Raw genomic sequence first — 226547 nt, 5'->3', positions numbered from 1 at the left:
GTCGTCGACCGTGCCGACGACCTGCACCTGGGCGGCGTTCAGCACGATCAGGTAGTCGCAGACCCGCTCCAGGTCGGCCAGCAGGTGCGAGGAGAGCAGCACCGTCGTGTCGGACTCGGCGACGCTGCCCATCAGCGACTGCAGGAACTCGCGACGGGCGAGCGGGTCCAGGCTGGCGACCGGCTCGTCCAGCAGCAGCAGCCGCGGTCGCTTGGCCAGCGCGAGGGCCAGCGCGACCTGGGCGCGTTGCCCGCCGGACAGCTTGCCGACCGGCAGGTTCGGCGGGATGCCGAGCTGGGCCAGCCGGTTCCGGGCGAGCGCCGCGTCCCAGCTCTTGTTCATCCGGCCGCCCAGGTGGACCAGCTCCGCCGCGGTGAAGTCCCGGTAGAGCGGGGTGTCCTGGGCGACGAATCCGATCTCGGGCAGGACCGCCGGGTTGTCGTGCGGCGACCGACCGAAGACCCGGACCGCGCCGGCGTCGGGTCGCAGCAGGCCCACGGCGAGGTGCAGCAGCGTGCTCTTGCCGGCGCCGTTCGGGCCGACCAGGGCAGCGACGCGCCCGGCGGGCAGGCGCAGCGAGCAGCCCCGCAGCGCCCATGTTCGCCCGTACCGCTTGCCGAGCTGGTCGGCCTCCAGCGCTATCTCCATCGGGTGTCCTCTCATCCTGCTGAGGCGGGCTCGGCGCGCGGTGCCTCGGCGGCCAGCGCGGCCCGCATGGTGGTCTCGACCAGGGCGGTGACGTCTTCGGGGCTGAGTCCGACGGCCCGGGCCCGGTGCAGCCAGGCCACCAGCTCCTCGCGCAGCTCGGCCTGGTTGGCCAGCGACGAGCCGGCGATGGTGCGCCGGACGAACGTGCCCACCCCCGGGCGTCCCTCCACCAGGCCCTCGATCTCCAGCTCGCGGTACGCCTTGAGCACGGTGTTCGGGTTGATCGCCAACGCCTGCGCGACGTCGCGGACCTTCGGCAGCTGGTCGCCGGGGGTCAGCAGCCCCACTCGCAGGGCCTGCTTGACCTGCTGGATCAACTGCACATAGGTGTTCACCTTGGACCGGCCGTCCAGCACGAACTCGATCACCCGGGATCCAACCCTTCTATTGTCCTACGACAGTAGGACTATAGGACAGGATTGCGGTCAGCGGAATGACGAAACCCGCCCCTCTTTCGATTGGACGGGTTCCGGTGGCGGCAGCGGGCAGGCTCAGCCGAAGGCGGCGTCCAGGATGTCCAGACCGCGGTTCAGCTCGTCGTCGGAGATGACCAGCGGGGGCAGGAAGCGCAGCACGTTGCCGTACGTGCCGCAGGTGAGGGTGAGCAGGCCGGCGGCGTGGCAGGCCGCCGAGACCGCCGCCGTGGCGGCCGGGTCGGGGGTCAGCGTGCCAGGCTGCACGATCTCCACGGCGAGCATCGCGCCGCGGCCGCGTACCTCGGCGATCCGGGGGTCGCGGGCGGCGATGGCGCGCAGCCGGTCGCCCATCACCTGCTCGATCCGCCGGGCCGCGGCGGCCAGGTCCAGCTCGTGCATGGTCTCGATGGCGGCGAGGGCGGCGGCGCAGGCGATCGGGTTGCCGCCGTACGTGCCGCCGAGGCCACCGACGTGCACCGCGTCCATCAGCTCCGCCCGCCCGGTCACCGCGGCGAGGGGGAGCCCGCCGGCGATGCCCTTGGCCAGGGTGATCAGGTCGGGCTCGACGCCCTCGTGCTCGCAGGCGAACCAGTTCCCGGTCCGGCAGAAGCCGGTCTGGATCTCGTCGGCGATGAAGACCACCCCGGTTGACGTCGCCCACTCCCGCAGCGCCGGCAGGAAGCCTTCGGCCGGTACGACGAAACCGCCCTCGCCCTGGATCGGCTCGATCAGCAGCGCGGCGACGTTCTCCGCCCCGACCTGCTTCTCCACCATCTCGATCGCCCGCGCGGCCGCCGTGGCGCCGTCGAGCCCGCCGTCGCGCAGCGGGTACGACATCGGCACCCGGTAGATCTCCCCGGCGAACGGCCCGAACCGGTGCTTGTACGGCATGTTCTTCGCGGTCAGCGCCATGGTCAGGTTGGTCCGGCCGTGGTAGGCGTGGTCGAAGACCACCACCGCCGGCCGCCCGGTGGCGTGCCGGGCGATCTTGACGGCGTTCTCCACCGCCTCGGCGCCGGAGTTGAACAGCGCCGAACGCTTCTCGAAGCTCCCCGGGGTCAGCTCGTTGAGCTGTTCGCAGACCGCCACGTACGACTCGTACGGCGCGACCATGAAGCAGGTGTGGGTGAAGCGTTCGACCTGCGCCTTGACCGCCTCGACGACGCGCGGGGCAGCGTTGCCCACGTTGGCGACCGCGATGCCGGCGGCGAAGTCGATCCACTCCCGGCCGTCGACGTCGGTGATGGTGCCGCCGCCGGCCCGTTCCACGTAGGACGAAATGGTGCTGCCGATGCCGCGGGCGACCGCCGCGCCGCGCCGCTTGTGCAGTTCCTCAGACGATGTCATGTGGGGTCAGCCCTCGATGTTGTGCATGACGTGCTTGATCCGGGTGTAGTCCTCCAGGCTGTAGACCGAGAGGTCCTTGCCGTGGCCGGAGTGCTTGAAGCCGCCGTGCGGCATCTCGGAGACGAACGGGATGTGGGTGTTCACCCAGACGCAGCCGAAGTCGAGGCGGCGGGTCATCCGCATCGCCCGGCCGTGGTCCTTCGTCCAGACCGAGGCCGACAGGCCGTAGTCGACGCCGTTGGCCCAGCGCACCGCCTCGTCCTCGTCCGAGAAGCGCTGCACGGTGATGACCGGGCCGAACACCTCGTCCCGGATGATCTCGTCGGCCTGGCGGACGCCGGAGACCACGGTCGGGGCGTAGAAGTAGCCGCGCTCGCCGAGCTGTGAGCCGCCCGTCTCGACGTTCGCGTGGTCCGGCAACCGGTCCACGAAGCCGCGCACCCGGGCGAGCTGGTTGGCGTTGTTCAGCGGGCCGTAGAGCACGTCCTCGTCGTCCGGCGCGCCGGTCTTCGTGTTCCGGGCCTGCTCGGCGAGGGCGGCCACGAAGTCGTCGTACACGCCGGGGCCGGCGAGCACCCGGGTGGCGGCGGTGCAGTCCTGGCCGGCGTTGAAGTAGCCGCCGACCGCGATCGCCTCGGCCGCCGCCGCGATGTCCGCGTCGTCGAAGACCACCACCGGGGCCTTGCCGCCCAGCTCCAGGTGGGTCCGTTTCAGGTCGGGGGCCGCGGCGGAGGCGACCTCCATGCCCGCGCGGGTCGAGCCGGTGATCGACACCAGCTGCGGGGTCGGGTGGGAGACGAGGGTACGACCGGTGTCCCGGTCACCGCAGACCACGTTGAACACGCCCGGGGGGAAGAACTCCGACGCGATCTCGGCCAGCAGCAGCGTCGACACCGGCGTGGTGTCCGACGGCTTCAGCACCACCGTGTTGCCGGCCGCCAGGGCCGGGGCGATCTTCCAGACCGCCATCATCAGCGGGTAGTTCCAGGGCGTCACCTGGGCGCACACCCCGATCGGCTCCCGCCGCACGTAGGAGGTGTGGCCGGCCATGTACTCGCCGGCCGAGCGGCCCTCGAGCAGGCGGGCGGCGCCGGCGAAGAAGCGGAACTGGTCCACCGCCGGGGGCAGTTCCTCGTCGGCGGTGAGCTGGCGGGGCTTGCCGGTGTTGCGGACCTCGGCGTCGACCAGCTCGGCGGCCCGGGCCTCCACCGCGTCGGCGAGCTTGAGCATGGCCTTCTGCCGCTCGCCCGGAGTGGTGTCCCGCCAGCTCTCGAAGGCGGTGGCGGCGGCCTTCATCGCCGCGTCGACGTCCGCCGCGCCGGAGACCGGCGCCTGGGCGAAGACCTCGCCGGTGCAGGGGTCGACCAGGTCGGCGTACCCGCCGTCCACCGGGTCGACGTACTCGCCGTTGACGAAGTTGCGCAGCTGCTGCTGGTCGCTCATCAGAAGTCTCCGAGGGATGGCCGGGGGTGAGGTCAGCGGAGGTTATCGCAATCTGACTGCCATCTTCGCTACTGAATTCGCGGCCCACAAGGCCTTGAGCAACTGTTTCCGCGTGGCTCTGCGTCGTCTACGCTGCGGGACGTGGAGCCGAGAGCCTTCTTCGTCGCCGGCCGCCCCGCTCACGGCGAGGGCGAGCTGACCGTCACCCACCCGTACGACGGCCGGACGGTGGGGCGTACCACCCTCGCCACGGCCGACCAGGTCGAAGCCGCCGTCGCGGCAGCGGCCGCGGTGGCCGCGAAGGCCGCGGCCCTGCCCGCGCACGAGCGGGCGGTGGCCCTGGACCACGTCTCCCGGCGGCTCGCCGAGCGGGCCGAGGAGGTCGCGGCGCTGATCACCGCCGAGAACGGCAAGCCGCTGAAGTGGGCGCGGGCCGAGGTGGGACGGGCCGTGTCGACGTTCCGTTGGGCGGCCGAGGAGGCCCGACGGTTCTCCGGCGAGCTGCAACGCCTCGACACCGATCCGGCGGCCACCGGGCGGATCGCCCTGGTCCGGCGGGTGCCTCGCGGCCCCGTGCTCGGGATCGCCCCCTTCAACTTCCCGCTCAACCTGGTCGCGCACAAGGTCGCCCCGGCCATCGCGGTCGGCGCCCCGATCATCGTCAAGCCCGCCCCGGCCACCCCGCTCTCCGCGCTGCTGCTCGGCGAGATCCTGGCCGAGACCGACCTGCCCGAGGGGATGTTCTCGGTGTTGCCGCTGCCCAACGAGCGCGCCGCCGAGCTGGTCGCCGACCCGCGGCTGCCGGTGGTGTCGTTCACCGGCTCCGGGCCGGTCGGCGCGGCCATCCGCCGGTCGGTGCCGGAGAAGCACGTGACCCTGGAGCTGGGCGGCAACGCGGCAGCGGTGATCTGCGAGGACTGGGCCTCCGACGAGGACCTGACCTTCGCCGCGCATCGGATCGCGACCTTCTCCAACTACCAGGCCGGCCAGTCCTGCATCGCGGTGCAGCGGGTGTACGTGCACGAGTGGCTCTACGACGGCTTCCTGCCCCGGCTGATCGCCTCCGTCGAGGAACTGCGGACCGGCGACCCCGCCAACCCGCTGACCGACGTCGGGCCGATGGTGTCCGTCGAAGCGGCCGAGCGCGTCGAGGCGTGGGTGGACGAGGCCGTCGCCGCCGGAGCGACCATCGAGGTGGGTGGGCGGCGGGAGGGGGCGACCTATCCGCCGACCGTGCTCTCCGGGGTGCCGGCGGACGCCAAGGTGTGCACCGAGGAGGTGTTCGGGCCGGTGCTGGTGGTCGGCCCGGTCGAGAGCGACCAGGCCGCGTTCGCCGCCGTGAACGATTCGGCGTACGGGTTGCAGGCGGGGGTGTTCACGCACAACCTTCAGACTGCCTTCGCCGCCGCGCGCAGCCTGGAGGTCGGTGGGGTGATCGTGGGGGACGTGCCGTCGTACCGGGCGGACCAGATGCCGTACGGCGGGGTGAAGGGGAGCGGGGTCGGGCGGGAAGGGCTGCGCAGCGCGATGGACGACTACACCGAGCCGCGCGTCATGGTGCTGACCGGGGTGGCGTTGTAGGCCCTCGTCGCGCTGGCAAGTCAGGCCGCGTCCATCACCACACCACCGGGCCGCCGTTGCGCTGACCGGGGGTGGGGGGTGTGCATCCTCCTGGCTCCTGGCTCCTGGCACCCTGGCGGCGTGGATCAGTCAGCGTGGCCCGAGGTGTCGGCGGCGGTCGCGGCGGCCCCCTACCCGGTCGAGGTGCTGCCGGCCGAGCCGTCGCGGGCGTCCGCCTGTCTGGCGGCACTGGAGATCACGACCAGATCCTGGCTTGGTGCTGTGGTCGCCAACGCCGGAGGTCTACTGGTTGATCATGGTTGGCTGCGCGTGCTCGGCTCCGGCCATGAGGGGCTGCCGGACGTGCCCACGGAATCCGACCCGCAGACCGGGCTGGTCACCGTCGGCTACGACGTGATGGGCGGCCAGTTCGCCTGGCTGCAGACGGAGCCGGGCGCGAAGCCGACCGTCCATTACTTCGGCCCGGACGACCTGGAGTGGCTCGATCTGGAGCAGGGGTACGGCGAATGGCTCTATGCCGTCCTCGCCGGCTCACTGACCCGCTTCTACGAGACCCTCCGCTGGCCGGGGTGGGAGGCGGAAGTGGCCGCTCTCGCCCTCGACCAGGCGATCAGCGCCTGGCCGCCGCCCTTCACGAAGGAGGGCAAGGGCCTCGCCACCGTGTCCCGGAAGGCCGTCCCGCTGGCCCAAGCGGTGTCGTTCTACCAGGACATGGCGCGGCAGCTCGGCTCCTCTCAGGAAGCCTAGGACCGCACACCGCTACTACCTGGGTAGCGGATCCATCACGTAGACGCCCTTGCCCTGCTTGCCGTCGAGGACGCCCTCGGCCTTCAGCAGGATCATGGCGGTCCGGATCACCGTGCCGCTCACCTTGTAGTGCTCGCAGAGCGCGCTGAACGAGGGCAACTTGTCGCCGGGCTTGAGCTGCCCGGACTTGATCTGCTCGCGAATGTCCCGAGCGACCTGAATGTATGCGGGTTCGGACACGGTGGTGCTCCCAGCTTGGCGGCTGGGACAAGCAGACCACACGACACGCGCAACTCACAACACAATGTGCGCTGAGCCTTGCCCGTGAATACATTGTACTTTAAGTTGCTTGTGGGGCTACTGAGCTTGGCGGCCGGATGCCCCGCCGTGGGTGCTGCGCTCGGATCCTCCGTGCCGGCGGGCACCCGCGGCACCGTCATGGCGAGTCGGCGGGAGGCCCGATGACCGAGCGGACGCGGCACACGCCGACCCGGCGCAGGGCTTCCGACCAGGCGAGCGAGGAGCGGCATGGAGGTTCGCGCACAGCCAGGACGACGCCCTGATGCGGCGCGTCCCGTACGAGGAGTACCTGATCGCGGCGGCGCTGACCCTGGCCCGGCGGCACCGGCCGGTCTGGTGCTGGCGCAGGTGGCGGCGGGTCTGCCGGTGCGGCGCGGAGCTGCCCTGCCGGAGCCGGCACCGCATCCCGATCAACCGACGGCACTGGCCGACGGCGGAGGAGAGCCGGATCGATTGATCCTCGCCGTGCACGTCCGAGAGCTGGACGGCATGTGCGCCGGGTGCCTGACCTGGTGGTCGCGGCTGTCCCCGTACCCCTGTTGGCAGGTGGAGTGGGCGACCAGCCGGCAGGCGCGGTCGATCACCGCGCGCTTCCTCGGCAGGCGTCGATGACCACCCACGGGCCGGTGCTGCCGATCTGGACCTGTGGTGGCTGCGGCGCGCCCTGGCCCTGCGCCACAAGGAAGCGGGAGCTGCGGGCGGAGTTCGAGAAGGCACCCGTCTCGCTGGCCCTCTACATGGGTGCCTACCTGGTATGGGCGGCCGAGGACCTGGTCTGGGTGCCGGCCGGCGGCCTGCACCAGCGCTTCGTCGGATGGGTGCGGTGACCGTCATACGGCCCGGCGACGAGAAGTTCCACTGCAGCGACGGCTCGCACAAGTGGATCCCGCCCGACCCGGAATACGACCAGGAAGTCTGGGACGAGCAGGTCCGCCAGCACAAGCAGCGTCACCTGGCCGGCGAGCGGCCACGGTTCCGGCTGCGGCGGATCTGATCCGGCGGTTCTAGGCGTCGGGGTAGCGGCAGGCGGCCCCGGGCGGTCCCGACACGGGCAGGCCGGTGAAGCGCCCACCGACGGCGCGGCCGACGGTGGGCATCCTACGTCGGGCCGTCGCCGCCGAGGCACCCAGCAGCACCGGCGTGCCGGACCGCAAGGGTACGGGGAGCTTGCCGGCTGCCACGTCGCCGCGAACCCGCCGCCGGTCATCTGCGTCATGGCCACCTGGTGCCAGTCACCCCGGCCGGGCACGATCGGTCCGGTCCGGCTCCGATTGCTGGCGCGGCCGGGGCCGCGCCGCGTCACCAGGTGCCGTCGTCGCGGACCCGGGCGGGGGCGCGGCCGAGCAGCAGGGTGGTCAGGGCCGCGTGGATGTCCGGGCCGAGGAACCACTCGCCGGCCTGATCCAGCGCGAAGATCCGGCCGTGCTCGTCGACGGCGATGATGCTGTCACCGCGCTCGGTGCCCAGCGGGAAGAGCCGTACGCCGAGCACGGCCCCGAAGTCGGCGAGCGTGTCGGCGGTGTGGCCCATCTCCCACGGGTGGACCTCAAAGGTGGAGATCCAGACCTGCTCACCTGGACCCCGACGTCGGCTCTCCAGCCCGGGAAAGGCGGTAATGGTAGGCAGGACGGCGGGAAAGACGGCGTGCGTGTGCCTGCGGCCCGCCACGGCGGTCACGTCGCGAACCGCCGCGTGCGCCAGGACCTCGTCGCCGAAATGGGGCTGCCAGCCTGCTACGACCAGCGCGTTCGCCACCTCCGGCGGGAACCGCCCCGGGTCCGGATCGATCTGAGGCGATGCGCGCCACTCCTGCGTGTAGGCGAGATTGGACCATGGCAGGGCGTTGAACCGCACCAGGAAGTTGATGCACGAGTCACAGGGGACCTCGGCCGGCCCCCCGGTGGGGTCACCCGCCTCGCGGACTCGGAACACCTCGAACCGAGCGCCGCCCAGCAGGGTCGCCGCCTCGTCCAGGGCCAGCGGAGGAAGGCCGCCGGCCGCGCGCTGGTGGTCGTACTCATGCAGGACGTCGGAGACGACGATCATCTCGGCGTGCCGCTCGCCGCCGCGGACCAGGTGCCCGGGTGGCAGTTCGTCGAGATACGCCCGCACCAGCGGGTGGTGCCGCAGCTCGACCTCGCCCTTGGCGCCGAAGGCCCGGTGGACGCGGCCGTCGAGGGTGAGGTGCGCGGCGGCGCCCGGCGTGGGCAGCCGGGTGATCTCGCGGAGCAGTTGGCTGGCCGCGTCCACTGTGTGGGGTGCGCGGGGCTCGGGCGGGCGTCGTTGCCGATACATCTGCTCGACGGCGGGTAACGGCAGGCGCGGCCAGGTGGAGACGTCCCCGGTCTCCTTGTCGACGACGGTTGTCGGGAGGTCACCGGGAAGCGTGCGCGCCGCGACGGCGACCTGCGAGGTGATGAGGTAGCCGAGGTCGAACTCCTCGACCACCGGCGTACACGGGAACCCCAGTCGTTCGGAGTCCCGCTGTGCCCACACGGCGGCCAGCTGCTCGGCCTGCTGACGCTCGATCACGACCTGAAATTACCGGACCCCACGGATTCCGTGGCACCCGGTATGGTCTGCCCTACCGACCGTGACGGAGAGGGGCGGCGTTGACCGAGAGCGTGGACCGGGACGCCAACCGCGCGCTGCGGGCGCGGTTCGACGAGGTGTACGGCCAGTACCAGCGAATTCGGTCCGGATTGGACGAACTCCAGGTCAAACTCGCCGAGCTGCGGGTGACCGAGCGCTCCGACGACGGGCAGGTCATCGCGACCGTCGGCGCGCGGGGGGAACTCATCAGCGTGGAGGTCGAACCCGGGGTCTTTCACGATCGCGACGCCCGGGCGTTGAGCCGGAAGATCACCACCACCGTCCATCGGGCCTCCGCCGCAGCCGTCAACGCGACCCAGGAGCTGGTCGCCGGTTACCTGCCGGCCGGCTCGCCGTCGGTGGACTTCCTCCGTACCAACAACTTCGATGCCCTGCTGGGCCGCGCCGACGCCGTCCTCCGGCGTGGCGAGTGACCGCCGTGACCGACGGACGGCTCTGGCTGGACCCCGACCGCGCCCGGCGCGGTGGGGCGGACCTGACGCTCGCGGGTGAGGCGGTCTACGCCTCGCGGCGCCAGGTGGGTGGGGCGATCGCGGACGCGAGCGCCGAGCGGCCCTGGGGCCGGGACGACATCGGCGCGGCGTTCGAGAAGCAGTACCGCCGCTACGAGGAGACGTTGCTGCGTGCCTGGGAGATGGTCGGTCGCTCCCTGGAAGGGCTCGGCACCGACGTGGCCCGATCCGTCGCGGCGACCGTGGAAAACGACGACCTGACCGGCCGTGAGATCGGGCACCTCCCCGATCAGCACCAGTTCCCCCAGCGGCACCGGCGCTGACCTCCGGAGGATCCGCGCGTGAGCATGCTGCCCAGCCCGATCCCGCACCCGCTCGACCACTGCCCCTGGGAGCTGCCCGGCTGGATCTACGAGGCTCTGGACTGGGTCGTCGGGGTGGAGTGGCCCGAGAGCAACGAGCGCGCCGTCTGGGACCTCGCCGACCAGTGGTACTGCGTCGCCGGCGTCCTGGCCGGCCCGCGTGCCGACGCGACCTCGGCGGCGTCCGAGGTACGCAGCGGCTACGGCGGCATCGGCCTGGTCGCCGAGGCCTTCGACACCGCGTGGCGGCGGGTGGCCGAGGGTGACGAGGCGCCGCTACCCGTCCTGCTCGCGGTCACCGGTGAACTGGGGCAGCTCGTCGAGTCGTGTGGCTGCGACATCGAGGGTGCCAAGATCGAGGTTTGGATCGAGCTGGGCATCCTCGTCGTCGAGCTGCTCTCGCTGGCGGTGGCGACGGTCCTCACCGCCGGCGCAGCCTCGCCCGCAGCCGGGGTGGCGATCACCACGAGCCGGATGGTGGTGCAGCAGATCTTCAAGCGGCTCATGACGCAGCTCGCCCGCAAGGCCCTCAAGGAAGGGGCGAAGGAGGCCAGCGAGCGGGCCGCGAAGCAGGTCGTCAAGAGTGGCATGCGCGGGCTCGCCCGTCGTGCCGCACTCGGCGGTCTCGTCGAGGCCGGGCAGGAGGCCGGGGTCAGCCTCGCCACCCAGGCGTACCAGAACTCCACCGGCCGCCGGGACGGCCTGGACGTCGCCGATGTCGGCATGTCCGCGGTCGGTGGATTCGCCGGTGGCGCAGTGGCTCCCCTCGCCGGCCTGGGCCGGCACGCGAACGGGCGGCTCGCCGAGATCGGCGAGCACCTCGGCCGGGAGATGACCGGCGAGGTCTTCGCCGAGGGTGCGGCCGGCCTGGTCACCGGGCAGGGGGCCTCGCTGGAGGACCTGGCGCGGGCGGCCGTCTCCGGGGTCAGCGGCGCGGCCACCGGCCAGGCGGACACCGCGCTGCACCACCGACTCGACGGGCGGATGGCTGCCCTGGCCGGCACCACCCTGCCGTTGACGGATCTCAGCGGTACGGCTGCCTTCGTGTCCGGCCCGGACGCAGCCGCGCCGGACGCGCTCGGTGAACGCACGCCACGACCCGCCGCCGCTGTCCCGGCTACCGCCGCCGGCCCGAGCAGCGAAGTCGTTTCACCCCAGTCGGCCGGCCCGCTCGCCGCTCCCGTGGTCGGGACGCTCCCGCTCAACGGGCCGGCCGTCCAGGGCGCTTCCGTGCCTGCTGTGCCGCAGGCGGCTTCGGTCGTGTCCGTATCGGTCGCCAGCGAGCCGATCGCATCCCCGTCATCACCGGTCACCGTGGAAGCGGAGGTGACCCCGACCCGGTCCTCGGCCGCCGCCGATCCGCGCCTGGCGTCCACGGCCCCGACGTCCGTCGACACCGTTCCGGCGCACGTGACGGCAGCGTTGGACGGCTCCTCGCTACGTCCCGCGGTGACGGCGGAGCCGGTGGCGGGCACCCACCAGGCACCGGTCACCGCCCCGCTCCCGTCCAGCGGGGGGCCGGCGCCGGTGCCACCACCAATGACGGGCGGGGGCCCGCTGGTAGGCAGCGAGCCGCCCCGGGCCGGCGGCAGTGATCCCACGCCCGGCCGCTCCTTGGCCGGAACCTTGGCCCCGCCGGCCCCGCCGACCACCACGTCCCGCCTGGGTCACGTTGCCACGCCCGCTGCTCCGAGTCAGGCCCCGGTCCCGCCGGCCCCGGCTCCCGAGCCGTCGCCGTCACCACGATTTCCGCTGCTGGAGGCGTTGGCGCCCCGGCCGCCGCGACAGGCGGACGACGCTTCGCCGGTCCTCCCGGGGCCGTTCGACCCGCTGCCACCCCGCCCCCGAACCCCGGAACAACTCGCCGCCGCGCGAGCCGATCGCGAGGGCCTGGATCGACGCCGCTACCAGGGTTACTTCGAGGCGCAGCGAACATGGTTCGAGGAGCGGCGGCGGCAGGAAGAAGCTGACTGGCTTCGGGCGAGCGCTGATCGGCGTCAACGCTCGGCCGGGGAATACGGCACCCACGCGCAACAACTGGAGGAGACAGGCCGCGATCTGCTCGCGCGACGGTGGCGGCAGGCCGCGTTCGATGCCAGCACCATGAGCTACGAGCTGCGGGAGCGTGCGCAGGCGGTGCTGAACGGGTCGGTCGTGCCCGACGAGGTGATGGTCGATGCCGACGCGGATTTCTACCGGATCAACGACGATGTCGCCGACCTCGCACCCGGCTCGGTCGAGACGTCCGACCGGTCGGCACTCACCCGCGACGACGGCCCGCCCCCGATCGATCGCTCCCGCAGGTACGGCATCCGGGGCGGACTGCGCCCACCGCTCGCGCTGCACCAGACGGACCTCGAACGGCAGGTGCCGCGCAACCCGGACGGCAGCATCATGCGGACCGCCGACCCCCGGCACGGGGGCTGGTTCCAGCTCGCGAACGACGGCGGCCCGCAGGCCGACCCGACCCGGGGGATCAACTGTCTCGACTGCACCCTGTCGCTCTACGAGACGTGGATGCACGGCCGGCCGCGGGTCTCCGCCCCGCGTACCTTCGACGGCTACCTGCAGGGGGACGTCTGCCGTCCGGTCGGGGGTGAGGCGGACGGCCCGCGACGGGTCGAGGAGAGCACCGGCGGGCGCTTCCAGAACCTCTGCCCGGTGCCGGGCGATACGAGCGCGCCCGCCGTGCGGCAGGCGGTCGAGCACGGGTATCGCGACCTCCACGAGCAGCTGCTCCTCGGCGGCCACGGCAGCTACGCGTTCCTCATCACCAGCTACGAGGGTGGCGGTTCGCACGCCTGGGTGGCACTGAACCAGAACGGCTCGGTGCTCTACCTCGACCCCCAGCACGGGCACGTCTGGGACCGCCCGCTCTACACCCACAGCGGCGGGCCGAATCACGCGAATGTGGTGGGGGTGGACGCGCTGGTCCTGGGACGGGACGGCCACCCGATGCCGCTGGCCGGCCGGCCACCCGGCAACTTCAACGTCCTGCCCGACCCGCCGCCGCGAACCGACCCGCCGCGAACGCCGGCGCCGTCACCGGCTCCGCCCGAAACGGCGGAGGACGTGCCGGACTTCAACCATGTCCATTTGCTCTGGGAGTCGGACGTCTCCGGACCGCCCGGCGCCGCCGCGCCCGCCGGGGGCCGGCAGGAGCCGGATCCGGGTGAGGTGCGACGTACTCACCGGAGTGCGCACGCCGAGCGGATTTCAGCCGGGGTGTTCGTGCGGGACGGCGTGACCGCCAGCAACAGCATCGAGGAGGTCTTCGCTGCCGGCGTGACCCCGGTTGAGCTGGCGAACCACCTGGACGAGTCGGCGCTACGCAGGCTCGTACCGGGGCTGGACGACGCGGCCGCGCGCGACCTGACGCGGCTCTTCGGCGATCCCCGGGTGCAGCAGATGCTGGACCAGACGTGGGAGGCGCCCCCCAGCGGCGAGCCGCTGCTGGCCGAGACGCTCGTCCGGCAGTTGACGCAGCACCCCGACCTGGCCCGGATGATGCTGGCCACGCCCGAGCTGGCGAACTCCCTGACGGCGAGACCGATGACGCTGCACCACCTCGCCATCCACCAGCAGGCGATCAACGTGCTGGGTGAGGTCCTGGACGACATCGCCGAACGCGGCCCCGAGGCGGTGGCCGTTGAGGAGGAGCCGATTCCGCGGCCCACGCCGCTGACGGCCGAGCAGCGCCGAATCACCGCCGCAGTGGCGGCTCGAAAGCAATCGAGTCTCCAGCTCGGCTTCGACGCGTCGCGGATGGACGACGAAGGCTATCGACTCGCGTACGTCGAGCAGCTCTATGCCGATGCGGTGGCCGCCCAGCGGGAGTTGAACGGCATCGCATCGCATCTGGCTGGTGATCACGGGCGACCGAGCTGGCGTGTCCAGGCCAAGGATCGTGCACGGGTGATGGACAAGCTCGTGGAATACCAGAACGATGCATCGCGGCTGAAGGATCTGGCGGCGGCCAAGGTGCAGTTCGGCCAGCTTGACGACATCTACCGGGCGGTCGGCCGGCTGGCCGCCGACCCTCAGGTGCTGATCCTCGACATCAAGGATCGATTCCTGTCTCCCCAGCTGAGCGGTTACCGCGACGTGCTGGTCAACCTTCGCATCTCGAACGGGCACGTCGCCGAACTGCGACTGCACCTTGCCGCGCTTGAGCCGGTGGCCGAGTGGGAGCATGCCCTGTACGAGGTCCGGCGTGACCTCGAGGCGATTGCCGAGGCGGACGGGCGTCCCCTGACGAATGTCGAGCGCGCCATCCGAGATGGTTTGTTGCAGCGGGTGCAGGACAGATTCTGGCGTGCACTGGGTGAAGGGCTCTGAGAGGTGCCACAGCAGGTGAGTCGCGCGAGAGGCCTGGTGCTCCCCAGGTTCTTCAGCTACTTCGAGTCTCCGGTCAAGCTAGTCGAAACCCCGGACGGCGGAGTCGCCGGGTGGCGTCTTTCCTGGAAGAGCGGCGGTTGGCAGCCGGCGAACGACCTGATCGACAAGGTGCTCTTCGTCGGCGGAGACGAGATCGAAGAGATAACACGTGACCAGTTCGTTCAGCGAACTGAACATGATCGCGGGCGTTACCTGCGGGGCGACGGCCCCGTCTTCGCCCTTTACGAGACCGTGAGTGCGATCGAGGAGACGTTGGGCCGGGAGCGGCGTTATCCGACCCCTCGGGAGCAGGCGCTGATCAGTGGCATCCGGCGGAGGACGTTCGTGATGTTCGAGGAGGAGCTTCAGCGGGCCGGTGACCCCGGCGCGGATCCCTCGATCGCCACCAGCCAGGCGTGAGGATCAAAATTCGTTGCGTGAGGGCGGGGCGTGGGCGAGGGTCCGGGCATGACTGATGCGCGTACCACCACCGAGACCGACCAGCCCGCTCCCCAGTTCGCCTGGTCGAACATGTTCGTCCGGCCGGAAGACGATCCGCGCTCGGAGGGTGGCTTCCATGACGAGCGGTCGATGCTCGTCGGATACCTCCGGGACTACCGGTTGACCCTCGAACTGAAGTGCGTCGACCTCGACGCCGAGCAGCTCGCCCGTCGGTCCGTACCGCCGTCGAAGATGTCGCTGCTCGGCCTGGTGCGGCACCTGGCCGAGGTGGAGCGCGGCTGGTTCCGGCGGGTGATGGCCGGCCAGGACGCGCCCAAGCTCTACTCGGCGGAGGGTGAGCGCGACGGCGCGTTCGACGACGCGGTGGGGGATCCGGCGGTGGTCGAGGAGGCGTGGCGGAGCTGGCGGACCGAGATCGCGTTCGCCGACGAGCTGGTCGCCGCGACGGCGGATCTCGGCGTCCGGGCGCGGATGTCGGACGGGGAGGAGATCTCGCTGCGTGAGCTGCTGCTGCACATGATCGAGGAGTACGCCCGGCACTGCGGTCACGCCGATCTGCTGCGCGAGCGCATCGACGGGCGGGTGGGCCAGTAGGTGACGGCACCGTCCGTGGGCACCGACGATCGGATCGAGCGGGCCCGGAAACTCTGCGATGACGCGATGTTCGCCGCCGACGCCGCCGCGCTGGCGACCGCCGAGCGGACGCTCGACGCCGTCGAGGCGGATCTCGCGCTCGCCCGTGGCCGAGCGTTGCACGTGCGCTTCCTCGACGAGCGGGTCGAGGATCCGCGCGAGCTGGAGCTCTTCGAGCGGGCCGCCGAGCTGTACCGGCAGCTCGGCGATCTGCGCGGTGAGGGCGAGGCGCTGTTCCGGGTGGGCTCCGTCCACCAGGTCGTCCGCGGGGACCAGGAGGCGGCGGCCCCGGCGTTCGCCCGGGCCCGCGAGCTGGCGACCCGGTCCGGCGACCGGCTGACCCTCTCGTACGTGCTGCGGCACCTCGCCTTCGTCGAGCAGGCCGCGGGCCGCACCGACGGCGCGTTGGAGTTGATGACGGAGTCCACCCGGCTGCGTCAGGAGATCGGCTTCCGGTCGGGGGTGGCCGCGAACCTGGTCGCCCTCGGCTACCTCAGCGCCGAAGCCGGCCATCCCGAGCGGGGGCTCGCCTTCATCGACGAGGCCGCCGGCGTCGCCGAGGCCGCCGGTGCGCACGGCATCCTCCGCTGGGTCGACGAGGCCCGCGTCAACCTGCGCCCCGCCTGAGGGTCGACGTGACGGGCGGGGGACATCGGTACGTGCCGCCGGGGAGCGTGGCGGAGGCGCTGCGCGTACAGGAGCAGTTGCGACCGCTGGTCGACCTGGCCGGGCCGGGACCGACCGCGCCCGCGACGGTGGCCGGCCTCGACGTCGCGTACGCGGAGAGCGGTGACCGGCTCGCGGCGGCCGTGACCGTGCTGGACGCCCGGACGCTGGCCGTGGTGGATTCGGCGGTCAGCGTGGGCCGGCCCGCCTTCGGGTACGTGCCCGGGCTCTTCGCCTTCCGCGAGCTGCCCGCGCTGCTCGACGCCCTGGACCGGCTGACCGTCCGGCCCGACCTGCTGGTCTGCGACGGGCACGGGCTCGCCCACCCGCGCCGGTTCGGGCTGGCCTGTCATCTCGGCGTGGTCACCGGCCTGCCCGCGATCGGGGTCGGCAAGACGCCGCTGGTCGGCGAGTGGGACGAGCCGGGTCCCGACCGGGGCGCTTGGGCGCCGCTCCGGGACGGCGGCGAGGTGGTCGGCCGGGTGTTGCGTACCCGGGACGAGGTGAAGCCGGTCTTCGTCAGCGTCGGCCACCGGATGGGCCTGGCCAACGCCGCCGACCGGGTGCTGGCGCTCACCCCGCGTTACCGGCTGCCGGAGACCACCCGCACGGCCGACCGGCTCTGCCGCGACGCCCTCGCCGCCGAGTCGCCCTGACCGGGCCCGGCGGGCGCCCGGCGCGGCCGGTCCGGGCGCAGGGAATCGCCAGGTCGGCGATGTGGCGGTGCGCCGGCGGGTGGGCTGCGCCCGTGTCGGCGATCAGGAGTCGATCAAGCCCCGCGATCCGCCGGACCCAGCCCCGCGACCGGCCGGACCGAGCCCCGGGACCCGTCGGACCCAGCCCCGCGATCCGCCGGGGTGAGGCGGTGCGGGCCGACCGATGACGGGGGTGGCGCGGGGTGTCGCCGCGCACATCCGGGGCGCTCAATGACCGGGGGCCGACCCGGCCCGGTAGTAACCTGACCCGCGGGCCCCGCCGGGGCGAGGAACGGTGAGGTGGACATGTCGGTGCGGCGGCACGTGCTGCGGCTGGCGACGGTCGCTGCGCTGCTGGGCGGCCTGGTGACGGTCGGGGCGTCCCCGGCGTTCGCCGAGGGCGACCGGGTGGAGGTGCGGTCGGCGGACCGCTTCACCGTCGGTGGATCGCCCGGCACGGTGGCGGTCGAGGTGCGCAAGCGCACCGACGGCTGCGTGCTGCTGCGGACCGGGCTGGGCCTGCGGCTCGACGGCATCCGGGCCGACCAGGTCCAGGTGCAGGCCAACATCGGCGGGCAGTGGCAGCAGGTGGCGGTCGGCGGTGGCGGCGGCACGGTGGCCACCGTTCCCACCTCGCCGGCCAACCCGGCCCTGTGCAAGGGCAAAAGCATCACGATGCGTTACCGGGTCGCCTTCCTGGCCGGTGCGCCCGGCGGTCGGTTGACCGTCGTGGGAGAGGCGACGGCCGCGTCCGGCCGGCAGCTCGGCAGCAACGCCACCTCGGCCCGGGTGGTGGGCGCGGCGGTGGCCGCCGCGCCGTCCCGGAAGCCCTCGCCGAGCCCGACGCCGAGCGCCGTGGCGACCGAGCCGCCGGGCGCCGCCGACACCGCGTCGGCCGCGGCCGCCGCCCTCGATCCCACCGCCGGGCAGCGCGCCGCCGCCGACAACTCCTCCGGAGGTTCCCCGATCATGTACTTCGGCATCGCGCTGGTGCTCGTCGGCATCGCCCTGATCGTGCTGCTGGTCCGCCGCAACCGGGCGGAGCAGGTCGACCAGCAGCCCGCCGGCTACCCGGAGCTCCCGCTGCCGCGCAACAACCCCTACGGCACCACCTACGGCACGCCGGGCGGCCAGGTGTACGGCCAGCAGCCACCCACCCCCGGCGTCTACGGCGGTACGCCGGCGCCCCGCCCCACCGGCAACGTGTACGGCGGGCAGCAGCCCGGCGACCCGCCGCCGGCGCCGGCCGGCGGTGACGCCACCACCGTCATGCCCCGCCTGCCCGGCTGAGCCGGGACGCGGCCGCCGCGCTCCGTTACGCTCAGTCGTGGTGATCGCGTGCGGTGCTGAGCGGAACGCCGGGCGGCGGACGATGTGCTTCCGTGGCGCGGTGTCCGGCCGGGTTCGCCGATAAGATCGCGTGCGCCGGCCGGCACCGCCGACCGGTGAGACCGCATACGTGGAAGGAGCCGCGCCGTGGCCCTGGACCCGCAGTTGCTCGAGATTCTCGCCTGCCCGGACACGCACCACGCCCCGCTCGACTATGACGCGCAGGCCCAGACCCTGACCTGCACCGAGTGCGGTCGGATCTTCGAGGTTCGCGACGACGTGCCGGTGCTGCTGCTGGACGAGGCGCGCGGCGGACCCGCGGCGGACGCGCGCGGCGGCTCCGCGCCGCAGCGATGATGGAGGGTACGGCCGGGGTCAGCGGACGCCGGCACGCCGACGAGTCGCTGCTGGACAACCCGGACGCGCTCGCCGAGCACGACCCGGGCGGCATGCTCCGGTTCACCGCCTCGGCCGGCGCCCAGGTGCGGGAGTCCGCCGCGCTGGCCGCCGAGGCCAACCTGCACCTGCTCGAAGACGAAGGGCGGCCGCGGGCCGTCGTCATCGCCGGTATCGGCACCGCCGGGCGTACCGGTGACGTGCTGGCGACCGTGGCCGGCCCGCGCTGCCCGGTGCCGGTCATCCCGCATCGCAGCGCCGGTGTGCCCGGCTGGGTCGGCGCGGCGGACGTGGTCATCGCGGTCAGCGCCTCCGGCCGCAGCCCCGAGGCGCTGGGCGCCGCCGAGGCCGCGCACCGGCGCGGTGCCCGGCTGGTCGCCGTCGGCGCGCCGGACTCCCAGCTCCAGTCGGTGGCCGAGCGGGCCCGGGCGCCGTTCATCCCGGTGCCCCGGCGCGCACCCGCCCGGGCGAGTCTCTGGGCGCTCACCGTGCCGGTCCTGCTCGCCGCCCGTACGCTCGGGCTGGTGAAGGTCAACGAGGCGGACCTGGCCGAGACCGCGGCCCGGCTCGACGCGGACGCCGACCGGTGCCGCCCCACCGCCGAGTCCTTCGTCAACCCGGCGAAATCCCTGGCCCTGGGCCTGGCCGGCTCGGTCCCGATCGTCTGGGGTTCGTCGCCGTTGGCCACCGTGGCCGCCCGCCGGTTCGGCGACACCCTGTCGGCCAACGCGCGCTATCCGGTGGTCACCGGCGCGCTCGGCGAGGCCGGGCGCGGTCGCGTCGGCCTGCTCGACGGCGTCTTCGGCGGGCTGGTCGAGGGGGAGCGGGACATCTTCGCCGACCCGGCCGAGACCGACCCCGACGCCACCCGGCTGCGGCTGGTGCTGCTGCGCGACGGCGGGCTCAACGCCGAGGACGACACCGACGAGCCCCTCGCGGTGGAGGAACGCCGGGCCGACGCCGTGCAGACCCTCGCCGAGCGGCGCGGGGTGCGCTGCGACGTGGTCACCGCCGAGGGCGGCTCCGCGCTGGAACGGCTCGCCTCGCTGATGGCGGTGCCGGACTTCGCCTCGGTCTACCTCGCCCTGGCCCACGGCCTGGACCCGATGGCGGTTCCGGCCATCACCGAAATGAAGGAGCTGTCGAACCAGTGAGCGATCGAGCCATCCGGCCCGGTGTGGTCAGGTCCGGGACGGGAGCGGCGGCGTGAGCGCCAACGGCGGGACGAGGGCGATCGTCGCCGCCCTCGCCGCCAACATCGGCATCGCCGTCACCAAGTTCATCGCGTTCCTGCTCACCGGCTCCTCGTCGATGCTGGCCGAGTCGATCCACTCGGTCGCGGACTCCGGCAACCAGGGCCTGCTGCTGCTCGGCGGCCGCCGCGCCAAGCGCGAGGCCACCCCCGAACACCCCTTCGGGTACGGCCGGGAGCGCTACATCTACGCGTTCATCGTTTCGATCGTGCTGTTCAGCCTCGGCGGCCTGTTCGCGCTCTACGAGGCGTACCACAAGGCGCAGCACCCGGAGCCGATCAGCAGCTGGCAGTGGGTGCCGGTGACCGTCCTGGTGATCGCGATCGGGTTGGAGACCTTCTCCTTCCGTACCGCCATCAAGGAGTCCAACCACATCCGGGGCAACCAGTCGTGGGTGCGGTTCATCCGCCGGGCCAAGGCGCCCGAGCTGCCGGTCGTGCTGCTGGAGGACTTCGGCGCGCTGATCGGTCTGGTTCTCGCGCTCTTCGGCGTCGGGATGACCCTGATCACCGGTAACGGCATGTGGGACGCGGCCGGCACGGCGGCGATCGGTGTCCTGCTGGTCACCATCGCGATCGTGCTCGCCATCGAGACCAAGAGCCTGCTGCTCGGTGAGGGCGCCGAGGAGCACGACCTCGCCGCGATCGAGAAGGCGATCGCCGAGGGCCCCGAGGTCGAGCGGATCATCCACATGAAGACGCTCTACCTCGGCCCGGAGGAGCTGATGGTGGCGGCGAAGATCGCCGTGTCGCCGTGCGACAGCGCCGAGTCGCTGGCCCGGGGCATCGACGCCGTCGAGGCGCGGATCCGTACGGCCGTGCCGATCGCCCGGGTCATCTACCTCGAGCCGGACATCTACAGCGCGGCGGCCGACCGGGCCGGCACCGGCGCCGCGTCGCACACCGCGGTGCCCGAGCCGGAGACCGGCGAGCAGCCCGCCCAACCCGGGAGCTGAGCGTGGAACTGCTGCAGGGTCGGATCCGGGACTACGCCTGGGGCTCGCGGACCGCCATCGCCGAGCTGCAGGGCCGTCCGGTGCCCAGCGCGGGCCCGGAGGCCGAGCTGTGGCTGGGCGCCCACCCCGGCGCCCCGGCCACGGTCGACCGGGACGGCGCCCCGGTCAACCTGACCGATCTGCTGGTCGCCGAGCCGGAGAGTTGGCTGGGCGAGCGACTGGTCGGCCGGTTCGGCACCCGGCTGCCGTTCCTGCTCAAGGTGCTCGCCGCGGACGCGCCGCTGAGCCTGCAGGCCCATCCGAACGCCGAGCAGGCCCGGGCCGGGCACGCCGCCGACGTGGAACGGGTCAACTACGTCGACCCGTTCCACAAGCCGGAGCTGCTGGTCGCGCTCTCGCCGTTCGAGGCGCTGTGCGGGTTCCGCGACCCGGCGGAGTCGGCCGCGGCGATCGCCGCGTTCGGCGTACCCGTGCTGGAGCCGGTCGTGGCCGCGCTGCGCGGCGGGACGGCGGGGCTGCGGGAGGCCGTACGTCTGCTGTTGAGCTGGCCCGAGGCGGAGCGCGCCGGGCTCGTCGCGGCGGTGCTCGCGGCGGAGGCCGGCGGCCCGGACGCGGTGCTGGCCCGCGCGCTGGCCGTGGACTACCCGGCCGACCCCGGGGTGCTGGTGGCGCTGCTGCTGCACCACGTGCGGCTGGCCCCGGGCGAGGCGATCTGGATGCCGGCCGGCAACCTGCACGCCTACCTGCGGGGCACCGGCGTGGAGATCATGGCGGCCAGCGACAACGTGCTGCGCGGCGGGTTGACGCCGAAGCGGGTCGACGTGGACGAACTGCTGCGGGTGCTGCGCTTCGAGGTGCTCGCCGAGCCGGTCGTGCCGCCGGCCCCGGTGGCGCCCGGAGTGGTGACGTGGCCGGTGCCGGTGGACGACTTCGCGCTGCACCGGGTGCTGGTGGACGCGGGTTCCCCGGAGGCGCGGCTGGCGTTGCCGGGGCCGCGCGTGGTGCTCTGCCGGGCCGGCAAGCTCGTCGTGGACGACGGGGTGGGCACGATCACCCTCGGGCCGGGCCAGGCGGCCATCGGGACCGCGGCCGGCGGGCCGCTGGTCGTCGGCGGCGAGGGCGAGGCGTACGTCGCCGCCTCCGGCCTGCGCTGAGTCGGCCCCGCCCGCCGCTCGACACAAGTCCGACTTTCCCGAAATAGCTTGACGACGACGTTGCCCGGTGTGACGCTATGGGTACGCAGCGTTGTCGCGACGAAGGTCCGGTAGCGCGCGGGGGATCCAAACCGGGGGGATGCACGGGGCGGCCGGCTGGTGGATGGAAAGACCGTCCACGACCGACCGCCCCGTGCGCTGTCCGCCGACCGGGCCGTGCTCCATCCGCCTGCGAGCGTAAGGTGGAAGGCTGCGCAGCACATCGTTCGACAGGAGCTTCCATGACCAGCACCCTCCCGGCCGCCCCCAGCGGCGCGCCGTCCGAGGCCCGGCCGAGCACCCTCGCCGAGGGCGACTACAAGGTGGCGGATCTGTCGCTCGCCGAGTTCGGGCGCAAGGAGATCCAGCTCGCCGAGCACGAGATGCCCGGCCTGATGGCCATCCGGCGTGAGTTCGCCGAGGCGCAGCCGCTCGCCGGCGCCCGGATCACCGGCTCGCTGCACATGACCATCCAGACCGCCGTCCTGATCGAGACCCTGGTCGCGCTCGGCGCGCAGGTCCGCTGGGCGTCCTGCAACATCTTCTCCACCCAGGACCACGCCGCCGCGGCGATCGTGGTCGGTCCGACCGGCACCCCCGAGACGCCGGCCGGCGTCCCGGTGTACGCCTGGAAGGGCGAGAGCCTCCCGGAGTACTGGTGGTGCACCGAGCAGGTGCTCACCTGGCCCGACGGCCACGGCCCCAACATGATCCTCGACGACGGCGGCGACGCCACCCTGCTCGTCCACAAGGGTGTCGAGTTCGAGAAGGCCGGGGTCGTCCCGCCGGTCGAGTCGGCCGACTCCGAGGAGTACGCGGTCATCCTCCAGCTGCTGCACCGCTCGCTCGCCGAGGACGGCCAGCGCTGGACCCGGATCGCCGCCGGCATCAAGGGCGTCACCGAGGAGACCACCACCGGCGTGCACCGGCTGTACGAGATGCACCGCGCCGGCACCCTGCTCTTCCCGGCCATCAACGTCAACGACTCGGTGACGAAGAGCAAGTTCGACAACAAGTACGGCTGCCGCCACTCGCTCATCGACGGCCTCAACCGCGCCACCGACGTGCTGATCGGCGGCAAGATGGCCGTCGTCATGGGCTACGGCGACGTGGGCAAGGGCTGCGCCGAGTCGCTGCGCGGCCAGGGCGCCCGGGTCGTGGTGACCGAGGTGGACCCGATCTGCGCGCTCCAGGCGGCGATGGACGGCTACCAGGTCGCCACCCTGGACGACGTGGTCGAGCAGGCGGACATCTTCATCACCGCCACCGGCTGCTTCGACGTCATCACCAACGAGCACATGGCCCGGATGAAGCACCAGGCCATCGTCGGCAACATCGGCCACTTCGACAACGAGATCGACATGGCCGGGCTGGCCAAGCGCTCCGACGTCGAGCGGATCAACATCAAGCCGCAGGTCGACCTGTGGCGCTTCGCCGACGGGCACGCGATCATCGTGCTCTCCGAGGGGCGCCTGCTGAACCTCGGCAACGCCACCGGCCACCCGAGCTTCGTCATGTCGAACTCGTTCGCCAACCAGACGATCGCCCAGATCGAGCTCTTCACCAAGACCGAGGAGTACCCGATCGGCGTCTACGTGCTCCCCAAGCACCTGGACGAGAAGGTCGCCCGGCTGCACCTGTCGGCGCTCGGCGCCAAGCTGAGCACCCTCACCAAGGAGCAGGCCGCCTACCTGGGTGTGTCCCAGGAGGGCCCGTTCAAGCCCGACCACTACCGCTACTGATCGACACCCGGAACCGGGTCGGCCGCCTGAGCGGTCGGCCCGGTTCCGTATTTCCGGCTCCCGGGCGGTGGCGCGGGCGAGGGCATGGTGCTCTCGTCGGCGATATACCTGAGGGGCATGAATATGACTGTCAGGTATATCGGCTGACCAGGGTCATGGTCCTCGGGCGGCTCGGGGCCGGATGGGCCGTGTCGGCTCAGCCAGGGCCGCGGCGGGTCGGGCGGATCCACGTCCAGACGCACCAGGCGAGCCAGGCCAGCGAGACGGCGGTGGCCAGCGGACGCAGCCGCAGGGCGCTCAGCACCATGACCAGGGCCAGGACGCCGAGCCAGGGCAACAGTCCCCTCACCGCGGCCGGCCCTTCCCGGCGGGAGCGGGCGTCACGATCGCCACCGGCCGAGTATCAGGCGGCGGACCAGGGGCGGGGCGATCCAGGACCAGATGCAGTAGAGCACCCAGGCGAGCGCCACGACGAGCGCGGGGATGTAGAGCTTGGCCAGGTTGAGTACGGCGATGGTGCCCACCGCGATCAGCCACAACCGGATGCCCAGGCGGTAGAGCGGGCGCAGCGGGACCAGCAGCGGGTGGGTGTAGACCCGGGTCTCCCAGGCCGCCTCGGCGTAGTCCGGGTCGTCCGGGTCGTGGGCCACCGCCCGGCCGAAGGACCGGTGCGCGGCCACGATTCGACCGCGCTCGGCGGCGATGCCGCCGTGCATCGCCAGCGCCGTCGGATTGTCCGGATGGCGGCCCAGGAACTCCCAGGTCACCCGCTCGGCCTCCCGGTCGTCACCGCAGGCGTACGCGAGCTGGATGCGGCTGCCGTAGACGGCCGGGCTCTCCGGGGCCAGTTCGGCGGCACGGCTGATCAGGCGGCCCGCCTTGTCGGTCTGGCCGACGGTGACGCAGAGGTCGGCGTACTGGCAGAGCAGCCACGGGTCCTCGGGTTCGAGCGCCAGCGCGTCGAGCAGCGCCCGCTCGGCCGGCGCGTAGGCGCCCTGGCTCCGCAGCGCGAGGCCCAGCCGGCCGAGCAGTTCGGCGTCCGGCCCGACCTCGGCCAGGCCCTGCCGGGCAGCCTCCGCCACCTCGTCCCAGCGGTCCAGCGCGCTGAGCGCGATCACCCGCAGCCGGTACGCGACCCGGTCGGTGGCCGCCGCCCCGGGCAGCCGGCCCAGCTCCGTCAGCGCCTGCTCCGGCCGGTTCATCTCCAGCAGGCCCACCACGCGGGCGAGCTGTCCCTGGGGGGCCGTCACCGGAGCGCGACCGTGAGCACGATGACGATCCCCTCGACGATGCCGAGTCCCACCGCCGCCCCGATGCCGGGCAGCACCAGCGAGGCCGGCTCGCCGCCGCGCATCTCGTACGTGCGGAACCGGCCCTTCTGCGTGAGGTTGGCCACCGCCCAGACCACCGCGCCCGACAGGGCCCCGACCAGCCGACCCGGCCCGGACAGGTGGCCGTCGAGCAGGGCCACGGTGACCGCCATGCGGGTGACGACGGCGGCGAGCCCGGCGCCGGCGATCGCCAGGGTGGCCCGGCCGGGCAGCCGGAGCCGGCGGGCGTTGACCAGCGCCAGCACGGTGACCGCGAGCGGGCCGCCGAAGACGGCGGGGTAGATCAGCGATCCGGGGCGCCACGGCGGGCGCTGCGGGGCGTACGTGGCGGGGGTGATGGTGGGGGTGAAGAGGTCGTCGGCCACGGTCGTCCTGTCTGAAGGGATGGCGGGATCCTGCCACAGCCGGCCACCCGCCGGATGCCCCGTGGACAGGGTGATGTTGCCCGGATCGACTTGACGGCGGGTCGAATCAGTAGGAAGGTATGGCTGCCCTAAGTTAGCTGAGGCGTACCTAACTGATCACGGAGTACCGATGTTCGCCACCTACCTGATCGGCCTGCGGGAAGGCCTGGAAGCGACCCTGGTGGTCAGCATCCTGGTCGCGTTCCTGGTGAAGTCGCAGCGGCGGGACAGACTGCCGCAGGTCTGGGCCGGCGTCGGCCTGGCCGCGGTGCTGTCGGTCTTCTTCGGCTGGCTGATCGAGTACACCTCGACCTCGCTGCTGGCCCGCTCGGAGGACCGCGAGCTGTTCGAGGCGATCACCTCGGTCGCGGCCGTGGTCTTCGTGACCTGGATGATCTTCTGGATGCGCAAGGCCGCCCGGACGATCGCCGGGGAGCTGCGCGGCAAGCTCACCGAGGCGCTCGCGGTCGGCTCCCTCGCGGTGGCCGGCATGTCCTTCCTCGCGGTGATCCGGGAGGGCCTGGAGACCGCGCTGATCTTCTACTCCGCAGCCCAGAGCGCCGCAGGCGGCGCCGGACGTGGGCCGCTGCTGGCGCTGACCGGGGGCATCGCCACCGCCGTCGTGCTCGGCTTCCTGCTCTACCGCAGTGCCCTGAAGATCAACCTGAGCAAGTTCTTCACCTGGACCGGCGCGCTGCTCATCCTGGTCGCCGCCGGCATCCTCAAGTACGGCGTGCACGACTTCCAGGAGGCCGGCGCGCTGCCCGGCCTGAACAACCACGCCTTCGACATCTCCTCGGTGCTCGACCCCAGCACCTGGTACGCCGCGCTGCTCGCCGGCATGTTCAACATCACCGCCGCCCCGAGCGTGCTGGAGATGGTCGCCTGGGTCGCCTACGCGCTACCGGTGCTGGCGCTCTTCCTCCGCAAGCCGGCCACCCCGGCCAAGCCCGCCGCCGCCCCGGCCACCCCGGCCACGCCCGCCGCCGCCCCGACGGACGCCGCCCCGGCGACGACCGGCGAGCCGACGGCCGCCGCCCCGGGCGAGCCCGAGACCGACGCCCAGTCCGCCGCGCGCCAGCGCGCCTGATCCGCCTTTTCCGAGGAGAGAAAGCTCTGATGCGTACCACCCGCTTCGTCGTGCTCGCCGCCGCCGGCGTGCTGGCCGTCACCGGCGTCACCGCCTGCGGCGCCGACACCGAGGGGAAGTCGGCCGCCAAGGCCGGCAACGCGGTGAAGGTCAAGGCCACCGATACCGCCTGCGAGGTGGACGTCACCGAGCTGACCGCCGGTCAGGCCACCTTCTCGGTGACCAACTCCGGCAGCAAGGTCAACGAGTTCTACGTCTACGCCACCGGCGACCGGGTGATGGGTGAGGTGGAGAACATCGCCCCCGGGCTGAGCCGCGAGCTGCGCGTCGAGCTGCCCGCCGGGACGTACGAGACGGCCTGCAAGCCCGGGATGAGTGGCCGCGGCATCCGCGCCGCGCTGAAGGTCAGCGGCACCGCCGCGACCGTCGCCCCGAACGCCGCGCTGAGCCAGGCTACCGCCAGCTATCAGCGCTACGTCACCAGCCAGACCGCCGCGCTGCTGACCAAGACCGAGGAGTTCGTCACCGCGGTCAAGGCCGGCGACGTGGCCAAGGCCAAGGCGCTCTACCCGGTGGCCCGCACGTACTGGGAGCGGATCGAGCCGGTGGCGGAGATCTTCGGCGACCTGGACCCGAAGATCGACGGCCGCGAGGAGGTCATCGAGGCGGGGATGGAGTTCACCGGGTTCCACCGGATCGAGAAGGATCTCTGGACCAGCGGTGACATCGCCAAGGACGGCCCGATCGCCGACCGGCTGCTGGCCGACGTCAAGGAGATCGTGGCCAAGGCCAACGCCGAGAAGCTCAACCCGCTCAAGCTCGCCAACGGCGCCAAGGAACTCCTCGACGAGGTGGCCAGCGGCAAGATCACCGGCGAGGAGGACCGCTACTCGCACACCGACCTCTGGGACTTCAGCGCCAACCTGGAGGGCTCGAAGGCGGCGATCGCCGCGCTGCGCCCCGCGCTGGAGCAGCGCTCGCCCGAACTGGTCAAGCAGCTCGACACCGAGTTCGCCAACGCCGAGTCCACGCTGGGCAAGCACCGGGCCGGCGACGGCTGGAAGCTGCACACCCAGCTGAGCAAGGCCGAGCTCAAGGAGCTGTCGGACAGTATCAACGCGCTGGCCGAGCCGATCAGCAAGGTCGCCGCGGTCGTCGCCCGATGACCACCACGCCAGGAGGTGACGCGATGAGCGAGCCGAGCACCGGGGCCGCCACCGAGGCGGCGCCCGCCGACGAGGCGCGCGGGACGACGCTGTCCCGGCGGCGGGCCATCACCCTGGCCGGCGTCGGGGTCGCCGGGGTGGCGGGTGTCGCCGCCGGCGCCGCCGCGCTGGTCCGCGACTCCGGCCACGCGGTGGCGAACGACGTGGCGGCCGGGGCGGTGCCCTACCACGGCGAGCACCAGGCCGGCATCACCACGCCCGCCCAGGACCGGCTGCACTTCGTCGCGTTCGACGTGATCACCAAGGACCGGGCGAAGCTGGTCGCGCTGCTCCAGGAGTGGACGGCCGCCGCCGCCCGGATGACCGCCGGCAAGGACGCCGGGTTGATCGGCGCGGTCGGCGGCGTGCCGGAGGCGCCGCCGGACGACACCGGTGAGGCGCTGGGGCTGCCGCCGTCGCAGCTCACCCTCACCATCGGCTTCGGCCCGACGCTCTTCCGGGACGCGCAGGGCAGGGACCGGTTCGGCATCGCCGACCGGCGGCCGCCCGCGCTAGCCGACCTGCCGCACTTCGCCGGGGACGCGCTGCGCCCGGAGATCTCCGGCGGGGACATCTGCGTCCAGGCCTGCGCCAGCGACCCGCAGGTGGCGGTGCACGCCATCCGCAACCTGGCCCGGATCGGCATGGGTGTGGTCAGCGTCCGCTGGTCGCAGCTCGGCTTCGGGCGTACCTCGTCGACCTCCCGGGACCAGGCGACCCCGCGCAACCTCTTCGGCTTCAAGGACGGCACCGCCAACCTCAAGGCCGAGGACGCCGGGCTGCTGCGCGACCACCTCTGGGTCCAGCCCGGCGACGGGCCGGACTGGATGACCGGCGGGTCGTACCTGGTCAGCCGCAAGGTCCGGATGCTGATCGAGACCTGGGACCGGACCTCGCTGGCCGAGCAGGAGCAGATCGTCGGCCGGACCAAGGGCAGCGGCGCGCCGCTGGGCAAGGGCGCCGAGTTCGACGAGCCGGACTTCGCCGCGAAGGGCGATGACGGGGAGCCGGTGATCGCCGAGACCTCGCACGTCCGGCTCGCCCACCCGGATCTGAACAACGGCGCCCGCCTGCTGCGCCGCGGCTACAACTTCGTGGACGGATCCGACGGGCTGGGCCGGCTCGACGCCGGGCTCTTCTTCATCGCCTACCAGCGGGACCCGCGGAAGCAGTTCGTGCCGATCCAGACCCGGCTCGCCCGTAACGACGCGATGAACGAATACCTGCGGCACGTCTCCAGCGCCGTGTTCGCCTGCCCGCCGGGGGTGCGCGACGCCGCCGACCACTGGGGACGCGCGCTCTTCGCCTGACCCGGGTCGCCCCGGCCGCCGAATCGGCCGGCCGGGCCTCCGGCGTCGACCGGATCAGCCCGCCGGGCGCCCGGCGTCGACCGGGGCGGGCTGCCCGCGTACCGGATGGGGCTGGTCGGCGACGGCGGGTGCCGGCGCGGCGGGCCGCACCACCGGCGCGCCCGCCGCCGAACCGGTCGTGGCCGGCGGCGGCACCGCGACCGGCGGTGCGGTCAGCTCGGGCCAGAGCGTCGCGGTGACCCCGCGGGCGTGATACAGCCGGTTCACGGCCCGACGGTGCCGTTCGGCCAGCACCGCGGCCAGGTAGACGGACTCCGGCGCGCCCCACGGCGGCGGCGGGGAGATCACGGCGGCCACCTCGGCCCAGAGCGCACGACCCAGGCGGTCCCGCTCCGGCTCCACCAGCTGGTGCACCCGGCCCAGGTACTGCCGGGCCGCCAGGGCCAGCCCGTCGTCCAACCGGGTCAGGTCCAGGGTGTGCGCCCAGCCGGCCAGCGCCGGGACCGCCAGCGGGACCGGCCGCCACACCGCGGCACCCCGGGTGTGGACCACCATCGTGCCGGCCACCAGGTCGCCGAGGCGCCGCCCGCGCGGGTCGGTCAGCATGACCGTCACGCTCGCCGCCCAGCTCAGCAGCGGCAGCACCAGCCCCGGCCACTCCACCGCGACGCCCACCAGGGCCCGGGTCAGGGACTGCCCGACCCCGACCGGACCGCCGTCGGTGCGGACCACCCGCAGGCCCACCGCGAGCTTGCCGAGCGTCCGGCCACCGGCGAAGCGTTCCATCAGCACCGGGTAGCCGACCAGCACCAGGACCAGCAGCACCGTCTGCAGGGCGCCCGTCAGGGCGGCGTCCACGACCGCGGCGGGCAGGGCGAGCACCAGCACGGTCAGCCCGGCCGACAACAGCGCCGCCACGATCACCTGGGCCAGCAGGTCGATCACCAGGGCGAGCACCCGGGAGCCGAGCCGGGCCGCCCGGACGTCCAGCTCCACCGCCTCGCCGCTGACCAGGCCCGCGTCGGCCCATCGGTCGGCGGGCCACGCCGGAGGTTGCGCTCTCACCCGGACAGTGAACACTATGGGCGCCGGACGGGGGAGGACGAGTGGATCTCGACGCGTACGTGGCGGAGCACGCCGCCGAGTGGCGGCGGCTGGAACAGCTCTCCGGCCGGCGCCGGCTCGACGTCGCCGAGGTCGATGAACTCGTCGCGCTCTACCAGCGGGCGGCCACCCACCTCTCCGTGCTACGCAGCCGCTCACCCGACCCGGCGCTGGTCAACCGCCTCTCCCACCTGGTGCTCGCGGCGCGGGCCCGGATCACCGGCCGGCCCCGGCCCTCCTGGGCGGCGGTGCGCCAGTTCCTCGTCGCCAACCTGCCGGCCGCCCTCTACCGGGCCTGGCCGTGGTGGTGCGGGGTGGCGACCACGTTCAGCGTGCTCAGCGGGTTCCTCATCTGGTTCGTCGCGGATCACCCGGACACCGCCGCCGCGTTCATCGGCGACGACGCCGCCGCCGAGCTGGTGGACTCCGCCTTCGCCGGCTACTACACGGAGTTCGCCGCGCCCACCTTCGCCTTCCAGCTGTGGACGCACAACGCCTGGATCGCCGCCCAGTGCCTCGCCTCCGGGGTGCTGGTGGTGCCGGTGTTCTACCTGCTCTGGCAGAACGCACTGAACCTCGGCGTGGTCGGCGGGGTGATGGTCTCCTACGGCCGGGCGGATGTCTTCTTCGGCCTGATCACCCCGCACGGGCTGCTGGAGCTGACCGGGATCTTCGTCGCCGCCGGGGTCGGCCTGCGGACCGGCTGGGCCTGGATCTCCCCGCCGGCGCACCTGAGCCGCGGTCGGGCGGTCGCCGCCGCGGGCCGCTCCGCGATCGTGGTCGCCGTCGGCCTGGTCGGCCTCTTCGCCGTCTCCGCGCTGCTGGAGGCGTTCGTGACCCCGGCGCCCGTGCCGGTCGCCGTCCGCGTGGCGATCGGCGCCGCCGTCTGGCTGGCCTTCCTGTCGTACGCCCTGCTGCTCGGCCGGTACGCGGCCACCCGCCCCGCCGCCCAGCCGATCCAGGCGGCCGGTCAGAGCTGGCCGAGCGCCTTGAGCCGTAGGTAGGTGTCGGCGACCGTCGAGGCCAGCCGGTCGGCCGGGGCGTCCACGACGGTCACGCCGTGCCGGGCCAGGGCGGCGCGCACCCGGTCCCGCTCGGCCAGCGCCCGCCAGGCCGCCGCGGCGGCGTACGCGCCGTCCGGCCCGCTCGGCGGGTCGGTGGTGAGCCCGGTCAGCACCGGGTCGTGGGTCGCCGCGACCACCACCCGGTGGCGGGCGGCGAGCCGGGGCAGCACGGGCAGCAGCCCTTCGCCGAGCGCGCCCGCCTCCAGCGCGGTGAAGAGCACCACCAGGCTGCGCTGCCGTTCCCGGCGCAGCACCTCGCCGGCGATCAGCTCGAAGTCCGTCTCCACCAGCGCCGGCTGAAGCGGGGCGACCGCGTCGACCAGCCGGGACAGCAGGGCGGGCCGGCCGCTGCCGGTCACCGTCGCCCTGATCGCCGCGTCCGCCGCGATCAGGTCGACCCGGTCACCGGCCCGGGCGGCGAGCGCGGTGAGCAGCAGCGCGGCGTCGACCGCCGTGTCCAGCCGCGGTTCGTCGCCGACCCGTACGGCGGAGGTCCGCCCGGTGTCCAGGACGCAGACCAGGCGCCGGTCCCGCTCCGGCCGCCAGGTGCGGACCAGCACGTCGGAGCGGCGCGCGCTGGCCCGCCAGTCGATCGAGCGCACGTCGTCGCCGACCACGTACTCGCGCAGGGTGTCGAACTCGGTGCCCTGGCCGCGGCCCCGGCTGACCTGCATCCCGTCGATGATCCGCAGCCGGGCCAGCTTCTCGGGCAGGTGCCGCCGGGAGTCGAAGCGGGGCAGCACCCGCAGCGTCCACGGTGGCGTGCCGGGGCGGCCGGCGCGCTGCCGGAAGGCCAGCCGCAGCGGCCCGAAGGAGCGTACGGTCAGCACCGCCGCCGGCCGGTCGCCTCGCCGGGCCGGGGTGAGTCGGACGGGCAGCGTGGCGGTGTCGCCCGCCCCGACCGTCAGCACCCGCGCGGGTGGCACGTCCGGCCGGGCGCCCGCCGAGGGCAGCCAGGCGTCGCGGACCTGGGCGCGCAGCGTACGGCCGGCGGTGTTCGCCAGGTGCAGTGTGACGGTGGCGGTGCCGCCCAGCCGGACCGTCCGGTCCCCGGAGCGGGTGGCCTCGACGGCGTGCAGCGGCACGGCCAGCGCCCAGTCGACGGCGACGAGCAGCAGCACCAGGCCCGTCATCACCGCCACGCCGAGGAACGGCACCGGCCAGACGGGCAGGGTCAGCGCGCCCGCACCGAGCAGCAGCGCCGCCCGCCAGGTCATCGCGGCGTCGGCACGGTGGCCAGCACCGTGTCCAGCACCGCGTCGACGCTGACGCCCTCCAGCTCGACCTCTGGGCGCAGCCGGAGCCGGTGGCGCAGGGTGGGTCGGGCGACCGCCTTGACGTCGTCGGGGACGACGTGGTCGCGGCCAGCCAGCCAGGACCACGCCTTCGCCGTGTTGAGCAGGGCGGTGGCGCCCCGGGGTGAGGCGCCCAGTTCGAGCGCGGGCGTGTTCCGGGTGGCCCGACACAGGTCCACGAGGTAGCCGAGGAGCGGCTCGGCCACGTGCACCCGCCCGATCGCCTCCCGGGCGGCGGCCAGGTCGGCCGCGGTGGCGACCGGGCGTACGCCGGCGGCGCGCAGGTCACGCGGGTCGAAGCCGGCGTGGTGGGCGCGGAGCACGCCCAGCTCCTCGTCCCGGCTGGGCAGCGGCACGGTGAGCTTGAGCAGGAACCGGTCGAGCTGCGCCTCGGGCAGCGGGTAGGTCCCCTCGTACTCGATCGGGTTCTGGGTGGCCGCGACGATGAACGGGTCGGGCAGCGCGCGCCGCTCGCCCTCGACGGAGACCTGCCGCTCCTCCATCACCTCCAGCAGCGCCGACTGCGTCTTCGGCGGCGTCCGGTTGATCTCGTCGGCGAGCAGCAGGTTGGTGAAGACCGGCCCCTCCCGGAAGGTGAACGCGGCGGTGTGCGGGTCGAAGATCAGCGACCCGGTGACGTCGCCGGGCATCAGGTCCGGGGTGAACTGGACCCGCTTGGAGTCCAGGTCCAGCGCGGTGGCCAGGGTGCGGATGAGCAGGGTCTTGGCCACCCCGGGCACCCCCTCCAGCAGCACGTGCCCACGGCAGAGCAGGGCGATCACCAGGCCGGTGACCACGGCGTCCTGCCCGACGACCGCCTTGGCCACCTCGGCGCGCAGCCGGTGCAGGGCGGCGCGGGGGTCGTGCTGCTCGCCGGCCGGGGCGGCGGCGGTAACGGGTCCGGTCACCGGGGGTCTCCTTCGGTCGGGTGGTCGGGTCGGGTGGCGACCGTACGGGTCAGCCGATCCAGCGCGCGAGCCAGCTCCAGCAACTCCCGGTCGGTGGCCGGCTCGTCGCCGTGGAGCAGCTCCGCCGCCTGTTCGGGGTCGAGGCCGGCGCGCGCGGCGACCCGGGCGGCCACCTCGTCCGGTGGCGTGTCGGGCGGCAGGTTGAGCCGGGGCAGCAGGCGGTCGCGGGTGGCGGCGCGCAGCGTCGCGGCGGCCGGGCCGCGGGCGCCCGCGCGCCGGTAGAGCCGGGCCCGCCCGAGCACGGTCTCGGCGGAGCGGACGGTCACCGGCAGTGGCTCCGGCACGGGCGGCCCGAGCCGCCGGGCCCGCCAGAGCACCACCAGCAGGCCGGCGAGCGCGAGCTGGACGAGCAGCGCCCAGAACCAGACCGGGAAGGCGGCCCAGAGCGGGTTCGGGTGCGGTTGCCGGCCGTCCGCCCGGTCGTCGTCGGGCGGGCCGCCGTCCGGCCGGTCGGCGTTCCCGTCCGGTCGGCCGCCGCTGCCGGGCCGGCTGTCCCCGTCCGCCCGGGCGGAGCCGCCGGGCGACGGCGACCAGGCGGGGTCGCCGTCGGTGCCGGTCCCGAAGGTCGGCGCGGGCGCCGGGCCGTCCAGGTCGAGCCAGACCAGCGAGCGGGGGCCGCCGAGCAGGCCGGTGGCAAGGGTCCGGTTGCCGTACTCGTCGATCCGGTCGTTGCGGAACGGGTCGCTGGCCCCGATCACCACCACCTCGGTACGCCACGGCACCCGGACCAGCCCACCGGCGTAGCAGCGGGTGGCCGACCAGGTGGCGGGGATCGCGTACCGCTGCCGGTCGGCGGCGGCGGTGCCGGCGCGGGTGGCCTCGGGCAGGGCGCAGGGGTGACCGTCGGCGTCCGGGGCGGTGGCCCGGGTGGCCCAGCGGCGATCGCCGGGCGTCACCGGCAGGCCGAGCCCCTCCAGCACCCGCCGGGACGGGTCGACCAGCACCAGGCGGCTGCCGGTGGGCAGGTCGTCCAGGGCGGCGACGGTGTCCGGGTGGACCAGCTCCGGTGCCGGCACGAAGAGCGTGGCGGGACCCGGCCGGGCGGCCAGCAGCGCGCGCAGGGTGTCCGTCTCCCGGCGTACGGTCACCCCCTGCCCGCGCAGCGCCTCGGCCAACCGACTGCCCCCGTCGTTCCCGGTGGCGACCGGGGAGAGGAACCCCCGGTCCGCCGGGTCGGGCTGGTCGACGGCCTGCGCCAGCAGGGTGGCCGCGATCAGCAGCACGGCCAGCCCGAGCGGGATCAGCACCCGGTGCCGGCGGCGGGCGCGGCGGGGCGGTGGCTGGACGGCGGGCGGCGCCGCGACGGTGGCGGTCACGGCTGGTCACCGCCTCCGGCGGTCAGCTCGCGGTGCAGGTCGGTGGCGAGTTGGCGCATCCGGCGGTCGTGCTCGGGGGTGGCCGGGCGCTGGGCGTACCAGAGCTCGGAGAAGATCGTCCCGGCGGCGTGCAGGACGGGGTGCACCCGGGGCCGGGTCCGGGCCGCCGCCGCGGTCAGCTCGGTGACGGTCATCCCGGGGCGGTGCTCGACCACCCGTCGGGCGACCAGTTCGCGGACCATGTCGCGCAGCCGCTCCCGCACCGATTCGGCGTACCGGCCCTGGGCGGCGAGGCGGTCGGCGAGCGAGACGTACCCGGCGGCGGGTGCCGGCTCGGCGGCCCGGGGTGCGGGCACGGCGGGCGCGGCGGAGGCCCGGGCCGGGCGGCGTCGGCGGCGGCGCAGCCGGGGCAGCCGCCAGCGGGGCAGCCGGAGGCGCGGCAGCCGCCAGCGGGGCGGCCGCAGCCGGGGGAGCCGCCAGTGGGGCAGCCGCAGCCGGGGGAGCCGGCGGGGCACCCAGGCCGGGAAGGAGTACCAGGCCAGCGCGGCCAGCAGGGCGGCGAGCACCAGCAGCAGGGCGGCGAGCGGGAGCGGGACGACGTCGCCGAGCGCGGCGACGGCCTCCGTCCACCACCGGCTCACCGCTGCACCGCCAGCAGGGTGGGCTCCGGCGGGTCCGCCGGGGCCCGGGAGAGCCGGATGTCCAGGCCCTCGGTCCGCATCCGGGTCTCCAGGTGCAGTACCGCGTCGAGGCAGGCCAGGGCCGGGTAGGCGACGGCGTTCACGCCGACCCACGCCGCCGTGGCCACCGGCAGGGCCCAGGCCGGGTCGGTCAGGTCCACCAGCGCCAGCAGCATCAGGCCGTGGAAGACGCCGAGCCCGATGCCGAGCCGGATGAGCCACCAGCCCAGGTAGCCGAGCAGCCGGATGCCGGCCGCCCGACCGCCGGAGCGGACCGCCAGCCGCAGTGCGCGCAGCGGCGCCCGGCTCGCCGGGACCCGGTCCACCACCAGCGCGGGGACGACCGCGCCGAGCAGCCCGTACGCGACGAACCAGGCCGGCCCGAGCAGGGCCGCGACCAGCACGGCGAGCCCGATCGCCGGCGCGGCGGCGACGGTGGCGCCCCACCGGGCGCCGGCGGGTCGCAGCAGCTCGCGTGGCCCGACCCGGCGACCCAGCAGCGCCGCCCCGGCGCCCCGGGCGGCCGGGTTGCCGAGCAGCGCGATGATCGTCGCCTCGGTGGCCGCGCCGACCGCGAGCAGCAGCCAGAACCAGCCCCACCGGCCGGCGTCCAGCCAGTACTCCGGCGGTTGCGCGTCGGCCAGCACCCGCAGCGGGTGCAGCAGCAGTTGCTCGCCGAGCGCGAGCAGGACGGCGAGCGGGATCAGCAGCCGGGCCTGGCCGCGCAGCAGCAGGACCGCCGAGTCCAGCAGTTCGCCGACCGTCAGCGGACGGCGCGGGAGCACGGCGGTCAGGCTGACCTCGGGCACGCGTACTCCTGGCGGACGGGCGGTGGTGGCGGGCGGCGGCGCACCCGAGGGATCATGGTTGCACGGGCGTTCCCCGGCCGGTGGACCCGTCCGCCGGGCGGCGCGCCACGCGCGTCCGGTGGCGCGGCAGCTGTGGTGCCTGGTGTCCGGTCGCAGTACGGTGCCGTGGTAACGCCCAACCCTCCGAAACGAACGGGGATGGAACGATAAACCCCATGAGAGCCCGGGTACTGGTGGTCGACGACGACCCCGCGCTCGCCGAGATGCTCGGCATCGTCCTGCGCAGCGAGGGTTTCGTGCCCTCCTTCGTCGCGGACGGGGAACGGGCACTGGCCGCGTTCCGTGACAACCGGCCCGACATCGTCCTGCTCGACCTGATGCTGCCCGGAATGAGCGGTATCGACGTGGCGCGGGCGATCCGGACCGAGTCCGGCGTGCCGATCGTGATGCTGACCGCCAAGAGTGACACGGTGGACGTGGTGCTCGGGCTGGAGTCCGGGGCCGACGACTACGTGGTCAAGCCGTTCAAGCCCAAGGAGCTGGTGGCCCGGATGCGGGCCCGGCTGCGCCGGGGTGAGGACGTCGCGCCGGAGTTGCTGACCATCGGGCCGCCCGGCAACCAGATCTCCATCGACGTACCGGCGCACACGGTCAGCCGGGACGGCGAGGAGGTGAAGCTGACCCCGCTGGAGTTCGACCTGCTGGTCGCGCTCGCCCGCAAGCCGCGGCAGGTCTTCACCCGTGAGGTGCTGCTTGAGCAGGTCTGGGGCTACCGGCACGCCGCGGACACCCGCCTGGTCAACGTGCACGTGCAGCGCCTGCGCGCCAAGATCGAGCCGGATCCGGAGCGGCCGGAAATCATCCTCACCGTTCGGGGCGTGGGCTACAAGGCGGGTACCGGATAGCCTGGTCGCACTGTGGTGACCTCTCCGCCCCCCGACTCGCCGACCATCGCGTCCCGCCGGCTCCAGGCCGCGCGGGCGCTCTGGCGTGTCCTCGCCGCCTGGTCGGCCGGGCTGGTCGCCGGCCTGCACCAGACCTGGCGGCGGTCGCTGCAGGTCCGGGTGGTGACCATCACCCTGGTCGCGTCCAGCCTGCTGGTCGGCGGGTTCGCGTACCTGGTCGCCGACAAGATCACCAGCATCCTGCTGGAGAACGCGGAGACCGACGTCCTGCTGCGGCTTCAGAACGGCAGCGACTACGCGGGCAAGCAGTTCCGGACCTTCAGCCAGCCGCAGGAGGCGCAGCTCCAGGACACCATCGACGGCACGGTCAGCTACCTGGCCGGCGGTGATCCGGCGCAGACCAGCGGGGTGGTGGTGGCCATCACCGCGGACCGGTACGCGGGCACCATCGAGGCCCGGACCTCCCCGGTGACGGACCTCGAGCCGCTGGTCAGTCCGGCACTGCGGGCCGCGGTCGCCGAGGGCAAGGTGGCCCATCAGATCCGCACCGGCGATCTCGCCGGCCAGCGCACCAAATACCTCGTGTACGGCTCGCCGGTGCCGACCCGGTTCGGCCAGGTGGAGCTCTACTACCTCGTGCCGTTGGCCCGCCAGGACGCCACCGCCGGCGACGCCCGGGCCACCGTGGTCGCCACCGGCGTCGCCCTGGTGCTCCTGCTGGGCCTGCTCGCCGCCCTGGTCACCCGGCTGGTGGTGACCCCGGTCCGGGTGGCCGCCCGGACGGCCCAGCGGCTCTCCGCCGGCCTGCTCGACCAGCGGATGGTGGTCAACGGGGAGGACGACCTGGCCCTGCTGGCCGCCTCGTTCAACCAGATGGCGAGCAACCTGCAACGGCAGATCCTCCGGCTGGAGGAGATGTCCCGGTTGCAGCGCCGTTTCACCTCCGACGTCTCGCACGAGCTGCGGACCCCGTTGACCACGGTCCGGATGGCCGCCGACCTGATCTTCGCCGAGCGGGACGAGTTCGACCCGGCGGTGGCCCGCAGCGCCGAGCTGCTCCAGGCCGAGCTGGACCGGTTCGAGGAACTGCTCACCGACCTGCTGGAGATCAGCCGGTTCGACGCCGGCTTCGCCATGCTGGACTCCGAGCCGACCGACCTGGTGCCGGTGGTGCACCGGGTGGCCGACCGGCTCGCCGGCCTGGCCGAGCGGGTCGGAGTGGCCATCGAGCTGGACGTGCCGGCCACCCCGGTGATCGCCGAGGTGGACCCCCGCCGGGTCGAGCGGGTGCTGCGCAACCTGGTCGGCAACGCGGTCGAGCACGGCGAGGGCAAGCCGGTGCTGATCACCCTCGGGATGGATCAGAACGCGGTCGCGATCACCGTCCGGGACCACGGCGTCGGGCTCAAGCCGGGCGAGGAGAAGCTGGTCTTCAACCGGTTCTGGCGGGCCGACCCGTCCCGGGCCCGGCAGACCGGTGGCACCGGGCTCGGGTTGTCGATCAGCCTGGAGGACGCCCGGCTGCACGGCGGCTGGCTGGAGGCGTGGGGCGCGCCGGGGCAGGGCGCCCAGTTCCGGCTGACCCTGCCGGCCCGGGCCGGTGACCGGCTGACCACCTCGCCGCTGCGGCTGGTGCCGGTGGACGCCGCGCTGCCGTTCGGTGGCCCTCGGAACGGCGGCCTGCTGGCCATCGGGCCGGGCAGCGCCGGCGCGCTGGCGATCGGCTCGGCCGACGGCGACCGGGCGGAGCTGACGTCGTGAGACGCCGACTGCTCGCCGTCCTGCTCGGTGGTGCGCTCCTGCCGGTGGGGCTCACCGGCTGCGGCATCCCGGCCGAGTCGGACGTCCAGGTGGACGGCCGGGGGCCGGCGGCGGAGGCGGGCGCCAGCAACGGCGGCGGCGCGCAGCCGCCGACCCGGACGGCCAGCAGCGACCCGAAGGAGTTCGTCCGCAACTATCTCGCGGCGGCGGCGGGCGAGCGGGATCAGGCGTACAACCGGGCCTGGCAGTTCATCGCGCCCGAGGCGAGGAGTCAGCTCCGGGAGAAGCGGAGCGAGATCGCGCTGACCGTGGTGCGGCTCCGGGAGAACCCGGAAGCCAAGCGGAACAACGACAACACCAGCGTGGTCACCCTCAACGTCCAGCAGGTCGGCGTGCTGCAGGCGGACGGCACGTTGACGGCGCCGGTGGCCACCGAGACGATGTACCAGTTCGCGCTCCGGCCGGCCGACACCGGCGATCCGGGGCTGCTCATCACCAACCTGCCGAACGTGCTGCTGCTCAGCGACGAAGCCCTGCAGAGCTACTACGTCGAGCGCACGATCTACTTCTGGAACTCCGACCAGAACCAGCTGGTGCCCGACCAGCGCTACCTGCCCTCCACGATGCCCGCCGAGCGCCGGGTCACCGAGGTCGTCAAGTGGCTCGCCGGCGACCCGTCCGACTGGCTGGCCCAGGGGGTGATCAAGCTGCCGCCCGGCACGGCGCCGATCAACAACGCCACCGGCACCGACGGGCGCTGGGAGATCAACCTCACCATGCCGGGGGCCAACGATGCCAAGTTGGCGCGGCTCGCCACCCAGCTCGCCTGGTCGCTGCCGGAGCTGACCGGGCAGCTCGATCTCAAGATCCAGAACCAGAGCCGGCGCACCATCGACCTCAAGCGCGAACGCCTGGACAATCCGGTGTACCCGACCGGTGGGAGCCCGCAGCGGTACTGCGTGTACGACGGCGCGATCCACCCGCTCAACTTCCCGGGCGAGCCGAGTGGCCCGGTGCCGGTGGTCGCCACGGCGAACAGGGGCGTCGTCTCGGCGGCGCTCAGCCGTTCGCAGAACGGCGTCCTCGCCGCGCTGGTGGTCACCCGCTCCGACCGCCGGCAGCGGCTGATGGCTGGCTCCGGGCGCGACCAGGTCTCGGTGCTCACCCCCAGCAGCCGCTGGTACGCCTCGGTCGGCCGTCCCACCTGGCTCCGCCCGGTCGATCAGCAGCACCAGTACGGACTGGTGGTGGCCGACAGCAAGCTCTACCGCTTCGACGACCAGGCCGGCATGGTCCCGATCTCGCTCGCCGTGCCGGGGCCGGTGACCGCGGTGGCCGCCTCGCTCGACGGGCACCGGATCGCGCTGATCGCCGACGGCGCCCTCTACGTCGCGGCGGTCAGCCTCGACGGCGGCGCGGTCACCGTCGGGCCGCCCCGCCGCCTGGCCACCTCGCTCACCGACGTCACCGCCGTCGACTGGTTCGCCGAGAACCAGCTGGTGTTCGCCGGCTCGGAGGACCGTCGACCGGTGATCTACCAGACCACCGTCGACGGCGCGCTCGACACCGCGCTGGAGCGGGAGATCGGCGCCCCGGTGACCCACCTCTCCGCCTATCCGGGCGGCGCGGTCGGGGGGCTGCCCACCGGCTCGTACATGTACGAGGCCAACCGGGTGGCCTTCCGGAACAACCCACCCGACATCATCAAGCGGGACCAGGTCCTGGACGTGACGCCGCCCCCGGCGGGGGCCAAGCCGTCCAACCCGACCGTCCCCTTCTTCCTCTACTGAGTCCTCGTGCCGGACCTGGGCGGGCTCTGGTCGGACCTGACCGACCTGGTCCTGCCGGCCGGCTGCGCCGGCTGCGGCGCGCGGGCCGTGGGCATCCGGCGGGGCTTCTGCCCCGGCTGCATCCGCGAGCTGGAATCGCTGCGCCCCGCCCCGACGCGCCCCACCCCGGCCCCGGCCGACCTGCCGCCCTGCGTGGCTCTCGGCCCGTACGCCGGGGCGCTGCGGGAGGGGCTGCTCGCGTACAAGGAGCGGGGCCGGCACGGACTGGCCCGGCCGCTGGGCGCGCTGCTGGCCGAGGTGGTGGCCGTGGCGGTGGGACCGGTCCGGCCGGTGGCCCTGGTGCCGGTGCCGGACACCGCGCCGGCGGCCCGGGCCCGGTACGGCGACCACCTGGACCGGTTGGCCGGCCATGCGGCGGCCCGGCTGCGCGGCGCCGGCTGGCCGGTCCGGGTGCTCCGGCCGTTGCGGGCGCTGCCCCGGCCGGACTCGGTCGCCCTGGACAGCGCGGGCCGGGCCGCGGCGGCGGAGTCGGCGTTCCGGCTGCGCCGGCCGGTTCCGCCGGCCGGCCGGAATGCCGCGGTGGTGGTCCTCGACGACATCGTCACGACGGGCGTCACGTTGGCGGCGGTGAGCCAGGTCTTGCAGCCGGCGGGAATGACGCCAAACGTCGCGGCGGTGCTCGCCGCAACGCAAAAACGACGCCATTGGTGACGCTTCGTGTTTCCGTTTCACCCTATGGTGTACGACCTGTGAAAATTCCTGGGCGGTCTCGACAACGAGGGGTGACTGTCACAGGAACAGGCGTTAGCGTTTTCGTGTCGGGGGTAGGAGGTCTTGCCACCCGCCCCCGGCGATGAGAGGAGGCGTAGCCGTACTGAACCGGTCGACGCCGAACGGGGATCTCCCAGGCGTGCCGACCGGGTTGCCGGACCGAAAGACCGTCCGAACAAGGGAGGTCACGTGGACATCGTGGTCAAGGGCCGTAACGTCGAAGTGCCGGACCATTACCGGGTGCACGTAGCCGAGAAACTCGCAAAGATCGAACGCTACGACCACAAGCTCATTCGAGTCGACGTGGAGTTGTTCCACGAGCGCAATCCGCGCCAGGCCGATCATTGCCAGCGGGTGGAAATCACCTGCGTGTCGCGGGGCCCGGTGGTCCGGGCCGAGGCCTGCACGAATGACTTTTACAGCGCGCTGGACGCCGCGATCGCCAAGCTGGACACCCGGTTCCGCCGGGCGGCCGACCGGCGCCGGGTCCACCGGGGGCGGCACGCGCCGCTCTCCGTCGCCGCCGCCACCGCGGACCTGCCGGTCGCCGACCTCGGCGAACCCATGTCCGCCGCGCTCGCCGACGGCGCCCGCACCGCCACCGCGGTCGCCGAACGACCCGAGGACAGCTACGAGGAGTACGACGACGACCAGCCCTGGCACATCGCGCGGGAGAAGGTGCACCCCGCCGAGCCGATGACCGTCGACGACGCCCTGTTCCAGATGGAACTGGTCGGCCACGACTTCTACCTGTTCCACGACAAGGAGTCCGGTCGGCCGAGTGTCGTCTACCGCCGTCGCGCCTACGACTACGGGATCATCGCGCTCGAGGCCTGACCCCTGACCACCCCTGGGACACCGGCCGCGTGGGCCGTGGTGGGCGACCCTGCCACGGCCCCGCGGCGTCTCCGGCCTCAGCCCGCCGCCGACAGGTCGGTGGCGAGCAGGCCGTACAGGACGGCGTCGACCCGGCTGCCGTCCGGGCCGGGCAGCCGGCCGCGGGCCAGCCCTTCCCGGCGGAAGCCGACCTTCTCCAGCACCCGCCGGGAGGCGAGGTTCTCCGGCCGGGTGCCGGCCCAGAGCCGGGCCAGCCCGACGCCGAACGCCCAGTCGGCGAGAAGCCCCACCGTCCGGGTGGCCAGCCCTCGCCCGCGGGCCTCCGGCAGCAGGCTGTAGCCGAGCATCGCCTGGCCGGTCGACGGTTCGTCGTACACCAGCGCGCAGCCGCCGGCCACCTCGCCCGTGGTCGCGTCCAGCACGGCGAAGTCGGCCGAGTCGCCGGCCAGCCAGTGGCTCTCCGCCCGCCGGCAGCGCCGCTCGAGCGCCGCCCGGGTGGGCGGCGTCGGCGGTACCCGGTTCGCCACCACCTCCGGCCGGGTGTGCAGCCGGTACATCGCCGCCACGTCGTCCGGGCCCAGCCGGCGCAGGGTCACCACGCCGTCGGTGAGCCGCCCGTCGGGCAGGTCGGGCAGGAGCCGGACGGCCGGTCCGGGCGGGTCGTCGGCGAGGCGTACCCAGGCGATGAGATCGTCCCAGCCACCGCCGCGGACCGGGCTCGCGGACCGGCGTACTCCCTCGTGGCGGAAGCCGGCGGCCAGGGCGACCCGCTGGCTGGCCGTGTTCTCCCGGTGGGTGAGCAGCTCCAGCCGGGCGGTCCCGGTGGCGAAGGCGTGCCCGGCCAGGGCGCGGGTGGCGGCGGTCGCCACGCCGCGGCCCCGCGCCCACGGCGCCACCCAGTAGCCGATCTCCGCCTGCGCCCGGTAGGGCACCACCTGGCTGAGGCCGGTCCCGCCGAGCAGCCGGTCGGTGGCCGGGTCCGCGATCGCGTACGCACAGCCGCCGCCGGTCCAGGCCGCGGGCGCGCCCTCGGTGATCCACCAGCGGGCGGTCTCCTCGGTGTACGGGTCGGGCATGCCGGAGATGAACCGCTGGGTCAGCGGATCGGCGCAGCCGGCCGCGGTGTCCGCCACGTCGTCGAGGCGGAACAGCCGCAGCCGGACCCCGTCGCCCTCGATCACCGCCGGTGTCACATCAGGTCCTCGGGGAGCAGCGCGGCGACCCACACGTCCTGCCGTTCGCCCCGGTGCTGCACTCCGGCGCGGGCGGTGCCCTCGAAGACGAAGCCCGCCTTCTCCGCGACCCGCCGGGAGGCGGTGTTGCCCACGTTGGCCCGCCACTCCACCCGGGCCAGGCCGAGGGTGGTGAAACCCCAGGTGCTGATCGTGGTCAGCGCGGCCGGCATGAAGCCGCGTCCGCGGGCGTGCGGCGCGGTCATGAAGCCCACGTCGGCGACGAGCGGGCAGGCGGCCGAGATCCGCAGGTCGATCGAGCCCGCGTACCGGTCGTGGGCGTCGGCGATGGCGAAGGACGCGCCGGTGCCGCGGGCCCAGGCGGCGCTGGCGACGTCACGCAGGAAGCCCTCGGCGTGCGTGTGCTGGTACGGGTGGGGGACCGTGGTCCAGCGGATGGTCTCCTCGTCCTGGCAGGTCGCCACGACCGCGTCGAGGTCCCGTTCCTCCAGCGGGCGCAGCCGCAGCTCGGTGGCGCCGGCGGTGGCGAAGAGGACGGGCTGCGGCCGGCCGAACACGGCGGCCCGGCGGGCCGGGAGGGTGTCCGGGCCGGCCGGCGTGGGCTCGCCCGGCGCGGCCAGCTCGTCGGGGAAGAGGGAGCCGATCCAGCCCTCCCGCCGGCCGTCCACCGCCGGGTGCGCCAGTCGCAGTTCCCCCTCGATCCGGAAGCCGGCCCGGAGCGCGACGAGGCGGGAGGCGTGGTTGCCGATTTCCGCCTGCCAGATGATCCGGCGCAGCTTCAGCGCGTCGAACGCCCAGCGGGCGACCGCCCGGGTGGCCCGCACCGCGACGTTCCGGCCGCGCGCCCAGGGGGCGGTCCAGTAACCCACCTCGCCGGAGTCCAGGCCCCGGTCGATCGAGACCAGACCGCAGGAGGCGAGCAGCTCACCGGTGTCGGCGTCGCAGACCGCGAACGGGGCCCCGGTGCCGTCCGCCCAGGCCGTGCCGCTGATCTCGGTGACGAACCCGAGGGCGTGTTCGGGCAGGTACGGGCGAGGTACGGTGGTCCAGCGCTGGATGTCCGGATCCTGGCAGGCGTGGTGTACCGCGTCCGCGTCCTCCGCCCGCCAGGGTCGCAGCAGCAGGCCGTCCTCGATGATCTCCACAGGCTCCACCCGTGCCATCGTGCCGGATCGTTCGCGTTGGGCGTAACCCGATAACCGCCGGTCAGGGCGTGGGCCGCGCGTTATGTCGGTTTCGCTGCCCCGGACCGCCGCCACCAGTGACCATCGCCGCGGCGGAGCGCCTACGATGGTTCGAGACTGTCTAGGGGAGCGTTGATCCGTGTCGATTCTGGAAAAGGTCCTTAGCGCGGGCGAGGGCCGTATGGTGCGCCGGCTCAAGGCCATCGCCGCCGCCGTCAACTCGATCGAGGACGACTACGTCAACCTCACCGACGACGAGCTGCGCGGCCTGACCGAGCAGTACCGCGAGCGGCTCGCCGACGGCGAGACCCTCGACGACCTGCTGCCCGAGGCGTTCGCCACGGTGCGTGAGGCGGCCGCCCGGGTGCTCGGCCAGCGGCCGTACGACGTCCAGGTGATGGGTGGCGCGGCGCTGCACTTCGGCAACATCGCCGAGATGAAGACCGGTGAGGGCAAGACCCTGACCTCGGTCATGGCGGTCTACCTCAACGCGCTCTCCGGCGAGGGCGTGCACGTGGTCACGGTGAACGACTACCTGGCCCAGCGCGACGCCGCCTGGATGGGCCGGGTGCACGAGTTCCTCGGCCTGACCGTCGGCGTGGTGCTGCCGAACCGGCCGGCCAGCGAGCACCGCGCCGCGTACGAGTGCGACATCACCTACGGCACCAACAACGAGTTCGGCTTCGACTACCTGCGCGACAACATGGCCTGGTCGAAGGACGAGCTGGTGCAGCGCGGCCACAACTTCGCCGTGGTCGACGAGGTCGACTCGATCCTCATCGACGAGGCCCGGACCCCGCTGATCATCTCCGGCCCGGCCGAGCACTCGGCCCGCTGGTACCAGGAGTTCGCCGGCGTGGTGGCCCGCCTCCAGCCGGGCACCGACGGCGAGGGCGACTACGAGGTCGACTACGCGAAGCGGACCATCGCCATCTCCGAGCGCGGCGTGGCCAAGGTCGAGGACCGGCTCGGCATCGACAACCTCTACGAGTCGGTGAACACCCCGCTGGTCGGCTACCTGAACAACGCCATCAAGGCCAAGGAGCTCTACAAGCGCGACAAGGACTACATCATCAGTGATGGCGAGGTCCTGATCGTCGACGAGTTCACCGGCCGCATCCTGCACGGCCGCCGCTACAACGAGGGCATGCACCAGGCGATCGAGGCCAAGGAGGGGGTGGAGATCAAGCAGGAGAACCAGACCCTGGCCACCATCACCCTCCAGAACTACTTCCGCCTCTACGAGAAGCTCTCCGGCATGACCGGCACCGCCCAGACCGAGGCGAGCGAGTTCAACAAGGTCTACAAGGTCGGTGTGGTGACCATCCCGACGCACCGGCCGATGGTGCGGCTCGACCGGGCCGACGTCATCTACAAGACCGAGAAGGCCAAGTTCAACGCGGTCATCGAGGACATCGCCGAGCGGCACCAGGCCGGTCAGCCGGTGCTCGTCGGCACCGTCTCGGTGGAGAACTCCGAGATCCTCTCCCAGCTGTTGCGCCGCCGCGGCATCCCGCACTCCGTGCTGAACGCGAAGTTCCACGCCAAGGAGGCGGAGATCGTCGCCCAGGCCGGGCGCAAGGGCGCGGTCACCGTCGCCACCAACATGGCCGGCCGCGGTACGGACATCCTGCTCGGCGGCAACGCCGAGTTCCTCGCCGCGAACGAGCTGCGCCAGCGCGGCCTCGACCCGGTCGAGCAGCCGGAGGAGTACGCCAAGGCGATGGAGGAGGTCCTGCCCAAGTGGAAGCAGGCCTGCGACGTCGAGGCGGAGGAGGTCGGCGCCGCCGGTGGCCTCTACGTGCTTGGCACCGAGCGGCACGAGTCCCGGCGGATCGACAACCAGCTGCGCGGTCGGGCCGGCCGGCAGGGTGACCCGGGCGAGTCCCGCTTCTACCTCTCGCTCCAGGACGAGCTGATGAAGCGCTTCCGGGCCGGCGCGGTCGAGGCGGTGATGGAGCGCTTCAACATCCCGGAGGACGTGCCGATCGAGTCGAAGATGGTCACCCGCCAGATCAAGAGCGCGCAGGCCCAGATCGAGGGCCAGAACGCCGAGATCCGGAAGAACGTCCTCAAGTACGACGAGGTGCTCAACAAGCAGCGCCAGGTGATCTACGCCGAGCGCCTCCGGGTGCTCAACGGCGAGGACCTCTCCGAGCAGGTCCGCAACATGATCGACGACGTGGTCGGCGCGTACGTCGTGGGCGCCACCAGCGACGGCTACGCCGAGGACTGGGACCTCGACCAGCTCTGGTCCAGCCTCAAGCAGCTCTACCCGGTGGGCCTCACCGTCGAGGAGTTGGAGGAGGAGGTCGGCTCCCGCGCCGGTCTCGACCAGGACTTCCTGCTCGCCCGGCTCAAGGAGGACGCGCACGCCGCGTACGACCGGCGCGAGGAGACGCTCGGCGAGGAGGCGGTCCGCCAGCTCGAGCGGATGGTGCTGCTCCAGGTCATCGACCGGAAGTGGCGTGAGCACCTCTACGAGATGGACTACCTGCAGGAGGGCATCAGCCTGCGGGCGTACGCACAGCGCGACCCGGTCATCGAGTACCAGCGCGAGGGCTTCGACATGTTCGCCACCATGATGGACGGCATCAAGGAGGAGACGGTCGGCTTCCTCTACAACCTGGAGGTCCAGGTGCAGGAGCCCGAGCCGGAGGCCGAGGAGGTGCAGTTGCTGGAGAAGCCGGTGGAGATCCACGCCAAGGGTCTCAACCGGGCGCCGCAGCAGCAGGGCCTGCAGTACTCCGCGCCCACCATCGACGGTGAGGCGGGCGCCGGCGCGGTGGCCGTCGAGCGGCAGGAGGAGCAGGCGCCGGCCCTCGGCCTGGGTAGCCCGGAGAAGACGGCCCGGCCGGCCGCCCCGGCCAACCCGTCCTCGCCGCGTCGCCCGGCGGCGGCCGGCATGAACGGCCAGGCCGTCGCGGCGGGCACCGCGCGTCGGGCGGCGCCGGGTCAGGTGGACGGCGCTGAGGCCGGACCGTCCCGCAACGCGCCCTGCCCGTGCGGCTCCGGCCGTAAGTACAAGCGCTGCCACGGCGCGCCGAACAACGGCGCCTGAGCAACCCGCGGCATTGACGGGCCCCGGCTGGGAACGGCCGGGGCCCGTCCACGTCTTCATCCCCGACGGGAGTGGCCCGGGCGGTGGGCGGGTGCCGGTCAGAGGACCTGGAGGGTGGTGCAGAGCCAGTTGCCCCGGCGGTGCTCCAGCCGCAGGGCGATCGCCCAGCTGACGCCGGCGGCTCCGGTGAGCACCGCGGCCGCCTCCACCACCCCGACCCGGGGCTCGCAGGCGCGCAGTCGGCGGAGCCGGAGCACCGGGCGGGTCGAGCGGCGGCGTACCGGGCCGACGCGGTGCGCGGCGCGGGTGAGTTCGGCCGCGATGTCCGTCGCCGCGGCCGGATCGCTCAGCGGCCGGAGCTGGCCGGGCGGCCGGTAGCCGTTGACGATCTCCAGGAAGGTGCGGACGAACCGGTGCGCCGCTCTGGCGGCCTCCGGCGTGGTGGTGGCCAGGGCGGCGGCCGGTGGCCCACCGGCCCGACGCCCCGGCCCGGCGGGGGCCGGGCGGACGTCGGCGGGTCGTCCCACCGGCCGGTCGGGGTCGCGCCGGCGCGGATCGAACAGGTCGAGGGTGAGCTGGTCGGCGTCCGGGCGGAACCAGGGCTCGCCCTCGTCGGTGCAGGGCGGGTCGATCGGTGGCGCGGGACGGAGGCGGACCGGCGGGCGCGGCGCCAGCGGGCGGCGGGTGTCGACCATCCTCAACCTCTGTTCGTTGCGTTTGCCTTCGTTTGCCTCCGACAGGTTTCATTTTCTGACAGGGAACTGCCCGCCGTCAATGCCGCGTCACTCACCGTCGCGGTCGGTGAGCGGGTTTCCGCGCACCCACTCGGCGGTCTCGGCGTACTTCTGCTGGATGTACTCCTCCAGCCGGGTGCGCTCCACCCGCCACTGACCCCGGCCGCCGATCTTGATCGCGGGCAGCTCACCGCTGCGCACCATGTGGTAGACCTGCGAGTCCGAGACGTTGAGCTCCGCGGCCACGTCGGACAGCAGCAGGAACCTCGGCTCCACGGCGAACTCCCGGGGTTGACGTCGTTTGCCTCAGTTTGCCATCAGTGGCCTCGCGAACCCAGTCACGTCCGCGTCGGCTCGGGCACCGGTCGACGGGACACACCGGCGGGGAGCTTCTCCCGGGCGGGTGCGGGGTGTATGACGGTCACGGCGTACGGCATGATCGGCGCCCGGGGCCGGCGTCTGTCGGTCCGGGTCTGAGCAGGGGAGACACCGTGACCGACGAGCTTGTCCGGGTGTACGTGCCGGCGACCGTCCCGATGCTGTCGCGGCTGCGCGAGCAGGGACTCGCCGACGGCGAGGCGCACGCCGTCACCCCCCTGCTGCGCGAGTGGTACGCCGAGGGTGACGAGGAGGAGCTGGAGTACGTCGCCTTCACCCGGGCCGCCCAGGACGCGCTGCGCCTGCTCCGGGCCGACCCGGCCGCGCCCCGCCGTCGGGTGGTGGTCTCGGTGGACGTGCCGGCCTCGGCGGTCGGTCGGGTCGACGGCGAGCTCGGATCGAGCCTGGTCCGGCTGGCCGGGCCGCTGCCGGTGAGCGTGGTCGCCGCGATCCACGTCGACGGCGCGGAGGCGGTGGAGGACGTGGCCGCCGCCGCCGAGGTGGTCGCCGAGGCGCAGGCCGGCGACCCGGACGCCCAGTTCACCGTCGACGGCGCGGAGGACCACGAGCTGGAGTGGTACGACGTGACCGAGCTGGACCTGCTGCTCCGCTCGGTCTCCTGACCGCTGCCTTGGCCTGCCGGCCCGGGGTACCTCGGTCGCCCGCCGCCGCAGCACCTCGGCGCGCGCCGGTGGCGGGTCCTCAGCGGGCCGGCTCGTCCTCGGCCGGTTCCGCCTCGTCCGCGCCGGCCGCCGGGCCGAGGGTGCGGCCGAAGGCGATGAGGGTGGTCAGCGCCCCGACGAACAGCACCCAGATGCCGTTGTCCATCCGCGAGGTGCCGAGCGCGGTCTGTGCCACCTCGTCGGCGTCGCTGAGCGCGGCGGCCAGGTCGAGCAGCGTCCGGCCGCCGACCCGAATGATCACCTCGGTGAGCAGCAGGAGCAGGCCCGGTCCCGCCCCGGCGAGCAGGTAGGCCGGCCACCGCGGCTGCGGCGCGGCCGGGTCCCGGCGGGCCCGGCGGCGCGACCAGGCCAGGTACCCGAAGGCCACCAGCCCGGCGAGCAGCCCGGCCAGCAGGGACTCCGTCCGGGAGACCCACTTCGCGGCGCTGAGCACCGACTCCTGGGTGTCGCCCGCGCCGAACAGGTCGGAGAGCGGGTCCCGGGCGCGGCTGAAGGCCACCACGAAGATCAGCGTGGCCAGCGCGGCGGCCGCGATCGCCCCGACCACCCGGGCGTTGCGGGCGCCGGCCAGCGCGCCGCCGATGATGGCCGCCGCCGCGGTGGTGCCGGCGATCGTGTTGGTGGTCGCGTTGTCGGCGTACGTCAGGTTGATCGCCACCGCGGCAACCAACCCGACCAGCAGGCCGGCACCGACGGCGGTGAGGAAGCGCAGGGTGGGGCGGTCGGTGCGCCGGGCGAGTGGGTTGGTCACCGCCAGGGCGACCGCGGCGCCCGCGACCAGCGCCGCCGAGATGACGCCGGGCAGCGCGTACGCGGAGAGGCTGATCGCGGTGACGCCGGCCGCGGCCGAGTGGATCGCGGCCCGGGTCGACCAGAGCATCGCCGCCAGCCAGCCGACCGCCACCAGCGCGAGCACCACCGCGCCGGGCGCGAACGTGGCCCGTCCGGTGCCCTCCGGCGCCGCGGCGGCCACGTCGACCGGGGCGGTCTCCCCGGCCGGGGCGGCCGTGGGCTGGTCCGGTTCCGCGGCCGTGGAGCTGCCGGGCTGGTTGCTCATCGTCTCCCCTTCGACGGTCGCCGGATCGGCCGCGACGGCCGGGCAGGGTCACCGGCAATCCAGGGTACGCGCCACCCTGCGTCCTCCTCCGCGGGCGGGCAGCAGCCTCTCGCGGCACCTTCAGCGCCAGCCGAAGGATCGCAGGAGTGCACGGCTATCTGCCGACGGTTCGTCGCCCCGGTAGCGGCCGTGCTTACGGTCCGGTGTGCGGTGGTCCGTCCGGTTGATCGGCGCGGGGAGCGGCGGGTGCGGGCGGGAGGAGCCGGGGTGGGGTGGCCCGAGGGGGGTCGCATGGAAGAATCGGCGCAGGTCCCGCCGCCGCGACCGGTCCACCGCGCGGTGCCCGGCGACCGGCCGTCCGGTCGGTGCCCGCGGGTCCGGTTTCGCCACCGCCGTCGAGATCGCACAGGAGCCTGTGATGGACGCCGTGTTCTCCGTACCCGAGCCGCACAACGAGCCGGTACGCACCTACGAGCCGGGCAGCGCCGACCGGGAGCGGCTTCAGCGGCGGCTCACCGAGCTGGCCGCCGAGCGGATCGACCTGCCGATGACCATCGCGGGCGAGCAGCGGATGGCCGGCGGCGAGCCGATCAACGTGGTCCAGCCGCACAAGCACGCGCACGTGCTCGGCGTCACCGGCCACGCCACCCACGACGACGCCCGCGCCGCGGTAAAGGCCGCCAAGGACGCCGCCCCGATGTGGCGCGCGCTGCCGTTCGAGGAGCGGGCGGCCATCTTCCTGCGCGCCGCCGAGCTGCTCGCCGGCCCGTGGCGGGACACCCTCAACGCGGCCACCATGCTCGGCCAGTCCAAGACCGCCGTCCAGGCCGAGATCGACTCGGCCTGCGAGTTCATCGACTTCCTCCGGTTCAACGTGCACTTCGCCCGCCAGCTGCTGGAGGCGCAGCCGAAGTCCTCGCCGGGGGTGTGGAACCGGTTCGACCACCGCCCCCTCGAAGGCTTCGTCTACGCGGTCACCCCGTTCAACTTCACCGCGATCGCCGGCAACCTGCCCTCGGCGCCGGCCCTGCTCGGCAACACCGTGGTCTGGAAGCCGGGCCCGACCCAGCAGTTCGCCGCGCACTTCACCATGCGGCTCTTCGAGGCGGCCGGCCTGCCCCCCGGCGTGATCAACATGGTCACCGGGCGCGGCGAGGAGGTCTCCGACGTCGTGCTCGCCGACCCGGACCTGGCCGGCATCCACTTCACCGGCTCCACCAAGGTCTTCCAGCACCTGTGGAGGACCGTCGGCGAGAACATCGCCGGCTACCGGGGCTACCCGCGGCTGGTCGGCGAGACCGGCGGCAAGGACTTCGTGGTCGCGCACACCAGCGCCGACGTGGACGCCCTGCACACCGCGCTCATCCGCGGCGCCTACGAGTACCAGGGCCAGAAGTGCTCGGCCGCGTCGCGGGCGTACGTCCCGCGCTCGCTCTGGGAGGGCGGGCTGCGCGACCGGCTGGCCGCCACCGCCGACTCGCTGACCTACGGCGACGTCACCGACTTCCGCAACTTCGGCGGCGCGGTGATCGACGACAAGGCGTTCAGCCGGCACACCGCCGCCCTGGAGCTGATCTCCGACGACGACACCTGCCGGATCCTGGCCGGCGGCACCGCCGACGACTCGGTCGGCTACTTCGTCCGGCCGACGCTGTTCGAGTGCTCCGACGCCGCGCACGAGACCTTCACCACCGAGTACTTCGGCCCGATCCTCGGCGTGCACGTCTTCGACGACGCCCGCTTCGACGACGCGGTCGCCCAGGCCGAGTCGATCGCCCCCTACGCGCTCACCGGGTCGATCTTCGCGACCGACCGCCGGGTGGTCGACGCGGTGGCGGAGAAGATGCGGTACGCGGCCGGCAACTTCTACATCAACGACAAGCCGACCGGCGCGGTGGTCGGGCAGCAGCCCTTCGGCGGCGCCCGGGCCAGCGGCACCAACGACAAGGCCGGCTCCTGGCACAACCTGGTGCGCTGGATGTCGCCGCGGACGATCAAGGAGACCTTCGTCCCGCCGACCGACCACACGTACCCGCACATGGGCTGAACCGGCGACGGCCGCCGGTGGCGCGCGGAGCGTCACCGGCGGCCCCGGCCGGCCCCCACCGGGCGTCCGGCCGAGGGCTCCCCTCATCCTCCGGGGACTGTCGCCCGCCGACAGTGCACATTGGAAGTCCCCTTGGGTGGCGAAAACGGCAAATCCTGGACGCCGGGTCGGCAAAGTGGCAGCTTAGAGGGCATGGCGGAATCCGGAGTCAACCCCACGGCGGCGGCCCTGCTGGGCCTGCTGCACGAGGGCCCGATGACAGGCGGCCAGCTGATGGCCGCCGCTGAACGGCGGTTGGCGCCGTACTGGTCGATGACCCGCAGTCAGGTCTACCGCGAGTTGCCGGTGCTGGCCGAGCGGGGGTTCGTGCGGCTCGGCAAGCCCGGGCCGCGGCTGAGTCAGCCCTATGCGATCACCGCGGCCGGGAAACGGACATTTTCCCGCTGGCTGGCGGAGAACCCCGGCCGGGACACCATTCGCAACCCGATAGCGCTGCGGATCGCTTTCGGCAGCCTGCACTCGGCGAGTCAGTTGAAGAACCTGTACGCCACGGCGAACGAGTACCACACCGAGGCCCTCGCCGCGGTCCGGGAGCAGGTGAAGAACGCCAAGAAGGAAGGCGACAACTACGACGCCAGCGCGCTGGAGTTCGCCGTCGCCTACCACCGGGCCGCCCTGTCCTGGCTCAAGTCCGCCCCGGTCGGCTGACCTGCCCCGGCGGGTCGGGCGGCTGAGGTGAACGGACCGCCGGGAGCCAAGTACGCTTGTCTGTCGTGACCGCTGCCGATTACGCCGAACAGCTCAAGGAACTCGACGCCACCCTCCGCAACATCGAGGCCGTCCTCAACCTGGACCGGCTGCACGAGCAGAAGGCCCGGCTCGAGGAGCAGGCGTCCGCGCCGGACCTGTGGGACGACCAGGCCAAGGCCCAGGCGGTGACCTCGCAGCTGTCGTACGTCAACGGCGAGATCAGCAAGCTCGGCAGCCTCCGGTCCCGGCTCGACGACGCCGGCGTGCTGCTGGAGCTGGCCGAGGCGGAGTCCGACCCGGGGGTGCTCTCCGAGGTCGAGAGCGAGATCGCCGGGCTGGGCAAGGCCATCCAGGAGATGGAGGTCCGCACCCTGCTCTCCGGCGAGTACGACTCGCGGGAGGCGCTGGTCGCCATCCGGGCCGGCGCCGGCGGCGTGGACGCGGCGGACTTCGCCGAGATGCTGCTCCGGATGTACCTGCGCTGGGCCGAGCGGCACGGCTACCCGACCGAGGTCTACGAGACCTCGTACGCCGAGGAGGCCGGCCTCAAGTCCGCCACCTTCACGGTGAAGGTGCCCTACGCGTACGGCACGCTCAGCGTCGAGTCGGGCACCCACCGCCTGGTCCGGATCAGCCCGTTCGACAACCAGGGCCGCCGGCAGACCAGCTTCGCCGGCGTCGAGGTGCTGCCGGTGGTGGAGCAGACCGACCACATCGACATCCCCGAGAACGAGATGCGGATCGACGTCTACCGCTCCTCGGGCCCCGGCGGGCAGAGCGTCAACACCACCGACTCGGCGGTGCGGATCACGCACATCCCGACCGGCATCGTGGTGACCTGCCAGAACGAGAAGTCCCAGCTGCAGAACAAGGCCTCCGCGCTGCGGGTGCTCCAGGCCCGGCTGCTGGAGCGCAAGCGCCAGGAGGAGCAGGCCAAGATGGCGGGCCTGAAGACCGACGCCGCCGGGTCGTGGGGCGACCAGATGCGGTCGTACGTCCTGCACCCGTATCAGATGGTGAAGGATTTGCGTACCGAGCAGGAGACGGGCAATCCGACCGCGGTATTCGACGGCGAGTTGGACACCTTCATCGAGGCGGGCATCCGCTGGCGCAAGCAGCAGCAGATGGCCGGCGACGCTGCGTGATCACCTGCGGGCGGAGCGCGTCATCGATCTCCACGTCACGCACTAAATAGATGACGCGCCCACTCCTGAGGGGGCGGGGGGGTTGGCTCTCCGGTTACACCGCGTAGACTCTCGACCCGTGATTCAGCTTGAGCAAGTGACGAAGACGTACCCGAAGGCGTCCCGGCCTTCGCTCGACAACGTGTCCGTCTCGATCGAGAAGGGCGAGTTCGTCTTCTTCATCGGTCCATCCGGCTCCGGCAAGTCCACGATCATCAAAATGCTGCTCCACGAAGTCAGCCCCAACAAGGGTCGCGTCGTCGTGAACGGCAAGGACGTCACCTCGATGCGTTCCTGGAAGCGACCCCACTTCCGGCGTTCCATCGGCTGTGTCTTCCAGGACTTCCGGCTGCTGCCCAACCGCACCGCGTACGAGAACGTGGCGTTCGCCCTCGAGGTGATCGGCAAGACCAAGGCGGTCGCCCGCCGGGTCGTGCCGGAGGTGCTGGAGCTGGTCGGGCTCGGTGGCAAGGAGCACCGCTACCCGCACGAGCTCTCCGGTGGTGAGCAGCAGCGGGTCGCCGTCGCCCGGGCGTTCGTGAACCGTCCGCTGATCCTGCTGGCGGACGAGCCGACCGGAAACCTGGACCCGGACACCTCGATCGAGATCATGCGCCTGCTGGACCGGATCAACCGCACCGGCACCACCGTCGTGATGGTCACGCACGACTCGAACATCGTGAACCAGATGCGCCGCCGCGTCGTCGAGATCGAGAGCGGCCGCATCGTGCGCGACCAGGCCCGCGGCGTCTACGGCTGAGCCGACGCTCGGCCGCGAGCCGTAGACCCTGACGACGAACACCTCATGCCGGAGAGCCGGAGGAATTCCCGATGCGCGTGAAATACGTCCTGTCCGAGGTACTGGTCGGGCTGTGGCGCAACGTCACAATGACCATCGCCATGATCATCACGCTGGCGGTGTCACTGTTCATGCTGGGCGGCAGCGGTCTGCTGTTCCAGAAGGTCGGCGACATGAAGGACCTCTACTACGAGAACATCCAGGTCTCGATCTTCCTGAAGACCGACGTCAACGAGCAGCAGCGCAACGATCTGGACGCCAAGCTGAAGGGCGACCCCCTGGTGAAGGAGGTCGTCTACGTCAACAAGGACGAGGCGTACAAGCGCTTCCAGGAGATGTACCAGGACGCTCCGGACCTGGTGAACGCGGTCAAGGCCGACCAGTTGCCCGAGTCGTTCCGGCTCAAGCTGGTCAACCCCGAGCAGTACAAGAAGATCTACGACCAGTACAAGGACACCGAGGGGGTCGACGAGATCGTCGACCAGAGCAAGCTGCTGGACAAGGTCTTCGGCGTGCTCACCGGGATCCAGAACTTCGCGCTGGCCATCGCGATCGTGATGGCGATCGCCGCGTTGCTCCTGGTGGCCAACACCATCCAGGTGGCCGCGTACAGCAAGCGGCGTGAGGTCGCGGTCATGAAGCTGGTCGGCGCCTCCAACTGGTTCATCCAGGCGCCGTTCGTGCTGGAGGCCGTGGTCGCCGGCCTGATCGGTTCGATCCTCGGCCTGGTCGCGCTGGCCTCCCTGAAGGTCTTCGCCGGGGGCGGGTCGATGCAGGCTCTCGAGGGCCTGATCACGCCGATCTCCTGGAGCGACATCCTCCTGATGTTCCCGCTGATGGCGGGCGTCGGCGGTCTGGTCAGCGCCGTCACCGCCTGGGTCACGCTCCGGTTCTACCTGCGCGTCTAGTTACCGCACCGGCTCTGTCGAGGGCCCTTCCGCGCCGGAATAAATGGTGCGGGAGGGTCCTTGTCATTCGGGTAGCATGATCTCCGCCCCGCGGCCGGCCACCGGTCGTGGGTCATTCGGAAGGGGGTGGCGCCGATGCCACGGGAAAAGGGTCGCAAGGTGGTCGCCTCCAACAAGAAGGCACGGCACGACTACGCCATCCTCGACACGTACGAGGCGGGCATGGCGCTGACCGGCACCGAGGTCAAGTCGCTGCGGGCCGGGCGGGCGTCGCTGGTCGACGCGTTCGCCCAGGAGCGCAGCGGCGAGCTCTACCTGCACGGCATGCACATCCCGGAGTACACCCAGGGCACCTGGACCAACCACGAGCCCCGGCGTACCCGCAAGCTGCTGCTCAACCGGCTGGAGATCGACCGGCTGATCGGCAAGACCCGCGAGGGCGGCCTGACCATGGTGCCGTTGCAGGTCTACTTCTCCGACGGCTGGGCCAAGGTGGAGATCGCCCTGGCCAAGGGTAAGAAGTCGTACGACAAGCGGCAGGACCTCGCCAAGCGGGACGCGGACCGGGAGATCGCCCGGGTGGCCGGCCGGCGCGGCAAGGGCATGGACGACTAATTTGTCCGCTATGTCCCGGTCGGCACGCCGGCCCGGGGCTCGGGATGAAACCCGTTGCGGCAGGCGTTAGGCTTATCAGTGCCACCACGAAGGTGGCCCGTCGAGGGGGTGACTGGTTTCGACTTCGTACGTTGCGGCAGGGGAAGCGAGCCGAGGAAGCCGACGTCGTCTCGAGAATCGTTCGTCGGAAACCAATAAGCGCCAAGAACAATCGCGCTGACTTCGCTCTCGCCGCCTGAGGCGAGTAGTGAGTCTGTCGGCCTGGGAGCGCCTTCGACCCAGTTAGCCGGCATCAGCTAGAAGGCTGGCCAACCGGACCCGGTCGCGGGGTCCGTGCGGCGAGATCAATCAGCGACTGGGCCCGTCACACCAACTCGCTCGCGTGAGCGGTGGGGCCGAGTAGAGGCATAGCGAGCTGCGCTCGGAGAAGCCCTGACAAACCGGCGAAGGACCCGGGTTCGATTCCCGGCACCTCCACCACCTGACTGTGCGCCCCGGTCCACCTGGACCGGGGCGCACAGTCGTCTCCGGACCTGCCCCACCCAACACCTACAGACCCCACGGCTCGCTGGACTGGCTCACCCCCGAAGCCTTCCACGACCAGTGGATCAGCAACCGGCAACCAACGCTCTCATAGCCGGTGGACCACCAACCGGGGCCCAGTCAATCCCGTTGCAGGGGATGGGCCTGGCCACGCTCCCACCGTCCGAGCTGCGGGCGCTCGCCGACGCCATCACGGCGGGGCGCCCGACCGACGGGCGGGACGCCGATGCGCACGGCCTCGCCGGCCAGCTCCGTACCATGGCGGGCAATCCGCTGGGCCTGTGAGCACTTCTGGTGTCGGTGGGACGGATGGGGCAGATGAGGCATTCGAGGGCCCTGGACAGGGCCGTCGGGCAGGTCCACCATCGCTGTACGCGGTAGCGCAGCAGCGCGGGAGGTGCCCATGGTCACCGGTCCGATCCAGCAGCCGTCCACCGTCGTCGCGACGGCCCGTCCGCCCGTCGCGCGCCAGCACCGGCCCACCCTCCTCGACGACGTGCGCGCCCTCGCCCGCACCCTCGCCGCACCGGCCGGCGAGCCCCGCTGGCGGGAGCGGCTGGTCACCCACCTCAGTCCGGTCCGGCAGGGCTTCGTCGAGCACGTCCGGCTCACCGAGGGACCCACGGGCCTCTACGCGGAGCTGCTGCACCACGCCCCGCGCCTGGACCGGGGGGTCCGACTGCTCACCCGGGAACACGCCGCCATCGACGCGGCGATCGTCGCCGTCCAGCACGTCGCCGAGCTGCCCGGCGTGCCGGACGAGGAGCTGTGCGGGCGGGCGGGGCACCTGCTGCGGGCCCTGCAGCGGCACCGGCAGCGCGGCGCCGACCTGCTCTGGGAGGCGTACCAGGCCGATCTGGGCGGGGAGACCTGACCGCGAACACCCGCCCGGTCGGCCGTCTCGCGCCCAGCCCGGTCCGTCCGCCTGCCCGTCCGGCCCGGGCACGGTGTGCCCGTGGCGATATGACTGTCGGGCATAAATATGCCGGACAGTCATATCGCCACGGGGGGAACCACATCTGCCAGGCGCCACGGTCCGTGATGTTGCGATCGGGGCGGAGAGCGGAAGTGGCCAGGCGGGATCGGAAGGCCGGCGGGGCGGGCCGACATCGGGAACCGGTGGGACGGGCGGGGCGTCCAACGGGCATGCGTCGCGCGATCGCCCTGCTGGGGCTCCCCCTCCTGGTCGCCGCCGGCTGTGCCCCGGCCGATTCCGGCCCCGCCGCCGGTGGGTCGTCCGCCGGCAACCCCGACCACCGCTGGGAGGCGTTCGACCAGCGGGCCGTCGAGGTGGCCGAGGCCTGGCGCCCCGGCCCGGCGTGGCGTAGGGGGTACGTCCCGTTGCAGGACGCCACGGTGCTGACCGGCGACCCCGGCTTCGGCCCCGACACCGAGGCGGCGTTCCAGTTGGGCTGGTACCGCGACCAGATCGGGCTGCCCACCGCGACGCCGGGCGCCGGGAGCATCCGGTTCCCCGACGGGACCCTGCGGGTGCCGCTGGTCAGTGCCGCAGAGGCGTACGCCCAACTGGACCAGGGCGATCCGCCGGCGTGCGGCGGCCGGCCCAAGGAACCGGGGCGGCCCAAGGGCGGCGGCCCGACCATCGAACCCGGGCCGGACGGCTGGGTCAGCAGCAGCCCTGCCGACGAGGGTGTCTGCCTCCCGTTGACCGTGACCGCCGCGCGGCTGGGCACCGCCCCGGTACGGACCAGCCGGGGAGTGGCCGACGTGCCGGCCTGGCTGTTCACCGTGACCGAGCTGAAGGCCCCGGTGGCCCGGCTCGCCGTCGCGCCGAGCGCGGTCACCGCCGTACCGGAGGGGGTGGCGCCGACCCGCCCGGCGTCCGGCGGCGTGGTCGGCGCGCAGGACCTCGCGGCGCCCGCGGAGGGCGCGCGGCTCACCTACCGGCTGGGGGTCGGGGCCTGCGACACCGGCATCACGCCGCTGGTGCTGGAGCGCGACGACGTGGTGGTGGTCGGCGGGGGCGTGACCCGCTCCACCGGCGCCTGCACCGACCAGCTGCTCATCCATCCGGTCACCGTCACGCTGCGGGCCCCGCTGGGCGTGCGGCCGGTGCTCGACGTGCTCACCGGCACGCCGCTGGTGGTCGGGCAGCGCTGACCGGTGCTCGGCCGACCCGCCGACCCCGCCCGGCGTGGCTGGCCGACGGCTACAGGATGCGGGGCACCTCGGTGCTGATCGGCACCGGCAGCACCGTCGGCCGGTCGGCGGCCAGCGCCGCGCCCAGGGCGTCGCCGAGCCGGTCGACCGGGTCCACCACCTCGGCGGCGCAGCCGTAGCCGTGCGCCACCGCGACGACGTCCAACCCGGGCAGGTCCAGCGCGGGCACCCCGGGCGTGTGCTTCAGCTCGGCGAACGCCTTCAGGATCGCGTACTGCTGGTTGACCGGGACCAGGACGGGCAGCGACAGCCGGAGCTGCGCGGCGGTCCAGAGCGCCTGCACCGAGTAGTGGAACGAGCCGTCGCCGATCACCGCCACCACCGGCCGGCCGCGCCCGGTGTCCCGCTCCGCCAGCGCGATCCCCACCGCCGCCGGCAACCCGAACCCCAGCCCCCCGCTGGCCATGGTGAAGTACGAACCGGGTCGGGTGACCCGCAGCCGGCGGCGCAGCGCGGACAGGTTGGACGGGGACTCCTGCACCAGTACGCCGTCCGCCGGCCAGTGCCGGGCCAGCGCGGCGAAGAGGGCGTCCGCGCTCGGCGGGCTCGACTGCGCGGGCGGTCCCGGCTCAGGGCGGGCGGCCGGGGCGGGACGGTTCGTCGCCGGCAGCAGGTCCAGCAGGCCCGTCAGGGCCAGCCCGGCGTCGCCGAGCAGACTCTCTCCGACCGGGGCTCGGGCCGACTCGTCGGGGTCGTCGGTGACGTGCAGCAGCCGCGTCCCGTCCGGCAGGTAGTCGCCCGGCAGGTGCGGGTAGTAGCGGAACACCGGCGCGCCGATCACCAGCACCGTGTCGTGCCCGCGCAGCGCCCGCGCCAGCGGCTCGATCGCAAACGGCAGAACACCCCGGAAGTGCGGGTGGTCCTCGGGGAAGACGGCCCGCTCCGGCGCGGGGGAGGACCAGACCGGCGCGGCCAGCCGCTCGGCCAGGGCGACCGCCGCCGGCCAGGCATCGGCCCGGTCCACCGCCGGGCCGAACACCAGCGCCGGGGAGCGGCTGGCGGCCAGCACGGCGGCGAAGTCGCGCAGCCGCACCGGGTCCGGCGCGTACCGGGTGGCCACGCCGCGCACCTGCGGCGGAGGGTCGGCCGGCCGCTCCCAGTCGTCCATCGGCAGGGAGAGGAAGACCGGCCCGGTCGGGGGCTGCACGGCCGTCGCGTACGCCCGCATCAGCGCCGCCGGGATGTCCTGCGCCCGGACCGGCTCGTGGCTCCACTTCACGTACGGCTGGGTCAGCTCCGCCGCCCGGCGGCTGGCCAGCCGGGGCTCGATCAGCAGCATCGACCGGTTCTGCTGGCCGGCGGTGACGATCAGCGGCGTCTTGTTGTGCCAAGCGGTGACCAGGTTGCCCATGCCGTTGCCGGTGCCCGGAGCGGTGTGCAGGTTGACGTGCGCGGGTCGCCCGGTGGCCTGGGCGTACCCGTCGGCCATGCCCACGGCCGCCGCCTCCTGGAGCGCGTGCACATAGCGGAAGTCGGTGGGGAAGTCCCGCAGGAACGGCTCCTCGGTCGAACCGGGGTTGCCGAAGACCACGGTCAGGCCCAGCTCGCGCAGCAGGTCGTACGTCATGTCGCGGACCGTTGCCATCGCCGGCTGCCTCCGTCTGCTGCGCTGCGCCGGAGACGGCTCAATGATCAGTCCCCCGACCAGCCGAATCTATCGGGGCGTTGCGGTTCAGGCGGGCGCTTCCCGCGTCTGGCGGACGGTCAGGGCAGCGGGAAGGGCAGCTTGATCCCGTCCAGCGCCCGGCCGCAGGGGCAGTCCCGTTCGGCGGGCAGCGCGGCCACCGCGTCCAGCAGCACCCCGCGCAGCCGGTCGGTGTTCTCCCCGAAGACCCGGAAGACCTCCTCCTGGGTGACCGACTCGCCGCTCTCCACGCCCGCGTCCAGGTCGGTGACCAGCGCGATCGAGGTGTAGCAGAGGGCCAGCTCGCGGGCGAGCACCGCCTCCGGGTGGCCGGTCATGTTGACCACCGACCCGCCGATCGCCGCGAACCAGCGGGACTCGGCCCGGGTGGAGAAGCGCGGCCCCTCGACCACCACCACCGTCCCCCCGTCGACCGCCGGGACGTCCCGGCCCGCCGCCGCGTCCAGCAGGGTGCGGCGGCCGGTGGGGCAGTACGGGTCGGCGAACGAGACGTGCACCGCCCCCCGGTCGTAGTAGGTCTGGGTGCGGCCACTGGTCCGGTCGATGAGCTGGTTCGGCACCACGAAGGTGCCCGGGCCGAGCTCCGGTCGCAGGCCGCCGACCGCGCAGGGGGCGAGCACCTGCCGTACCCCGAGGGACCGCAGCGCCCAGAGGTTGGCCCGGTAGGGGATCAGGTGCGGCGGGTAACGGTGGTCGCGTCCGTGCCGGGGCAGGAAGGCCACCCGCCGACCGCCCACCTCGGCGATGGTGACCGGGTCCGACGGTGCCCCGTACGGCGTCTCCAGCACGTGTTCGGTGGCACCGTCGAGCAGGGCGTAGAGGCCCGACCCACCGATCACCGCCAGCTCGGCCGTCGGCCCCATCGGCCCTCCCTCAGTCAAGTTCGATCACCCGCCCGTCAGACCTTAGCCAGCGTGCGGGGCGCAGGCTATGGTGCCAGGCATGGCGTTGACAGCGCGGATGGTCGACGGCGTCGGGATCCCTGTCCGGGCGCGCGGGTGACGAATGTCCGACATGCAGGAGGGACAGGCGATCGGTGGTCGGGCCATGGAGTCGATGACCGGACGGCTGCTGGTCGCGACTCCGACGCTGAAGGACCCCAACTTCGACCGTACCGTCGTGCTGCTGGTCGCCCACGAGCCCGGCGGCGCCCTCGGCGTGGTGCTCAACCGCGCCACCGAGGTGCCCGTCGCCGACGTCCTAGGGGACTGGAGCGACCTGGCCCGCCACCCCGCCGTGCTCTTCGAGGGCGGCCCGGTGCAACCGGACTCGGCCATTTGCCTGGCCCGGATGCGGCACCCGATCAAGCCGGTGAAGGGCTTCCACCGGGTCTCCGGCGCGGTGGGCACGGTCGACCTCTCGGCGGACCCGGAGCGGCTGCGGGACGCGCTCGGCGGCATCCGGGTCTTCGCCGGCTACTCGGGCTGGGGCGCGGGCCAGCTGGAGCGGGAGATCGAGGAGGGGTCCTGGTTCGTCCTCGAGGCGCTGCCCGGCGACGCCTTCGTCGACCGGCCGGACGACCTCTGGCCGATGGTGCTGCGCCGGCAGGGCGGCATGATGGCTGCGGTGGCCCACTTCCCCCCGGACGTGGCCCTGAACTGAGCCCCGCGGCCGGGGGACCCCCGCGAGATGACCATGCTGACCGGCGTGTGTATAGTTCTCTGCGTGCCCGGGCGACCGGGGACGACAGCAAGGGGCCGTGGCGCAGCTGGTAGCGCACCACACTGGCAGTGTGGGGGTCAGGGGTTCGAGTCCCCTCGGCTCCACCCTTCATGACCAGGGCGTTCGTCGGAAACGACGGGCGCCTTTCGTCATTTCCGGCAGGAGCCGGACCCGCATGGCTGAGGTGTGCCCCGCCTGCCTGCGGGTAGTCGCCGCAGTCGGTGCGGCGAAGGCGGGGAGGTCTGGTGGATTCGTACCCTGCCGTGGAGGGCCACGGCTTGATCGGCGACCTGCAGACCGCGGCGCTCGTGAGCAGAGACGGGACGTGGTTCTGCGCCCCCCGCTTCGACTCGCCGAGCATCTTCGGTGGCCTGCTCGATCGGCACGAGGGTGGGTACTTCCAGGTTTCGCCCGTTGGGGTCGACTACCGGAGCAAACAGCTGTACGTGCCTGGAACGCCGATCCTGATCACCCGCTTTCTCAGCGCGGACGGCGTGGCTGAACTCGTGGATTTCATGCCTGTCGCGGGAGATCGCGCCACCGACCGGCACCGCCTGGTCCGCGTGATCCGGATCGTTCGCGGCACGATGCGGTTCCGCATCGAGTGCCAACCACGGTTCAACTACGGGCGCGATCCGCACGAACTCGAGGAGTATCCGGACGGCGTCGTCTACCGCACTCCCAGCCTCACCCTCACCCTGAACCCCGTCCGCGACGTCGAGATCGGGGTCGACTACCTCCGGCGTACCAGCGAGGGCGTGTCTGGGATCGGCACGTTCCGAGAGGGCGAAATCGGTGGCGTCGTGCTGGAAACAGCGTCGCCTGACCCGCCACGCGTGCTCAGCTCGGGTGAGGTGTGCGAGATGCTCGAGCAGACCCGCGACTTCTGGCGGCGTTGGCTCGACCGCTCCCACTACACCGGTCGGTGGCGGGAGATGGTCGAGCGGTCCGCGATGACGCTCAAGCTGATGACGTACGCCCCGACCGGCGCGCTGATCGCCGCCCCCACCGCCGGACTGCCCGAGCAGATCGGCGGCGAGCGCAACTGGGACTACCGCTACACCTGGATCCGGGACGCGTCCTTCTCCGTGCACGCGCTGCTCGGACTGGGCTTCACGGACGAGGCCGGTCGCTATCTGGAGTGGGTCAACGACCGCATCCGCGACTCGGCGGCTGCCGGCGTGCCGCTCCAGATCATGTACCGGGTCGACGGCTCACCCGATCTCACCGAGGAGGTGCTCGACCACTTCGAGGGATACCGCGGATCGAGCCCGGTGCGCGTGGGCAACGGCGCGGCCGACCAACTGCAACTCGACATCTACGGTGAGGCCATGATCGCGCTGCACCTCGCCGACTGCCACGGGTTTCAGGGCTCATACCAGGGGTGGCTGAACGTGCGGCGACTGGCTGACTGGCTCTGCGACCACTGGGACCAACCCGAGGACGGGATCTGGGAGACCCGCGCCGGCCGGCAGGACTTCACCTATGGGCGACTGATGTCCTGGGTGGCACTCGACCGTGCCATCCGCCTCGCGAACCGCCGTGGCCGGCCGGCCGACACCACCCGCTGGGCGAGCGCCCGCAACGACATCTACGAACAGATCATGGCGCGCGGCTTCCACCCCGGACGCGGTGCCTTCGTGCAGCACTACGCGACCGACGTCCTGGACGCGGCGTTGCTCACCATGCCCGGCGTCGGATTCGTGTCGCCGGCCGACCCGATGTGGCAGTCGACCCTGCGGGCCATGGACGCCGAGCTCGTCTCCGACAGCCTCGTCTACCGGTACGAGCCGGCCGCCTCACCCAACGGCCTGCGCGGCAGCGAGGGCACCTTCAGCATGTGCACGTTCTGGTACGTCCGGGCGCTCGCGCATTCCGGTCGGCTCGACGAAGCCCGACTGATCTTCGAGAAGATGCTCACGTACAGCAGCGACCTCGGCCTCTACTCGGAGGAGATCGCGCCCACCGGCGAGCAGGTCGGCAACTTCCCGCAGGCGTTCAGCCACCTCTCGCTGATCAGCACCGCCATCAACCTCGACCAACTCCTCGACGACCGCCCCTGACGCGAAACGCCCTGGATCGGGAGCTGATCCCGGTCCAGGGCGTTCCTCGTCCCCGCCCGACGGGGCGTCAGCGCGTACGGCGGCTCTTGGGCAGGTCGAACTGGTCCGCCGCCCGGCAGTCCTTCGGCCCGCCGACGGCGTTCTTCCCGATCCGGTCGAGGGCCTGCCGGGCCCGGTACCGGCCGAGGTTCCCGGCGTACCAGGGGTCGGGCTCGGCCAGGTCGTCGTCGATCCAGCTCAGCGTGCACCGCCGGACCGGGTCGGGCAGCCGGGTCAGGGCGGGCGTGGCGTCGGCGGAGAGCGCCCGCAGGTACCAGGCGTCGATCTTGCCGGTCTGCTCGTACCGGACGATGTTGCGTCGGGCGGCGTAGTCCTCCGGGTTGAGCACGGCCAGGCTGAGCAGCATCACCACGGCCAGGCCCACGGTCGCGCCCGGGATCCACCGGCCCTGCCACCGGAGCCCGGCGGCCAGGATCATCAGGAAGACCGCCCCGAGCAGCAGCTCGAACGCCATCACGAAGATCCGCTCGCCGGTGAAGCTGTAGACCTTCTGGTACGTGTACATCCGCGACAGCGCCGACACCACGATCACCACGCTGAGCGCGCTGAGCAGGCCGAGCAGGACGTGCAGCAGGGTGCGCTCGAGCTGGCGTTCCCGGCTGGCCCAGCGGCTCACCCCACCGAGCACGGCAAGGGTCAGCAGGGTGACGAAGAGCAGTTGCCAGAAGCCGCTGCGGGCGTACTCGGAGTAGCTGAGGCCGGCCACCTTCTGGACGTGCCGCTGGCCGCCGAAGAGCACGGTGAACTGCACGACGACGAAGCCGGCGAAGAGCAGGGTCAGCGCGCCGATGGCCGGGGCCCACTCCAGCAGGCCCAGGTTGCGGCTGCTCGGCTTGTCGACCGTGGACAGGTCCGGCGGGGCGGCCAGGGTGTAGACGGCGGCGACCGCGATCAGCGCGCCCACCGCGGCCAGGAAGATCCAGCGGAACACCGTGCCGACGTTGGTCTCCGGGACGATCGCGCCGAGAACCTCGGAGAAGGCCGCGTCGGCGGAGGAGAGCAGGGTGCCGAAGACCAGCAGCACCACCACGGTGGCGACCACCGAACCGGTGACCCGACGGAGCATCCCCGGGTCGGGGGAGGCGGTGATGTGCCGGCGTACCCAGGGCAGGCCGCGGAACGCCGCGAACGGCGCGGCCACCAGGCTGAACAGGATCGAGCGGACCAGCCGGCCGCCGACGATGGCCAGCATCGCGCAGCCGAGCGCGCCGAGCACGCAGAACGTCACCAGCCACCAGGCGTTGCGGAAGGCGAGGACGGAGAGCAGCGCCAGGGCCGCCACCGCCCAGCCGCCGCGGACCAGGCGTTCGGTGCGGGGCAGCTCGGCCGTGCCCCGCCGGACCGCGGCGAGCACGCCGACGGTGAGGACCAGCCAGCCGAGGAACCAGCCGATGCCGGTCCGGCTCAGCGGGACGAAGAACGCGATCCCGAGCGCGCCGGCGAGCACCGCGAGCGGCGTGGCCCGGCCGGTGCCCCGCCGCGGCCCGGGCCATTTCGCCCCGAGGAACGAGGTGCGGGGGACCTGCGGGCGAGGGGGCCAGCCCGCGCCGGGCTGCGGCGGGTAGGTCGCCCAGGGCGCTGCCGGCTGCGCGGCGTACGGCGGCGTGGTGGCGGCCGGGCCGGTCGCCGGCTGCGGCACGGCCCCGGGACCGCCCGGCACGGGGCGCTGCTGCGGCACGGTCGGCGGGGGGCCGGCCGGCGTCGCGCCGGCGGCGGGCTGCGCCGGTCCGGTCGCGGGCTGCGCCCCGGCGGCCGGCGAGGCCGGCGTGCCGGGTGCGGCCGCTCCCTGGCCGGCCGGCGAGGCCGGGCCCAGGTCGGCCGCCGCAGCGGCCGTCGGTGGCGCGGACGTACCGGCGGCGGGTGTCGCCCCCTCGGTGCCGGCCGGTCCCGGCTCCGCCGGGCCGTCGACGGCGGGCGCCGGTGCGTCAGGCGTAGCGCGCTCGGCCTCGGCGGTGCCCGCCGACGCGGGCTCGTCCGACCCGGTCGGCACGGGCGCGGTGACCCGGGTCGCGCCGGGCGTCACGAGCTGCGCGGGGATCACCGGGGCCGGCGCGCCGGCCCCGGCCACGGGACCGGCCATCGCGACCGGCCCGTGGCCGCCTTGCGCCGGGACCAGCGGCAGGAAGACCGCGTACCCGCGGGTGCCGGCCGGGACGGTGACCGGAATGGCCCAGGCGGGCTGACCCTCCTGGCCGGGCCACACCAGGCCGGGCGGTGACCCGTCGGAGGTGGGCATGACGAGCAGGTACGGCGTGGCGTCGGCGGGTGCGTCGCCACCCGTCGGCCCGGCCGCCGCGGCGGTCCGGGGGGAATCTGGCGCCGGTGGCGGCTCGGACACGGGACGCTCCTTGATCACAGGGTGTCGTCACTGTAGGGCCAGACCTGCGCCGCCCGCCGCCCCGCAGCCGAACCGTCCCCACCGGACCGACCGTTCGGCCGACGCCGGGCGGCGGGACGCGACACAGAAAGAAAAGAGCAGCCCTGCCGCCGGTACGCGGTGGGATGGGGGGCCACCCGTGCCCCCGGTACGCGGCGGGGAGAAGGCCCGCAGCGCGCGAGCCGCATCCGGGTCGCCCGGATCGACGGCCGGGACCGGGAGCGGATCCCCGACGGGGAGCTGTGCAGCGGTGGGCTGTCCGCCTACCGGGGGCTGGACCTGCCGCGCGCCGACTGGCCGGCGACCACCCTCACCGCCGGCGGCCGTTACACCTTCCGGTACCGGACCACGATCCCGCACCGGGGCACGTTCCGGCTCTACGCCACCACCGCCTCCTACGACCCGAGCCGGCGGCTGACCTGGGCCGACCTCGAGACGCGGCCGTTCCTGACGGTCACCGACCCGCCGATCCGGGCCGGCGCGTACCAGCTGCCGGGGCGGCTGCCGTCGGGCCGCGGCGGCCGGCACCTGATCTACATCATCTGGCAGAACTCCGACACCCAGGACACCTACTACTCCTGCTCCGACGTGGTGTTCCGGTCGTCCTCCGACACCGCGCCCGGCGCCCGCGGCGGCCCCTCGGGCAGTCCGTCCACCGCAGCCGGGCGCACCGCCGCGCGTACCGTCCCACCGGCCGGCGCGTCGGGTGCCGGCGCCTCGGCGGCGGAGGCCGGGGTGCCGGTGGCCTCGGTGACCGACCTCGGCGGCGTCCGCTGGCCGCTGGTGGCCGGGGCCGCCGCGGTGGTCACCGTGCTGCGGGCCGCCACCGTCGGGATGCGGTTGCGGGGGGCCGGCGGTGTGCCGGCCGGCCGGCCCTGCGAGGTACGCAACCACCGCGCCGGCCGCCGCCGGATCTGGTGGTCCGGCGGCGACCGTCCGACCACCGACCGTGGCGGAACGCGGGTCAGCCCAGGTGGTGGTCGATCTCGGCCAGCTCCTCGGTGGTGAAGTCGAGGTTGTCCAGCGCGGCCACGTTCCCCTCCAACTGGGCGACGCTGCTCGCGCCGATGATCAGGCTGGTCATCCGCGGGTCGCGCAGCGCCCAGGCCAGCGCCAGCTGGGCCAGCGTCTGACCGCGCCGCTCGGCGATCGCGCCGAGCGCCCGGATGGTGGCCATCTTCTCCGCGCTCAGGTCGCTCTCGTTGAGAAAGACGCTGGTGCGTACCCGGGAGTCCTCGGGGATGCCGCCCAGGTAGCGGTCGGTGAGCAGGCCCTGCGCGAGCGGGCTGTACGCGATGCAGCCGGCGCCCACCTTCTCCAACGTGTCCAGCAGGCCGTCGTCCTCGGTCCAGCGGTTGAGCATCGAGTACGACGGCTGGTTGATCAGCAATGGCGTACCCAGGTCGCGCAGGATCGCGGCGGCCCGGGCGGTCTGCTCGGAGGTGTAGTTGGAGACGCCGACGTAGAGTGCCTTGCCGGAGCGGACGATCGCGTCCAGCGCGCCCATCGTCTCCTCCAGCGGGGTGTCCGGGTCGAACCGGTGGGAGTAGAAGACGTCGACGTAGTCCAGCCCCATCCGGCGCAAGGACTGGTCCAGCGAGGAGACCAGGTACTTGCGGGAGCCCCACTCGCCGTACGGGCCGGGCCACATCAGGTAGCCGGCCTTGCTGGAGACGACCAGCTCGTCCCGGTACGGCTTGAGGTCGGTGGCGAGCAGCCGGCCGAAGTTCTCCTCCGCCGAGCCCGGCGGCGGGCCGTAGTTGTTGGCCAGGTCGAAGTGGGTGATGCCGAGGTCGAAGGCGCGCCGGACGATGTCCCGCTGCCGCTCGAACGGCCGGTCCGGCCCGAAGTTGTGCCACAGCCCGAGCGAGATGGCGGGCAGCCGCAGCCCGCTGCGTCCGCTGCGCCGGTAGGTCATGGTGTCGTAGCGCTCATCGGCGGCAAGATAGGTCACGGATCATGAGCCTAGTCCTGCCGCCCCGCGCCCCCACCCCGCTTCCCGCCGACCGGGAGGCGGCCCGTCGCGGAAGCGGAACAGGCGTGCCGGCCAGCCCTGCCGGGTAGCTTCGAGGCCATGCGCTTCGTCCAGCTCGACACCCCCAAGCCGATCTCCAAGATCGGTCTCGGTACCTGGCAGTTCGGGTCGAAGGAGTGGGGCTACGGCCCCGACTACGAGCGCCGGAGCGTCGACATCGTTCGGCGGGCGCTCGACCTCGGCGTCACCCTCTTCGACACCGCCGAGCTGTACGGCTTCGGCCGCAGCGAACGCATCCTCGGCGCGGCGCTCGGCGACGACCGGGCCAAGGTCGTGGTGGCCAGCAAGGTCTTCCCGGTGCTGCCGATCGCCCCGGTGGTGCAGCAGCGCGCGGTCGCCTCCGCCGCCCGGCTCGGCGTCAGCAGCATCGACCTCTACCAGGTGCACCAGCCCAACCCGGTGGTCGCCGACACCACCACCATGCGCGGCATGCGGGCCCTCCAGGACGTCGGGCTGGTCGGCGAGGTCGGAGTCAGCAACTACAACCTGCGCCGCTGGCGGTTCGCCGAGGCCGCGCTGGGCCGCCGGGTGCTGAGCAACCAGGTCCGCTACAGCATGATCGACCGCGGCCCGGAGGCGGACCTGATCCCGTACGCGGAGCAGGCCGGCCGGCTCGTCATCGCGTACAGCCCGCTGGCGCAGGGCTTTCTCTCCGGCCGGTACGACGCGGAGAACCCGCCGAGCGGGGCGGTGCGCCGGGCCAACCCGTACTTCCTGCCGGAGAACCTGGAACGCGGTACCGCCCTGCTCGCGACGCTGCGCGAGGTGGCCGACGCCCACGACGCCACCCCCAGCCAGATCGCCCTGGCCTACCTGCTGCGCCACCCCAACGTGGTGGCCATCCCCGGCGCGTCCGGCGTGGAGCAGATGGAACGCAACGCGGCCGCCGCCGAGATCGACCTGGCCGACGACGAGTACGCCGCCCTGTCCACCGAGGCCCGACAGTTCCGCCCGATCACCGGGCTGGCCGCGGTGCCGAAGCTGATTCGTGCCCGTACCGGGAAGTGAGCCTGTCATGGACGACATCACCGCGCTGATCCTCGACGACCACGCCGCCTTCCGGCGCGGCTTCGCCCGGCTCGACGACGCCCGGGACGACGCCGAGCTGCTGGCGATCTGGGACGCGCTCGCGCTGCACCTGGACATCCACGCCGAGGCGGAGGAGACGATCCTCTACCCGCATCTGGTGAAGCACGGCGACGACGGCGAGGACGAGACCTCCGACGCGATCGGCGACCACAACAAGATCCGGGACGCGATCGCCGAGTCGAAGCGGCACCCGGTCGGCTCGGACGAGTGGTGGGCGGCCGTCTGGGACGCCCGCCGGGAGAACAGCGAGCACCTGGCCGAGGAGGAGGACGAGGCGCTGCCCGACTTCCGCCGGCATGCCAGCGCCGAGCTGCGGGCGGAGCTGGGGTCGCGCTGGCTGAAGTTCTACGGCGAGCACAGGAACGGCCGGAACCTGCGCTTCGCGGACAAGGATCCGGAGCAGTACGTCGACGAGCACCGCTGAGTGCTCCCCGCCCGTGGGCGGCGATCTCCCCGATCCGGGGGAGCCGGCAGGGCGGCCGTCGGCGGAGAATGACGGGGTGACTCCCCGGGCGTCCTCGCGCCGCTGGTCGGCGGCAGCACTTGGCGACGCGGCGTGTTCCTGCTGCTCGGCGGGGTGCTCGTGCTGGCGTACGCGCTGCTCGCGGCGGCCTTCGCCCAGCTGCTGGCCAACGACGACGTACCCCGGCCGGTGGGCGCGGGGCTGCTGCTGGTGGGCGCGGTGCTCGCGGCCGTACCGGTCTTCCTGGCCGGCAGCCGGACGCTGGAGATCGCCGCCGCGGGGGCGCTGCTCGCGGTCGACCTGCCGGAGCCGGCGGCGGGCTGGCGGATCGACCGGGAGACGCGGCTGCGGTCGGCGCTCTGGATCGCCCTGCACCTGGTCACCGGCGGGCTGGTGCTCTTCGCGGCGATCAGCGCGTTCCCCATGGCGCTGGTCTTCATCGCCCAGCAGTTCGGTGTCGACACCGGGCCGGTGGACGCCACCGCGTTCGGTCCATTGGCCGGTCGGGATCCGGGCTGGACGACGCTGACCGGGGTGCTGCTGCTGGTCGGGCTCGGGTACGCGGTGGCCGGGTTGGGCGCTCTCGCCGCGTCGATGGCGCCGGTGCTGCTCGGCCCGTCCCAGGGGGAGCGGCTCGCCGCCCTGGAGGCCCGGGCGACCCGGCTGGCCGAGCGCAACCGGCTCGCCCGCGAGCTGCACGACTCCGTCGGGCACGCGCTGACCGTGGCCACCCTCCAAGCCGGCGCCGCCCGGGAGCTGCTCGACACCGACCCGGAGTTCGCCCGCCGGGCGCTCACCGCGATCGAGGAGACCAGCCGGCACGCGATGGACGACCTGGACCATGTGCTCGGGCTGCTCCGGGAGACCGGGAGCGGGGCGCGGGCGCCGGCCGGCACCGCCCCGCAGCGCACCCTGACCGAGCTGGACCGGCTGGTCGCCGACACCATGGCCAGCGCGCCGATGCTGCTCTGGCCGTTCTGGGGGCCGGCGCTCGCCGCCGCCACCTTACGCCTACCACCTGCGCCGCCGGGGCGCCTGCCGGCGCTGCCAGCGGGGCTGACCGGCGATCGGCGGGAACGGGCAGAAACCTGAGCTAGCGTTGCTCGGGTGACTGCGCCCAACCAGGTTTCCCCGGTCCCGCCCGCCGACCTGCCCGGCACGCTCGGCGAGCTGCGGGCGTCCGGCCACGACTACCGCACGGTCAAGCAGGAGATCCGCGCCAACCTCCTCGCCCGGATGCGCTCCGGCGAGGACCGCTTCCCCGGCATCGTCGGATACGAGGACACCGTCCTGCCCGAGGTCGAGCGGGCCCTGCTCGCCGGCCACGACATGGTGCTGCTCGGCGAGCGCGGCCAGGGCAAGACCCGGCTGATCCGCTCGCTCGGCGCGCTGCTCGACGAGTGGACCCCCGTCATCCCCGGCTCGGTGCTCAACGAGCACCCGATGCACCCGCTCACCCCGGCGTCGGTGGCGCTGGTCGCCGAGGCCGGCGACGACCTGCCGGTCGGCTGGCTGCACCGCTCGATGCGGTACGGCGAGAAGCTGGCTACCCCGGACACCAGCGTCGGCGACCTGATCGGCGACGTCGACCCGATCCGGATCGCCCAGGGTCGCACCCTCGGCGACCCGGAGACCATCCACTTCGGACTGGTGCCGCGCACCAACCGCGGCATCTTCGCCGTCAACGAGCTGCCCGACCTGGCCGAACGCATCCAGGTGGCGCTGCTCAACGTGCTGGAGGAGCGGGACATCCAGGTCCGCGGCTACCAGCTGCGGCTGCCGCTGGACCTGCTCCTGGTGGCCAGCGCCAACCCGGAGGACTACACCAACCGGGGCCGGATCATCACCCCGCTCAAGGACCGCTTCGGCGCGGAGATCCGCACCCACTACCCGGTCGACCTGGAGCTGGAGCTGGCCCTGATCCGGCAGGAGGCCGACCTGGTCGCCGACGTGCCGGAGCACGTGCTGGAGGTGCTGGCCCGGTTCGCCCGCGCGGTCCGCGAGTCGCCGTCGGTGGACCCGCGCTCCGGCGTCTCCGCCCGGTTCGCCATCGCCGCCGCCGAGACGGTCGCCGCCGCCGCGCTGCGCCGCGCCGGCCTGCTCGCCGGTGCCGCTTCTGCTGACGTACGGGGCGAAGCGCCGGTCGCCCGGGTGGGCGACGCGGTCTCCGTCACCTCCACCCTGCGCGGCAAGGTCGAGTTCGAGAGCGGCGAGGAGGGGCGGGAGATCGAGGTGCTGGCGCACCTGCTGCGGACCGCCACCGCCGAGACGTTCCGGGCCCGGCTCGCCGGGCTGGACCTGTCCGGGTTCACCGGGCTGGTCGCCGAGGGCGCGGTGATCGAGACCGGGGAGCTGGTCTCCTCGGCCGAGCTGCTGCGCCAGGTCGGACCGGTGCCCGGGCTGGCCAAGGTGCTCGACCGGCTCGGGCTGGGCGACGCGCCCACCCCCGAGGAGGCCGCCGCCGGGATGGAGTTCGTCCTGGAGGGGCTGCACCTGACCCGTCGGCTCGGCAAGGACGTCACCGAGACCGGGCGGACCGTCTACGGCGGCCGGGGCTGACCATGGCCGGCAACCGGTTCCGGTACGGCCAGTGGCGCGGCGGGCCCGACCCGCTCGCCCCGCCGTACGACGTGCGCGAGGCGGTGGACGCGGTCGGCGCGGAGGTGCTGAACGGCGGCAGCCTCCGGGAGGCGCTGCGCGACCTGCTGCGGCGGGGCCCGCAGGGGCGGGGCGGCCTGGACGACCTGGCGGCCCGGGCCCGGCGGCTGCGCCGCGACGCGCTGCGCCGGGGTGACCTGGACGGGGCGGTGACCCGGGCCCGGGCCCTGCTCGACCAGGCCCTCGCCGCCGAGCGGGACGAGCTGCGTGGCCGCGACGGCGACGACGCCCGCTTCGCCGAGGCGGTGCTGGACAACCTGCCCAGCTCCACCGCCCGGGCGGTGGAGGAGCTGTCCGGCTACCAGTGGGCCAGCGACGAGGCCCGGCAGACGTACCAGCGGATCCTCGACGGCCTGCGCGGTGAGGTGCTGGAGCAGCGCTTCGCCGGGCTGCGGGACGCCGCCCGGGCCGCCGCCGACCCGGCCGCCCAGCGGCAGCTCGCCGAGATGATGCGGGATCTCAACGACCTGCTGGCCCGGCACGCCCGCGCCGAGGACACCACCGACGCGTTCGCCGAGTTCATGCGCCGGCACGGCGAGTTCTTCCCGGAGCAGCCGAAGGACGTCGACGAGCTGGTCGACGTGCTGGCCCGCCGGGCGGCGGCCGGGGAGCGGCTGATGCGGTCGCTGTCCGACCGGCAGCGGGAGGAGCTGGCCGGGCTGATGCGCCAGTCGCTCGGCGAGCAGCTCGCCGGTGAGCTCTCCGCGCTCGACGCCCACCTGCGGGCGCTGCGGCCCGACCTGAACTGGCAGCGCGGGGAGCGGGTCCGCGGTGACCAGCCGCTCGGCTACGGCGAGGCGACCGGGGCGCTCGGCGAGATCGCCGAGCTGGACGAGCTGCTGGACTCCCTCGACCAGGAGCACGCGGGCGCCACTCTGGACGACGTGGACGTCGACGCGGTGGCCCGGACGTTGGGCCGGGACGCCGCCGACGACGTACGCCGGCTGCGGGAGCTGGAGCGGGAGCTGCGCCGGCAGGGCTGGGTGAGCCGGGACTCCGACGGGCTGACCCTGAGCCCGAAGGCGCTGCGCCGGCTCGCCGGCACCGCGCTGCGCCGGGTCTTCGCCGACCTGACCGCCGGGCCGCGCGGCCAGCACGACCTGCGCTCGGCGGGCGCCGCGGGCGAGGTCAGCGGGGCCTCCCGCCAGTGGGAGTACGGCGACGAGCAGCCCCTCGACGTGGTCCGCACCCTCACCCGCGCGGTCCGCCGCGCCGGCCCCACCGTGCCGGTGCAGCTCGACGTCTCCGACTTCGAAGTGGTGGAGACCGAGCGGCGGGCGTCGGCGGCGGTGGCGCTCTGCGTCGACCTGTCGTACTCGATGATCTCGCAGGGGCGCTGGGGGCCGATGAAGCAGACGGCCCTCGCGCTGTCGCACCTGGTGGCGACCCGGTTCCCGCAGGACGCGTTGCAGATCATCGGCTTCGGCCGGGAGGCGCTGCCGCTGACCCAGCAGGAACTGGCGGCGGTCGAACCGGACCTGGAGCAGGGCACCAACCTCCAGCACGCGCTCCGGCTGGCCGGCCGGCACCTGCGCCGGCATCCGGGCGCCGAACCGGTGGTCCTGGTGGTCACCGACGGCGAGCCCACCGCGCACCTCGACCCGGAGGACGGGGAGGCCTACTTCCACTGGCCGCCGCTGCCGGAGACGATCGAGGCGACCATCCGCGAGGTGGACAAGCTCACCCGGTACGGCGCCAAGCTGAACCTGTTCATGCTCGGCGACGACCCGGGCCTGCGCCGCTTCGTCGACGCCGTGGCCCGCCGCTCCAAGGGCCGGATGTTCACCCCCGACCTCGACGACCTCGGCGAGTACGTGGTGAGCGACTACCTCCGCGCCCGCCACGGCCGTCGCTGACCCCGCCCCGCCCCCTCACCCCGCCGATCACGGAGTTGTGGTCGTGGGCGAATCCCCTCATCCGGGTGAAGCGGGCCCCATAACTCCCTGATCGGCGGGTGGGGGCGGGGTTGACTGCGGGGATGGAGAGCGGGGGGTTGCGGCGGGTCTATGACGAAGTGCTCGCGGAGGTGGACGCGGGCGGGTTCGGGGCGCCGGCCGAGGGGGAGCTGAGCGCGGAGCAGATCGTGGCGCACCTGGCCGCCAACGACGAGCTGCTCAGCGAGGCGACGGAGGCGGTGCTCGCCGGGTCGCCGTTCGCCTACTACGACCTGGAGACGATCCACCGGCCGCAGCTCGACGCGCTGGTCTCGGAGTGCGGGGGGCTGGACGCGCTCGCCACCCTGCTCCGGGCCACCAGCCAGAAGCTCTGCGTGCTGGTCGAACGGCTCGGCCCGGCGGCCGACACCCCGGTCGAGACCCACCTGAGCGAGGGCTTCGACCTGGACGTCGACGACTCCCTGCCCTGGGGGCGCACCCTCGACCTGCACACCCGCGTCCACCTGCCGATGCACCTGACCCAGCTCCGGGTGCTGCGGGACGGCGCGGCCCGCGCACCCGTGGCCGGGTCGTGAGCCGCCCGGCCCGGTGAGGCCGGCCCGCTGGCTCCCGGCCCGCCGGTCGGCGTTCGACATCCGCGGACCGGGCCTGTTGCGGCACCGGCTGCGGGTGGCCGCGCCGCTGATCGTCCAGGGCGGGCTGATGGCCGGCCTCGCGTGGTGGATCTCCCAGTCGCTCTTCGGCCACGGGACGCCGATCTTCGCCGCCACCGCCGCGCTGATCTGCATGACCGCCGGCATGGGCGGCCGGGCGCGGCAGGCCGTCGACCTGTTCGTCGGGGTGCTGGCCGGTGTCGTGGTCGGGGAGGTGGTGAGCGCGCTCCGCACCGGTAGCGATTTCTGGTTGATCGTGCCGGCGGTCGCCCTGGCCATGTCGATGGCGGCGCTCATCGACCCACGGCCGTTGACCTACATCCAGGCCGGCGCGGCCGTGCTGATCGTGGTGGCGGTGGGGGCGTCGAGTTCCCCGGTGGACTACCTGGTGGACGCCGCCGTCGGCGGTCTCGTCGGGCTCCTCGGCAGCCAGGTGTTGTTCACCCCCGACCCGGTGAAGCTGGTCGAGAGGCCCGTCCGGGAGATCCTGCGGGACACGGCGGACGCGCTGCGTACCGCGGCCGGCTCGCTGCGCCTTGGCTCGGTGGCGCAGGCGCGGGACGCCTGCGAGCATGCCCGGGACGCGCACGCCCGGCTCGGCGAGCTGTCCAGGGCCCGCGCCGCCGCCCGGCGGGTCGCCGGTCGCACGGTACGGGGCCGTCGGCGGGTGGCCCGGCTGCGGCAGGCCGACCGTCCGCTGGACGGCGTCGACGTGCTGGTCGCCGCCGTCCTGCTGCTCTGCGACGACGTGCAGGACCGACTGGCCCGGGCCGCGGCCCCGTCGAACCGGCCCCCAGCCCGGCTGCCTGACCCAACCGACCGGCCCGCCCGGGCCGACGCGCCGACCGCCCCGACCGACGAGCCCACCGCCCCGACCGACGAGCCCACCGCCCCGATCGACGAGCCCACCGCCCTGGCCGACGCGCTGACCGCCCTGGCCGACGGGGTGACCGAGCTGTCAGCCCGGCCGCTACCGGCCATGACAGCCGCGCTGACCGCCCCTCCCGACCACCATCGCCAAGCCGCCACCCCCGCCCCCCCCACCCCGCCCATCAACGTCCACCTCCATGACGCCCGCGCCGCCCTGACCCGCCTCCACCCCTGACCCGCCCCTCGCCCCCAACCTCGTCGATCTTGCAGTTTGTGCCCGGCCAAAAGCCGCGAACAGGTACATCGGAGAGACCCAAACTGCAAGATCGCAGGGGCAGGGGCAGGGGCAGGGGCCGGGGGTCAGGAGGTGTGGCGGAAGGCGCGGCGGTAGGTGGCGGGGGGTACGCCGAGGCGGTGGTGGAAATGCTGGCGCAGGGCGGCGGTGGTGCCGAAGCCGGCGTGGCGGGCCACCTGGTCGACGGTCAGGTCGGTGGTCTCCAGCAGCAGCCGGGCGTGCTCGGTGCGCTGCTGGAGCAGCCACTGCGCCGGGCTGAGCCCGGTCTCCGAGCGGAAGTGCCGGGTGAAGGTGCGTACGCTCATCCGGGCGTGCGCGGCCAGGTCGCGCAGCGCGACCGGCTCGTGCAGCCGTTGCCGGGCCCACTCCCTGGTCGCCGCCGTGCCGGTCGCCGCCGCCCGGGGGATCGGCCGCTCGATGTACTGGGCCTGCCCGCCGTCCCGCCACGGCGGCACCACGCAGCGCCGGGCCGCCCGGTTGGCCACCTCGCTGCCGTGGTCGGTGCGGATGACGTGCAGGCAGAGGTCGATGCCGGCGGCCACGCCGGCCGAGGTGAGCACCCCGTCGTCGATGAAGAGCACCTCCGGGTCCAGGTCGACGTCCGGGTGCAGCCGGCGGAACAGGCTGGCGTAGGCCCAGTGGGTGGTGGCCCGGCGGCCGTCGAGGAGCCCCGCGGCGGCGAGGACGAAGGCGCCGGTGCAGATCGACATGATCCGGGCGCCGCGCTGGTGGGCGGCCCGGAGCGCCGCCGCGACGTCCGGGTCGACGGTGCCGTCGGTCAGTGCGGACCCGCCGTGGACGCCGGGGACGATCACCGTGTCGGCGGTCTCGATCAGCTCCAGCCCGTGGTCGGGGAGGACCTGGAAGCCGGCGGTGCTGCGGACCGGCCGGCCGCCCGGGGTGCAGACGCCGACGGTGTAGAGCTGCGTCAGATCGCCGGTGCGGGCGGTGCCGAAGACCTGGGCGGGGGTGCCGAGATCGAGCCCGACCACCTGGTCGACGGCGAGCACCGCGATCCGGTGCGGGACGCGAGACGTCATGGCCCGATTATTGCGCATGATGGCTTTCCGGCCACTCGTCGCGCCGGTCGCCACCGCCGAGACTCGTACGGTGACCCGATTCCGCCGTCTCCATCCGGCCTGGGCCGTCGCCGCCGTCGCCTTCGTGGCGCTGGTCGGCGCGGCCGGCTTCCGCGCCACGCCCGGGGTGCTGCTGCACCCGCTGCACGCCGAGTTCCGCTGGCCGCTGGCCACCATCTCCGCCGCCGTCTCGGTCAACCTCATGCTGTACGGGCTGACCGCGCCCTTCGCCGCCGCGCTGATGGACCGCTTCGGCATCCGTCGGGTGGTCGCCGGCGCGCTGGTGCTGGTGGCGCTCGGCAGCGGGCTGACCGTGTTCATGACCGCGAGCTGGCAGCTGATCCTCTGCTGGGGCGTCCTCGTCGGGCTGGGCACCGGCTCGATGGCGCTGGCCTTCGTGGCGACCGTGACCGGGCGCTGGTTCGTCCGCCGACGCGGCCTGGTGACCGGGGTGCTGACCGCCGGCGGAGCCGCCGGGCAGCTGGTCTTCCTGCCGCTGGTGGCGGTGCTGGTCCGCGACCACGGGTGGCGGGTGGCGGCGCTGGTCGTCGCCGGGGCCGCGCTGGCGGTCGTACCGCTGGTGGTCTGGCTGCTGCGCGAGCACCCGGCGGATCTCGGGCTGCCGGCCTACGGCGCGACCGAGGTGACGCCCCCGGCGCCGCCGGCCGGCGGCGCGGCGGCCCGGGCGGTCGGCGCGCTGGCCGCCGCCGCGCGGACCCGGCCGTTCTGGCTGCTCGCCGGCGGCTTCGCGATCTGCGGCGCGACCACCAACGGCCTGGTCGGCACCCACTTCGTGCCGGCCGCGCACGACCACGGCCTGCCGGAGACGACCGCCGCCGGGCTGCTCGCCCTGGTCGGGCTCTTCGACATCGTCGGCACGGTGGCCTCCGGCTGGCTCACCGACCGGATGGACAGCCGGCTGCTGCTCGGCGTCTACTACGCGCTGCGGGGCGCCTCGCTGCTGGTGCTGCCCGGCCTCTTCGCCGGCACGGCCCGGCCGAGCATGCTGGTCTTCATCGTCTTCTACGGCCTGGACTGGGTGGCCACCGTGCCCCCGACGGTGGCGCTGTGCCGGGAGTACTTCGGCGCCTCCGGCGCGGTGGTGTTCGGCTGGGTCTTCGCCGCCCACCAGATCGGCGCGGCGGTCGCCGCCACCGCCGCCGGACTGGTCCGGGACCGGCTCGGCGACTACGCCCTGGCCTGGTACGTGGCCGGCGCCCTGTCGATCGGCGCGGCCGGGCTCTCGCTGCTGCTGCGCCGCCGGGGACCGGCGCCCGTGCCGTTCGCGGTGCCCGTCGCGGCGGGCGGCCGGGCGTGGAGCTTCCGCGGCTGAGGCGCCTCGCCGGGCCCGGCCCGCGACATCGGGAGCCGGTCAGCCGACCGTCCACTGCTGCTCGGTCGCGCCCGTGCAGGGGGCCTGTTCGAGCTGGTCACCGGCCTCGGTGCCGGCGTCTTCGACCTGGGCGCACTTGCCGCTGTGCACGGCGACCAGCAGCACCGGGCCGGCTCCGGCCGGGGCGAGCCGCCACTGCTGGTTGGGCTGGCCGTTGCAGGACCACTGCTGCACGTCCGCGCCGTCGTCGGTGCGCTGCCCGTCGACGTCCAGGCACTTGCCGCTGGCCGCGTTGGTCAGGGTGAACACGTCGGCGGCGACCGCGGTGGCCACCCACTGCTGCTCAGGGCCGCCGGTGCAGTCGGCCAGTTGTGCGTCCGCCCCTTCGGGGTCGTCTTCGGTCACCCCGACGCAGCGGCCGGAGGCGGCGGCCCGGAACACCTTGGGGCCCGCGGCCGGCGCCGGCGGGGTGGTCGCCGCGGCGGTGGGTGACGGCGCGGCCTCGGTGGTCGGCGCCGCCCCGGTGGTCGGCGCCGCCCCGGCCGGCCCGTCGGCCGGCAGGGTGGGCGCGGCCGCCGCGGGCAGCACCGGCTCCTCGGCGCCGCCGCCGAGCACGCCGGTGGCGAAGAACGCCCCCAGCAGTACGCCCACCAGCGCCACCCCCAGCGCGATCCGCATCAGCGGGTCCCGCGGCAGGCCGGGGCGGGCCGTGGGACGCGCCCCGTACACGGTGCCGGGCGGGTCGGTGCGTGGGTCGGACATGGGAGGCATCCTGACCCACCGCGACCGTCGATGGCCAGCCGCCCCGGCGGCGGGGTGACTCAGTCGACGACCCGGACGTCCTTCCAGAAGGCCACCCGGTCGCGCACCATCGCCGCGTCCGGCTTCGGGTCCGGGTAGTACCAGACCGCGTCGGCGCTGGTCTTCCCGTCGTGCTCGAGGGTGTAGTACGACGCGGTGCCCTTCCACGGGCAGACGGTGTGGGTGGCGGAGTCGCGGATCAGGTCGTCGCGCAGCGCCGCGCGGGGGAAGTAGTGGTTGCCCTCGACCACCACGGTGTCGTCACTCTCGGCGATGATCAGGTCGTTCCAGACGGCTTTCGGCATTGCCCCACGCTATGTCGCCGCCACGGCGGCGGCCAGCGGTCGGCGCTCAGCGGGCGGGTTCCGGATCGGTGACGTCGGCGACGGTGGCGGCCAGCGCCGTGACGGCGGCGTCGGCGTCCACCGCGACGGACACTCCGTGCGCGCCGGCGCCGAGGGTGATCTCCCGGCCGCGCAGCCGCTCGTCGGCGACGACCGGCCAGGCGGTGGTCGAGCCGAACGGGGTGATGGTGCCGCGCTCGTACCCGGTGGCGGCCCGGGCGGCCTCGGCGTCCGGCATGGACAGCCGGCTCACCCCGAGCAGGGCGCGCAGCTTGGGCCAGGAGACGACCCGGTCGCCGGGGGTGAGGACGAAGAGATGGTCGTCCTCGCCTCGGCGTACCACGATCGTCTTGACCACGTCGGGGACCGCGACGCCGCGGGCGGCGGCGGCCTCGGCGAGGCTGCGGACCGGGCCGTGCCGGATCACCCGGTACGGCAGGCCGGCGGCGTCGAGGGCGGCGAGCGCGGGGGACGGCATGCCCGCCACGGTAACCCGGCGGCCCATCGCGGTACGCGAAATGGCCACCGTGGACATCCCACGGAACTGGCCGGACAGGCGTAATGTGATCTCATGCACGCTGTCCGTGATCATGAGCGGGCGGTGGACACGCTGCGGCGCTCGTACGCCGCGGTGCCCGCCGGTGAGCCAGTTCGGCTGGCCAAGCGCACTTCCAACCTGTTCCGCCCGAGGTCGGCGCCCCGCGTCCCGGGCCTGGACGTCAGTGGCCTGACCGGCGTGCTGGGCGTCGACCCGACCGCCCGCACGGCTGACGTGCAGGGCATGTGCACCTACGAGGACCTGGTCGACGCGGCCCTGCCGCACGGGCTGATGCCGCTGGTCGTGCCGCAGTTGCGCACGATCACCCTGGGCGGTGCGGTGACCGGGCTGGGCATCGAGTCCACCTCGTTCCGCAACGGGCTGCCGCACGAGTCGGTGCTCGAGCTGGACGTCCTCACCGGGGCGGGTGAGATCCTCACCGTCCGGCCGCAGGGCGAGCACGCCGACCTGTTCCGGGCCTTCCCCAACTCGCTGGGCAGCCTCGGCTACGCCACCCGGCTGCGCATCGAGCTGCAACCCGTCCGCCGGTACGTGGCGCTGCGCAACATCCGGTTCAGCCGGCTGGAGGAGCTGACCGACGCGATCCGCGACGTGGTCGCCAAGGGCGAGTGGGCCGGCGAGCCGGTCGACGCGATGGACGGGGTGATGTTCAGCCCCGGCGAGGCGTACCTGGTGCTGGGGACGTTCACCGATGAGGCGGAGCGGCCCAGCGACTACACCGGCCAGGACATCTACTACCGCTCGCTGCGCCGGCGCACCCGGGACACCCTCACCACGTACGACTATCTGTGGCGCTGGGACACCGACTGGTTCTGGTGTTCGGCGGCGTTCGGGGTGCAGCACCCGGTGGTCCGCCGGCTCTGGCCGGCACGGTACCGGCGCAGCGACTTCTACCACCGGCTGGTCCGGTTGGAGCACCGCCACCAGGTGGCCGCCCGGGTGGACCGCTGGCGTGGCCGGCCGGCCCGGGAGCGGGTGGTGCAGGACGTGGAGATCCCGCTCGACGGCACCGCCGACTTCCTCCGCTGGTTCGCCCGGGACGTCGGGATGAACCCGGTCTGGCTCTGCCCGCTGCGGCTGCGCGAGCCGGCCGGCCCCGGATCGGCAAGGGCCTGGCCGCTGTATCCCCTCCAGCCGGGCGAAACCTATGTGAACATCGGCTTCTGGGGAAGCGTGCCGATCGCCGAGGGCGCCGCCGACGGCGACGTCAACCGGGCGATCGAGCGCGCGGTGTCGGAGTCGGGCGGGCACAAGTCGCTCTACTCGGACGCGTACTACGACCGCGCGGCGTTCGACCGGCTCTACGGCGGCGAGACCTGGCACGCGGTGAAGGACCGTTACGACCCGGATCACCGGCTCACCGGACTCTACGAAAAGGCGGTAGCAAGGCAATGAGCCTGATCGACCGTGAACAGGGGGCGGCGAACGCCCCGTCCAGCCCGCCGGCGGGAGGCCGGCCTACGGGACCGACCGTGGCGGACGTGGTCCGCGCGGTGACCACCGGCGCGCTGCCGGTCCGCGTCACCGGGTATGACGGCAGCGCCGTCGGCCCCGCCGACGCCGGGATCACCCTGTCGATCCGCTCCGAGCGGGGCCTGTCGTACCTGCTGACCGCCCCGGGTGACCTGGGCATGGCCCGGGCGTACGTGAGCGGCGACCTGGGGCTGGACGGCGTCCACCCGGGCGACCCGTACGAGGCGCTGCGGGTGCTCAAGGACGAGATGCCGCTGCGCCTGCCCCCGGTGGCGGAGGCACTGACCCTGGTGAAGGGGCTGGGCTGGGAGCGGCTGATGCCGCCGCCGCCCCCGCCGCAGGAGGCCGCGCCGCGCTGGAAGCGGGTGATGAACGGGCTGCGGCACTCCCGCACCCGGGACAGCACCGCGATCTCCCACCACTACGACGTCTCGAACGCCTTCTACGAGAAGGTGCTCGGCCCGTCGATGACGTACACCTGCGCGGTCTTCCGCAGCCCGGACGACACCCTGGAGCAGGCGCAGCAGGCGAAGTACGACCTGGTGGCGAACAAGCTGGCGCTGAAGCCGGGGATGCGGCTGCTCGACGTCGGCTGCGGCTGGGGCGGCATGGTCCGGCACGCGGCCCGGGAGTACGGCGTCAAGGCGCTCGGGGTGACCCTGTCCCGGGAGCAGGCGCAGTGGGCGCAGGCGGCGATCGAGCGGGAGGGGCTGGGCGAGCTGGCCGAGGTGCGGCACCTGGACTACCGGGATGCTCCGCGCGAGCAGTTCGACGCGATCTCGTCGATCGGGCTGACCGAGCACATCGGGGTGCGCAACTACCCGGCCTACTTCGGCTTCCTGCGGAACCGGCTGCGGCCGGGCGGGCGGCTGCTCAACCACTGCATCACCCGGGCGGACAACCGGGCCCCGCACCGCTCCGGCGCGTTCATCGACCGGTACGTCTTCCCAGACGGCGAGCTGGCCGGGCCGGGTCGGCTGATCAGCGAGATCCACGACGCCGGGCTGGAGGTGCACCACGAGGAGAACCTGCGGCAGCACTACGCGCTTACCCTGGCGGGCTGGTGCCGCAACCTGGTGGAGCACTGGGACTTCTGCGTCGGCGAGGTGGGGCCGGGCACCGCCCGGGTGTGGGGGCTCTACATGGCCGGCTCGCGGATGGCGTTCGAGCGTAACGGCATCCAGCTGCACCAGGTGCTGGCCACCCACAACGGCCCCGACGGCGTGAACGGCTACCCGTTGCGCCCCGACTGGACGCCCTGACGGCTGCCCGTCACGAGAGGCCGCGCGATCCGCGCGGCCTTTCGTCGTCGTCGGGCCCGACGCGGTCCGGATATTGGTCGGGTCGGTCAGTCAACCTTCGGGCGGTACCCGTCGTCCTTGGTGGGGACGAAAGGAGAGCCGGTGCGGCGGAAGAAACGCTTCGAGGGGCTGGACGTCCTCGTCGCCGAGCGCGGCGGTGCGCTACTCGCGACGGCGGTACTGCTGACCGGTAGCCGGGTCGCCGGGGAGGACCTGTTGCAGGCGGCGCTGGAGCGGCTGATGCGGAACTGGAGCCGGGTGCACGGCGACAAGGAGGGATATCTGCGTCGCACGCTGTACCACCTCGCGGTGGACCGGTGGCGGCTCCGCAGGCGCCGGCCGGAGGTGCTGACCGAGGTCGAGCCGGCGAGCCAGGCGGACGGTACCGAGGCGCTGCACATCCGGCAGGCACTCACCCAGGCGCTGGCCATGCTGCCGCCGCGACAGCGGGCCGTGCTGGTGCTCCGGTACTGGGAGCAGCTCAGCGAAGCGGAAGCCGCCGAGACGCTCGGCTGCTCGGTGGGCACGGTCAAGTCGACCGCCTCCCGGGGCCTGGCCCGGCTGCGCGAGCTCACCGCGGGCTGGGCGATCGAAGACGCACGGGTATGAGAAGACGGGGAATGGAGCGGGTAGATGACCACTGACCTTGAGGAGCAGCTGGCCGCCGGTATGCGTGACGAGGTCGCCGGCCTGGCGCTCACCCGTGACGTACTGGGGGATGCCACACGACGCCACCGGCGGCGCACCACCCTGCACCGCACCGCGTACGCGGTCGGCGTGGTCGGCGTGGTCGGGGCGCTGGCCGCGACCCTCACCGTCGGCGCCGGTGCTCCCGGCGGCACCACCGGCTCGCGCGGGCCGGTTGCCGAGCGGCCCGCGGTGGCGAGCGCCGACACGCCGCAGATGCGGCTCGCCGCCGCCGCGGCGGCCAGCGAGAACATCAGCTACCGGGTGAAGGTCACCACCACTTCGAAGGACAAGCTCGCCAAGCCCGGGGAGCTGCCCGAGCCGGTGAGCGAGCGTTGGGTCACCAAGGGTGCCTTCGATCCGGCGACGGCCACCGGCTACCTGGATTCGCCGTACGAGGGGCAGCTGCGTCCCGCCATCGTGGCGGGCTTCGAGCACGAGCGCCTGATCGACGGCGTCCGGTACGTCGGGGCCTCGAACGCCTCGGTGGGCAGCAGGGGCGAGATCGTGTGGAGCCGCGAGGAGGGGAAGCGGGACAAGCTCGACTACGACATGGCGATGGGCGGCGGCCTGGGGGCTTCTGCGAGCCCGGAGGGGCTGCTCCGGATGTTGCGCCAGGCCGGTGCCACGGTCACGGAGAAGGCCGACGGCGTCTACCACTTCGAGGTCACGGTGAAGGATCTTCCCGAGATCCTCGCCGACACCTTCGTCGGCGAGGTGACGGTCGGCGCGGACAACCGGATCGCGAAGGTGGCCTATACGCGGGAGGCACGGGCGAACGTCCACGGTAGACACTTCACGTACCACCTTGAGGTGGTCATCGAGCTGTCCGACTACGGCATGCCGGTGAAGGTCGAGGTGCCGCCCGTCGTCAGCACGATACCGGCCAGGTAGCGAGCGCCGTCGCCACGAAAGGCCGCGCCACCCGCGCGGCCCTTCGTAGATTCCATTGACAAACAGATTTTGTACGTACAAACTGATTTTGCCATGAGAGACGTCCTGTACCTGGAAGAGCGCGAGCAGGCCGAGGTCCTGCTCAAGCCGCAGCGCATCGAGGTGCTGCGGCAACTGGCCGAGCCGCGCACCTGCACCGAGGTCGCCGCCCTGCTGGAGCAGACCCCGCAGCGGGTCTACTACCACGTCAAGCAGCTCGCGGCGGCCGGCCTGGTCGAGCAGGTCTCCACCCGCAAGGTGCGCGGCATCAGCGAGGGCATCTACCAGGCCGCCGCCCGGTCGTACTGGCTCTCGCCCCGGCTGGTCGGCCGGATCGGCGGGCTGCGCCGGGCCCGGGACGAGCTGAGCCTGGGCTACCTGCTCGACCTCATGGAGGAAGTTCAGGCCGACGTGGCGGCGCTCGACCGCACCGCACCCGAGCTGCCGTCGATCGGCGTCTCCGGCGAGATCCGGGTGCCGGCCGAGCGGCGCCAGGAGTTCCTGCACGACCTGCAGTCGACGCTGCGGGACCTGTTCACGCGCTACGGGGGCGCCGAGGGGGACGCCTTCAAGCTCGCCGTGGCCTGCTACCCGAAAGGCGACAACCATGAGTGACCTGCTGACCGTGCGGGCCCGCCTGGCCGCGCCGGCCGAGGCCGTCCGCCACGCCCTGACCGACCCGGCCGAGCTGCGCGTCTGGCTGGCCGAGCACGCCGAGGTCGAGCTGCCCCGGCGGTACGCGTTCTGGGGCCGCTTCACCCCGGAGGGCGACGCGCCGCAGCAGCGGCTGCTCCACGTCGACGAGCACATACTGCGCTTCGCCTGGCCCCTCGACGGGGTGGAGACCACCACCGAGTTCGAGCTGACCCCCGAGGGGGAGACCACCGTCCTCACCCTGCGGCAGAGCCACTTCGACTTCGCCGAGGCGATGAGCGGCAGCAGCATCCGCGGTGTTTTGCAGACCTTCTGGGCGCTGGGGATCGCCAACCTGGCCGCCCGCCTGGAGGGCCGGCCGCTGCTGCCCCGCACCGACTTCACCTCCGCCGACCTGCGTGGCGAGCTGACCATCGCCGCGTCGATGGACCGGGTGTGGCAGTCGCTGACCGACTCCGAGCAGGCCAGCGCCTGGTTCGGCTACCCGATCGGCATCGAGCCCTGGGTCGGCGGCCGGTACGCCATGGGCGGCTTCGAGTCCGGGTACGCGGCCAAGATTGTCGACCTGGAGCCGGGCCGGAAGCTCTCCGTCGACTGGGGACCGACCGGGATCAGCACCTGGGAGCTGGCCGAGTCCGCCGGGAAGACCAAGCTGACCTTCGTGCAGAGCGGCTTCGACGAGGGCAACCCGCCGTACGCGGCCTGGAGCGGTTCGGTGGCCGGCCTGGCCGAACTGCGCCGCTACCACGAGATGGCGGACTGGCAGCCGATCTGGCTCTCCGTCGAGATGCCGACGGCTGACGCGACCAGCTGACTACGGATCAGCAGGTTAGGGGTTCGAGTCCCTTCGGGCGCGCATTCGTGAACAGGAAAAGTGCTAGGGGCCGGTCGCTTGCGACCGGCCCTGACAGCAACCGGTGACAGCAACGTCACTTTTCGTGCTCCTCATCGAGCAGGCCGCCCAGCTCTGGTCCCCGGAAAAGATCTACGCAACCGACGGGAGTGCCCGCACGTGTTCGTGTTGCCCGCCCACGAGGGTGGCACCACGGGAGGAAGGAAACGTGACCGCAGTGATGACCGCAGCCGCGGCCGCACCTCGAGCCTCGACAACAGACGACCAGCGCGATTTCGACGAATTTTATGCGGCAAAATTCGACGTCCTCAGGTCGCAGCTCTACGCATACCTGGGTGACCGAGCAGAGGCACAGGACCTGGTCCAAGAGGCATTCTGCCGCGCCTACACCAGATGGGCCAGGATCAGGAAATACGAAGACCCCTATGCCTGGGTGCGCCGGGTCGCATGGAATCTCGCCACCAGTAGGCTCCGGCGACAAAAGACGTCCGCGACATTCCTGCGCCGCCAGCGTGAAGAACATCACGACGGCCCGTCGCCGGATCGTGTCGCCCTGGTCGCGGCCTTATCCAAGATACCGCCGAAGCTTCGCAAGGCCGTGGTCCTGCACTACCTGGGCCAGTTGTCCGTCGCGGAAATCGCTGTGCAGGAAGACGTGCCCGAGGGCACCGTAAAAAGTTGGCTCAGCCGCGGGAGAACCGCCCTCGCTGAGCACCTCCAGGGATGACCGGAAAGGAAAATCTTATGTCTGACAACTTGGACACCCTCATTCAGGGCGCATTCACCGAATTCGACGCTGCTGAGCGATCCTCCTACCTGCCTGCGCCGGGTGCCCCCGCGGTCCGCCACAAGGTGGCGTTCCGGCGGAGAGTCCGCCTCACGGCATTCAGCGTGGCCGGTGCGTTGCTGATCGCCGTGCCGATCGCGGCCTACGCCACCAGTCCACGGGGCAACAACTCGCCACCCAATGCGATCGGATCCGCCAGCCCCGCCGAACCGGCCAGTCCGACTCCGTCGCTCGCCCCGTCGTCGGCTCCAGCATCGTCGGCTCCAGCGTCGTCGGCCGATGTGCGCAATGCCACCCTCGACCTCCCAGCGTTCCCGGGCGTGGAAGACGGGTGCAAGGCGAAGGGGACGAGGAAATTTGTCAACGGTACGACGACGCCCGCGGAGGGCGTGAAACTGGTCATCGGGGAGTTGGCTCCCATCATGGCCGACCTCGATGGCGTGCCAGGCGACGAGGAACTCACCACCATTCGTTGCCAGAACGATGGGTCGCTGAACGTCACCCAGCTGCTGGCGCTGAAGGTCGCCTCGGACGGCGCACTGACACCGTTGGGTTACGTGGTCAACTCGGCGGACACCCCCAACGTGGCCGCGACGTTCTCCCGCGAGGCCATCACGGTCGATAACGGCGTCGTCCGGCTCGCCGTCTATGGCCCGTACCAGACCAACGGGTGGCCGCCCTGTGACCGACAGGTGCGGGGCTACGCGTTCCGGAATGGCGCCTTCCGTCAGGTGAACGGTCCGACCACCTTCCAGAAGCCATCCAAGAACTTCCACGAGGTCGACTTCCGCAACACCGGCCTCCTCATGGGCCGCGGGAACCCCGACGGGTCCGGCCAGGTTTACTGCGTGCCGATGGTGAATGGGGCCGGCGAAGCCGACCTGTACAACAACGGCGACGCCAACAAGGGCACGACCCACTACACAATCAGAATCGGCGCCGTTTCCTTCGTCAACGCCAGCGACGGCGAAGCGACGTTCGCCATCCTCACGTTGCGGTCCCCCAGCGGCGAGATGTCGCAGACCCTGCAATCCTTCCAGCAGGATGGGGACTACCCGCTCGGCTGGGAGGTTCTCCGGTCGGGCGTCAACGGAGTCACCCGTATCGAGAAGGCGGAAGTCAGCGGGGGCATCGTGCAGGTGACCGTCACGACCACCAGCGGAAAGCAGGTGTGGTCATACCGTCCCTCCGCCACAAACCAGAGCTGGCAACGAGTCAGCTCATAGAAGGTCAGGGGTTCGAGTCCCTTCGGGCACGCCCGGCAACCAGGGCCGTGACCAGCGGAAACGCGGTCACGGCCCTGGTGTTTCCGGGATGTGGGCGGCGGAGCCCGGTAACTGGGTGGCCTTGGGGCTCATCGCCGGCAGCGCGGCCGGCAATCTGGCCGACCGGCTCGTCCGCGCCGCAGGGGTGGGCCATCGTGAGGTCGTGGACTTCCTGAATCTCGACTGGTGGCCGACGTTCAATCGCGCCGACAGCGCCCCGGTCCGCGGCGTCGCCGTTTCGGTACTGCTGAGCCTGCGCAACGGGCCGCTCACCGCCGCTCCGTCCGTGGCAGGCGACGCGGCCCACCTCGCCGACCGCGATGGGCGCTGAGATCGAGACCACCGTCACCGGTCGGGGCGCCGGGGCTCGTATCGCCCTCGCGGTCGCGGTCGCCGCCCCGGCAGTGATCATGCGGCTGGCCGGGGTGGAGTTGGCGCCGGTGGCGGCGGTGGCGGTTTTCGGCGGCGCCGTGCTCGCCTCGGTGGCGCTGCTGATGTGGGCCTCGGAGGCCGCGCGGGTGGACATCTCCGGCAGTCTCGCGCTGGCCATCCTGGCGTTGATGGCGATCCTGCCCGAGTATGCGGTGGACATCTTCTTCGCCTACACCGCCGGTCACGACCCGGCCTACGCCGCCTACGCCACGGCGAACATGACCGGCGCGAACCGGCTGCTCATCGGGGTGGCCTGGCCGCTGCTGGTCGTCTTCGCGATCGTGGCGGTACGCCGCCGCGGCGTCCGCGGCGAACGCAACGCCGTGACCTTGCAGGCACACCGCCGTACCGAGATCGTGTTCCTCGCCGTCTCCACCATCTACGCCCTGGTCCTACCGCTGACCGGCCGGCTGGCCTGGTACGACGCGCTGGTGCTTGGTGGGCTGTTCGCTGCCTACCTGTGGCGGATCCGCGGCAAGGGGGAAGCCGAGGAAGAACTGGCCGGCGTGGCCGCCACCATCGCTGTTCAGCCGACCACCCGCCGGCGTGGCCTGGTCGCCGCGCTGTTCGTCGCCGCCGGGATGATCATCCTGGTCGCCACCGAACCCTTCGGCGACGCCCTCGTCGGCGCGGGCGCCGACCTGGGCATTGACGAGTTCCTGCTCGTCCAGTGGCTGGCCCCGATCGCCTCCGAAGCGCCCGAGGTCATCGTCGCGATCACGTTCGCCCTACGCGGACGCGCCGACGACGGCATGGGCGCACTGCTGGCCGCGAAACTCAACCAATGGACCCTGCTGATCGCCTGCCTGCCGGTCGCCTACTACCTCGGCGGCGGAGAGTTCGCCGGGTTGCCGCTGGACGCCCGGCAGACCGCGGAACTTGTGCTCACCACCGCCCAGACGCTGCTCGGCGTGGCCGTCCTGACCGACCTGCGACTGATCCGCGGTGAAGCCGCCCTGCTGTTCGGCCTGTTCGCCGTCCAGTTCGTGCTGCCCGCACCGAACATCCGCTACGTCATCGCCGTCGCCTACACCGTGCTGGCCATCGTGCTGCTCATCCGGCAGCGTCGCCACGTCCCCGAGCTGATCAAGTCCCTGTGACACCGGTCGTGTGTCGCGGCGCCGCGCGATGGACTCGCCCCCCCAATGCTGCGCGCACCTGGCCGTACGTTGACAGCACCAGGGTGGAGACGCCCCAGAGGGCGATGACCCAACTCGTCGGTGGAGCCCAGGCCGAGAGCCATCCCGCACTGTCCGCCGCGCTCAGCGGAGCACGCGGCTGCCTCCCTGGCAGGGCCAGCGCAGCGAAGCCGGCGGCCGCGAGGCCGCACAGCACCGGCACCACGGCGCGTCGGAACACGACCGCCGTGAGGAGGGCCGTTGCCAGCCACAGCGATGCCCCGGACAGGACAGCGGCGGTGGTGGTGGCGCGGTCGGTCGGAGAGGGTTGCTCGCCGAAGAACGGTGCGGAGGCCACGACGGCCACGTACAGAGACCATCCGGCGCCGGGCTGTGCCAGGATCAGCAGGAACCAAGCCCACGCCCCGTGGCTCCGGCGGGGTGCGGAGGACGGTACGACGGCACCGTCGTGCTGCTCGCCATCGGCTGCGCTGGTCATGCCCTGATCTTGCTCCGGGGCCGGCCAAGCCACCTGAGTCGCAGCAGCTCAGGTTGCCGCCCGCGCCGAATGCCCGGCAGTGGGCTACCTCGCTGCGGCGCGCGGCGGAGTGGGGGTGCTTGGATTACGGCGCCAGCCGGCGACGTCGCCGGCGGCAACCCCGAGGAGGATCGCCACCATCGTTGCGGCGACCGCCAGCGGCGGTACGGCGATCATCGCCGGAGCGACGGCCACCAGCACGGCGAGCCCGATCCGTCGCGAGTACGACACCCGGCTGAACACGGTGTACTCCAAGCGAGCCCGGCCGAGCAGGAACAGCACCGGTCCGGCCATGATCGCCGCGGTCCATGACGCGTTCGGGCGCGCCAGCGGCTGGGCGATGACGAGCCGGTCAGCGACGCTGACGGCGATGGCGGCTGCCGCGATGAGGAAATGGGTGTACGCGGTGGAACGGCCCAGGTGTGCGGGATTCGGCGACCGAGCGAGCGCCTCACACATCAGCTCACCCGCCCGGTAGATGTAGATCCGCCAGAGCAGACCGGTGACCGCGAAGGAGACCACCAGCGCGGCCACACTGTGGCGGCCGAAGTCGCTCGACCCGAAGGTGGTTCCGGCGACGATGATGGTTCCGCCGAGAGCAACGATGACGATCTGCCGAAACCGCTCGGACATGTGCGCCGCAGCGAGCCCCCACTCCGAGATCGGGGATCGGCCGGCCCCAGGTGTGGGAAAGTCGAGCCGGGCCGCAACATACTCCATGGTGATGGCGAGCGCCCACAGCGCCACCCGCAGCCGCTCGCTGCTGGCGGCGCCAAGCAGCCAAGGCACGGCCGACACGGCGAACCAGAACAGCGTACGCAGGCTCCGGCGGCGCAACTCGTGGCGGCGCAGGACGACCACCAGGTACAGACTGCGCCCCAGCTGAACGGCGACGTACGTGCCGGCGAAGAACCAGCCGCGGCGGCCGAAGGCGTCCGGCACCGCGGATGCCAGGATGAGGCTGCCCAGCATGATCCCGATGACGGTCAGCTGGGTCGAGGCCCGTTCCGGATCGAGCCGGTCGGTCATCCAGATCGTCATCATCCAGATCCACCAGACGGCTGGCAGCAGCACCGTCGCCTGTACGAGATCGCGCCAGTCGAGGCTGTCGATCAGGCCCTGGGAGACGCGGTCGAGCGCGAACACGAAGACCAGGTCGAAGAACAGCTCGAGAAATGTCACGTGCTGCGGGCTGGTGGGATCACGCAACACCCCAGCATCGCTCGCCGGCATCGGCATGCCCTTCCGAAAGTCGGTCGCTGTTCCGCGCCCGGCTGTCGTACCACGCGGACCGACGCCGCCGAGCCGAAACGGCTCGCCGCCGGCGTCCGGCTTGCTCGACCGTGACGCGGGGCCGTCACGGGCCCCCAGCGGTCAGGTCATCGGCCCGCTTCTTCCACAATATGAAGGCTGGCAGCCGATCTGGCTCCCCGAAGAAGCGTCCGCAACCGTCGGCTCCACCAACTGACGTCACCAAAAGGGCCTGCTGTCACCCCATCGTGGTACAGGGGCCCTTGCCAGTGCGAAGTCGCGCAAGACGTGGGCCACCGGTCAACGGGTTCCGAAGATCTCTCGCGGTCGGATCAGGGAAGACGACCGCGACATCGGGCAAATGTGGGAAAATTTCACCATAGGGGCGCCTGTTCAGCCCGAGTGCCGCAGCTCATCACGACTCTCGTTCTCCGCTGAACGGCGCCTTCCTGCCTGTGTCCCCCAATGGATGGCAAACCGCCGTCAACGAGGTTGGGCCCAGGCTTCACTAGGAAGGAGCACCAGTAATGGTGGGACGTACCCGGCTGTGGGCAGTAGCGATGGCGCTCAGCGCGACGGTGGCGGGCACCGCCGTGGGAAGCGCGGCCATGGGCGACGGACGAGGCGACCCCCGCGACTCGCACGACTCCCGCGACTCGCACGACTCCTTCGACTGGCGGGACGCAGGCAACACCGACTCGCGGGACGCAGGCAACGAGCGGGAGCGGGGGACCGTGCGGGCGAAGCTCAGCGGCTTCGAGGAGGACCCGCTCACGATCTCGACGCCCGGCTCGGGTCGGTTCGTGGCGCACATCGACGAACGGGAGAAGGAGATCAAGTTTGAACTGAGCTACGAGGATCTCGAGGGAGACGTCCAGCAGGCGCACATCCACTTCGGGGGGAGACACCAGAGCGGCGGGATCGCCGTCTTCCTCTGCTCGAACCTGAAGGACGCGAAGGGCGGCGCGCCAAATGGCGTTCAACCCTGCCCCAAGTCTCCCGCCACGATCGAGGGAACCATCAAGCCCGGTGATGTCATCGGCCCGGCTGACCAGGGCATTCAGCCTGGAGAGTTCGACGAGCTCGTCGATGCGATCGAGGCCGGCGTCACGTACGCCAACGTGCATACCTCGAAGTACCCGATGGGCGAGATCAGGGGCCAGATCAGCGACGACCACGGCGACCACCACGGCGACGACGACTGACCGGGGTGCGCTCCCTCCAGAAGGCATCCGCTCATCTGGTGGTGAGTGGATGCCTTCCGGGGGTGCAAGGCAGCGTCCCGGTGGGTACTGCCGGGAGTTCACCCTCTTCTTCATCCCGCTGATCCCGGTCCGGACCCGCTACGTCCAGCAGTGCACCTACTGCGGACCGGGGTGCCATGTCGGCGGACGCTCAACCCGCCAGACCCGCGGCGCGCCGGAGCAACGCCCGTCGTTCCGCCGCAGAGCCCACCACATCGGCGGCGGCCCGGAACAGGGCGGCGGCGCGGACCGGGTCGCCGTGGCGGGCGGTCAGCTCGGCCTCCGCGGCCAGCGCCGGCGGGTAGCCATCGAGCGCCCCGCCGGAGCGGGCCTCGGCGACCAGGGCCAGCCCGGCCGCCGGACCGTACGCGTACCCGTGGGCCACCGCGCGGTTGAGCCGGATCACCGGCGTGGGGCGGATCAGGGCCAGTTCGTCGTACCAGCGGGCGATGGCCGGCCAGTCGGTGTCGGCGGCGGTCGGCGCGGTGGCGTGGCAGGCGGCGATCCGGGCCTGCAGGGCGTACGGGCCGTGGCCGGCCCGGTCCAGCAGCGACCGGCCCTCCGCGATGGCGGCGTGGTCCCAGCGGGCGCGGTCCTGCTCGTCGAGGGTGAGCAGGTTGCCGTCGGCGTCGCGGCGGGCCGCCCGGCGGGAGTCGTGCAGCAGGAAGAGCGCGAGCAGACCGCCCGCCTCGGGCTGCGCCGGCATCAGCCGGTCGAGCAGCCGGGCCAGCCGGACCGCCTCCGCGGCGAAGGCCGGCTCGCCGTCGGCGTCGTACCCCCGGGTGAAGAGCAGGTAGAGCACGGCCAGGACGCCCGGCAGCCGCTCGACCAGCGCGGACCCGGTCGGCACCCGGTACGGGATGCCGGCCGTGGCGATCTTCGTCTTGGCCCGGGTGAGCCGGCGGGTCATGGTGGACTCGGTGACCAGGAAGGCGCGGGCGATATCGGCGGTCGGCACGCCGGCCACGGTGCGCAGCGTCAACGCGACCCGGGCCTCCAGCGCCAGCGCCGGGTGGCAGCAGGTGAAGATCAGCCGCAGCCGGTCGTCCACCACATCCCCTTCCGCCGAGGCCGGCGCCGGCGCCGGGTCGGCGAGCAGCGCCAGCTCGCGCAGCTTGCGGCGTTCCACGGTGGCCCGGCGCAGCACGTCCATCGCCCGGTTCCGGGCGGCCGTCATCAGCCAGCCGCCCGGATTCGCCGGTACGCCGTCGCGCGGCCAGCGCTCCAGCGCCGTGGCCAGCGCCTCCTGGGCGCAGTCCTCGGCGAGCGTCCAGTCGCCGGTGACGCGGATCAGCGTCGCCACGATCCGCGGGTACGCCTCGGCGCCCGCGTCGGCGACCACGCCGGCCACGTCGGTCACGGGCGTCAGTCCAGGTCCACGAGGGGCCGCAGCTCCAGCCGGCCGCCGTACGCCATCGGGTGGGCCCGGGCCACCTCGATCGCCTCGTCCAGGTCGGCGCACTCCAGCAGGTCGAAGCCCACGATCACCTCCTTGGTCTCGGCGAACGGGCCGTCGGAGAGGAGCAGCTCGCCGTCGCGTACCCGGACGGTGGTGGCCGCCGACAAGGGCCCCAGCGCGCTGCCCATGAGCCGCTGGCCCCGGCCGTCCCGCTCGGCCACCCACTCCTCGATGTCGGGGGCGGCGGTCGGGTCGGCGTCCGGCTCGGTGTCGGTGCAGACGAACATCAGGTACTTCATCGGTTCGCTCCTCCATGTCGTGGTTCCAGCAGCCTGACGAACGGCACCCGCGGATCCGGACACCTGCCTACCAGAATTTTTTCGGTGGTGATTTTCCGGGTCCGGCTGGGTACTGCCGGGCGATGTTCTTCATCTTCGGGCTCCGCACCAAGGTCGACCGGTCCGGTGTCGTCAGCCGGGCCGACGCGCAGCGCCTCCCGGTCGGCTGACCGTGGCCCGGTTCCTCTGCTGGCTGATCGGCCGGCAGCCGGTCACCCCGGCCACCGCACCGGTGCACACCGTCTCCCGGCCGCCGTGCACGCCCGGCCGCCGACGCCTCCGCCGCAGCCGGCCCGCGGCCGGCGCCCAGTCTCCCCGCTCACCCTGGAACCGGTCCGCCGGCCGCTGACCGGCCTGTGATCTTCGACCCCGTACGGAGCCCGCCCCGACCTGCGCGATCTACGCTGAGGCCGCCGTCCGAACGGGGAGAATCGTGCGCAATCACCCGGCCGTCGTGCTGGTGGCCGTCCTGCTGTCCACCGTCGCGCTGCCGGTCTCGCTGACCGGCGCGTCCGTCGCGCTGCCCGACATCGGCCGAGACCTGCACGCCGGCCTGGCCGGCGTGCAGTGGGTGGTGAACGGCTACAACGCCACCTTCGCCAGCTTCATGCTCGCCACCGGCGCGCTGGCCGACCTGTTCGGCCGCCGCCGGGTCTACGCCCTCGGCGTCGCGGTCTTCGCCGCCGGTGGGCTGCTCGCCACGGTCGCCGACACCATCGTGCTGCTCGACGTCGCCCGGGCCCTCGCCGGTGTCGGCGCGGCCGCCGCCGCGACCAGTGCCTCCGCGCTGCTCGCCGGGGCGTTCTCCGGCCGTGCCCGGGCTCGGGCGTTCGGCCTGTTCGGTACGGCGATCGGCGTCGGCCTCGCCTTCGGCCCGTCGATCGCGGGGCTGCTGATCGAGGGCTCCGGCTGGCGGGCGGTCTTCGCCGCCCCGGCGCTGGCCGCCGGCGCGGTGCTCGCCCTGGTGCCGCTGCTGCCGGAGTCCCGCCAGCCGCACCCGGGACGGGTCGACTGGCCGGGCACATTCTCGTTCACCGCCGCGCTGCTGCTGCTCATCTTCGGTTTCGTGCAGGGCCCCGTGTACGGCTGGGCGGCCCCGGTGATCGTGGGCGCGTTCGCCGCGGCGGCGGCGTTGCTGGTGGTCTTCGTCCGGGTGGAGCGCCGCCGGCCCGATCCGATGTTCGACCTGGCGCTGCTGGCGAGCCCCCGGTTCCTCGGCATCTGCCTGGCGGCGGCCACCATCGTCGCGGTGCTGGTGCCGCTGCTGGTCTACCTGCCGTCGTACCTGACCACGGTGGTCGGGCTGACCCCCGGCGCGGCGGGCGCGACGCTGATCCTGCTGACCGCGCCCACCCTGGTGCTGCCGCTGCTCGGCGGCGCGCTGACCCGGCTGGTGCCGGCGACCACGGTCACCGTCGTCTCGGTGGTGGTGGTCGCGGTCGGGGCGGCCTGGGCGACCGCGCTCGGCCCGGACGCGGGGACCGGGACCCTCGCGGGGCCGCTGCTGACCATCGGCGTCGGGGTGGGGCTCTCCATCGGACTGCTCGACGCGATCGCGATCGGCAGCGTCGCGCCGGCCCGTGCCGCGACCGGCGCCGGGATGATCAACACGGCGCGGCTGACCAGCGAGACCATCGCGATCGCCGTGGTGGGGGCGGTGCTGGCCAGCACCACCGCCGGCCGGCTCGCCGACCCGGGCTTCACCGGCGGCCTGCGTACGGTGCTCTGGTCGCTGGCCGGGCTGGCCCTCGCGGCCGCGGTGGCCACCGCCGTGCTGGTCCGCCGCGGCGCGCTCCGGGCCGTACCGGCGGAGAGCGCCTATCCTGGCGGATCATGACGGACACCGCGCAGCGCCTGGCCGAGATCCGGGGTGGCGTGCCGCCCCGGCGGCACAACGCCCGGACCATCGCCGCGCTGACCGGCAATCCCGGCTGCAGCCGCCGGGCGGTGCTGGACAGCGCGGGCGTGGACAAGCCGGAGCTGGCCGAGCGGATCGGCTTCCCGGCGCGGTTCGGCCAGTCCCGCTTCGCCATCACCCGGGGTAACGCGTTCGAGGCGCAGGTCAAGGCCGACGGTGCGGTGGAGCTGCTGCGACTGGTCGCCGAGCGGCTGGGCGTACCGGTGCCGGCGGGGGCGACCTGGACGGACCTGGGCGGTGCCGACGACCTGCCGGACCGGCACCAGCGGTCCCGGGCGGCGCTGATCGACCCGGGCGAGGGCGCGGCGCTGTTCGACCATCCGCTGCTCGGCCTGGACGTCGCCGGCCAGCGGGTGCACCTGGAACCCGACCTGGTCGCCGCCCGGCTCGCCGGCCGGTTCCACGTCGTGGAGATCAAGTCCTTTCCGGTGATCGACGGGCAGGCCGACCCGGCGAAGGTCTCCGCCGCCGCCATCCAGTCCGCCGTCTACGTGCTGGCGCTGCGCGAGCTGCTCGCCGGCGCCGGGCAGGATCCGGAGCTGGTCTCCCACGAGGTGGTGCTGGTCTGCCCGCGCGACTTCGCCAACCAGCCGGTGGCCAGCCTGCTCGACGTCCGCAAGCAACTGCTGGTACTGCGCCGCCAGCTCGACCGGATGGCCCGGATCGACACCCTGCTCGACGCCGTGCCGGCGGACTTCACCGCCGACCTGACCGCCGACCCGGCCACCCTGGTCGCCGCGCTGTCCCGGGTCGAGGCCCGCTACGCGCCGGACTGCCTGGCCGCCTGCGAGCTGGCGTACTTCTGCCGGCACGAGGCGCGCGGGCACACCACCGCGCTGGGCCGCCCGGTCCGCGAGGCGCTGGGCGGCATCGCCGAGGTGTCCGAGGTGCTGGCGCTGGCCGCCGGCGAGCGGGCCCCCGACCCCGGGCAGGGGGAGGCCGCCGCGCTGCTGCGCGCCGCCGCCCGGCTGCGCGCCGACGCCCGCACCGGAAACCCCGCATGAGTACGCTGCGCGCGCTGGCCAAGGCGCAGGCCCTCGCCGCCGGGGTGGCCCAGCCGGTCACCACCGTCCGACACCTGCACCTGTCCGAACGCCCGCTGGTGCTGGTGCCGCTCGCGATGGCCGGCGAGGCGAACGCCCCCCTCGTGGCCCTGGTGGGCGCCGCACCGGACGAGGCACGGCTGCTCGTCGTGCCGCAGCCCCGCAACCGGCAGCAGCGATTCGCGTTCGCCGCCGAGCTGGCCGGGATCGTGCTGCCGTACCTCGACTCGTTCCGGGGCGTCTCCGAGGCGGTGCCCACCGACCGGGGCAGGGACATCCGCTACCGGTACGTCGACGCGCCGCAGCTGCTGGTGCCGAACCCGGCCGGGGTCACCTTCCTGCGGCTGCTCGGCCGCTCCACCCGGTTCCGGCGCCCCGACGGCGACTATCCGGTGCACCCGGCGGTGCCGCTGCTCGGCCGCTGGCTGACCTTCTTCGCCGAGCGGGCCGAGCATCCGGGCTCCTCGGCGCTGCTGGCGATGACCGAGGCGCTGACCATGCACTGGGCGACCGGGCAGAGCGCGGTCGAGGACCTGCACCTGCCGGCGCTGCTCGGCTGGCTCGACCCGCCGGCCGGGATGACCGGTGCCGCGGCGGCCGCCCGGGCCGAGGACCCGACGGTCTGCCCGCCGGCCGGCCCGGCCGCCGACCCGGACTTCGACAACCGGCTGCTGGCCCCGGCCATCGCCGCGTACGCCGAGGCGGAGGAGGATCCGGTCGCCCGCGCGGCGGCGTACGCGGAGTTGGCGCGCCTGCTGCGCGACCAGCTCGCGCCCACCTGGGAGCTGATGTGGCGCGGCGTGGGGCTGCTGCGTGCCCTGCCCGTCGGGGCCAGGGTGGCCGGCCGGTGGGACGGCGACAAGGACGCCTTCACCGGGTACGCCGAGCACGTCGACGCCGGCGGCGGCCCGCAGCCCCGGCGCGACGCCGCGGTGGCCGCCGCCGTGCGCCTGCACCGGCTGGAACGGGCCCTCACCTCGTACGCGGTGCAGCGCGCCTACGACGATCCGCTGGTGATGGCCGAGCACCGGCTGACCGGGGAGGCGTTCGTCGGTGACGTGACCCTCGCGGACCCGCAGCGGGTGGACGACAGCGGCAAGCGGCCGGTGCTGCGCCCCCGGATCCAGGTGGTCACCACCGAGCCGGTGCTGATGCCGGTCGGGGCGACCCTGTGGTCGCCGGCCCGGCCCGCGCAGAAGGCCAGGGTGGTCTTCGTGACCCCGGGCGCGGACGGCAAGACCGAGGTGGTGCTCGAACTGTCGGGCGGGATGGGTCGGGGGCTGACCGCACCGCCCGGAACGGTCCCGGAGGTGGGGGAGCGGCTCTGCTTCACCACCCTGTCGGACGCCTTCCTGCCGGCGGGGAACTTCCCCGCGCCGGAGGAGACGCCGTGGACGCACGGCGGGCCGCCCGCCGCCACGCGGCCGGCGGAGGGGCCGGCGGCCCAGGTCGAGGGCGGTGCCGAGGCCACCACCGCCACCGTCAGCGACGACGGCGACCCGGCGGAGGAGTGGGCCTGAGGTCGGTCAGGAGAGGGCGGCCAGCGCCGCGCGCGCCTCGTCCGCCGTCGGCCGCTCCGGGTCGCTGTCCAGCAGGATCTCCAGGGCCTTCCGGTACGCCAGGTCGCGCGCGTCGTCGGCCGCGACCTCGACGTCCGGCGTCACTCCGCAGCCCTCCCAGTTGGTGCCGGTCAACGGATTCACCGGCCGGGCCACCGGCACGGTCAGCTCGAGGTGCGGGTGCGCCGGGAAGCCCTCGCACGGGTGCGCGCCGCCGCGGGTGCGCTCACCCATCACGGTGGCCCGGCCGAGCTGCTGGAGGTCGTACGCCAGCTCCTCACCGCCGGAGAAGGTCTCCGCGCCGGTCAGCACGTACACCGGCTGGTCGGCGTCGTAGCGTGGCCCGGCCACGTACGCCGCGCTCCAGAACTGGCGGGTGTCGCCGCTCCGGTCGTGCATGGTGTGCAGGTGCACCGGCTCGGCGAAGAACCAGCCGCAGACCAGGGCCACCATGTCGGGGCTGCCGCCCCGGTTGCCGCGGAGGTCGAGCAGGAGCGCGTCGGTGCCGACGAGCAGCCGCAGCGCCGCCGTCACGGCGTCGCCGGCGAGCTGCGGCGGGAAGAGGTACGGGCGGATCTCCAGCAGCCCGACGTTGCCGGCGAGGCGTTCCACCCGGGCCACGCCACCCATGGTGGTCCTGGCCAACGGGGTCAGCCGCGCCTCGATCGGGTCGTCGTCCCGCTCGACCAGCGGCGTCGGGTGGTGCCGCAGCCGCAGGTGCAGGTCGCCGTTGACCGATTGGAGGTCCTCGGTGACCAGGGCGGCGAGCGCCGCCGGTTCGGGGGCGTCGGCGTACCGGCCGTCGCGGAGCCGGTCGCCGAGGTGCGCGGCGATCCGCTCGGCGACGTCGGGAAGGACGTAGCGCTCGGCGACCAGCTTCGCGGCCCGCTCGATGATCTCGGTGGTCTCGTCCTGTCGCATCGGATGGCCCCCGTCCGGTTCTTCATTGTGGTGTTCGCAGTAGAGCAGCGGATTGACAAAGCGTCAAGAGAAGTGGACGCTTTCCGGGTGGCCGACGACATCCCCGACGAGCCGCTGGAGGTCCGCACTCCGGCCCACTTCAGGGCGCTCGCCCACCCGTTCCGCCACCGGCTGCTCTTCGCGCTCGGCACCGGCCCCGCCACCGTCAGCCAGCTCGCGACCGGCCTCGGCGCGGCCAAGGGCACCGTGGCCCACCACCTCAAGGTGCTGACCGAGGCCGGCATGGTCCGGGCCGGTCGCTCACGGCAGGTGCGCGGCGGCACCGAGCAGTACCACGAGCGCACCTTCCGCCGGATGATCGGCGAGGCTGGCGACCGGGACGCCACCGCCGCGCTGCTCAACGCGGTCGGCCAGCAGATGGCCGCCGACGCCGACCCGCTGCTGCACCTGCGCCACCTCCGGCTCACCCCCGCCCAGGCGGACCGGCTCCGGGCCACCCTGGACGACCTCGTCGGCAGCGCCGAGGAGGCCGACCCCGGCGCGTCCCGGTACGGCGTGCTGGTGGCCCTCTACCGGCAGGACGACAGCCCGTCACCGTCCTGACCGGGCACCGTGACGGGCGCCGATCGGCTCTGGCGGCGGCATCGGGTGGTGACTACGCTTGCGCCGTTCGCCGCCCGTAACCGGTCCTCATCGTCGAGGGTGCGCACGTCTGAGAGAGAGCCGGAGCGAATCGTTGTGCTGCCGCAGGACGTGAGCCGCGCCGTCGTGGCCCGTCCCATGCTGTCCGGCCGCGTCGGTCTCGTCGCGGTCGCGGTCGTCGTACTCGGGGAAGCCTGCTGGCTGGTGGCCGGGCTGCCCGGCGCAGCCCTGGCCAGCGACCTGGGCGCGGTTGCGGTCGCGGCCTGGGCGGCGGTGGCCTGCGTCGGGGTGGCCCGCCGGCACCCGGTGGCGCTGCGCCGGTTCTGGACGCTGCTCGCGGTCACCATGGCGCTCGCCGCGCTCGGTCGCATCCTGTGGACGGTGGAACGGCTCGGCGGGCGGGAGCTGCCGCACACCCCGCTGATCGGCGGCCTGTTCACCGCCGGCATCGTCACCGGCACCGCCGCGCTGCTCTGCTCGCTGGCCGCCCCGCGCAGCCTGGTCGGGCAGGCCCGCACCCTGCTCGACGGGGTGATCGTCGGGCTGGCCCTGATCCCGATCGGCTGGGTGGTGGTGTTCCGCGACGTCGCCGCCGCCGACCTCACCGACCCGCTGCGCACCTTCGGCCTGCTCTACCCGATGTTCGACCTGATGCAGCTGACCATCCTGGTCGCGGTCGCCGGGCCGTCCCGGCCCATGTGGCGGGCCCTGACGGTGATCGGGGTCAGCCTCGCCACCCGGGCCGCCGCCGACACGGCCTACGTCTCGCTCGTCGCGCACGGCAGCTACACGCCCGGCCACCCGATCGACGTCTGCTGGCCGCTGAGCTACCTGCTGATCGGCGCTGCGACCACGTACCCGCCGCCCACCGGCAGCGGCGGCGGCGAGGAGACGGCCGAGTCACCGCTGCCGCCCTGGTGGCGGGTGGCGCTGCCGTACCTGCCGGTGGGCGGGGCGATCGTCGCGGTGGTCCTCGCCCGCCGGCCCACCGGGCAGACCCCGCACCTGATCTTCCTCGGCATGATGGCGCTGCTCGGCGTGCTGGCGCTGCGCCAGGGGCTGGCCGCCAACGAGAACCTGCGGCTGGTGGCCCGGCTGCGCCGGCTCGCCTATTCCGACCAGCTCACCGGCCTGCCCAACCGGCTGACCTTCAACCGGCGGCTGCGCCGTGCCCTGCGCGACGACGCGCCGGTCGCCGTGCTGCTGCTCGACCTGGACGGGTTCAAGCAGGTCAACGACCGCTTCGGGCACGCGACCGGTGACCGGCTGCTGACCAGCATCGCCGAGCGGATGCGGGACGCCACCGGCGCCGACGGGATGATCGCCCGGCTCGGCGGCGACGAGTTCGCGGTGCTGCTCGCCGGCGACCGGCCGGTGCCGCCGGAGCGGCTCGCCGAACGGCTGCTCACCGCCCTGGAGCCGCTGCCCGGCGAGGAGGACCTCGGCCTCAACCCGTCGGCGAGCATCGGCATCGCCGAGTACGGGCCGCAGCACGCCTCCCACACCGACCTGCTCCGCGACGCCGACATCGCCATGTACGCGGCCAAGGCGGCCGGCAAGTCCGCGTACCGGACGTGCACACCGGGGCTGCGCGACGCGGCGGTGACCCGCGCGGAGCTGATCGCCGACCTGCGCCGCGCCGTCGACGAGGGGCAGCTCCACCTGGAGTACCAACCCATCGTCGACCTGGCCACCGGCGCGGTACGCAGCGTCGAGGCGCTGGTCCGCTGGCGGCACCCCCGGCTCGGAGTGCTGACCCCGGCCAGCTTCCTGCCGCTGGCCGAGGAGACCGGGCTGATCATGCCGGTCGACCGCTGGGTCATCCACGAGGCGTGCCGGGCCGCCGCGGCCTGGCGGGAACGCGCGCCGCAGGTGACCGTCGCGGTGAACATCGCCGCCGCGCACCTGCGCCGGGCCGACCTGATCGCCACGGTCACCGCCGCCACCGCCGGCGCCGGCCTGCCACCGCGCGCACTCACCCTGGAGCTCACCGAGTCGGCGCTGATCGACGGGAGCGACGCGGTGCTGGACCGGCTGCGCCAGCTGCGCGAGCTGGGCATCGGGATCGCCATCGACGACTTCGGCACCGGCTACTCATCGCTGAGCTACCTGCACCGGATCCCGGCCACCGAGCTGAAGGTCGACCAGTCCTTCGTGGCGAGGCTGGGCGCTGAGGACGCCCGGGCGTACGCCACCGTGGACATGGTCAACCGACTGGCCGCTGCGTTCGACCTGGCCGTGGTGGCCGAGGGGGTGGAGACCGACGCGCAGCACGCGGCGGTCACCGCGATCGGCTGCGTGCACGGCCAGGGCTGGCGGTACGGCCGCCCGGCCGCCATGCCCGAGCTGCTGACCACGCTGACCCCGGTCGACGCGGCCCGCTGACCGGCCCGGGTCGGCGCGGGTCGAAGGTCCCGGGTGGGACAGGGGGTTCGGCCCTGCTCCGGGCGGCTCCCGAACCGCCACGATGGAACGGTCACCGAGAAGCACCTTCATCCATACAGGAGCCCCCCATGAAGCGACGGACTTTGGACCTGCTGTTCAGCATCGGCGGCCTGGGCCTCGCGGTCCTGCTGCTCGTCGTGGGCATCGTCCTCACCACGAACGCCAACTTCGCCAACACCTACGTGCACGACCAGCTCAGCGCCCAGCACATCAGCTTCAAGCCGGCCGACACCCTCACCGACGAGGAGAAGAAGTCCGACTGCCTGCGCGAGTACGCCGGCCAGCGGCTGACCACCGGCAAGCAGGCCGAGTGCTACGCCAACGAGTTCATCGGCCTGCACCTCAAGTCGATCGGCGGCGGCAAGACGTACGCCGACCTGGGCGAGCCGCAGGCCGCGCTGAAGCAGCAGGTGACCCAGGCCGAGCAGACCAAGGCCGCAAACCTGCCCGACCTGCAGAAGCAGCTCGCCGACGTCACCGCGCAGCGGGAGACCGTCTTCAAGGGTGAGACGCTGCGGGGTCTGCTGCTCACCTCGTACGGCTTCAGCGAGTTCGGCCGCAAGGCCGGGCAGGGCGCCCTCGCGATGTACCTCGGCGCGGCGCTGCTCCTGCTGCTGTCGCTCGCCGGCCTGGTGCACGCCTTCCGGACCCCGGCCAGCGAGACGTTCGCCGCCCCGGCGAAGGCCAAGGAGCGGGTCACCACCTGACCCGACCAGCCCCGACCCGATCGCCCCCGGTCTCCCGCACCCCCTCGGGAGACCGGGGGCGATCGCGTTCGGCGCACAGGTCGCCCGGCCGGGCCGCAGAATCGGGCTTGACCATCACGTAACGGCAGGCGGGAGCCTTGGTCGCGGAAGGGAGGGAACCATGGCGTACACGGTGGGTCAGGTGGCGAGGGCGGCCGGGGTGACGGTCCGGACGCTGCACCACTACGACCAGATCGGGCTGCTCTCGCCCAGCGGCCGCACGGCGGCGGGCTACCGGCGCTACGACGACGCGGACCTGGAGCGGTTGCAGCACATCCGGTACTACCGTGAGCTGGGGTTTGCGTTGGACGAGATCGCGGCGATCCTCGACGACCCGGGCGTGGACCCGGCGGCGCACCTGCGCCGGCAGCACGAGCTGGTCACCGAACGGATCGGCAAGCTCCAGGAGATGGCCGCCGCGATCGAACTCGCGATGGAGGCGAGAAGGATGGGTATCCAACTGACCCCGGAGGAGCGGTTCGAGGTCTTCGGCGACTTCGACCCGGACGCGCACGCCGAGGAGGCGGAGCAGCGCTGGGGTGACAGCGAGGCGTACCGGGAGTCCACCCGGCGCACCGCCCGCTACTCGAAGGAGGACTGGCTGCGCAACAAGGCCGAGAACGAGGAGTGGGGGCGGCGCGTCGCCGCCGTCATGGACTCGGGCGCGCCGGCCGACAGCCCGGCGGCGATGGAGCTGGCCGAGGAGCATCGGCAGCTGATCAGCCGCTGGTTCTACGAGTGCTCGTACGAGATCCACACCGGGCTGGCCGACATGTACGTGGCGGACCCGCGGTTCACCGCGTACTTCGAGAAGATCCGGCCGGGGCTGGCCGCGTACCTGAGCGAGGCCATCCACGCCAACGCGATCAGCCGGGCCTGACGTGCCAGGATGGCCCTGAGGTGTCGGGCTCACCAGGGGAGGCCAGAAGTGCTCATCGTCGCCGGCAGTCTCTACGTCGACCCGGACGGCCGGGACGCCTACCTGGCCTCCTGCGCGGAGACCGTCCGGCAGGCGCGCTCCGCCCCGGGCTGCATCGACTTCGCGGTCAGCGCCGACCTGATCGAGCCGGGGCGGATCAACGTCTACGAGCGGTGGGAGACCGACGAGCAGTTGCTGGCCTTCCGCGGGTCCGGCCCCTCGGACGAGCAGACGGTGGCGATCCTCGGCGCCGAGGTGCACAGGTACCGCATCTCCGGCGTCGAGGCCCCCTGAGCCGTCGTCGGGCAGCTTGCGGGCGAGCCGGGTCGACAGCGGTTCGCTGCCCGACCGAGGGAGCCGCAGCTACCCGCAGAGACAGCCGTGAGCTCGTGCCGCACAGCCCCGGCCTCGTCGTAATCCGGCGGGCGGATCCGACGAGGCCGCGGCCCGGGGCTCAGGGCGTCACAAAATCAGGTTGAGCAGCAGGACGCCGAGGAACCCGACCACCGAGATGATCGTCTCCATCACCGACCAGCTCTTGATGGTCTGCCCGACGGTGAGCCCGAAGTACTCCTTGACCAGCCAGAACCCGGCGTCGTTGACGTGCGAGAAGAACAGCGACCCGCAGCCGATGGCCAGCGCCAGCAGCGCCACCCCCGGCTGGTCCAGGGTCGCCGCGAGCGGGGCGACGATGCCGGCGGCGGTGATGGTGGCGACGGTGGCCGAGCCGGTGGCGACCCGGATGCCGACCGCGACCAGCCAGCCCAACAGCAGCGGGGAGAGGTTGGCGTCCTTGGCCGCGTCGGCGACCAGGTTGCCCACGCCCGCGTCGACCAGCACCTGCTTGAAGCCGCCGCCGGCGGCGACGATCAGGATGATGCCGGCGATCGGCGGCAGCGAGCCGCCGAGGAAGCCGGAGACCTGGGAGCGGCTGAATCCGGTCCGGTAGCCGAGGAAGATCATCGCGAAAATGACGCCGGCCAGCAGGGCGACGATCGGGGTGCCGACGATGTCCAGCGCCTTGCGTCCCCCGGTGCCCTCGTCGAGGGTCAGCTCGCCGATCGCGCGCAGCAGCATCAGCACCACCGGCAGCAGGACCGTGACGACCGCGGCCCACAGGGCGGGCACCCGGCGCGCGCGTACCCGCTCGGTGGCGGCCTCGTCGATGATTTCGCCGGGACGGCCGGTGCCGGGGTTGATCAGGTCGTCCTCGGCGACCAGGTCCCCGTCGGCGTCGACCGGGCCGCGACCGGGAGTGGCCGCGGGCCCCCGCCGGCCGGCGGGGGTCAGCGGTCGTCGGGTCGGCAGCAGCGCCTCCGGCGCGGTGGCGGGCACGTAGCGGGCGATGAAGTTGCCGAAGACCGGACCGGCGACGATCACCGTCGGGATGGCCACCAGGAGACCCAGCGCGAGGGTCTGGCCGAGGTTGGCGCCGAGGGCGTCGATCGCGACCAGCGGGCCGGGGTGCGGCGGCACCAGGCCGTGCAGCACCGACAGGCCGGCCAGCGCCGGGATGCCGATCTTCATCAGCGGTACGTCGGTCCGCCGGGACACCAGCAGCACGATCGGCACCAGCAGCACCACGCCGACCTCGAAGAAGAGCGGCAGGCCGATCAGCGCGGCGACCCCGGCCATCGCCCACGGCAGGGCGGTGCCCGAGACCCGGCTGACGACCCGTTCGACGAGGCTGTCCGCGCCCCCGGACTCGGCGAGCAGGCCGCCGATCATCGCGCCGAGGGCGATCAGCAGGCCGACCCCGCCGACGGTGGAGCCGACCCCGCCACTGAACGACGTGACGATCTTGTCGGGTGCCACGCCGGCGACCACGCCGAGCACGGCCGCCCCCAGGATGAGCGACAGGAACGGATGCACCTTGCCCCAGGCGATCAGCACCACCACGGCGGCGATGCCCAGCAGGGCCGCGACGATCAGTTGGGTGTGCCCGGCGTCGGTGAGCGGTTGCGCCGGTGCGGCGAGCAATGTGACCACGGTTATCACGACCTTCGGTAGTCGTCCGTGCCGGACTGGGACGGGCGATCACACAGGAGCGGTGGGTGGTGGCTCCGGCGGCAGGCTCGGCGCCAGCCGCCGCAGCGACGCGAACGTCGGAACGAGCGCGTCGTACAGCTCGGAGAAGAGCGGCAGCAGGGCCGCGTAGGTCGCCGCCGAGGCCGGGTCGGGGCGTACCGTCTCGTCGATCTCCACCAGGTCGGCGGCGACGTCGATCGAGTCGATCAGGCCGAGGGCCTGCATGCCGAGCAGTGCGGCGCCGAAGCTGGACCCCTCGTGCCCGGCGGGGAAGCGCACCGGCATGCCGAGCGCGTCGGCGAGGATCTGCCGCCACAGCGGGCTGCGGGCGAAGCCGCCGCTGGCGCGGATCTCGCGGACCTCGTTGCCGGCGGCCCGCACCGAGCCCAGCACCAGGGCGAGCTGCTGGCAGACCCCCTCCAGCGCGGCCCGGACCAGGTGCTCGCGCCGGTGGCCGTGGGTCAGCCCGACGTACGCGCCGCGGGGCAGCGCGCTCCAGTGCGGCGCCCGCTCGCTGAGCAGGTACGGCAGCATGATCAGCCCGCCGGAGCCGACCGGCGCCTGGGCGGCCAGGTCGAGCAGCTCCTCCTCGGCGTGCTCGCCCAGCTCGGGGGCGAGCGCCTCGCCGGCCCACTGCAGCACGATGCCGCCGTTGTTGATCGCCCCGCCGACCACCCAGCGGTTCTCGGTGAGCGCGTAGCAGAACACGCCGCCGAGCGGGTCGACGGCGGGCTGTTCGACGGCCACCCGCATCGCCCCGGAGGTGCCGATCGAGCAGGCCACCACGCCGGGCTTGACCGCGCCGAGGCCGAGGTTGGCCAGCGGGCCGTCCCCGGCGCCGACGACGAGGGGGGTGTCCGCGGGCAGGCCGGTCGCCGCGGCCGCCTCGGCGGTGAGGCCGGGCAGCACGGTGGTGGTGGGGACCAGCTGCGGCAGCTGCTCCTCGGTGATCCCGGCGACGCGGAGCGCCTCGGCGTCCCAGGCCAGCCGGTAGATGTCCATCAGGCCGGTGGCGGAGGCGACCGAGTGGTCGATGACCAGCGTCTCGGCCAGCCGCAGCAGCACGTAGTCCTTGATGCCCACCCAGTGCGCGACGCGCTCGAAGAGCTTCGGCTCCTGCTCGGCGTACCAGACCAGCTTGGACAGCGGCGCCATCGGGTGCACCGGCGTGCCGGTGCGGCGGTGCAGGGCCAGCCCGGACGGCGCGGCGCGCAGCCGCTCGGCCTGGGCGCTGGCCCGGGAGTCCGCCCAGGTGACCGACGGGGTGAGCGGTACGCCGTCGGCGTCCAACCCGATCAGGCTGTGCATGGCGGTGCTGAACGACAGCCCGGCGATCGGCTCGGCCAGCTCGGCGACCACGGCCCGGACCGATTCGACCACCGCGTCGAGGATCAGCTGGGGGTCCTGCTCGGCGTAGCCCGGGTGCGGCTCGTCGAGCGGGTAGCCGACGGAGTGCGTGGCGAGCTGTCGTCCGCCGGTGTCGTACGCGACGGCCTTGGTGCTGGTGGTGCCGATGTCCACGCCGACCACGAAGGTGGAGGTCGAGTCGTCCATCGGTGCACCTCCCTCGCCCCCGAGGGCCACGGCGCACCCCGGCTGTGGCTGACGTTACCGACGCCGGGACCCCCTCGCACGGTGAAGCGGTCCGACCCGGAGCACCCGGCCGCAGCCAGGAATCGACGCAGCGGATTCCCCCTATCGTGCGGGTCAATCCACCGATCGGTCAGATAAATGACTTTCGCGTGTCTTATCGGCCTTCCGTCGCAGTTGATGTGAATGACACCCCGATTGGTGGGCTCGCGCGGCGGAGGAGTCGGCGTGGCGAAGACTGATTCGACGGGTTCCACATGGCGGTACCGGTGGGCGCAGCGGCAGAACGACCGGCGGCAGCGGGCCTTCCGCGAGGCCGACGAGGCGTGGCGACGGCGCGACGACGAACTGCGCCGGCTGCGCGTCCTCGCCGGCACCTTCCAGGGGTCGGCGGAGGCCGGCGTCGGCCTGCCGATGGAGCTGGCCCCCGGCGAGGTCGTCTTCTGGACGCTGCCGGCCGCGCAACTGGTCGAGGTGCGGCACACCGCCGTGCTGCCGGCCCCCGAGCTGGCCGTCGACCCGGACCCGCCGGCGGTGCGCCCGCGCCGCCCGGAAGGCCTCAAGGTCACCGACGCCGGGCTCGCCGTCCTCACCAACCGCCGGCTGGTGCTGCTCGGCGGGCGCGGCCGGCGCGACTGGGCGTACGGGCGGATGACCGGGCTGGCCCACGACCCGGCGGCTCCGGTCACCCTGATCCAGGTGCTCGACCGGCGGCGCACCTCCGGGCTGCTGCTGCCGACCAACGCGGTCGCCGACTTCCGGTTCAAGCTGACCCTCGCCTTCGCCGACGCCATCGAGCAGCGCGCCGCCGTGATCGCCCAGCTCGACGAGCTGATCGCCGAGCACACACAGACCCAGCCGTTCCGGCCGGGCATCGTCACCCCGGCGCAGGCCCGGCTCTCCGCCCGGGTGCCGGGCGGCCGCCGTACCGTCGCGGTGGCCGCGGCACTCGCCGTGGTGGTGCCGGCGATGCTCTTCGAGTCCAACCCGCCGGTGCGGCCCGGCTCGGACGTCGCCTCCGCCGCCACCCCGGCGGCCACCGCGACGCCCGCACCCGGACCGGTCGCCCCGGTGGTGCAGGTCGAGACCACGGTCGCGCCCAAGCCGCCGAAGAAGACCAGCGCCGCGCCGACACCCGCGCGGTCCCGCACCGCCGCGCCGCAGCCCGCCGCCGAGCGCCGCTGCGGCGCCCCGGCGAACCCCTTCGGGTACGACTTCTGCGGCGGCTACCGGATCCGGAAGCCGGCCAGGCGGACCTGCGACTTCTTCGACTGCGCCCCGGGCTTCTGGTCCGGCCGCGGCTACCTGGTGGAGTGCCGTGACGGGATGCTCAGCCTGACCGGCGGCCAGCCGGAGGCCTGCGCCGGCCATCAGGGCGTCCGCCGTACCGTCTGGACCTGATCCACGCTCCGGTGTCCACCCCGGCGCCCATTCGCGACACCGCCGGCCCTCGCATCCACCGAAGATTCCGCTTACCCGGACCGTCCATGGCGAAGGTGGCAAGTCGCCGTTCACGGGGCCACGCGTAAAGAAACCTGTCAATAGGCTTCCCGCTGTTCCGCCAACAGGGCAGACGGGAGGATCCATGGGTTTCAGGGCACAATCGCGGCGAAGAGTTCTCGCCGCGGTGGTCGCGACGACGGTCGTGGCCCAACTTGCGGTCTTCGGAGGCGAGGCGTCGGCGGGGGAGACGCCGCTGTGGCAGACCGAGGTCGCCAAGATACCGACCACCAAGTACACCCGGGACGCGAAGGTCTACATCAGCGAGGCCACCCGGGCGCTGCGCCCCTACGTCGGCGACGGGCTGGGTGACAGCCGCATCGACCCGGTGCTCGCCGACGTCGACACCCGTTACTTCGACGGGGCCCGCATCGACGGCACCGCCAACGGCGAGGAGCTCTTCGACAACCTCCAGCATCTGGAGTCGTTCCTGAAGAGCCGGCTCACCGGGGCGAGCCCGCCCAACGGGGAAGCCGAGCAGGCGCACGTCACCGCGCTCGTGGAAACCCTCACCGGGGTGCGACTGCTCGCCGACGCGGCGATCCAGGACGCCGAGGCGACCATCGGCCCGTTCCGGGCCAGCCCGCCGCCCGCGCCCGCCCCGGCCGGCCTCACCGAGGCGCTCGCGGACCTCGCCGCGGCGAAGACCGACCTGGCCAAGGCCGACGAGATGCTGGCCAAGGCCAACCCGGAACCGGCGACAATCCAGTCCGAGAGCGCCTGGCGGCACGGCTTCGCCGTGCTGACCCGGCTCGGCATCACCTACGACGGCGACCACGACGCGGACGGCGTGATCGACGTGGTGGAGCTTCGGTTCGGCGCCAGCCCGCTGCTGGTCGACTCCGACGGCGACGAGCTCACCGACAAGTTCGAGATCACCGAGCTGGCCGGCTGGACCATGCCGAGCCTGCGGGACACCGACGGGGACGCCATCAACGACGGAGCGGAGGACGTCGACGGCGACGCCCTCACCAACGTCGACGAGCAGCGGCTCGGCACTTCGCCGACCAACCCCGACACCGATGGCGACGGCCTCGCCGACGGCGCCGAGGTGGCGCGCGGAACCGACCCGCTGGTGGCCGACCAGCCTCGTGCCCCACCGCTGCCCGGTGACCCGCCTCCGTTCGAGACCAACCCCACCCTCACCGACGCCGACGGCGACGGGCTGGCGGACATCTTCGAGGAGGAGCAGGGCAGCGACCCGGCCAACCCGGACAGCGACGGTGACGGCCTCTCCGACGGCGCGGAGGTCGACACCTACCTGATCAACCCCGTCGCTGCGGACACCGACGCGGACGGCCTGCGCGACGACTACGAACTCGCTCACGTCGAGGACCAGGGGCTGGACCCGGCCCTCCCCGACGAGCAGGTCGGCAAGTGGACGTACGTCAGCGACTTCCTGCTCGGGCTCTTCGCCGGTGACTTCGCCCCCCGCGACTCGATGGCCTGGCTGTCGGGGTACCTCTGCTCCGGAGGGCTGAGCTTCATCCCGGTGGTCGGCTGGATCCTCGGCGGGCTCGCCGACCTCCGGGACACCATCGCCGCGCTGATCCACGCCGACTGGGTCGGCGCCGGGTTGAGCATCCTCGGGCTCGTCCCGTACGCCGGTGACGCGATCGCCATCCCCGGCAAGGCGGCCAAGTTCGCCCTCCGGTACCTGCACCGCCTCGACCGGGTGATCCGCTTCGTGGCGAAGTGGGACAAGATCGGGGACCCGGTCAAAACCGTCACGATCAAGCTGATCCTGCTCGGCAACTACAGCAAGCTCACCGACGCGGGGCTCACCGACGCGGTGATCCTGCGGCTCGGCCGCGGCGCGCGGACCAGCCTGCCCCGGCTGGCCGACGCGCTCTCCGACCCGTTGCACCGCGCCGGCGCCGCAGCCGCGCCCTGGCTGCCCAGCGCGGCCGCCGGGGAGAACTGGTTCGCGGACCTGTTGCGGTCGGAGGGCAAGTTCGGGGCCAGGCCCCCGGACACGGTGACCGAGACGCCGCTGGGGAAGCGCCATCCGGACTACATCGAGGAGCGGCCGGACGGCCTGGACGTGGCCCATGAGGTCAAGACCGGGATGCCGAACTACGACAAGGCACAGGCGATCAAGCAGTGCCAGAAGGACGGCTATCTCAAACGCTCCGGGCTCTTCGCGGACGTGGTCTGGCACTTCCTCCCGTACGGCCCGGGTGACTCCCTCGGCATGCAGGACTACCTCCTGGACTGCCTGCGCCAGGAGGGCATCCCCTTCACCATCCACCCGCCCAGAGGTTGACGGCGACGGGCGTGGTGCCGCGCGGCGGCGCCACGCCCACCGGTGGTGGAGCCCGCCCGTTGTTCGTCAGCCGGGCAGCTCGACGCGCAGCCGGCGGGCCAGTTCGCGGTGCGCCGCCGTCAGGGCTGCCACGCTCAGGGCGAGCATCTCGTCGGCCGGCATCGGCGCCGAGAGGGTCATCTCGTACACCTCGCGGTCGGGGTGCTCCGCCCGGGCCACCTCCGGCCGGGCGGTCAGCGCGGCCAGTACCAGGTCGTCGTCGAAGACGTCCGGGCCGGTGTCGACCACCGCCTTGATCTCCTCGCCGAGGCTCAGCGTCCACGACAGTCCGTCGGCGGTCGCCACGGTGACGTTTGCGAGCAACTCCTCGCGGGTGAGCGCCATGTCGGGGTCACCCGGGGTGAAGACGAGGTCGGCGAAGTGCGGGGGCGCCTGCGCCAGCACCGCCCGCACCGCCGGCCGGTCGGCCAGTCGGGTGCCGTCGTAGGCGTCCCATCCGCCGTGCGAATCGGTCGGGGTCACCCCCGGCACCGCGTAGCGGCGGCGTCGGAACCAGGGCATGGGCCCACTGTCCGCCAGCAGACCGCTCGCCGCAACCCCGCCCCGCCGGTCACCACTCGTCCCCGGGCCGGCGTCAGGACGGGGCGCCGAAGTCGGGGACGGTGAGCGTGCCGTCCCCGGCGAGCGGGAAGCCCGGGTTCCAGGCGACCTCCCACAGGTGACCGTCCGGGTCGGTGAAGCAGCCGGCGTAGCCGCCGTAGAAGGTGTCCCGGGCCAGGCGGGTCACCGTCGCCCCGGCGTCCGCCGCCTCGCGCAGGATCGCGTCGACCTCCTCGCGGCTGCGCACGTTCTGCGCCAGGCCCAGCCCGCCGAACCCGTCGGCGCCCCGGTCGGCCAGGCCGGCGTCGTCGGCCAGCTTGTCGCGTCCCCGAGAGCACCACGGCCAGCCCGCCGGCCTGGAAGAAGACGGTCTGCTCGACCTCCTGGCCCCGCCAGCCGAGCCGCTCGTAAAAGGCGCGGGCCCGGGCCAGGTCGGCCACGCCGAGGGTGACGAGGCTGATGCGTTGTTCCATGTGGGGACCGTATCGACCCGGCCCCGGCCGGGATCGAGTGCCACGCCGCCCCGCTCCGCCATCCTCCGTTCGACCGCGATGAATCCACCGAACCGGTCCACCGCGACCGCGTGTCCTGCGCCGGCCCAGGCGGTTGTACCTGAATGGACGCGGAAACCCTTCGCGATGAGAGGCGACCCGGTGACGGCGACGGACGGCACGGCCTCAGGCTGGCGGACCCGGTGGGTCAGGCGGGAGAACGAGCGGCGGCGCACGGCGTACGAGTCCGCGATGGAGGCGTGGCGCCGACGCCACGACGAACTGCGGCAGCTCTGCGCCTGGGCCGAGGAGCCCGAGGAGTCGGCGGAGCTGCCGGCCGACCTGCCCGTGCCCCTGGCGCAGGACGAGGTCGTGCTGGCCGTGCAACCCGCGGCGGACCTCATCGAGGTGACGGCCCGGCACACCGCCGGTCTGCCCGCGCCGGAGCTGGCCGTCGTTCCCGTGGAGGACACCGGCCGGCCGCCACGGCTACCGAGGGGCGTGGCCGTGGTCGACGCCGGGACGGCGGTGGTGACCGACCGGCGGCTGATCCTCGTCGGCCGCGACGGGCTCCGGGAGTGGGCGTACGCGGAGGTCGCCAGGGTGGCCCACGATCCGGGGGAGCCGTTCACCCTGCTGCACCCGCACGGCGGGGGCGGGATCGGGGGAGTGCGGGTGCCCCGGACCGTCGCATCCGCCTTCCGGCTGCGACTCACCCTGGCGTACGCCGAGGCGACGGGAGCGCGGGACGCGCTGCTGGACCGGCTCGACGAGGCGGTGGTGGAGCAGTGGCGCAACCGGCTCGCGACGCCGACGCCCGCCACGCCGGACGAAGCCCCGGTGGCCGCCCGGCTCGCCCGCCCGGCGCTGGTCGCCGCCGTCGCGGTGCTGGTGGCCGTGGCGGCGGTCGCGGGCACGGTCCGCTGGTCGGCGGCGGACCGGCCGGTGGTCGGAATGGAGGTGGACGGCGGACCCGGTGTGGACCCGATCGACCCGAGCGGACCCTCGGCGTCCGCCTCCGTCGGCGCGCCGGTCAGCTCCACCGCCACACCCGGCCCCGGGCCCGGCGGCCCTACCGCGCCTGCCAGCTCCCTGCCCGGTACGGCGCCGGTGGGGCCCAGCCCCGGACCGCCCACGGCGGGTGCGCCGAACCCGACCGCGGGCGGCCCGCCAGCCACGCCCCCGACTGGGCCGGCGCCCAGCGGCACCGGTGGCCCCGGTCCCAACCCGTCCACCGGCTCGCCGAGCCCGACCGCGGTCGACCTCTGCGGCGCGCCGGAGAACCCGTACGGCTACAACTACTGCGGCGGCTCCTACGTCTACGACCCCGCCTCGGACGTCTGCGAGTGGTTCGCCTGCGTCACCACCTTCTGGAATGGCAAGGGCTACATGGTCCAGTGCCAGGACGGCCTGGTCAGCAGGACCGGCCAGCAGCGCGGGCCCTGCGCCGACCACGGCGGCGCCCGGCGCCCGGTCTACGTCTGACGGGCGGGCCGTCGATCCCGTACGAGTCAGGGCGCGGGCCGCCGAACCGGAAGCAGTCCACCGAAGACCAGCGCGGCGCCGACCGGCAGCAGGTCCAGGTCGGCCGCGATCGCGACGAAGCCGACCAGCACCAGCACCGGTGACCAGACCGGCAGCAGCCGGGCCACGGCCGCGCGGACCAGCAGCGTCAGCAGGCCCAGTTCGAACAGCGCCGGCCCGGCGACAAGCACCGGGTCCGGGGTCGACACCGCCTCGGCGAAGCGCGGGAACAGGTCGCCGAGGATCACCCAGCAGAACGCGGCCGCACCGACCAGCCCGGCCACCGTCGCCCCGTCGGTGAGCACCCGCTGGCGCGGCGACGTGGCGAGCAGCAGCCGGCGCAGCCGGACGATGAGCACGGCGAACAGGACGATGCCGAGCAGGAACAGGGTGTGCCCGGCCCGCCAGGGCCACCCGGACTTGTCGCGGTGCCCGTCGAGGCCGTCGAGCAGGCGGAGGATGCCGTAGCCGAAGAGCAGCGACGAGGCGGTCAGGGCGGTCGGCCGCAGCCAGGCGTACGGGGCGGGCGCGGTGGCCCGGGAATCGGCGGTGATCATGACGTCAGCCTGTCAGCGGGGCGGGTCGGGAACATCGGGGCTGGACCCCCAGCGATCCCGGACCCGCGACCCCCGATGCGGTTCAGGGGTGGCCGCCCCGGCCGGTTAACGGTTCGCCGGTACGACAACCGGGGCGCTACCCTCCCGGCGTGCCCCGCGTCGTGACCCTCGTCCTGGTCGACCACGCCGGCGCGCCGCTGGGCGCCCTCCCCCCGTACGACGTGCCCGAGCCCTGGTGGCAGGAGGTCGGCTCGGTGGTCACCGAGGCCCGCCGGCGGCACGGCCTCGACGTGGCCGTGCTGCGGCTGCTGACGGCGGACCGGCCGGAGCCGCCCGGCGGCCACCTCACCTACCTGGGCCAGGTCGCCGAGCGCCCGGCCGTGCCTCTGGACTCCGTGTCGGTGGACCTGTCGCCGCACCCGATGCGCGCCCCCTGGGCCGAGCCGGGCGGCCCGGCCGGCAGCATCGCCTGGGCCACCCACGAACTGGAGCGCCTCGGCCGGCCGGTCACCGCCGTCGCGCAGCAGCGCACCTGGAACCTCTCGGCGATCTGGCGCCTCCACGGCGGGCACGGCAGCGCCTGGCTCAAGCAGGTGCCGGTCTTCTTCCGGCACGAGGGCGCGGTGCTGCGCTGGCTCGCCGACGCCGCGCCGGGCGCCACCCCGACGGTGCTCGCCGACGACGGGGCGGGCCGGGTGCTGCTCGACCATGTGCCGGGCGAGGACCGCTACGCGGCCGGCGTCGAGGAGCGGGCCGCCATCGCCGCCGACCACCACACCGTCCAGCTCCGCGCCGCCGACGACCTGCCGGCGCTGATCGCGTCCGGCGTACCGGACCGGCGGGGGCCGGCCGTGGCCCGGTGGATCCGCGCCGCCCTCGCCCCGCACGACGTCTCCACCGTGGACGGCCTGCTCGCCGGCCTCGACGACCGCCTCGATGAGGTACGCCGCTGCGGCCTGCCCGACACCCTCGTCCACGGCGACCTGCACCCCGGCAACGTGCGTGGCGACGGCGAGCGCCGGGTCGTCATCGACTGGGGTGACGCCTTCGTCGGCCACCCCGCCTTCGACATCCTGCGGCTCACCGAGACCCTCGACCCGGCGACGGCCGGCCCGCTGCTGGCGGCCTGGGCGGCCCGGTGGCGGGCCGACGCGCCGGGCTGCGACCCGGACCGGGCGGTCGCGCTGCTGCGCTCGGTCGCCCCGCTGCGGCTGGCCGCCGTGTACGCGACATTCCTCGCCGGCATCGAGCCGAGCGAGCATCCGTACCACGCGGGCGACGTGCCGGCCTGCGTGTCGCAGGCCGCGGCTGCCGCCGAGGCGGAGCAGGACAGTCTGACAGGCTGACCCCCGGTGCTTGTATCAGCTCATTGACACAACCACGGCGACCGATCATGCTCGCTTGTGTCAGATGCTTGAGACAAGAGGAGTGGTCATGCTCGTCACGGTGATCCTCGGGCTCGTGGTGCTGCTGCTCGCCGCCGCGCTGACCGGTCCGTCGGCGCCGCCCGACCCGGCGACCGACCACATCCGGCGGACCACCCGGCGCTGGCGCTGGACCGGCCTGACCCTCGGCGTGGCGGTCGCCGCCGTCGCCGCCGGCTTCGACCCGCTCGGGCGTGGCGTGCTGCTCGCCGCGCCGCTGTTCGGCCTCTGCGTGCTGGCCGGCGTGGTGGCGGGCGAGAGCCGCGCCGTCCGCCCCGCCGGAACCACCCGCCGCGCGGCGCTGGAGACCCGACAAATCCGCCACTACCTGCCGCGCCGCCCCGCTACGGCGGTGGCCGCCGCCGGTGCCGCGCTGGCCGTCCTGCTGGTCGCCACCACCGCCGCCGGATCCGCCGACGACCTCGGCCGCGCCGGCCGCTCCCTGGCGTACGACTGCGGCGAGATCATCGGCTCCCACGGCCCGTGGGCCGGCTCGTTCTACAGCCTCCCGCTCGCCCTGGAGGTCGGCGTCGGCGTGCTGATCGCCGCGCTGGCGCTGTACCAGGTCGTCGGGCGCCCCCGCCCGCAGGCCGACGCCGGTGACCTGGTGCCCGACGACGCCGAGCGGCGCCGCTCCGCCGCCGCCGTCACCGGCGCCTGCGGCGTCCTGGTCACCATCCCGCTGCTCGGCGTCTGCCTGGTCACCGCCGCCGGGCTGCTGGCCAGCCCGTGCCGGCCCCTGTGGTGGACCGTCGCCGCCTGGCTGCTGATCCTGCTCACCCCGGTCTGGCTCGCGGTGCTGGTGTGGAGCGCCGCCGCCATCCTGAACCCCGGCGCCCGCGCCTCCCGGACCGACCCGGTGTCCGCGTGAGCGCGCCACCCACCCTGCGGTTCGACACGGACGACCCCACGCCCCCGTACGAGCAACTGCGGCGGCAGCTCGTGGACCTGATTCAGTTCGGAGTGCTCCACCCCGGGGAGCGGCTGCCGCCGCTGCGGCAGCTCGCCGGCGACCTGGGCCTGGCCGTCGGCACCGTCGCCCGCACGTACCGGGAGCTGGAGACCGCCGGCCTGGTCCGGTCGCGACGCGGCGGCGGCACCCGGGTGGCGGACCGGGCCGCCACGCCGCCGGCCGCCGAACGCCGCCGCGCCCTCGACCGGCACGCGACCGCCTACCTGCGGCAGGCCCGGCTGCTCGGCGCGGACCGGGAAGCGGCACTCGACGCCCTCCGGCGGGTCTGGGCCACCGAGGGCTGAGGTCCCTCAGGCCCGCCGCACCGGGATCCACAGCTCTGCGTCGGCCTGCTTCCCGTCCGCCGACACCCGGACCTTCGAGATCTCCGGGCCGGGCCGGCTTTCGTACGGGTTCGACGGGAACCACTGGGTGAACACGTCCCGCCACAGGTACTGCACCGCCTGCGGGAACTCACCGGAGACCTCGAAGACCGCCCAGGCGCCCGCCGCCACCGGCAGGCTCGCCAGATCCTCCGGCACGTCGGCGCCGGTCACCACCCCGTGCCAGTAGTCCAGTTCCGTGCCCTCCTCCCGGCTGCCGGCGAGGTCGTCGCTGACGTTCACGATGCCCCGCGGATCCTGGTCCGACAGCGCCTCCATCCGGCGTACGGTCTCCTGGTCAATGCTCCGGATGAACGCGACGATCGACGGGTTCATCCCCTCGTGGACCAGGGGAACACGGGCCTTCCGCCCGACCAGGCGGAAGCCGTCCTTCTCCACGATCCGGTATCGCATGCTGGTGCTCCCTTCAACGACGAGTCGGAAAGACATCCGGGGCTGGGCGCGCAGCGCCGCCCCCGTACGCCGGGCTTCGCTCGGACCGATGCCATGCACGGCGCGGAACGCCCGGGCGAACGCCTCGTTCGAGCCGTATCCCCAGCGCACCGCGATGTCGAGCAGCGACTCCTCGCCGGCGAGGACCTCCGCGCCGGCGACGGTGAGCCGTCGCCGCCGGACGTATTCCGACAGCGGGGTGCCGGCCAGCGCGGAGAACAGCCGTCGGAAGTGGTACTCCGAGGTGACCGCGATCCGGGCCAGCTCGGCCACCTCGACCGGCTGGTCGAGGTGCCGCTCGATGTGCTCCATGGCCTGGTTGAGCCGTTCCAGCACCCGGCTCTCCTTCCGTTTTCCGCCACCGACGTTAGGCGCCGCCGCAGCGCCCGACCCGACATCATCGAGCCCGGCCCGGTCGGGCGGGAGCTGCGGCACCGCAACGGCCCGGTCGTCGTCGACCGCCCTGCCACCCCGGAGCGCCGCCGCCGCTGCCGCGCCACTGTCCACCATGGAATCCAAGCGTGGCGCATGACCGCTGCTACTCGAAGGTCGTGGGAACGCGCTTGAACAACCGGCCGGCGAGGTCGAGCCCGGTGATCGCGCCGCTCTCGTCGCGGGCGAAGAAGCCGCGTTGCCCCTTCAGGCCACCGCTGGTGACGATGTATTCGTCCGCATCGCCGGGCAGCAGGCCGAGATCGGCCGGTGGGAGATCCGGGGGTAGTTCGGTGTCCGTGGCCGCGCGGATCTCCGGTTTGATCCCGCATTCGACCGTCAATCCGGTCCCGTCCGTGGCGATGGTGAGCGTCATCATGTCGTTTTCGTAGCTCCCGAGGACTTCCCTGGCCCGCGCATCGTCAAAGGGAAGCGGCTCCGGGTCCCGGTCGACGACGCCCAGGTAGTGCTCGAGCGTCCACCGGACGACGGCCTGGTTGAAGGCGAGGCCGCCGTCCGGGCCCGCGTTGGACAGCGTGACGACCGCGAAGTTACGTGCGGGGACGATGAGGAGCTCGGCGAACTGGCCGTTGGCCGTTCCGCCGTGCCCGACGGTGCGAACGCCGTCCACGTCGCGGAGGAACCAGCAGATGCCGAAGGCGTCGCCGAGCGTGCTGCCCCGCAAATCGACCGTCTGCTCCTTCATCTGCTGCAGCACGTCGGTGGGCAGCACCCGGGCACCGTCCTCCGCGCGGCCGTCACCGAGATGAAACCGGGCCCACCGAAGCTGGTCCGCCACCGAGGACACGCCGCCCGCGCCGGGGTTGTTGGCGCGGCTGCCCTTCCACTGCCGCGCGACGGACAGCGTTCCGTCCTCGGCGAGGTTGTGCCCCACCGCGAACCGCCGGGTCATGATGTCGTTGCGAAGGAACTGTGCGACAGCCCCAGCGGCTCGAACAGGAGCGAGGCGATGGCCTGCTCGTAGGTCAGGCCCGTGACCTTTTCGATGATCCGCCCGGCGAGGTCGTACCCCACCTGGCTGTAGGAGGCTCGGGCACCCGGTGGCGCGATCAGTTCCGACTCGGCCATCTTCGTCACATATGCGGCCAGGGCGTCGTCCCCCTCTCCGGTCTCGACGCTCATCCTCCAGTCCAGCCCCGCGGTGTGATTGAGCAGCTGCAACACGGTGATCTCCGCCGCGGCCCGCTCATCCGGGAGCACGAGCTCGGGGACATACCGGCGCACCGGCGCGTCCAGGTCGACCCGCCCCTGCGCGACCAGGCGCATCAGCGCGGTCGCCGTGAAGGGCTTCGTGACCGAGCCCAGCACGAACAGCGTGTCCCGGTCGACGGGCAGCGGGTTCTCGACGCTCGTCACCCCGTGGCACGCGTACACCTCCCGCCCGTCCGCCCACACCCCGACGGCGACGCCGGGAACCCCGAACTTGGTGGCCGCCGCCTCGACGAACTCCGCCAGCTTCTCCTGCGACATTTTCCGTCCCTCGCTCCGTCTTGTACTTTGTTCAAGTTGCTGTCGGGACGACATTAGAGCACGGCTTGAACGTTGTGCAAGAGACTTCCTGAACTTTGTGCAACTCAATGTTCGGCCTGCGCCTCTGGCGGCATGGCCCGCGATGGCAGCCTCGGGCGCGCGCCCCTGCTTCGCCCATCGGCGGGGCAGTCGGCGGCCGATCTCTGATTCGCGGGGTGTCCCTATTCCCCAGCTCTCGGCGCTCCGGCATCCCTGCCATGCGCGACTCCGGGGGAGCAGAGTTGTCCGGTCCTCTTCGGGGCCGACCCGCCCGGACCTGCTCGGTCGGTCGGGCTATGCGGCGATTTGCTGCTCCAGGCCGTCGAGGAGGACCTGGAGGCCGAACTCGAAGGCCTTGTCGGGAGCGGCGGCATAGCTGGCCGCCGCTGGGGTCTCCAGGCGGGCGCGCAGGCGCGGGTAGCGCATGGCGATCTCGTGGGCCTTGGCCATGGCGTCTTGGAACTGTTCTTCGGCGGTGGTGTCGTCCCGGCTGAGTTTCCGGGTGAGTGAGGCGGTCGCGGCGGCGCCGGCCGCGTTGCCGAGAACGTAGGTGAAGACGGCGGAGGCGGCCTGGTCGGCCTGGGCGCCGGTGAAGCCGGCGGCCTCGTAGACGGCGAGGCTGCGGTCGTCGTGGCGGGCCTTGCCCTCGCCGTAGAGGACGTGTGCAGCGAAGGCCTGTACCAGCCAGGGGTGCCGGGTGAACATCCCGTACAGGTCGATGGCCATGGCGGTGGCCGCGGTGCGCCAGTCGACCGCGTCCAGGTCGGGCAGCTTGAGCTCGCCCCACACCTGGTCGGTGGCGAGCAGGACGAGGTTGCCCTTGTCCTTGACGTGCCAGTACACCGCCGTGGCGGCGGAGTCGAGTCGTTTGCCCAGGGCGCGCATGTTCAGGCCTTCGAGGCCCTCGGCGTCCAGGAGCTCGACGGCGGTGCGGACGATCTGGTCTCGGGTGAGGGTGTCGCGTGGCATGCCCCTCACGGTACGCAGTTGCTTGCACAAAGTTCAAGACAGGTCTTGCACAGTGTTCAAGTCGTCGGCTACCGTCCATCCCGCCAGCCGGTTGAACTAAGTGCAAATTCGAAGGAGAGTCCCATGAACACCCTCGCCGCCGTCATGCAGCTGCTCGTCGCCGCCGCCTTCGTCAGCATCCCGGTGGTCCGCCATCGCTTCGGCCCTGTCGCGAAGGCCGCCGCGGAGGTCGAGCTCCGCCGCCAGAACGTCCGCCCCGAGGTATTGGAGGAGAACAAGCTCCGGTTCGACGCCAGTGGCCACGAGACCGCGGCCCCGGCGACCGTCGCCGCGGTGATGACTGCCACCGCGGCCCTGAACTTCGCCGGCGTCGACCTGGCCCAGCTGCTGACCTGGATCTTTTCCTCGCTGGTCGTGCTGATGAACGTGGCGATCGTCTACAGCAACCTCACCGCGGTGAAGTCCGTGGAGGCCGCCTTCCGCCGCAAGGGCGACCCGGAGCTGACCCGCGTCGAGGTCGCACCCTTCCTCCAGGCCGCCGAGGACGCGTTCCCTCGCTGGGTGCGTGCCCAGACCTACCTCCGCAACACGGCGGTCTTCGGCGGCTCCGCCGTCGCCCTGATCGCCGTCTCCCTCGTCTGACAACGCGCCCCGCGCACGACGTGATGGTAGAAGCCGATGGATCAGGAGGGATTGACCAGAACGTGACCAGGGCCACGCATGCCCCGGTGCGCCGACCGTCGTTGGGCTGATGAGCGACTGGCGGATTGGCAGACCATAGTGGAGGGCCCAAGGATGAAGGAACGCGCCGAGTGGGACGACCTGCGCGAGCGCCGGGTGGCCGAGTCGGGCGCCACGGAGGCGTACGAGGCCGCCCGGATCGCGTTCGAGCTGGGTCGGACGGCGCGGGAGTTGCGGGAGCGTAGGGGCCGGCTCCGTCTCCGCCGGCGCCCGGACCCTGCCTGACCACCTCCCGCCCGGACGTCCCGGAACTACAGCGCGGAGTCGGTCAACGCCGTCGTCGTGATCGTCATCGAGCACCGTCACGCAGACGGCGAGTCATGCGGGGATATCGGGGCACGCCGCGCCGCCACCGTCGACCTGGCCCAACCGCTCGGGGAGCGGGCGGTCCTCGAGGTGCAGCAGGGCACGCCGGTCGCGCTGACGGTCACCGGCTGATCCTCTCCGCCCCGGCGCTGCTGGTCGCCTGCCGCGCCGGCGACCCGGACGGGGCGGCGGACCGGGTCCGGCTGTCGACGTGCTGATCACCGCCGCCCGCCGCCGTGCGTCGGCCCCTGCGGTCGGCCGGGTTGGTGCACGGTGACCGGGGGTCCGAACCGGACCGGGACGCCGGGGGAGTAGAGCACGCTCGCCGGCGGTCCGGCCGGTGGCGGCAGCCCGGCGGCGCTGACCAGCTCGTCGTCGAGGTGCAGCAGCTCAGCCCGGTGCAGCGGCCAGCGGGGATGCCAGTTCGGCAGGTGCAGGGTGCGCCCGTACGCCCGGGTGTGCAGCCCCCAGCGGGCGGTGACGAAGTGCTCCAGCGGGGTCGGCTCGGCGATCGGCTCACCCACCCGCACCTCCATCCGGCTGGTCGCGCCGGCCGGGCCGGGCCAGCGGCGGCGGCAGCGGTAGGTGAGGTGGTCCCCGTCCCGGTCCAGCCGCATCGCCGACCACTTGTACGGCAGCCGCAGGCTGAGCTGGGCGACCAGCACCGGGACCAGCCGGGACGCGTCGAGCGAGCGGAACACCACGGCCCGCCGGCCGGTGCCGTCGACCGAGTACAGCCGGACGTTGGTCTCCCAGGAGCTGCCGAAGTACGGCACTCCCGGTCCCCGTCCGAGGCCCAGCCCGACCAGCCGGAAACCGATCAGGCCGACGTAGGTGAGCCCGTCGAGGGTGTCCGGGCGGGTGCCGGCGGGCAGCAGCGGCGCGACCAGTTCCGGCGCGACCGCCCAGTGCAGGAAGGTGAGGTCCCGCCAGCGCTGCCGGAGGATCGCGCGGCGGAACCTCTGTTCAGGCGCGCACTCGACCGGGTCGATGTCCACGTACCCATGGTGCCCGTCGAAGGCTGCCGTCGGGAATTCCGTCAGGTGAGGAAGGCCAGAAGCTCTCGGGTCGTCTCGTCGGGGGCCTCCTCGGGCAGGAAGTGCCCCGCCGCGACGGGACGTCCGTCGACGTGGTCGGCCCAGGCCCGCCACACCTCCAGCGGCTCATTCCAGCTCGCCACCGGGCCGGCGTGACTCCACAGCGCCAGGACCGGACACCGGATCCGCCGGTTGCCGCAGTCGGCCTCGTCCTGTTGGTAGTCCAGCGTCGCGGCCGCCCGGTACTGCTCGCAGATGGCGTGGATCGTGTCCGGGGCGCTGAGCTTCGCCACGTACTCCGCCCGGACGGCCGCCGGGAAGGCGTCCGGCACCTCGGACAACGAGTCGAGCATGTAGTCGACGATGACCTCCGGTGCCTGGCCGACGAGTCGCTCGGGTACCGGCTCGGGCGCGGCGAGGAACGACCAGAGCCAGAACCCGAGGCTGAAGTCCGTGTCGGCGCCGCCGAACGCGTCGCCGGTGGGCACGATGTCGAGCACCGCGAGGCGGGTGACGGTGTCGGGGTGGTCCAGCGCCATCCGGTACGCGCAGCGCGCACCGCGATCGTGCCCGACGACGGCGAACGTGTCGTATCCCAGGAGCCGCATGACCTCGACCTGCTCGCGGGCCACCTGGCGCATGCTGTACGGGGCATGGTCCGGATCGCTCGGTGGCTTCCCGCTGTCGCCGAAGCCGCGCAGGTCGGTGGCCACGACGGTGAACCGTTCCGCGAGTCGCGGGGCGACCCGGTGCCACATGAGGTGGGTCTCCGGCATGCCGTGCAGCAGCAGGACCGGCGGGCCGTCGCCGCCCCGGCGCCCGTGGACGGTCGTGTCCGTGGTGGCGATGTCCAGTTCCTCGAAACCCTCGAACACCGGATCCGTCCCCTTCCCGGTTGACCCAGGATCGCGGCCCGGACGTGGGGTCAGCTGGTCCGCCGGCCCTTGCTGGCCCGCGACCCACCGGTGGATCGCAACCTTGAGAGGACCGTTCCCGTGCGGCTGCCGTTTACTCCGTCGAGCGCGCGGCGGGGTCGAGGAAGATGAGCCGGGCGTTGTGCGCAGGGCAGCCGGGGCCGGCGAAAACCGGGCAGTACCTGGAACGACAGACTCTCCCTCACCGGCGTCGCCACCGCCCTGTGAATGCGAGCCAGGCACGGACGCTCCGGACCAGGCTCACTACCCTGACCGCATGCTGATCACGGACACGGACCTGACCATTGCGGCAGCGCAAGCAGGAGCTGCTGTGGTGCGCTCCAACTACGGTGCATCGCTGGCGCGCGTTGAGAAGTCGCGGGGCGACTTCGCCACTGCCGCCGACATCGAAGCGGAGAAGGTCATCCTCGACGTTCTTCGCACTGCCCGACCGGACGACGCCGTGACGGGCGAGGAGAGTGGACGCACGGGAGCCGGCGGCGCCGAGCGCATGTGGCTCGTCGACCCCCTGTGCGGCACGCTGAACTATGCCGCGCGGAGCATGCTGGTCGCGGTGAACGTCGCCCTGCGGACGCCCTTCGGCATCACGGTGGCGGCTTCAGTCGACCCGTTCGCCGATGAGGTGTTCTGGACGGACGGCGCGAGCGCGTACGTCCGCCGTGACGGCGTGGACGAGGAGCTGACGCCGTCGGCCGATTCGCGACTGGTCGATGTCAACCTCGATCCGCCGTTCCCGAACGATCCCAGGTTCCGGGCTGTCCGGCTGCTCGCCGACACCGGGTTCGTCGAGCAGTTCCGCCCGCGCGTGGTCTCCACCACCCTGGCGGTGGCCTGGGTGGCAGCCGGTCGGCGGGCCGCGTACGTGACTGACGGCCACCTGCAGGACAGCGTGCATTTCGCCAGCGGGATCGCCCTGTGCCAGGCCGCCGGATGCGTGGTGACCGGCATCCAGGGGCAGCCGCTGCACACCGGCGTGGGCGGGCTCCTCGTGGCGGCGGACCAGGAGACGCATGCCGCCTTGCTGGCGCTCATCGGCCACCAGTTCCCGCCGGAGGGTGGTTCCGCGGTAGCGACATCCTAGAGCCGGGTTCGCCTGCTCGGTCTTGGGAAACGCAGAAGCCCAGGTCGGCGGCCACCTGCGTAGTTGGCCCCGGTCTTGCGGTTCGGATCTCCTCGTCGGGCAGTCGTAGACCGTCCAGTGGATCGCCTCGACTTCCTCTTCGACGCGTAGGCGTAGGAGTCAGCCGTGGGGGTCAATACGGTCAAGGGCCGATCACCATCCAACGGCAACTCTCCGCGCTGGCTGGGCGACGACTGCCGTCGGATCCCTCTTTCCAGCGCAGTCGGCGAGCGTAGCCGGCGCTAGGGCTACGCGGCGCGTGGCAGTGCGGCTCGCATTCTGCATCGGGGCGCTGGCTGTGGCAGCCACTCAGCGGCTGGGGTTGGTACTGGCGTCGCGAACCAGCCAACAAAGGCGCCTCGCCTTCGCGCACGCAGCCTCAGTTCCGCCCAGGTCCGCGCCGTTGGACGTGGTGGGTCGGATACGTGCATCGCTGACCGGGTGAGTTCGATCGCTCGACGTGCGTTTGTCGCCGCAGGCACATGCCTACCTGCCCCGCACACTGCAGGTAGCGGCAGTTGCCGTCCTGTCCGGGTTGGTGGGCGGCGAGTACGTCGATGGCGGAGCCACCAGCAGATGAGCGAGCACCCGCCGCACCACCGACACCCCATCCGACCCTTTGACCCGGCCCGGCCTCCGACCCCGGAGTCGACCAGGCCCACCCGAGCCCCGAAGTCAACGACGCGTCCGACCTCAGCGCCGGGAGCCGCTCTGGCGGTGTGTGGACCGAACAGCGCATCCGCGCCCTCGGCGCGTTCACCGACATGCCCACCGCCGCACGCATCTTCGGCCTCGGCCGGTCCCTGGCCTACGACCTGGCCCGCACCGGCGGCTTTCCCGTCCCGGTCATCCGGGTCGGCGCCCGCTACCGGGTCCCCGTCGCGCCGATCCCGGCCGCCCTGCACCTACCGACCGCCGGTGACTCGACCGCGGCCGTGAACCAGAGCGAGGATCACCACGCGCCAATCAGCAGCACCCACCCCAGCACCACGACCCCGGCTCGTGAGGAGAACCGTGAGCACGCAAGGGTCCGTCTTCAAACGCTGCACCTGCAAGGACAACAACGGTCGGCGACTCGGCGCCGCCTGCCCGAAGCTACGCCGCACCGGCGGCTCCATACGCTCTTCGGCACGAGACCTCGCGCGCCGAGCGCCGCCGCTCCTCCGCCACGTACCGTGACGCCCGGTCGGCGGCAAATCCGTGTGCCTGGTCTCGGATTGAGCGCCATCCGGGCGGTGCTCGCCGGCTGACCCGGTTGTGGCCCGCACCGGATCAGCCAGCGCCGACGACGTCAGGGACGCGGCGGATTGGGCGGATTTTCAGGCGCAACGCGTAGTCGTGCAGAAGAAGACCCGGGCGATTGAGCGCCCACGCCTTCGCTGCCGGCCCGACCCGGTACCGCCGCAGGGGCTTGCCCGCGGCGGTTTCGACGTGCGGCGACGTGACCACCTGTAATGCCTTCCAGGCCACGCCCGCCAGGACGACGAAGTCCCGCCGCACGCAGTCAGCTTCGTCCTCAGGGAACCACTTGAACGCCAGCCGGCCCGGCGACATCGCTTCGGGCCGTTCGGCCGTCGTTCGGTACCGACCGCCGGTAGCGGCGAGCACAGCCTCGTCCGTGGTCACCACGGAGGTGTGCAGATACTGGATGAGAGGCCTCACGGTGCCGCCGTCACGGCCGAGCAGCCGCAGGAACGCCTGCGTGCGGTCGTGGCGCATCGCGGCCGGCAATGAGTCGTGCAGCGTGATGGTCCGGGCCCGCTGGTCGTGGGTCTCCCACTGCCCGAGGTCGGCGATCGCGGGCGCTAGCGCCTCGTCGAACGCTGCCTCGTCCTCGGGCAGCATGAAGGTGCTGACCTGCTTGGAACGCGAACCCGGTTCGAACATCCGGCCATGATGGCAGACGCCCGGCGCTCGTGACAGCCACGCGCCCGCAGACAATTTAGGTCCCCCGACGCCGGCGTAGACAGCAAAAGCATGTCCAAGCCCTCACTAAGCGCCGCGCTCATCGCGGCAGATCAGGAAGCCGGCGCCGATCGGTGGGGCGGGTGGGGCGCCGCGGATCAGAGACCACGGTCGTCAGCCTGCGTCGGTGGTGCGAGTCCGACGAGCTTGGTAAGAAATCGATCGACCTGCTCCGCGAGGGGTGGCCACGGCAGGTTGGGCTCGTTGATCCGTAGCGAGAGCATGCCGATCACCGCGGCGCGGAAATCGAGCGCCACGGTGAGAGGGTCACCGGGCGGGGCGGCCCCGGCATCCATGCACTCCTGTATGGCAGCCGCGGTCCGTGCCAGCAGTGCCTCTTTGAACGGCATGCCGGGACGTCGGCTGGCCTTGCTTTCGTGCATCACCTTGTAGAGGCCGGGATGTTCCTGCGCCCAGGACGCCTGCGCCAGGATCCGCGCGCGCAGCCGCGACGCCGGGGCTTCGTACCTCACCTCCGCAGAAGCGGTTTGCAGCATGTCTTCGTGGCAGCGTTGCATAGCGGCCAGCACGAGCGCATCGCGGTCCGGGAAGTACAGATAGACCGAGGTCGGCGAGATCGATAGTGCGCGCGCGATCGCGCGCAGGGACAGCGCTTCATCGTCGGCAAGCTCGTCGAGCATGTGTACCGCACAGGAAACGATCTCTTCCCGCAGCAGCTCACCCTGGCCCCGGGCATTCGGGCGGCGAGGAGCGGCTGAACGAGCTCTCGGGGTGCTGTCCATGGGCAGATCATTCCAGTCGTCGGATCTTGCACTACAGCCGACCATCAGAATACAGTCATCCATGCGAGGACACCTGTCCACTAAAGGGAGAGTCATGCCAGTCACGCTCTGCGAGGCCCACGAGTTGATCAACGGGGCGCACCAGCGAGCCAGAGAGCTGGGTACCCATATCACGGTCGCCATCGTCGATGAGGGTGGCCACCTGCAGGCCCTCGGCCGCATGGACGGAGCGCCGCCGCTGTCGGCCGAGATTGCCGAGCACAAAGCGGCCAGTGTGGCTCTCATCCGTCGTGACGGCACGGCACTGCGCCAGATGCAGGAGGCATGGCCCGCCTTCTTCAGCCAGATCGATCGGGCTGCGGGCCGGCCCATCCTGGCTGGCGCGGGTTCGATGCTGATCCGGCGAGCCGACACTGTCTTGGGCGCCATTGCCGTCAGCGGTGGACTGCCGCAACAAGACGACGAGTGCGCCGAAGCGGGACTTGCCGGGCTCGCCGCTGGCAATTAGCCCGTCCAGGGCCGCCAGCGCCGGAGCGACCCGTGGTCAGCCACTGGGCAGATCCGCGACCGTCACTGTCCACCGACGCCAAAGAAACCGCAGCACGTAAGCGGCGCGCACGCACATCGGCAGATCCGCGCACCCGCCCGGCCCGGCGATCCGCCATTGGCATCTACGGACAGTGACTCTCCGGCCTGGGCTGACGTCCGCACCGGATTGGGTAGCGATCCACAACTGGCGCCGATCCTCCACCAGGTCGCCACGGTTACCGCGCCGCCGTTCATGCGGGCGTGTGGCGGTCGAAGAGACCGAAACCTATCGGGGGTCGCCACTCGGGTGGTGGTTCGGCTGCCTGCTGATCTGGGTGGCGTATGCCGCCCAGTCACCGTTGGAGGCACGTTGCCAGGCTGCGGCGCTGCCGGTGTGGATGCCGAGCGTGCGCGCGAGAACCGCGGCGGGCAGCTCGGTGGCGAGCTGGAACAGCGCGGTGGACCGGGCCTGTCCGGGCGCAGGCCGTGTCGGCGTAGTCGTTCGCCGAGTTGTCTGTCGCTGATGGGGGCGGCCGGGTAGCTCGCCGGGGAACAACCAGCGTGTCGCGGACGCTTCACCGGCGACGTGATAGCGGCGCCGGTCTCGGACGAGCTCGGGCATCAGGCCGGCCAGAGGTTCGGGCAGAAGGATCGGCTGCGGGCCGAGGCGCAATGCCACCTGTGTGAGCGGAAGCAGCGGGGTAGTCAAGCCAACGTAATTGGCGAATGTGAATCATTCCATTGCCTCCTTGCCCCCCGGCTTGCCAGGTAGTTGGCTCATCGGCATGGCTCGCATCGCATACGACCACGCTGACGCGGCAGCGTTCGAGGCATCCCGCCACCTCACCGATGACGGGCTCGCCTCGTGGCGGGCCGCCGCGATCCGGCACCTCGCCCCACAGCCGGGCACGCGGCTGCTCGACCTGGGCGCTGGCACTGGAAGCTGGGCGCGGGCCTTCACTAACTGGTTCCCCGGCACCCACGTCATCGCCGTCGAGCCATCGGCCGCGATGCGGGCCCGCTCCGTGTTCGAGCCCATCCTCGCTGGCGACGCCGCGCACATCCCGCTCGGCGACGACACCATCGACGGCGCTTGGATTTCCACTGTCATCCACCACGTTCCCGACCTGACCGCCGCAGCGCACGAACTGCGCCGGGTCCTGCGCCCCGGCGCCCCCGTGCTCATCCGGTCGGCGTTCGCCGGCCGGCACCAGGCGATCACCCTGTTCCGCTATTTCCCGGAAGCCATCCGAGTGCTCGACACCTACCCCAGCATCGCCCACGTCGAATCCGCCCTCGCCGACGCCGGGTTCGCCACGGCGGCGATTGAGCAGGTCCCCCAGATCACCGCCGCGTCGCTACGGGAGGCAGCCACCGCACTGCGACGGGAAGCGCACACGCTGCTTCAGCTGATCACCGACGACGAGTACGCCGCCGGAGTCAAGCGACTGCACGCGGCCGCGCGGGTCGGTACCGGTCCCGTGGTCGATGCGCTGGACCTTCTGGTGCTTCGCTGATTATCAGTAGTCTGCTGAAAGCCCGAACCGACCTCCGGCCGGTCTTCCCGGCGCCCCGATCATCCCCGTCAGTCGGGAAGAGGCGCGTCTTGAAGCAGTTCCCGCAGCAGCGAACGAGCTGAGGGGGCGTCGCTGCTCCGCCGCTGCGCGCCGACGATTGACAAGTTCAGTGAAGCCAGCCGTCCCACTTCGGCTCGTAGGCCAGCCCGTGCCTGCCCTGCCGGGACGGTCGCCACGGACTTCGCGAGCATCGGCTCCACCGGTGGCCGCAGGATGCCACGGGTGGTGGGAGTGCTGGCGCGCGGGCGGCCAGCGCTCACCGCGGAGCACGCTTTCGGCGAACCCGAATAGTCCTCATCTCCTTCTCACGGGTTGAGCCGAGCAGGGGAGGGGCGCAGGAATATGTCGAATGCTCAATGGCTGTATGGCATCCCTTTACAGGCATGCCTTTCGATCGACATGATCGTCAGGGACGGTTGCCGTCCACCCCCTGACGAGGAGGCCCCCATGTGGAGCACCCGATCTTTGCCCCGTTTCCCGCGCGCCAGGCGGCAGGCCGCCGCGGTCGCCGTCGCTGCGCTCGCCGGGGCCTGCCTGGCCGGCGTGAACGCGCAGCCAGCCTCGGCCACGCCTCCCGGCATTCCGTCGAAGGCGACGGCCCAGTCGCAGCTCAACGCCCTGACAGTGGCGGCGCAGGGCTCAACGAGTGGCTATTCGCGGGACCTGTTCCCGCACTGGATCACCATCAGCGGCAGCTGCGACACCCGCGAGACCGTCCTCAAGCGTGACGGCACCTCCGTCGTGGTCAACAGCTCCTGCGCGGCCACGTCCGGCCGCTGGTACAGCCCGTACGACGGCGCGACCTGGACCGCCGCGTCGGACGTCGACATCGACCACGTCGTGCCCCTCGCGGAGGCGTGGCGCTCCGGCGCCAGCTCCTGGACGACCAGCCGCCGGCAGAGCTTCGCCAACGACCTCACCCGCCCGCAGCTGATCGCCGTCACCGACAACGTCAACCAATCGAAGGGCGACCAGGACCCGTCGACGTGGCAGCCGCCGCTGTCGTCGTACCGGTGCACCTACAGCAAGATGTGGATCACCGTGAAGTACAGCTGGGGGCTGAAGCTGCAGTCCTCGGAGAAGTCCGCCCTGCAGAGCATGCTCAACACCTGCAGCTCCTGACCGCGCAGCTCCGGCCGGCGGCGCTGCCCTATGGGACGCGACCGCCGGCCGGAACCTGAGCCGTCACTGGGGCGGGGACGAGGCGGCGTCGCCGGCTTGCTTGCGCCAACTGCCGCCGGCGTCGGCGGCGAGGAGGCGCTGGACCATCGCGAGGGCTTCGGGCTCGGTGTCGAATTCCCACCGCAGCACCCGTCCGGTCTCGCTGTCGCCGGCGCGGGCGACGACCTTCCACCGGACCTGGCGGGTCAGCCACACGTCCCGGCGGCCCAGGCGCCCCCAGATCCCGTTCCACCATCTTGCCGCCACGTCCTCCACCACGGCATCGTACAAGTGTTCGACCGTCGGGTGTCAGCTAAGTCGGTGGTCAAGGGCGGTGTGGCGGCGGCCGGCGCCGATGGTGCGTACGGCGGCGGCGAGGGCGCGGCGGGAGCCGACGAGGACGACGAGTTGTTTGGCGCGGGTGACGGCGGTGTAGAGCAGGTTGCGTTGCAGCATCATCCACGCGTTGGTGGTCAGGGGGATGACGACGGCGGGGTATTCGGAGCCTTGGGAGCGGTGGATGGTCATGGCGTAGGCGTGGGCGAGTTCGTCGAGTTCGTCGAAGTCGTAGTCGATGGTCTCGTCCTCGTCGGTGCGGACGGTGAGGGTTTGTTCCTCGGGGGAGAGGGCGGTGACGATGCCGAGGGTGCCGTTGAAGACGCCGGCCTGGCCTTTGTCGTAGTTGTTGCGGATCTGGGTGACCTTGTCGCCGATGCGGAACACCCGCCCACCCATTCGCCGCTCCGGCTGGCCCTCGCGGTGCGGGGTGAGGCGCTGCTGGAGCAGGGTGTTGAGTGCGCCGGCGCCGGCGGGGCCGCGGTGCATGGGGGTGAGGACCTGCACGTCCCGGCGCGGGTCGAGCCCGAACTTCGCGGGGATGCGGGTGTAGGCGACGTCGACGGTCAGGTTGGCGGTGGCGTCGCTGTCGTCGCAGGCGAACAGGAAGAAGTCTGACATGCCCTCGAGGAGGGGTGGGCGGCCGGCGTTGATGCGGTGGGCGTTGGTGACGACGCCGGACTGGGCGGCCTGGCGGAAGATCTGCGTCAACCGCACCCGCGGGATGGCGGGGGCGGCGAGCAGGTCGCGCAGGACCTCTCCGGCGCCGACGGAGGGGAGTTGGTCGACGTCGCCGACCAGCAGCAGGTGCGCGCCGGGCGGAATAGCTTTGACGAGTTTGTTGGCCAGGATCAGGTCGAGCATGGAGGCCTCGTCAACCACGAGCAGGTCTACGTCGAGGGGGTTGTCCCGGTCGTAGGAGGCGTCCCCGCCGGGGCGCAGCTGCAGCAGCCGGTGCACGGTGGCCGCGGGGTGACCGGTGAGCTCGGACAGGCGTTTGGCGGCACGGCCGGTCGGGGCGACGAGGGTGACCTTGGCCTTCTTAGCGGCGGCGAGTTCGACGATCGAGCGGACGGTGAAGCTCTTGCCGCAGCCCGGCCCCCCAGTGAGCACCGCCACCTTCGACGTGAGCGCGAGGCGCACGGCCTGTTCCTGCTCGGGGGCCAGGTCGGCGCCGGTGCGCGCCTTCAACCAGGCCAGGGCCTTGCCCCAGTCGACGCCGGCGAAGTGGGGCAGCCGGTCGGCCCGGTCGTTGAGCAGGCGCAGCAGGGAGCCAGCGAGGGACTGCTCGGCGCGGTGGAACGGCACCAGGTACACCGCCTGCACCGGCTCCCCGTCGCCGCCGGGCAGCGTCTCGCGGACGACGCCCTCGTCGGCGGCGAGGTCGTCGAGGCAGCGGTTGACGAGATCGCCGGGCACGTCGAGGATCTTCGTGGCGTCGGCGACGAGCTGCGCGCCAGGCAGGTAGCAGTGCCCCGAGTCGGTGGCCTCGGACAGGGTGTACTGCAGGCCGGCCATGACCCGCTGCGGGCTGTCGTGGGGGATCCCGACGGCCTGGGCGATGGTGTCGGCGGTCTTGAACCCGATGCCCCACACGTCCGCGGCCAACCGGTACGGCTCCTTCCTGACCACATCGATGGAAGCGTCGGCGTACTGCTTGAAGATCCGCACCGCCAGCGACGTGGACACCCCGACGCCTTGCAGGAAGACCATCACCTCCTTGATGGCCTTCTGCTCCTCCCACGCCGCGGTGATCTTCGCCGTGCGCTTCGGCCCCAGCCCCGGCACCTCCACCAGCCGGGCAGGTTCCTCCTCGATGACCCGCAGGGTGTCCAAGCCGAAATGCGCCACGATCCGCTCGGCGAACACCGGACCGATGCCTTTGACCAGGCCTGAGCCGAGGTAGCGCTGGATGCCCTGGATCGTGGCCGGCAGGACCGTGGTGTAGGAGTCGACCTCGAACTGCCTGCCGTACTGCGGATGCGACGACCACCGTCCGGACAGGCGCAGACTCTCCCCGGGCTGCGCGCCCAGGAGCGCACCCACCACGGTCAACAGGTCACTGCTGCGGTCGGTAGCCACCCGGGCGACGGTGTAGCCGGTCTCCTCGTTGACGTAGGTCAGCCGCTCCAACACCGCATCCAGGGTTGCCAGCGGGGGACGGGTGGGAGCAGACACAGCCACCATCTTGCCGTCCCCCGCTGACACCGCTATGGGCAGACGATCAGTTACGGATGCACCTTGGTGACCGCGCCATCTCGCGCCCACACCTGCTTGCCGTCCGGCCCCGTGACTGCAGGTCCCTGGTCGGAGTGAAGTTGACCTTGTGCGTTGATGCGCAGGAGGGTGGGTCGTTCGCTCATGACGGCTACGTCCGCGAACGGCCACCATGGCCCGGACGCCAACGCCACCTCCCTGCATCCTTCCCACGCGAGGTCAGGTACGGCGCCGAGCACGGCCCGGGAGGTGTCGATCGCGGAAAGCACCACCCAGTCGGGGTAGTAGCACCAGGCCGGGTAGAAGAACCGGTCATCGAGGTCGGGGAGGCTGTAGCGGACGAGCGGGCGTGCCTCGTCGTCCTGGTCGACGAACCCGTGGTCGTCAGCCCAGTACCAGGCGGGCTGCATGGTGTAGCGGGCGGTGACGTGCCGGTCGAGTGCGCTCCAGATCGGGGAGTGGACGAGGTCGTAGGTCCGGCGGACGGCCTGCAGCACGGGACGCAGGGTGGAGCGTTCGAGATCGGTGAGGGGAGAGCATCGGTAGGCGCGCCCAGAAAGCAGCGATCCGCTGGGGATCGTCGGCATCGCATCCCAAGGTCCAAAAAGCTGCCACGGCGCCAACGTACGCGAGCTACGACACGCTGTCATCGACATGACCATGCACCATGGCCAGCATCATGGGCGCCCGGACAGCGGCAGATCCGCGCATGCAGACCTCGCTGCGGCATGCCTTTCTTCGGGGCATCCAGGGTGCAACGGCGACTGGAACCGCTTCTTTTCACCGATACAACGGCTGCTCCATGGTGGGATCGGCAGAGACCACGTCGAGGAGCGGGTCAGCGATGAGCTGGTTGACCAGCAGCGCACCGCCACCGATCCCGGCCCAGTGCGGATCGACGTCCAGGGCAACGCACCAGGCGTGATCGGCAGGCCAGACGAACGCCGGTTCCACCGCATCGAGCCGGCACTGCCCCGGCCACGCCTCGGCGGTGTCCCACGTGCCGATCTCGGCCAGAGGCCCACGGAACAGCCAATACGCGCGGTGGGGCACCTCCACCTTCGGCGCCTGCAGGACCGAGGGCGAGGCACCGGACGTCGGTGCCAGTCCCGGCCGGGCGGCTGCCCGCCCGATCTGGTCCTCCAAGTTGTCGACGCCCGCGTACGCGGCATCGTCGTCGGTGACAGGCCCGGCGTTGGCGAAGCCTTCCCAGACACAGAAGTAGCAGTCGTCCGGGGTGGTGGTGCAGGCCGCCAGTAGCTCGAACAGCCTCGGCAGCTGATCTGTGCGCCAGTCCTCGGCCTCCACGTCGTTCTCGCTTTGGCCCGGGCGTACCGGATCAGGCAAGAGCCGAAGCCGCGCGTAGGCGTCCAAGCCGGCAGGGCCGAAGCGCACCAGCTGCTGCCACGGCAGGGTGGTGTGGACGATCCAGTCGGCGGCCGCCAAGTCCGAGCAGAAGGTGAGAGTCACCGTCCAGTTCTATCGCCAAACCCGTTCGGCCGCATCTACCACGCCAGGGCATCCCCGCGTCGAGGAGCTGGGTCATTGTGACGGCCGCCGCAGCATCAGCAGCCGCAACCTGGCACGAGAGGCACACTCCCGGCTCCGGCCCACTGTCCGCGGGCCGAACCTGTTGGACTCGCCACTGGAGTGCACTCAATTCGCACGACCGCGCGCCGAGCACCGCCGCGCGTCCGTCGCACCGTGACGCCCGGTCGGCGGCAGATGTGCGAACCCGATCAAGCTGCCAGATCGTCTCCTCCTGGCGTTGTTGTCGAGATCGGGACAGCCCCTGGGAGGGCGCCGCAGCCATGCTGCGGAGGCGTTGCGGCAGCGGTTGGTCGCCGTGGTGGTTGATCGGTACTGTGCCTCGGTGGCCCGTACACAGCTCACCGCCGAGTTGGTGGTTGACGGTCGTGTTCCGCAGGCATTGGCGCTGTCGCCGGACGGCAAGTGGGTCGCCTACGTGGTCGCCCCGGTCGGGCGGGCTGGTGATCACCCCGTTAGCGAACTCTGGGTCGCCGCCGTCGACGGGACCGGGTCTCCGCGACGATTGACTTCGGGTGAGGCGCACGATTCGGCGCCGCGGTGGGCCGCGGATTCGCTGCTGGTCTACTTTCTCTCCGACCGGGCCGAGCGTGGCACGGCGCAAGTACACCGGGCCGGGCTGGTCGACGGTGTCGTGGAGGCGGTCACGTCCTGGTCCAGTGGGGTGTCAGGTCACCTCCCGCTGGCCGATCCCGACCTGGTCGTCGTGATCGCAGCCGATGAACCGTCCGCTGAGGACGAACGTCGGGACAGGGAGCGCGACGACGCTCGGGTGTGGGGTGAACGCGTACGCCCGGACCGGCTGCGGCTGCTCGACGTACGGAGCCGGGAGGTTCGGACACCGGATGCGTGCGGCGATCGCCATGTCGTCGAGGTGGCCCAGCGGCCCGACGATGGAACGCTGGCGGTCCTCACCTGGTCGACCCCCGACGTGGACCCGGGCCTGGTCAAGCCCGGTCTCCACCTGCTCGACCCGGACAGCGGCATGATGCGGGACCTCGGCCCGGCCGCGGCGGACGCGTCGTCGCTCGTCTGGTGGTCCGCCGACGACGGCTGGCACCTGGCATATGTCGCGAAGACCCCGCCAGCTCTGGTGGGCGGACACGCGGTTCTCGATGTCGCCGTACCGGTGAGCGGGCCGGTGGGCGAGCACCGTAACCTGACCGCCGGCACGACCGGCTGCCCGAGCAATCTGGTTCAGGTCGACACCGGTCCGCCTCTGGCGCTGGTCGCCGACGGGCTCGATACCGCGATCCACCGGCTCGATCCGGTCGGGCCCACCCTCGTCAAGGTGTCCCGGGTCGACGGCCTCGCGGCGTCGTTGACCACGAACCGGCACGGTGACGCCGTCGCGGCGGTCGTCAGCACGTCCTACGAGCCCGGAAACGTCTACGCCGGCCCCACTTGCGGGCCGCTGACGAGGCTGACCGACCTCAGGCCCGAACTCCGCGACATCCGGTGGGGTGTTCAGGAACGCTTGTCATACGAGGCATCCGACGGGCTGGCCCTCGACGGCCTGCTGATCCTGCCCGCCGGCCGGTCCCACAAGGACGGGCCCTTCCCACTGGTGACGCTGGTCCACGGCGGCCCGTACGACCGGCACCCCGACCGGCTCATGCTCGGCTGGGACCCGTCCGGCCAGTGGCTGGCTACCGCCGGCTACGCCGTGTTTCTGCCGAACCCGCGCGGCGGCCGAGGGCACGGCCACGACTTCGCGGTGCGCGTCGCCGGCGCGGTCGGCCTCGACGAGTGGACCGACATCTGCGCCGGCATCGACCTGCTCATCGCCGACGGCGTCGCCAACCCCGACCGGCTGGGCATCGGCGGCTGGAGCCACGGCGGGTTCATGGCCGCCTGGGCGGTCGGGCAGACCGACCGGTTCAAGGCCGCCGTGATGGGAGCCGGAATCAGCGACTGGGGAATGCTCGCCGCAACCGGAGAAGGGGGGCCGTTCGAGGCCGCCCTCGGCGGTAGCAGCGGCTGGGAGGGAACGGGTCCACACCGCCACGACCGGCTCAGCCCGATCTCGTACGCCTCCAAGGTCCGCACGCCGGTGCTGATCCTGCACGGCGAGAACGACACGAACGTTCCGGTATCACAGGCGGAGTTCTTCCACCGCGCGCTACGCAGGTTCGGAGTCGAGCACAAGTACGTCGTATATCCCCGAGAGAACCACTCGATCCGCGAACGCAACCACCAACTCGACGTGCTCCGCCGCACCCGCGCCTGGTTCGACCGGTGGCTCGGATGACCCCGACGTCCGACCGCCACGACCGCCACGACCGATGCGGCTGACCGCGGGACTGTACAAATAACGGCTGATCGACCGATCAAGGGAGAGACGCCAGATGACGACCGAGACCACCTCTGGGCAGGAGCCGGCCGCGGGCCGGTGGGTGCGGTCACGGATGAGCAGTTGATTGCGATGCTGGTCGATCGGGCTCGTGGTGACGGGCTGAAACTGACTGGTGAGGGTGGGTTGCTGCAGCAGTTGACGAAGCGGGTTCTGGAGTCGGCCTTGGACGGTGAGATCACCGACCACGTCGGCTATGACAAGCATGATCGGGCCGGTCGGGGCGGCGGGAACACGCGTAACGACAGCCGGACCAAGACCGTGCTCACCGACGTCGGGCCGGTCGAGGTCCGGGTTCCCCGCGATGTGGCGGGGACGTTCGAGCCGCAGATCGTGCGCAAGCGGCAGCGGCGCCTGACCGGGGTCGACGACATGGTTCTGTCGTTGTCGGCCAAAGGGCTGACGCACGGGGAGATCGCCGCGCACCTGGCCGAGGTGTACGGCGCCGAGGTGTCGAAGCAGACGATCTCCACCATCACCGACAAGGTGATGGACGGGATGGCCGAGTGGCAGAACCGGCCCCTCGACTCGGTGTATCCAGTCGTGTTCATCGATGCTATCAATGTCAAGATCAGGGATGGTCAGGTCGCGAACCGGCCGATCTACCTGGCCATGGCCGTCACCGTGGACGGCCACCGCGACATCCTCGGGATCTGGGCCGGCGACGGCGGCGAGGGCGCGAAGCGCTGGCTGCATGTGCTGACCGAGCTGAAGAACCGCGGCGTCGCTGACGTGCCTCATGCTCGTCTGCGACGGGCTCAAGGGCCTGCCCGAGGCGGTCGAGACGGTCTGGCCCCGCACGATCGTCCAGACCTGTGTGGTGCATCTGCTGCGTAATTCGTTTCGGTACGCGGCACGGCAGGACTGGGACAAGATCGCCAAGGCGCTCAAGCCTGTCTACACCGCGGCGACCGAGGACGCCGCCACCGAACGGTTCATGGAGTTCGCCGACGCCTGGGGCAAGAAGTACCCGGCGATCGTGAAGCTGTGGTCCGACGCGTGGGCCGAGTTCGTGCCGTTCCTGGCTTTCGACGTGGAGATCCGCAAGGTCATCTGCTCCACGAACGCGATCGAGAGCGTCAACGCCCGCATCCGCAAGGCCGTCCGCGCTCGCGGGCACTTCCCGAACGAGCAGGCCGCGCTGAAGTGCGTGTACATGGCGTTGATGAGCCTCGACCCGACCGGCGCCGGCCGCCGGCGATGGACCATGCGCTGGAAAGCACCCCTGAACGCCTTCCAGATCGCCTTCGAGGGTCGGCTTACCCCGGCCAACCACTGACCACCTCAACAACCAAGATCAGCCGTTAACTTGACACTCCCCTGACCGCGGCAGCTAGGGCACCTATTCCAGATACAGAGCGGCAAGCCGCGGCAGGCGTTAACGCAGTTGCTGATCGGCGTCGAGGTTCCACAGCAGCCACGCAGTCGGGTAGGCGGGACGCATTGCTGCGTCCCGCCCCCCTCAGAGTGAAGTAGGCCGCCGGCGAGGTGCCCGTGGTGTGGGTCCTTTTCCGTCGGCCCCTTCCCGAACCGTGCTGGACGATTTCTCGTCACACGGCTCTCCAGTGGTCAGTTCCGGGTGGGTGCGGTTGTCCTTCCGGCGTGGATGTCCTCGTGGCAGGCCCGGCAGATAACGAGGGTTTTGCGGCGCCGTTTGGCCATGAGGTGCACCCATGCTGGCTTGTCGGGTCGGTCGTGACGGTTGAGGTCGGCGAGTTTGCGGACGTGGTGAACCTCGATGTTCGTCCGGGATTTGCAGATCTCGCAGCAGCCGGCGAGGAGCCGGTGGATCAGTTCGTTTCGCTTCGTGCTGGCCATGATCGGTGACAGGTCGGTGAGGACGGCTGTGCGTTGGCGTTTGAGCGGGATCCCGCCGAAGCGGGCGACCAGTGGTTTCCTGCCCCGGTCCCGATCGACGGTGACCTGGAAACAGGTCCGTTTTCCGTCGGTGGTGTCGATGACCGTCTTGTACTTGCGGGCCATCTTGGTGACGGTGGACTTGTGTTTACCTGCGAGGGTTTTGAGCATCGAGGTCTCCATGACCCAACGCAGGCGCTCCAGGCGGAACACGTCCTGGGCGAGGAGGTAGTACTGGACCAGCCCCCGGTACTCGGCCTGATACTTCGCGACGATGGTGAAGTCCTGGTCGTGAAGCAGCGAACCGCGTTGAGCCGGTTTACCTTCGCGCATATAGTTCACGCACTTCTGCCTGATGACGTCCCTGGGCACGAACAACCCGATCGCGGCGTTGACGGAGCGTTGACCGCGACGGTCGAGCTTGTTGTCGGCTCGTTGGGTTCGGATTTCGTAACCGAGAAACCGCGCCGGCTGGCTGGCGGCGTGGGTGATCAACGTTTTGGACTGGGACAGTTCCAGCTTCATATCCTCGCGCAGGAACGTCGCGATCCGTGACTTGATCTGCTCGGCTTCGTGCCTGGGCCCGGCGAATCCCAGCAGCCAATCGTCGGCATAGCGCACATACCGCAGGCGCCGATAGCCGGGATCGTTCGGGTCCTGGCTGGGCAGGGTCCGGCGTTGACGCCGAAGCGCCTTCACCGCAGCCCGGTCACCATGCCGTCTGGCCTTCGCGATCGCGTGATCGACAACCTGATATTCGGTGTTGCGCCGTCGAAGACGGCCTCGGTTGTACTCACACGGTCGTTTCAAGATCATGTGGTGAGTTGGAGGATGGTGAAGGGTCGGTGCATGTCGCGGCTGGCCCAGCGGGTGGCTTCGGTGATGTCGTGGCGTCCGGCCAGGCGTATTGCTCCGATGGCGAGGTTGCGGAGGGTGGCCATGATGCGGGGGCCGGAGCGGGTTCGGGTGGTGGAGGCGTCTTCGGCGTAGAGGGTGTCGCGCAGCCAGTGCAATGACTCGACGCCCCAGTGGCTTTGGGTGTAGCCGGCCAGGTCGGCGGGGCTGGCGACGGTGGCGGGTAGGTTGGTGACGCCGAGCGCGGCGGCGGCGCTGGGGTGCTCTCCGGCCAGGTCGGTGACGTAGCGTTCGACGAGGTAGACCTGTGCGGCGTGGGGGAACGGCAGGTCGGGTGGCGCGGGAAGCACCCGGATCGTGCGTCGGGTGATCCGGGCGTGGCCGATGTCGGTGTGGCAGTACGTGATCGGGGTCTGCGACCAGGGCAGGGCGTTGACCGCGGTGTAGAGGGCTTGGCGGTTCTCCTTGACGGGCAACACGTAGAAGCCGTCGCGGGCGTGGATGTGCGCCGCGGTCGCCTTGACGGTGTGTAACGCATCGGCGGTGACCACCGCATCGCGTAGATCCCGGATCCGGTCCAGAACCTCGGTGGCGTGCGGCACCTCGTTGGACTTGGTGTCGATCTGGGTCTGCGCGGCGACGACCGTGACGTCGCCGGGCCGGCCGGCCAACGCCGCGAGGAGGTGAACCTGGGTGCCGTCGGCGTCGGTGGCGCCGCGGACCACCTTGCCGTCGAGGCGTACCTGCATCAACCCCGACGGGCCACTACCGTCGGGCTCACCGGCGGCGTCGGGTGCGGTATCCGGGCGCTCATCGGCCATTCGGGTCATCAGCCAGGTCCCCACCACCTGGTCGAATGTCTGCGCGTCCGTGTCGGTGACGACCCGCCAGATCGTCGCCTTCGACGGCGGGAACCTGACCGTGGGCTTGCCACCGCCGCGTTCGTACAGGCGCCGCCGCAGCGCCTCGGGCACGTCGGCGACCCAGCCGGCGATCGCGGTGTAGCCACGCATCCCGGCCACGACCGCTCCCGCGGCCAACGCCAGGACCACCGCGACCGGGTGATCCCGGCCCTGCTCCGAGCGCCCGTCCGACACCGCGGCGAACAGTTCGAGCAGTCCAACCCGCCCCGCCGTCGCGGGAAGGCAAACCTCGGACGCTAGGGCCGGCGCCTCGACGACCCTGATGGCAGACTGGTCCACAACGAAGCTCCGGGGTGACGTGGATCTGTGAGAGGACCCCATGTCATACCGGAGCTTCGCCCCTATCGACTGAGCGACACACCGCCGACGAGCAGACCGCGGCAGACATCACCGTCCACACGCGACCCGTCCCGAGCAGCTCACCGACCCCACCAGCCCAAGATCAATGATCTTGAAACGCCCGTGGTTGTACTCAGGCAGCAAAGACTGCTCGACGAACCGGTCCAACCGGTCCAGGTAAATGTTGGACAAGACCGGGGATGCGACGCCACCTTGCGGCGCACCGCTGAGCGTGGCATGCCACCGCCAATCCTCCAGGTACCCGGCCGTGAGCATGTTGGACACCAGCCGCAGAAACCGTCCATCGTGGATCTTTTCCGCCAGGATCGACGCCATGATCGTGTGATCAAGTGACCCGAAACAGTCAGAGATGTCTCCCTCGATGAACCAATGCGTTCCCTTCCAGACCGACACCACCTCATCCAACGCGGTGTGGCAGCCGCGGCCCGGACGGAACCCGTGGGAGCGGTCGGAGAACCGGACGTCGTAGTACGCCTCCAACAGCAGACGCACCACTTCGGCGACCAGCTTGTCCGACCAGGTAGGCAAACCCAGCGGGCGTAGCTTCCCGTTCTTCTTCGGGATGAACACGCGCTTGACCGGCCGCCACCGGTAGCGTTCACGACGCAGCACGTCGATGATCGCCCCGATTTTGGCTTGGGACATACCGTCCACGGTCTCCGACGTGGCCCCGGGCGTCATCGACCCCTTGTTGGCGTAGATGCGTCCGTAGGCCAGCAGGAACAACTGCGGGTTGAACAACTGTCGATACAGTCTTTCCAGCGGCAGGCCGCGCCTACCGCGTTCCCGGATGACGTTCAGCACCGTTGCGGCGCTCTGCATTACGCATACCTCGCTTCGCTGAACATCGTGATCACCTGTGTCCCTTCGCCCTGCGGTCCGGCTTTCCCGGCCTCCCTGGCAGGTCGTTACTCCTGCGACTACTACGGACACTCCGTCGCCATAGGACTCGCGTCCCGTAGGCGATCCCGTGGTACGTCTTCGTCGTACGTATCTAGCGCGACGTAGGCCGCCCACTCCTCCCCTTACCCGCCCTCGTTGGGCGGTGCCCGACGCCGTGGAGTTGCACCAGCCTCACGGGTTCATGCCGGCGCACGGCGTGGCATCGGTTTCAGGCGTCGTTTCCGATGGATGCGCACTTTCATCACTGGGGATTGGGCTTCAAGCAATCCAGCCTTGGCCATATCGCACGGGTCCCGCGACGCCACGCCCCTGACGCCTGGGCACGCCCGTCGCTTTCCTGACATGCTCTTGTTCCCTTCACCTTTCGGATCCAGGTAAGCCATCAGACCCAGGAACAGTTCTCCAAGTTCCTCCCAACTGAGCTGGGGATACAACGAAGCGCCTCACGGCGCACACCGTGCGTGCAACTCGTCGCTGCACACGGCTCAAGCAAGCCGCTTGGGCGATTTCAGGAGTACAGGGGTGCTGGGTCCCTCTGCGTGCCGGTTGTGCGGCGGTGGCAGGAGGAGTGAACGAGTCGGGTGTCGTCCGGTAGGCCTGTCCCGTGGGCGATGATGTGCTGTCTGGTGATCGCCTTGCGGGTGGTGCGGTGCCACTGTTCCCATTCACGGGGGCTTTGTGGCTCGCGGTCGGCGTGTAGGAGCAGTTGTCCGCAGATCGGACAGGATCCGTTCTGCCTGCGGAGCAGGTGTAGGGTCCTGCGGTCGAGCGGGGGTTTGCTCTTGCCATGCCGTTCGGCCCAGTAGCCGGCTTGGGCGGGGTCGTCGGGAGACGCCTCGCCGCGTACCAGCCGGTGCCGGACGATTTTCGTCCAGGCGAACTTGGGTAGGTATGCGCCGCTGTCGCGGTCACCGAACACCCAGCGGTCCTGCCTGGCGGTGTTGTACCGGCCGAAGTACCGGTTGACGGTCCAGCGCTTCGACTTGTGGGGGTGGCGGTGGCAGGCCCATTTGTAGGTGAGTCGCCACAGGTGCACGTCCAGGGCTGCGAACACGATGGACGACGCCGCCCCGCGGTAGTAGTTCGCCCATCCCCGCACGATCGGGTTGATCTTCGCGAGGACTGCCGCCGCGTTCGTGCCTCGCAGGGCCCGGAACTCGACGGCGAGGCGTTGCCTGACTCGTTTGACGGCAGCCTTGCTGGGTTTGATGAGCAGCTTGCCGTGGTGACGGCGGGCGGTGAATCCCAGAAAATCGAACCCGTCATCGAGGTGGACGAGCGGCCTTTCTTTGCAGACGATGCTGGCGTAGAGAACCTTCATCATCCACTTAGGAAGGCCGCGTCTATGAACCGGCCTCAGACAGCGAAACCGCCGCTGAGCGGCACGTCCACATGATCACCTGACTTTGCTTTGCCCCTGAGTGCGTCACGGTGTCGCGCCTGGTGGACGCGATCCGAGATTACGGGAATGCCGAGCGGGCGCTGTTTCCCATTGGCCTTCGGTATGTACACCCGCTTGACCGCGAGTGGCGTGAACGACCGGGCCGTGCGGTGTGTCTGCACCGCCAGGTCCATTCGCGCCGGGGAGGTCAACGCGACCTGCCCGTCGATGCCCGCGGTCGTGCGGCCAGCGTTGCGCTGCGCGACCTGGCGCACGCTGATGAGCGTGTTCGACCAGCTCCGCAGCATCATCTTCTGCAGGTTCCTGACTATGGGCCAGTCGCCTTCCTTCGTCGCCTTGAAGATCCTGCCCCGTAGCCGCCGTACGTTCTCCTCGTGGCGCCGCCAGGCGACGGTGTCCCACTGTGGAGATACGTCCTCAGGTCCGTTCACTCCGAGGGCCGCCATCGCAACATCGAAAGCTAAAGCCGTCATCGCGTCTAACTTGTCCTTCGGTTCGGGTGGTTGCGGTGCGTCGTCGTCAAAGGCTCACCCGCCACACGTCAGCCTGCTTTCGCAGCCGGGCACAAGGCCCGGTATCCGGCCGGTTATACGACAACGACCGGTAGGAGGACCGGTCTAAACGTTCCCGCTTTCCCGTTGCCTTTCAGCCTGCCGGCGTTCGCTTCTTGGGCGTCCTGTTCCCGCCACGGAGTTGGGCTCTCCTTACGGTCGGCTTACCACGACATTCGAGGACGTCGTGGACCGCGCCGGGGTTTCCACGTTCCACACGCGTGAGACACGGCCGGGTCGGGTGCCCTCTTGACCCCGGAGGCGACGGTATCCACACGACCGTAGATGAGTCCTCGGTCGTCGTCTGCCGACTCTCAGCGGCCGGCCTCTTTATCTCCCCGGCACCACATGTCCGACCCGGGGAATTGCCGTGACGAGGCATCAACGAGGGTTCACCATATTCACCCTTTCGGCCTTCCCCTCACCTGTAACTCCCAGTCGGTGCGGGAGTCCTTGGGCTTTCCCCTGAGCTTCGCACCCAGCCATTACTAGCCACGCACGTCAGGGCGGGGACCGGTCTCGGACACTGACCGGGAGCTACGTCTCGGGCATCTACACCCGACCTCCAATCGACGTACTCACTCAACACGTGCGACCTCGTGTCGCACCTCATCTCGGCATGTCCGGACACTCCGAGGGCTGCTGCTGGGTGGTCACGCTCCGCAGCGCGCGGATCGCGGCAGATCCGGATACCTGATCTTGGCCGTGATGCCCATTCTCGCGGCGGCAGTTCGGCATGGCGCAGCACCGACTACGCGAAGTGCGGTCGGGACGCAGGGCCGCGAACGAGCGGCAGCCGGCCGTGTCGGGCTCCACTTGACGCGTGACGGGTTCCCGCGGGATGGGCTGCCGCTGTTACACCGAGTTGCTATCAGGTGCGTTCGTGCTCCCCGCGGCTCGGCGGCCGGGATGTCTGCCAGTGCAGCGTCGGACGGTCCAGGGCTTGCCGAGGGTCTGGTGTCGGTCGACCGTGGTAGCGGACTGGTCGGCGATGGCGGGTGGCGTCACAGTTCGGCGATGGCTTCGGCGGTGGTGGGCGGTGTGCCAACGGCTTCGATGGGGATACGAGTGGCGGGCTGGGTTGTCAGGTGTGCGGCGCTGACGCGGTCGAGGCGGAGCCAGCGGATCGCTTGACGAGTGTGGCAGTGCCCGACGAGGTACCAGTGTCCTTGGGTGCGGGCCAGGAGCACGGGATCGAGTTGCCGGGTGGTGGGCGTGCCATGCCGGTCGCGGTAGTCCACGACGAGGACGCGTTGTGCGTGGAGTGCTTGCTCGATCGCGTGTCGAGTCCGGGCATCGCCGGGTGTGTCGGTGTGGTCGATCCAGACACGACCGTTCAACGCGGTGGCGTTTTCTCGTGCGCGGGTGTCCATCACGCTGAGCACCTTGACGAGGGCGGCGCGGGCGTGGCTGTCGAAGGGCTGTCCGCGGTGGGCGGCCACGGCGGCGGCGAGGCCGGAGACCTCGGCGTCGGTGAAGTTCACCGGCGGGAGGGTCGCGGCGGCGTCAACGACGTAGCCACCACCGGGTCCGGGTCGAGCCCAGACCGGGAAGCCGCCGTGTTGCAGAGTCGAAATGTCTCGTTTGATCGTGCGGATGCTGACCTCGAAGACCTCGGCGAGTCGTTCCGCCGAGCGCCCGGCGGGCCCCGCGCGCCGCAGTTCCTCACGCAAGGCGTAGAGACGGTCGGTGCGGTTCATCCAATAAATAGTGACATACCGGTGACATCGCTGGGGGTGACGATGGTGTCATGAGCACTTCACGCGATCCGATCATGTTCCTCAGTGGCGCCGGGCTTCCCGCCTGGATCTGGGATGACGTCCGCCGCGACCTCGGCGAAGGGCAGCAGACCTGTGTCGCTTCCCGACCGCAGGGCGGCCGAGCCCGGTTGCGCGACTACGCCCAGGCGGTCATCGACTCCGCACCGCCGGGTGGGTACGCGATCGTCGCGCACTCGGCCGGGGGTGTGATCGGCGCCGAAGTCGCCCGGCTCGTGCCGGAACGCGTCAGCGCGTTCCTGGCGATCAGTGCCGTGATCCCGCAGCCGGGAGGATCGTTCATCTCGGCGATGCCGGTGCCGAACCGGTGGGTGCTCAGTGCCGCGATGCGATTCGCCGGCACCCGGCCGCCGGACTCGGCGATCAGACGTGGCCTCGCCCATGGTCTGGACGAGGAGGTCGCCGACCGCATCATCGCCGACTTCACCCCCGAGTCACCCGCCCTCTACCGAGACCGGACCGCTCACCGGTCGTGGAGCGGGTGGCGCGGTTACCTGCGCACCACCGACGACCATCAGCTGCCGATGGCGCTGCAACAGCGATGCGCCCAGCGACTCGGCGCCGCCTGGCAGAACGACCTGAATACGGGGCACCTACCGATGCTCGAAGACCACCAAGCCGTCGCGGCTGCAATCACGCGATTCCTCGATGCACGGCCGTGACACCGATCGACTGACGGGCAGGAGTCCTCGGTAAGAAGAGACCCCGCAAGTAGCCGAGCGGACGGTGGCTCCATCGACGTCCCGCCCGGCACGACCGTTGGCGTGGTGACCGGGCACGTCAAGCTCTACCCCACAGGCGTGTGACCACTGCAGCGGCACGGATCTCAGCAATCAGTGCCACAGCCGCTCGCTACCGCCCTGATCGCGGCAAATGAGGACGTCACGGTAGAGGTGAGCGTCCGCGGCCGTACGCTCGTCGCCGGAGCGGCGCGGCCGAAGGCACGGGCCCGTACCTCATGCGCCAGGCCGGGCGCCGGCCCCGCACGGCTCTAGGTCCGGTGCCCCGGCGAGGCCGAGATCGCTGAGCGGAGACCGCGTTCGGGCGGGCGAGCGGGGGGACAGCAGGCATGTAGTTAGCGCGGCGGCGAGTCCGGCCAGCCCGGCCGCCGTGTCCGCATGCGGCTGGTGGCGTCCGAAGCCCGGGAGCGGTTCATCGCAGCGCGGGTTGCTGCGCCTGGCTGCGGTTGGTGTCGGGTCACCACTGGGTGATGAGCGGCGTGTCCGGTTCGTGCTGCCGCCAGGCTTCGGTGAGGCGGGCGAGGCGGGTGGGGGCGGCGATGCCGCGCACGGTTGCGATCTTGCCGTTGGTGATGTCGAACGTCACGGCGCCGATGACCTGGTCGCCGAGCACGAAGAGGATGGCGGGGGCGCCGTTGACGAGCGCGTAGTGGATGGCGGGCGTGCCGCCGGCAAGTCGCCGTTTCGCGGGTGTGGGTTTGAAGCCGGCCCGTGCGACGGCGGCGATGCGCTGCGGAGTGTGGTACTGCAGCAGCGTCTCGGTCAGGCCGGCGCCGTTGGAGTCGGCGATCGCGGTCGCGTCATCGGTGAGCAGCGCCACCAGCCGTTCGGTGCGGCCCGAGGAGGCAGCGGCGAGGAATTCCTCGACGATCCTGCGGGCGGATGCCGGGTCGACTTCGCCGCCGCCGTGGCGGCGTGCGGCGGTGATGCGGCGCCGGGCCCGGTGGAGGTGCTGCTGGCTTGCGGACTCGGTGATGTCGAGGATCTCGGCGATCTCGGCGTGGCTGTAGGAGAACGCTTCGCGCAGGACGTAGACGGCCCGCTCGAGGGGTGACAGGCGTTCCATGAGAGTCAGCACGGCTAGGGAGACCGATTCGCGTTGCTCGAAAGTGTCGGCCGGGCCGAGCATCGGGTCGCCGTCGAGGAGCGGTTCGGGCAGCCAGGCGCCGACGGTGCGTTCGCGGCGGGCTTGTGCCGAGCGGAGCCGGTCGAGGCACAGGTTGGTGACGACCTTGGTCAGCCATGCTTCCGGCACCTTGATCCGCTGCCGGTCGGCGGCCTGCCAGTGCAGGAACGCATCCTGCACGGCGTCTTCGGCGTCGGCGGCGGAGCCCAGCAGCCGGTACGCCAGCGAGGCCAGCCGGTTCCGGCTGGCCTCGAACCGACTGGTGTCGAAGCGATCAGTGGCGGTGCTGTCCACGCGGACCACCCTAGGCGGCTACGCGACCGTCTTCTCGGCGGTCGCGTCCGGCGCGGCGGCCAGGCGGTGCTTGCGCTTGGGCAGGCCGAAGGTCGGGTGCGAGTTGGTCCACAGCGACATCTTGAGGATGCCCGCCTTGATCCGCGCGGCCGTCCGGCCGCCCATGTACTTCGGCTTTGCCTGCCCTTCGTCATCGACCAGCTGCAGGATCCCGTCCCGCCGCCCGAGGCTGATGTGGTTGCCCGGGTACTCCAGCTTGGTGTTCGCGATCTTGCGGGCGGTCAGGCGTCCCACGATCGCGGCCGTGGCCTGCATGCCGGTGTAGCCGGCCGAAGCGCAGGACATCGGCAGCGGCCGGCCGTTGTCGCCGATTGCGTAGACGCTGTCGCCGGCGGCGTAGACGTTCGGGTGCGAGACCGACCGCATGGTGCGATCGACGACGATCCGACCGTTCCCGGTGACCTCCAGCCCGCTGGCGGCGGCGATGGGGTTGACCGCGAACCCGGCCGTCCACACGGTTGCGTCGGACGCCAGGGCGGTGCCGTCGGCGCACAGCACCCGCGTCGCTTCGACGGCTTCGACGCTGGTGTGCTCCAGGACGGTGATGCCCAGCCGGTCGCAGGCCTGGCGCAGGTGGCTGCGGGCTCCGGCGGAGAGCCGGGCGCCCAGCTCGCCGCGGGCGACCAGCGCCACCGACAGGCCGGGCCGGGATTCGGCGATCTCTGTGGCGGTCTCGATGCCGGTCAACCCGTCGCCGACGACCAGCACTCTGCCGCCTTCGCCCCGCCTGCCCAGGCTGTCCAGGCGCTCGCGCAGGCGCAGCGCCGAGGGCCGGGCGGCGATGTCGAAGGCGTGCTCGGCCACGCCGGGGGCGCCGCAGTCGGCGCCGTGGCTGCCGAGCGCGTAGAGAAGAGTGTCGTAGCCGAGCTCGCCGCCGCCGTCGGCGTCGGCCACGGCGACGACCTGGCGCTCGGGGTCGACGGCGGTGACGCGGGCCACGCGCAGCCGTATCCCCGTGCCCGCGAAGACGTCGGCGAGCTTCGGAGCCTCAATGTCCTGGCCGGCCGCGAGCTGGTGCAGCCGAAGCCGCTGGACGAAGTCCGGCACGGCGTTGACCACGGTGATCTCGGTGTCCGCCGGGGACAGCCGGCGGGCCAGGGTCCCGGCCACGTAGGCCCCGGCATAGCCGGCGCCGAGGACGACGATGCGGTGCTTCATGTGTTGCTCCTGTCGGTTCGCTTGCTTCCGTGAGTTGAGCGGAACGGCGCCCTGATTGCTGACAGGAGCTGCATGTGGCATGGGTCACCGAGCGGCAGGAGCGCCGCCCAACGATGCTCGCGACGCCGAGGCGGCGCAGATGCAGGCCGAGCTGAACGCGGTGACCTGATGCCGATCACCGTCGACATCGACGTCACGGTCGCCAAGCGCAAGATGTCCGTGGGCGAACTCGCCGAACGCGTCGGCATCACCACCCGCCAACCTGGCCGTGCTGAAGAATGGCCGCGCCAAGGCCGTCCGCTTCACCACCCTCGCCGCACTCTGCGAAGCCCTCGACTGCCAGCCCGGCGACCTGCTGCGCGGGGAGACCGCGGACTCCGCGAGCGCGTGGTGGCCACGGGCCACCGAGACCTGCGACGCGGGCTCCGGGCGCTGCGGTGAGCCGATTCTGCATACAAGATCAGACGCACTGCTTTCGGCAGATCAGGATGCCGAGCGGTAGCGGCCGCCGTCACGCTCCGCCACGCGCGGATCGCGGCAGAAGAGGATGCGCAACGAGGGCGACGACGGCACACGGGGCCGATTCGAGGTGGCGTAAGCGATCTTCAGGAAACGTAACTGGATAGGTCCCTGAATCGAGGCGCGTTGGAGCCGGTGGTCAGGCGGTGGTGGGGATCCAGGGGTTGCCGGCGGCGGCGGTGATGAGGGCGTCGAGCATGCCGAGGCCGTTTCGGGTGGCGGTGGCTGTGTAGCTGCGGATCGCAGCGAAGTGTTCGGCTCCCGTGAGGGTGCGCATGCTGCCGGAGACTTTGATCCTCAGTTTCGGCATGCGGATGGTCCGCTCGGCCGGGTTGTTGTCGAACGGGACGGCGGGGTTGGTGACGAAGCGCAGGTAGTCGTCGCGGCGGTCACGCAGCCGGACGAACAGGGCGTGATGCTTGCGTTCGAGCTTGCTCGCGCGTTCGGCGGTGGCTTGGGCGCCGAGCACGACCGCGCTGCGCAACAGGTGCAGGTGGTAGGCGAGGTCGGCCTGATCAGGTGTGGCGTCGGCGGTGTGCGCGGTGCCGACGAGCTGGTTCAGCTGCCGCAGGGCGCTGATGGCCTGGCCGGCGAGGTCGGCGACCAGGCCGGTGGCGGTGTCGGTGACATAGATCAACTCGCGGAGCGCGTGGGCGTTGCACAGCGCGTGGACCGCGTCGGTGTAGGTGTCGTACGGCGCCCACGCGTCATGCACCGCGACCCCGCGGAACCGCGGGAGGATCCCGATCTCGTCCATCGCGATGGTGCCGCGTTTCGGGTGCACGGCGAGGAGCACGTCGGTGGGTGTGGAGGCGGAGTGCAGCCACGCGAGACGGCCTGCGGTGCGCATCCCGGTCTCGTCGAAATGGGCTACCGGTGCGGCGGCGACGCGTCCGGCGATCACCGGCAGCACGCGGTCGATGATGCCCAGGGCGGTGCGTTTCACCCAGCCGGCCACGGTGCCCGCCGCGACCGGCACCCCGAACAGGTCCTTGATCGCCGCCGCCGTGCGTGACACCGACAGGAACTGCCCGTGCAGCAGGTAGACGCCGATCCCGGCCAGACGCGGCCCGTACACGACCGGCGCGGACGCCTCTGGCGGCGCGGGCGCGGTGGTGTGATGCCCACACGCACAGGCCAAAGTGATCAGCTGATGCTCGGTCACCTGAGGCTTCGGCTCCGGAAGGTCGATCACCTGCCGCCGGGTCACCTCGATCTCGGTAGCCGCCGCCAGGCTCTTCCCGCACCCGGCGCAAACCGCGGGCCGGTGCCGGAGCACCACGTCCGGGTCCGTCACCCGTTCCAAGGTGACACCGTCCTGACCCTTCGGCCGTCCCGGACCCCGACCCGACCGCCCGCGCAACGACTTCGGCGCCGGCTTGGCCAACCCGTCCGACGAGGGAGGCTTCGACGAGTTCGACGACGACAACTTCAACCGGGCTTCCAGATCCGCAACCCGCGCGAGAGCCTGCTCCAACCGGGCGGTCAACTCCACGACGTGCGCAACCAGCTCGTCATACGACGGCAACGACTCGGCAGGCACAACCCGCCAAGCTACCAGCCTCCACAACAGACACCACAACCGCCTGACGACCTATCCAGTCACCAGGAAACGTTGGTTTCTTGAAGATTTACAGGGCCGGTCGACGTCGGCCGTTCATCTCTATGAGCTGACCGATGTTATTGGCATCTTCGTCGTTTGCCGAAGGGGATGGAGCGTGGCATTGGCGGTCGGCGGCGGCGTCCTGGTCGAGGAGGTCCTCATACACGCCGACTTTGAACCTGACCAGGTCCAGGCATTCGGCGAGTCTGCTGATCTGGGTGGTGACGTTCGCTTGGTGCTCGCGCAGGAGCGTGAGTCGTTCTTCCTCGTTTCCGGCTCCTTCTCTGACGAGGTCGGCGTATCGGCGGAGCGCGGGCAGGGGCATGCCGGAGGCGCGGAGAATGATGCAGACGGTGAGCCAGTCCACGTCATCCTGGCTGTAGACGCGGCGCCCGCCAGGTCCGCGCCGCACAGGGTTGACGAAGAGGCCCTCGTGCTCGTAGAAGCGCAGCGCGTGCACGCTCAGGCCGGTGCGTTCGGCGACCTGCCCGATGCTCAGACTTGTGGTGACCTCAGCCATACCGTTCAGGGTAGCGCCTTGACCTAGAGCCGACTCTAGATCCTAGGGTTCCCCGTGCGATCGACGCTTCTGTCGCTCTGTGTAATCACGGCTGAACCAGTAAGGGAAGCATCACCATGCGCTACCGCACCCTCGGCGGAACCGGTATCGAAGTCAGTGTCCACTGCCTCGGCACCATGATGTTCCAGAATGGCTGCAACTCCGACCACGACGATTGTGTCCGCATCATCCACGCCGCCCTGGACCAGGGGATCAACTTCGTCGACACCGCCGACATGTACGGACAGGGAGAGTCCGAGGAAATCGTGGGCAAGGCGCTGCGGGGGCGCCGTGATGACATCGTATTGGCCACCAAGGTGCACTTTCAGATGGGCGAGGGCCGCAATCGCAGTGGCAACTCGCGGCGGTGGATCCTCAAGGCGGTCGAGGGCAGCCTCAGGCGCCTGAACACCGACTGGATCGACCTCTACCAGGTCCACCGCCCCGACGACTCGACCGACGTCGAGGAGACGCTCTCGGTGCTCAGTGACCTCGTGCGTCAGGGGAAGATCCGCGCCTTCGGCTGCTCGACGTTCCCGGCTGAGGAGATCGTCGAGGCGCATCACGTCTCCGAGCGTCGTGGCCTCGCACGCTTCCGCACCGAGCAGCCGCCGTATTCGATCCTGGCCCGCGGGATCGAGGCCTCGGTCCTGCCCGTCTGCCAGCGCTACGGAATGGGGGTGCTCGTCTGGAGCCCACTGGCTTTCGGGTTCCTCACCGGCAGGTACCGCAAGAACCAGCCCATCGACCTGTCAACCGGCCGTCCCACAATCCGGCCGGAACGATTCGATCCCACGATCGCGGAAAACGGCGCCAAGCTCGACGTCGTCGAGCAGCTCGTCGAACTCGCGGCAAGCATCGGCTGCACCCTTCCGCAGCTCGCCATTGCGTTCACCGTGGCCCACCCGGCCGTCACCTCGGCGATCATCGGGCCGCGGACCATGCCGCAGATGGAGGATCTCCTTAAGGGCGCTGCGCTCACCCTGGATGATGCGACCCTCGACCGGATCGACGAAATCGTGCCGCCCGGGACCAACCTGTACAACCCCAACGCTCCCTTGCCCCCGCGTTCACTGACCGACACCGCACTGCGTCGCCGCCCACTCGCCGACCGCGCCGCGGCCTGAGTGAGCTGATTGTGGTCGGTCAGTTGCTGAATCGACGGAGACGGGCGTCCCCCCGTCTCCCTCGCGCCTTCCGAGTCTTCTGGCTCGGTGAAGCCGTCAGCCTGTTCGGTACCGCGACCACGGCGACGCTGCTGTCGCTGCTCGCGGCCACGCAGCTGGATGCCGGTCCGGGCTGGATGGGAATCTTGGCGGCGGCGAGCTGGTCGCCCTGGCTGATCCTCGGTCTGCCAGCCGGTGCGTTCGCAGACCGGTGGCCGCCCCGCACGACGATGATCGTGAGCGATCTGATCGCGGCCACCGCTGCCGCGACCGTGCCGCTGCTGTGGGCGACCGGCACGCTGTCGCTTGCGGCGCTGGTCGTGGTGGCGTTCGTGATCGGCTCGTGTGCCGTGGTCTTCCGAGCCGCGCTGCCCCGACTCGTCATCCGAGTGGTGGATGCCGAGCAGCTCGGGACTGCGAACTCGATGCTGTACGCCACCGAGTCGGCCAGCACAATCGTCGGGCCGGGGCTGGCCGGCCTGATCGCTCAGGCCATGTCCGCCGCGCTCGGCGTGCTCCTCGACGCGATCAGCTTCCTCGTATCAGCCGTCTGCCTCGCCCGAACACGTCCCGCGGGCCGGGCACCCGATCATGCCGTGGCCGTGCTGGAAGAGTCCTTTCTCCAGCGAATCCGAGCCGGCGTCAACGTCGTCGCCCGCGACCGTTACCTGCGGTACTTCGCCGGCCTGGCCGCGGTGCAGAACTTCGGCCTCACCGGCCTGCTGTCACTCCAGGTCCTCTTCCTGGTCGACGAGCTCGCCGCACCACAAGCAGTGACCGGACTCGTGCTCGCCACCGGCGGCGTCGGCGGGCTCCTCGGTCCACACGTCGCCCGCCGGCTCGGCACCGCGCGCGGCCCGATCGCGTTACAGCTCACCAGCTGCAGCTGCCTACTGGTGCTGCTAGCTGGCCCCGGCGCAGGTGTCGCGTGGATGGCCGCCGGGCTGCTGCTATGCGAGTTCGCGATCGTCGCAGACAACGTCATCCGCACCACGTGGCGCCTCACCTACGTCCCTGACCACCTCCAGGCCCGCGTCAGCACCACGATCCAGATGCTCGCCTTCGCCGCGATGCCCGCATCCGGGCTCGTCTCCGGCTGGCTCGGCCATCAACTCGGCGTCCGCACTGCTCTCGCGATCATGCTCGGCATCTACGTCGCGGGCGCACTCACCATGCCACTCGCCCCGTTCAAGGGCCAGCGCGACCTCCCCGCCCCACCCCGGCCCTCGCGGCTCCTCAAGAGGACCGCTTCCGCAGCACGATGAGCTACGCGCCGCTCAAGCGCACCGGGATGACCATAAAGCCACTACCAGCGAAGACCTCGACCACGCCGCGTGCTGAGCTAAACGTTGGTTTCTCGCTGGAAGTAGACGGGGCCATAAAACGCCACCGTAGCGGCCACGGGCGCGCTCGCGGCTACAGCCGGGCGCCGCGACGCCCGACCAGCGGCAGACGAGTGAGGCCGATCTTGGGAAGGTGCCCGCGCCTCTGGTCGCCTCGTTTCCGGCAAACTTGAGCGATGTCGACGAGGGGTGACGCCGTGGTCGAACCGCCGACGAAGTGGGTGCAGGTGTGGTTCCCGATGTCCGGTGGGCCGGCGACCGCCCTCGGCATGGGCGCATCGATGCAGCTGGGCGCCGGGGGGGCTACGAGCCCAGGTAGCGCAGGACCGCGAGGACACGGCGGTTGTCGCCCTCGTCCGGGGGCAGCCCGAGCTTGTCGAAGATGCTCGCCACGTGTTTTTCCACGGTTCCGCCGGTCACCACGAGCGCGTCGGCGATGCCAGCGTTCGAACGCCCCTCCGCCATCAGCGTGAGCACGTGGCGCTCGCGCGCGGTGAGCGCCGTCAGGCCGTCGGCGCGGCGGCTGGCGCGCAGCAGCTGGCCGATGACCTCGGGGTCGAGCGCCGTGCCGCCCGCGGCGACCCGCTCCAGCGCATCGGCGAACTCGGCGACGTCAGCTACCCGCTCCTTCAGCAGGTACCCCGCGCCCGCCGCGTTGCCTTCGAGCAGCCGAGCCGTGTACTTGGTCTCGATGTACTGCGACAGCACCAGCACCCCGGTGCGGGGGTGCTCACGGCGGATCTCCAGCGCGGCGCGCAGTCCCTCGTCGGTGTGCGTCGGCGGCATTCGGATGTCGGCCACCACGACGTCGGGCTGATGCTCGGCCACCGCGGCCAGCAGCGCGCCGCCATCGCCTACGGCAGCGCATACCCGGTGGCCGTGGTCCTCGATCAGCCGGGCGAGCCCCGCCCGGAACAGGGCTGCGTCCTCGGCGATGACGACTCGCACGTTCATGCGCGCAGCGGGAGCTCGACGGTGATCTTCGTTGGGCCGCCGGGCGGGCTCGCGATCGTGAGCCGGCCGTCCACCACGGCGACCCGCTGCGCGAGGCCGGACAGGCCGGTGCCCCGTGCCGGATCGGCGCCGCCCGTGCCGTCGTCGGCGACGCTGAGCAGCAGCACGTCTCGCTGTCCGGCCGCCCGGATGGCGAGCTTGTTCGCGAAGCTGTGCTTGGCCGCGTTGGCCAGCAGCTCGGCGGCGCAGAAGTACGCGATGGTCTCGATCGCGGGGGTGGGCCGGACCGGGATGCTGACCTCCAGCTCGACCGGTATCGCGTGGTCGGCGGCCAGCGAGGCGAGGGCGTCCGCCAGCCCGTTGTCGAGCATCGGCGGGTGGATCCCGCGAGCCAGGCTGCGCAGCTCGCCGAGCGCGTCCTTGGCGCCCCGGAGCGCGGCGTCGACCAGCTCGCGGACAGCCGCGGCGTCCCGGACCTCGCCACCGTCGCCGAGCTTCTCCCGGGCCATGCCGAGGTTCATGGCCAGCGTGGCCAGCCGGATCTGCGCGCCGTCGTGCAGGTTCCGCTCGAGCCGCCTCAGCAGGGCGGCGGAGTCGTCCACGGCCAGCGCCCGGCTCAGCTCCAGGTCGTGGACCCGCTGCGCCAGCCGCCCGCGCCCGAGCATGCCTCGGATCAGCCAGGCGTCGGCGGACGTGACGGCCCTGGTAACCCAGGGGGCGGCCAGCAGCATCGCCGCTCCCGCCGCGGCGGCGGCGAACGTGCCGGGGAGGGTCGCGACGCGGAACGTGCCCTCACCGAACAATCCGAACGGCGTGAACACCGGCACCGGGCTCAGCCGGACCCCCGGCGGGTGGTTGCGGAACGCCCCCCACCAAAGCGGGTAACTCAGGTTGACCAGCCCGCCGATCCAGAAGAACACGGCGTACAGCTCGATCAGGCCGACCGGCAGCTTGGCCAACTGGTAGGCCATGACCCGCCAGCCGGCCCCGTCGCGAGGGCCCGGGCCCGGCCAGGCCCGTCCGCCGGGGCTCCGCCGCACCGGCGGCGGCGCCGCGACTCGCACCCCGAGCAGCCTGGTCGCGAGCCTGCGCTGCAGCGAGCCGAGCTTCCGGGCCGCCCCCATCGACACCAGCAGCACAAGCAGCAGTCCCACGCAGACACAGGCGACAGCCACGTCGGCCGAGGACGGGTTACCCCGCCCGCTACCGGCCACCAACCAGATCAGGTCCACCGCGAGAACGAAGAGCACCAGCGGGTTGACCACGGCGAACGGCAGCCCGGCTAGGCAGAACAGCAGCTCGCGGCCCTCACGCCGGGTGAACGACGCCATGACCGCCGCGTGGGCGACCGCCCACGGGCTCCTGACCCGCGTCTGACCGCCCGGCGGCGGGTCCGTGGTCGGCGTGGTCACCGGAAGGCCCATGCCGCCATTCTCCTCCCTGCCCGCCCTTCCTCCTGCTCACGCATCCCGCCGGGCCAGCAACCATCCGCCGACCGCCAGTGCGATCACGGCGTACAGGGACAGCACGCCGAGCCCAGCCCACGCGGACAGGAAGTTCGGGCAGGACGCGCCGCCCGTGCCGCAGGTCACCGGCATGGTCGTGCTCAGCGAGTTCTCCACGATCAGGATCGGCATGTACGACGCCACGCCATGCGCGATGAAGCCGATGAACTGCGCGACCACGTACACGCCGGCCACCAGCACCCCGACCGCGGCCGCGCTGTGCCGGATGATCGCGCCCAGGCCCAGGCCGAGCAGCCCGATCAGGCAGAAGCCGGCCCCGGTCACCGCGACCGCCCGCAGCACCCCGGGCTGGCCCAGCGTGGGTGCCGCGACGCCGTGGCGCAGCGTGGCCCCCACGGCGAAGAACGAGATGAACGACGCAGCCTCCCCGACGATCAGCGTCACAGCCCCGAACACCGCTGCCTTCGCCGCCAGGACCAGGGGGCGCCGCGGCACCGCGGCCAGCGTGGCCCGGATAGTTCCCGAGGTGTATTCGCTGCTCATGGTCAGTACGCCGAGCACACCCGTCAGCAGCAGGCCGGGGACCACGCCGGCAAGCGCGTTGTTGGTCACGTCCCCAGAGGCACTCCGGGTGTTCAGGCCCACAGCGACCCCGATCCCGACGGTCCCGGCGGCCGTGACGACCAGGGTCCACCAGGTCGAGCGCAGGCTGCGCAGCTTGATCCATTCCATCCGGGCCACCTGCGCCAGCCCGTAACGGCCGCTCGGCACGCGGGTCTCTGCGGTCGTCGTCATGACGTTGCCTCCTTCGCCGGGTTCCCCTGGTACTCGACCGCTCCGCTGGTGAGCCGGAAGAACGCGTCCTCCAGCGACGCCGACCCGGCCGACAGTTCGGCGACCGTCGTGTCCGCGAGCAGCCGCCCCCGGCCGATCACCACCAGCCGCTCAGCGGTCAGCGCCATCTCGCTGATCAGGTGGCTGGACACGAACACCGTGCGGCCCTGCGCGGCCAGCGACTTCAGCAGGTCGCGGATCCAGCGGACCCCCTCGGGATCCAGCCCGTTCACAGGCTCATCCAGCAGCAGCACAGCCGGATCGCCCAGCAGCGCCGCGGCGACCCCCAAGCGCTGCCCCATCCCGAGGGAGAACTTCCCGGCCCGCCGCCCGGCCGCGCTGGCCAGGCCGACCATCTCGAGCACCTCGTCGACCCGGGACCGCGGAATCGCGTTGCTGGCGGCCAGCGCGGCCAGGTGACTGCGGGCGCTACGTCCCGGGTGGAACGCCCTGGCCTCCAGCAGCGCGCCGACCTCGCGCAGCGGCCAGCGCAGCTCGCGGTAGCGGCGGCCGCCGACCCGCGCCTGGCCGGCGTCGCACCGGTCCAGCCCCAGGATCAGCCGCATCGTGGTGGACTTGCCCGACCCGTTGGGGCCCAGGAAGCCGGTGACGCTGCCCGGCCGCACGTCGAAGCTGAGCGCGTCGACCGCGACCGTTGGTCCGTATCGCCTAGTGAGATTCCGGGCCTCGATCACCCGAACTCCTTCCGTCGTCTGTGCCTACGGAAGATCACGCTAGGCACACGACCGCCCGGACGGGACCCGGCTGACGGCCGTCTTGCGCTGGGGGATTTCCCCCAGGCAGGCCCGCGCGCAGCCAGGCGGCCCGGCGCTGCGGGCTCAGCTGCGCGACCTACGCGAGCGGAACCCGGCCGCGCGGCCAGGCGGCTGGGCGGGGAGGCGGCCGAAAGGCTCAGCGGGCCGACCGGCAGGGCGGGCCTGCCAGGTCGTCAAGCTCATGATCGTGGTTGATTGAGTACGGCAGGTAACCCGCCAGACGGGGACCAGATGGCCATCGCGACGGGGTGTCGCTGTCCCGTCTCACTGAGCGTGACGGCATCGGCATAGAGAGCTCGGGGCACACTCCCGGTGCTCGCGCGGAAGGTCTAGACCATTGGTCTAGTACTGACTGCCGGCCTCGCGCGATCCAGGTGTCCACCAGCGACACACAGCCTCGACCGGGAAACCAGTCGACGAGAGCCGGCTATACCGCTCCCAGGTCATCGCGCTGCTGATGCTAACCCTTGTAGGCCATCCTGGATGATCACTGCTGACAATGACTACTATCGATGCTACGACGTGCTCACATCGGCTGCTTGTCTACTGGTGGTACGACCGCAGCCCGGCCAGGCTTGGTCGAGGTGACCGGCGGGATCGCTCTCTCATCGGCTGCCCACCGCGGTTTGGTGTGGCTCTCATCTGGCAGGCGTCCTGCCGGTCACCGTGGCGCGGAGAGGCTCAAGAGGGGTCTGCCCAGCTCGAAGTAGCGCTGCCCTCCTCGCCGGATTCAGTCCCGGTCTGATCGAGGAGGACGAGCGTGGGACAGGTCATCATCGGTATGGATCCGCATAAGCGGTCCGCGACGATCGAGATCATCAACGGCCGCGAGAAGGTCCTCGCGCAGGGCCGGTTCGGCACCGACCATGACGGCTACCGGACGATGCTGAAGCTCGGCCGTCAGCACAAGGACTGGGTCTGGGCGGTGGAGGGTTGCAACGGCATCGGCCGGCACATCGCTCAACGCCTCGTCGCCGACGGCGAGACCGTGGTGGACGTGCCGGCGAAGCTGTCCGCGCGGGTGCGGGTGTTCGACACCGGTCAGGGCCGTAAAACCGACCCGGTCGACGCCCACAGCGTCGCCGTCGCAGCCCTGCGCAGCAAGGGTTTACGGCAGGTCACCGTCGACGACGTGACCGTTGCGTTGAGGCTGCTGGCCGACCGCCGCGACGGTCTCGGCCATGCCCGCACCGACCTGCTCAACCGCATTCACAAGCTGCTGCTGGAACTGCTGCCCGGTGGGGCGAAGAAGTTCCTGTCCGCTCCGCAGGCCCGCGCTCTGCTGAATACCGTCCGGCCGCGTGATCTGGTCGGGCGGACCCGCCGCCGGCTCGCCTCCGAGCTGATCACCGAACTGGTCCAGGTCGACCAGAAGATCAAGGCCGCGGACAAGGAACTGACCGAGCTCGTCGCAACCACCGGCAGCAGCCTGCAGGACCTCCACGGCATCGGCCCCTCCGGCGCCGCCCGCCTGATCGGCGACATCGGTGACATCAGCCGCTTCACCACCCGCGGGCACTTCGCCTCCTGGAACGGCACCGCACCCCTGGACGCCTCATCCGGTGACCAGCAACGCCACCGCCTGTCCCGGGCCGGGAACCGGCGCATCAACCGGGCCCTACACATCATGGCCGTCGCCCAGTTACGCCACGACACCGAAGGCCGCGCCTACTACCGGCGCAAACTCGCCGCCGGCAAGACGTCAATGGAGGCCATGCGCGCACTCAAGCGACGGCTGTCCGACATCGTCTACAAGCAAATGATCAAAGACGCCGAGAAGGCCGGGACGGGCCCGGGAGGACACGTGGGGGCGACTCTTCAATCCAGCGCGGCCGACCTGATCCCCATGGTCGACACTTCGGAACAGTCACTTCCCGGACCCGCCGAACCCCAGCCTAGAACACCGCTCCTCGCCGCCTCTTGATGACACAGAGGGGTGCCAGATCAGGATGCCGAGCGGTAGCGGCCGCCGTCACGCTCCGCCACGCGCGGATCGCGGCATGACCGGATACTCCGCTGGCGGCTGGTGCGCTCCGGTGGCTCGCGGCGCGGCCCGCGAGGGGCCGTTGCGGCCGCGGCCGGGCCCGCCGGCCATCTCGCACGCCCGGTAGCATCCGCCCATGCCCCGCACCACCCATCTCGGCGCCTGCCCTTTGGACTGTCCGGACACGTGCACGTGGCAGCTCACGGTCGAGGACGGGCGGGCGGTGGCGATCCGCGGCGACCGCGACCATCCGTTCACGCGGGGCGTGCTGTGCGGCAAGGTCAACCACTACCTCGACGCGGTCAACGGTCCCGACCGCCTCACCTTCCCGCTGCTGCGGGTGGGGCCGAAGGGCGTGGGGCCGGCGTCGTTCCGGCGGGCGACGTGGGACGAGGCGTTGGCCCGTGTCGCGTCCGGGCTGCAGGCGACGATCGACCGCGACGGCCCCGAGGCGATCCTGCCGTATTACTTCTGCGGCACGATGGGGCACGTGCAGGGCTGGACGATGGGCCCCCGCCTGTTCGCGTACCTGGGCGCGTCGCGGCTGGAGACCACGATCTGCACCGCGGCCGCCACGGCGGCCCTGCGCTCGCTCTTCGGGGCCTCGGTCGGTTTCGAGCCGGAGTCGATCGTCGAGGCACGGCTGATCCTGCTTTGGGGCGCCAATACGCTGTCGACGAACCTCCACCAGTGGCCCTTCGTGCATGAGGCCCAGGCGCGCGGCGCGCACGTCGTGGCCATCGACCCGTTGCGCACCGATACGGCCGCGCGCTGCGACGAGCACATCGCGCCGCTGCCGGGCACCGACGCCGCTCTGGCGCTGGGGCTCATGCGCCACGTGCTCGACGCCGGCGCGGCCGACCGGGCGTGGCTCGAGGCGCACACCGTCGGCTGGCCGGAACTCGAGGCCCGTCTCGCCGACTGGCCCGTGGAGCGGGCCGCGACGGAGTGCGGGCTGGACGTCGACGTCGTACGCCGGCTGGGCGAGCGCATCGCGACGACGCGCCCGACCGCCGTCCGAGTCGGGCTGGGCCTGCAGCGCCATCGCGGGGCGGGCCAGGCCATCCGCGCGATCTGCGCGCTGCCGCTGGTTACCGGTGACTTTCGCTACCCGGGCGGCGGAGCCCTGTGCATGACCGGGGGGCATTACCACGTGGACGAGGACGCCGTCGTGCGGCCGGACGATATGCCGGCGCCGCCCGTACGGTCGATCAACATGAGCCGGCTCGCGGCGGCCCTCACAGGCGAGGCAGACCCAGCCATCACGTCACTGGTCGTCTTCAACGCCAACCCGGCCGCCACGGTGCCCGACCAGACCCGGGCACACGAGGGCCTGCGGCGGGAGGACCTGTTCACAACGGTGCTGGAGCAGCGCTGGACGGACACCTGCGACTACGCCGACGTCGTGCTGCCGGCCACGATGCAGCCCGAGCACCTCGACCTGCACTCGTCCTACGGCCACCACTACACCACGCTCAACCTGCCAGTCGTTCGGGCGCCAGGGGACGCGCTGCCGAACACGGAGATCTTCCGCCGCATCGCGGCCGCGATGGGGCTCGACCATCCCCGCCTGCGCGACACGGACGAGGACCTCGCGCGGCAGCTGCTGCGGGGCGCACCGGTCAGCTTCGAGGAGCTGCGGGAGCGAACGTACGCGCGGACGACGGGAGTCGCCGTCGGCTCGGCGCCGTTCGCCGCAGGCGGCTTCCCCACCCCGGACGGGCGCGCGCGGCTGCTCGACCCGGAACTCGAACGTCACGGCGTCGACCCGCTCGTCGGCTACACACCGCCCGTCGAGGCAGCCGACCCAGAACTCGCGGAGCGCTTCCCGCTCGTGCTCGTCGCCCCGGCGGGCCGGTTCATCATGAATTCGACTTTCGCCTCGCTGCCCTGGCACGTCGGCAAGATGGGTCCACCGCGCGTGCACCTCCATCCGGACGACGCGGCGGCCCGCGGGCTGGTGGACGGGAGCGCCGTGCGGGTACGCAACGACCGCGGCTCGTTCCTCGCGGCGGTCGCCGTCGACGGCGCGACCCGGCCTGGCCTCGCGTTCACGTACAAGGCGTACTGGCCGCGGCGGAGCCCGGGCCGCACCAACGTCAACGCGGTGACCGCCGTGCGCGACACCGACCTCGGCGGCGGCCCGACATTCCACGACACGCGCGTGGAGGTCGAGGGAGTGCCGGCCGACCTGACCGACGTCAACCCGACGCGCGTCGAGGAGCTCGTACCCGAGCACTGAGGGACTGCAGCGACGGTCGCAGCGCCTCGACGCCTGCACCGCGCGGCACGTCTTCCGGCGCGCCAACAAGGAAGCTCGAACATCCCCTCATCGGCAAGACCGAGCGCCGTCTTGATCGACCAACTGTGACGCTGCGTGACGCCCGGTCAGCGGCATGTGCGTGCGTGTGCCGGCCGTCGCCTCCCGGCGTTGCTGGTGACCGGTGATGAGGACGGCAGCGGCGTCGAGCCGCTCCCGCTCACTGGTGGTGAGTGCCGGATCGTTCCGCCGTATCGCTAGGGCGCGGTCCAGCACGGTCAGCAGGTTGCCGCCGACACAGTCCAGGAAGGCATCCAACAGCGTTGCGGCCGGCGACGCCAGGGGATGCTCATCCTCGACGGCCACCTGGGCGAGGATGACCGCGGAGAGCGCGACATCGAGGTCTGCCGGTCCCTCGGTAGCGTTGCGCCAGTCGATGACGACCGGCCCTCGTGACGTCAGCATGACGTTCTCCGGGTGCAGGTCGAGGTGCAGGATCCGAGCGTCGTCGCATTCGCTGAGCCGGGGCGGCAACGCGTGGAGTCGGTGATGCAAATCTGCCAGACATCTGGCCGCTTCCATGGCATCGAGCTCACCGGCGATGAGTGCCGACAGCATGGTGCGCCCGTCCAGTCGTTCCATGACGAGATCGGCCCCGCGCGCCTGATACACAGTGGGTACAGGGAAACCAAGACTCGCCACGTACGCCATGATTGCGGCCTCAGCGGCCACGTCTCCACCTTCGCGGTAGCGGCGAAGGACACGCCGATCGTTGATGGCGAAGACGTCAGCGTCTCGGCCCGACGCCAGAGGGACCGGGTCCACCACGCCTCGACAGTAACCGAAGCAGCCATCCGCATGGTGCCTGCCGCCGGCGACTCTTGATCTTTTGCCGCATCCCGCACATCGGCACGTCCGGACGCCTCGCCAAGCGGCAGCTGGCTACGCTCTGTGACGCGCGGTCGGCGGCAGATGCGTGCACGTGACGTGGGTCGACGCCCGACCCGAGTGTCAACCAAGACAAGGCGAACCCGACCTGACACGGTGGTGGGTCACCCTTCGGACAGCGTCTGGCGGCCTTCCGCTCGCCCCCCGAGGTGGGAGGTGGCGGTTGCGTACTGATTTGTGGAGGCCGGGATCCGCACGTTCGCGACGAGAAGGCGTACGACCTCGGGATCGCCGATGACGGCGCCAGCAGCTACGAGCCCGGCCAGGTCGTCGCCGCCGAAGGCGCCGAGAAGGGTGTCCGTCGTGGTGACCAGGACGGCGTCCGGTTCTTCGGGCGGCTCGTGGGCGACCTCGGCGCCGTCCGGTGTGAGGCGGACGCCGAACACCCCGGCAGGGCCGTGGTCGCGTAGTTCGATCCGCAGCGTCGCCTCGGGCCGCTGCTGCGTCGGCACGAAGAAGGTGCGGATGGTCAGCATGGCGCTGTCCGCGCTGACGAAGCGCTGTTCCGCGGTCGGCGGGGCGGCCAGCGCCCAGGTGCCGAGCGCGACCACGATCGGCTCGAGGCCGCGACCCCACGCGGTCAGCTCGTAGACCCGCACATTGCCTGGCGGAGGCAGCTGCCGACGGCGTAGGACGCCCGCGTCGGCCAGCTCGCGCAGCCGGTCGGACAGTGCGTTCGGGCTGGCGGTCGGGAGCGCCTGCTGGAGGTCGGTGAACCGTTTCGGCCCGAGCAGCAGCTCGCGCACCACGAGCAGCGACCACCGCTCCCCCACGATGTCGAGGCCGCGCGCGACGCCGCAGGCCTGCCGATAGCCACGCTGGGCCGGCATGGAACACCTCCCTTTCGTACTTGCTCAATCCTAGCAGTCACTATTAGCCTCATAGCTCCCGACACGAGGAGGAACCCATGATCACGCCAGCAACACCCCAGCTCACCGACCGCGAGACCTGGCAGAAGCAGCTCGACGAGCTCCGGCTCCGCGAGAAGGCGCACACCCGCGAGGGCGACGCCATCGCCGCGGCCCGTCGGCGGCTGCCTATGGTCGAGGTCGACCCGACCACCCATCTGGTCGGTGCCGACGGCCCGGTGCCCCTGCTCGACGCCTTCGAGGGGAGGACCCAGCTGTTCGCGTCGTACCACATGTGGCACACGAGCAGGCCTGCCGCTGACCAGTGCGAGGGCTGCACGTTCTTCACCGGCCAGGTGCTCGAGTTGTCCTACCTGCACTCGCGCGACGTCACGTTCGCGGTCTTCTGTCAGGGGCCGTTCGAGGAGTCGTCGCGCTACCGCGACTTCATGGGCTGGCAGGCGCCCTGGTACTCGGTGCCCGCGGAGTCGCTCGACCCGCTCGTCGCCGGGCGCGCGTTCGGGATGAAGGTGTGCTACCTGCGCCAGGGCGACCGGGTGTTCGAGACCTACTGGACCGCTGGGCGCGGCTGCGAGGCGATGGCACCCTCGTACGGGCTGCTCGACATGACCGTCTACGGCCGCCAAGAAGACTGGGAGAACTCGCCGGAAGGCTGGCCCCAGCGTTTCCGGACCGACGGCGACCAGTTCCGCCTCGACGGCCGACCCACATCGCAATGGTCACGCCTCGCCGCCGGCCGTGACGACGACCTTGGCACCACCGGGCACGCCGACAGCGAGCACCACTGCCACTGCGGTTCGACGCCGGCTGAGTCATGAACCGCCCCTGCGATGACCGATAGTGATCCCCTCCGATGGCTGCTGACGGTGGCCTTCGGCGGGGCCTCCATCTCTCACCTGCTCCAACGCCTGCGCCCATCCCCTGCGTGGCCTTCCCTGGTGGCGGAGCATCGACTCTCCGAGATACTGCACTCGGCCATGGGCCTATCGATGATCGCGATGATCTGGCCGTGGGGCGCGGCGGTACCGGCAGCCGTCTGGATTGTCGTTTTCATGATGTCTACGGGGTGGTTCCTGGTGCAGGCGGCGCGGACGTCGCGACGTCGTGCGGTTCCGGCGTTCTTCGCCACCGCGACGGGAACCATGGTGTGGATGGGCGCCTCGATACACGGGCACGCCTCACCCGGCGGTCACGGCGGCATGGACATGGCCGGGATGCGTCATGCGCCGGTCGGGTGTGCCGGATGGGTCAGTGCGCTGCTCGGAGGCTACCTGGTGCTCGCCGCATTCTGGTGGGTGGGCCGCGGGGTGCACCTCGCTGGTCTGTCCGCGGCGACAACGACGGACGCGGTGGCGCGTCCGCTGGACTGGTCGGCGCTACGCCACGGCGTGATGAGCGCGGGTATGGGCATCGCCCTACTGGCGATGGCGTAGACAAGGGAACTTGCCAAGATCGGACATCCGCTCTTCGGCACGACCGAGCGTTCGACCCACCGCACCTCGTCACAGAGCGTGGCGCCCGGTCGGCGGCAGATCCGGATACTGAGACGGCCACCAGCACCGCCCTTCCCGAGCGGACGGTCCGTCGTGCAGGTCCATCCGCCCGCGCGGTACCGCTGCTTTGGCTGCCGTTCAAGGTGTTTCGACGATCCGGTTCTCCCAGGCCCAGACGGCGATCTCGGTGCGGTTGCGGAGGCCGAGCTTCGTCTGGATGGTGGACACGTGACTCTTGACGGTGCTCAGGGAGATGAACAGCTCGGCCCCGATCTCCAGGTTGGTCCGGCCGCGGGCGATCTCCCGTACCACCTCGATCTCGCGCTCTGACAACGACGGCAGCAATTTGCCGGACTCTGGTGCTGGCGCGGTCAGGTGGCGTAGCAGCCGTACGGTGACCGACGGGGAGACCAGCGCGTCGCCGTTGTGGGCGGCGCGTACCGCCTCGGCGAGCAGGGCCGGGCCGGCGTCTTTGAGGATGAAGCCGACCGCGCCGCCGCGCAGCGCGCCGTACACGTATTCGTCGAGGTCGAACGTGGTGACCACGATGACCCGCATCGGGTTGGGTACGCGGGGCCCGGCCAGTGCCCGGGTCACCTCGATGCCATCGAGCCGGGGCATCCGGATGTCCACCAGGCAGACGTCGGGACGCAGCTGGCGGGCCTGGGCGATTGCGTCGACGCCGTCTGACGCCTCGGCGATGACGTTGATGTCCGGCTGGTCTTCGAGGATGAGTTTCAGGCCACTGCGGATCATCGCCTGGTCGTCGGCGAGCAGTACGCGGATCGTCATCGCGATCGTCCATCGTGGATAGGCAGGGTGGCCAGGACGGACCAGCCGGCGTCGGGGCGGGGACCGGCGTGGAGCGTGCCGCCGAGGGTTTCGACGCGTTCCCGCATGCCGATGAGGCCGTACCCGCCCCGGTGGGAGGCGCGGGCGGGGCCCGGTGGCGCGTCGTCGACCACCTCGACCGTAACGCCGGCAGGGTTCTGGTCGACGGTGACCGTGACGCCGCGGGCGTGCGGCGCGTGGCGGGCCACGTTCGTCAGCGCCTCCCGGACGATCCGGTACACGGTGCTGGTCACCTCCGGCGGCCATGCCGCGTTCTCGTCGGGTACCTGCAGGCGCACCGGCGGGCCCTGCCGGTTGAAGCGCCCGACGAGTACGCCGAGCTGTTCCGGCCCGGCCGAGGCGGGCGGCGCGTCCTCGGCGTCGCGTAGCAGCCCGACCACGCGGCGCATCGCGCGCAGCGCCTCGGCGCCGGCGGCCTCGATCCCGGTCAGCGACTCGGCCACCTGCCCCGGGTTCGTATGCGCGAGGAGGTGGGCGGCCTGCGCCTGGATCAGCATGCCGGTGACGTGGTGGGCCACCACGTCGTGCAGTTCCCGGGCCAGTTCCAGCCGCTCGTCCCGGCGTACTTTCTCCGCGGTGGCCGCCGCCCGCTCGTCCAGCAGTCGCAGCGCCAGCCCGACCGTGACCGCGCCGAGCCAGGCCACGACATTCATCGCCACGACCCCCGAGGCGCCCGAGGCATGCGGCCGGGCGGCGAGATAGGCGCCGCCGACCACCGTGAGCCCTCCGGCGGCGAGCACACCAGCCCGTGCGGGAGGCAGCGCGCGCACCGCCGACGCGACGAGTACGGCGAGCGCCAGCGCCATGGCCGGTCCCGGCTCGGTCGGGAGGTGGAACACCCGGGCCGCCGCGATGGCCAGTCCAGCGATCCCGAGACCGGCGACAGCCGTCCACGTTCGCTGCCGCCGCCGTACCAGCGCCAGCACACAGACCACGACGGCGGCCGCACCGCCCGCGAGCCAATACCGGGCGCCCCACGTCTGCGCGATCGCCACAGCCTCGATGCCGAGCGCCGCGAGGAAGACCACGGCGAGTCCCGCCGTGGCCGCGACCCCGAACAGCCGGTCCCAGATGCTCACCCTGTCCAAGTTACGAGGCCCGCCCGGTCGCACGCAGGGTGATCCCAAGCACCACGGCAACCAGCCAGGTGACCGTGTTCACGACCGTCACCACGGTCAAGCCCGCCGCGTCCGGAAGCGCGGTCAGCCAAGTACCCACCACCACGGTGAACCCGCCCGCCGCGACGGCCGCGGCGCGCAGTCCCGGCAGCGTCCGGATCCCCGAGCCGACGAGTACGGCCAGCGCCAGTGCGGTGACCGGTCCCGGCTCCTGCGGCAGGTCGGCGACCCGGGCCACCACGACGGCTACCGCCGCGGCCGCGAGTCCCCCTGCCACCGGCCAGGTCCCCTGCGGCCCGCGCAGCAGCGCGAGCAGCCCTGCCACCACCCCGACCACGCAGTCGAACAGCCAGTACAGCCCGCCCCAACTGTCCGCGATCAGATACGCCGTGAGCCCGAGCCCGGTGACGAAGACCAGCCCCAGTACGGCGTTCATTGCCATTCGGTGTGTCGTGTTCATGCCGAGGACGCTATGAAATCGCCGGCCCACGCGAACCGGTCAAAAGTAGGGTCGTCCGCGTACTCGGCCCCTGCTTTGGACCGATGCCCGGCCCGCCCGCCGTTCGCAGGATTAGCCCATGCAAACACCACTCGTACTGCACGCCGAGCGGCTGACCAAACGGTACGGCCGCCGAACGGCACTGACCGACTGTGACCTGAGAATCCCGCGCGGGCATGTCGTCGGGCTGGTCGGCCCGAACGGCGCCGGTAAGTCCACGCTCCTGCAACTGGCCTGCGGCCTGATCGGGCCGACCTCGGGTACTTTGTCCGTTCTCGGGTCCAGGCCGGCGGCCAGCGCGGCGCACCTGGCCCGGGTGGGTTTCGTTGCCCAGGACACCCCGGTGTACGCCTCGTTCACCGTCGCCGACCACCTGATGATGGGTGCGTGGCTGAACCCGTCCTGGGACCCGGCGCTGGCCAGGCGGCGGATCGCGGAGGTCGGCCTGGACCCCGCACAGAAGGCGGGCCGGCTCTCCGGCGGCCAGCGCGCGCAGCTCGCGATGGCCATCGCCGCTGCGAAGCGACCCGAGCTGCTCATCTTCGACGAGCCCGCCGCCGCGCTGGATCCCCTGGCGCGCAGGGGCTTCATGCGCAGTCTCGTGGACTTCGTGGGCGAGCTCGGCGCCAGTGCCGTGCTCTCCTCGCACCTGTTGAGCGACGTCGAGCAGGTCTGTGACTACCTCGTCGTACTCTGCGACTCGCGCATCCAGATCGCCGGTCCGGTCCGGAACCTGCTCGCCTCGCACCACAGGATCGCCGGCGATCCGGCGAAGATGCCGGCCACGATGCCCGCCGGGGTCGAGGTCATCTGGTCGGAGCACGGCCGCGCCCTGGTTCGGGGCGATGCAGCGGTACGGGCCAGGGACGCCGAGCCGGTCACGCTGGAGGAACTGGTCCTCGCCTACATGTCGCGGGCCGCCGGAACGGTTGCCGCGCCCCGCGCGAGTGCGGCGGTGTCGCGATGATCAGGATGAGCTTGCGGCAGTTCCGCATCCAGGCGCTCGTCGGAGCGATCCTGTTGGTCCTGGCCGCCGTCTACCTGTTGCGCCTCGGCGGGGACATCCGTGCCGTCCGCGACACGTCTCAGCTTCCGAGCCAGTACACGCAGACGATGCTGTTCCTCGCCGCCGGTTTCGGTCTGGTACCGGCGCTCATCGGTGCGTTCTGGGGCGCGCCGCTCATCGCCCGGGAACTGGAGGCCGGTACCCACCGACTGGTGTGGAACCAGAGCGTGCCCCGCCGCCGGTGGCTCGCGGTCAAGCTGACGGTTCTCGGCCTTGCCAGCATGGCCGTCGCCGGTACGTTCAGCGCGCTGGTGACGTGGGCGGCGGCCCCGGTCGACCAGGTGGCCGGCGACCGGTTCAGCGCGCTCCTGTTCGGCGCGCGCGGTATCGCGCCCATCGGGTGCGCCGTCTTCGGCTTCATTTTCGGCGCCGTCACCGGGCTGCTGGTCCGCCGCACCCTGCCGGCGATGGCGTTGGTGTTCCTGGCCGTGATCGCGGTGCAGTTCGCCGTGCCGAACCTGCTGCGACCGCACTACCTGCCCGCCGAGCGGGTCACCGTAGCGATGAGTGCCGACGCCATCAACCAGGCCCGGTCGCTGGGCAGCATCACCGGCGGGCCGGTTATCGGGGGGCTGGAGGTACCGGAGGCCTGGGTCACGGATACCAGCAAACTCTTGACACCTGACGGCCGGCAACTGTCCGACGCCGACTTCAACGAATGTCTCAACAACGCCCCAAAGACCGGCGCCACCGGGACGTTCGGTGACACCGCGGTATGTCTCGGCAAGCTCGACCTGCACGTGGACCTGGTCTACCAGCCCAACCGGCGATTCTGGCCCTTCCAATGGATCGAACTGGCGCTGTATCTCGGTCTCAGCGCGCTGCTCGCGGCGGTCGGCCTGTGGCGCATCCAGCGCCGGGTCAGCTAGCCCGGGCCGAGCGCACTACTTTCGGCACGTCCGGACGCCGGCGACCGGCGCCGACGTCACTGTCGGTGACGAGCGCTTCGCGGCAGATCAGGATGTCGGCGGTGGTCGGCGGTGACGACAAGGCCCAAAGTCGGGTTGGCACATGTACGGCTGGGATGATCGTGGCCATGTGGTTGGAGTCGCGGTGGACGGCTACGTCGGATCGTGGAGTGGTGCCGGTACACGGTTCGTTGGCGGTCTATCCCGGTACGTTCGATCCGTTCACCCCGGGGCACCGCGACCTGGTGGCCCGTGCCCGGGTGATGTTCGACCAGGTCATCGTGTTGCTGGCGGTGAACGCCGACAAGCGACCAACCGCCGAGGCCACGACCAGGGCCGTACACGTGCGCGACGCCATGCCGGCAGCCTGGGGCAATGTCGAGGTGGACACCTGGACCGGCCTGACCACCGCCTACTGCCTGCGCCGCGGCGCCACGGTCATCGTCCGCGGCCTACGTACGGCCGCGGACCTTCGCCACGAGTACCAGCTCGCTGCGATGAACGAGCAACTCGGCATTCAGACCGTCTGGTTGCCGTCCCGTCCGCAGCTGGCCGCCACTTCGTCCACGGTCGCACGCGCATACCGCTCGGCACAGTCGGCCCGTCCGTCCTTGAACGCTGAAGAGTGACCCCCAGGGGTACCGGAATGTTGGCAACGCCTCGAGGTGGGATGCACTCTTCTCGGCACGTCCGGAGGCGAGTCAGCCCGGAGAACTGTCACCGAACGTAACGAGCACTTCGCGGCAGAAGAGGACGCCGCAGTCGTCAGATTCTCCGCACCAAGAAGATCACGAATGGCCGTATGGCATACGCGCAGCAAGCCCGTCTCTCTTGAGGAAGGTGCACGCACTCAATTTCTCAAAATACTTTGTCCGCACGCGTCCGGACCGGTCTGGCCCGTTCGTCACTATGGTGTAGCGATCAAGATGAGGAGCAAGGAGAGCCTGATGAAGTACCTGATGTTCGTGTGCACCGACCCGGAACCGGACACCGATAAAGAAAACGAACCCGACATCGACGTCTGGGTAGCCGAGAACGACGCCAACGGCCGCCGCTTGCAGGGCAACGTGCTGGCGCCGAAATCGTCGGCCACGACCGTCCGGGTGCGCAGCGGCGAGCTGCTGATCACCGATGGTCCGTTCGCCGAGACCAGGGAGGTCATCGTCGGCTTTGACCTGCTCCAATGCGCCGACCTCGATGAGGCTATCGAGGTCGCTCGGGCTCACCCGATGGCCCGCCGCGGCCGGATTGAGATCCGCCCGCTGGCCGACTTCGAGCAGTGACCGCGCATACGGCGGTCCGGGACGCGGCCACCGATGCGTATCCGCGCATCGTGGCCGCGCTTATCCGAATCACCGGCGACTGGACGCTCGCCGAGGATTGCGCCCAGGACGCTATGACCCTTGCCCTGCAACGCTGGCCCGAGGAGGGCGTCCCGGGCAATCCGGGCGGATGGCTGATGACGGTGGCTCGCAATCGTGCGATCGACATCGCCCGCCGTGCGTCCGTCGAACGGCGAAAGCTTGAAGAGCTGGCCGTGCTGGCGCCGGCGGAGCCCGTCGAGGAACAGGAGGCGGAAGACATCGTGGACGACCGGCTCCGGCTCATTTTCACGTGCTGCCATCCGGCGCTGGCCCTCGAGGCCCGCGTTGCGCTGACTCTGCGCACGATCTGCGCCGTGCCGACCGCCGACATCGCCCGCGCCTTCCTGGTCACGGAGTCGACGATGACGCGCCGGCTCACCCGGGCCAAAACGAAGATCGCCGATGCCCGGATCCCTTACCGGGTGCCGACCGGGCGCGCGCTGGACGAGCGGTTGCCAGGTGTCCTCGCGGTCCTCTACCTGCTTTTCACCCGGGGCTACGACCCGGGCGGCGAACCGGTCTTCGCCGACGAGGCGATCCGATTGGCCCGGTTCCTCGCCGAGCTGATGCCGCGCGAGCCCGAGGTCCGTGGGCTGCTTGCGCTGTTCCTGCTTCACCATTCACGCCGCGCGGCCCGCCGGGACTTCGACGGGAACCTGCTCACCCTCGAACGGCAGGACCGCTCCGCGTGGGATCGCGCGGCGATCGCTGAGGGCGTTCAGATTTTGACGGGTACCCCGTCAGCCGGCCCCTATGTCCTGCAAGCTCGCATCGCCGCCGGTCATGCCACCGCCCGCGACGCCGCCGGCACCGACTGGGCGGCCATCGCCGGCTACTACGACGAGCTTGCCGCGCAACAACCCTCGCCCGTCGTCGAGCTCAATCGCGCTGTGGCGCATGGCTTCGCGCACGGGCCGGAGGCCGGTTTGGCGTTGCTGGCCAAGGCCCGCAAGGGCGGTGCGCTCGACGACTACCCGCTCGCCATCGCCGCCGAGGCGGAACTGACCGCACGCCAAGGCAATCGCGAGCTCGCCGCCGCTCTGTTCCGCCGCGCCGCCGACCTGACAACCACCGACATCGAACGCCGTGCCCTGCTGGAGCGGGCCAACGAGAACCTGGAGAACCTGTGATGCAGACCGAAGCCGCCACCTTACTGTCCTATCTAGACGGTCAGCGCCGTCACATCACCGGAGCCCTAGAGGGCTTGAGCGACAAGGACCTGCGCCGCCCCGTGCTGCCGTCCGGGTGGAGCTGCCTCGGTCTGGTCAACCATCTCGCCCTCGACGTCGAGCGGTTCTGGTTCAACGCCGTCATCGCCGGCCAAACCTCGGTGATCGAAGCCTTGCCGCACACCGAAAACGTGTGGAACGTCGACCCGTCCGTATCGCCGGAGGATATCCTGAACCGGTATCGCACCTCCATCGACGCGGCCAACACAGTCATTCGCGAAACCCCGATGGACATCCCGCCCGCCTGGTGGCCGGTGAACAAGTTTGGCAGCTTCCGGCTGCACACCGCCCGCGAGATCATGCTGCATGTGATCACCGAAACCGCATGCCACGCCGGTCATTTGGACGCCGTCCGGGAGCTGATCGACGGAAAGCAGTGGATGGTGCACGGCGAGGCGTGAGCCTACGGCATGTCGCCTTTCGCGTGGTACCCCTCAAACAGCGGCCCACCATGGCGCGCCAGCAATCGCCGCCCGTAGTCCAGGATGGCGTCCGGGTTTCCCGGGGCCGCAAGCCATTCGGCCGCCGTTCCGGGCGAAAACTCGCGCAGTTCCCGCAGGAGCCATTTGCCGGTGCCGGACCAGTGGTCGTTGAGTTTCAGGGCCGCCTTACCCGCCATCCGCCATCCGCCAGGCGAAAACTCCGATGACGGTTGTCTCCCCATCATTGTTGGCGTGTTCCAGGTCGTCGAGCAGGTCGGTCAGCCCATACCGGACCCACCGGCGGTCCGCCTCCGTCAACGGGGGCGGACCGCCCGCAAGTGCCTTGCCGCATCGCTTGGTCCAGGAACCGGGGTCGCCGACAAGCGCGACACCGGTTGCCACCATGCGGTGCAGGCTCGGCTTACGCGACGCCAGCTCCTTTGCCAGGTACTCGTCCCAAGTCTGGATCGCTGTCGAGCTCGAGAACCACATGCCGACCAAGTGCAGCGAGCACAGCCAGTGGTTAATCGACGAGTTGACGAACCTGAGATGTCCGCTGGATGGCTGCAGCACTGACACCAGCCCGGTCTCCGGCTCGGCGAGGTAGATGTAACCGGCGTGGTAGAGCTCGCTCCTGGTCCCGGCGAGGCGATACTTCCCATTCCTCAGCTCCGCTGCGAACAGGGTCATGTCGACCACCCCTTCCAACAGCGGCACGCCGCACGAAGTCAATGCCGCCTTCTGCTGGGGTGGGAGGCGCCACCCGGCCACGTCCGAAGCCCCAGCACGGATGACCCGTCCAACTCCAGCCCACGCCTCAACTGATTCGAAGTCAGGAGGACTCGGGAGATTGCCTACTGCCACGATCGGGAGGCTAGCTGATGGCCGAACGTCGTATCCGAGGTCAGTCACCAGGCCACCCGCTTCGGCAAAGCAGAACGTCCGCGCCACCGAGGCTCGACTACGAACGGTGACGGGCGCACCGGCTACCCACGCGCTCGATCCGCGGCAGAAGCGGATGCCCGCGCGGATGGTGTGCCGGAAGGGTGCAGGAGGTACGGTCACCCGCCTCTTGGTCGGAGCGGGTGCCTGTGGGCGGGAGTGCGGAACCTCAGTGCTCGGCGGGTCGGCCGGTGTGGGGTCGAAAGTCAGGCCGGTTCGTCATGTGCAGGCAGGGATGGGGCGTGCCGGACCGCCGGGCTGGCGGTTGCGGTGATCGCGGTAACGAGCATCACCGCGGTGAGCACGTATACGGAGCCGGTTGGGCCGAGGGCGGTGAGTAGGTAGCCGGCACCGAGGGAGGCGAGGGGCATGACTCCCCAGGACAGGGTCATGGCTGCGCTGGTGACGCGTCCCAGGAGCTCGTTGGGGACCAGAACGCTCGCGTAGGTGATGATCACGACGTTCCACAGTGGTCCGATGAACGCGCAGGCAGCACCGATGGCACCGATCTGCAGCGGGTTCGAGGTGAGGGCGAGCAGCGGCAACATCGCGGCCCAGATCCAGTTGATTCCGATGATGACCACTTTGGGGGTGAAGTGGCGATGGAGCCTGCTCGCCGCCAGGGCGCCGATCAGGCCGCCACCGCTGTAGATGCCGAGCATCACGCCGATGGTGCTGGAGGTTGCGCCTTGATGTTGCGCGAGGACGACGAGGATCAGGATGAGGGCCTGGAAGACCAGGTTGCTGGCGGCGAGCAGCAGGATCGCGGCGCGGATGAGGGGGTGGCGCCAGATCCAGCGCAGGCCTGTGGTGGTGGCCCGCCACAGCGGTTCCGCTGGAGTCCTCGTCTGGTTCTGCAGATCAAGTCGGATGAACAGCAGCGCGACGGCGGCGATGACGTAGGAGAACGCGTCGGCCAGGAACGGCAGGGCTGGGCCGATCCCGAAGAGCATGCCGCCCAGCGGCGGACCGGCAAGTGCCGCACCGCGGCTCCTGGCCTCGTTCTGGGCCACCGCCGTGGGTAGCAGAGCGGCCGGGACAATCTTGGGGAGGGCGGCACGCTCGGCCAGCCCGAAGAAGACGAAACAGATTCCTTGCACGAAGGCGACCACGCTGAGCTGCGCGACCGTGAGTATGCCCAACCACATGGCGATCGGGACGGTGGCCAGTGCCAGGCCCGCGACCAGTTCGCTGACCAGCAGGATCGTGCGGCGGTTCCACCGGTCGACCAGCGGTCCGGCCGGCAGGTTGGCGACGAGGAAGGGCAGCGTGCCGGCGGCTCCGACGATTCCGGCGTCGGAGGGCGATCCGGTGGTCGCGAGCACGAGCAGCGGCATCGCCGTCCCGCTGATCGAGGCGCCCAGGCTCGAGACGATTTGACCGCTCCACAGGGCGACGAACTCACGGTTACGCCATAGCGAGGGACGTGCGGCGGTCGCCTGTGTGGCCGGGGAGGTCACGACACGTCCTCGCCGTCGGGGGTGGGGAAGGCATGGAACACCACGGAGATGTGCCGGCTACCGGGGGATGCGTGACCGGGTTCGCGGTACCAGCGGTTGAGGAAGGCGATGTACTCCTCGCCGAACCGGGCCAGTTCCTCCGCGGTTAGCGTGGTGCCGCCGAAGGAGTGCTGGGCTGCGGTGGCGAACTCGCCGAACGCCTCCCTGTGGGACAGGTAGGCGGTGAGGTCGCGTTCAGCGCGTTCCATCCACTGCCGGCCGATCTCCTCGGCGGCGGCAGCGATCTCGGGATCCGCCGTGCGGCGTGGCAGCCGCATGTCCTGCGGGATGGCTCGCCAGTACCTGCGACGCCCGGCCGAACGGTCTGTGTCCTCGTCGATGAACCCGAACCGGGCCAGCTGCCGCAGGTGATAGCTGGTCGCGCCGCGGTCCGCCCCGAACTCGGTGGCCAGGTCAGCAGACGTAGCCGCCCCGTGGCGCTGCAGCCGGGTCAGCAACTGTTGTCGCAGCGGGTGAGCAAGGGCCTTGAGCACGTCGATGTCAGACAGCATGCGCGGTCGTGGTTCGGGCATGGTGAGAAGATATCGATGCAAAGACTTCTTCTCAACCTTCGCGCAGCTTTTCAGGCCCGGCGTACCACCTCGGCTGCGCAGGCGTTCCGGCTGACGGCGGGGTTGCGGCACACGTCGACGAGCGGCACAAGCACCACTTCGCCCAGGGGCAGTTGCGGCCGATCTCCCCGTGGCGCCTGATCAGTGCGCAGCGATCGGCGACCCTCGCTCCGAATTGCCGCTTTTCGCCGAGACCAGATTGTCGATCGCCTACACCGCTACGCCGGTGGTTCGTGCCATCGCTCATGACGCGGTTGGCGGCCCCACATTCGATCAGTCGTGCCCGTTCCGGCTCGCCGGCCCACCGTCGGCAGTCAGACCCCGGCGCTCCGGGGCGACGTCCTGTTCTCGGCAGATCAGGATGCCGAGCGGTAGCGGCCGCCGTCACGCTCCGCCACGCCCGGATCGCGGCAGATCCGGATGTCAGGAAGTCGCCCGTGGGCCTCTGGGATCATGGGGGACCGGCCGCATCTTCCTACCGGAGTCGACGTGACTGAGCCGGCTGCGGACAGTCGCCGGCCCTCAGCTGATCCAATCTGTGGTGTGCGATGCCGGCCTCGGTCAGATGGCTTTGGGAGCCGGGACCAGGCCGGCGTCGTACGCGATGATGACCAGTTGGACGCGGTCGCGGGCATCGAGCTTGGACAGCAGCCGGGACACGTAGGTCTTGACGGTCGCCACGGTGATGTGGAGGTCGGCGGCGATCTCGGTGTTGGACCGGCCACGGCCTACCAGCGACAGTACCTCGGTCTCCCGGGCGGTGAGGCCCTTGGGTACCCGGGGCAGGGACGCGGGCTGCGGCCGGCGGGCGAACTCCTCGATCAGCCGACGCGTGACGGTCGGCGCGAGGAGCGCGTCGCCGGCCGCCACGACGCGGATGGCATCCAGGATGTCGTCAAGCGCCATGTCCTTGACCAGGAAACCGCAGGCGCCGGCGCGCAGTGCGCCGTACACGTTGTCGTCGTCGTCGAAGGTGGTCAGCACGAGTATCCGCGTGTGCCCGGCACTGCCGACGATCCGGCGGGTCGCCTCGATCCCGTCCATGCCGGGCATGCGCAGGTCCATGACAACCACGTCGGGACGCAGGTCCTGCGCCATCCGGACCGCTTCGCCGCCGCTGCCTGCCTCGCCCACGAGTTCGAGGTCCGACGCCTCGCTGATGACCATCTGCAGGGCCGCGCGTACCAGTGGTTGATCGTCGACGAGCAGGACCTTGATCGTCATGCGGCCGTGACCGGCATCGGCAGGCGCGCAGCGACCCGGAATCCGCCCTCCGCACGGGGACCGGCGGAGAAGTCGCCGTGCAGCAGGGCGACCCGTTCGCGCATGCCGACCAGCCCGTGGCCGGTGCCGGGGGTACCGGGCCTGGCCTGTCCGTCGTCGAGCACCTCGACGGCCAGCGCGCCGTCAGCGTGTTCGACGGTCACTCGACAGGAGTCGACGCCGGCGTGCCGGACCACGTTGGTGACCGCCTCCTGGATGATCCGGAACGCCGACCGGTCGATCTCCGGGGGCAGCGCCGCGGGCGTACCGAGCCATTGCACGTCCACCCGGACGCCGGCCTCGGCGGTGGCCGACGCCAACCTCGGCAGGTCGGCCAGGCCGGTCGCCGGGTCGTCACCCGGGTCGCTCGCGCGCAGGCCGCCCAGCATCCGGCGTAGCTCGGCCAGCGCCTCCCGGCTGGCGGTCTCCACCACGCCGATCGCTTGCCGGGCTCGTGCGGGCTGGGTGTCGAAGACCCGGTTCGCGGCTCCGGCCTGCAAGGCGATGATGCCGATACTGTGGGCGACGGAGTCGTGCAACTCGCGGGCGATGCGTAGCCGCTCGCCGATGATGGCCTGAGCGGCGGCCTGCGCGCGCATCGTGTCGGCGTGTTCGCGCCGCTGCCGGACCAGCAAGCCGATCGTCACGCTGACCGCCACCAGCAGCGCGGAGAACGATATCTGCGTGGCACCCGCGGCGACGGCGATCCGGTGCGGCAACGGACCGCCGCCGTAGATCGCCCGCCAGCCGATCTCCGCACAGACCAGCGCGCCCCACGCCGCAGCCGCCGCGCCGACGCCGACCCGCGGGCGGCTGGCCGCGGCCACCGCGCCGACGGCCAGGACGACCGCGAGCCTGGGTCCGAACATCATGTCACCCGGTCCCAGCGCCATGACCACGGCGATCGCGCCGCCGGTCATGAGGAACAGCGCGGGTAGCGGCCGGCGGCCGAGCAGGGTGACCGGCAGCGCCATCACGACAGCCGGCCAGAGCACCCGCAGCCCGTTGGCGTCCTGCTGGACGCTACGGATAGCGATGATCATGAGCAGCGGGTACCCCAGGACCACGCTCCAGCCCAGCGCGGGCCGCGCCCAGCGGCGCATGGTGCCGGTCATGCGCCGATGCTAGCCACGCCACACCGCGCCGGCATCAGACCGTGGATGTACCTTCCCGGTCGGATGGGGGCGCCGCATTCCCAGACCCCGGATCGATGAACCGGCGAGCCTCCTGCGGCACCGTGGGCCGCGTGATCGAACTGCGAGATCTGACCAAACGGTACGGCCGCACCACCGCTGTCGATCGTCTCACCTGCACGGTGCGACCCGGCCATGTCACCGGCTTCCTCGGACCGAACGGCTCCGGCAAGTCGACCACCTTGCGGATGATCCTCGGCCTCATCCAGCCGACGAGCGGGACCGCCACCGTCGACGGCCACCGGTTCCGCGACCACCGCCGGGGACTGCGTCACGTCGGCGCGCTGCTCGACGCGGGCGACGCGCACGGCGGCCGCAGTGCCCGCAGCCACCTGGCCGCGCTCGCCGCCGGCAACGGGATCCCCCGCACCCGTGTCGACCAAGTCCTCCACGAGGTCGGTCTGGCAGCCGCGGCCCACCGCCGCATCGGCGGCTTCTCGCTCGGGATGCGCCAACGCCTCGGCATCGCCGGCGCACTGCTCGGTGATCCACCGGTTCTGCTCTTCGACGAGCCGATCAACGGTCTCGACCCCGAGGGCGTGCACTGGGTACGCGGACTGTTCCGCCGCCTCGCCGGCGAGGGCCGGACCGTACTCGTGTCCAGCCACCTGATGACTGAAATGGAGAACACCGCCGACCAGCTCATCGTCCTCGGCAAGGGGCGACTCCTGGCGGCCGAGAGCGTCACCGAGTTCGCCAGCCGAGGCAGGCGACCGACCATACTCGTGCGCGCCTGCGACACCGCCACGCTCGCCGACGTGCTGACCTCGGCCGGCGCGACAGTCCGCCCCCAGGCGGACGGCGCTCTCACCGTCACCGGCCTGACCGTCACCCGCGTCAGCGAGCTGGCCATCGACCACCGCATCCCGCTAAGCGAGCTGACCACCCGGACCGCCTCACTGGAAGAGGCGTTCATGCACCTGACCGCCGACAGCGTCGAGTACCTCGCCGGAGACCCCCGATGACCACCACCACCGCCAGCCTGAACCGTGCACGATTCCACCACCTGCTCACCGCCGAGTGGATCAAGCTGCGCTCGCTACGCTCGACGCCGTGGGCGCTTCTGCTCAGCGCCCTGGCGATCACCGGCGCCAACGTCAGCGCGGCCGTCGCCGACTACACGAACTTCCCGGGATATCCCGCGTCGGTGCGGGCTGACTTCCTCAGCTCCGCGCTGTTTGACGCGTTCACCGACATCGCCAGCCAGGTCGTGATGCTCGCGGCCGGTAGCATCGGCGCGATCATGATCGTCAGCGAGTTCTCCACCGGCCTGATCCGTACGACATTCGCCGCCGTCCCGCACCGGCGCGCCGTGATGGCGGCCAAAGTCGTTGTCCTCAGTGCGGTCATGACCGGCTACGGCCTCGTCGTGTCCTCGATGTCGTTCGCCACGGTCCAGGCCATCCTCGCCGGTCGCAGCGCCGACGTACCGATCAGCAACCCGCACGCGGTGCAGGTGATCATAGCGTCCACGCTCTTCACGCCGGTCTGCGCACTGGTCGGCCTCGCCATCGGCAGCGTGATACGGCACAGCGCGAGCAGCATCGTCGGTACCGTCGTCGTCCTCATGCTGATGCCGGTCCTGTTCACCAGCAAGGACCCCTGGTACGCGGCAGTCGAGCGGTCACTGCCGCACAGCGCGTGGTACCACCTGTCGGCCGAGCAACTCGCCGGCCCCATGAACGGGCAGGTCCCGGCAACGGACGTCGGCGCCTGGACGGTGTACGCCGCCTGGGCCGTGGCCGCCGCCGCTGTCGCAACCCTCGCCGTCAACCGGCGCGACGTGTGACGGCGCATCAGGCGGATGAGGCTGCGCCTACTGTCACCAGGCCTACCGCGTTGAGGCGGCGGGGCGGTCGCAGCCGGTGGTACCCGACCCCTGACCCATCAGGCGGCCGTCAGCGATCAGGTGCACTACTTTCGGCAGGTCCGTGCGCGTGTTACGGAGGCTTGTCGTGATGCTGAGTAGCGCGCTAATCGCGGCTACTTAGCTTAGAGACTTCCTGCAGGATCGATGTCCGGCCAGACTCGGTCCAGGTGCTCGGCGAGACGCTCCCACATTGCGGCTGCCCACCGGTGTCATTGGTGTGCCTCTCACATGGCTTGCGGTCTCGCCGAGCACCGCGCGAGGAGAGGCTCGAAAGGGGTTTGTTCTGCTCGAAGTAGCGGTGCCCTCCTTGCTGACAACTCCGTCCAGTTCAGCCAAGGAAGGCGCCGATGAGCGTGATCATCGGGATGGATCCGCACAAGCGTTCAGCCACCATCGAGGTCGTCGACGAACGCGGCCGGGTGCTGGCTACGGGCAGGTACGGCACCGACAAGGCCGCCTACGCCGAGATGCTCGCCGCCGGCCGCAGGCACCCCGATCGGGTCTGGGCGGTGGAGGGCTGCAACGGCATCGGGAAGCAGATCGCCCACCGCCTGGTCCACGACGGGGAGGTCGTGCTGGACGTGCCGGCGAAGCTGTCGGCGCAGGTGCGGGTGTTCGCCACCGGCAACGGCCGCAAAACCGATGCGGTGGATGCGCACTCGGTGGCGATGGTGGCGCTGCGCACCCCGAACCTGGTGCGGGTCCAGGTTGATGCGGACCTGCAGGTGATGGGCATGCTCGCCGACCGGCGTGACGAGCTGGGCCGCGGCCGCACCCAGACCATCAACCGGCTGCACCGGTTGCTGCTGGAGCTGTTGCCCGGCGGGGCGAAGAAGTTCCTGTCCGCGCCGCAGGCCCGCGCGCTGATCGCGACGGTCAAACCCCGCGACGTCGTCGGCAAGACCCGACGCCGCCTCGCCGTCGAGCTCATCGCCGAACTCGAGGGCATCGACAAAAAGATCAAATCCGCGGACAAGGATCTGAAGGCCCTGGTGATCGCCCGCGGCTCGACGCTGATGGGCCTGCACGGCATTGGTCCCGCCGGGGCCGCCCGGCTGCTGGCCGACGTCGGCGACATCCGCCGGTTCGCCGACCGCGACAGGTTCGCCTCCTGGAACGGCACCGCACCCCTGGACGCCTCCTCCGGCGACCAGCAACGCCACCGGCTCTCCCGCGCCGGCAACCGACGAATCAACCGCACGCTGCACATCATGGCCGTCGTCCAGCTGCGCAACCCCACCGAAGGCCGCGCCTACTACGACGCGAAGAAAACCGCCGGGAAGACCTCGATGGAAGCCATGCGCGCCCTGAAGCGGCGGCTGTCCAACGTCGTCTACGCCCGCATGGCCCAAGACCAGAAACGACGGCAGGTGGCAGGCCCGGGAGGGCACTCGGGGACGACTCTGCAATCCAGCGTGACCGACCTGACCCCGGACATCGGCCCTTCGGACAAGCCACTTCCCGGACCCGCCAGCAACCACCCTAAACCCCTGGTTCCAGCGGCGCCTTGACATAAAGGGGTGCCATGTGCGTGCGTGGCTGCCGCTGCGACTCGCTGTCGGTGCTGCCGGGATGGGCGCCAGGACATAGACGCGGATCACTTCAACGGGGCATCGAGGACTTCTCGCATCCCCTACCGTCACCACCTATGACCTACCCGTACCAGCTGCCCCAACAGCCGAAGCGGCGGACGCTGCGAACCGTGCTGATCGTCGTCGGCGTGGTCGTCGTGCTGTGCTGCGGTGGCGCTGGCATCGGCGGGTTCTTTCTGTTCAAGGGAGTCAAGGGCGCGACGGATCCGGCCCGGCAGGCCGCCGAATCGTTCGTGAGCGACCTTGAGGCCGGCGATGCAGACGCCGCGTACGGCCTGCTGTGCAGCGACACGCGCGGCAGGTATGCGAGGGACGCGTTCGGCCAGGGCGTCGCTAAGCAGCCGAAGATCCGCGGTCATAAGGTCAATGGCGTCAACGTGTCGAGCGTCAACGGCCGCACGTCTGCGACGGTAAACATGGCCCTCACGCTGGATAGCGGCTTCACCGACCAGCACACATTCACGCTGGCGAAGGAGGATGGTGCCTGGAGGGTGTGCGGCCAGCCGTACTGAGCCCGGCTGCACCGGGCAGCCTGATACCGCTGCTCCATCTCGTTTCGGCCGTCAACCTCGGGCCATTCGCTCATGCGCGGGTCCAGCACACTGATTGCCATGAGGCGAGGGCATGATCGCGTGCGGTGGGTGGCGGCCGGACCGGTCGTAGGGATGGCGTTGGGCGCCGTCGACTCGATTGTGAACCACGTGCCGGTCTGGCTCGGCGAAGTCGGCACTGCGCGCGCCGAGCGTGGTGGCTGGTCGCAGGTCGCAGAGTTCGCCAGCCTCGTTCTCGACGCCGGATGGGCGTGGGCCGCGACCGCTGCGCTGGTGGGCTGGCTGGTGAGCCGGCACACACGACCCGCCGCGGGGTTGCTGCGCGGCGCCGTAGCCGGGGGCCTCGCGTTGGTGTTCGCCACCACCGCTTACTACGGCATGGACGTGCTCTTCGACGGCGGCGAATGGTGGGGCATGGCGACCCGGTACTGGCTGATCGGCAGCGTGGTGCTCGGCCCTGCGCTCGGGGTTGCCGGCGCGTTGATCCGGCGACCCGGTCCGGCCGGGACACTCGCCGCCCTACTGGTGCCCGCCGGCGCCGCACTGCAGATGGTGACACTGCCTCCGCCGCCGGAAAGCCTGATGGCTCAGCCGGTGCGGCTGACCGTTTGGGTATCGGCGGCAGTAGCCACTGTGTTGATCACCCGCGCGAGGGATCGTCGGGGGATTCTGGCGCCATCAGTCAGGCCGAGCTGAGGCGAGATTGGCCGGTTCGCTGGGCTTGGGCGATGACACGGGTAAGCATGCCGATGCCCCCAGACATTGGCCATTCGGCGCCCTCTCTTCGGCACGTCCGAACGGCAACCGGGCCAGCTCCGCGTGACGCTGCGTACGCGCGGATCGCGGCAGATGTGTGCACTTGGTCTTGGGTAGACCGCCGACCAGCGATACGTGCCCATCCCGCCGCAGGAGAGTTGCGCTCGGACCGAAGAGATTTCGCTGGCTAGCCATTGAACTGTTCCCAGTCGAGGCGAGAGCGCAGGGGCCGCAGGGCTGAGCGTTGCCGGCTGCCGACGCTCAGCCAGATACCACTCTCGCCGTAGTCGGCGGCCATGGCGACCAGTCCGGGAGCCACCCAATGGTGCGTCGGGTCGCCAGGTACACGCATCGGCTGCAGCGGGACGGGAACCAGATCCTCGACGAACCGGTCCAGCACCTCCGTGGTGACCGTGGCGAAGCCGGTGAACGGTGAGGTGTTCACCGCTTCGTTGAGGGCGAACTGAAGCAGGAAGCCGCTGAGGCGCTCCCGCTCGCGCAGCCGCTCCGGGCCGCCGTCGTACCAAACGACCGGATCGTCGTCGGTGGGGTCGATCAACGCCACCCAGACGCCCTGATTCTCGGCCGCGAAGACCACCAGCGGCTCGTCCTCCAGGTACTCGATCCTGTCGAGCGGCTCGATGAAGTCTTGCCGGCCGAGGATTTCCTCGCGGCCGGCGGCGATGTCGTGGAAGGCCAGCAACGGGGCCGGAAGTTTCATGGCCGCGTGTTTGGGTGTGGCCGGTAGCACCGGCACATCGGCGTACCAAGCGGTCAGAAAGGAACGCAGTGCCCGGATCAGGTCCTGCGGCACATCGTTCAGCCAATCGATACCGGGTACCGGCAGCGTCGGCGTCGGCCGCACCTTGTCCAGCAGTTCGGGGGGAAGCCGCGCGCCCCAGGTCAGTTCAGCGAACGTAAGTGACCCCTGTTCCCCCGTGTACGGGTTCATCCCGCGGTAGATGCTGCGGGCTTGGTAAAGCTCACCGAGAGCCAGGCAGCCATCGGCCATCTTGACAAAGCCTAGAAGCGGCTGATTGGACTCGTTCTTCGAGCTTATCCACTGAGTCGCCTCGCTGGGCAAAGGCTCCCGCAGCACGAGTGTGTTCGCGTTGTCGACAGCGTTGCCGTGGGGCCGGTCTCCGGCGTCGACGATCACGACCAGAGCGTCGGCCCCGTACGCGAAGGTGACCCCATCACCATGCACGACCTCGACGTTCGGGCCGGCAGCATCCACCGCCGCCCGCTCCGGGACAACCGACCATCCCTCGATCATCGGGCGAGTATAGGAGCCTTGATCGAACCGGATAGTTGATCATGATAAGGCGAGTGTCGCCCCGCGGCAAGGTCAACTCGACATGAATAGCCGGCTCGCGCCTGGCGCGTGACGGAAGCTTCGGCAGATCAGGCGTCTGGCGCACGTACACCGCGTTTGGCCACGGTGCTGGACGAGCAGCGCCCGATTCGGTCATCGTGCTGAGCGTGGCTAACCGATCATTTGAGACAGCGGTCAAAAGCGCGGTCATGGAAGGCCCGCCCGGGGAGGCACGGCTGGTCGGGATGCTGGGATCGCTACGTGGCGCCGACAAGGTGACGGTGGTCGCGGCGTTGGGTGATGCCCAGGGTGACGAGGGCGTCGCGGCGCTGCGGAATCTGCTGGCCGTGCCGCAGCGCTCGGTTGATCTACGCTGCGCCGCGCTGCTTGCACTCGCCAAGCGTGCAGGCGTTGCGGCATCCGATGTGCTAAGCGCGCATCTGACCGGTGTTCCAGAGGCGGTCGCGGACTACGCCGTCATCGGGCTGGCCGGTGTGGGCGATGACCGCGCCTGGTCCGAGGTACACACGAAGCTGCGGCGGCAACTCGATCGGCCGTCACCAGCAGTCCAACCTCGCCAGATCACGCCGGGTCTCAAGCAGTTCCAGGTCCTGCTGACCATCGCCTACCTGGCCCGTCACCTGAGCGGCTCGCCCTCCGAACGAATCCCACGACTGGTCGCCACCCTACGGTCGCGGTTCGACCGCCTCTACCAGGTCGAGCAGAACTGGCTGAGCGAGCACTGGCCCGGCATTACCCCGAACGGGTATCACCCAGACCGGCTCGCCCCGCCCGACCCGCACCATTCCGGGCTTTGGTATACGCCACCCACCTGTTCGGTCCGGTGCACTGACCGTTCCGAAACAGCGATCCTCGGCGGTGGCGCGATCGACGATGACAGCGAAGACGGCCCTGCCAGACTCCTCTCCCCGGGAACCGCCCGCACCGTCGCCGCCGCGGACCCTTCCACGCACGACAGGACGCGCAGGTCGCGACGACCGCCTACATGCGGTGACGTGTACGTCGACTGTCGGCCGCACCGGTTGCGGCAAATCCGGATCCTGCGTCGGACCTATACGCACTATCCTTCGAGGCCGGCCTGCCCAACGCGCGGCGCCGGTACCGTGCGTCACTGAACCCAGGGGTGGCAGCACCGTTCGAGTCGGGCCAGGCTCCGGGGAGCCCGCTCATGATGAGCGGGCTCCCGAAAACAGCTCAGCCGGCTCAACCGTTTAGCCGCAATCGCGCGGATCGCGGCAGATGCGGATGTCGGATCATGGTTGGTTGATGGCGCCGGGCGGGGCCTCGCTCGAGGTGTTCCCAGGGGTGCGCGAACGTCAGTAGGTGGCCCTAAACTTGCGGTTCGTGACGACACCCCTCACTCCGGCCGAGGTGGCCTTCGCGCTGTTGCGGGAGGGCCGTATGGGCGACGCCGAGAACCTCATGACGCGCGAGCTGCGGGCCGCCACGGACAAACACGGTCACGGCAGTCCGGAATGGGCCTCGGCCCAGTGCGACCTCGGCAATGTGCTGCTGGACGCCGATCAACGCGATCGCGCGATCGAGTGCTACCGCCGCGCCGTCTCCGCGACGCCGCGCGATCACGAGTCCCACAAGGACCAGTTGACCTACCGACTCAATCTGGGCTTGGCGCTGCGCATGGCCGGACGACTCGACGAGGCCGAGACGGAGTTACGCCAGGGCGTTCAGGAGCGGCTCGCCTTCTACGGTCGCGAGCACGCGGGGTACGCGTTCGGCCTCGAACCATTGGCGGACCTGCTGCGGCAGCGTGGCGACGTGGCAGAGGCCCGGCAGGTCGTCGAGGAGGCGGTGGCCAACCTGTGGCGCAACGGGCACGAGCGGGTGGCCTCAGCCTTGGCGCTGCGAGCAGCGATTGTGCACGCCGGTGGCACCCGCGAGCCGCTCTTCGTGGGCCTGCACCAACTGCCCGACGAGGTCGTCGAGCAGATCGGGCAAGTCGTCACCCAGATGCTGGACCACAACGATCCGGCATCCAAGCCCCTGCTCATCTCCCTGGTCGCCGCCTTGGAGGAGCGGCTCGGCATTGACCACCAGGCGACGCTCAACGCCTTGTCCGCCCTGGCGAACCTCGGCCGGGATCTCGGTGACCAGGCGGGGCGGGTTGATGCGATCGAGCGCGTGCTCGCTTCGTACGACCGTCAGGGCCGGCAGGAGGAGGCGCTGATGGCAGCGCTCGGCTTGGCGATGGCCCAGGACGAAGCCGGCGATGCCGAGGCGGCGCTGCGCACGTACGCGTCGGCGCACGCGAGAGCGGAGCGCATCGGCCGTCCGGAGCTGCGTAGCCAGGTGCTGCGCAACTGGGGCCTCGCGCTGAGGGAGGCCGGCCAGGTGGGCCCGGCGGAGCAACGGCTGGCCGAGGCAGTGAACCAGGCGCGCCGCGGCACCGACCATGACACGGTCGGGCGGGCCTGTATCGCCCTCGGTCTGTTCCTCCAGCATGAGGGCCGGCTGTCGGAGGCCCGCACGGTCCTGGAGGAGGGCCTGACCGTCATGGATCCCGTACACCCGGACGCGATCATCGGCCGCAGCCACCTCGGTGCGGTCCTGGATGGCCGCACCTGCGGGTGCGGCGACATGGCGGGCACGATCGCCGACGCGTTCCGCGAGTTCGTCATCACCAGGCTTCCCGCAGACCTGCTCGACCGCCTCGACGTGGCGATCGTGGACGGCGACTTCAAGATCGAGGTCGGTCTGCGGCGAGACCCGACCGAGTCCGAACTCGAGCGGCTCAACGACGTCTTCCAGACCGCTCACGCGGAATTCCGCCGCCGGATCAGCGAGCCCCGCTACGCCGGCTGACCGCCCGACTGCCGTTGCGGTACAAGGCCATCGGCGGCCGAGGCCAAGCCTCGACCTCGCCATGATCACACGCACTGTTCTCGGCAGATCAGGACGTTGCCGGAGCGGTCGTCTAACGCACCGGAGTTGACACCTTCGGGTCCGCCGAAGAGCTGACGGTGAGTCATCACCTACGGAACTTCACCGAGGCCGGCCTGCTCGAGCGCGGGAAGCGCGGAGTCTGGGCGTAGTACCGGGTGGCGCCGTCCGCGGTCGCGGCCATAGCCGACCTGTTGACCCCGCCCCGCAAGCAAGCGACGAAGAGGGCTCGCTGAGGCGGCTGTCGCCAACCGCGCCCGCCGTGAGCGGGCTGGCAGGATGCACGGGTGCCCATCACCCCTCGCCTTATGGCGTCCTTTCGCGTCCCGGCGAACGCTGCTCGCGTACCCGGTTTCGATCACACCGCGGACACGCCCGCCGTCCAGCGGTGGCCGCACCGCCGGCTCGTCGTGATCCGCCGCGACGACGAACTGTTGGCATACGACCTCGTCCGGCTCGTCGCTGGCGACGACGCTCCCGCAGCCCGGTTCCCGGCACCCTGGCCCCGCCGAGCCGGCGGCATCGATGCGGTCAGCCCCACCCTCGACCTGGCGGTCTTCAGCGGCCAGCACGCACTACACGCGGTCGACGCCGCCGGCGTACTGCGCTGGAGGGTACGTCACGCGTGCTGGGCCCCGTCCTGCTTGTCGCACCACGACTCCTACCAGGAGTACGCGGACGACAAGAAACATCGCCACCCCGATTCGGGCTCCTGCTGGATCAGCGCCGACGGCTCGACCGTCTGGGCCCACTTACGTACACCGCTGCCCGATGACGTCGAGTCGGAACTCGACGAGGAGTGGCTCGTGCTCGACGCCGATGACGGCCGCGTCCTGGGACGAGCGTCGACCGACACCGCAGCCGCCGGCTCCCACCACATCCCTCACCCCGACCCCGGGCAGATGGGCCTCAGCGTCGGCGAGGGTCAGGACGGTGTCCCGCTGCTGTGGGGTCAATGGGACGGCACTCGACTCACCGTCACCCGCATCGGGGATGACGACCGCTGCCTCGTTGACGTCAGCCCCTGCGGGACGCGTTTCCTCACGATGTCTCACTGGGGATTGGAGCCTGCGATCCATCGCCTTCCCGACGGCGCGGTGACGCACGAGATCACCGCCCACTCCCGGCCCCAAACGCCGCCAGACGCCGAGGAAGAGCTCTTCTGGGGCTACCAGTGCGGCTTCGTCAACGAGCACACGGTCATCGCGAGCATCAGCGAGAGGCACGAGCAGCCACGGCACTGGCTGATCGACACGGCACGGGGGAACATCCTCGGCCAGGTGGAGTATCCGAAGCCGGTGTCGGACGACCCGATGGCGCTCGGCGACGGCACCTGGCTCACCTGCGGCGAGGACACCTTCCAGCTGTTCCTGTGGAGTTTCCAATGATCTCCCGCATCCGCCGAAGAGGTTACCGAGCAGGAGCCCCAGGCCGGGCCGGTGCGGTTGGGATTGATCTTCCAGCAATAGGACAGCTGCCGGGACTGTCAGGCAGACGATCCCAGAGAACGGGACCTATCACCAGGCCACGCCGGCAGCCTGCCTCGGCCATCCACCCGCTACCTCACCCTCCTCGGCGCCCCGGTCGTCGGGCCGCTGACCTCTTCGGTCTTCTCTGGGTGGTCACGGCAGACGCTCGACTGCATCACCGCAGGTCATCAGAGCCCTCTGCTTTGTCCGAACCCGGCGAGCACTTCGGGCGCGGTGACCACTTCGCCGACCTGCACCCAATCGGCTCCCAATTGCCGCCCTGCGCTCTGTCAGCGGCATGAGCGAATGTCAGCAATGATGAGGCGCTCGGTCGGAAGCGGGTGATGATGAAGCAACCAACACTGTTCCTGACTGTGGGACTCCCATGCACCGGGAAGACCACCGCTGCTCGGCGCATCGAGATCGAGCAGAGAGCACTTCGTCTCACGAAGGACGAATGGGTGAAGGCTCTCTACGGGCACGAGAATCCGCCATCGGCTCAAGACGTGATCGAAGGGCGGCTCATCGAGATCGGGCTGCGCGCCCTCGAACTCGGCAACAACGTCGTGATCGACTACGGCCTCTGGAGTCGAGACGAGCGCTCCGCTCTACGGCAGGCAGCAGCAGACCTAGGCGCGATGGTGGAGATGCGCTACTTCGAACTCACCCCGGCCGAGCAGCGGAGACGACTTGATCAGCGCCAAGCCGAAGCGCCACACACGACTTGGCCCATGTCCGACGAGGAACTCGCCGAGTGGGCTGCCAAGATCGACATCCCAGCGCCAGGCGAGCTCGACGGCAGCGAACCCATTGATGACCCACCGGCCGGGTTCGCGACATGGGACGAGTGGCGCGGACACCGCTGGCCGCCGTCCGTCTCCTGACGCCTGCTCCTCGCAGCGCTGCCACTACCGCTCATCGGCAGATCAGGATGCCTGCTCGGCTCAAAGGCCAGCTACCGAGCGTGACCACTCGCGATCAGTGTGCGCGCACGGACGGCGGCAGAAGCGTGCGTCGCGCCCGTCTGCCGGCGCGGACAGCGGCCGGGTCTTGTGGGCCCCGGCCGTGTCGTCGGCGGTTAGATGCTCTGCCTAGGAACGCGCTGAATTATGGCGTGGCTTCTGTACCTGTTTGTATTGATGTGAGATAATCTTTGCGTGCAGGGTGTGGAGCGTGCTGACCGGGAGTTGCTGGACGCGGCGGCCCTGGTGGGGCATCTGGTGCCGGCGGGCAGTACGTATGCGTTCCTGGCCGAGCATCGGGGTCGGGTGTTCCCGGACGAGTTGTTCGCGGATCTGTTCCCGTCGGCCAAGGGCCGCCCGTCGATCCCGGCGCCGGTGGCGGCGTCGATCCTGATGTTGCAGACGCTGTTGGGCTACTCGGATGCGGAGACCGCCGAGGCCGCCCGGTGTGACCTGCGGTGGAAGGTGGCCTGCGGGTTGGCGTTGGACGACAAGGGGTTCCACCCCTCGACGTTGACGTACTGGCGGCGCCGGCTGGCCCGTTCGGATCGCCCACACCGGATCACTGACGCGGTCCGGCAGGTGGTCGAGGCGACCGGGGTGCTGCGGGGACGGCGTCGCCGGGCGGTGGATTCCACGATCCTGGCCGACGCGGTGGCTACCCAGGACACCATCACCCAGTTGATCAGCCAGATCCGCCGGGTGGCCCGGGTGGTGCCCGGCGCCGCGGAGCAGGTCGCGGCGGCGTGTACCGGGCATGACTACACCCGGCCGGGTAAGCCGGACATCGACTGGGACGACCCGACGGCCAAGGACGCCCTCGTTTCGGCGCTGGTCAACGACGCCACCGCCCTGCTCGGCGCGCTGGCCGGGGCGACGCTGGACGAGCCGGCCGCGCAGGCCCTCGCGCTGCTGGCGTTGGTGGCCGGCCAAGACGTGGAACCGGCCGAGGGCTCCGACGGCACCGACGGGCGGTGGCGCATCGCCCGTAAGGTGGCCGAGGACCGGATCGTCTCCACCGTGGACCCCGAGGCCCGGCACACCCGCAAATCGCCTGAGGCTCGCCGCGACGGCTACCGCGCCCACGTGGCCGCCGACCCGGATACCGGCATCGTCACCGACGAGCAGTTGACCAAAGCCGCCGGTAGCGACAACTCCGATCCGGCCGTGGCGGCCCGGTTCCTCGCCAACGACCTCGCCACCAGCGACGGCGACGGCGACGGCGACGGCGACGGCGACGGCGGACCCAACACCACCAGTGCAGTCGGCACCCACACCGCCAGCGGCGCGGAGCACAGTGACGCCGAGGACGTGCCCGGCCGGGAATGGTACGGCGATTCCGCCTACGGCACCGGGGACCTACGCGATGCCCTCGGCCAGGCCGGCCACACCGCGATCATCAAACCCAAGCCGGTGCAGTCCCCGGTCGCCGGCGGGTTCACCATCGACGACTTCGCCGTGGACGAGGACGGCCAGACGGTCACCTGCCCGGCCGGGCACACCCGGCCGATCAGCCCGACCACCCGCACCGCCGCCTTCGGCGCGCTGTGCCGTACCTGCCCGCTGCGGGACCGGTGCACCAAATCCAAGACCGGCCGCAAGATCGTGCTGCACGAACACGACGCCCTGCTGCGCCAAGCCCGCCGGGACTGGACAACCGACCCGACCCTGCGGGAGCGGTACCGCCGGCACCGGCCCAACATCGAACGGGTCATCGCGCAGGTCGCCAGCCGCGGCGGACGCCGGCTGAAACTGCGCTACCGCGGCGTGGAACCCAACAACGCCTGGCTCAAACGACGCACCGCAGCGCTCAACCTCCGCAACCTGATCAACCGCGGCCTGCACTACACCAACGGATGGGCCCTGACCACCTGCTGAACCGGCTAACACCAGAGCCGAAAGACACCAGCACGACCTCATCCACCAGTCCACCAACGCCCAGACCCCCTACAACGTCACCACCTCGACCCGACCGCTTTCCAGCCGCTGGCAACCCGACCAAGCATCCACGCAGGGCATACCCCGAGGAACACCGAAATTCAGCACGTTCCTAGAGAGGGTGGGGATGCGGCTGGCGGGCGGGGTGCTGGTAGCGCCCATGCCAGCTGTGATGTGTGAGGGCTTGAAGCCCTTGACCACCAACCAGACGCCAAGGGACAGCTCCCATAGCGCGATCGGGATGGTCAGGAGCGCCGACGGCGCGGACGCCTGTTCCCAGAGGCCGAACAACGTGGCGGCGGCGGAAGCGACGAGCAGGGGCGCTCCGATGAATCCGAGCAGGGGAAGAACCCGCGGCACCAGGCGCGACCGGTACAGCAGGGAGCCCAGCAACAGGGCGTTCACGGCCGGGAGGAAGCCTTGGCCGAGCAGGAAGGTCCAGTCACGCATGGCGACCAGCGCCTGGCCGGTGACCAACGCATCTGCTCCGGCTCCGGCCTGCCGCAAGGTCACGACCGACATCAGGATCACGACGCCAGCAACGATGGTGGCGGCTTCCAGGACCCGTACGCCGACGAAGCCCAACGCGACCGCTTCGTTTTGCCTCTTGACTACCGGATACAGCACGACCGCGGTGCCGATGCAGGCGAGGGCCACGATCATCTCCAGGACGCCGCCGACCGTGACGGCAGTGTCCGGGCCGGGGCCGACGATGTAGTTCGGTTCGCGCACCGGACCGTAGAGAGCCAGGGTCGGGATCGAGACAAAGGTGAGCAGGTAGAGCGAGCCCGCGACGAGCGCGGTCTTCCTCAGCGAGGTCATCGGAGCTCCTCTCGGTCTTGCTGGGCTCATGTCGACCCGTCCCGAGTGGCGACGGCGTGCGCGAGCGCCGAGGGTGTTTGGCGGCCGACGATTGCCGGTGCCTCATGGACGAGCTCGGCGTCGGTGAGGGCTTCAACCATGAATAGGGCAAAGTCCACTCGGCGCGTGATGTTGCTCTTGAGAATCGGGTCACCCGCATGTTTGCTCCACACGGGTAGGCCCTGACTGTCGCCCTCCTCCAGGTCACTGCCCCGCACAACGGTCCACCGAGTGTCGCTGGCGAACACCCGGCGGCAGGCTTCCACCTGGTCGTCGAGGTCGGCGAAGCGAGCGAGTTTCGCCAGTGGACCGGCGACCTTCACGATGGCCTTGAGCTTCCACGAGTACACGTCCCGGCCGTCGCGCGTGATGTGCCACCCGCACGAGAAGACGAGGCGTGCCCCGGGATGTGCGTGGTCGAGGACCGCCTGGGCCGTTCCCGCCGAGTAGTGGTGGACCCCTCGCGGAACCAACACGGTCAACACGCCGTCGCACCCCGTAACCGCGCGTCTGATGACGTCGCGGTCGTCTGTCGCTCCCGGAATGACGGTGATGCGGCCCTTGAACGCGTCGAGCTTGCCCACGCTGCCTTCCCGGCACACGCCGACGACCTCGTAGCCGCGGTCAAGCGCGTGTTGCACCATGTATTGCCCGAGCTTTCCGGAGGCCCCGACGATGCAGACCTTCTGCTTGGCTGGGCGACTGGCGTCATTTCGGTCTCGTGCTGTTTGCATGACTTCTCTTCTCGCGTCCGGGGTTGCAGCCAGATGACTCAGGAGCGCAATCCGCGGCCAGGCCGAACGGACGTCGTGCTCAGTTCCTTGCACCGGTCGAGGCCGGCCTGGCCCAGGCCGGGTGGGTGTCGTTGGTGCAAAGTGGACTCGGCAGCGCGGTTCGGGCGACGATGACGGCCGGGCTCAGCCGACTCGCGAGCAGAGCGTGACCGTGTGCATTCAGAGGCGGGCATCGCGCTACAGCGCAATACCGTCAACCGGTACCGACCACGACGCAGGTGAGCAGGGTCCCGGCCTGACACATTGACAACTTCTGCACACGGCGGTCTGCTCGGTCATGGTGGCCTCGGTTTGATTGCGTCCGCGCGACGTCGCAGACTGTCAGCCACCGAGGACCAGAGCGACATCTGGACCCTACGCGCTAAACGGTCAAACCTCAATGACCAGGCGTTTTGCGCGAATTGGGCCCGTCGGGGGAATGACCTGAATTCGGGGTAGTCGGGACCGGCCTCGGCTGAACCAGTCATGTACTGGTCGAGCTGAGCCCTGCTCGCCTCTCGGCTAGGTCAGCCAGGGTGCCCGGACTGGAACGAACTACTTGGATGCAGTTCGCCGATCGCTCAAGCGACGCTTTCTAGTGCACACTCTCATCGGCGGTTTCGGACGTGCGCCACTACCTGAGCCTCCAACGCGCGACCAGCGGCTAGAAGAGTGGGCCTGATCAGACGTCGGTGCGGGGCACGGCGTGGCGCCTCAGGGCTGGCGCTTCTCGACCCGGGTCCATCCGGTCCAACCGCGTTCGGCGATCAGCTCCCGCAGCCGCGCGACGGCGGGGTGCGCAGCATCGGCGAACGAGTCCATCAGGCGGACGAACGCAGCGTCGGGCATGACCTCGTCCTGCCGGTCCAGCTCCCCGCTGGCCTCCGCCTGCTCGAACAGCTCGCTCATCAGGTCGGCCGTCTCGCGCAGCAGCTTCTCGTCCTTCCAGTTCTCTGCGATCCGAGCGATGAGCTGGTAGAGCTGGATGACCTTCGGGTTGGCCAGCTGGGCCACCTTCTCGGCCATGAGCGCCGGGATCGCTTCCGGCCATCGCGCCGCCATCAGGATCCACCCGTCGCGCTCAGCCTCAATGAGGGCCGCCGGCGCTCCGGTGGCACGCAGGCGGTCCAGGTAGTCGACCACCTCCTCAGGGACAGCCAAGGAATCGCCGCTGCCCAGCCGCGCGATCCGCCGACGGTGCTCCTGCAGCGCCCGGATCTGCGTATGCAACTGCCGGTCGATCTCGGTGGTCGCGGCGGCGAACGTCTCGGGGTCAGCGTCGAGCAGCTCGCGGACCCGGGCCAGCGGGACACCGGCCTCGGCCAGGGTCCGGATCCGGATGAGTCTCACGACCGCGACCGCGTCGTACGTTCGGTAGCCGGAGGCGTCGCGCTCCGGCTCCCGAAGCAGTCCGATCTGGTGGTAGTGCCGCACCGCGCGGATGGTCACTCCGGCGTAGGACGCCAGCCGTCCGATCGTCAGCATGGCCTCATCCTGCACTAAGGCGACACAACATCAACTGATCTTGCGGCGGTAGATGGCCATCGCGAGGGCGTACGCGACGATGAGGAGGCTGGCACACCAGGCGAGGGCGATCCAGATGTCGCCACCGACCTGCTGCTGATCAAACAAGTCGCGGATCGTGTTGACGATGGACGTCACCGGCTGGTTCTCGGCGAAGGCGCGCACCGGGCCGGGCATGCTTTCGGTGGGTACGAAGGCCGAGCTGATGAACGGCAGGAAGATGAGCGGATAGGAAAACGCGCTCGCGCCGTCCACGGACTTCGCGGTCAGGCCCGGGATGACGGCGAGCCAAGTCAGGGCCAGCGTGAACAGCAGCATGATGCCGGCGACCGCGAACCAGTCCAGCGCGCCGGCCCCCGAGCGGAAGCCCATGACGAGGGCGACCAGCACCACCACCACGAGCGAGATCAGATTGGCGACCAGCGAGGTCAGCACGTGCGCCCACAGCACGGACGAGCGTGCGATCGGCATGGACTGGAACCGCTCGAAGATGCCGCCCTTCATGTCCAGGAAGAGCCGGTATGCGGTGTAGGAGATGCCCGAGGCGACCGTGATGAGCAGGATGCCAGGCAGCAGGTAGTTCACGTACTTGTCCGACCCGGTCTGGATCGCGCCGCCGAATACGTAGACGAACAGCAGCATGAATGCGATCGGCATGACCGCGGTCGTGATGATGGTGTCCGGGCTGCGGCCGATGTGGCGCAGGGACCGGCCCAGCAGGACGGTGGTGTCACCGAAGAAGTGCTTGGTCATGGTGGGTCCTTAGTTGTTCGTGCCGGAGGGGCTGGCGGCGCCTACTTTGCTGTCAGTGCCCTCGTCACCGACGATGGCGAGGAAGACGTCCTCGAGGGTCGGCTGCTTCTCGACGTACTCGACCTTGGCGGGCGGGAGCAGCTGCTTGAGCTCGGGGAGAGTGCCGTTGGCGATGATGCGCCCCCGGTGGAGGACCGCGATCCGGTCGGCGAGCTGTTCGGCCTCGTCAAGGTACTGCGTGGTGAGCAGCACCGTCGTGCCCTGCCCGGCGAGCTCCCTGACGGCCTGCCACACCTCGAGACGCGCCTGTGGATCGAGCCCGGTCGTCGGCTCATCGAGGAAGATCACCGGCGGGTTCCCGATGAGGCTCATCGCGATGTCGAGGCGGCGGCGCATGCCACCCGAGTACGTCGACACCTTCCGTGTGGCCGCGTCAGTCAGTGAGAAGCGGGCCAGCAGGTCATCAGCGATCCGGCCCGGATCCCTCAGATGCCGCAACCGGGCGACCAGCACCAGGTTCTCCCGCCCGCTGAGGATCTCATCGACGGCCGCGAACTGTCCCGTCAGGCTGATGGACTCCCGCACCTTCGCTGCTTGCGTGGCGACGTCGAAGCCGTTGACGCTGGCCGTCCCCGCGTCCGGCTTGAGCAGCGTGGACAGGATCCTCACGACCGTGGTCTTGCCCGCCCCGTTGGAGCCGAGCAGGGCGAAGATGCTGCCCCGCGCCACGTCGAAGTCCACGCCGCGCAGCACGTGCAACTCTTTGTACGACTTCTCCAGGCCCTGGACCTGGATCGCAGGCCCGCGGACCTGCTCGGTTGTCATCTGAAGATTCATGGACATGGCGCCAGCATGCAGGGTTGACGCTGCGTCAAGGTCAAGCCCAAGAGCAAAGCAGCATCGTCTGCTCAAGTTCCGGGAGTAGCGTCAAGGCTGATCCACCACCCGGTCATCGACAGATTCGGTCGTCTCGGACGCGCGGTCAGCGGCCAGATCAGTGCGTTCCTCACCGTCACTTGGCCGACCCTTCGGGCCGGTGGTCTCCGAGCGCTCGACGAGGCTGCGTAGCACCGGATGGGGTGCGGCCCCGAGTCGCGACCTCTTACCGGCCGGTGGCACCGTCGATAAGCTCCCGCAGGATGTCGGCGTGACCGGCATGCCGAATGGTCTCGCTCGTCATGTGGGCGAGCACCCAGCGAAGCGTACGAGGCGAGTCACCGACCGGTTGCGCGGTGAGGACGTCCGGGCCAGCGGCTGCGATGATGCGGGCGTCGCTCTCGGCAATCGCAGCCCGATAGCCGGCGAGGATCTGATCTGGGGACCGGTCCGGCTCGACCACCATGTCGAAGTCGACGTCGGGGTAGCGCGGGTCGCCGGCGAACGTGTAGCCGAACCAGTACCGTTCGCCGTCGGTCAAGTGCTGGACCAGGCCCAGCAGTGTGGTGTCGGAGACGACCAAGCGGCACCGCAGCTGCTCCTCGCTCAAGCCCACGACCTTCTTCAGCACGCATGATCGAGCGAAGGACAAGAAGGCGAGGGCGGTGTCGAGCTCGCCACCGTCGTTGCGCGGCACGGCTTCGCGTTGGGACTCAAGCATGTCCCGACCTTACGTGCTTGTCATCGGCGGGAGGCAGGCGCGGACGTCGTCTGAGCGGTTCCGACCAGACGCCCGCTCATCGGCCAGGAGCCAGGAGCGCGCGAGTTGCGGCAGATGTGCGCACCCGCGCTCTGCCGCCAGTAGCGAACGTCGACCGCCCGACGATGGGTCTGGCGAGTATCGATCAAGCTAGTGTGCAGGCATGGACGCGCTGCGAGAGGGTCCGCTGCACATCGCCGCCAGCGCGGGCGATGTGCAAGAGGTGGCTCGGCTGGTAGCCGCGGGCGCAGTCGTGGACGCCGGCAACTACCGTATGTATACGCCGTTGCACATCGCCGCCGGGATGGCGGCGTCCGAGGTCGTCGCGGTGCTGCTGGCCACCGGCGCGGACGCCGGGGCCCTTTCGACATTCAAGACCACACCGCTGCATGAGGTGGCCCGCAGCGGAGTTGGCGCTGCCGCCGATGCTCCACTGGAGATCATCGACAGGCTCCTCGCCGCTGGCTGCCCGATCAACGCTGTGGACAGCACCGGACGCACCGCGCTGTGGTATACGGCGGCCACCGGTACCGCACCGTGGCCAGCCGAGCAACAGGCCGCCCGCTGCCGCGTCCTACAGCGCCTGCTCGATCGAGGCGCTGATCCCAGCATCGCAGCGCGCGGCACGCAAGGCCGGCCGATCGACGCGGCTCGGGGATTGCACCAAGCCAAGAAGTATCGGATCGAGTGGGCCCAGGGCGCGGCGCTGCTGGAAGACCACGGCCAATGAGCGGATCGATTCTCGGTCGGTGAACTGGGTCGTCGACGGCTGCCATGCACAGGTGCTGGCCTGGTGGGACCAGGCGCCCGACGCACGCTCATCGGCATGTCCGTGCGCTGACGGCGCCGACTTGCCGTAACTGCGTAGCGCGCGGATCGCGGCATGAGCGCATGCTCTTGGTGGCACGGTCGTGGATACTTCCGCCATGGCCAAGCTGATCTATTCCGCGATCACGTCGCTCGACGGTTATATCGAGGACGAAGCAGGAACTTTCGATTGGGCAGCTCCAGACGATGAAGTCCTCAGCTTCCTCAACGACCTTGAACGTCCGATCGGCACGTATCTCTATGGGCGCCGGATGTACGAGACCATGGTCTATTGGGAAACGGCGGACGTGCTCAGAGACCAGTCGCCCGTGGCGTGGGACTGGATGCAGTTGTGGCGAGCAGCCGACAAGGTGGTCTACTCCCGCTCACTGGAGATGGCGTCGAGTGCCAGGTCCCGCATCGAGCGCGACTTCGATCCGAGCGCGATCCGGGCGATGAAGAAAACTCTGGAGCGTGACATCACCATCGGTGGACCCGACCTGGCTGCTCAGGCGTTCAGGGCTGGGCTCGTCGACCAGTGCCAACTGTTCCTGACACCTGTCCTCGTCGGCGGCGGCAAGCCTGCACTGCCCAAGAAAGTTCGACTTGACCTGGATCTGGTCACCGAGCGTCGCTTCGATAGCGGTGTTGTCTTCCTCGACTATCGCGTGCGATGAACGTCCGAGACGAGCGTCCGCTCATCGACAGATCCGCTTGTTGTGGTCGCTACGTTCCGGAGGCCATGTAGGCGGCGAGGATGTAGTTGGGGTGGCGGTCGAGGTTCTTGCGGGCGCGGTCGTAGCGCATGGTGGTGCGGGGGTCGGCGTGACGAGCGGCGATCTGCACGTCGCGCAGGCTCACGCCGGCGTCGAGCATGGTGGTGACGAAGGTGTGACGCAGCATGTGCGGGTGCATCCTCGGCATCCGGATCCCGGCGCTGGCGGCCAGGTGCTTGAGCCGGCGGGTCGCCGCGTGCCGGTCCATCCGCGCCCCGAGGGTGTTGCGGAGGATCGGGCAATCGATGCGGCCGTCGACGGCCCGATCCACAGCCCTAGCCACCGCGGGCGGCAGCGGAACGAGGACGACTTTGCCGCCCTTGCCGCGTACGCGTAGGACGCGATGGCCGTGTTCCTCACCGATATCGCTGATGTTGGCGCCGCAGGCTTCGAAGATCCGCAGCCCGAGGAGTCCGAGCATGGCGATCAGGGCGAAGTCGTTCGGGTTGGCCGACCGCCGCGCGGTGGTGATCAGGGCCTCGAACTGGAGGTGGCCCAGCCCGAGGGTAGGTGATTCGGGGGGGGGGGGGGCACCACCGGTCTGCGGACGTAGTCGGCCGGTGAGTGCGGCAGGATGCCATCGATGACGCAGACGCGGTAGAACCTGATCGCCACCGACAGGCGGCGGGAGACTGTCGAGGGCTGGAAGCGGCGGACGTCCTGGAGCCAGCGCACGTACCGCTCGATGTCCACACGTACGGCCGACAGCGGCTCCAGATCCTGGTCGGTGCACCAGGTCAGGAAGACGCGCAGGTCGGAATCGGTGTGCAGCCGCGAGTCACCCCGGTACCGACCGAGGTAGGCAGACACCGCTGCACGGAGAACAACGCGATCGGGAGAGACGACACCGGGACCGGGACCGGAAGCGGGAGAGATAGCCATACCTCACGGTGCGTCATCAGTCACAGTCAGTGCCAGCGCCCTCCTTGCGGCAGATCCGTGCATCCGTCGACGCTCGGTGGAGGTACACAAAGCCGCTACGTCTAGAGTGCCGCTGTGACCGCGCAGCGACCGCTCGACAGCGAAGAACGGGTGAGCACCGCCCCGGAGCGTGACGTCCTCGAGGCATTCCTCGACGCTTACCGGGAGGAGCTCACTAGCAAGCTGCAGGGATTGTCGGAGGAGGACGCTCGGCGACGCCTGGTGCCGTCGCTGACCACACTCATCGGCATTGTCAAACACGCTGCCGCAGTTGAACGAAACTGGTTCCTCCACTGCCTGGCCCAGCTTCCGCGAGAGCAGATCGCAGGCAACTCCACGGGGGACGACGCCAGTTGGGAGGTTGACCCGAGCGAAACCATCGCGGACATCGTCGCGGAGTACGAGGATGTCTGCGGGCAATCGAGGCGGCTGGCGGCGGATTTCGAGCTGGACGACAGCGTGCCCCATCCCCGATTGGGCAGGGTGTCACTGCGCTACATCTACGTACACATGATCCGAGAGCTGGCGCGGCACTCCGGCCACGCCGACATCCTTCGAGAGCAACTCGACGCAAGACCCGAGGAGTGAGGATGATCTCAGCGGCTACGCCTGACTGCACGAGCCGCATCCTCTTCTCGGCAGTTTCGGACGTGCGCCATGACCTGAGCCTCCAACGCTCGACCAGCGGACGTGCGGATGCTGACTCGGGTGGTCGATTTGGGCGACGTGGTTTCGGATATCGTCGGCCGCGGCTTGCAGGCTGCCGTAGTGACGGTGACAGCCGGGCAGCGGAACGGGGGTGTTTACCGCCCAGACCGTCATGCCGGCAGCGACACCGGCATGGACGCCTGAGGCCGTGTCCCCGATGACGAGGCAGGCGCCGGGTGCGACGCCGAGGCGTTCGGCGGCGAGCAGGTACGGCGCCGGGTGCGGTTTGCCGTGTACCGACGATCAGCGGCAACGACGGCCAGTCCGCCGATGTCGGACTGGCCCGGCGCGTCGCGTGCGGCCGTCGGACCGACCTCGTCGACCCCGGTCGGGGAGTTCCCCCCGCAGCGATGCCCGGGCGGGACCCGGCCGAACGCGCGGAGGTGGCCCATCACGCCGGCGGGTTGGCGCTGCCCCGATCCGCCGCGCCGGTCAAAAGTGCGGGAATCAGATTATTCGGCCTCCCGACCGTCACCGCCGACGCTCGCCCTGCCCAACGTCCCGGCCCCCGCTCGCCGCCGTACGCCAGCCCGGGCCGACGGCGGCCGACAGCCCGGACACCCCGGCAGCGAAGATCCACGAATGGGCCACACTGGACACAGCCGTACGCTCACCCGCCGGCACCCCGATCATGATCCAGACCAGGCGACACGCAAATGCACTGGTTAGCACGGAGCGGCACGAATCCCTGCCCAGACAGCACAATGACAAGGGAGCACCACCGGACCATCAGGCTTCACATCGTGGGAGATCACCGCGCATCCTGGGAAACAATCATGGCTGCAACCGGCGTTTACGCTGGTCACGGCCTTGATCGCGGGGTGCGCCCGAAGGGACCCGAACCCCCTAACCTTCTGATCCGTAGTCAGACGGCGATGACCACCTTGCCGGTCGCGTGACCGCCCGCCACGTGCCGGATGGCGTCGGACACCTCGGCCAGCGAGAAGGTTCGGTCGACCACCGGCCGGACCCGCCCGGCCTCGATGAGCTCCGTCAACGCCACCAGGTTCGCCGTGCTCTCCTTGGCCACCAGCGGCACCAGCCGCTGACCGACGAGGGGTGACAGCGCCAGGGCCCGGAGTTGCCGGTCGAAGCCCTGCAACCACTTCCCGTCGCTCGCCTCCCCGCCGACCAGGACGAGGGTTCCCTTCGGGGTGAGCGCCCGGCGCAGCCGGGACAGCGGCCGGTTGCCGGCGGTGTCGATGACGACGTCGTACCGGCGGTCGGGCAGGTCCTCGCGGGTGTAGTCGACCACCTCCGCCGCGCCGAGCGAGCGGACCAGGTCGAGCTTGGTCGGGCCGCAGACGCCGGTGACGTGCGCGCCGGCCGCGCGGGCGAGCTGGACGGCGTACGAGCCGACGCCGCCACCGGCGCCGATGACCAGGACCCGCTGGCCGGGGCGTACCCGGGCGGCGTCGCGGACGGCGGTGAGCGCGGTCTGCCCGGAGACGGGGACGGCCGCGGCCTCGGCGTAGGTGAGGTTGGCGGGTTTCGGGGCGAGCCGGTCGGCGGGGGCGGGGACGTACTCGGCGAAGCTGCCGGCGCCGGTGCCGTACACCGCGTCGCCGGGGGTGAACCCGGTGACGCCGGGGCCGACGGCGGTGACGAGGCCGGCCAGGTCCAGGCCGGGGACCCGATTGCGGGGGCGGCGCAGCCCGTAGCCGAGGCGCAGCGCGTAGGGCAGACCGGTCATCAGGTGCCAGACGCCGGGGTCGACGCCGGCGGCGCGGACCCGGACGAGGACCTGGCCGGGGCCGGCGGTCGGCGCGTCGACGTCGGCGAGGCGGAGCACGTCGGTCGGGCCGTACCGGTCCTGGACGATGGCCTTCACGATTCCTCCTGCGGGTACTGGAACACGTCGGTGAGGGGCACGCCGAAGACGGCGGCGATCTGGAAGGCCATCTCCAGCGAGGGCGAGTAGCGGCCCTGCTCGATGGCGATGACGGTCTGCCGGGTGACGCCGACCCGGCGGGCCAGCTCGGCCTGGGTCATCTCGTCGTGCGCGAAGCGCAGCGCCCGGATGGTGTTGGTGATCCGGGTCGGCTTCACCACGACTGGAACCCCCGCCGGTAGGCGACGATCTTCGCGACGGAGCCGACGACCGCCGACAGCACGAAGCACAGGTAGATGACGTTGGCGATCCAGAACTGGTCCCAGTCCGCCAGCGCCATGGCCAGGGCGGCGACGCCGCCGACGATCACGAAGGACTGCCCGATGTGTTCGCCGAGCCGGTGGATCTCCCGGTCCCGCTGGTCCTTCTCGTTGGCCCCCTCGGGCGAGACGATCGAGACCACGATGTGCAGCGCGATCGACGCGACGATCGCCCCGGCGATCGTGGCCAGCAGCGGGCCCGCGTAGGAGACGTCCGCGAGCGGGTCGCCGTCCGCGCGGCCGAGGACCACCAGCACGTACGCGGCATAGCCGGCGACCGCCACCAGCGCCATGATCCAGGCGCGCTTCTCCTCGAAGGCCACGGCCACTCCCCAGGTAAAGAATCCTTGACATGGCGACTGTAAAGCCCAGCAGACATGGTGTCAATAATTCTTTACTTACTCTCCGTCGATCCTCGCGCTGCGGCGTGTCCTGTGGCCGCCTCAGCGGTTGTACCGGATGCCACCGAATGATCCTCGTGAAAGGCGGGCCGGAGTGACCCACGCGGACAGGACCGGTTCGGGCTGGCGGGCCCGCTGGGCCAGGCGGGAGAACGCCCGACGGCGACGTGCCCACGAGGACGCCGTCGAAGCCTGGTGCCTGCGGGGCGTACGCCTGCAACGCCTGCGGGCCGCCGCCGAGGACCGCCCGACGATCCGGCCGGCCGTGGCCGTGGACCTGGCCGACGACGAGACCGTCGTCGCCGTCCAGCCGTCGACCGGGCTGGTCACGGTACCGCGACACGCGGACCTGCCCCGACCCGAACTGTCCGCGATCGCCGTCGCACACCCGGAACCCACGCCTGGAATGCCGGAGGGCAGCCGGGTGACCGACGCCGGCACCGCCGTGGTCACCGACCGCCGGCTCGTCCTGGTGAGTCGAAAGAGGATCCACCAATGGCCGTACGCCGAGCTGAGCGGTCTCGCCCACCACCCGGCGGCGCCGGTGACCCTGCTGCACGGGCCCACCGGTGCGCTGGTGGCCGGCCTCCGCGTGCCCCGGGGCGCCGCGGCCCGGTTCCGGCTGCGGCTGACCCTGGCGTACGCCGGTGCCACCGGACAGCGCGACGCCGTGCTCGCCCGGCTCGACCAGGCGGTGGCCGCCAACCGACGGTCACAGCCGGCGGCGCCGACGCTGGTCAGCGCCACGCAAGCGCCCGGGTACGCCCGCCTCACCCCGCCCGTGGTCGCCGCCGCCGCAGCGGCACTCGTCGCCCTGGTGGCGTTCGCCGCGACGGGCGACCCGGAGCCGACCGGCCGCCCACCCACCGCCCTGCCCACCGGCGGTGGCGTCGTCGTGCCCGCCACCACCACCCCGGGCGTCGACACCGGCACCGGGCCCGGGGCCAGCAGCCGCCCCACGCTCGACCCGGTCGTGCCGGGCGGGCTCGCGCCGCGTCCGGCGTCGGCGGGCCTCGCCGCCGGTGGCCCCATGCCGCTGCCGGCCGATCGTCACGTGCCGCTCCCCTCCGACCGGGCCACCGGCCGGGCACCGCGGACCGCCCGACCGGCCGGGCGCGTCCCGACCCCGACCCCGACCCCGACCCCGGGTCCGGTCGAGCCGAGCCGGACGCCCTCGCCGACCCCCTCCCCGCCGGCCTCGCCGACCCCGACGTCCTCCGAACGGTGCGGGGCGCCGGAGAACCCCTTCGGCTACACCTACTGCGGCGGCTCGCTGATCCTCGAACCGGCGGCCGACGTGTGCCGCTACTTCGACTGCGTGGACGGATTCTGGGCGGGCCAGGGCCCCCTGGTGCGGTGCGGAGACGGAACGGTGGGCCTGGTGGGCGGCCGGTACGGCTCCTGCCCCGACCGGGCAGGCAGGAAGCAGCCGGTCTACGGGCCGGCGCCGCACGGTGGCCCGGCCGCGGCGGCGCCCGCCGGCGTGGTCCTTGTCCCTGCGCCGCGCGACCTGCTCTGATGGGTGGCCATGGGGGAGTCCGAGGCACGCCGCACCGTCGAGGCGGTCTGGCGGATGGAGTCCGGCCGGGTGATCGCCGGCCTGGCCGCGCTGACCCGCGACGTCGGGCAGGCCGAGGAGTTGGCCCAGGACGCCCTCGTCGCCGCGCTGGAGAGCTGGCCGCGCGACGGCGTACCGGCCAACCCGGGCGCGTGGCTGATGACCGTCGGCAAACGCCGGGCCATCGACGCGCTGCGTCGCCGGCAGACCGAGGACCGCAAGGTCGCCGAACTCGGCCGTGACCTCGGCGGCGACGAGTTCACCCCCGACTTCGACGCCGGCGTCGAGGAACGCATCGAGGACGACCTGCTCCGGCTGATCTTCGTCGCCTGCCACCCGGTGCTCTCGCCGATCGCCCGGGCCGCGCTCACCCTCCGGCTGGTCGGCGGCCTCACCACCGCCGAGATCGCCCGCGCCTTCCTCACCACCGAGGCCACCGTCGGCCAGCGGATCACCCGCGCCAAGCAGACCCTCGCCGCCGCCCGGGTGCCGTTCGAGGTGCCCGGCCCCGCCGAACGCGCCGAACGGATCGACTCCGCCCTCGAGGTCATCTACCTGATCTTCAACGAGGGCTACTCCGCCACCGCCGGCGACGACTGGATGCGCCCCGCGCTCAGCCAGGAGGCGCTTCGCCTGGCCCGCATCCTGCAGGGGCTGATGCCCGAGGAACCCGAAGTGCACGGGCTCGCCGCGCTGCTGGAGATCCAGGCCTCCCGCACCGCCGCCCGCACCGGCCCCGACGGCGCACCCGTCCTCCTCAACGACCAGGACCGCAGCCGCTGGGACCAACTGCTCATCCACCGCGGCCTCGCCGCCCTCGACCGGGCCCGGGCGCTCGGCGGCGCCCCCGGCCCGTACGCCCTCCAGGCCGAGATCGCCGCCTGCCACGCGCGGGCGCGTACCCCCGACCAGACCGACTGGACGCGGATCGCCGCCCTCTACGCGGACCTGGCCCGGCTCGTGTCCTCGCCGGTGGTGGAACTCAACCGGGCCGTCGCCGTCTCCTTCGCCGACGGCCCCGCCGCCGGCCTGGAACTGGCCCGCGCCCTGGCCGACGAACCGGCCCTCGCGAACTACCACCTGCTACCCAGCGTGCTCGGCGACCTGCTCGCCAAGCTCGGCCGCCACGACGAGGCCCGCGCCGAATTCGAGCGCGCCGCTTCCCTGACGGGCAACGCCCGGGAGCGGGCGCTGCTGCGCGACCGCGCCGCCGCCAGCGACCGCCAGAAAAAATCTTGAAAGGTGATGTCGGATCCCGGCCGACCCGATCGACGCGTCAGTGAGAACCGATGACGAGGAGATCGAGATGACCAGTACGACGATGCCACGGGCCGGGCTCGCCGGCGCCGTGCCGGCGCGGACCCTGCTGGCCGGTGGGATCGCCGCCGGGCCGGTGTTCGGGGTGGTGGCCGCGGCGCAGGTGCTCACCCGCGACGGGTTCGACCTGAGCCGGCAGCCGCTCAGCCTGCTCGCCCTCGGCGAGTACGGCTGGATCCAGACCGCCAACTTCGTACTCACCGGACTGCTGGCCCTCGCCGGTGCTCTCGGTCTACGGCGGGTCCTGGCCGGGACGCCGGCGGGGACGTGGGGCCCCGCGCTGGTGGCGGTCTTCGGCGTCGGCCTGATCGTCGCCGGGGCGATGCCCTCCGACCCCAGCATGGGCTGGCCGGCCGGCGCGCCCGAAGGCGCGCCCGACACGCTGAGCTGGCACGCCGTCGGTCACGGGGTCGGAGCCATGCTGGCCTTCGGGTCCCTCACCATCGCCTGCCTGGTCTTCACCCGCCGGTACCTGCGCACCGGCCGGCGCGGCTGGGCGGTGTTCTCCCTGGCCTGGGCCCTGGCGACCGTCGTCGTCATGGCCTGGCCCGACCAGGACAGCATCAGCGTCCGGATGGCGCTGGGCTCGGTCTTCATCTTCGGCTGGCTGACCGCAGTTTCCGTGCACACCCTTACCGAAAGGAACAACTGAAATGCGTTTCATGATGATGCACAAACTGGATGAGAAGGTCCCCGGCAACTTCGAGCCGACCCCCGAGTTCATGAAGTCGATGGGCGCGTACATGGAGGAGGTCGTCAAGGCCGGCATCCTGCTCGCCGCCGAGGGGCTGTGCAAGAGCAGCGAGGAGTCGGCCCGGATCACCGCCACCAAGGGCAAGACCACCGTCACCGATGGGCCGTTCACCGAGACCAAGGAGCTCATCGCCGGGTTCGGGCTCATCGAGGTGCGGTCGAAGGAGGAGGCGGTGGAGTGGGGCAAGCGGTTCGTCGACGTCTTCATCGAGCACGGGATCGATGTCGAGGTCGACGTCCGCCGGGTCAACGAGGGACCCGCTGCTTGATCGGCTGTCGCCTGCGCTGATGCGGGGAGTCGGCATTCGTGCCGGCTCCCCTCGTCACATCCGGGCTCGGCATCCCGTCACCCGGGCATGAGAAGACTGGTGCGGATCGTGGCCGCGCTGCTCGGCGTGGCCGCGATAGTCGTCGGGGTGTGGGCGCTCGCCCGGCCCTTGTCGTTCAGCTCGGCGGTCGGCTTCCCGCCGAGCGAGCACTTCGTGCACGACGTGGGGGCGTTCCAGCTCGGCATCGGGGTGACCCTGCTGCTGGCCCTCATCTGGTCCGACGCGCTTGCGGTGGCCCTGGCCGGCTATCTGGTCGGCGCGGTGGCGCACACGGTGTCGCACGCGGTCGACGGTGATGTCGGCGGTAGTGCCGTGCAGACCTGGCTGGTGCTGCTGTTGGCAGTGCTGGCCCTGGTCGCGCTGGTGTATCGGCTGCGGGAGTTGGGGTGGGTGGTCGGGTACGTCTCTTGTTCTGCCTCGCCAGTCTGGGTGCCTTTCGTTCAGCAAAAGACGGTGGTGCTGACGACGTACAAGCGGGACGGGACTCCGGTGCCGACGGCGGTGAGCATCGCGGTGGTGGGGGAGCGGGCGTACGTGCGCAGCTTCGAGAAAGCGTGGAAGACGGTACGGCTGCGGAACGATTCGCGGGTGACCGTGGCGCCGTCCACGGCGCTGGGCAAGCCGACCGGGGCGGCGGTCGAGGCGGTGGCGCGGCGGTTGAGCGGGGCGGAGTACGACGCGGCCAGTCGGGCGTTGGTGCGGAAGCACCCGATGCTGCACGGCGTGCTCGTGCCACTGATGCACCGACTCGGGCGACGGAAGACCGGCCGTACCGTCCACTTCGAGCTCACTCCGGTGACACCGACCAAAGATCCTGGAACCCTCACTGCACCGACGGACGTCGAAGAGGTGCGGAGGTGAGCGGGGATGGGTGGACGGCGCTGGTTGGTATGGGTCACCGCGGTGGCCGTGCTCGGTGGCTGTGGCGCGACCGGCAGCGGCCCGAGCGGCGACGACCTGGACAGGTTGCGCCAGCAGGCCCACGATGCCCTGACCCGGTATGACAAGGCGGTCCTCGACGCCGGCGGGGCGCAGGGCTTCGTGCCGGTCGGAGAGCTGACCGGCCAGCACGGCGACTGGGAACCGGCGAATGGGGACAACAACAAGCAGGCGTTGCTGGCCGGCCGCGTCTTCCCCGCCACGGCGCTGCCCACCGCCGGGCAAGCGACGGGGAAGGTGGCCTGGGAGAACGGCAGGACGCAGCCGGTCCCCGTGATGTCGGCCGAGGATGCACTCGCCCAGCTGAGAGCGCTGGGCGGCGGGGACTGCTCCGGGTGCGTACCGCTGGAGGTCACCGCCGCGCGCCTGACCACGGTCCGGATTCCCACCACCCGTGGCCCCGCCACGGCCCCGGCCTGGGAGTACACCCTCAAGGGCACGGCGGTGCGGCTGACCCGGATCGCGGTCGCCCCCTCGGCTGCCATCGTGGTGACGCCGCCGGCGTGGGGTCCCGAGTACCCGCACGGCGGGCTGGCGATCGAGTCGGCGACCGGGACCACGGCGAGCCAGCGGCTGACCGTCGCCTTCACCGGCTCCCCAGGCCCCGGAAGCCAGCCGTGCGGCGTCGACTACAGCGCGGAGGCCGTCGAGTCGGTCAACGCCGTCGTCGTGATCGTCATCGAGCACCGGCACGCCGACGGCGAGTCGTGCGGGGATATCGGGGCGCGCCGCACCGCCACCGTCGACCTGGCGCGACCGCTGGGGGAGCGGGCGGTCCTCGAGGTGCAGCAGGGCCTGCCGGTCGCGCTGACGCTCACCGGCTGACCCTCTTACGGACTGGCTACATGAGCGAGACCTGGACGGCGACGTCGTGCTTCGGGTAGTGCGCCTCCACCTGATCCGCGCCGTACTTGTCGCGGAACATCTCCACGACGTGGCTGACCCGGTCGGGTTCGGTGATCGGGGTGGCGCTCGTGCTCAACGCCGTCCCGTTCGAGGACACCTCGATCATCGGTGTCTGGCGGACGTTCTTGTACCACTGGCTGTCCGAGCCGGTTATCGGAACCAGGAAGATGCTCTCCTCTTCCTGCACGAACCACACGGGGCGCGAGATCTGCCGTCCGGTCTTCCGGCCGGTGACGGTCAGCTCGATCTCACTGACGCCCTCAAGAGCGTCCCTGACGGCTTTGGTCACGGTGTCCTCCCCGTCGACTTCCCCGACGTGCTCCTGCTTGCCAGGCTATGGACCTTCGCGGGCGCTCGTCCCGGGTTCCGAAACCTCGGCAGTAGCATCCGCCACGCACACCTCACACGTGCAGGACCAAGGTCCCGGCACCCGGTGAGATGGTCCCCTGCCGGATGCGGTCGGGGCGGGGGAGGCTGAGGACGACCGAACCGGTCCGGCAGCCCTTAGCGGGTACGCCGGCGGAAGCGTCGGGAGCCACGATGACCCCACAGCTCACCACCCGAGCACCGCAGCGGCCGGCCCGCCCGCTGTCGCCGGTCAACGGTCATCCGCGACTGCTTGCCGGGACCCTGGCCGCCACCGCATCGGCGATCGCGGCAGCCTCGCTGCTCGGCCCGCTGGGGCTGGACCTGATGCTGTACCGCACCTCGGACACCACCCTCAACCAGTTGCTGGGCAGCGACGCGGCGGCGCTCTTCGTCGTCGCCCCGCTGGCCCTCACGGCGGCCCTGCTCGCTCTCCGTCGGCACCCGGTCGCGCCGCTGCTGGCCACCGGCATCGGCGGGTACGCCCTCTACACCTACGCCCAGGTCATCGTCGGCCAGGAGTACCTGCGCCTCCCCGGGAACGTCGAACGGTTCTTCCCGCTGCTGCTCATCGTCTTCCTGCTCGCCGAGGCGGTGGTGGTCCTCGGCTGGCGGGCGATCCCCGCGCACCTGCCGCCGCCGTCGCCCCGGCTGGAACGCACGGCCGGTGTGACGCTGCTGGTGGTGGCGGCCTTCCTCGTCCTCGGGCTGCACCTGCGGTCGATGCTGACCGCCTGGCAGGACCCGGCCTCCTTGACCGAGTACGCCTCCAGCCCCACCCCGTTCTGGATGGTCAAGCTGATGGACCTCGGCATCATCGTCCCGGCCGCGGTCGCCACCGGGATCGGCGTGCTGCGGCACGCCCCATGGGCGCGCCGGATGATGTACGCGCTGCTCACCGGCTACAGCTGCCTCGCCGTCTCGGTCGCCGCGATGGGGGTGGTGATGAACGTCAACGGTGACCCGGACGCGTCTCCCGCCCTGGCGGTCGGGTTCGGGTTGTTCGCCCTGGTCTTCGTCACGCTCACCGCCGCGCTGTACCGCCCACTGTTCCGTCAAGGGGGCAGCGAGCAACGCTGACGGGGCAACCCTCCGCGCTGTCCTGCGTGACCCGCCAAATGCCGGAGTAATCGGTCTGGTGTCTGTTTGCGGTGGGTAGGGAAACGCTGGGAGCGGCGTTCTTCGGTCCAATGAAGAGGTGAGGGCGTGTCCTGGCCGGGCCTGAGGGGTTATACCCCACGCCATGCCGAAACATCTTCGCGGGAGGCGGCCTCGGTGACGGAGGTGGACAGGACCGGTTCGGGTTGGCGTGCCCGCTGGGCCACCCGCGAGAACAAGCGGCGGCGGGACGCCTACGAGGACGCCGTCGAGGCCTGGTGCCTGCGGGGAATCAAACTGCTCCGCCTGCGAGCGGCGGCCGAGGAGGGGCCGGCCGAATCGGCGGCTGTTCTGCCGGTGGAGCTGCCCGACCCCGAGGTGGTCCTCGCCGTGCAGCCGGACGCCGAGCTCGTCGACGTCGAGGACGGCCACGCCGACCTCCCCACACCCGAGCTCGCCGTCATCCCCGTCCAGCGAACGAAGCGGACACGACGGTTGCCCAAGGGCGTGCGAGTGACCGACGCCGGAACGGCCGTGATCACCGACCGCCGCGTGATCCTCTTCGGCCGCGAGGGCGATCGGGAGTGGACGTATGCGGAGCTGAGTGGCCTCGCGCACCACCCGGCGGCGCCGATCAGCCTGCTGCACAGCGTGAGCGGTCGGCCCGTCGCCGGCCTCCGGGTGCCCCTGGCCGCCGCGGCCCGCTTCCGGCTGCGGCTGACCATGGCGTACGCCGATTTCATCGGGCAGCGCCGCGTCGTCCTCGCCCGGCTCGACGAGGCGGTGGCCGCCAACCGGCGGTCGCGGCCGCCGGCTCCGGCGGTCGTCACGGCGGAGCATGCGCCGGCACGGGCCCGCCTCGCCCACCCCGCGATCCTCGCGGCCGCCGTCGCGCTCATCGCCCTGCCCGCGTACGCCATGACGGCCGACTCCGCTGGGCCGTCCGGTCCGCGCGGCGCGTTCCAGGGCGGCGCACCTGTTACTCTGGGTGCCTTGCCCGGGAGCGGGGCAGCGCCCAGCGCCGCTTCTACGGAGCCCGGCACGGCTGCTTCCCGCACAGCGGATCCCGATGCCACGACCGGCACGCCGACTTCCGGTCCGGTCGACCCGGGCGCGCCCCGGCCCATCCCGACCCCGGGGCTCGTCGACCCGGCACCGGCTCCCACCGCGTCTTCGGGTACGCCTTCGTCGGTACCTGCGGACCGGTGCGGGGCACCGGAGAATCCGCACGGCTACAACTACTGCGGCGGTGTCCTCGTCCGCGAGCCGGCTCCCGACGTGTGCAGCTGGTTCGCGTGTGTGGAGGGATTCTGGGAGGGCAGCGGGTACCTGACGGTGTGTGCGGATGGCCGGGTCGGCATGGTGGGCGGCAAGGCCGGCAGGTGTCCGGAGCGCGCCGGCAGGAAAGAGCCGGTGTACGTGTATCAACCAGTTGCGGGCTGACACGCCCCGCGCCCCCACGCGTCCGAAAAGGATTGCCCGCCGTAGGTAGGATGCACCCGGGGTAGCGAAGGCTGCCCGGCAGGGTGACGGGCGGGCGCCCAGAGGCGCTCCACGCCTCAGATGTCGGTTGTGCCGAACAGACGGGGGAAACCATGTTCGAGCGGCTGGGCAGATTCGTCGTACGCAGGGCCTGGTGGGTGATTGTCGGCTGGGTGCTCGCGGCAGTCGCCATCTTCGTCACCACGCCGTCGTTGAGCGACATCACCTCCGCCGATCAGGAAAGCTTCCTGCCCCACTCCTACGAGTCGGTGCAGGCCACCGAACTCGGGAAGAAGGCGTTCCCGCAGCAGGCCACCGCGACGGCGATCATCGTGGTCAAGCGCGCCGGCGGGCAGTCGCTCACGCCGGCCGACGAGGCGAGGGTGGGCCAGCTCGCCCAGTCGCTCAAGGCCAGGAACATCTCGCACACCTCCGGCTACCTGACCGGCCCGCAGGCCGTGGCGCCGGACAAGTCGGTGCAGGTGGTGAATGTCGGGCTCGATGCGGTCACCCCGGACGACCCGGCGCTGCTCGACGCCGTACGCGATCTGCGGGCGGCCATCGGTCCGGAGCTGGCGGGCAGCGGGCTGACCGCGGGCGTGGCCGGCGACGTAGCGAGCTTCGTCGACAACGAGGACACCTTCAACAAGGCTTTTGCCGTGGTCGGCATCGCGACGATCATCCTGATCATCGGGCTGATCCTGATCATCTTCCGCAGCCCCATCGCGGCGCTGCTGCCCGTGGTGGTGATCGGCGTCGTCATGGCCGTCACGAGCGGGCTGGTCGCCGCGGCGGGTAAGGCGTTCGATCTCAATGTGAGTCAGGATCTGCAGACGGTGCTGCTGATCGTGCTGTTCGGCATCGGCACCGACTACATCCTGTTCCTGCTCTTCCGCTATCGCGAGCGGCTGCGTGCCGGTGACGACAAGCGCACCGCGATGATGGTCTCCGTCGAGCGGGTCGGCGAGGTCATCACGTCGGCCGCGGGAGCGGTCATCGTCGCGTTCCTCGTGCTGCTGCTGGCTTCCCTGGGCTTCTTCGGCTCGCTCGGCCCGGCGCTCGCGATCGCTGTCGGCGTCATGCTGGTCACCTCGCTCACGCTCATCCCGGCGGTCGTCTCGTTGCTCGGCCGGTACGTCTTCTGGCCGTCCAAGGCGTGGCGGCGTGCCCCCAAGGCCACCGTTGCGCGCCGTCTCGGGACCGCCATCGGGCGCCGGCCGGCGCTCGTCGCGGCGGCATCCGGTGCCCTGCTGGTCGCGCTCGCCGCAGGCGTGTTGACCTACAAGGCCGACTACGACTTCAGCGCCGGCTTCCCCCAGGACACCGAGTCGGCGAAGGCCGCCGCGGACCTGCAGCGCGGGTTCGCCGCCGGTGCGCTCGCCCCGACCGAGGTCTACCTGACCACCGGCAACGGATCGCCGCTGACCGAGCAACAGGTCACCGACTTCGCGGCGGCCGCGGCCGGCGCCCCGGGAGTGGGCCGGGCACAGCCCCCGGAGCGCAGCAACGACCCGAGTGTGGCCCGGGTCAACCTGTTGCTCAACGAAAACCCGGTCTCCAACGAGGCGATCACGCTCGTCCGCGACGAACTGCGCGACGCCCTGCACGCGGCAGCCCCGGCCGGCACCCGGGCGGTGGTCGGCGGACCCACCGCGATCTTCGCGGACATCAACTCGGCGAACAACCGCGACCTGTCGGTGATCCTGCCGGTGGCGGCCGGCCTGATCGCGCTCATCCTCGCGCTGCTGTTGCGCAGCCTGGTCGCGCCGATCTACCTCGTGATAGCGGTGCTGCTCAACTTCGCCGCCACGCTGGGCGCCACGGTTTATCTCTTCCAAGGGCTGCAGGGCAAGCCCGGGATCACTTTCCAGTTGCCGATCATCCTCTACCTCTTCGTGGTGGCGATCGGGACCGACTACAACATCCTGATGATCGCCCGACTGCGTGAGGAGGCGCGGGAGGGCAACGAGCCGCACGAGGCCGCTGCTATCGGAGTGGAACACGCCGGCCCGACTGTTGCGGCGGCAGGGCTGATCCTTGCCGGGACGTTCGGGGTGCTGATGCTCGCGCCGATCTCGTTCCTGCAGCAGATGGGCTTCGCGGTGGCGATCGGCATCGTGCTGTCGGCGTTCGTCATGTCGATGTTCTTCGTCCCCGCCCTGACCGCCCTGATCGGGCACCGGGCGTGGTGGCCGGGCCACGGCGACGAGCGGCCGGCCAGCGGGCCGCACGCCCCGCCGGAGCCGGCGAGCGTGGCGAAGGCGTAGCGGGCGGCGCGGCCACCGGGATCCTCACCATGCGCATCGCTGTTGGGCCATGCTGGCACTGTCCTCGCCAGACCGGCCGTTGGGGGATCGTGTGAGTGCGTCAGGGGCCGAGCCCCGGCAAACCAGAAAGCTTCGCCGGACCGAGATGTTCAGTGACGCAGTGCTCGCGATTCTCATCACCCTGCTCGGGCTTGACCTGAGGCCGCCTGTGGTAGGGCCCGGCCATCTCGTCGCCGGGCTACTCGAGGATTGGCCGGTGTATCTCGCGTACACGATCTCGTTTGTGAATCTGGCGGTTGTGTGGCTCGGGAACCGCACGTCATTCGCCCGTCTCAGAGCTCTCGACGTGCCGCTGACCTGGGCCAATCTGGGGGTACTCTTCTGCGCCGCGCTGGTGCCTTTCGCCACCTCGGTGGTCGCCAAGTTCTTGAAGGAGGGCAACGAGAGTGACGTGCGGACGGCCATCGGCCTCTACGCACTGATCGGCGCGCTGTTGATGGCCAGCTGGCTGCTCTTCGACCACTGCATCGTACGGAATCCAGGATTGGTCGAGGAAGGAGGTTTGTGGCGCTTCCGGCGGGAGCGACGCAAGGCCCTGCTCGGGGTCGCCTTCTTTCCCGTCGGTGGGCTGCTCGGGTTCGTCTCCCCCTGGATCGCGTTGACAATCTTCCTCGGCATCCCGATCTTCTACGGCGTCACCGCCCCTCGTGACTAGCCGCTGCCCATCCTCGCCTGGAACAGACGGGACCGGCAGGTGCCCGGAGCGCGCCGGCAGGAAAGAGCCCAGGTCGCAGGTTCGGACATCCGCTAGCAGATCGATAGCGCGTCCAAGGGCGCGGATCTGGTGTACGAGCCGATTCGGGGTGGATGTGTGTGCTCGCACTCCGCTCCTTGGTCACCCTTTGCCTCGCGCTTTCGCATACCTGGTCGACCGGGCCCTGCGGAGTCTGCGGGTCTCCTACTCGCCGCTGACCGAGACACTGGCGAGCCTGCGGATACTCGGTATACCCGCGTCATGCACCGGCTTGGGCGGCGCATGGCTGGGCGTACCGTCCACTTCGAGCTGACGCCGATACGCCGGAAAGGTGCAACCCTGACCGGCGTGGAGACGTCTCAAGGATGTGGAGACAGCGAGGATGCGTCGGCGGGTGCTGCCCTGGATCACGGTCGCGGCCCTGCTCGGCGGTTGTGGGTCTGGCGGGAGCAGCCCACCCGTTGACAGGCTCGACGGGTTGCGCCAGCAGGCGGGCGACGCCCTGGCCCGGTATGACGAGGCGTTTCGCGCTGCGGGCGGCGCGCCCTTCGTTCCGGTGGGGGAGCTGACCCGCCAACTCGGCGACTGGGAGCCGGCGACCGGGGATTACAAGGAGACACTGTCGGCCGGCCTGGTCGAGGCTGCTTCGACGCTGCCCGGGGTGCCGGAAGCGGCTGGGAGCATCGTCTGGGCCACCGGCACCAGTCAGGACGTACGGTTGATCTCGGCGGACGAGGCGTTGGCTCAGCTGCGCGCGGCGGCCACCGGCGACTGTTCCGGCTGCGCGCCGCTGAAGGTCACCGGCGCTCGCCTGACCACGGTGACGGTCCCGACCACCCGCGGCTTGGCGACCGTCCCGGCGTGGGAGTACACCCTCGACAGAACCGCGGTGCGGCTGGCGCGAGCGGCGGTGGATCCCTCGGCCATCGTCCGGGTGACCCCGCCGCCCTGGGACGCCGATCATCCGCACGAAGGGCTGGCGATCGAGTCAGCGACCACGACGACCACGAGCCGGGAATTGACCGTCACCTTCACCGGCGCGCCCGGCCCTAGCAGCAAGCCGTGCGGGGTCGACTACGGCGCCGAAGCGGCCGAGTCGGACCTGGCGGTCGTGGTGATCGTCATCGAGTACCGGCATGCCGAGGACGAGGCGTGCCCGGCCGTCGGAGCGCAACGCAGCACCACCGTCGAGCTGTCCCGACCGTTGGGCGAACGGGCAGTCCTGGAGGTGAAGCAAGGCCTGCCGGTGGGGCTGACGATCAGCGGCTGACCCGTCCCGCTGGCGACGACCACTCCCGGCAGGAAAGACCCGGTGTTCGCGGATCAGGGGGCCCGTGATCAGCCGTTCGCCCTAACGGTCCAAGAAGGACATGTGGCTGAGGCCAACGTCCGTCCTGCACCCATCGATCTTGACTGACGGTGAGGCGGCGATCACACTTTGCGGAGCTGCGGCAGCCGAGGTCGTCTGACCTCGACTGCGCGGCCGGCAGGATCGCCTCGCCTGGAAGGACTCTCATGAGGAGTACAAGAAGATCCAACGGACCGCGCCGCTTGTTGGCCCTGCTCGTGCTACCGCTGGCGCTCGCCGTCAGCGCACCCGGCCTGGCGAGTCCGACGTCGGGCAGCGCGGTGGTGCCCGACCGGTCGTCGACCGGCGAACAGAACGGCGTCGGCCTGATGCGCATCGTCGTCGCCGACAAGTCGGGCATCGACCGCCTCAACGAACTCGGCGTCGACCTCGCCGAGTACGTCAAGCCGGTCGACAACGGCATCGAGGTGCACGCGATCCTCAGCCCGGAGGAGAGCCAGGCGCTGCGGGACAAGGGCTTCGACGTGCAGGACGCCATCTCCGACCAGAGCGACTACGCGGACAACATGGCCGAGCGGTCCGCCTCGATCCGAGCCGCGATGGCGGCGACGGCCAGCACCGACACCTTGACCGTGCTGCGGTCCGAATGGTTCTCCAGCCTCAACAACCAGCTCTTCCTCAACATCGAGGTGAAGTCGAGCGCCGGCACCGACTCGACGACGGTGCTGACGGCGAGCTGGGACAGCGGGCCCGGCACGGCGATCGGCTCCGGCGGCACCGCCACCATGTCCCGGTTCACCGACGCCGGCCAGTACATGTACCACCGGTTCAGCAACCCGGTCGCCATCAACGCCGCGCCGGCCAAGGCCACCATCACCAGCAACAAGGGTGGCTCGGTCACGGTCGACGTCGCCAAGTGGCTGGGCAGCCCGCGCAAGGTCACCGGTGACCACCCGTACGTGTCGGACTTCGTCGACCATTACCTGGATCCGACGGAGGTCACCGCGCGGTTCACCGGGCTGGCCGCGGAGTACCCGAAGCTGACCGAGCTGATCGATCTGCCGTACAAGACGAACGGCTACCGGCGCAAGGCGCAGGCGCAGTTCGGCACCGCTGCAGCGAGCATCGTCTACGTCACCTCGACGGCGTACGGCTCCGAGGGCGGCAACGACGTCACCATGTCGTTGGTCGACCCGGCCGCGGCGAACGCTCCGCTGACGGTGAGCGTGTCCGGCAAGGCCGTCACGGTGAGCCTGGCCACCAACGGCTCCGGCGCGATCACCAGCACGGCGGCGCAGGTCGTCGCCGCGGTCAACGGCAATGCCGACGCGGCCAAGCTGCTCACGGCCAGCACCTACCGGGGTAACGCCGGCACGGGCGTGGTGGCCGCGGCTGCGGTGACCATGCTGACCGACAACCTGAAGGCACCGGCGAGCGTGTCCCGCGAGCCGTTCCAGATGAAGGCGCTGCGGATCGGCAAGCACCGCGACGGCTCGAAGGTCGGTGTCTTCCTCTACTGCCAGGAGCACGCCCGGGAGTGGGTGACCCCACTGGTCTGCGTGGAGTCGGCCGAGCGGCTGCTGCGCAACTACGCGCAGGACCCGAACACCCGCAAGATCGTCGACGACCTGGACATCTTCATCCTGCCGGTCGTCAACCCGGACGGCGCGCACTACAGCATGTACGACTACAACATGCAGCGGAAGAACATGACCAACTACTGCGCGGCGTCGTTGGCGGACCCCGCTGCGCGCAACGCATGGGGCGTGGACATCAACCGGAACTTCTCGGTCGGTTCCGTCTTCGACGGCTACACCGGCGCGTCGGCGACCAACTGCACCGGCGAGACCTTCGCCGGTCCGGGCGAGCTGTCCGAGCCAGAGGCGCGCAACGAGGTCTGGCTGGTCGACAACTTCCCGAACATCAAGCTCTCCATGAACACCCACTCCTACGGCGGGTACTTCATGTGGCCGCCAGGGGCGTACAAGGCCGCGGGGCGGGAGGTGCTGCCGCGGGTGGACCAGGGCACCGAGGCGTACTTCTGGACCTCCTCGGACTACATCCTCTCCCGGGTGCAGGAATACCGTGGCACGGCGATCTGGCCGGGCCGCACCGGACCGGTGACCGACGTGCTGTACTCGGCTGCCGGCAACAGCGCCGACGAGCACTGGTACAACCGGGGCATCATCGGCTGGGACTTCGAGGTCGGCGCGGACGTCTACAACCCGACGACCAAGCGGTTTACCGCGGTCGGTTTCCAGCCGCCGTTCGCCGAGGGGCATGAGGAGGCGATGGAGTTCGCCAACGGCAACATCGCCATCCTCGAGGTGGCCCGGGCGTACGCGACGGACAAGATCCAGCCGCAGACCAAACTGAAGATCGTCAAGCAGGAACCGGGTGTCGCGGCCTTCACCTTCAGCACCAGCGAGCCGGCGAACGTCTACTACACGCTCGATGGCAGCCGGCCGACGTACAACTCGCCCAAGCTCGCTCTGGCCGGCATGCGCGAGGGCGTTCAGAGCATCACGGTGAACAGCGACACCACCGTCAACTGGTTCTCGATCGACATCGCCGGCAATGTGGAGAGCAACTACAAGCCGGACGGTGAGGGCAAGAACTACAACAAGCAGGCGGTAGCCGTCCAATAGCCTCGCCGCTTGAACGCTGGTGGCCGCCGATCACGGGTCGGCGGCCACCAGCCTGTGGAAGGCCGGCCCCGCGATCGGGCGCTGGAGGCGCGCCCGGAACGGCTCGACAACCGCTGAGATGACGGATCGGGCATCCGGCCGGGGGAGGCGGCTCAGGAGGGCATGGTGCCGCCGGGGCCGGGCGGCTGCTGCTGCGGGTCCTGCGGGTGGGCGTGGTGCGGTTGCCACTGTTGCGGCTGGCGGTAGCCCTGCTGCGCCGCCCACTGCTGCTGCGCCGCCCATTGTTGCTGCGCGGCCCACTGCTGTAGCGCCGCGGCCTGTTCGGCGAATCGGGGGTGGGCGTTTCGCACCTCGATCGCGCTGCCGTCGCGCGACACGTGTGCCGAAGCGATCAGGGGCCAGCCCGCGTTCGCGCCAAGTAGCAGCCCCACGAAAAGCAGCGCCACGAACCCCAGGACGATCGGACCGACGGACGACGTGCCGTCCGGGACGGCGGCGGCGAGGACGACCACGGCCAGGATGGCGAAGACCACCATGCCGATGCCGGCGAGCAGCCGGCCGGTACGCAACTTGACGCAGCGCGCGCAGAACGGCCACGCCGACGCCCTTACCCGCTTCTCCAGCACCATGGCGACGACCGCGAACGGCAGCAGCCCGAACGGGATGAGCAGGTACGTCCACGATGGCGTCTTCGACTTGAACAGCACCCGCTTGTGCTGGGCTGCCCCCTCACCGTGCCGCGTGCACAACTGGAGCATCTGGCCCCCACCGGTGACGAGCGGTGCCGGAATGCCGATCGGCATGGCTACTCCAACTGCTGAGAGAAGAGGGGCCCCAGGATACGTCCGCCCGGACGTCGGCATGATCCGGCCGCTGCGGGAGCGCCTGGACCGGCCTTGAGGCAAGCGATCGGGCGTCCGGTCCGCTCGGCCGGACCCCCGTGCTTGGTCCTGTGGCACGCAGTTCTATGACCTCGCCGCTACCCGCTCGACCGCTGCGCTGGCCAGCGGCCGGAATGCCAGCCGCGCCAGGGCGCTCGGCCACCAGGTGCGGGGGCCGAGGTGCAGGGCCAGCGCCGGGACGAGCAGGCTGCGGACGAGGAACGTGTCGACCAGCACCCCGAGGTCGATGATGACCGCCGTCTGCACCGGCGGCACCAGCGGCAGCACGCTGAGCGCGCCGAAGGTGGCGGCCAGCACCACGCCCGCGCTGGTGATCACCCCGCCGGTCACCGTCAGCGCGTGCAGCACGCCCTGCCGGTGCCCGAGCCGCGCCGTCTCCTCCCGGGCCCGGGTGGTGAGGAAGATGGTGTAGTCCACGCCGAGGGCGACGAGGAACAGGAACGTCTGCAGCGGGATCCCGACGAAGAGCTTCGGGTAGCCCATCTTGTCGAGGATCAGCCCGGCCGCGCCCAGCGCGGCGGCGTAGACGATCTATTCCAAGGGGTCAGTGGTCGTATGCGGTCAGGGACCGTAGGACTGGCTGGCCGGTGTGCCAGTTGTGCCAGATCACGGCGGTGAGTGCGAGGATGCGTTGCAAGACGCGTACGGCCACGCCGGCGGGGGTCCGTCCGCCGTGTCGTTCGAGGTCGAGTTGGCCTTTGAAGGTTTGGTTGACCGACTCGATGCTCTGGCGCAGGGCGCGTAGCAGTGCCCGTCCGGGGCGTGGCGGTTCGGTGCGGTAGGCGGGGCGGATCATGGTGACGCCGCGTTCGGTCAGCTGCTGTTCGATGGCGGCGTCGCGGTAGCCCTTGTCGACGATCAGGATCAGCCCGTCGGGGTGGGTCAACAGGCCGTTGTCCAGGTCGAACAGGTCGACCAGGACCTCGCGTTCGTCGGTCTTGGCGGTGGTCAGGGCGAACGCGACGGGCAGGCCGTGCACGGTGGTGACCAGGTGTAGGCGCAGTCCCCAGAAGCGGCGGGAGTGGGAGGCGCAGTAGCCGTAGCTGGCCCAGCCGGCCAGGTCAGAGCGTTTCACGGTCTCGCGGGAGCGTCCGCACTCCACCGGGGTGGAGTCGGCGATGCGCACCGGGTGCTGCCACAGGTCGGTGTCCAAGGTCAGCAGCCGGATGAAGTGGGTGATCTGCGAGGTCAGGGTACGTAGTCGCTTGTTGTATCCGGGCTGTTTGGGCAGGTCGGGAAACAGGTGGAGCAGGTTGTTGCGGGCGTAGCGGATCCACCGGGCTTCCTTGTGGTACCCCAGCACGGACTGCAACACCGCAAGGGTGATCAACTCCGCGTCGGTGATCTTCGGACCGATACCGACCGCTGGCCGCCACCGGTTGAGCTGGGGTGACGCCTTCAACTCATCGTCGATCTTCACGTAGAGTGCGGTGGCGAGGGTGTCCCGATCGACGTGCACGTGGCCTCCATGGTCATCGTTGCTCAGCAACGTCGATCATGGACACCCTCGCTCTTGTTCGCTGCCCCGCACCCCTTGGAATAGATCGTGTAGGACAGGACCACGCTGGCCAGCAACAGCAGCGGCGCGACCAGCGCGCGCAGCAGCAGCACGAGGATGCCGAAGACGACCGCCAGCACCAGCGGGACCACCACGAGGTTGTCCCGGCCGACCGTCCGCTCCTCGTCCAGCAGGTACGCGGTGTCCCCGCCCATGAGGGCCTGCGCACTCGGCGTACGGCTTCCAGGTGGTTGAGGCGGTCGCCGACGGGCCGTCCGTCCTGCCGGCGCTGGCCCGGCACCGCCCCGACGTCGCGATCCTCGACGTACGCCTGCCGTCGACCTTCACCGACGAGGGCCTGCAGGCGGCGCTCATGGCCCGGACGCAGCTTCCCGGGCTGCCGATCCTCGTGCTGTCCCAGCACGTCGAGCAGCGGTACGCCGGGGAACTGCTCGCCGACCGGGCTGGGGGAGTCGGCTACCTGCTCAAGGACCGGGTGTCGAACGTCGGCCAGTTCATCGACGCGGTGCGCCGAGTGGCAGACGGCGGCATGGTGATGGGCCCCGACGTGGTCTCCCAGTTGCTGGCCCGCAACACCGGCGCGCAGCGGCGTGGGGAACTCACCGCCCGGGAGTGGGAGGTGTTGGGGCTGATGGCTGAGGGGCGGTCGAACGGCGCGATTGCCGGGCGGCTGTTCGTCACGGAGAAGTCCGGCAGCAAGCACCTCAACAACATCTTCAGCAAGCTGGGGATGCCACCGTCCGATGACGACAGCCGCCGGGTGCTCGCGGTGCTCGCGTACCTCAACGGCTGAGGCCGCTACCGGCGTCCTGCGCGGCCAGACCTGGCCGGCGCTCGGCGGTGCTCGGCCATCGCGGTGTCGCCGCAGGTCCGGCCATCTGACCGCTGTTGGTCGTCTCGCGGCCGGTCCAGAATGCGGGCATGACCCTGATAGGGACCTTGGTCCGCGACAACAGCAGGCCGAACGTGGCATTGCCGGCGAGGAAAGCGAGGTAGTCGTGGGCCTGTTCCCGCACCGCGACGCGGAGATCTTCTACGAGATCCATGGCGACGGCCCACCGCTGCTGCTGATTCCCGGCGGACCGGGTGTGTCAGCTGTCTACCAGGCGCTGGGCAACCAGCTCGCCGATCGCTGGACTGTCATCACCTACGATCTCCCCGGCCATGGCCGTAGCTCCGGCCCGCGCGACCGTGACAACACCGTGCGGGACCAGGCCGACCTCGCAGCCCAGCTCTTGGCCCACCTGGGTCGCAGTAGGTCGACCGTCTTCGGGACGAGCTACGGCGCGGTCATCGCCGTCGACATGCTGGCACGCCATCCCTCCCTCGTTCAGGCGCTGGTCGTGCACGAACCCATCATGATCGAACTCTTGACCGACGCGCCCACCTGGCGTGCGTTCTTCGATCAGATCATCCACGCCGCCGACACGGAGGCCGCCTTCGCGCAGTTCATGGCCGCGGTGCACGCGGGCAGCGGCCCGGGTGAGGGCTTCATCCCACCGGCCATACCGCCGTTCTCGGGCGGAACCGAAGAACGGGCCTTCTCCCTGCGGCACGAGCTGCCCCATGCGGTCAGCTACCTGCCAGACATCGCACAGCTTGCCCGCGCCGGAGCGCCGATCGCCGTGCTGGCGGGCACCGAAAGCGAGTCCACGTTCTACGGCCAGAGCGCGCGTGAGCTGGCCTGCCGGCTGAACATCCCCTGCACCCCGATCAGAGGCGGCCACCTCGGCCACTTCATGCATCCCGTCAGCTTCGCCGCGACCCTAAGTCAGGTAATGGCCGATCTCACCAGCTCGCCCGCCTAGCGACACCACTCCTCGACGGAGAACGCGGCGACGTCGTCGGCCGCCTCCCACCCGCGCGCAACCTCGTCAACGCCGCCCTGCTATCCCCTGAACCTCAGCCACCAGCTAGCGCGTTGTTCTTTCTCAAGGCCGGTCTCGCACCGCTGCTGAACGTCGATGGCGTTACGGGCGTGCGTCGCGGCTAGGCGGCGATCGCCCGGGCGGCGGCGTGCATGTCGGCGGGGAGCGGGTGGTGCAGGCGCCAGAGGATGCGCATCGGCCGGTCGCCGGTGTGCTCCTGGTACGTCATCGGCCCGGCGTACAGGTACGGCGGCGCGCCCAGGTCGCGGTCGGCGAGCTTGGTCTCCCGGACGAACAGGTGCACCGTCGACCCGCTTTCGGCGTGCTGGATGTAGCGCTGTCCGGTCGCCGACGCCGACGATGTGGTGCTCTGGGACTCCCACTGGAACAGGCTGTCGGTGATGGCCCGGTCGGCGTACATGGTCGTGGGGGAGTAGTGCTCCTCGGACTTGACCAGGGTGACTAAGAAGAGGTCCGCCTGCTCCGACTCAAGCCACTTCACCCCCTCGCGCAGCGACCCCGGGTTCGCCATCCCGAAGGCCGCGCACGCCTCGTTGCGGCTGTAGCGGGCGTGCACCCGCAGCGGCACCCGGCCTGACAGCGGCGCCACCGTCATCCCGTGGATCCGGTCGCGGAGCACCTCGGCGACCTGGCGCAGCTCCGCGCAGCGTGCGGGCTCCGACCAGAGCCGCCTCAGCCGGGCGTCTCGCTCGGTCAGTGGCACCGACGGCCCCCAGAGGCTGAAGTGCAGCATTTCCAGCAGCCGGTCGCCAACGGGCTGCTCGCCGCCTGCGACTCGGGCCAGCAGGTCCAGCCGGTCGACGTGGTCGGTGACACTGTCGTGGACCGGCATCGCGAACAGTCCGCACGTCTACAACCTGGCGCTGACCAGTGACCACAA

At 71.3% G+C, this 226547-nt stretch carries 214 protein-coding genes, 2 tRNA genes, 1 other RNA gene and 9 pseudogenes (2 of these 226 only partly in view); 131 read left to right on the top strand and 95 right to left on the bottom strand.

The genetic code is table 11. From position 1 onward, the window contains the following. From OG799_RS24035 to OG799_RS24020, 4 genes are all read right to left on the bottom strand, one after another. Positions 1–648: the 5' portion of an ABC transporter ATP-binding protein gene (locus OG799_RS24035; RefSeq protein WP_406037747.1), read on the bottom strand. The gene continues 243 nt to the left of window position 1, outside the view; the window shows 648 of its 891 coding nt (coding positions 1–648); its start codon is at positions 646–648; its stop codon lies off the left edge, out of view. Between the two features lie 11 nt (positions 649–659). Continuing rightward, entirely contained in the window at positions 660–1076 is a 417-nt protein-coding gene (locus OG799_RS24030; protein ID WP_406037745.1) for a GntR family transcriptional regulator, read from the bottom strand. Between the two features lie 123 nt (positions 1077–1199). Then, a complete protein-coding gene (gene gabT / locus OG799_RS24025) occupies positions 1200–2471 on the bottom strand; it encodes a 4-aminobutyrate--2-oxoglutarate transaminase (protein WP_406037743.1) in 1272 nt (423 codons plus the stop codon). A gap of 6 nt (positions 2472–2477) precedes the next feature. Next, entirely contained in the window at positions 2478–3914 is a 1437-nt protein-coding gene (locus OG799_RS24020) for a gamma-aminobutyraldehyde dehydrogenase (protein WP_406037741.1), read from the bottom strand. A 141-nt stretch (positions 3915–4055) separates the two neighbouring features. On the opposite strand from OG799_RS24020, the gene OG799_RS24015 reads away from it, so the two are divergent. Both OG799_RS24015 and OG799_RS24010 read left to right on the top strand, forming a co-directional pair. Continuing rightward, a complete protein-coding gene (locus OG799_RS24015) occupies positions 4056–5495 on the top strand; it encodes an aldehyde dehydrogenase family protein (RefSeq protein WP_406037739.1) in 1440 nt (479 codons plus the stop codon). 120 nt (positions 5496–5615) lie between these two features. Next, positions 5616–6242: a DUF2625 family protein gene (locus OG799_RS24010; protein ID WP_406037737.1), complete on the top strand. Its 627-nt coding sequence runs from the start codon at positions 5616–5618 to the stop codon at positions 6240–6242. A 15-nt stretch (positions 6243–6257) separates the two neighbouring features. Here OG799_RS24010 and OG799_RS24005 read toward each other — a convergent pair whose 3' ends face one another. After that, entirely contained in the window at positions 6258–6482 is a 225-nt protein-coding gene (locus OG799_RS24005; RefSeq protein ID WP_406037735.1) for a winged helix-turn-helix domain-containing protein, read from the bottom strand. 288 nt (positions 6483–6770) lie between these two features. Between OG799_RS24005 and OG799_RS24000 the strand changes: the two genes are divergently transcribed. The 3 genes from OG799_RS24000 to OG799_RS23990 are packed head-to-tail and all read left to right on the top strand — an operon-like array spanning position 6771 to position 7536. Continuing rightward, complete coding sequence (locus tag OG799_RS24000; RefSeq protein WP_406037733.1) at positions 6771–7154, top strand: hypothetical protein; 384 nt, start codon at positions 6771–6773, stop codon at positions 7152–7154. Beyond that, entirely contained in the window at positions 7151–7369 is a 219-nt protein-coding gene (locus OG799_RS23995) for a hypothetical protein (protein WP_406037731.1), read from the top strand. Before OG799_RS24000 ends, OG799_RS23995 begins: the two co-directional genes overlap by 4 nt. Next, positions 7357–7536 (top strand): hypothetical protein, encoded by a 180-nt coding sequence (locus OG799_RS23990; protein ID WP_406037729.1) that lies wholly within the window; start codon positions 7357–7359, stop codon positions 7534–7536. Before OG799_RS23995 ends, OG799_RS23990 begins: the two co-directional genes overlap by 13 nt. A 305-nt stretch (positions 7537–7841) precedes the next feature. Here OG799_RS23990 and OG799_RS23985 read toward each other — a convergent pair whose 3' ends face one another. Beyond that, the gene (locus OG799_RS23985) at positions 7842–9074 is read right to left on the bottom strand and encodes an SUKH-3 domain-containing protein (RefSeq protein ID WP_406037727.1); all 1233 of its coding nucleotides are present in this window, start codon (positions 9072–9074) and stop codon (positions 7842–7844) included. Between the two features lie 80 nt (positions 9075–9154). Between OG799_RS23985 and OG799_RS23980 the strand changes: the two genes are divergently transcribed. From OG799_RS23980 to ahcY, 13 genes are all read left to right on the top strand, one after another. After that, positions 9155–9568: a YbaB/EbfC family nucleoid-associated protein gene (locus OG799_RS23980; RefSeq protein WP_406037725.1), complete on the top strand. Its 414-nt coding sequence runs from the start codon at positions 9155–9157 to the stop codon at positions 9566–9568. A 5-nt stretch (positions 9569–9573) separates the two neighbouring features. Beyond that, on the top strand, positions 9574–9930 hold the full coding sequence (locus OG799_RS23975) for a hypothetical protein (protein ID WP_406037723.1): 357 nt from the start codon (positions 9574–9576) through the stop codon (positions 9928–9930). Between the two features lie 24 nt (positions 9931–9954). Then, complete coding sequence (locus OG799_RS23970) at positions 9955–14307, top strand: toxin glutamine deamidase domain-containing protein (protein WP_406046384.1); 4353 nt, start codon at positions 9955–9957, stop codon at positions 14305–14307. A 36-nt stretch (positions 14308–14343) separates the two neighbouring features. Then, positions 14344–14766, top strand: a complete 423-nt coding sequence (locus OG799_RS23965) for a hypothetical protein (protein ID WP_406037721.1) — start codon at positions 14344–14346, stop codon at positions 14764–14766. Positions 14767–14814: 48 nt separating this feature from the next. Further along, positions 14815–15402, top strand: a complete 588-nt coding sequence (locus tag OG799_RS23960; protein WP_406037719.1) for a DinB family protein — start codon at positions 14815–14817, stop codon at positions 15400–15402. 15 nt (positions 15403–15417) lie between these two features. After that, positions 15418–16068 (top strand): tetratricopeptide repeat protein, encoded by a 651-nt coding sequence (locus tag OG799_RS23955; protein ID WP_406037717.1) that lies wholly within the window; start codon positions 15418–15420, stop codon positions 16066–16068. 32 nt (positions 16069–16100) lie between these two features. Next, positions 16101–16763, top strand: a complete 663-nt coding sequence (nfi, locus tag OG799_RS23950; RefSeq protein WP_406037715.1) for a deoxyribonuclease V — start codon at positions 16101–16103, stop codon at positions 16761–16763. Positions 16764–17108: 345 nt separating this feature from the next. Beyond that, entirely contained in the window at positions 17109–18092 is a 984-nt protein-coding gene (locus tag OG799_RS23945) for a hypothetical protein (RefSeq protein WP_406046383.1), read from the top strand. A gap of 186 nt (positions 18093–18278) precedes the next feature. Continuing rightward, positions 18279–18488 (top strand): Trm112 family protein, encoded by a 210-nt coding sequence (locus OG799_RS23940; protein WP_406037713.1) that lies wholly within the window; start codon positions 18279–18281, stop codon positions 18486–18488. Continuing rightward, the gene (locus OG799_RS23935) at positions 18485–19681 is read left to right on the top strand and encodes an SIS domain-containing protein (RefSeq protein ID WP_406037711.1); all 1197 of its coding nucleotides are present in this window, start codon (positions 18485–18487) and stop codon (positions 19679–19681) included. The genes OG799_RS23940 and OG799_RS23935 overlap by 4 nt, the downstream gene beginning before the upstream one ends. A gap of 52 nt (positions 19682–19733) precedes the next feature. After that, positions 19734–20735, top strand: coding sequence for a cation diffusion facilitator family transporter (locus tag OG799_RS23930; protein WP_406037709.1), 1002 nt, complete (start codon positions 19734–19736; stop codon positions 20733–20735). A 2-nt stretch (positions 20736–20737) separates the two neighbouring features. Then, on the top strand, positions 20738–21889 hold the full coding sequence (manA, locus tag OG799_RS23925; protein ID WP_406037707.1) for a mannose-6-phosphate isomerase, class I: 1152 nt from the start codon (positions 20738–20740) through the stop codon (positions 21887–21889). A gap of 281 nt (positions 21890–22170) precedes the next feature. Further along, positions 22171–23670: an adenosylhomocysteinase gene (ahcY, locus tag OG799_RS23920; protein ID WP_406037705.1), complete on the top strand. Its 1500-nt coding sequence runs from the start codon at positions 22171–22173 to the stop codon at positions 23668–23670. Positions 23671–23866: 196 nt separating this feature from the next. On the opposite strand, the gene OG799_RS23915 is transcribed toward ahcY, so the two are convergent. Genes OG799_RS23915 through OG799_RS23905 form a run of 3 tightly spaced genes read right to left on the bottom strand, consistent with a single transcriptional unit; the run spans position 23867 to position 25366 of the window. After that, positions 23867–24019, bottom strand: coding sequence for a hypothetical protein (locus OG799_RS23915; protein ID WP_406037703.1), 153 nt, complete (start codon positions 24017–24019; stop codon positions 23867–23869). 31 nt (positions 24020–24050) lie between these two features. Continuing rightward, positions 24051–24920, bottom strand: a complete 870-nt coding sequence (locus OG799_RS23910; RefSeq protein WP_406037701.1) for a tetratricopeptide repeat protein — start codon at positions 24918–24920, stop codon at positions 24051–24053. Then, positions 24917–25366, bottom strand: coding sequence for a hypothetical protein (locus OG799_RS23905; protein WP_406037699.1), 450 nt, complete (start codon positions 25364–25366; stop codon positions 24917–24919). Before OG799_RS23905 ends, OG799_RS23910 begins: the two co-directional genes overlap by 4 nt. 169 nt (positions 25367–25535) lie before the next feature. Here OG799_RS23905 and efeU point away from each other — a divergent pair, with 169 nt between their 5' ends. Genes efeU through efeB form a run of 3 tightly spaced genes read left to right on the top strand, consistent with a single transcriptional unit; the run spans position 25536 to position 29010 of the window. Beyond that, entirely contained in the window at positions 25536–26495 is a 960-nt protein-coding gene (efeU, locus tag OG799_RS23900) for an iron uptake transporter permease EfeU (protein WP_406037697.1), read from the top strand. Between the two features lie 29 nt (positions 26496–26524). Continuing rightward, positions 26525–27661, top strand: a complete 1137-nt coding sequence (gene efeO, locus OG799_RS23895) for an iron uptake system protein EfeO (protein WP_406037695.1) — start codon at positions 26525–26527, stop codon at positions 27659–27661. Further along, positions 27658–29010 (top strand): iron uptake transporter deferrochelatase/peroxidase subunit, encoded by a 1353-nt coding sequence (gene efeB / locus OG799_RS23890; RefSeq protein WP_406037693.1) that lies wholly within the window; start codon positions 27658–27660, stop codon positions 29008–29010. Before efeO ends, efeB begins: the two co-directional genes overlap by 4 nt. Before the next feature lie 54 nt (positions 29011–29064). Here efeB and OG799_RS23885 read toward each other — a convergent pair whose 3' ends face one another. After that, positions 29065–30075, bottom strand: coding sequence for an RDD family protein (locus OG799_RS23885; protein WP_406037691.1), 1011 nt, complete (start codon positions 30073–30075; stop codon positions 29065–29067). Between the two features lie 41 nt (positions 30076–30116). Between OG799_RS23885 and OG799_RS23880 the strand changes: the two genes are divergently transcribed. Continuing rightward, positions 30117–31118 carry a stage II sporulation protein M gene (locus tag OG799_RS23880; protein WP_406037689.1) on the top strand — a complete coding sequence of 334 codons (1002 nt, stop codon included), beginning with the start codon at positions 30117–30119 and terminating at the stop codon, positions 31116–31118. On the opposite strand, the gene OG799_RS23875 is transcribed toward OG799_RS23880, so the two are convergent. From OG799_RS23875 to OG799_RS23855, 5 genes are read right to left on the bottom strand one after another with little or no spacing between them, the layout of a single operon-like run. Continuing rightward, complete coding sequence (locus OG799_RS23875; RefSeq protein ID WP_406037687.1) at positions 31085–32395, bottom strand: DUF58 domain-containing protein; 1311 nt, start codon at positions 32393–32395, stop codon at positions 31085–31087. The genes OG799_RS23880 and OG799_RS23875 overlap by 34 nt on opposite strands. Next, positions 32392–33381, bottom strand: coding sequence for an AAA family ATPase (locus OG799_RS23870; RefSeq protein WP_406037685.1), 990 nt, complete (start codon positions 33379–33381; stop codon positions 32392–32394). The genes OG799_RS23875 and OG799_RS23870 overlap by 4 nt, the downstream gene beginning before the upstream one ends. Then, a complete protein-coding gene (locus OG799_RS23865; protein WP_406037683.1) occupies positions 33378–34757 on the bottom strand; it encodes a DUF4350 domain-containing protein in 1380 nt (459 codons plus the stop codon). The genes OG799_RS23870 and OG799_RS23865 overlap by 4 nt, the downstream gene beginning before the upstream one ends. Then, positions 34754–35398, bottom strand: a complete 645-nt coding sequence (locus tag OG799_RS23860) for a DUF4129 domain-containing protein (RefSeq protein ID WP_406037681.1) — start codon at positions 35396–35398, stop codon at positions 34754–34756. The genes OG799_RS23865 and OG799_RS23860 overlap by 4 nt, the downstream gene beginning before the upstream one ends. Continuing rightward, a complete protein-coding gene (locus OG799_RS23855; RefSeq protein WP_406037679.1) occupies positions 35395–36246 on the bottom strand; it encodes a hypothetical protein in 852 nt (283 codons plus the stop codon). Before OG799_RS23855 ends, OG799_RS23860 begins: the two co-directional genes overlap by 4 nt. Before the next feature lie 215 nt (positions 36247–36461). On the opposite strand from OG799_RS23855, the gene mtrA reads away from it, so the two are divergent. From mtrA to hpf, 5 genes are all read left to right on the top strand, one after another. Continuing rightward, complete coding sequence (gene mtrA / locus OG799_RS23850) at positions 36462–37151, top strand: MtrAB system response regulator MtrA (RefSeq protein ID WP_109800655.1); 690 nt, start codon at positions 36462–36464, stop codon at positions 37149–37151. Between the two features lie 45 nt (positions 37152–37196). Next, positions 37197–38912 (top strand): MtrAB system histidine kinase MtrB, encoded by a 1716-nt coding sequence (mtrB, locus tag OG799_RS23845; protein WP_406046382.1) that lies wholly within the window; start codon positions 37197–37199, stop codon positions 38910–38912. Further along, positions 38909–40702, top strand: coding sequence for an LpqB family beta-propeller domain-containing protein (locus OG799_RS23840; protein ID WP_406037676.1), 1794 nt, complete (start codon positions 38909–38911; stop codon positions 40700–40702). The genes mtrB and OG799_RS23840 overlap by 4 nt, the downstream gene beginning before the upstream one ends. Positions 40703–40708: 6 nt before the next feature. Further along, entirely contained in the window at positions 40709–41413 is a 705-nt protein-coding gene (locus OG799_RS23835; RefSeq protein ID WP_406037675.1) for a ComF family protein, read from the top strand. A 249-nt stretch (positions 41414–41662) separates the two neighbouring features. Further along, positions 41663–42310 carry a ribosome hibernation-promoting factor, HPF/YfiA family gene (gene hpf / locus OG799_RS23830; RefSeq protein WP_406037673.1) on the top strand — a complete coding sequence of 216 codons (648 nt, stop codon included), beginning with the start codon at positions 41663–41665 and terminating at the stop codon, positions 42308–42310. A gap of 77 nt (positions 42311–42387) precedes the next feature. On the opposite strand, the gene OG799_RS23825 is transcribed toward hpf, so the two are convergent. Both OG799_RS23825 and OG799_RS23820 read right to left on the bottom strand, forming a co-directional pair. Beyond that, a complete protein-coding gene (locus OG799_RS23825; protein ID WP_406037671.1) occupies positions 42388–43503 on the bottom strand; it encodes a GNAT family N-acetyltransferase in 1116 nt (371 codons plus the stop codon). Then, positions 43500–44666 (bottom strand): GNAT family N-acetyltransferase, encoded by a 1167-nt coding sequence (locus tag OG799_RS23820; RefSeq protein ID WP_406037669.1) that lies wholly within the window; start codon positions 44664–44666, stop codon positions 43500–43502. Before OG799_RS23820 ends, OG799_RS23825 begins: the two co-directional genes overlap by 4 nt. Before the next feature lie 160 nt (positions 44667–44826). Here OG799_RS23820 and secA point away from each other — a divergent pair, with 160 nt between their 5' ends. After that, a complete protein-coding gene (gene secA, locus OG799_RS23815) occupies positions 44827–47748 on the top strand; it encodes a preprotein translocase subunit SecA (RefSeq protein WP_406037667.1) in 2922 nt (973 codons plus the stop codon). Positions 47749–47846: 98 nt separating this feature from the next. Here secA and OG799_RS23810 read toward each other — a convergent pair whose 3' ends face one another. After that, complete coding sequence (locus OG799_RS23810) at positions 47847–48443, bottom strand: Rv3235 family protein (RefSeq protein WP_406037665.1); 597 nt, start codon at positions 48441–48443, stop codon at positions 47847–47849. Between the two features lie 87 nt (positions 48444–48530). Further along, positions 48531–48758, bottom strand: coding sequence for a helix-turn-helix transcriptional regulator (locus OG799_RS23805; protein WP_406037663.1), 228 nt, complete (start codon positions 48756–48758; stop codon positions 48531–48533). Between the two features lie 215 nt (positions 48759–48973). Here OG799_RS23805 and OG799_RS23800 point away from each other — a divergent pair, with 215 nt between their 5' ends. Then, positions 48974–49483 carry a DUF6912 family protein gene (locus tag OG799_RS23800; protein ID WP_406037661.1) on the top strand — a complete coding sequence of 170 codons (510 nt, stop codon included), beginning with the start codon at positions 48974–48976 and terminating at the stop codon, positions 49481–49483. A 79-nt stretch (positions 49484–49562) separates the two neighbouring features. On the opposite strand, the gene OG799_RS23795 is transcribed toward OG799_RS23800, so the two are convergent. Continuing rightward, positions 49563–50600 carry a hypothetical protein gene (locus OG799_RS23795; RefSeq protein ID WP_406037659.1) on the bottom strand — a complete coding sequence of 346 codons (1038 nt, stop codon included), beginning with the start codon at positions 50598–50600 and terminating at the stop codon, positions 49563–49565. Between the two features lie 418 nt (positions 50601–51018). Between OG799_RS23795 and pruA the strand changes: the two genes are divergently transcribed. The 10 genes from pruA to OG799_RS23745 all read left to right on the top strand — a co-directional run bounded on the left by pruA (position 51019) and on the right by OG799_RS23745 (position 59567). Then, complete coding sequence (gene pruA / locus OG799_RS23790; protein ID WP_406037657.1) at positions 51019–52647, top strand: L-glutamate gamma-semialdehyde dehydrogenase; 1629 nt, start codon at positions 51019–51021, stop codon at positions 52645–52647. Between the two features lie 192 nt (positions 52648–52839). After that, on the top strand, positions 52840–53355 hold the full coding sequence (locus OG799_RS23785; protein WP_406037655.1) for a PadR family transcriptional regulator: 516 nt from the start codon (positions 52840–52842) through the stop codon (positions 53353–53355). A 65-nt stretch (positions 53356–53420) separates the two neighbouring features. After that, positions 53421–54542, top strand: coding sequence for a peptide chain release factor 2 (gene prfB / locus OG799_RS23780; protein ID WP_406037653.1), 1122 nt, complete (start codon positions 53421–53423; stop codon positions 54540–54542). Between the two features lie 118 nt (positions 54543–54660). Next, positions 54661–55341, top strand: a complete 681-nt coding sequence (gene ftsE, locus OG799_RS23775) for a cell division ATP-binding protein FtsE (protein ID WP_109802316.1) — start codon at positions 54661–54663, stop codon at positions 55339–55341. 71 nt (positions 55342–55412) lie between these two features. Further along, the gene (gene ftsX / locus OG799_RS23770) at positions 55413–56288 is read left to right on the top strand and encodes a permease-like cell division protein FtsX (protein WP_406037650.1); all 876 of its coding nucleotides are present in this window, start codon (positions 55413–55415) and stop codon (positions 56286–56288) included. A 135-nt stretch (positions 56289–56423) separates the two neighbouring features. After that, entirely contained in the window at positions 56424–56903 is a 480-nt protein-coding gene (gene smpB, locus OG799_RS23765; RefSeq protein ID WP_238451288.1) for an SsrA-binding protein SmpB, read from the top strand. Positions 56904–57007: 104 nt separating this feature from the next. After that, positions 57008–57383, top strand: a transfer-messenger RNA (tmRNA) gene (gene ssrA / locus OG799_RS23760). A gap of 201 nt (positions 57384–57584) precedes the next feature. Next, positions 57585–57731, top strand: coding sequence for a hypothetical protein (locus tag OG799_RS23755; protein WP_406037648.1), 147 nt, complete (start codon positions 57585–57587; stop codon positions 57729–57731). A gap of 118 nt (positions 57732–57849) precedes the next feature. Beyond that, entirely contained in the window at positions 57850–58320 is a 471-nt protein-coding gene (locus OG799_RS23750; protein ID WP_406037646.1) for a hypothetical protein, read from the top strand. Positions 58321–58592: 272 nt separating this feature from the next. Next, positions 58593–59567: a hypothetical protein gene (locus tag OG799_RS23745; protein WP_406037644.1), complete on the top strand. Its 975-nt coding sequence runs from the start codon at positions 58593–58595 to the stop codon at positions 59565–59567. A 49-nt stretch (positions 59568–59616) separates the two neighbouring features. Here the strand turns inward: OG799_RS23745 and mdlC are convergent, their stop codons facing one another. Together mdlC and OG799_RS23735 are read right to left on the bottom strand one after the other, a co-directional pair. Further along, positions 59617–61212: a benzoylformate decarboxylase gene (mdlC, locus tag OG799_RS23740; protein ID WP_406037642.1), complete on the bottom strand. Its 1596-nt coding sequence runs from the start codon at positions 61210–61212 to the stop codon at positions 59617–59619. 119 nt (positions 61213–61331) lie between these two features. Further along, complete coding sequence (locus OG799_RS23735; protein WP_406037640.1) at positions 61332–62135, bottom strand: S-methyl-5'-thioadenosine phosphorylase; 804 nt, start codon at positions 62133–62135, stop codon at positions 61332–61334. A 142-nt stretch (positions 62136–62277) separates the two neighbouring features. Between OG799_RS23735 and OG799_RS23730 the strand changes: the two genes are divergently transcribed. From OG799_RS23730 to OG799_RS23720, 3 genes are all read left to right on the top strand, one after another. Further along, the gene (locus tag OG799_RS23730; RefSeq protein WP_406037638.1) at positions 62278–62874 is read left to right on the top strand and encodes a YqgE/AlgH family protein; all 597 of its coding nucleotides are present in this window, start codon (positions 62278–62280) and stop codon (positions 62872–62874) included. A gap of 91 nt (positions 62875–62965) precedes the next feature. Then, a tRNA-Ala gene (locus OG799_RS23725) sits at positions 62966–63038 on the top strand. A gap of 141 nt (positions 63039–63179) precedes the next feature. Continuing rightward, positions 63180–64997: a glycoside hydrolase family 15 protein gene (locus tag OG799_RS23720; protein ID WP_406037636.1), complete on the top strand. Its 1818-nt coding sequence runs from the start codon at positions 63180–63182 to the stop codon at positions 64995–64997. Between the two features lie 67 nt (positions 64998–65064). Here the strand turns inward: OG799_RS23720 and OG799_RS23715 are convergent, their stop codons facing one another. Next, positions 65065–67395, bottom strand: coding sequence for a DUF4153 domain-containing protein (locus OG799_RS23715; protein ID WP_406037634.1), 2331 nt, complete (start codon positions 67393–67395; stop codon positions 65065–65067). A gap of 141 nt (positions 67396–67536) precedes the next feature. On the opposite strand from OG799_RS23715, the pseudogene OG799_RS23710 reads away from it, so the two are divergent. Further along, positions 67537–68442: pseudogene (locus OG799_RS23710) on the top strand (lytic polysaccharide monooxygenase); the annotation flags it as partial. Here OG799_RS23710 and mgrA read toward each other — a convergent pair. Further along, positions 68399–69388 (bottom strand): L-glyceraldehyde 3-phosphate reductase, encoded by a 990-nt coding sequence (gene mgrA, locus OG799_RS23705; RefSeq protein WP_406037632.1) that lies wholly within the window; start codon positions 69386–69388, stop codon positions 68399–68401. The pseudogene OG799_RS23710 and the gene mgrA sit on opposite strands and share 44 nt — an antisense overlap. Before the next feature lie 120 nt (positions 69389–69508). On the opposite strand from mgrA, the gene OG799_RS23700 reads away from it, so the two are divergent. From OG799_RS23700 to OG799_RS23670, 7 genes are all read left to right on the top strand, one after another. Further along, a complete protein-coding gene (locus tag OG799_RS23700; protein ID WP_406037630.1) occupies positions 69509–70477 on the top strand; it encodes an aldo/keto reductase in 969 nt (322 codons plus the stop codon). A gap of 7 nt (positions 70478–70484) precedes the next feature. Next, entirely contained in the window at positions 70485–70982 is a 498-nt protein-coding gene (locus OG799_RS23695; RefSeq protein WP_406037628.1) for a hemerythrin domain-containing protein, read from the top strand. Positions 70983–71114: 132 nt separating this feature from the next. Then, positions 71115–72113: a sensor histidine kinase gene (locus OG799_RS23690; protein ID WP_406037626.1), complete on the top strand. Its 999-nt coding sequence runs from the start codon at positions 71115–71117 to the stop codon at positions 72111–72113. A 15-nt stretch (positions 72114–72128) separates the two neighbouring features. After that, positions 72129–73580, top strand: a complete 1452-nt coding sequence (locus tag OG799_RS23685) for a magnesium chelatase (RefSeq protein WP_406037624.1) — start codon at positions 72129–72131, stop codon at positions 73578–73580. A gap of 2 nt (positions 73581–73582) precedes the next feature. Beyond that, entirely contained in the window at positions 73583–75535 is a 1953-nt protein-coding gene (locus OG799_RS23680) for a vWA domain-containing protein (protein ID WP_406037622.1), read from the top strand. A 122-nt stretch (positions 75536–75657) separates the two neighbouring features. Then, entirely contained in the window at positions 75658–76149 is a 492-nt protein-coding gene (locus OG799_RS23675; protein ID WP_406037620.1) for a hypothetical protein, read from the top strand. Positions 76150–76162: 13 nt separating this feature from the next. Then, complete coding sequence (locus OG799_RS23670; protein ID WP_406037618.1) at positions 76163–77332, top strand: FUSC family protein; 1170 nt, start codon at positions 76163–76165, stop codon at positions 77330–77332. Positions 77333–77457: 125 nt separating this feature from the next. Here OG799_RS23670 and OG799_RS23665 read toward each other — a convergent pair whose 3' ends face one another. Then, a complete protein-coding gene (locus OG799_RS23665) occupies positions 77458–78450 on the bottom strand; it encodes a GlxA family transcriptional regulator (protein WP_406037616.1) in 993 nt (330 codons plus the stop codon). Positions 78451–78502: 52 nt separating this feature from the next. Here OG799_RS23665 and OG799_RS23660 point away from each other — a divergent pair, with 52 nt between their 5' ends. Beyond that, positions 78503–79804, top strand: a complete 1302-nt coding sequence (locus OG799_RS23660; RefSeq protein WP_406037614.1) for an MFS transporter — start codon at positions 78503–78505, stop codon at positions 79802–79804. Between the two features lie 39 nt (positions 79805–79843). Here the strand turns inward: OG799_RS23660 and OG799_RS23655 are convergent, their stop codons facing one another. Genes OG799_RS23655 through OG799_RS23645 form a run of 3 tightly spaced genes read right to left on the bottom strand, consistent with a single transcriptional unit; the run spans position 79844 to position 81427 of the window. Next, positions 79844–80566 (bottom strand): RICIN domain-containing protein, encoded by a 723-nt coding sequence (locus OG799_RS23655; RefSeq protein WP_406037612.1) that lies wholly within the window; start codon positions 80564–80566, stop codon positions 79844–79846. Between the two features lie 59 nt (positions 80567–80625). Beyond that, complete coding sequence (locus tag OG799_RS23650) at positions 80626–80910, bottom strand: DUF427 domain-containing protein (protein ID WP_406037610.1); 285 nt, start codon at positions 80908–80910, stop codon at positions 80626–80628. A 46-nt stretch (positions 80911–80956) separates the two neighbouring features. After that, positions 80957–81427, bottom strand: coding sequence for an aminoacyl-tRNA deacylase (locus tag OG799_RS23645; protein WP_406037608.1), 471 nt, complete (start codon positions 81425–81427; stop codon positions 80957–80959). A gap of 93 nt (positions 81428–81520) precedes the next feature. Between OG799_RS23645 and OG799_RS23640 the strand changes: the two genes are divergently transcribed. The 10 genes from OG799_RS23640 (at position 81521) to OG799_RS23595 (ending at position 90993) form a co-directional block, all read left to right on the top strand. After that, a complete protein-coding gene (locus OG799_RS23640; RefSeq protein ID WP_406037606.1) occupies positions 81521–82903 on the top strand; it encodes an FAD-binding oxidoreductase in 1383 nt (460 codons plus the stop codon). Next, positions 82900–84243, top strand: coding sequence for a class I SAM-dependent methyltransferase (locus OG799_RS23635; RefSeq protein WP_406037604.1), 1344 nt, complete (start codon positions 82900–82902; stop codon positions 84241–84243). The genes OG799_RS23640 and OG799_RS23635 overlap by 4 nt, the downstream gene beginning before the upstream one ends. A gap of 141 nt (positions 84244–84384) precedes the next feature. Beyond that, positions 84385–84891, top strand: a complete 507-nt coding sequence (locus tag OG799_RS23630; protein WP_406037602.1) for a SigE family RNA polymerase sigma factor — start codon at positions 84385–84387, stop codon at positions 84889–84891. Positions 84892–84915: 24 nt separating this feature from the next. Beyond that, positions 84916–85863 carry a hypothetical protein gene (locus OG799_RS23625; protein ID WP_406037600.1) on the top strand — a complete coding sequence of 316 codons (948 nt, stop codon included), beginning with the start codon at positions 84916–84918 and terminating at the stop codon, positions 85861–85863. A 93-nt stretch (positions 85864–85956) separates the two neighbouring features. Then, positions 85957–86517 (top strand): helix-turn-helix domain-containing protein, encoded by a 561-nt coding sequence (locus tag OG799_RS23620; RefSeq protein WP_130332100.1) that lies wholly within the window; start codon positions 85957–85959, stop codon positions 86515–86517. Continuing rightward, on the top strand, positions 86510–87370 hold the full coding sequence (locus tag OG799_RS23615) for an SRPBCC family protein (protein WP_406037598.1): 861 nt from the start codon (positions 86510–86512) through the stop codon (positions 87368–87370). Before OG799_RS23620 ends, OG799_RS23615 begins: the two co-directional genes overlap by 8 nt. A 256-nt stretch (positions 87371–87626) precedes the next feature. Further along, positions 87627–88136 (top strand): RNA polymerase sigma factor, encoded by a 510-nt coding sequence (locus tag OG799_RS23610; protein WP_406046381.1) that lies wholly within the window; start codon positions 87627–87629, stop codon positions 88134–88136. 17 nt (positions 88137–88153) lie between these two features. Beyond that, positions 88154–89422 (top strand): hypothetical protein, encoded by a 1269-nt coding sequence (locus tag OG799_RS23605; protein ID WP_406037596.1) that lies wholly within the window; start codon positions 88154–88156, stop codon positions 89420–89422. Positions 89423–89510: 88 nt separating this feature from the next. Then, positions 89511–89792, top strand: a complete 282-nt coding sequence (locus tag OG799_RS23600; protein ID WP_406037594.1) for a signal peptidase II — start codon at positions 89511–89513, stop codon at positions 89790–89792. Next, a complete protein-coding gene (locus tag OG799_RS23595; RefSeq protein WP_406037592.1) occupies positions 89782–90993 on the top strand; it encodes a sodium:proton exchanger in 1212 nt (403 codons plus the stop codon). The genes OG799_RS23600 and OG799_RS23595 overlap by 11 nt, the downstream gene beginning before the upstream one ends. Here OG799_RS23595 and OG799_RS23590 read toward each other — a convergent pair. Further along, a complete protein-coding gene (locus OG799_RS23590; protein ID WP_406037591.1) occupies positions 90980–91510 on the bottom strand; it encodes a hypothetical protein in 531 nt (176 codons plus the stop codon). The genes OG799_RS23595 and OG799_RS23590 overlap by 14 nt on opposite strands. A gap of 84 nt (positions 91511–91594) precedes the next feature. After that, the gene (locus OG799_RS23585; protein WP_406037589.1) at positions 91595–92731 is read right to left on the bottom strand and encodes a low temperature requirement protein A; all 1137 of its coding nucleotides are present in this window, start codon (positions 92729–92731) and stop codon (positions 91595–91597) included. A gap of 629 nt (positions 92732–93360) precedes the next feature. On the opposite strand from OG799_RS23585, the gene OG799_RS23580 reads away from it, so the two are divergent. Next, complete coding sequence (locus OG799_RS23580; protein WP_406037587.1) at positions 93361–94005, top strand: CHRD domain-containing protein; 645 nt, start codon at positions 93361–93363, stop codon at positions 94003–94005. A 190-nt stretch (positions 94006–94195) separates the two neighbouring features. On the opposite strand, the gene OG799_RS23575 is transcribed toward OG799_RS23580, so the two are convergent. Together OG799_RS23575 and OG799_RS23570 are read right to left on the bottom strand one after the other, a co-directional pair. After that, positions 94196–95404 carry an RNA polymerase sigma factor gene (locus OG799_RS23575; protein WP_406037585.1) on the bottom strand — a complete coding sequence of 403 codons (1209 nt, stop codon included), beginning with the start codon at positions 95402–95404 and terminating at the stop codon, positions 94196–94198. Positions 95405–95409: 5 nt separating this feature from the next. Beyond that, positions 95410–95742: a YciI family protein gene (locus OG799_RS23570; RefSeq protein ID WP_406037583.1), complete on the bottom strand. Its 333-nt coding sequence runs from the start codon at positions 95740–95742 to the stop codon at positions 95410–95412. A 472-nt stretch (positions 95743–96214) separates the two neighbouring features. Between OG799_RS23570 and OG799_RS23565 the strand changes: the two genes are divergently transcribed. The 3 genes from OG799_RS23565 to OG799_RS23555 are packed head-to-tail and all read left to right on the top strand — an operon-like array spanning position 96215 to position 100262. Next, positions 96215–97618: an MFS transporter gene (locus OG799_RS23565; protein WP_406037581.1), complete on the top strand. Its 1404-nt coding sequence runs from the start codon at positions 96215–96217 to the stop codon at positions 97616–97618. Further along, the gene (locus OG799_RS23560) at positions 97615–98703 is read left to right on the top strand and encodes a hypothetical protein (protein ID WP_406037579.1); all 1089 of its coding nucleotides are present in this window, start codon (positions 97615–97617) and stop codon (positions 98701–98703) included. The genes OG799_RS23565 and OG799_RS23560 overlap by 4 nt, the downstream gene beginning before the upstream one ends. Then, positions 98700–100262, top strand: a complete 1563-nt coding sequence (locus OG799_RS23555) for a hypothetical protein (RefSeq protein ID WP_406037577.1) — start codon at positions 98700–98702, stop codon at positions 100260–100262. Before OG799_RS23560 ends, OG799_RS23555 begins: the two co-directional genes overlap by 4 nt. A gap of 6 nt (positions 100263–100268) precedes the next feature. Here the strand turns inward: OG799_RS23555 and OG799_RS23550 are convergent, their stop codons facing one another. Further along, entirely contained in the window at positions 100269–101222 is a 954-nt protein-coding gene (locus OG799_RS23550; protein ID WP_406037575.1) for a S41 family peptidase, read from the bottom strand. 72 nt (positions 101223–101294) lie between these two features. Between OG799_RS23550 and OG799_RS23545 the strand changes: the two genes are divergently transcribed. The 5 genes from OG799_RS23545 (at position 101295) to OG799_RS23525 (ending at position 106268) form a co-directional block, all read left to right on the top strand. Beyond that, positions 101295–101825: an ArsR/SmtB family transcription factor gene (locus tag OG799_RS23545; RefSeq protein WP_406037573.1), complete on the top strand. Its 531-nt coding sequence runs from the start codon at positions 101295–101297 to the stop codon at positions 101823–101825. Positions 101826–101975: 150 nt separating this feature from the next. Further along, entirely contained in the window at positions 101976–104249 is a 2274-nt protein-coding gene (locus OG799_RS23540; RefSeq protein ID WP_406037571.1) for a putative bifunctional diguanylate cyclase/phosphodiesterase, read from the top strand. Between the two features lie 128 nt (positions 104250–104377). Continuing rightward, the gene (locus OG799_RS23535) at positions 104378–105016 is read left to right on the top strand and encodes a hypothetical protein (protein ID WP_406037569.1); all 639 of its coding nucleotides are present in this window, start codon (positions 104378–104380) and stop codon (positions 105014–105016) included. Between the two features lie 160 nt (positions 105017–105176). Next, a complete protein-coding gene (locus tag OG799_RS23530; RefSeq protein WP_406037567.1) occupies positions 105177–105935 on the top strand; it encodes a MerR family transcriptional regulator in 759 nt (252 codons plus the stop codon). A gap of 9 nt (positions 105936–105944) precedes the next feature. Further along, positions 105945–106268 carry a putative quinol monooxygenase gene (locus tag OG799_RS23525; protein ID WP_406037565.1) on the top strand — a complete coding sequence of 108 codons (324 nt, stop codon included), beginning with the start codon at positions 105945–105947 and terminating at the stop codon, positions 106266–106268. Between the two features lie 168 nt (positions 106269–106436). Here the strand turns inward: OG799_RS23525 and OG799_RS23520 are convergent, their stop codons facing one another. Next, positions 106437–107963, bottom strand: coding sequence for a GntP family permease (locus OG799_RS23520; protein WP_406037563.1), 1527 nt, complete (start codon positions 107961–107963; stop codon positions 106437–106439). A 48-nt stretch (positions 107964–108011) separates the two neighbouring features. Then, complete coding sequence (locus OG799_RS23515; protein ID WP_406037561.1) at positions 108012–109556, bottom strand: gluconokinase; 1545 nt, start codon at positions 109554–109556, stop codon at positions 108012–108014. Between the two features lie 264 nt (positions 109557–109820). Here OG799_RS23515 and OG799_RS23510 point away from each other — a divergent pair, with 264 nt between their 5' ends. Both OG799_RS23510 and OG799_RS23505 read left to right on the top strand, forming a co-directional pair. After that, entirely contained in the window at positions 109821–110993 is a 1173-nt protein-coding gene (locus tag OG799_RS23510) for a hypothetical protein (RefSeq protein ID WP_406037559.1), read from the top strand. Positions 110994–111219: 226 nt separating this feature from the next. After that, positions 111220–113358 (top strand): hypothetical protein, encoded by a 2139-nt coding sequence (locus tag OG799_RS23505; protein ID WP_406037557.1) that lies wholly within the window; start codon positions 111220–111222, stop codon positions 113356–113358. Between the two features lie 66 nt (positions 113359–113424). Here the strand turns inward: OG799_RS23505 and OG799_RS23500 are convergent, their stop codons facing one another. Beyond that, positions 113425–113919, bottom strand: a complete 495-nt coding sequence (locus OG799_RS23500) for a hypothetical protein (RefSeq protein WP_406037555.1) — start codon at positions 113917–113919, stop codon at positions 113425–113427. Positions 113920–113992: 73 nt separating this feature from the next. Next, a complete protein-coding gene (locus OG799_RS23495; protein ID WP_406046380.1) occupies positions 113993–114493 on the bottom strand; it encodes a VOC family protein in 501 nt (166 codons plus the stop codon). A gap of 118 nt (positions 114494–114611) precedes the next feature. Here OG799_RS23495 and OG799_RS23490 point away from each other — a divergent pair, with 118 nt between their 5' ends. Next, positions 114612–115934, top strand: a complete 1323-nt coding sequence (locus tag OG799_RS23490; protein WP_406037553.1) for a hypothetical protein — start codon at positions 114612–114614, stop codon at positions 115932–115934. A 26-nt stretch (positions 115935–115960) separates the two neighbouring features. Here OG799_RS23490 and OG799_RS23485 read toward each other — a convergent pair whose 3' ends face one another. Then, positions 115961–116530 carry a hypothetical protein gene (locus OG799_RS23485; protein ID WP_406037551.1) on the bottom strand — a complete coding sequence of 190 codons (570 nt, stop codon included), beginning with the start codon at positions 116528–116530 and terminating at the stop codon, positions 115961–115963. Positions 116531–116679: 149 nt separating this feature from the next. On the opposite strand from OG799_RS23485, the gene OG799_RS23480 reads away from it, so the two are divergent. The 3 genes from OG799_RS23480 (at position 116680) to OG799_RS23470 (ending at position 119211) form a co-directional block, all read left to right on the top strand. Then, complete coding sequence (locus tag OG799_RS23480; RefSeq protein WP_406037549.1) at positions 116680–117876, top strand: phosphotransferase family protein; 1197 nt, start codon at positions 116680–116682, stop codon at positions 117874–117876. Between the two features lie 88 nt (positions 117877–117964). Then, a complete protein-coding gene (locus OG799_RS23475; RefSeq protein ID WP_406037547.1) occupies positions 117965–118825 on the top strand; it encodes a hypothetical protein in 861 nt (286 codons plus the stop codon). Continuing rightward, positions 118822–119211, top strand: coding sequence for a GntR family transcriptional regulator (locus OG799_RS23470; protein WP_406037545.1), 390 nt, complete (start codon positions 118822–118824; stop codon positions 119209–119211). The genes OG799_RS23475 and OG799_RS23470 overlap by 4 nt, the downstream gene beginning before the upstream one ends. A gap of 6 nt (positions 119212–119217) precedes the next feature. Here the strand turns inward: OG799_RS23470 and OG799_RS23465 are convergent, their stop codons facing one another. The 4 genes from OG799_RS23465 to OG799_RS23450 all read right to left on the bottom strand — a co-directional run bounded on the left by OG799_RS23465 (position 119218) and on the right by OG799_RS23450 (position 122673). After that, positions 119218–120078, bottom strand: coding sequence for a helix-turn-helix domain-containing protein (locus OG799_RS23465; protein ID WP_406046379.1), 861 nt, complete (start codon positions 120076–120078; stop codon positions 119218–119220). 202 nt (positions 120079–120280) lie between these two features. Then, complete coding sequence (locus tag OG799_RS23460; protein ID WP_406037543.1) at positions 120281–121087, bottom strand: serine hydrolase domain-containing protein; 807 nt, start codon at positions 121085–121087, stop codon at positions 120281–120283. Continuing rightward, on the bottom strand, positions 121084–121665 hold the full coding sequence (locus tag OG799_RS23455; protein ID WP_406037542.1) for a serine hydrolase domain-containing protein: 582 nt from the start codon (positions 121663–121665) through the stop codon (positions 121084–121086). The genes OG799_RS23460 and OG799_RS23455 overlap by 4 nt, the downstream gene beginning before the upstream one ends. Positions 121666–121998: 333 nt before the next feature. Further along, positions 121999–122673, bottom strand: coding sequence for a TetR/AcrR family transcriptional regulator C-terminal domain-containing protein (locus tag OG799_RS23450; RefSeq protein WP_406037540.1), 675 nt, complete (start codon positions 122671–122673; stop codon positions 121999–122001). A 123-nt stretch (positions 122674–122796) separates the two neighbouring features. On the opposite strand from OG799_RS23450, the gene OG799_RS23445 reads away from it, so the two are divergent. From OG799_RS23445 to OG799_RS23435, 3 genes are all read left to right on the top strand, one after another. Continuing rightward, a complete protein-coding gene (locus tag OG799_RS23445) occupies positions 122797–123315 on the top strand; it encodes a hypothetical protein (RefSeq protein WP_406037538.1) in 519 nt (172 codons plus the stop codon). Between the two features lie 153 nt (positions 123316–123468). After that, positions 123469–123639, top strand: a complete 171-nt coding sequence (locus OG799_RS23440) for a hypothetical protein (RefSeq protein WP_406037536.1) — start codon at positions 123469–123471, stop codon at positions 123637–123639. A gap of 57 nt (positions 123640–123696) precedes the next feature. Beyond that, a complete protein-coding gene (locus OG799_RS23435) occupies positions 123697–123852 on the top strand; it encodes a hypothetical protein (RefSeq protein ID WP_406037534.1) in 156 nt (51 codons plus the stop codon). Positions 123853–123938: 86 nt separating this feature from the next. On the opposite strand, the gene OG799_RS23430 is transcribed toward OG799_RS23435, so the two are convergent. Further along, the gene (locus OG799_RS23430; RefSeq protein ID WP_406037532.1) at positions 123939–124718 is read right to left on the bottom strand and encodes a YqjF family protein; all 780 of its coding nucleotides are present in this window, start codon (positions 124716–124718) and stop codon (positions 123939–123941) included. A 41-nt stretch (positions 124719–124759) separates the two neighbouring features. After that, positions 124760–125632, bottom strand: a complete 873-nt coding sequence (locus OG799_RS23425; RefSeq protein WP_406037530.1) for an alpha/beta fold hydrolase — start codon at positions 125630–125632, stop codon at positions 124760–124762. A 316-nt stretch (positions 125633–125948) separates the two neighbouring features. On the opposite strand from OG799_RS23425, the gene OG799_RS23420 reads away from it, so the two are divergent. Together OG799_RS23420 and OG799_RS23415 are read left to right on the top strand one after the other, a co-directional pair. Next, a complete protein-coding gene (locus tag OG799_RS23420) occupies positions 125949–126773 on the top strand; it encodes an inositol monophosphatase family protein (protein WP_406037528.1) in 825 nt (274 codons plus the stop codon). A 758-nt stretch (positions 126774–127531) separates the two neighbouring features. Beyond that, positions 127532–128062 (top strand): hypothetical protein, encoded by a 531-nt coding sequence (locus OG799_RS23415; RefSeq protein WP_406037526.1) that lies wholly within the window; start codon positions 127532–127534, stop codon positions 128060–128062. Between the two features lie 22 nt (positions 128063–128084). Here OG799_RS23415 and OG799_RS23410 read toward each other — a convergent pair whose 3' ends face one another. Next, a complete protein-coding gene (locus OG799_RS23410) occupies positions 128085–128699 on the bottom strand; it encodes a hypothetical protein (protein ID WP_406037524.1) in 615 nt (204 codons plus the stop codon). A 176-nt stretch (positions 128700–128875) separates the two neighbouring features. After that, the gene (locus tag OG799_RS23405) at positions 128876–129520 is read right to left on the bottom strand and encodes a TetR/AcrR family transcriptional regulator (RefSeq protein ID WP_406037522.1); all 645 of its coding nucleotides are present in this window, start codon (positions 129518–129520) and stop codon (positions 128876–128878) included. 94 nt (positions 129521–129614) lie between these two features. On the opposite strand from OG799_RS23405, the gene OG799_RS23400 reads away from it, so the two are divergent. Further along, positions 129615–130028 (top strand): heme-binding protein, encoded by a 414-nt coding sequence (locus OG799_RS23400; protein WP_406037520.1) that lies wholly within the window; start codon positions 129615–129617, stop codon positions 130026–130028. A 306-nt stretch (positions 130029–130334) separates the two neighbouring features. Here the strand turns inward: OG799_RS23400 and OG799_RS23395 are convergent, their stop codons facing one another. After that, complete coding sequence (locus OG799_RS23395) at positions 130335–130727, bottom strand: hypothetical protein (RefSeq protein ID WP_406037518.1); 393 nt, start codon at positions 130725–130727, stop codon at positions 130335–130337. Positions 130728–130833: 106 nt separating this feature from the next. Between OG799_RS23395 and OG799_RS23390 the strand changes: the two genes are divergently transcribed. Next, positions 130834–131565, top strand: coding sequence for a class I SAM-dependent methyltransferase (locus OG799_RS23390; RefSeq protein WP_406037516.1), 732 nt, complete (start codon positions 130834–130836; stop codon positions 131563–131565). 507 nt (positions 131566–132072) lie between these two features. Then, positions 132073–132747 (top strand): HNH endonuclease family protein, encoded by a 675-nt coding sequence (locus tag OG799_RS23385; RefSeq protein WP_406037514.1) that lies wholly within the window; start codon positions 132073–132075, stop codon positions 132745–132747. Between the two features lie 63 nt (positions 132748–132810). On the opposite strand, the gene OG799_RS23380 is transcribed toward OG799_RS23385, so the two are convergent. From OG799_RS23380 to OG799_RS23365, 4 genes are all read right to left on the bottom strand, one after another. Then, positions 132811–133062 (bottom strand): hypothetical protein, encoded by a 252-nt coding sequence (locus OG799_RS23380; protein WP_406037512.1) that lies wholly within the window; start codon positions 133060–133062, stop codon positions 132811–132813. Positions 133063–133095: 33 nt separating this feature from the next. Continuing rightward, positions 133096–135309 carry an ATP-dependent RecD-like DNA helicase gene (locus tag OG799_RS23375; RefSeq protein WP_406037510.1) on the bottom strand — a complete coding sequence of 738 codons (2214 nt, stop codon included), beginning with the start codon at positions 135307–135309 and terminating at the stop codon, positions 133096–133098. A gap of 41 nt (positions 135310–135350) precedes the next feature. Beyond that, a complete protein-coding gene (locus OG799_RS23370) occupies positions 135351–135926 on the bottom strand; it encodes a DUF6745 domain-containing protein (RefSeq protein WP_406037508.1) in 576 nt (191 codons plus the stop codon). Between the two features lie 193 nt (positions 135927–136119). After that, positions 136120–136809, bottom strand: coding sequence for a hypothetical protein (locus OG799_RS23365; RefSeq protein WP_406037506.1), 690 nt, complete (start codon positions 136807–136809; stop codon positions 136120–136122). Positions 136810–137212: 403 nt separating this feature from the next. On the opposite strand from OG799_RS23365, the gene OG799_RS23360 reads away from it, so the two are divergent. Together OG799_RS23360 and OG799_RS23355 are read left to right on the top strand one after the other, a co-directional pair. Then, the gene (locus tag OG799_RS23360) at positions 137213–139138 is read left to right on the top strand and encodes a S9 family peptidase (protein ID WP_406037504.1); all 1926 of its coding nucleotides are present in this window, start codon (positions 137213–137215) and stop codon (positions 139136–139138) included. 174 nt (positions 139139–139312) lie between these two features. Then, positions 139313–140519 (top strand): annotated as a pseudogene (locus OG799_RS23355) (IS256 family transposase). 290 nt (positions 140520–140809) lie between these two features. Here OG799_RS23355 and OG799_RS23350 read toward each other — a convergent pair. From OG799_RS23350 to OG799_RS23325, 6 genes are all read right to left on the bottom strand, one after another. Then, positions 140810–141913 (bottom strand): group II intron reverse transcriptase/maturase, encoded by a 1104-nt coding sequence (locus tag OG799_RS23350; RefSeq protein WP_406037502.1) that lies wholly within the window; start codon positions 141911–141913, stop codon positions 140810–140812. After that, positions 141910–143154, bottom strand: a complete 1245-nt coding sequence (locus OG799_RS23345; RefSeq protein ID WP_406037500.1) for an ISAs1 family transposase — start codon at positions 143152–143154, stop codon at positions 141910–141912. The genes OG799_RS23350 and OG799_RS23345 overlap by 4 nt, the downstream gene beginning before the upstream one ends. Before the next feature lie 108 nt (positions 143155–143262). After that, positions 143263–144057 carry a reverse transcriptase/maturase family protein gene (locus tag OG799_RS23340; protein ID WP_406037498.1) on the bottom strand — a complete coding sequence of 265 codons (795 nt, stop codon included), beginning with the start codon at positions 144055–144057 and terminating at the stop codon, positions 143263–143265. Positions 144058–144646: 589 nt separating this feature from the next. After that, positions 144647–145462: a group II intron maturase-specific domain-containing protein gene (locus OG799_RS23335; protein WP_406037496.1), complete on the bottom strand. Its 816-nt coding sequence runs from the start codon at positions 145460–145462 to the stop codon at positions 144647–144649. Positions 145463–145494: 32 nt separating this feature from the next. Beyond that, on the bottom strand, positions 145495–145986 hold the full coding sequence (locus OG799_RS23330; protein WP_406037495.1) for a reverse transcriptase N-terminal domain-containing protein: 492 nt from the start codon (positions 145984–145986) through the stop codon (positions 145495–145497). Positions 145987–147095: 1109 nt separating this feature from the next. Continuing rightward, on the bottom strand, positions 147096–147791 hold the full coding sequence (locus tag OG799_RS23325) for a helix-turn-helix transcriptional regulator (protein WP_406037493.1): 696 nt from the start codon (positions 147789–147791) through the stop codon (positions 147096–147098). A gap of 50 nt (positions 147792–147841) precedes the next feature. Here OG799_RS23325 and OG799_RS23320 point away from each other — a divergent pair, with 50 nt between their 5' ends. Continuing rightward, positions 147842–148531 carry an alpha/beta fold hydrolase gene (locus OG799_RS23320; RefSeq protein WP_406037491.1) on the top strand — a complete coding sequence of 230 codons (690 nt, stop codon included), beginning with the start codon at positions 147842–147844 and terminating at the stop codon, positions 148529–148531. Between the two features lie 535 nt (positions 148532–149066). On the opposite strand, the gene OG799_RS23315 is transcribed toward OG799_RS23320, so the two are convergent. Together OG799_RS23315 and OG799_RS23310 are read right to left on the bottom strand one after the other, a co-directional pair. Beyond that, entirely contained in the window at positions 149067–150029 is a 963-nt protein-coding gene (locus tag OG799_RS23315) for a sigma-70 family RNA polymerase sigma factor (RefSeq protein WP_406037489.1), read from the bottom strand. 18 nt (positions 150030–150047) lie between these two features. Next, a complete protein-coding gene (locus tag OG799_RS23310; protein WP_406037487.1) occupies positions 150048–151247 on the bottom strand; it encodes an NAD(P)/FAD-dependent oxidoreductase in 1200 nt (399 codons plus the stop codon). Positions 151248–151415: 168 nt separating this feature from the next. Between OG799_RS23310 and OG799_RS23305 the strand changes: the two are divergent. After that, positions 151416–151614: pseudogene (locus OG799_RS23305) on the top strand (helix-turn-helix domain-containing protein); the annotation flags it as partial. Positions 151615–151905: 291 nt separating this feature from the next. On the opposite strand, the gene tnpC reads toward OG799_RS23305, so the two are convergent. After that, entirely contained in the window at positions 151906–153309 is a 1404-nt protein-coding gene (gene tnpC, locus OG799_RS23300) for an IS66 family transposase (RefSeq protein WP_406037485.1), read from the bottom strand. 88 nt (positions 153310–153397) lie between these two features. Then, positions 153398–153889 carry a MerR family transcriptional regulator gene (locus OG799_RS23295; RefSeq protein WP_406037483.1) on the bottom strand — a complete coding sequence of 164 codons (492 nt, stop codon included), beginning with the start codon at positions 153887–153889 and terminating at the stop codon, positions 153398–153400. 116 nt (positions 153890–154005) lie between these two features. Here OG799_RS23295 and OG799_RS23290 point away from each other — a divergent pair, with 116 nt between their 5' ends. Both OG799_RS23290 and OG799_RS23285 read left to right on the top strand, forming a co-directional pair. Continuing rightward, positions 154006–155055, top strand: coding sequence for an aldo/keto reductase (locus OG799_RS23290; protein ID WP_406037481.1), 1050 nt, complete (start codon positions 154006–154008; stop codon positions 155053–155055). Positions 155056–155066: 11 nt separating this feature from the next. Next, the gene (locus OG799_RS23285) at positions 155067–156359 is read left to right on the top strand and encodes an MFS transporter (RefSeq protein WP_406037479.1); all 1293 of its coding nucleotides are present in this window, start codon (positions 155067–155069) and stop codon (positions 156357–156359) included. A gap of 381 nt (positions 156360–156740) precedes the next feature. Here OG799_RS23285 and OG799_RS23280 read toward each other — a convergent pair whose 3' ends face one another. The 4 genes from OG799_RS23280 to OG799_RS23265 are packed head-to-tail and all read right to left on the bottom strand — an operon-like array spanning position 156741 to position 160386. Continuing rightward, entirely contained in the window at positions 156741–157385 is a 645-nt protein-coding gene (locus tag OG799_RS23280; RefSeq protein WP_406046378.1) for a response regulator, read from the bottom strand. Positions 157386–157387: 2 nt separating this feature from the next. Beyond that, positions 157388–158815: a sensor histidine kinase gene (locus OG799_RS23275; RefSeq protein ID WP_406037477.1), complete on the bottom strand. Its 1428-nt coding sequence runs from the start codon at positions 158813–158815 to the stop codon at positions 157388–157390. A gap of 36 nt (positions 158816–158851) precedes the next feature. Next, entirely contained in the window at positions 158852–159652 is an 801-nt protein-coding gene (locus OG799_RS23270; protein WP_406037475.1) for an ABC transporter permease, read from the bottom strand. Then, positions 159649–160386, bottom strand: a complete 738-nt coding sequence (locus OG799_RS23265) for an ABC transporter ATP-binding protein (RefSeq protein ID WP_406037473.1) — start codon at positions 160384–160386, stop codon at positions 159649–159651. The genes OG799_RS23270 and OG799_RS23265 overlap by 4 nt, the downstream gene beginning before the upstream one ends. An 841-nt stretch (positions 160387–161227) precedes the next feature. On the opposite strand from OG799_RS23265, the gene OG799_RS23260 reads away from it, so the two are divergent. Then, positions 161228–162391: an IS110 family transposase gene (locus OG799_RS23260; protein WP_406037471.1), complete on the top strand. Its 1164-nt coding sequence runs from the start codon at positions 161228–161230 to the stop codon at positions 162389–162391. Between the two features lie 196 nt (positions 162392–162587). Next, positions 162588–164693: a molybdopterin-dependent oxidoreductase gene (locus OG799_RS23255; protein ID WP_406037470.1), complete on the top strand. Its 2106-nt coding sequence runs from the start codon at positions 162588–162590 to the stop codon at positions 164691–164693. Between the two features lie 87 nt (positions 164694–164780). Here OG799_RS23255 and OG799_RS23250 read toward each other — a convergent pair whose 3' ends face one another. Both OG799_RS23250 and OG799_RS23245 read right to left on the bottom strand, forming a co-directional pair. Next, entirely contained in the window at positions 164781–165536 is a 756-nt protein-coding gene (locus OG799_RS23250; protein ID WP_406046377.1) for a phosphotransferase, read from the bottom strand. Between the two features lie 227 nt (positions 165537–165763). Continuing rightward, positions 165764–166489, bottom strand: a complete 726-nt coding sequence (locus OG799_RS23245; protein ID WP_406037468.1) for a winged helix-turn-helix transcriptional regulator — start codon at positions 166487–166489, stop codon at positions 165764–165766. Between the two features lie 77 nt (positions 166490–166566). Here OG799_RS23245 and OG799_RS23240 point away from each other — a divergent pair, with 77 nt between their 5' ends. Both OG799_RS23240 and OG799_RS23235 read left to right on the top strand, forming a co-directional pair. Continuing rightward, the gene (locus OG799_RS23240; protein WP_406037466.1) at positions 166567–167346 is read left to right on the top strand and encodes a DUF899 family protein; all 780 of its coding nucleotides are present in this window, start codon (positions 166567–166569) and stop codon (positions 167344–167346) included. 120 nt (positions 167347–167466) lie between these two features. Continuing rightward, positions 167467–167961 (top strand): DUF5134 domain-containing protein, encoded by a 495-nt coding sequence (locus OG799_RS23235; RefSeq protein ID WP_406037464.1) that lies wholly within the window; start codon positions 167467–167469, stop codon positions 167959–167961. 198 nt (positions 167962–168159) lie between these two features. Here the strand turns inward: OG799_RS23235 and OG799_RS23230 are convergent, their stop codons facing one another. Genes OG799_RS23230 through OG799_RS23220 form a run of 3 tightly spaced genes read right to left on the bottom strand, consistent with a single transcriptional unit; the run spans position 168160 to position 170451 of the window. Beyond that, positions 168160–168813, bottom strand: a complete 654-nt coding sequence (locus OG799_RS23230) for a response regulator (protein WP_406037462.1) — start codon at positions 168811–168813, stop codon at positions 168160–168162. After that, positions 168810–169952, bottom strand: a complete 1143-nt coding sequence (locus tag OG799_RS23225; protein WP_406037460.1) for a sensor histidine kinase — start codon at positions 169950–169952, stop codon at positions 168810–168812. The genes OG799_RS23230 and OG799_RS23225 overlap by 4 nt, the downstream gene beginning before the upstream one ends. A gap of 10 nt (positions 169953–169962) precedes the next feature. Next, the gene (locus tag OG799_RS23220; protein WP_406037458.1) at positions 169963–170451 is read right to left on the bottom strand and encodes a hypothetical protein; all 489 of its coding nucleotides are present in this window, start codon (positions 170449–170451) and stop codon (positions 169963–169965) included. Positions 170452–170569: 118 nt separating this feature from the next. Here OG799_RS23220 and OG799_RS23215 point away from each other — a divergent pair, with 118 nt between their 5' ends. The 6 genes from OG799_RS23215 to OG799_RS23190 all read left to right on the top strand — a co-directional run bounded on the left by OG799_RS23215 (position 170570) and on the right by OG799_RS23190 (position 175458). Further along, entirely contained in the window at positions 170570–171457 is an 888-nt protein-coding gene (locus OG799_RS23215; protein ID WP_406037456.1) for an ABC transporter ATP-binding protein, read from the top strand. Further along, complete coding sequence (locus OG799_RS23210; RefSeq protein ID WP_406037455.1) at positions 171454–172425, top strand: transmembrane transport protein; 972 nt, start codon at positions 171454–171456, stop codon at positions 172423–172425. The genes OG799_RS23215 and OG799_RS23210 overlap by 4 nt, the downstream gene beginning before the upstream one ends. Before the next feature lie 209 nt (positions 172426–172634). Beyond that, positions 172635–173093, top strand: a complete 459-nt coding sequence (gene coaD, locus OG799_RS23205; RefSeq protein ID WP_406037453.1) for a pantetheine-phosphate adenylyltransferase — start codon at positions 172635–172637, stop codon at positions 173091–173093. A 318-nt stretch (positions 173094–173411) separates the two neighbouring features. Further along, on the top strand, positions 173412–173747 hold the full coding sequence (locus OG799_RS23200) for a YciI family protein (protein WP_406037451.1): 336 nt from the start codon (positions 173412–173414) through the stop codon (positions 173745–173747). Beyond that, on the top strand, positions 173744–174958 hold the full coding sequence (locus tag OG799_RS23195; RefSeq protein ID WP_406037449.1) for an RNA polymerase sigma factor: 1215 nt from the start codon (positions 173744–173746) through the stop codon (positions 174956–174958). The genes OG799_RS23200 and OG799_RS23195 overlap by 4 nt, the downstream gene beginning before the upstream one ends. Further along, positions 174958–175458, top strand: a complete 501-nt coding sequence (locus OG799_RS23190; protein WP_406037447.1) for a DinB family protein — start codon at positions 174958–174960, stop codon at positions 175456–175458. The genes OG799_RS23195 and OG799_RS23190 overlap by 1 nt, the downstream gene beginning before the upstream one ends. A 2-nt stretch (positions 175459–175460) precedes the next feature. Here the strand turns inward: OG799_RS23190 and OG799_RS23185 are convergent, their stop codons facing one another. The 6 genes from OG799_RS23185 to OG799_RS23160 all read right to left on the bottom strand — a co-directional run bounded on the left by OG799_RS23185 (position 175461) and on the right by OG799_RS23160 (position 180870). Further along, positions 175461–175676 carry a hypothetical protein gene (locus tag OG799_RS23185; RefSeq protein WP_406037445.1) on the bottom strand — a complete coding sequence of 72 codons (216 nt, stop codon included), beginning with the start codon at positions 175674–175676 and terminating at the stop codon, positions 175461–175463. Continuing rightward, positions 175666–176343 carry an SUKH-4 family immunity protein gene (locus OG799_RS23180; protein WP_406037443.1) on the bottom strand — a complete coding sequence of 226 codons (678 nt, stop codon included), beginning with the start codon at positions 176341–176343 and terminating at the stop codon, positions 175666–175668. The genes OG799_RS23185 and OG799_RS23180 overlap by 11 nt, the downstream gene beginning before the upstream one ends. 284 nt (positions 176344–176627) lie before the next feature. Beyond that, positions 176628–177881: an MFS transporter gene (locus OG799_RS23175; protein ID WP_406037441.1), complete on the bottom strand. Its 1254-nt coding sequence runs from the start codon at positions 177879–177881 to the stop codon at positions 176628–176630. Continuing rightward, entirely contained in the window at positions 177878–178453 is a 576-nt protein-coding gene (locus OG799_RS23170; RefSeq protein WP_406037440.1) for an ArsR/SmtB family transcription factor, read from the bottom strand. The genes OG799_RS23175 and OG799_RS23170 overlap by 4 nt, the downstream gene beginning before the upstream one ends. A 600-nt stretch (positions 178454–179053) precedes the next feature. Continuing rightward, the gene (locus tag OG799_RS23165) at positions 179054–179716 is read right to left on the bottom strand and encodes a response regulator (protein ID WP_406037438.1); all 663 of its coding nucleotides are present in this window, start codon (positions 179714–179716) and stop codon (positions 179054–179056) included. Continuing rightward, positions 179713–180870 carry a sensor histidine kinase gene (locus tag OG799_RS23160; RefSeq protein WP_406037436.1) on the bottom strand — a complete coding sequence of 386 codons (1158 nt, stop codon included), beginning with the start codon at positions 180868–180870 and terminating at the stop codon, positions 179713–179715. The genes OG799_RS23165 and OG799_RS23160 overlap by 4 nt, the downstream gene beginning before the upstream one ends. A gap of 131 nt (positions 180871–181001) precedes the next feature. Between OG799_RS23160 and OG799_RS23155 the strand changes: the two genes are divergently transcribed. From OG799_RS23155 to OG799_RS23135, 5 genes are all read left to right on the top strand, one after another. Next, positions 181002–181913, top strand: coding sequence for an ATP-binding cassette domain-containing protein (locus tag OG799_RS23155; protein ID WP_406037434.1), 912 nt, complete (start codon positions 181002–181004; stop codon positions 181911–181913). Beyond that, on the top strand, positions 181910–182737 hold the full coding sequence (locus tag OG799_RS23150) for an ABC transporter permease (protein WP_406037432.1): 828 nt from the start codon (positions 181910–181912) through the stop codon (positions 182735–182737). Before OG799_RS23155 ends, OG799_RS23150 begins: the two co-directional genes overlap by 4 nt. Positions 182738–183183: 446 nt before the next feature. Continuing rightward, complete coding sequence (locus OG799_RS23145) at positions 183184–184329, top strand: IS110 family transposase (protein ID WP_406037430.1); 1146 nt, start codon at positions 183184–183186, stop codon at positions 184327–184329. A gap of 137 nt (positions 184330–184466) precedes the next feature. After that, positions 184467–184922 carry a hypothetical protein gene (locus tag OG799_RS23140; protein ID WP_406037428.1) on the top strand — a complete coding sequence of 152 codons (456 nt, stop codon included), beginning with the start codon at positions 184467–184469 and terminating at the stop codon, positions 184920–184922. 159 nt (positions 184923–185081) lie between these two features. Then, complete coding sequence (locus OG799_RS23135; RefSeq protein WP_406037426.1) at positions 185082–185657, top strand: DUF6518 family protein; 576 nt, start codon at positions 185082–185084, stop codon at positions 185655–185657. 247 nt (positions 185658–185904) lie between these two features. On the opposite strand, the gene OG799_RS23130 is transcribed toward OG799_RS23135, so the two are convergent. Next, complete coding sequence (locus OG799_RS23130) at positions 185905–186993, bottom strand: hypothetical protein (RefSeq protein ID WP_406037424.1); 1089 nt, start codon at positions 186991–186993, stop codon at positions 185905–185907. 206 nt (positions 186994–187199) lie between these two features. Here OG799_RS23130 and OG799_RS23125 point away from each other — a divergent pair, with 206 nt between their 5' ends. The 7 genes and pseudogenes from OG799_RS23125 to OG799_RS23095 all read left to right on the top strand — a co-directional run bounded on the left by OG799_RS23125 (position 187200) and on the right by OG799_RS23095 (position 194260). Then, positions 187200–188168 carry a hypothetical protein gene (locus OG799_RS23125; RefSeq protein ID WP_406037422.1) on the top strand — a complete coding sequence of 323 codons (969 nt, stop codon included), beginning with the start codon at positions 187200–187202 and terminating at the stop codon, positions 188166–188168. Positions 188169–188397: 229 nt separating this feature from the next. After that, a complete protein-coding gene (locus OG799_RS23120) occupies positions 188398–189873 on the top strand; it encodes a tetratricopeptide repeat protein (protein ID WP_406037420.1) in 1476 nt (491 codons plus the stop codon). Between the two features lie 155 nt (positions 189874–190028). Continuing rightward, positions 190029–190187 (top strand): annotated as a pseudogene (locus tag OG799_RS23115) (ArsR/SmtB family transcription factor); the annotation flags it as partial. A 51-nt stretch (positions 190188–190238) separates the two neighbouring features. Further along, positions 190239–191339 (top strand): hypothetical protein, encoded by a 1101-nt coding sequence (locus OG799_RS23110; protein ID WP_406037418.1) that lies wholly within the window; start codon positions 190239–190241, stop codon positions 191337–191339. A 425-nt stretch (positions 191340–191764) separates the two neighbouring features. Further along, on the top strand, positions 191765–192304 hold the full coding sequence (locus tag OG799_RS23105) for an ATP-binding protein (RefSeq protein ID WP_406037416.1): 540 nt from the start codon (positions 191765–191767) through the stop codon (positions 192302–192304). 273 nt (positions 192305–192577) lie between these two features. Beyond that, a pseudogene (locus OG799_RS23100) lies at positions 192578–193771 on the top strand (transposase); the annotation flags it as partial. 24 nt (positions 193772–193795) lie between these two features. Continuing rightward, entirely contained in the window at positions 193796–194260 is a 465-nt protein-coding gene (locus tag OG799_RS23095; protein ID WP_406046224.1) for a transposase, read from the top strand. 69 nt (positions 194261–194329) lie between these two features. Here OG799_RS23095 and OG799_RS23090 read toward each other — a convergent pair whose 3' ends face one another. The 6 genes and pseudogenes from OG799_RS23090 to OG799_RS23065 form a co-directional block, all read right to left on the bottom strand. After that, positions 194330–195142 (bottom strand): DUF4386 domain-containing protein, encoded by an 813-nt coding sequence (locus OG799_RS23090; RefSeq protein WP_406037414.1) that lies wholly within the window; start codon positions 195140–195142, stop codon positions 194330–194332. A gap of 26 nt (positions 195143–195168) precedes the next feature. After that, positions 195169–195915, bottom strand: a complete 747-nt coding sequence (locus tag OG799_RS23085) for an NAD(P)-dependent oxidoreductase (protein WP_406037412.1) — start codon at positions 195913–195915, stop codon at positions 195169–195171. Between the two features lie 753 nt (positions 195916–196668). Continuing rightward, complete coding sequence (locus tag OG799_RS23080) at positions 196669–197439, bottom strand: MerR family transcriptional regulator (RefSeq protein WP_406037410.1); 771 nt, start codon at positions 197437–197439, stop codon at positions 196669–196671. A gap of 30 nt (positions 197440–197469) precedes the next feature. After that, positions 197470–198231 (bottom strand): ABC transporter permease, encoded by a 762-nt coding sequence (locus OG799_RS23075; protein WP_406037408.1) that lies wholly within the window; start codon positions 198229–198231, stop codon positions 197470–197472. Then, a pseudogene (locus tag OG799_RS23070) lies at positions 198228–199074 on the bottom strand (ABC transporter ATP-binding protein). Before OG799_RS23070 ends, OG799_RS23075 begins: the two are co-directional and overlap by 4 nt. 259 nt (positions 199075–199333) lie before the next feature. After that, positions 199334–199828: a DinB family protein gene (locus OG799_RS23065; RefSeq protein WP_406037406.1), complete on the bottom strand. Its 495-nt coding sequence runs from the start codon at positions 199826–199828 to the stop codon at positions 199334–199336. A gap of 202 nt (positions 199829–200030) precedes the next feature. Here OG799_RS23065 and OG799_RS23060 point away from each other — a divergent pair, with 202 nt between their 5' ends. Both OG799_RS23060 and OG799_RS23055 read left to right on the top strand, forming a co-directional pair. Beyond that, entirely contained in the window at positions 200031–200597 is a 567-nt protein-coding gene (locus OG799_RS23060; RefSeq protein ID WP_406037404.1) for an ankyrin repeat domain-containing protein, read from the top strand. Positions 200598–200793: 196 nt separating this feature from the next. Next, positions 200794–201351, top strand: a complete 558-nt coding sequence (locus OG799_RS23055; RefSeq protein ID WP_406037402.1) for a dihydrofolate reductase family protein — start codon at positions 200794–200796, stop codon at positions 201349–201351. Between the two features lie 49 nt (positions 201352–201400). Here the strand turns inward: OG799_RS23055 and OG799_RS23050 are convergent, their stop codons facing one another. Then, entirely contained in the window at positions 201401–202183 is a 783-nt protein-coding gene (locus OG799_RS23050; RefSeq protein WP_406037400.1) for a tyrosine-type recombinase/integrase, read from the bottom strand. Between the two features lie 263 nt (positions 202184–202446). Here OG799_RS23050 and OG799_RS23045 point away from each other — a divergent pair, with 263 nt between their 5' ends. Together OG799_RS23045 and OG799_RS23040 are read left to right on the top strand one after the other, a co-directional pair. After that, on the top strand, positions 202447–202959 hold the full coding sequence (locus OG799_RS23045; protein ID WP_406037398.1) for a DinB family protein: 513 nt from the start codon (positions 202447–202449) through the stop codon (positions 202957–202959). 108 nt (positions 202960–203067) lie between these two features. Further along, positions 203068–203223: a hypothetical protein gene (locus OG799_RS23040; RefSeq protein WP_406037396.1), complete on the top strand. Its 156-nt coding sequence runs from the start codon at positions 203068–203070 to the stop codon at positions 203221–203223. Here the strand turns inward: OG799_RS23040 and OG799_RS23035 are convergent. The 5 genes and pseudogenes from OG799_RS23035 to OG799_RS23015 form a co-directional block, all read right to left on the bottom strand. Beyond that, positions 203224–203286: pseudogene (locus OG799_RS23035) on the bottom strand (hypothetical protein); the annotation flags it as partial. Positions 203287–203901: 615 nt separating this feature from the next. Continuing rightward, positions 203902–203974: transfer RNA gene (locus OG799_RS23030), tRNA-Arg, on the bottom strand. After that, positions 203945–204910, bottom strand: coding sequence for an NAD(P)-dependent alcohol dehydrogenase (locus tag OG799_RS23025; RefSeq protein ID WP_406037394.1), 966 nt, complete (start codon positions 204908–204910; stop codon positions 203945–203947). Before OG799_RS23025 ends, OG799_RS23030 begins: the two co-directional genes overlap by 30 nt. Then, entirely contained in the window at positions 204907–205071 is a 165-nt protein-coding gene (locus OG799_RS23020) for a helix-turn-helix transcriptional regulator (protein ID WP_405434666.1), read from the bottom strand. Before OG799_RS23020 ends, OG799_RS23025 begins: the two co-directional genes overlap by 4 nt. A gap of 53 nt (positions 205072–205124) precedes the next feature. Then, positions 205125–205553 carry a hypothetical protein gene (locus tag OG799_RS23015; RefSeq protein ID WP_406037392.1) on the bottom strand — a complete coding sequence of 143 codons (429 nt, stop codon included), beginning with the start codon at positions 205551–205553 and terminating at the stop codon, positions 205125–205127. 172 nt (positions 205554–205725) lie between these two features. Here OG799_RS23015 and OG799_RS23010 point away from each other — a divergent pair, with 172 nt between their 5' ends. The 6 genes from OG799_RS23010 to OG799_RS22985 all read left to right on the top strand — a co-directional run bounded on the left by OG799_RS23010 (position 205726) and on the right by OG799_RS22985 (position 211352). Further along, entirely contained in the window at positions 205726–207150 is a 1425-nt protein-coding gene (locus tag OG799_RS23010) for a hypothetical protein (RefSeq protein WP_406037390.1), read from the top strand. Positions 207151–207159: 9 nt separating this feature from the next. Beyond that, positions 207160–208428: an RNA polymerase sigma factor gene (locus tag OG799_RS23005; RefSeq protein ID WP_406037388.1), complete on the top strand. Its 1269-nt coding sequence runs from the start codon at positions 207160–207162 to the stop codon at positions 208426–208428. 67 nt (positions 208429–208495) lie between these two features. Further along, positions 208496–209158 carry a DUF998 domain-containing protein gene (locus tag OG799_RS23000; RefSeq protein ID WP_406037386.1) on the top strand — a complete coding sequence of 221 codons (663 nt, stop codon included), beginning with the start codon at positions 208496–208498 and terminating at the stop codon, positions 209156–209158. A 1-nt stretch (position 209159) separates the two neighbouring features. Next, positions 209160–209528, top strand: coding sequence for a YciI family protein (locus OG799_RS22995; protein ID WP_406037384.1), 369 nt, complete (start codon positions 209160–209162; stop codon positions 209526–209528). Between the two features lie 87 nt (positions 209529–209615). Next, the gene (locus tag OG799_RS22990; RefSeq protein WP_406037382.1) at positions 209616–210449 is read left to right on the top strand and encodes a PPOX class F420-dependent oxidoreductase; all 834 of its coding nucleotides are present in this window, start codon (positions 209616–209618) and stop codon (positions 210447–210449) included. Between the two features lie 6 nt (positions 210450–210455). Next, positions 210456–211352, top strand: a complete 897-nt coding sequence (locus tag OG799_RS22985; RefSeq protein ID WP_406037380.1) for a hypothetical protein — start codon at positions 210456–210458, stop codon at positions 211350–211352. 16 nt (positions 211353–211368) lie between these two features. On the opposite strand, the gene OG799_RS22980 is transcribed toward OG799_RS22985, so the two are convergent. Beyond that, entirely contained in the window at positions 211369–211722 is a 354-nt protein-coding gene (locus tag OG799_RS22980) for a nitroreductase/quinone reductase family protein (RefSeq protein WP_406037378.1), read from the bottom strand. 251 nt (positions 211723–211973) lie between these two features. Between OG799_RS22980 and OG799_RS22975 the strand changes: the two genes are divergently transcribed. The 6 genes from OG799_RS22975 to OG799_RS22950 all read left to right on the top strand — a co-directional run bounded on the left by OG799_RS22975 (position 211974) and on the right by OG799_RS22950 (position 221357). Next, complete coding sequence (locus OG799_RS22975) at positions 211974–212879, top strand: hypothetical protein (RefSeq protein WP_406037376.1); 906 nt, start codon at positions 211974–211976, stop codon at positions 212877–212879. Positions 212880–213074: 195 nt separating this feature from the next. Then, complete coding sequence (locus OG799_RS22970; protein WP_406037374.1) at positions 213075–214340, top strand: hypothetical protein; 1266 nt, start codon at positions 213075–213077, stop codon at positions 214338–214340. 152 nt (positions 214341–214492) lie between these two features. After that, positions 214493–216646: an MMPL family transporter gene (locus OG799_RS22965; protein ID WP_406037372.1), complete on the top strand. Its 2154-nt coding sequence runs from the start codon at positions 214493–214495 to the stop codon at positions 216644–216646. A gap of 49 nt (positions 216647–216695) precedes the next feature. Further along, entirely contained in the window at positions 216696–217361 is a 666-nt protein-coding gene (locus tag OG799_RS22960) for a TMEM175 family protein (RefSeq protein WP_406037370.1), read from the top strand. Between the two features lie 517 nt (positions 217362–217878). Next, positions 217879–218670, top strand: coding sequence for a hypothetical protein (locus OG799_RS22955; protein ID WP_406037368.1), 792 nt, complete (start codon positions 217879–217881; stop codon positions 218668–218670). A 281-nt stretch (positions 218671–218951) separates the two neighbouring features. Continuing rightward, positions 218952–221357 (top strand): M14 family zinc carboxypeptidase, encoded by a 2406-nt coding sequence (locus tag OG799_RS22950; protein WP_406037366.1) that lies wholly within the window; start codon positions 218952–218954, stop codon positions 221355–221357. A 152-nt stretch (positions 221358–221509) separates the two neighbouring features. On the opposite strand, the gene OG799_RS22945 is transcribed toward OG799_RS22950, so the two are convergent. The 4 genes from OG799_RS22945 to OG799_RS22930 form a co-directional block, all read right to left on the bottom strand. Further along, positions 221510–222160, bottom strand: coding sequence for a hypothetical protein (locus tag OG799_RS22945; protein WP_406037364.1), 651 nt, complete (start codon positions 222158–222160; stop codon positions 221510–221512). A gap of 162 nt (positions 222161–222322) precedes the next feature. Beyond that, positions 222323–222772 carry an MMPL family transporter gene (locus OG799_RS22940; RefSeq protein ID WP_406046376.1) on the bottom strand — a complete coding sequence of 150 codons (450 nt, stop codon included), beginning with the start codon at positions 222770–222772 and terminating at the stop codon, positions 222323–222325. Positions 222773–222803: 31 nt separating this feature from the next. Then, positions 222804–223718: an IS982 family transposase gene (locus tag OG799_RS22935; RefSeq protein ID WP_406037067.1), complete on the bottom strand. Its 915-nt coding sequence runs from the start codon at positions 223716–223718 to the stop codon at positions 222804–222806. A gap of 23 nt (positions 223719–223741) precedes the next feature. Next, positions 223742–223972, bottom strand: coding sequence for an MMPL family transporter (locus OG799_RS22930; protein ID WP_406037362.1), 231 nt, complete (start codon positions 223970–223972; stop codon positions 223742–223744). A 17-nt stretch (positions 223973–223989) separates the two neighbouring features. Here OG799_RS22930 and OG799_RS22925 point away from each other — a divergent pair. Continuing rightward, positions 223990–224571: pseudogene (locus tag OG799_RS22925) on the top strand (LuxR C-terminal-related transcriptional regulator); the annotation flags it as partial. A gap of 205 nt (positions 224572–224776) precedes the next feature. Next, positions 224777–225586 carry an alpha/beta fold hydrolase gene (locus tag OG799_RS22920; RefSeq protein ID WP_406037360.1) on the top strand — a complete coding sequence of 270 codons (810 nt, stop codon included), beginning with the start codon at positions 224777–224779 and terminating at the stop codon, positions 225584–225586. Between the two features lie 181 nt (positions 225587–225767). Here OG799_RS22920 and OG799_RS22915 read toward each other — a convergent pair. Then, positions 225768–226478: pseudogene (locus OG799_RS22915) on the bottom strand (DUF3427 domain-containing protein); the annotation flags it as partial. Between OG799_RS22915 and OG799_RS22910 the strand changes: the two are divergent. After that, on the top strand, positions 226477–226547 hold the beginning of the coding sequence (locus OG799_RS22910) for a hypothetical protein (protein WP_406037358.1). The gene runs 1000 nt beyond the window's last position; 71 of the gene's 1071 nt are visible here — the first part of the coding sequence; its start codon is at positions 226477–226479; the stop codon falls past the right edge of the window. The pseudogene OG799_RS22915 and the gene OG799_RS22910 overlap by 2 nt on opposite strands.

This window comes from Micromonospora sp. NBC_00898 (assembly GCF_045207895.1).
GTDB lineage: Bacteria > Actinomycetota > Actinomycetes > Mycobacteriales > Micromonosporaceae > Micromonospora.
Note: the sequence above shows the minus strand (reverse complement) of the source record. Positions and strands in the feature narration are given on the sequence as shown.

Excerpts from the sequence above, each read along its gene's own strand:
- OG799_RS23105 (WP_406037416.1), top strand. The coding sequence starts at position 191,765 with ATGATGAAGCAACCAACACTGTTCCTGACTGTGGGACTCCCATGCACC.
- OG799_RS22995 (WP_406037384.1), top strand. The coding sequence starts at position 209,160 with ATGCGTTTCATGATGATGCACAAACTGGATGAGAAGGTCCCCGGCAAC.
- OG799_RS23065 (WP_406037406.1), bottom strand. The coding sequence starts at position 199,828 with ATGCTTGAGTCCCAACGCGAAGCCGTGCCGCGCAACGACGGTGGCGAG.
- OG799_RS23245 (WP_406037468.1), bottom strand. The coding sequence starts at position 166,489 with ATGCCGGCCCAGCGTGGCTATCGGCAGGCCTGCGGCGTCGCGCGCGGC.
- OG799_RS23555 (WP_406037577.1), top strand. The coding sequence starts at position 98,700 with ATGAGTACGCTGCGCGCGCTGGCCAAGGCGCAGGCCCTCGCCGCCGGG.
- OG799_RS23535 (WP_406037569.1), top strand. The coding sequence starts at position 104,378 with ATGAAGCGACGGACTTTGGACCTGCTGTTCAGCATCGGCGGCCTGGGC.
- OG799_RS23995 (WP_406037731.1), top strand. The coding sequence starts at position 7,151 with ATGACCACCCACGGGCCGGTGCTGCCGATCTGGACCTGTGGTGGCTGC.
- OG799_RS23090 (WP_406037414.1), bottom strand. The coding sequence starts at position 195,142 with ATGACCTCGCTGAGGAAGACCGCGCTCGTCGCGGGCTCGCTCTACCTG.
- OG799_RS22965 (WP_406037372.1), top strand. The coding sequence starts at position 214,493 with ATGTTCGAGCGGCTGGGCAGATTCGTCGTACGCAGGGCCTGGTGGGTG.
- OG799_RS23420 (WP_406037528.1), top strand. The coding sequence starts at position 125,949 with ATGCTGATCACGGACACGGACCTGACCATTGCGGCAGCGCAAGCAGGA.
- OG799_RS23150 (WP_406037432.1), top strand. The coding sequence starts at position 181,910 with ATGACCACCACCACCGCCAGCCTGAACCGTGCACGATTCCACCACCTG.
- OG799_RS23655 (WP_406037612.1), bottom strand. The coding sequence starts at position 80,566 with ATGTCCGACCCACGCACCGACCCGCCCGGCACCGTGTACGGGGCGCGT.
- OG799_RS23960 (WP_406037719.1), top strand. The coding sequence starts at position 14,815 with ATGACTGATGCGCGTACCACCACCGAGACCGACCAGCCCGCTCCCCAG.
- OG799_RS23350 (WP_406037502.1), bottom strand. The coding sequence starts at position 141,913 with ATGATCTTGAAACGACCGTGTGAGTACAACCGAGGCCGTCTTCGACGG.
- OG799_RS23055 (WP_406037402.1), top strand. The coding sequence starts at position 200,794 with ATGGCCAAGCTGATCTATTCCGCGATCACGTCGCTCGACGGTTATATC.
- OG799_RS23170 (WP_406037440.1), bottom strand. The coding sequence starts at position 178,453 with ATGCCCGAACCACGACCGCGCATGCTGTCTGACATCGACGTGCTCAAG.
- OG799_RS22985 (WP_406037380.1), top strand. The coding sequence starts at position 210,456 with ATGGGTGGACGGCGCTGGTTGGTATGGGTCACCGCGGTGGCCGTGCTC.
- OG799_RS23475 (WP_406037547.1), top strand. The coding sequence starts at position 117,965 with ATGCTCGTCACGGTGATCCTCGGGCTCGTGGTGCTGCTGCTCGCCGCC.
- OG799_RS23240 (WP_406037466.1), top strand. The coding sequence starts at position 166,567 with ATGATCACGCCAGCAACACCCCAGCTCACCGACCGCGAGACCTGGCAG.
- OG799_RS23735 (WP_406037640.1), bottom strand. The coding sequence starts at position 62,135 with ATGGGGCCGACGGCCGAGCTGGCGGTGATCGGTGGGTCGGGCCTCTAC.
- efeO (WP_406037695.1), top strand. The coding sequence starts at position 26,525 with ATGCGTACCACCCGCTTCGTCGTGCTCGCCGCCGCCGGCGTGCTGGCC.
- OG799_RS23450 (WP_406037540.1), bottom strand. The coding sequence starts at position 122,673 with ATGCCACGCGACACCCTCACCCGAGACCAGATCGTCCGCACCGCCGTC.
- OG799_RS23455 (WP_406037542.1), bottom strand. The coding sequence starts at position 121,665 with ATGTCGCAGGAGAAGCTGGCGGAGTTCGTCGAGGCGGCGGCCACCAAG.
- OG799_RS23200 (WP_406037451.1), top strand. The coding sequence starts at position 173,412 with ATGAAGTACCTGATGTTCGTGTGCACCGACCCGGAACCGGACACCGAT.
- OG799_RS23620 (WP_130332100.1), top strand. The coding sequence starts at position 85,957 with ATGAGAGACGTCCTGTACCTGGAAGAGCGCGAGCAGGCCGAGGTCCTG.
- OG799_RS23330 (WP_406037495.1), bottom strand. The coding sequence starts at position 145,986 with ATGGCGGCCCTCGGAGTGAACGGACCTGAGGACGTATCTCCACAGTGG.
- OG799_RS23370 (WP_406037508.1), bottom strand. The coding sequence starts at position 135,926 with ATGCCGACGATCCCCAGCGGATCGCTGCTTTCTGGGCGCGCCTACCGA.
- OG799_RS22930 (WP_406037362.1), bottom strand. The coding sequence starts at position 223,972 with ATGGGCGGGGACACCGCGTACCTGCTGGACGAGGAGCGGACGGTCGGC.
- OG799_RS23675 (WP_406037620.1), top strand. The coding sequence starts at position 75,658 with ATGGAGAGCGGGGGGTTGCGGCGGGTCTATGACGAAGTGCTCGCGGAG.
- OG799_RS23945 (WP_406046383.1), top strand. The coding sequence starts at position 17,109 with ATGTCGGTGCGGCGGCACGTGCTGCGGCTGGCGACGGTCGCTGCGCTG.
- OG799_RS23495 (WP_406046380.1), bottom strand. The coding sequence starts at position 114,493 with ATGGCGGAGCGGGGCGGCGTGGCACTCGATCCCGGCCGGGGCCGGGTC.
- OG799_RS23185 (WP_406037445.1), bottom strand. The coding sequence starts at position 175,676 with ATGGCGGGTAAGGCGGCCCTGAAACTCAACGACCACTGGTCCGGCACC.
- OG799_RS23220 (WP_406037458.1), bottom strand. The coding sequence starts at position 170,451 with ATGAACACGACACACCGAATGGCAATGAACGCCGTACTGGGGCTGGTC.
- OG799_RS24000 (WP_406037733.1), top strand. The coding sequence starts at position 6,771 with ATGGAGGTTCGCGCACAGCCAGGACGACGCCCTGATGCGGCGCGTCCC.
- OG799_RS23085 (WP_406037412.1), bottom strand. The coding sequence starts at position 195,915 with ATGCAAACAGCACGAGACCGAAATGACGCCAGTCGCCCAGCCAAGCAG.
- OG799_RS23570 (WP_406037583.1), bottom strand. The coding sequence starts at position 95,742 with ATGAAGTACCTGATGTTCGTCTGCACCGACACCGAGCCGGACGCCGAC.
- OG799_RS23320 (WP_406037491.1), top strand. The coding sequence starts at position 147,842 with ATGAGCACTTCACGCGATCCGATCATGTTCCTCAGTGGCGCCGGGCTT.
- OG799_RS23210 (WP_406037455.1), top strand. The coding sequence starts at position 171,454 with ATGATCAGGATGAGCTTGCGGCAGTTCCGCATCCAGGCGCTCGTCGGA.
- OG799_RS22990 (WP_406037382.1), top strand. The coding sequence starts at position 209,616 with ATGAGAAGACTGGTGCGGATCGTGGCCGCGCTGCTCGGCGTGGCCGCG.
- OG799_RS24020 (WP_406037741.1), bottom strand. The coding sequence starts at position 3,914 with ATGAGCGACCAGCAGCAGCTGCGCAACTTCGTCAACGGCGAGTACGTC.
- OG799_RS23275 (WP_406037477.1), bottom strand. The coding sequence starts at position 158,815 with ATGGGCCTTCCGGTGACCACGCCGACCACGGACCCGCCGCCGGGCGGT.
- OG799_RS23745 (WP_406037644.1), top strand. The coding sequence starts at position 58,593 with ATGCGTCGCGCGATCGCCCTGCTGGGGCTCCCCCTCCTGGTCGCCGCC.
- OG799_RS23590 (WP_406037591.1), bottom strand. The coding sequence starts at position 91,510 with ATGACCAGCGCAGCCGATGGCGAGCAGCACGACGGTGCCGTCGTACCG.
- smpB (WP_238451288.1), top strand. The coding sequence starts at position 56,424 with ATGCCACGGGAAAAGGGTCGCAAGGTGGTCGCCTCCAACAAGAAGGCA.
- ahcY (WP_406037705.1), top strand. The coding sequence starts at position 22,171 with ATGACCAGCACCCTCCCGGCCGCCCCCAGCGGCGCGCCGTCCGAGGCC.
- efeB (WP_406037693.1), top strand. The coding sequence starts at position 27,658 with ATGACCACCACGCCAGGAGGTGACGCGATGAGCGAGCCGAGCACCGGG.
- OG799_RS23785 (WP_406037655.1), top strand. The coding sequence starts at position 52,840 with ATGGCGGAATCCGGAGTCAACCCCACGGCGGCGGCCCTGCTGGGCCTG.
- OG799_RS23755 (WP_406037648.1), top strand. The coding sequence starts at position 57,585 with ATGGGCCTGGCCACGCTCCCACCGTCCGAGCTGCGGGCGCTCGCCGAC.
- OG799_RS23080 (WP_406037410.1), bottom strand. The coding sequence starts at position 197,439 with ATGCTGACGATCGGACGGCTGGCGTCCTACGCCGGAGTGACCATCCGC.
- OG799_RS23400 (WP_406037520.1), top strand. The coding sequence starts at position 129,615 with ATGCCAGTCACGCTCTGCGAGGCCCACGAGTTGATCAACGGGGCGCAC.
- OG799_RS23560 (WP_406037579.1), top strand. The coding sequence starts at position 97,615 with ATGACGGACACCGCGCAGCGCCTGGCCGAGATCCGGGGTGGCGTGCCG.
- mtrA (WP_109800655.1), top strand. The coding sequence starts at position 36,462 with ATGAGAGCCCGGGTACTGGTGGTCGACGACGACCCCGCGCTCGCCGAG.
- OG799_RS23255 (WP_406037470.1), top strand. The coding sequence starts at position 162,588 with ATGCCCCGCACCACCCATCTCGGCGCCTGCCCTTTGGACTGTCCGGAC.
- OG799_RS23005 (WP_406037388.1), top strand. The coding sequence starts at position 207,160 with ATGGGGGAGTCCGAGGCACGCCGCACCGTCGAGGCGGTCTGGCGGATG.
- mdlC (WP_406037642.1), bottom strand. The coding sequence starts at position 61,212 with ATGGCAACGGTCCGCGACATGACGTACGACCTGCTGCGCGAGCTGGGC.
- OG799_RS22945 (WP_406037364.1), bottom strand. The coding sequence starts at position 222,160 with ATGCCGATCGGCATTCCGGCACCGCTCGTCACCGGTGGGGGCCAGATG.
- OG799_RS23600 (WP_406037594.1), top strand. The coding sequence starts at position 89,511 with ATGTGGGCGGCGGAGCCCGGTAACTGGGTGGCCTTGGGGCTCATCGCC.
- efeU (WP_406037697.1), top strand. The coding sequence starts at position 25,536 with ATGTTCGCCACCTACCTGATCGGCCTGCGGGAAGGCCTGGAAGCGACC.
- OG799_RS23485 (WP_406037551.1), bottom strand. The coding sequence starts at position 116,530 with ATGATCACCGCCGATTCCCGGGCCACCGCGCCCGCCCCGTACGCCTGG.
- OG799_RS23385 (WP_406037514.1), top strand. The coding sequence starts at position 132,073 with ATGTGGAGCACCCGATCTTTGCCCCGTTTCCCGCGCGCCAGGCGGCAG.
- OG799_RS23230 (WP_406037462.1), bottom strand. The coding sequence starts at position 168,813 with ATGACGATCCGCGTACTGCTCGCCGACGACCAGGCGATGATCCGCAGT.
- OG799_RS23160 (WP_406037436.1), bottom strand. The coding sequence starts at position 180,870 with ATGACCGGCACCATGCGCCGCTGGGCGCGGCCCGCGCTGGGCTGGAGC.
- OG799_RS23410 (WP_406037524.1), bottom strand. The coding sequence starts at position 128,699 with ATGTTCGAACCGGGTTCGCGTTCCAAGCAGGTCAGCACCTTCATGCTG.
- OG799_RS23020 (WP_405434666.1), bottom strand. The coding sequence starts at position 205,071 with ATGACCCAGGCCGAGCTGGCCCGCCGGGTCGGCGTCACCCGGCAGACC.
- OG799_RS22975 (WP_406037376.1), top strand. The coding sequence starts at position 211,974 with ATGACCCCACAGCTCACCACCCGAGCACCGCAGCGGCCGGCCCGCCCG.
- OG799_RS23340 (WP_406037498.1), bottom strand. The coding sequence starts at position 144,057 with ATGCAGAGCGCCGCAACGGTGCTGAACGTCATCCGGGAACGCGGTAGG.
- OG799_RS23335 (WP_406037496.1), bottom strand. The coding sequence starts at position 145,462 with ATGATGAAGGTTCTCTACGCCAGCATCGTCTGCAAAGAAAGGCCGCTC.
- OG799_RS23665 (WP_406037616.1), bottom strand. The coding sequence starts at position 78,450 with ATGCGCAATAATCGGGCCATGACGTCTCGCGTCCCGCACCGGATCGCG.
- OG799_RS23795 (WP_406037659.1), bottom strand. The coding sequence starts at position 50,600 with ATGAGCAACCAGCCCGGCAGCTCCACGGCCGCGGAACCGGACCAGCCC.
- OG799_RS23530 (WP_406037567.1), top strand. The coding sequence starts at position 105,177 with ATGGCGTACACGGTGGGTCAGGTGGCGAGGGCGGCCGGGGTGACGGTC.
- OG799_RS23580 (WP_406037587.1), top strand. The coding sequence starts at position 93,361 with ATGGCGCTCAGCGCGACGGTGGCGGGCACCGCCGTGGGAAGCGCGGCC.
- OG799_RS23650 (WP_406037610.1), bottom strand. The coding sequence starts at position 80,910 with ATGCCGAAAGCCGTCTGGAACGACCTGATCATCGCCGAGAGTGACGAC.
- OG799_RS23040 (WP_406037396.1), top strand. The coding sequence starts at position 203,068 with ATGCTGACTCGGGTGGTCGATTTGGGCGACGTGGTTTCGGATATCGTC.
- pruA (WP_406037657.1), top strand. The coding sequence starts at position 51,019 with ATGGACGCCGTGTTCTCCGTACCCGAGCCGCACAACGAGCCGGTACGC.
- OG799_RS23145 (WP_406037430.1), top strand. The coding sequence starts at position 183,184 with ATGGATCCGCACAAGCGTTCAGCCACCATCGAGGTCGTCGACGAACGC.
- OG799_RS23550 (WP_406037575.1), bottom strand. The coding sequence starts at position 101,222 with ATGCGACAGGACGAGACCACCGAGATCATCGAGCGGGCCGCGAAGCTG.
- OG799_RS23525 (WP_406037565.1), top strand. The coding sequence starts at position 105,945 with ATGGCCCTGAGGTGTCGGGCTCACCAGGGGAGGCCAGAAGTGCTCATC.
- OG799_RS23820 (WP_406037669.1), bottom strand. The coding sequence starts at position 44,666 with ATGGCACGGGTGGAGCCTGTGGAGATCATCGAGGACGGCCTGCTGCTG.
- OG799_RS23695 (WP_406037628.1), top strand. The coding sequence starts at position 70,485 with ATGGACGACATCACCGCGCTGATCCTCGACGACCACGCCGCCTTCCGG.
- OG799_RS23075 (WP_406037408.1), bottom strand. The coding sequence starts at position 198,231 with ATGACCAAGCACTTCTTCGGTGACACCACCGTCCTGCTGGGCCGGTCC.
- OG799_RS23595 (WP_406037592.1), top strand. The coding sequence starts at position 89,782 with ATGGGCGCTGAGATCGAGACCACCGTCACCGGTCGGGGCGCCGGGGCT.
- OG799_RS23390 (WP_406037516.1), top strand. The coding sequence starts at position 130,834 with ATGGCTCGCATCGCATACGACCACGCTGACGCGGCAGCGTTCGAGGCA.
- OG799_RS23440 (WP_406037536.1), top strand. The coding sequence starts at position 123,469 with ATGAAGGAACGCGCCGAGTGGGACGACCTGCGCGAGCGCCGGGTGGCC.
- OG799_RS23640 (WP_406037606.1), top strand. The coding sequence starts at position 81,521 with ATGCACGCTGTCCGTGATCATGAGCGGGCGGTGGACACGCTGCGGCGC.
- OG799_RS23375 (WP_406037510.1), bottom strand. The coding sequence starts at position 135,309 with ATGGTGGCTGTGTCTGCTCCCACCCGTCCCCCGCTGGCAACCCTGGAT.
- OG799_RS23310 (WP_406037487.1), bottom strand. The coding sequence starts at position 151,247 with ATGAAGCACCGCATCGTCGTCCTCGGCGCCGGCTATGCCGGGGCCTAC.
- OG799_RS23295 (WP_406037483.1), bottom strand. The coding sequence starts at position 153,889 with ATGGCTGAGGTCACCACAAGTCTGAGCATCGGGCAGGTCGCCGAACGC.
- OG799_RS23615 (WP_406037598.1), top strand. The coding sequence starts at position 86,510 with ATGAGTGACCTGCTGACCGTGCGGGCCCGCCTGGCCGCGCCGGCCGAG.
- OG799_RS23990 (WP_406037729.1), top strand. The coding sequence starts at position 7,357 with ATGGGTGCGGTGACCGTCATACGGCCCGGCGACGAGAAGTTCCACTGC.
- OG799_RS23405 (WP_406037522.1), bottom strand. The coding sequence starts at position 129,520 with ATGGACAGCACCCCGAGAGCTCGTTCAGCCGCTCCTCGCCGCCCGAAT.
- OG799_RS23190 (WP_406037447.1), top strand. The coding sequence starts at position 174,958 with ATGCAGACCGAAGCCGCCACCTTACTGTCCTATCTAGACGGTCAGCGC.
- OG799_RS23060 (WP_406037404.1), top strand. The coding sequence starts at position 200,031 with ATGGACGCGCTGCGAGAGGGTCCGCTGCACATCGCCGCCAGCGCGGGC.
- ftsX (WP_406037650.1), top strand. The coding sequence starts at position 55,413 with ATGCGCGTGAAATACGTCCTGTCCGAGGTACTGGTCGGGCTGTGGCGC.
- OG799_RS23635 (WP_406037604.1), top strand. The coding sequence starts at position 82,900 with ATGAGCCTGATCGACCGTGAACAGGGGGCGGCGAACGCCCCGTCCAGC.
- OG799_RS23215 (WP_406037456.1), top strand. The coding sequence starts at position 170,570 with ATGCAAACACCACTCGTACTGCACGCCGAGCGGCTGACCAAACGGTAC.
- OG799_RS23445 (WP_406037538.1), top strand. The coding sequence starts at position 122,797 with ATGAACACCCTCGCCGCCGTCATGCAGCTGCTCGTCGCCGCCGCCTTC.
- OG799_RS23140 (WP_406037428.1), top strand. The coding sequence starts at position 184,467 with ATGACCTACCCGTACCAGCTGCCCCAACAGCCGAAGCGGCGGACGCTG.
- OG799_RS23130 (WP_406037424.1), bottom strand. The coding sequence starts at position 186,993 with ATGATCGAGGGATGGTCGGTTGTCCCGGAGCGGGCGGCGGTGGATGCT.
- OG799_RS22960 (WP_406037370.1), top strand. The coding sequence starts at position 216,696 with ATGCTGGCACTGTCCTCGCCAGACCGGCCGTTGGGGGATCGTGTGAGT.
- OG799_RS23680 (WP_406037622.1), top strand. The coding sequence starts at position 73,583 with ATGGCCGGCAACCGGTTCCGGTACGGCCAGTGGCGCGGCGGGCCCGAC.
- OG799_RS23875 (WP_406037687.1), bottom strand. The coding sequence starts at position 32,395 with ATGACCTGGCGGGCGGCGCTGCTGCTCGGTGCGGGCGCGCTGACCCTG.
- OG799_RS23290 (WP_406037481.1), top strand. The coding sequence starts at position 154,006 with ATGCGCTACCGCACCCTCGGCGGAACCGGTATCGAAGTCAGTGTCCAC.
- OG799_RS23515 (WP_406037561.1), bottom strand. The coding sequence starts at position 109,556 with ATGGACGACTCGACCTCCACCTTCGTGGTCGGCGTGGACATCGGCACC.
- OG799_RS23645 (WP_406037608.1), bottom strand. The coding sequence starts at position 81,427 with ATGCCGTCCCCCGCGCTCGCCGCCCTCGACGCCGCCGGCCTGCCGTAC.
- OG799_RS23460 (WP_406037543.1), bottom strand. The coding sequence starts at position 121,087 with ATGACCCGGCGGTTCGCGGTGGGGCACAACCTCGCCGAGGACGGAACG.
- OG799_RS23935 (WP_406037711.1), top strand. The coding sequence starts at position 18,485 with ATGATGGAGGGTACGGCCGGGGTCAGCGGACGCCGGCACGCCGACGAG.
- OG799_RS23270 (WP_406037475.1), bottom strand. The coding sequence starts at position 159,652 with ATGACGACGACCGCAGAGACCCGCGTGCCGAGCGGCCGTTACGGGCTG.
- OG799_RS23165 (WP_406037438.1), bottom strand. The coding sequence starts at position 179,716 with ATGACGATCAAGGTCCTGCTCGTCGACGATCAACCACTGGTACGCGCG.
- OG799_RS23500 (WP_406037555.1), bottom strand. The coding sequence starts at position 113,919 with ATGCCCTGGTTCCGACGCCGCCGCTACGCGGTGCCGGGGGTGACCCCG.
- gabT (WP_406037743.1), bottom strand. The coding sequence starts at position 2,471 with ATGACATCGTCTGAGGAACTGCACAAGCGGCGCGGCGCGGCGGTCGCC.
- OG799_RS23970 (WP_406046384.1), top strand. The coding sequence starts at position 9,955 with ATGCTGCCCAGCCCGATCCCGCACCCGCTCGACCACTGCCCCTGGGAG.
- OG799_RS23625 (WP_406037600.1), top strand. The coding sequence starts at position 84,916 with ATGACCACTGACCTTGAGGAGCAGCTGGCCGCCGGTATGCGTGACGAG.
- OG799_RS23000 (WP_406037386.1), top strand. The coding sequence starts at position 208,496 with ATGACCAGTACGACGATGCCACGGGCCGGGCTCGCCGGCGCCGTGCCG.
- OG799_RS23810 (WP_406037665.1), bottom strand. The coding sequence starts at position 48,443 with ATGGTCGACACCCGCCGCCCGCTGGCGCCGCGCCCGCCGGTCCGCCTC.
- OG799_RS23700 (WP_406037630.1), top strand. The coding sequence starts at position 69,509 with ATGCGCTTCGTCCAGCTCGACACCCCCAAGCCGATCTCCAAGATCGGT.
- OG799_RS23730 (WP_406037638.1), top strand. The coding sequence starts at position 62,278 with ATGTCCGACATGCAGGAGGGACAGGCGATCGGTGGTCGGGCCATGGAG.
- OG799_RS23325 (WP_406037493.1), bottom strand. The coding sequence starts at position 147,791 with ATGAACCGCACCGACCGTCTCTACGCCTTGCGTGAGGAACTGCGGCGC.
- OG799_RS23750 (WP_406037646.1), top strand. The coding sequence starts at position 57,850 with ATGGTCACCGGTCCGATCCAGCAGCCGTCCACCGTCGTCGCGACGGCC.
- OG799_RS23605 (WP_406037596.1), top strand. The coding sequence starts at position 88,154 with ATGTCTGACAACTTGGACACCCTCATTCAGGGCGCATTCACCGAATTC.